The organism is Paenibacillus ottowii, from assembly GCF_006874425.1.
GTDB classification, from domain to species: Bacteria; Bacillota; Bacilli; order Paenibacillales; family Paenibacillaceae; genus Paenibacillus; species Paenibacillus ottowii.
In genome coordinates this window covers 57,672-232,717 of record NZ_VIJZ01000009.1, presented here as the reverse complement: position 1 = coordinate 232,717, position 175,046 = coordinate 57,672, and the positions used below count along the sequence as shown (strand labels likewise).

Annotated in this window: 153 protein-coding genes, 5 tRNA genes, 1 pseudogene and 1 riboswitch (1 of these 160 only partly in view); of the genes and pseudogenes, 117 read left to right on the top strand and 42 right to left on the bottom strand. The window is 45.2% G+C overall.

The genetic code is table 11. The annotated features are described in order from the left end of the window. Nucleotides 1-3: 3 nt before the first annotated feature. From FKV70_RS20620 to glmS, 12 genes are all read left to right on the top strand, one after another. A tRNA-Leu gene (locus FKV70_RS20620) sits at nucleotides 4-84 on the top strand. Between the two features lie 10 nt (nucleotides 85-94). After that, a tRNA-Gly gene (locus FKV70_RS20615) sits at nucleotides 95-169 on the top strand. Between the two features lie 5 nt (nucleotides 170-174). Then, nucleotides 175-251, top strand: a tRNA-Arg gene (locus FKV70_RS20610). 20 nt (nucleotides 252-271) lie between these two features. Further along, nucleotides 272-345, top strand: a tRNA-Pro gene (locus tag FKV70_RS20605). 9 nt (nucleotides 346-354) lie between these two features. Next, nucleotides 355-425 (top strand) — tRNA-Gly (locus FKV70_RS20600). A 724-nt stretch (nucleotides 426-1,149) separates the two neighbouring features. After that, the gene (gene ppc, locus FKV70_RS20595; RefSeq protein ID WP_142614090.1) at nucleotides 1,150-3,942 is read left to right on the top strand and encodes a phosphoenolpyruvate carboxylase; all 2,793 of its coding nucleotides are present in this window, start codon (nucleotides 1,150-1,152) and stop codon (nucleotides 3,940-3,942) included. A gap of 191 nt (nucleotides 3,943-4,133) precedes the next feature. Beyond that, nucleotides 4,134-4,700 carry an RNA polymerase sigma factor SigW gene (gene sigW, locus FKV70_RS20590; protein ID WP_058712327.1) on the top strand — a complete coding sequence of 189 codons (567 nt, stop codon included), beginning with the start codon at nucleotides 4,134-4,136 and terminating at the stop codon, nucleotides 4,698-4,700. A gap of 150 nt (nucleotides 4,701-4,850) precedes the next feature. Next, nucleotides 4,851-5,474, top strand: coding sequence for a zf-HC2 domain-containing protein (locus FKV70_RS20585; protein WP_064797326.1), 624 nt, complete (start codon nucleotides 4,851-4,853; stop codon nucleotides 5,472-5,474). Between the two features lie 221 nt (nucleotides 5,475-5,695). Further along, entirely contained in the window at nucleotides 5,696-6,529 is an 834-nt protein-coding gene (cdaA, locus tag FKV70_RS20580; RefSeq protein ID WP_013373237.1) for a diadenylate cyclase CdaA, read from the top strand. Beyond that, the gene (locus FKV70_RS20575) at nucleotides 6,526-7,992 is read left to right on the top strand and encodes a CdaR family protein (RefSeq protein WP_142614087.1); all 1,467 of its coding nucleotides are present in this window, start codon (nucleotides 6,526-6,528) and stop codon (nucleotides 7,990-7,992) included. Before cdaA ends, FKV70_RS20575 begins: the two co-directional genes overlap by 4 nt. 60 nt (nucleotides 7,993-8,052) lie before the next feature. Continuing rightward, complete coding sequence (glmM, locus tag FKV70_RS20570; RefSeq protein WP_063212533.1) at nucleotides 8,053-9,393, top strand: phosphoglucosamine mutase; 1,341 nt, start codon at nucleotides 8,053-8,055, stop codon at nucleotides 9,391-9,393. Nucleotides 9,394-10,023: 630 nt separating this feature from the next. Further along, nucleotides 10,024-11,856 (top strand): glutamine--fructose-6-phosphate transaminase (isomerizing), encoded by a 1,833-nt coding sequence (gene glmS, locus FKV70_RS20565; RefSeq protein ID WP_063212534.1) that lies wholly within the window; start codon nucleotides 10,024-10,026, stop codon nucleotides 11,854-11,856. 195 nt (nucleotides 11,857-12,051) lie between these two features. Here glmS and FKV70_RS20560 read toward each other — a convergent pair whose 3' ends face one another. The 4 genes from FKV70_RS20560 to FKV70_RS20545 form a co-directional block, all read right to left on the bottom strand. Next, nucleotides 12,052-12,678, bottom strand: coding sequence for a L,D-transpeptidase family protein (locus tag FKV70_RS20560; protein ID WP_244310796.1), 627 nt, complete (start codon nucleotides 12,676-12,678; stop codon nucleotides 12,052-12,054). A 338-nt stretch (nucleotides 12,679-13,016) separates the two neighbouring features. Further along, nucleotides 13,017-14,120 (bottom strand): sensor histidine kinase, encoded by a 1,104-nt coding sequence (locus FKV70_RS20555; RefSeq protein ID WP_142614085.1) that lies wholly within the window; start codon nucleotides 14,118-14,120, stop codon nucleotides 13,017-13,019. Continuing rightward, a complete protein-coding gene (locus FKV70_RS20550; RefSeq protein ID WP_142614083.1) occupies nucleotides 14,113-14,793 on the bottom strand; it encodes a response regulator transcription factor in 681 nt (226 codons plus the stop codon). The genes FKV70_RS20555 and FKV70_RS20550 overlap by 8 nt, the downstream gene beginning before the upstream one ends. Nucleotides 14,794-14,865: 72 nt before the next feature. Then, entirely contained in the window at nucleotides 14,866-15,432 is a 567-nt protein-coding gene (locus tag FKV70_RS20545) for a class I SAM-dependent methyltransferase (protein WP_142614081.1), read from the bottom strand. A 219-nt stretch (nucleotides 15,433-15,651) separates the two neighbouring features. On the opposite strand from FKV70_RS20545, the gene FKV70_RS20540 reads away from it, so the two are divergent. From FKV70_RS20540 to FKV70_RS20530, 3 genes are all read left to right on the top strand, one after another. Beyond that, complete coding sequence (locus FKV70_RS20540) at nucleotides 15,652-16,233, top strand: DedA family protein (RefSeq protein ID WP_142614079.1); 582 nt, start codon at nucleotides 15,652-15,654, stop codon at nucleotides 16,231-16,233. 64 nt (nucleotides 16,234-16,297) lie between these two features. Continuing rightward, the gene (locus tag FKV70_RS20535; protein ID WP_142614077.1) at nucleotides 16,298-17,467 is read left to right on the top strand and encodes an MGDG synthase family glycosyltransferase; all 1,170 of its coding nucleotides are present in this window, start codon (nucleotides 16,298-16,300) and stop codon (nucleotides 17,465-17,467) included. A gap of 46 nt (nucleotides 17,468-17,513) precedes the next feature. Continuing rightward, nucleotides 17,514-18,206 (top strand): polysaccharide deacetylase family protein, encoded by a 693-nt coding sequence (locus FKV70_RS20530; protein ID WP_142614075.1) that lies wholly within the window; start codon nucleotides 17,514-17,516, stop codon nucleotides 18,204-18,206. 50 nt (nucleotides 18,207-18,256) lie between these two features. On the opposite strand, the gene FKV70_RS20525 is transcribed toward FKV70_RS20530, so the two are convergent. Together FKV70_RS20525 and FKV70_RS20520 are read right to left on the bottom strand one after the other, a co-directional pair. After that, nucleotides 18,257-18,493: a response regulator transcription factor gene (locus FKV70_RS20525; protein ID WP_142614073.1), complete on the bottom strand. Its 237-nt coding sequence runs from the start codon at nucleotides 18,491-18,493 to the stop codon at nucleotides 18,257-18,259. Beyond that, on the bottom strand, nucleotides 18,493-19,074 hold the full coding sequence (locus tag FKV70_RS20520) for a class I SAM-dependent methyltransferase (RefSeq protein ID WP_142614071.1): 582 nt from the start codon (nucleotides 19,072-19,074) through the stop codon (nucleotides 18,493-18,495). The genes FKV70_RS20525 and FKV70_RS20520 overlap by 1 nt, the downstream gene beginning before the upstream one ends. Before the next feature lie 344 nt (nucleotides 19,075-19,418). Between FKV70_RS20520 and FKV70_RS20515 the strand changes: the two genes are divergently transcribed. The 6 genes from FKV70_RS20515 (at nucleotide 19,419) to FKV70_RS20485 (ending at nucleotide 26,185) form a co-directional block, all read left to right on the top strand. Further along, the gene (locus FKV70_RS20515; RefSeq protein WP_142614069.1) at nucleotides 19,419-20,057 is read left to right on the top strand and encodes a glycoside hydrolase family 11 protein; all 639 of its coding nucleotides are present in this window, start codon (nucleotides 19,419-19,421) and stop codon (nucleotides 20,055-20,057) included. A 358-nt stretch (nucleotides 20,058-20,415) separates the two neighbouring features. Further along, the gene (locus FKV70_RS20505) at nucleotides 20,416-21,420 is read left to right on the top strand and encodes a LacI family DNA-binding transcriptional regulator (RefSeq protein ID WP_142614067.1); all 1,005 of its coding nucleotides are present in this window, start codon (nucleotides 20,416-20,418) and stop codon (nucleotides 21,418-21,420) included. Nucleotides 21,421-21,587: 167 nt separating this feature from the next. Further along, nucleotides 21,588-22,913, top strand: coding sequence for an ABC transporter substrate-binding protein (locus FKV70_RS20500; protein WP_142614065.1), 1,326 nt, complete (start codon nucleotides 21,588-21,590; stop codon nucleotides 22,911-22,913). A gap of 61 nt (nucleotides 22,914-22,974) precedes the next feature. After that, a complete protein-coding gene (locus FKV70_RS20495) occupies nucleotides 22,975-23,859 on the top strand; it encodes a carbohydrate ABC transporter permease (protein ID WP_016820423.1) in 885 nt (294 codons plus the stop codon). Then, nucleotides 23,859-24,686, top strand: a complete 828-nt coding sequence (locus FKV70_RS20490; RefSeq protein WP_142614063.1) for a carbohydrate ABC transporter permease — start codon at nucleotides 23,859-23,861, stop codon at nucleotides 24,684-24,686. The genes FKV70_RS20495 and FKV70_RS20490 overlap by 1 nt, the downstream gene beginning before the upstream one ends. Nucleotides 24,687-24,721: 35 nt before the next feature. Continuing rightward, nucleotides 24,722-26,185: a glycoside hydrolase family 32 protein gene (locus FKV70_RS20485; protein ID WP_142614061.1), complete on the top strand. Its 1,464-nt coding sequence runs from the start codon at nucleotides 24,722-24,724 to the stop codon at nucleotides 26,183-26,185. 76 nt (nucleotides 26,186-26,261) lie between these two features. Here the strand turns inward: FKV70_RS20485 and FKV70_RS20480 are convergent, their stop codons facing one another. Further along, nucleotides 26,262-27,461, bottom strand: coding sequence for a macrolide family glycosyltransferase (locus FKV70_RS20480; protein WP_142614059.1), 1,200 nt, complete (start codon nucleotides 27,459-27,461; stop codon nucleotides 26,262-26,264). A 237-nt stretch (nucleotides 27,462-27,698) separates the two neighbouring features. Here FKV70_RS20480 and FKV70_RS20475 point away from each other — a divergent pair, with 237 nt between their 5' ends. The 8 genes from FKV70_RS20475 (at nucleotide 27,699) to FKV70_RS20445 (ending at nucleotide 36,568) form a co-directional block, all read left to right on the top strand. Next, entirely contained in the window at nucleotides 27,699-27,893 is a 195-nt protein-coding gene (locus FKV70_RS20475; protein WP_142614056.1) for an H-type small acid-soluble spore protein, read from the top strand. A gap of 18 nt (nucleotides 27,894-27,911) precedes the next feature. Further along, on the top strand, nucleotides 27,912-28,082 hold the full coding sequence (locus tag FKV70_RS26195) for a hypothetical protein (protein ID WP_013373210.1): 171 nt from the start codon (nucleotides 27,912-27,914) through the stop codon (nucleotides 28,080-28,082). Nucleotides 28,083-28,334: 252 nt separating this feature from the next. Continuing rightward, on the top strand, nucleotides 28,335-29,579 hold the full coding sequence (locus FKV70_RS20470; RefSeq protein ID WP_142614054.1) for a sensor histidine kinase: 1,245 nt from the start codon (nucleotides 28,335-28,337) through the stop codon (nucleotides 29,577-29,579). After that, entirely contained in the window at nucleotides 29,576-30,226 is a 651-nt protein-coding gene (locus FKV70_RS20465) for a response regulator (RefSeq protein ID WP_142614052.1), read from the top strand. Before FKV70_RS20470 ends, FKV70_RS20465 begins: the two co-directional genes overlap by 4 nt. 174 nt (nucleotides 30,227-30,400) lie before the next feature. Next, complete coding sequence (locus FKV70_RS20460; RefSeq protein ID WP_142614050.1) at nucleotides 30,401-31,822, top strand: efflux RND transporter periplasmic adaptor subunit; 1,422 nt, start codon at nucleotides 30,401-30,403, stop codon at nucleotides 31,820-31,822. Then, nucleotides 31,819-34,929: an efflux RND transporter permease subunit gene (locus FKV70_RS20455; protein WP_142614048.1), complete on the top strand. Its 3,111-nt coding sequence runs from the start codon at nucleotides 31,819-31,821 to the stop codon at nucleotides 34,927-34,929. The genes FKV70_RS20460 and FKV70_RS20455 overlap by 4 nt, the downstream gene beginning before the upstream one ends. Before the next feature lie 153 nt (nucleotides 34,930-35,082). Further along, a complete protein-coding gene (locus FKV70_RS20450; RefSeq protein ID WP_063212887.1) occupies nucleotides 35,083-35,544 on the top strand; it encodes a MarR family winged helix-turn-helix transcriptional regulator in 462 nt (153 codons plus the stop codon). Then, nucleotides 35,531-36,568, top strand: coding sequence for a threonine aldolase family protein (locus FKV70_RS20445; RefSeq protein WP_142614046.1), 1,038 nt, complete (start codon nucleotides 35,531-35,533; stop codon nucleotides 36,566-36,568). The genes FKV70_RS20450 and FKV70_RS20445 overlap by 14 nt, the downstream gene beginning before the upstream one ends. Before the next feature lie 227 nt (nucleotides 36,569-36,795). Here FKV70_RS20445 and FKV70_RS20440 read toward each other — a convergent pair whose 3' ends face one another. Then, entirely contained in the window at nucleotides 36,796-37,635 is an 840-nt protein-coding gene (locus tag FKV70_RS20440; protein WP_142614044.1) for a helix-turn-helix transcriptional regulator, read from the bottom strand. Nucleotides 37,636-37,822: 187 nt separating this feature from the next. Between FKV70_RS20440 and FKV70_RS20435 the strand changes: the two genes are divergently transcribed. Then, nucleotides 37,823-41,140 (top strand): pectinesterase family protein, encoded by a 3,318-nt coding sequence (locus FKV70_RS20435; RefSeq protein ID WP_142614043.1) that lies wholly within the window; start codon nucleotides 37,823-37,825, stop codon nucleotides 41,138-41,140. Between the two features lie 217 nt (nucleotides 41,141-41,357). Continuing rightward, nucleotides 41,358-42,575, top strand: coding sequence for a macrolide family glycosyltransferase (locus FKV70_RS20430; protein WP_142614041.1), 1,218 nt, complete (start codon nucleotides 41,358-41,360; stop codon nucleotides 42,573-42,575). 130 nt (nucleotides 42,576-42,705) lie between these two features. Here FKV70_RS20430 and FKV70_RS20425 read toward each other — a convergent pair whose 3' ends face one another. Then, a complete protein-coding gene (locus FKV70_RS20425; RefSeq protein WP_142614039.1) occupies nucleotides 42,706-43,932 on the bottom strand; it encodes a sugar efflux transporter in 1,227 nt (408 codons plus the stop codon). Nucleotides 43,933-44,094: 162 nt separating this feature from the next. Next, nucleotides 44,095-44,868 (bottom strand): alpha/beta fold hydrolase, encoded by a 774-nt coding sequence (locus FKV70_RS20420; RefSeq protein ID WP_142614037.1) that lies wholly within the window; start codon nucleotides 44,866-44,868, stop codon nucleotides 44,095-44,097. A 192-nt stretch (nucleotides 44,869-45,060) separates the two neighbouring features. On the opposite strand from FKV70_RS20420, the gene FKV70_RS20415 reads away from it, so the two are divergent. From FKV70_RS20415 to arsC, 3 genes are all read left to right on the top strand, one after another. Beyond that, nucleotides 45,061-46,653, top strand: a complete 1,593-nt coding sequence (locus FKV70_RS20415) for an alkaline phosphatase family protein (protein ID WP_142614035.1) — start codon at nucleotides 45,061-45,063, stop codon at nucleotides 46,651-46,653. Nucleotides 46,654-46,820: 167 nt separating this feature from the next. After that, complete coding sequence (locus tag FKV70_RS20410; protein WP_142614033.1) at nucleotides 46,821-48,110, top strand: arsenic transporter; 1,290 nt, start codon at nucleotides 46,821-46,823, stop codon at nucleotides 48,108-48,110. 25 nt (nucleotides 48,111-48,135) lie between these two features. Then, a complete protein-coding gene (arsC, locus tag FKV70_RS20405; protein WP_063212894.1) occupies nucleotides 48,136-48,555 on the top strand; it encodes an arsenate reductase (thioredoxin) in 420 nt (139 codons plus the stop codon). Between the two features lie 41 nt (nucleotides 48,556-48,596). On the opposite strand, the gene FKV70_RS20400 is transcribed toward arsC, so the two are convergent. Then, a complete protein-coding gene (locus FKV70_RS20400) occupies nucleotides 48,597-48,992 on the bottom strand; it encodes a winged helix-turn-helix transcriptional regulator (protein WP_142614031.1) in 396 nt (131 codons plus the stop codon). Nucleotides 48,993-49,153: 161 nt separating this feature from the next. Between FKV70_RS20400 and FKV70_RS20395 the strand changes: the two genes are divergently transcribed. Both FKV70_RS20395 and FKV70_RS20390 read left to right on the top strand, forming a co-directional pair. Continuing rightward, a complete protein-coding gene (locus FKV70_RS20395; RefSeq protein WP_142614029.1) occupies nucleotides 49,154-49,714 on the top strand; it encodes an NAD(P)H oxidoreductase in 561 nt (186 codons plus the stop codon). Between the two features lie 314 nt (nucleotides 49,715-50,028). Then, on the top strand, nucleotides 50,029-51,204 hold the full coding sequence (locus FKV70_RS20390; protein ID WP_142614027.1) for an alanyl-tRNA editing protein: 1,176 nt from the start codon (nucleotides 50,029-50,031) through the stop codon (nucleotides 51,202-51,204). Nucleotides 51,205-51,216: 12 nt separating this feature from the next. Here the strand turns inward: FKV70_RS20390 and FKV70_RS20385 are convergent, their stop codons facing one another. After that, nucleotides 51,217-51,918, bottom strand: coding sequence for a YoaK family protein (locus FKV70_RS20385; RefSeq protein WP_063212898.1), 702 nt, complete (start codon nucleotides 51,916-51,918; stop codon nucleotides 51,217-51,219). A 192-nt stretch (nucleotides 51,919-52,110) separates the two neighbouring features. Then, on the bottom strand, nucleotides 52,111-52,629 hold the full coding sequence (locus FKV70_RS20380) for a DJ-1/PfpI family protein (protein ID WP_142614025.1): 519 nt from the start codon (nucleotides 52,627-52,629) through the stop codon (nucleotides 52,111-52,113). 149 nt (nucleotides 52,630-52,778) lie between these two features. Between FKV70_RS20380 and FKV70_RS20375 the strand changes: the two genes are divergently transcribed. After that, a complete protein-coding gene (locus FKV70_RS20375; protein ID WP_063212900.1) occupies nucleotides 52,779-53,171 on the top strand; it encodes a winged helix-turn-helix transcriptional regulator in 393 nt (130 codons plus the stop codon). Between the two features lie 116 nt (nucleotides 53,172-53,287). Here FKV70_RS20375 and FKV70_RS20370 read toward each other — a convergent pair whose 3' ends face one another. Beyond that, on the bottom strand, nucleotides 53,288-53,623 hold the full coding sequence (locus tag FKV70_RS20370) for a winged helix-turn-helix transcriptional regulator (protein ID WP_142614024.1): 336 nt from the start codon (nucleotides 53,621-53,623) through the stop codon (nucleotides 53,288-53,290). A gap of 255 nt (nucleotides 53,624-53,878) precedes the next feature. On the opposite strand from FKV70_RS20370, the gene FKV70_RS20365 reads away from it, so the two are divergent. The 7 genes from FKV70_RS20365 (at nucleotide 53,879) to FKV70_RS20330 (ending at nucleotide 60,667) form a co-directional block, all read left to right on the top strand. Further along, a complete protein-coding gene (locus FKV70_RS20365; protein ID WP_142614023.1) occupies nucleotides 53,879-54,976 on the top strand; it encodes an FAD-dependent monooxygenase in 1,098 nt (365 codons plus the stop codon). An 84-nt stretch (nucleotides 54,977-55,060) separates the two neighbouring features. Then, nucleotides 55,061-55,825, top strand: coding sequence for a GTP cyclohydrolase II (locus FKV70_RS20360; RefSeq protein WP_064797277.1), 765 nt, complete (start codon nucleotides 55,061-55,063; stop codon nucleotides 55,823-55,825). Continuing rightward, nucleotides 55,822-56,922 carry a bifunctional diaminohydroxyphosphoribosylaminopyrimidine deaminase/5-amino-6-(5-phosphoribosylamino)uracil reductase RibD gene (ribD, locus tag FKV70_RS20355; protein WP_142614022.1) on the top strand — a complete coding sequence of 367 codons (1,101 nt, stop codon included), beginning with the start codon at nucleotides 55,822-55,824 and terminating at the stop codon, nucleotides 56,920-56,922. The genes FKV70_RS20360 and ribD overlap by 4 nt, the downstream gene beginning before the upstream one ends. Nucleotides 56,923-57,052: 130 nt before the next feature. Next, entirely contained in the window at nucleotides 57,053-57,403 is a 351-nt protein-coding gene (locus FKV70_RS25960) for a hypothetical protein (protein ID WP_162305687.1), read from the top strand. Between the two features lie 31 nt (nucleotides 57,404-57,434). Next, complete coding sequence (locus tag FKV70_RS20345) at nucleotides 57,435-58,175, top strand: fibronectin type III domain-containing protein (protein WP_244310793.1); 741 nt, start codon at nucleotides 57,435-57,437, stop codon at nucleotides 58,173-58,175. Between the two features lie 40 nt (nucleotides 58,176-58,215). Then, nucleotides 58,216-58,845, top strand: a complete 630-nt coding sequence (locus FKV70_RS20340) for a class I SAM-dependent methyltransferase (RefSeq protein ID WP_142614021.1) — start codon at nucleotides 58,216-58,218, stop codon at nucleotides 58,843-58,845. A 703-nt stretch (nucleotides 58,846-59,548) separates the two neighbouring features. After that, nucleotides 59,549-60,667: a slipin family protein gene (locus tag FKV70_RS20330; RefSeq protein ID WP_142614020.1), complete on the top strand. Its 1,119-nt coding sequence runs from the start codon at nucleotides 59,549-59,551 to the stop codon at nucleotides 60,665-60,667. Nucleotides 60,668-60,724: 57 nt separating this feature from the next. On the opposite strand, the gene FKV70_RS20325 is transcribed toward FKV70_RS20330, so the two are convergent. Then, on the bottom strand, nucleotides 60,725-61,138 hold the full coding sequence (locus FKV70_RS20325; protein WP_142614019.1) for a chemotaxis protein CheW: 414 nt from the start codon (nucleotides 61,136-61,138) through the stop codon (nucleotides 60,725-60,727). Nucleotides 61,139-61,413: 275 nt separating this feature from the next. On the opposite strand from FKV70_RS20325, the gene FKV70_RS20320 reads away from it, so the two are divergent. The 13 genes from FKV70_RS20320 to FKV70_RS20260 all read left to right on the top strand — a co-directional run bounded on the left by FKV70_RS20320 (nucleotide 61,414) and on the right by FKV70_RS20260 (nucleotide 74,487). After that, on the top strand, nucleotides 61,414-62,349 hold the full coding sequence (locus tag FKV70_RS20320; RefSeq protein ID WP_063210264.1) for a sugar-binding transcriptional regulator: 936 nt from the start codon (nucleotides 61,414-61,416) through the stop codon (nucleotides 62,347-62,349). 210 nt (nucleotides 62,350-62,559) lie between these two features. Continuing rightward, the gene (gene deoC, locus FKV70_RS20315) at nucleotides 62,560-63,222 is read left to right on the top strand and encodes a deoxyribose-phosphate aldolase (RefSeq protein ID WP_142614018.1); all 663 of its coding nucleotides are present in this window, start codon (nucleotides 62,560-62,562) and stop codon (nucleotides 63,220-63,222) included. 30 nt (nucleotides 63,223-63,252) lie between these two features. Further along, a complete protein-coding gene (locus FKV70_RS20310; RefSeq protein WP_025674701.1) occupies nucleotides 63,253-63,648 on the top strand; it encodes a cytidine deaminase in 396 nt (131 codons plus the stop codon). A gap of 75 nt (nucleotides 63,649-63,723) precedes the next feature. Further along, nucleotides 63,724-64,902, top strand: coding sequence for a NupC/NupG family nucleoside CNT transporter (locus FKV70_RS20305; RefSeq protein ID WP_063210268.1), 1,179 nt, complete (start codon nucleotides 63,724-63,726; stop codon nucleotides 64,900-64,902). A gap of 29 nt (nucleotides 64,903-64,931) precedes the next feature. Beyond that, a complete protein-coding gene (deoB, locus tag FKV70_RS20300; protein ID WP_208738432.1) occupies nucleotides 64,932-66,116 on the top strand; it encodes a phosphopentomutase in 1,185 nt (394 codons plus the stop codon). A gap of 77 nt (nucleotides 66,117-66,193) precedes the next feature. Then, nucleotides 66,194-66,901 carry a purine-nucleoside phosphorylase gene (deoD, locus tag FKV70_RS20295; protein ID WP_142614017.1) on the top strand — a complete coding sequence of 236 codons (708 nt, stop codon included), beginning with the start codon at nucleotides 66,194-66,196 and terminating at the stop codon, nucleotides 66,899-66,901. Between the two features lie 32 nt (nucleotides 66,902-66,933). Continuing rightward, complete coding sequence (locus FKV70_RS20290; protein ID WP_142614016.1) at nucleotides 66,934-68,235, top strand: pyrimidine-nucleoside phosphorylase; 1,302 nt, start codon at nucleotides 66,934-66,936, stop codon at nucleotides 68,233-68,235. Between the two features lie 306 nt (nucleotides 68,236-68,541). Continuing rightward, nucleotides 68,542-69,030, top strand: a complete 489-nt coding sequence (locus tag FKV70_RS20285) for a hypothetical protein (RefSeq protein WP_142614015.1) — start codon at nucleotides 68,542-68,544, stop codon at nucleotides 69,028-69,030. Between the two features lie 116 nt (nucleotides 69,031-69,146). After that, nucleotides 69,147-69,830 carry a hypothetical protein gene (locus FKV70_RS20280; protein WP_142614014.1) on the top strand — a complete coding sequence of 228 codons (684 nt, stop codon included), beginning with the start codon at nucleotides 69,147-69,149 and terminating at the stop codon, nucleotides 69,828-69,830. A gap of 364 nt (nucleotides 69,831-70,194) precedes the next feature. Continuing rightward, the gene (locus FKV70_RS20275; RefSeq protein WP_142614013.1) at nucleotides 70,195-71,259 is read left to right on the top strand and encodes a sulfate ABC transporter substrate-binding protein; all 1,065 of its coding nucleotides are present in this window, start codon (nucleotides 70,195-70,197) and stop codon (nucleotides 71,257-71,259) included. A gap of 79 nt (nucleotides 71,260-71,338) precedes the next feature. Further along, complete coding sequence (gene cysT / locus FKV70_RS20270; protein ID WP_142614012.1) at nucleotides 71,339-72,172, top strand: sulfate ABC transporter permease subunit CysT; 834 nt, start codon at nucleotides 71,339-71,341, stop codon at nucleotides 72,170-72,172. Between the two features lie 142 nt (nucleotides 72,173-72,314). Continuing rightward, nucleotides 72,315-73,193 carry a sulfate ABC transporter permease subunit CysW gene (gene cysW, locus FKV70_RS20265; protein ID WP_142614011.1) on the top strand — a complete coding sequence of 293 codons (879 nt, stop codon included), beginning with the start codon at nucleotides 72,315-72,317 and terminating at the stop codon, nucleotides 73,191-73,193. 163 nt (nucleotides 73,194-73,356) lie between these two features. After that, entirely contained in the window at nucleotides 73,357-74,487 is a 1,131-nt protein-coding gene (locus tag FKV70_RS20260; protein WP_142614010.1) for an aminotransferase class V-fold PLP-dependent enzyme, read from the top strand. Between the two features lie 102 nt (nucleotides 74,488-74,589). On the opposite strand, the gene phnE (FKV70_RS20255) is transcribed toward FKV70_RS20260, so the two are convergent. From phnE (FKV70_RS20255) to FKV70_RS20240, 4 genes are all read right to left on the bottom strand, one after another. Continuing rightward, the gene (gene phnE / locus FKV70_RS20255; protein WP_142614009.1) at nucleotides 74,590-75,387 is read right to left on the bottom strand and encodes a phosphonate ABC transporter, permease protein PhnE; all 798 of its coding nucleotides are present in this window, start codon (nucleotides 75,385-75,387) and stop codon (nucleotides 74,590-74,592) included. Beyond that, complete coding sequence (phnE, locus tag FKV70_RS20250) at nucleotides 75,384-76,238, bottom strand: phosphonate ABC transporter, permease protein PhnE (protein ID WP_142614008.1); 855 nt, start codon at nucleotides 76,236-76,238, stop codon at nucleotides 75,384-75,386. The genes phnE (FKV70_RS20255) and phnE (FKV70_RS20250) overlap by 4 nt, the downstream gene beginning before the upstream one ends. After that, entirely contained in the window at nucleotides 76,235-77,005 is a 771-nt protein-coding gene (phnC, locus tag FKV70_RS20245; protein WP_142614007.1) for a phosphonate ABC transporter ATP-binding protein, read from the bottom strand. The genes phnE (FKV70_RS20250) and phnC overlap by 4 nt, the downstream gene beginning before the upstream one ends. A 100-nt stretch (nucleotides 77,006-77,105) precedes the next feature. Next, a complete protein-coding gene (locus tag FKV70_RS20240; protein WP_142614006.1) occupies nucleotides 77,106-78,074 on the bottom strand; it encodes a phosphate/phosphite/phosphonate ABC transporter substrate-binding protein in 969 nt (322 codons plus the stop codon). Between the two features lie 254 nt (nucleotides 78,075-78,328). Here FKV70_RS20240 and FKV70_RS20235 point away from each other — a divergent pair, with 254 nt between their 5' ends. The 4 genes from FKV70_RS20235 (at nucleotide 78,329) to FKV70_RS20220 (ending at nucleotide 84,832) form a co-directional block, all read left to right on the top strand. After that, on the top strand, nucleotides 78,329-80,236 hold the full coding sequence (locus FKV70_RS20235) for a bifunctional 2',3'-cyclic-nucleotide 2'-phosphodiesterase/3'-nucleotidase (RefSeq protein WP_142614005.1): 1,908 nt from the start codon (nucleotides 78,329-78,331) through the stop codon (nucleotides 80,234-80,236). Between the two features lie 247 nt (nucleotides 80,237-80,483). Further along, on the top strand, nucleotides 80,484-81,890 hold the full coding sequence (locus FKV70_RS20230; RefSeq protein WP_142614004.1) for a DNA-binding protein: 1,407 nt from the start codon (nucleotides 80,484-80,486) through the stop codon (nucleotides 81,888-81,890). Between the two features lie 197 nt (nucleotides 81,891-82,087). Then, entirely contained in the window at nucleotides 82,088-82,897 is an 810-nt protein-coding gene (gene thiD, locus FKV70_RS20225; protein WP_142614003.1) for a bifunctional hydroxymethylpyrimidine kinase/phosphomethylpyrimidine kinase, read from the top strand. Between the two features lie 237 nt (nucleotides 82,898-83,134). After that, nucleotides 83,135-84,832 carry a M3 family oligoendopeptidase gene (locus tag FKV70_RS20220; RefSeq protein ID WP_142614002.1) on the top strand — a complete coding sequence of 566 codons (1,698 nt, stop codon included), beginning with the start codon at nucleotides 83,135-83,137 and terminating at the stop codon, nucleotides 84,830-84,832. Between the two features lie 168 nt (nucleotides 84,833-85,000). On the opposite strand, the gene FKV70_RS20215 is transcribed toward FKV70_RS20220, so the two are convergent. Continuing rightward, nucleotides 85,001-85,975, bottom strand: a complete 975-nt coding sequence (locus FKV70_RS20215) for a ring-cleaving dioxygenase (RefSeq protein WP_142614001.1) — start codon at nucleotides 85,973-85,975, stop codon at nucleotides 85,001-85,003. Between the two features lie 309 nt (nucleotides 85,976-86,284). On the opposite strand from FKV70_RS20215, the gene FKV70_RS20210 reads away from it, so the two are divergent. The 3 genes from FKV70_RS20210 (at nucleotide 86,285) to FKV70_RS26290 (ending at nucleotide 88,938) form a co-directional block, all read left to right on the top strand. Then, nucleotides 86,285-86,851 carry an RNA polymerase sigma factor gene (locus FKV70_RS20210; protein WP_142614000.1) on the top strand — a complete coding sequence of 189 codons (567 nt, stop codon included), beginning with the start codon at nucleotides 86,285-86,287 and terminating at the stop codon, nucleotides 86,849-86,851. Further along, the gene (locus tag FKV70_RS20205) at nucleotides 86,844-88,361 is read left to right on the top strand and encodes a hypothetical protein (protein WP_142613999.1); all 1,518 of its coding nucleotides are present in this window, start codon (nucleotides 86,844-86,846) and stop codon (nucleotides 88,359-88,361) included. Before FKV70_RS20210 ends, FKV70_RS20205 begins: the two co-directional genes overlap by 8 nt. Nucleotides 88,362-88,728: 367 nt before the next feature. Then, entirely contained in the window at nucleotides 88,729-88,938 is a 210-nt protein-coding gene (locus tag FKV70_RS26290) for a hypothetical protein (RefSeq protein WP_208738431.1), read from the top strand. A gap of 80 nt (nucleotides 88,939-89,018) precedes the next feature. Here FKV70_RS26290 and FKV70_RS26285 read toward each other — a convergent pair whose 3' ends face one another. Beyond that, nucleotides 89,019-89,159: a hypothetical protein gene (locus FKV70_RS26285; RefSeq protein WP_208738430.1), complete on the bottom strand. Its 141-nt coding sequence runs from the start codon at nucleotides 89,157-89,159 to the stop codon at nucleotides 89,019-89,021. 87 nt (nucleotides 89,160-89,246) lie between these two features. Between FKV70_RS26285 and FKV70_RS20195 the strand changes: the two genes are divergently transcribed. After that, on the top strand, nucleotides 89,247-89,795 hold the full coding sequence (locus tag FKV70_RS20195) for a GNAT family N-acetyltransferase (protein ID WP_142614094.1): 549 nt from the start codon (nucleotides 89,247-89,249) through the stop codon (nucleotides 89,793-89,795). 92 nt (nucleotides 89,796-89,887) lie between these two features. On the opposite strand, the gene FKV70_RS20190 is transcribed toward FKV70_RS20195, so the two are convergent. Beyond that, on the bottom strand, nucleotides 89,888-90,397 hold the full coding sequence (locus tag FKV70_RS20190) for a DUF6568 family protein (protein WP_142613998.1): 510 nt from the start codon (nucleotides 90,395-90,397) through the stop codon (nucleotides 89,888-89,890). A gap of 416 nt (nucleotides 90,398-90,813) precedes the next feature. Between FKV70_RS20190 and FKV70_RS20185 the strand changes: the two genes are divergently transcribed. The 3 genes from FKV70_RS20185 to FKV70_RS20175 all read left to right on the top strand — a co-directional run bounded on the left by FKV70_RS20185 (nucleotide 90,814) and on the right by FKV70_RS20175 (nucleotide 94,200). Continuing rightward, on the top strand, nucleotides 90,814-91,836 hold the full coding sequence (locus tag FKV70_RS20185) for a S8 family serine peptidase (protein WP_142613997.1): 1,023 nt from the start codon (nucleotides 90,814-90,816) through the stop codon (nucleotides 91,834-91,836). Nucleotides 91,837-92,160: 324 nt separating this feature from the next. Beyond that, the gene (locus FKV70_RS20180) at nucleotides 92,161-92,895 is read left to right on the top strand and encodes a LytR/AlgR family response regulator transcription factor (protein ID WP_142613996.1); all 735 of its coding nucleotides are present in this window, start codon (nucleotides 92,161-92,163) and stop codon (nucleotides 92,893-92,895) included. Further along, nucleotides 92,896-94,200, top strand: a complete 1,305-nt coding sequence (locus FKV70_RS20175) for a sensor histidine kinase (RefSeq protein ID WP_142613995.1) — start codon at nucleotides 92,896-92,898, stop codon at nucleotides 94,198-94,200. Nucleotides 94,201-94,255: 55 nt separating this feature from the next. On the opposite strand, the gene FKV70_RS20170 is transcribed toward FKV70_RS20175, so the two are convergent. Both FKV70_RS20170 and FKV70_RS20165 read right to left on the bottom strand, forming a co-directional pair. After that, on the bottom strand, nucleotides 94,256-94,876 hold the full coding sequence (locus FKV70_RS20170; RefSeq protein ID WP_142613994.1) for an ATP-binding cassette domain-containing protein: 621 nt from the start codon (nucleotides 94,874-94,876) through the stop codon (nucleotides 94,256-94,258). 1 nt (nucleotide 94,877) lies between these two features. Continuing rightward, a complete protein-coding gene (locus FKV70_RS20165; protein WP_142613993.1) occupies nucleotides 94,878-95,837 on the bottom strand; it encodes an ABC transporter transmembrane domain-containing protein in 960 nt (319 codons plus the stop codon). A 326-nt stretch (nucleotides 95,838-96,163) separates the two neighbouring features. Here FKV70_RS20165 and FKV70_RS20160 point away from each other — a divergent pair, with 326 nt between their 5' ends. Then, on the top strand, nucleotides 96,164-97,396 hold the full coding sequence (locus FKV70_RS20160; RefSeq protein WP_142613992.1) for a radical SAM/SPASM domain-containing protein: 1,233 nt from the start codon (nucleotides 96,164-96,166) through the stop codon (nucleotides 97,394-97,396). 25 nt (nucleotides 97,397-97,421) lie between these two features. Continuing rightward, entirely contained in the window at nucleotides 97,422-98,477 is a 1,056-nt protein-coding gene (locus FKV70_RS20155) for a radical SAM/SPASM domain-containing protein (protein WP_142613991.1), read from the top strand. A gap of 305 nt (nucleotides 98,478-98,782) precedes the next feature. On the opposite strand, the gene FKV70_RS20150 is transcribed toward FKV70_RS20155, so the two are convergent. Further along, entirely contained in the window at nucleotides 98,783-101,326 is a 2,544-nt protein-coding gene (locus FKV70_RS20150) for an ABC transporter permease (RefSeq protein ID WP_142613990.1), read from the bottom strand. After that, the gene (locus FKV70_RS20145; protein ID WP_142613989.1) at nucleotides 101,323-102,000 is read right to left on the bottom strand and encodes an ABC transporter ATP-binding protein; all 678 of its coding nucleotides are present in this window, start codon (nucleotides 101,998-102,000) and stop codon (nucleotides 101,323-101,325) included. Before FKV70_RS20145 ends, FKV70_RS20150 begins: the two co-directional genes overlap by 4 nt. Before the next feature lie 574 nt (nucleotides 102,001-102,574). Between FKV70_RS20145 and FKV70_RS26960 the strand changes: the two genes are divergently transcribed. Further along, the gene (locus FKV70_RS26960) at nucleotides 102,575-102,703 is read left to right on the top strand and encodes a hypothetical protein (RefSeq protein WP_280115097.1); all 129 of its coding nucleotides are present in this window, start codon (nucleotides 102,575-102,577) and stop codon (nucleotides 102,701-102,703) included. Between the two features lie 346 nt (nucleotides 102,704-103,049). Continuing rightward, nucleotides 103,050-103,178: a hypothetical protein gene (locus tag FKV70_RS26955; protein ID WP_280115096.1), complete on the top strand. Its 129-nt coding sequence runs from the start codon at nucleotides 103,050-103,052 to the stop codon at nucleotides 103,176-103,178. Between the two features lie 227 nt (nucleotides 103,179-103,405). Here the strand turns inward: FKV70_RS26955 and FKV70_RS20140 are convergent. The 3 genes and pseudogenes from FKV70_RS20140 to FKV70_RS20130 form a co-directional block, all read right to left on the bottom strand. Continuing rightward, nucleotides 103,406-103,772: pseudogene (locus tag FKV70_RS20140) on the bottom strand (ATP-binding cassette domain-containing protein); the annotation flags it as partial. Between the two features lie 108 nt (nucleotides 103,773-103,880). Further along, nucleotides 103,881-104,798: a sensor histidine kinase gene (locus tag FKV70_RS20135; RefSeq protein WP_142613987.1), complete on the bottom strand. Its 918-nt coding sequence runs from the start codon at nucleotides 104,796-104,798 to the stop codon at nucleotides 103,881-103,883. Between the two features lies 1 nt (nucleotide 104,799). After that, nucleotides 104,800-105,477, bottom strand: a complete 678-nt coding sequence (locus FKV70_RS20130; protein ID WP_064797260.1) for a response regulator transcription factor — start codon at nucleotides 105,475-105,477, stop codon at nucleotides 104,800-104,802. A 259-nt stretch (nucleotides 105,478-105,736) separates the two neighbouring features. Here FKV70_RS20130 and FKV70_RS20125 point away from each other — a divergent pair, with 259 nt between their 5' ends. From FKV70_RS20125 to FKV70_RS20095, 7 genes are all read left to right on the top strand, one after another. After that, the gene (locus tag FKV70_RS20125; RefSeq protein ID WP_142613986.1) at nucleotides 105,737-106,690 is read left to right on the top strand and encodes an ABC transporter permease; all 954 of its coding nucleotides are present in this window, start codon (nucleotides 105,737-105,739) and stop codon (nucleotides 106,688-106,690) included. Continuing rightward, on the top strand, nucleotides 106,680-107,630 hold the full coding sequence (locus FKV70_RS20120) for an iron chelate uptake ABC transporter family permease subunit (RefSeq protein WP_142613985.1): 951 nt from the start codon (nucleotides 106,680-106,682) through the stop codon (nucleotides 107,628-107,630). The genes FKV70_RS20125 and FKV70_RS20120 overlap by 11 nt, the downstream gene beginning before the upstream one ends. Beyond that, entirely contained in the window at nucleotides 107,624-108,382 is a 759-nt protein-coding gene (locus FKV70_RS20115) for an iron ABC transporter ATP-binding protein (protein WP_142613984.1), read from the top strand. Before FKV70_RS20120 ends, FKV70_RS20115 begins: the two co-directional genes overlap by 7 nt. A gap of 12 nt (nucleotides 108,383-108,394) precedes the next feature. Next, nucleotides 108,395-109,375, top strand: coding sequence for a siderophore ABC transporter substrate-binding protein (locus FKV70_RS20110; protein WP_142613983.1), 981 nt, complete (start codon nucleotides 108,395-108,397; stop codon nucleotides 109,373-109,375). Between the two features lie 33 nt (nucleotides 109,376-109,408). Continuing rightward, nucleotides 109,409-110,152 (top strand): alpha/beta hydrolase, encoded by a 744-nt coding sequence (locus FKV70_RS20105; protein WP_142613982.1) that lies wholly within the window; start codon nucleotides 109,409-109,411, stop codon nucleotides 110,150-110,152. 158 nt (nucleotides 110,153-110,310) lie between these two features. Next, nucleotides 110,311-111,222, top strand: a complete 912-nt coding sequence (locus FKV70_RS20100; RefSeq protein ID WP_142613981.1) for an aldo/keto reductase — start codon at nucleotides 110,311-110,313, stop codon at nucleotides 111,220-111,222. Nucleotides 111,223-111,420: 198 nt separating this feature from the next. Then, nucleotides 111,421-111,747: a thioredoxin family protein gene (locus FKV70_RS20095; protein ID WP_063210325.1), complete on the top strand. Its 327-nt coding sequence runs from the start codon at nucleotides 111,421-111,423 to the stop codon at nucleotides 111,745-111,747. Nucleotides 111,748-111,891: 144 nt separating this feature from the next. On the opposite strand, the gene bacA is transcribed toward FKV70_RS20095, so the two are convergent. Further along, on the bottom strand, nucleotides 111,892-112,689 hold the full coding sequence (bacA, locus tag FKV70_RS20090) for an undecaprenyl-diphosphate phosphatase (RefSeq protein WP_142613980.1): 798 nt from the start codon (nucleotides 112,687-112,689) through the stop codon (nucleotides 111,892-111,894). Between the two features lie 126 nt (nucleotides 112,690-112,815). Beyond that, on the bottom strand, nucleotides 112,816-114,156 hold the full coding sequence (locus FKV70_RS20085) for a hemolysin family protein (protein WP_187360689.1): 1,341 nt from the start codon (nucleotides 114,154-114,156) through the stop codon (nucleotides 112,816-112,818). Between the two features lie 254 nt (nucleotides 114,157-114,410). On the opposite strand from FKV70_RS20085, the gene FKV70_RS20080 reads away from it, so the two are divergent. The 28 genes from FKV70_RS20080 (at nucleotide 114,411) to FKV70_RS19945 (ending at nucleotide 152,404) form a co-directional block, all read left to right on the top strand. Then, complete coding sequence (locus FKV70_RS20080) at nucleotides 114,411-115,211, top strand: DUF1836 domain-containing protein (protein WP_063210329.1); 801 nt, start codon at nucleotides 114,411-114,413, stop codon at nucleotides 115,209-115,211. A gap of 204 nt (nucleotides 115,212-115,415) precedes the next feature. Beyond that, the gene (locus tag FKV70_RS20075) at nucleotides 115,416-116,357 is read left to right on the top strand and encodes a glycosyltransferase family 2 protein (RefSeq protein ID WP_142613979.1); all 942 of its coding nucleotides are present in this window, start codon (nucleotides 115,416-115,418) and stop codon (nucleotides 116,355-116,357) included. Nucleotides 116,358-116,396: 39 nt separating this feature from the next. Further along, nucleotides 116,397-117,350, top strand: a complete 954-nt coding sequence (locus FKV70_RS20070) for a glycosyltransferase family 2 protein (protein WP_063210332.1) — start codon at nucleotides 116,397-116,399, stop codon at nucleotides 117,348-117,350. Between the two features lie 73 nt (nucleotides 117,351-117,423). Continuing rightward, complete coding sequence (locus FKV70_RS20065) at nucleotides 117,424-118,803, top strand: lipopolysaccharide biosynthesis protein (protein WP_142613978.1); 1,380 nt, start codon at nucleotides 117,424-117,426, stop codon at nucleotides 118,801-118,803. Continuing rightward, nucleotides 118,778-119,752, top strand: coding sequence for a polysaccharide pyruvyl transferase family protein (locus tag FKV70_RS20060; protein ID WP_142613977.1), 975 nt, complete (start codon nucleotides 118,778-118,780; stop codon nucleotides 119,750-119,752). The genes FKV70_RS20065 and FKV70_RS20060 overlap by 26 nt, the downstream gene beginning before the upstream one ends. Nucleotides 119,753-120,038: 286 nt before the next feature. Beyond that, nucleotides 120,039-120,617 carry a peptide deformylase gene (gene def / locus FKV70_RS20055; protein ID WP_063210337.1) on the top strand — a complete coding sequence of 193 codons (579 nt, stop codon included), beginning with the start codon at nucleotides 120,039-120,041 and terminating at the stop codon, nucleotides 120,615-120,617. Between the two features lie 166 nt (nucleotides 120,618-120,783). Then, nucleotides 120,784-122,574 carry a cache domain-containing sensor histidine kinase gene (locus FKV70_RS20050; RefSeq protein ID WP_142613976.1) on the top strand — a complete coding sequence of 597 codons (1,791 nt, stop codon included), beginning with the start codon at nucleotides 120,784-120,786 and terminating at the stop codon, nucleotides 122,572-122,574. Further along, nucleotides 122,567-124,216: a response regulator transcription factor gene (locus FKV70_RS20045; RefSeq protein ID WP_142613975.1), complete on the top strand. Its 1,650-nt coding sequence runs from the start codon at nucleotides 122,567-122,569 to the stop codon at nucleotides 124,214-124,216. The genes FKV70_RS20050 and FKV70_RS20045 overlap by 8 nt, the downstream gene beginning before the upstream one ends. 407 nt (nucleotides 124,217-124,623) lie before the next feature. Then, nucleotides 124,624-126,030 carry a cytochrome ubiquinol oxidase subunit I gene (locus FKV70_RS20040; RefSeq protein ID WP_063210343.1) on the top strand — a complete coding sequence of 469 codons (1,407 nt, stop codon included), beginning with the start codon at nucleotides 124,624-124,626 and terminating at the stop codon, nucleotides 126,028-126,030. Beyond that, complete coding sequence (cydB, locus tag FKV70_RS20035) at nucleotides 126,017-127,030, top strand: cytochrome d ubiquinol oxidase subunit II (RefSeq protein ID WP_142613974.1); 1,014 nt, start codon at nucleotides 126,017-126,019, stop codon at nucleotides 127,028-127,030. The genes FKV70_RS20040 and cydB overlap by 14 nt, the downstream gene beginning before the upstream one ends. Continuing rightward, nucleotides 127,030-128,790, top strand: coding sequence for a thiol reductant ABC exporter subunit CydD (cydD, locus tag FKV70_RS20030; RefSeq protein WP_142613973.1), 1,761 nt, complete (start codon nucleotides 127,030-127,032; stop codon nucleotides 128,788-128,790). The genes cydB and cydD overlap by 1 nt, the downstream gene beginning before the upstream one ends. Then, nucleotides 128,771-130,564 carry a thiol reductant ABC exporter subunit CydC gene (cydC, locus tag FKV70_RS20025; RefSeq protein WP_142613972.1) on the top strand — a complete coding sequence of 598 codons (1,794 nt, stop codon included), beginning with the start codon at nucleotides 128,771-128,773 and terminating at the stop codon, nucleotides 130,562-130,564. Before cydD ends, cydC begins: the two co-directional genes overlap by 20 nt. A gap of 149 nt (nucleotides 130,565-130,713) precedes the next feature. Beyond that, on the top strand, nucleotides 130,714-131,130 hold the full coding sequence (locus FKV70_RS20020; RefSeq protein ID WP_142613971.1) for a cupredoxin domain-containing protein: 417 nt from the start codon (nucleotides 130,714-130,716) through the stop codon (nucleotides 131,128-131,130). 448 nt (nucleotides 131,131-131,578) lie between these two features. Next, the gene (locus FKV70_RS20015) at nucleotides 131,579-132,592 is read left to right on the top strand and encodes an ABC transporter permease (RefSeq protein WP_142613970.1); all 1,014 of its coding nucleotides are present in this window, start codon (nucleotides 131,579-131,581) and stop codon (nucleotides 132,590-132,592) included. Between the two features lie 14 nt (nucleotides 132,593-132,606). Next, the gene (locus FKV70_RS20010) at nucleotides 132,607-133,509 is read left to right on the top strand and encodes a carbohydrate ABC transporter permease (RefSeq protein WP_064797244.1); all 903 of its coding nucleotides are present in this window, start codon (nucleotides 132,607-132,609) and stop codon (nucleotides 133,507-133,509) included. A 61-nt stretch (nucleotides 133,510-133,570) separates the two neighbouring features. After that, nucleotides 133,571-135,265 carry an ABC transporter substrate-binding protein gene (locus FKV70_RS20005; RefSeq protein ID WP_142613969.1) on the top strand — a complete coding sequence of 565 codons (1,695 nt, stop codon included), beginning with the start codon at nucleotides 133,571-133,573 and terminating at the stop codon, nucleotides 135,263-135,265. 107 nt (nucleotides 135,266-135,372) lie between these two features. Beyond that, nucleotides 135,373-137,847, top strand: coding sequence for a glycoside hydrolase family 95 protein (locus FKV70_RS20000; protein ID WP_142613968.1), 2,475 nt, complete (start codon nucleotides 135,373-135,375; stop codon nucleotides 137,845-137,847). Continuing rightward, complete coding sequence (locus FKV70_RS19995) at nucleotides 137,844-139,190, top strand: GH1 family beta-glucosidase (RefSeq protein ID WP_142613967.1); 1,347 nt, start codon at nucleotides 137,844-137,846, stop codon at nucleotides 139,188-139,190. The genes FKV70_RS20000 and FKV70_RS19995 overlap by 4 nt, the downstream gene beginning before the upstream one ends. A gap of 242 nt (nucleotides 139,191-139,432) precedes the next feature. Continuing rightward, on the top strand, nucleotides 139,433-139,681 hold the full coding sequence (locus FKV70_RS19990) for a hypothetical protein (RefSeq protein WP_063210362.1): 249 nt from the start codon (nucleotides 139,433-139,435) through the stop codon (nucleotides 139,679-139,681). A 353-nt stretch (nucleotides 139,682-140,034) separates the two neighbouring features. Beyond that, complete coding sequence (cyoA, locus tag FKV70_RS19985; protein WP_063210364.1) at nucleotides 140,035-141,015, top strand: ubiquinol oxidase subunit II; 981 nt, start codon at nucleotides 140,035-140,037, stop codon at nucleotides 141,013-141,015. 25 nt (nucleotides 141,016-141,040) lie between these two features. Continuing rightward, nucleotides 141,041-143,017, top strand: a complete 1,977-nt coding sequence (locus FKV70_RS19980) for a cbb3-type cytochrome c oxidase subunit I (protein WP_064797238.1) — start codon at nucleotides 141,041-141,043, stop codon at nucleotides 143,015-143,017. Then, nucleotides 143,017-143,625, top strand: coding sequence for a cytochrome o ubiquinol oxidase subunit III (gene cyoC, locus FKV70_RS19975; protein ID WP_063210371.1), 609 nt, complete (start codon nucleotides 143,017-143,019; stop codon nucleotides 143,623-143,625). Before FKV70_RS19980 ends, cyoC begins: the two co-directional genes overlap by 1 nt. Then, nucleotides 143,626-143,961 (top strand): cytochrome o ubiquinol oxidase subunit IV, encoded by a 336-nt coding sequence (cyoD, locus tag FKV70_RS19970; protein ID WP_013373103.1) that lies wholly within the window; start codon nucleotides 143,626-143,628, stop codon nucleotides 143,959-143,961. Nucleotides 143,962-144,143: 182 nt separating this feature from the next. Continuing rightward, nucleotides 144,144-145,268 carry an NADH:flavin oxidoreductase gene (locus FKV70_RS19965; RefSeq protein WP_142613966.1) on the top strand — a complete coding sequence of 375 codons (1,125 nt, stop codon included), beginning with the start codon at nucleotides 144,144-144,146 and terminating at the stop codon, nucleotides 145,266-145,268. A gap of 101 nt (nucleotides 145,269-145,369) precedes the next feature. Continuing rightward, on the top strand, nucleotides 145,370-145,738 hold the full coding sequence (locus tag FKV70_RS19960; protein ID WP_007432172.1) for an ArsR/SmtB family transcription factor: 369 nt from the start codon (nucleotides 145,370-145,372) through the stop codon (nucleotides 145,736-145,738). A gap of 186 nt (nucleotides 145,739-145,924) precedes the next feature. Beyond that, on the top strand, nucleotides 145,925-148,348 hold the full coding sequence (locus FKV70_RS19955) for a heavy metal translocating P-type ATPase (protein WP_142613965.1): 2,424 nt from the start codon (nucleotides 145,925-145,927) through the stop codon (nucleotides 148,346-148,348). Between the two features lie 309 nt (nucleotides 148,349-148,657). After that, nucleotides 148,658-150,109, top strand: a complete 1,452-nt coding sequence (locus tag FKV70_RS19950; protein ID WP_142613964.1) for a PEP-utilizing protein — start codon at nucleotides 148,658-148,660, stop codon at nucleotides 150,107-150,109. Between the two features lie 312 nt (nucleotides 150,110-150,421). Next, nucleotides 150,422-152,404: a heavy metal translocating P-type ATPase gene (locus tag FKV70_RS19945; protein WP_142614092.1), complete on the top strand. Its 1,983-nt coding sequence runs from the start codon at nucleotides 150,422-150,424 to the stop codon at nucleotides 152,402-152,404. Nucleotides 152,405-152,566: 162 nt separating this feature from the next. On the opposite strand, the gene FKV70_RS19940 is transcribed toward FKV70_RS19945, so the two are convergent. Both FKV70_RS19940 and FKV70_RS19935 read right to left on the bottom strand, forming a co-directional pair. Beyond that, a complete protein-coding gene (locus tag FKV70_RS19940) occupies nucleotides 152,567-154,090 on the bottom strand; it encodes a DHA2 family efflux MFS transporter permease subunit (RefSeq protein WP_064797234.1) in 1,524 nt (507 codons plus the stop codon). Between the two features lie 9 nt (nucleotides 154,091-154,099). Beyond that, a complete protein-coding gene (locus FKV70_RS19935; RefSeq protein WP_063212873.1) occupies nucleotides 154,100-154,735 on the bottom strand; it encodes an HlyD family secretion protein in 636 nt (211 codons plus the stop codon). Nucleotides 154,736-154,873: 138 nt separating this feature from the next. Between FKV70_RS19935 and FKV70_RS19930 the strand changes: the two genes are divergently transcribed. Both FKV70_RS19930 and FKV70_RS19925 read left to right on the top strand, forming a co-directional pair. After that, a complete protein-coding gene (locus FKV70_RS19930; RefSeq protein ID WP_063212872.1) occupies nucleotides 154,874-155,428 on the top strand; it encodes an NAD(P)H-dependent oxidoreductase in 555 nt (184 codons plus the stop codon). Nucleotides 155,429-155,438: 10 nt separating this feature from the next. Then, nucleotides 155,439-155,900, top strand: coding sequence for a hypothetical protein (locus FKV70_RS19925; RefSeq protein ID WP_142613963.1), 462 nt, complete (start codon nucleotides 155,439-155,441; stop codon nucleotides 155,898-155,900). A 79-nt stretch (nucleotides 155,901-155,979) separates the two neighbouring features. Here the strand turns inward: FKV70_RS19925 and FKV70_RS19920 are convergent, their stop codons facing one another. Further along, nucleotides 155,980-156,711: a ZIP family metal transporter gene (locus FKV70_RS19920; protein ID WP_064797231.1), complete on the bottom strand. Its 732-nt coding sequence runs from the start codon at nucleotides 156,709-156,711 to the stop codon at nucleotides 155,980-155,982. Between the two features lie 283 nt (nucleotides 156,712-156,994). Here FKV70_RS19920 and trxB point away from each other — a divergent pair, with 283 nt between their 5' ends. Both trxB and FKV70_RS19910 read left to right on the top strand, forming a co-directional pair. Then, complete coding sequence (trxB, locus tag FKV70_RS19915; protein ID WP_064797230.1) at nucleotides 156,995-157,936, top strand: thioredoxin-disulfide reductase; 942 nt, start codon at nucleotides 156,995-156,997, stop codon at nucleotides 157,934-157,936. 56 nt (nucleotides 157,937-157,992) lie between these two features. Continuing rightward, nucleotides 157,993-158,223: a glutaredoxin family protein gene (locus tag FKV70_RS19910; protein WP_013373091.1), complete on the top strand. Its 231-nt coding sequence runs from the start codon at nucleotides 157,993-157,995 to the stop codon at nucleotides 158,221-158,223. A 41-nt stretch (nucleotides 158,224-158,264) separates the two neighbouring features. Here the strand turns inward: FKV70_RS19910 and FKV70_RS19905 are convergent, their stop codons facing one another. Then, nucleotides 158,265-159,437: an ROK family transcriptional regulator gene (locus tag FKV70_RS19905; protein WP_142613962.1), complete on the bottom strand. Its 1,173-nt coding sequence runs from the start codon at nucleotides 159,435-159,437 to the stop codon at nucleotides 158,265-158,267. Between the two features lie 134 nt (nucleotides 159,438-159,571). Between FKV70_RS19905 and xylA the strand changes: the two genes are divergently transcribed. Next, nucleotides 159,572-160,888: a xylose isomerase gene (gene xylA, locus FKV70_RS19900; protein ID WP_142613961.1), complete on the top strand. Its 1,317-nt coding sequence runs from the start codon at nucleotides 159,572-159,574 to the stop codon at nucleotides 160,886-160,888. A gap of 56 nt (nucleotides 160,889-160,944) precedes the next feature. Continuing rightward, complete coding sequence (gene xylB / locus FKV70_RS19895) at nucleotides 160,945-162,468, top strand: xylulokinase (protein WP_142613960.1); 1,524 nt, start codon at nucleotides 160,945-160,947, stop codon at nucleotides 162,466-162,468. Between the two features lie 98 nt (nucleotides 162,469-162,566). Here the strand turns inward: xylB and FKV70_RS19890 are convergent, their stop codons facing one another. Then, a complete protein-coding gene (locus FKV70_RS19890; RefSeq protein WP_425280372.1) occupies nucleotides 162,567-162,815 on the bottom strand; it encodes a lanthionine synthetase LanC family protein in 249 nt (82 codons plus the stop codon). Nucleotides 162,816-162,938: 123 nt separating this feature from the next. On the opposite strand from FKV70_RS19890, the gene FKV70_RS19885 reads away from it, so the two are divergent. Both FKV70_RS19885 and FKV70_RS19880 read left to right on the top strand, forming a co-directional pair. Continuing rightward, nucleotides 162,939-164,192, top strand: coding sequence for a hypothetical protein (locus FKV70_RS19885; RefSeq protein ID WP_142613959.1), 1,254 nt, complete (start codon nucleotides 162,939-162,941; stop codon nucleotides 164,190-164,192). A gap of 12 nt (nucleotides 164,193-164,204) precedes the next feature. Beyond that, the gene (locus FKV70_RS19880) at nucleotides 164,205-164,921 is read left to right on the top strand and encodes an ABC transporter ATP-binding protein (protein WP_142613958.1); all 717 of its coding nucleotides are present in this window, start codon (nucleotides 164,205-164,207) and stop codon (nucleotides 164,919-164,921) included. Nucleotides 164,922-165,061: 140 nt separating this feature from the next. Here FKV70_RS19880 and FKV70_RS19875 read toward each other — a convergent pair whose 3' ends face one another. Genes FKV70_RS19875 through FKV70_RS19865 form a run of 3 tightly spaced genes read right to left on the bottom strand, consistent with a single transcriptional unit; the run spans nucleotide 165,062 to nucleotide 167,526 of the window. Continuing rightward, the gene (locus FKV70_RS19875; protein ID WP_142613957.1) at nucleotides 165,062-165,244 is read right to left on the bottom strand and encodes a FeoB-associated Cys-rich membrane protein; all 183 of its coding nucleotides are present in this window, start codon (nucleotides 165,242-165,244) and stop codon (nucleotides 165,062-165,064) included. Between the two features lie 36 nt (nucleotides 165,245-165,280). Beyond that, nucleotides 165,281-167,290 carry a ferrous iron transport protein B gene (feoB, locus tag FKV70_RS19870; RefSeq protein ID WP_142613956.1) on the bottom strand — a complete coding sequence of 670 codons (2,010 nt, stop codon included), beginning with the start codon at nucleotides 167,288-167,290 and terminating at the stop codon, nucleotides 165,281-165,283. Beyond that, the gene (locus tag FKV70_RS19865; RefSeq protein WP_016820309.1) at nucleotides 167,281-167,526 is read right to left on the bottom strand and encodes a FeoA family protein; all 246 of its coding nucleotides are present in this window, start codon (nucleotides 167,524-167,526) and stop codon (nucleotides 167,281-167,283) included. The genes feoB and FKV70_RS19865 overlap by 10 nt, the downstream gene beginning before the upstream one ends. A 280-nt stretch (nucleotides 167,527-167,806) precedes the next feature. On the opposite strand from FKV70_RS19865, the gene FKV70_RS19860 reads away from it, so the two are divergent. Both FKV70_RS19860 and FKV70_RS19855 read left to right on the top strand, forming a co-directional pair. Then, nucleotides 167,807-168,934, top strand: a complete 1,128-nt coding sequence (locus FKV70_RS19860; RefSeq protein ID WP_064797225.1) for a transglutaminase domain-containing protein — start codon at nucleotides 167,807-167,809, stop codon at nucleotides 168,932-168,934. 49 nt (nucleotides 168,935-168,983) lie between these two features. Beyond that, entirely contained in the window at nucleotides 168,984-170,360 is a 1,377-nt protein-coding gene (locus FKV70_RS19855; protein ID WP_142613955.1) for an MFS transporter, read from the top strand. A gap of 116 nt (nucleotides 170,361-170,476) precedes the next feature. On the opposite strand, the gene FKV70_RS19850 is transcribed toward FKV70_RS19855, so the two are convergent. From FKV70_RS19850 to FKV70_RS19840, 3 genes are all read right to left on the bottom strand, one after another. Then, nucleotides 170,477-171,943, bottom strand: a complete 1,467-nt coding sequence (locus tag FKV70_RS19850) for an amino acid permease (protein WP_142613954.1) — start codon at nucleotides 171,941-171,943, stop codon at nucleotides 170,477-170,479. 134 nt (nucleotides 171,944-172,077) lie between these two features. After that, nucleotides 172,078-172,280, bottom strand: a riboswitch (Lysine riboswitch). A 120-nt stretch (nucleotides 172,281-172,400) separates the two neighbouring features. Further along, nucleotides 172,401-173,534 carry a virulence factor gene (locus FKV70_RS19845; RefSeq protein WP_064797222.1) on the bottom strand — a complete coding sequence of 378 codons (1,134 nt, stop codon included), beginning with the start codon at nucleotides 173,532-173,534 and terminating at the stop codon, nucleotides 172,401-172,403. Nucleotides 173,535-173,814: 280 nt separating this feature from the next. Beyond that, nucleotides 173,815-175,046, bottom strand: partial view of an MFS transporter gene (locus tag FKV70_RS19840; protein WP_142613953.1) — the 3' portion only. Its footprint extends 1 nt past the window's final position; only the last 1,232 of its 1,233 coding nucleotides appear in the window; its start codon straddles the right edge of the window (only 2 of its three bases are visible, at nucleotides 175,045-175,046); its stop codon occupies nucleotides 173,815-173,817.

Here is a 175,046-nt window from a genome sequence, read left to right as displayed (position 1 = left end):
TATGCGCGTGTGGCGGAATTGGCAGACGCACTAGACTTAGGATCTAGCGTCTTTGACGTGGGGGTTCAAGTCCCTCCACGCGCATCTTGTTTTTGCGGACGTGGCTCAGCGGTAGAGCATCGCCTTGCCAAGGCGAGGGTCGCGGGTTCGATTCCCGTCGTCCGCTCCATATTTGCGCCCTTAGCTCAGCTGGATAGAGCGTTTGACTACGAATCAAAAGGCCGGGAGTTCGAATCTCTCAGGGCGCGCCATCTTTAAAAAAATACAATATCGGGATGTAGCTCAGCTTGGTAGAGCACCTGGTTTGGGACCAGGGGGTCGCATGTTCAAATCGTGTCATCCCGATACTGATTTGCGGGTGTAGTTCAATGGTAGAACTTCAGCCTTCCAAGCTGATAGCGTGGGTTCGATTCCCATCACCCGCTTACTGATTACCTAGAAGCCGAAAGGCTTCTTTTTATTTTGTCCACATTACATTAACTTTTATGTGTATAGACCATTAAATGATGCCTCTTGTTATGCACGGTTGGGGATGACTTGTGCATACTCTAAATAGGCTTCTAACACCTTAGACTCGGATTTCCCCTCTTTCGTCCCTCTTTTTCCTGTAAAAAGGCTAAATTCGTGTTAAATCCATTGAACATTGGAATCCTAAGATTATTATGTTGCGAATCTTTGGTGATCACTTTCCATCTGCTTCTTTTGTTGTGCACACTCCTCTTTATTCATGTGGGTAAAACCTAGAAATTTATGGGTAGCTGCTCTAGAATACTGAGATTATGGCTGATTTTGTGCATATCTTTGTGGATAGAGCTCAATGAATTTCATGTTGTCAACAATTAATAAACATATACACATCATGACACAAGAATTTGTGCCTTTAAAATCACACTTCTTACAAGAAACTGTGCATAAAGTTTCACACATCTGTAGTGTAGATAGTCAGTTTTTTATTAATTTCATTTTATTGTATAAAATACCAACATATTCTCCGCAAAAGTATTTAAAAAGAATGACTTTTTGCTGTAAATTTTGCAGCTTTTCATACGTTTTTATTGTATGATGTTAAGAAAGTGTCAAATTTCGTGTGTATAAGTACCTTTGCTACAACTGAATATGATGTGGAACAGATCAGATGGGGGGAAAAGCATGACTGAGCTTACGTTAACCGCTAACAAAAACCAATCCAACAATCTGCTACGGCGGGACGTTCGTTTTCTAGGAAATATTCTTGGTGAGGTCTTAGTTCATCAGGGTGGCAACGAACTTTTGGATATCGTGGAGAAAATACGTGAGGCAAGTAAATCGTTACGTGCTGGGTATCAGCCGGAGTTATACGAGAATTTCAAACAAATGGTCAGTGGACTGGATACGGATATTCGTCACCAGGTTATTCGTGCGTTTGCGATTTACTTTCAGTTGGTGAATATCGCTGAGCAAAACCATCGTATACGTCGTAAGCGGGATTATGAGCATTCCGCTGGTGAAGAGGTTCAACCCGGTTCGATTGAAAGTTCTGTTCAGGAGCTTAAACAAGGAGGGTTCTCCGCTGAGGACGTAAGCAACATGCTGAATGAACTCTCTTTGGAGCTGGTCATGACTGCACATCCTACAGAAGCAACACGGCGAGTAATTTTGGACATCCACAAACGTATTTCCGAAGATGTCATGCTGCTGGATAATCCGATGCTTACTTTGCGTGAGCGGGAACAGGTACGGGAGAATTTGCTAAATGAAGTAATTACGCTGTGGCAAACGGATGAGCTACGTGATCGGAAGCCAACAGTATTGGATGAAGTAAGAAATGGAATGTATTATTTTCATGAGACCTTGTTTCATGTATTGCCGGATGTATACCAAGAATTGGAACGATGTCTGGATAAATATTATCCTGAGCAAAAATGGCACATTCCAACTTATTTGAGATTTGGTTCTTGGATCGGTGGAGACCGAGACGGGAATCCATCTGTTACATCTCATGTGACTTGGGAAACATTACGTATGCAGCGCAAGCTGGCTTTGAGAGAATATCAGCATACACTGAAGGAACTCATGGGTTACTTGAGCTTCAGTACCAGCATTGTACGAGTTTCTGATGATTTGTTGGCTTCTATTGAAGAGGACCGTGCCCACATCATACTTAAAAAAATGGAAGTATGGCATAATGAAAAAGAGCCTTATCGCATAAAACTGGCATATATGATTGCCAAGGTGAATAACGTTTTGGATGAAAGTAAGCAGGGGACCAAAGAGCGCTACAGTTCCGCGGAAGAGCTGATTGCAGATCTGAATGTAATTGCCAACAGCCTGCGTCATCATTTTGCTGATTATGTGGCAGACACCTATATTCAAAAGATGATTCGTCAGGTAGAGCTATTCGGGTTTCATACAGCTACGCTGGATGTGCGTCAGCATAGCCAGGAGCATGAAAATGCGATGACTGAAATTCTGTCTAAAATGAACATTGTGTCAGATTACGGTAAGTTGTCAGAGGAAGAAAAAATAGATCTGCTGGAACAACTGCTGAATGAACCTCGTCCGATTACTTCACCATATTTGAAATATAGCGATAGCACACAGGAATGTCTTGATGTATATCGTACGATTTATTTGGCTCAGGAGGAATTCGGCAAGCAGTCCATCACAAGTTACTTGATCAGTATGACTCAGGGAGCCAGTGATTTGCTGGAGGTTATGGTGTTAGCCAAAGAGGTCGGCCTGTTCCGCATCGAGAAGGATGGCACTGTCATCTGTACGTTGCAATCCGTTCCTTTGTTCGAAACGATTGATGATTTGCACGCTGCGCCTGATATTATGAGAAGATTGATGAACCTACCTGTGTATCGACAATCTGTGGCCGCAATGGATGAGCTTCAGGAGATTATGCTCGGCTACTCGGATAGTAATAAGGACGGCGGTGTGGTTACAGCGAACTGGGAACTTCGGGTCGCTATGAATAGCATTACAGAAGTAGTAAATGAGTATGGTGCAAAAGTGAAGTTCTTCCACGGGCGTGGAGGAGCGCTGGGGCGTGGAGGAATGCCGCTTAATCGCAGTATTTTGGCTCAGCCTCCTCATACCATTGGTGGAGGAATTAAGATTACGGAGCAAGGCGAAGTGCTATCATCCCGCTACTCCCTCAAGGGGATCGCATATCGGAGCTTGGAGCAGGCGACATCGGCGCTAATTACGGCTGCTGCGTATCATCGTTCAGGTAAGAAAGAAGTGTTCGAGGAAAGCTGGGAGGAGATTATTGCCCGTATTTCCGAGGTATCACTGGAGAAGTATCAGGATTTGATTTTCCGAGACCCGGATTTCTTCACGTTCTTCAAAGAATCTACACCGTTGCCTGAGGTAGGTGAGCTGAATATTGGCTCTCGTCCATCCAAGCGTAAGAATAGTGAACGTTTTGAGGATTTGCGCGCCATTCCATGGGTTTTTGCATGGACCCAAAGTCGTTACTTGCTACCTGCTTGGTATGCGGCAGGAACAGGTTTGCAAAGCTACTATCAGAACAATGAAGAGAACCTTAAAGTACTGCAAACAATGTTTAGAGAATCTGCCTTCTTCCGGTCACTTATTGATACACTGCAAATGGCAATCGCCAAAGCCGATTTGCTGATTGCAGAGGAGTACGCCGGGATGTCGGATAATGAAGAAGCACGGAAACGTATATTCGGGCAGATTTCTGCAGAGTTCAAGCTGACATCTGAGTTGATTCTGAAAATAACTGGACAATCCGAGATTTTGGACGATGTACCTGTTATTCAGGAATCTATCCGGTTGCGTAATCCTTATGTTGATCCGTTAAGTTATTTGCAGGTTCAATTGCTAAGTGAGCTACGCGAATTGCGTAATCAGAACGGTGATGACGCAGAAATGTTGCGTGAGGTACTGTTGACGATTAACGGAATTGCCGCAGGCTTGAGAAATACAGGCTGATATAGAGTGGCTGGATGATACAGGCAATCGGGTACTCTCTGGAGTGCCCGATTGTGCTGTGTTTATAGTGATGTCTGGTGTATTTGTTAACTGTGTCCCCACTTCAGTTGATTTCTGGATAAAATTAAACTACGATGAATAATCATAAACATGTAATAAGTAACCCATCAGCAAGTCTGGGGGAGTATAGAGTGGATAATATGGAAAGCCGCTTGGTTAGGCTGGTGCAGAAAGGTGATCAGCGAGCTTTTGCGGAGTTAGTCGAGTTATATAAAGATCGGATTTTTCATCTTTCCTACCGGATGCTAGGTAATCGTCATGAGGCGGAGGATTTGGTGCAGGAAACCTTTTTGCGTGTGTATCGAAATTTGGAAAAGTATGACCATGGGCAGAAGTTCTCAACCTGGATTTATCGGATTGCTACAAATCTGTGCATTGATCGTCTGCGAAGAAGAAAACCTACATACTCACTGGATGCTGAAATGAATGATCAGGAAGGTGTTGATGGGTACGCCATGCTTGCCAGCGATGAGCTTACCCCTGAAGGGAGTACGCTGTTGTCGGAAACGCAAGCTTTGATTCATGACGCCATTGACAGTCTTCCGGATAAATACAAGACGATTATGGTTTTACGGTACTTGCAGGAGCTTTCCTTGCAGGAAATTAGCGACGTGCTCAATCTCCCAGTTACCACAATTAAGACAAGAGTACACAGGGGACGGGATTTTCTACGCAAAAAACTGGAGCACAAGCTATAAATAATGTGCATACATTCTAGGAAAAGTGCCTGCCTAGATGTTTTTATGAAACATAATGCCCGTTGTAACGTATGTAAGATGAGCAAAGTTTCTAAGCCGGAGCATGTTATGTTGAGAAACACGGAAGAATATTAGAAAGGATTGGCTCATATGGATTGCAAACAAGCCGTCTCTTTTATGCATGACTATCTAGATGGCGACCTGTCTGAGCAGGACAAACATGAGTTGGAACAACACTTGTTAGACTGCCCGGAATGCCGCATGCGTTTTAAAGAGCTGGAGCGGACGGATGCGATGCTTTACGGTACACGCTATCATCAAGTGCCGTGTGTATCAGATGAGCTGACATTTCGCATTATGAATGCTTTGCCGCCGCATAAAAGACAACCTGCGGTGCCTATGCTAACTTGGGTGAAGAGGCATCCCGCTGTAACAGCCGCTGCTTTCTTCCTTATTGTGATATGCTCAAGTATGGCCAGCTTTTCCAGCACGGATCATCAATTGGTAGTCAAAGGAAGCAATCTAGATCAAGTTGTGATTCAAGGCGATACTGTAATTGTACCTGAAGGAAAATCCATTGCCGGAGATTTAACAGTACAAAATGGTGAGGCCCGTGTATACGGTGATGTGGAAGGAAATGTTACTGTGATTGATGGCTCTTACTATCAAGCTTCAACCGCCCATATTGCAGGACAGGTTAAAAGTATCGATCAAACTTTGGACTGGATTTGGTACAAGGTTACCGATTTGTTCGGGGGACCGTCTTCTCCTTAAGAGAAGCTTCAAATGGCAAGAACGATATCGAGCGCCTCTTTCCGCTGGAAAAGGCGTTTTTTTGTATATGAAGATGGAGATTTGTACTGTATTTTACTGATTTTGGAGGTTCTTTTGTCGCACAGCTTGCAACGCGAGCCTGATCGTTATAACCTAGATAGAGAGAGCATACTGTGTACATATTACACCCACTCACTACAGAAAATTGCGGGGGCATGCGCATGTTGGATTATTTTGCGGACCTGACTTGGAAAGAGTCCATTAAAGATATTATCGACATTTTGATCGTAACCTACATTATGTATCAGCTTATTTTACTTGTTCGCGGAACGCGGGCAGTTCAATTGTTAAAAGGAATTCTGTTCTTGGTCGTTATTTGGGCGGTTAGCACCTGGTTTGATTTGTACACGCTCAAGTGGTTGATGAATCAGATGTTCACCTTTGGTGTAGTGGCTATTTTTATTATTTTTCAGCCTGAGTTACGTCGTGCTTTAGAGCAGTTGGGGCGTGGTAAACTATTTGGGCGTTCGTCAGTAGATGATGAAGAAATCAATAAGTTAATTGGAGAAATGATTAAGGCGCTGAATTATTTATCACGTAGAAAAATAGGAGCATTGGTCGTATTCGAGCGCGAGACAGGGCTGAACGAATATACGGAGTCTGGTATCAAGACACAGGCTGTAGTTAGTTCTGAACTGTTAATTAACATCTTCATTCCCAATACGCCTTTGCATGATGGTGCGGTGATTATACAAAATAAACAGATTGCCTCTGCGGCCTGCTATTTGCCGTTATCGGAAAATCCCTTCATTAGCAAGGAGTTGGGAACACGTCATCGGGCTGCGATTGGGGTCAGTGAGGTAACGGATGCCGTAACCGTCGTGGTATCGGAGGAAACAGGCCAAATTTCGTTGGCTATCAATGGACAGGTCGTGCGTGACATTAAGGAAGAATCCCTAATCTCCAAGCTGTACGAGGAGTTGCGGCCAACACCGTCTTTGAAGGAAAAACGCGGCTCATTCTGGAATCGGAGGGGAGGCCGTGGAAATTCATGATGGACAAATGGATTAACAATAATACGATTTCCAAGATTTTGGCGCTTGCGGTTGCTATAATGCTGTGGGGAATGGTTCATCTGGATACAGGTACACCTTCGTCTACGTTAACCGTTTCTTATAATAATAAAATAATTGATAATGTGGCCATACAGGCTAGTGGTCTGGACGAATCAAAATATGTGCTGTCTACGATGGACACTGATCATGTAAAGATGGAGGTCAGAGGACAGCGATCTGTCCTGACTACTTTTTTCGCGGATAATTATCAGGCCAAACTAAACCTAAACGGCTTGGGAGCAGGTACAAAAACATTACCACTTGAACCGGATTTGCCGGATGGGGTGGAATTGGTATCGATGACTCCTAACCGTGTTACAGTAACAATTGAGGAAAAACAGACGAAATCATTTAATGTATCTATATTACCTAAAGGTAATCCGGATGCGGGGCTACAGCTTGGAAAGCCTGTGATAACTCCTCAAACGGTAAAGGTGACTTTACCCAAAAGCCAGTTGAATACCGTCACTGTGGTACAAGGGGCTGTGAACACGGATGGTATCTCAGAAAAGTTTGAACAGAAACGTGTAAAACTGAAGGCTTATAACAAAAAGGGACAGGAACTCACAGGTGCGGTCATAGAGCCATCCACTGTGGCTGTTGAAATCCCGGTCACTCAGCAGGCGAAGTCTGTGCCTGTCAAAATAGTATATTCTGGGGAATTACCTGATGGATTAGCGCTTTCAAAAGTAAACGCGAACGTGAAAGAAGCAGCAGTATATGCATCACAGGATGTACTAAGCAGTCTCAGCTCTTATGTGACGGCAACACTTGATCTAAGTCAATTTACGGAAGCGGGGACCCGCGCGGTTCAAGCTAATTTGGCAGCTCCCTCAGGTTCTGATAAAATCGAGCCAGGGTCAATACAAATTCAGGTGACCGTCGTTCCTTCCAATGAAGTTACAGACACGGAACGGACGCTGTCAGGCATCCCAATTGTTTTACAAGGTGCAGGAGATGGAGCGAATGCGACTGTTACAGCACCCGCAGGCAAGACGATGGATGTTACTGTGAAGGGTCCGCAGGATCTGGTAAACAACTTAACCAATGATGACGTTAGTTTGGTGGCAAATATAAGTGGCCTCTCCGCTGGTCAACACGAGGTTACTCTGAAAGTAGGCTTGCCCAAATACATTACGCAAGTCGGGAATGCCAGCCAACTCAAAGCAACGGTAAACATTGAGGGCCCTTCTACACCTGCTGTAACGAATCCGAACAGTGAGAATGAATCAAACCCCTCTGGTGGTGATAAGGGGCAGGAGAGGCCACAGGAGGGGCAAGGCAATCAAGGTGGTAACTCTGACGCTAATACCGGGGACAACGCAGCTGCGGAGGATAAAACTAGTCCTCATAACGGCGCAGAATCTTCTGTGACTGGAACCTCGGAGGGCAGTCAGCCATAACATGTTTTATCTGTAGTAAAGGATCAAGATTTATTAGACAAAAAAAGGGAGTCATTTTACATGGGGAAATATTTTGGTACAGATGGTGTACGAGGCGTTGCTAATCAGGAACTTACAGCTGAACTGGCATATAGTATTGGCCGCTGCGGCGGATATGTTTTAGCAGGTAATGTAGAGAAACCAACAGTTGTTATTGGCATGGATACACGGATATCCGGACTGATGTTGGAGTCGGCATTAGTAGCCGGTTTGTTGTCTATCGGGGCTAATGTGGTACGTCTAGGTATTGTTTCGACGCCTGGGGTGGCCTATCTCACACGACAATTGAAAGCGGACGCTGGGGTAATGATTTCGGCATCCCACAATCCTGTTGAGGACAACGGGATTAAGTTTTTTGGCGGCGATGGGTTCAAATTAACCGATGAAACGGAATTGAAAATTGAAGAGCTCATGGATGCAAAAGAAGACCAATTGCCTCGTCCAATTGGCAGCGGATTGGGCACGGTCGTTGTAGACGAGCATTCCCGCTATGATTATCTGGAGTTTTTGAAAACAACAATTAGCCATTCTTTTGAAGGCTTAAAAATAGTATTGGACTGTGCAAACGGAGCAGCTTATGAATTGGCGCCGAAACTCTTTGCGGATTTGGGAGCTGAAGTGCACACGATCGGCGCGGAGCCAAACGGATTGAATATCAATGACCATTGCGGCTCGACTCATCCTGAAAAGCTGAAAGAAGAAGTGCTTCGCTTGAAAGCGGATATTGGGCTTGCCTTTGATGGGGATGCCGACCGCCTGATCGCAATTGATGAAAACGGGGAAGAGGTAGATGGAGACTACATTCTCTGTATTTGCGGAGACGCAATGAACCGCGCTGGCAAACTCAAGGATAGCACTATTGTCTCGACAGTAATGAGTAATATCGGTTTCTACAAAGCTACTGAAAAACTAGCTCTTAAGACTGCAAAAACCGCGGTTGGAGATCGTTATGTGATGGAAGAAATGCGACGGGGTGGATTCAATCTGGGCGGTGAGCAGTCTGGTCATGTTATCTTCCTGGATCACAACACGACAGGTGATGGCATGCTGACGGGGATACAACTAGTAGATACGCTGAAAGCTTCCGGCAAGAAGATGAGTGAACTAAAATCGCTTATGAAACAATATCCGCAAGTGCTTGTAAATGTGCGTGTGCAGGACAAACGCAATTATGAGGGGAATCCTGCGATTGCAGAAGCCATTGAGCAGGTGGAACAACAATTGGGCGATAATGGGCGCGTATTGGTCCGTGCTTCAGGTACAGAGTCGCTTATTCGTGTGATGGCCGAAGGCCCGGATAAGGATGAACTGGAGCAATTCGTCGGACAGATCGTAGACGTCGTGAAAAAAGAATTAGTTTAAAATTTTGTAAACGTGGGTTGCCTGTTAAACCTAAGCAGGCAACCGCGTTTGCGGTTATTCATTAACGATTCATTGCCTGTAGGGTTTAATTATGAATAAAGTGTCATTGCCAAATGATGCTCTGCTGAATATAATATAGGGATGTTGTGACTCAAATAGAGAAAGCGAGGATTGTGAGGTAACGTAATACAAGCGCCAGAGCTTGATTTTGTGCGGGGGAACTTGGTGGAGAAGCAATAGATTCCGATGAGATGATATTGCCGCTATCAGTTCACGACAAAGTAAGCTGACGAGGTGAAGGTGTTCGAAACATTCGGCGGGGACCTTCCGGTGAAGCATCAACCCGTAAACCGGCAGCGGAAAATGAACAGGCAACTGTTTACACAACGCACCGGTAGATGCCCTTATTATTTTATAATCTAAATTATAAGATTCATTTCATGAATGTGCGGCCATCATCATTGGCGTGCGCGGTTTGGGAATTTCGTTACATTCGTGAAGAGATGCCTGTAAATTTTATAGTTATCATTGACAACTTCATAGATGAATGAACTTTATTCCACAATCTACCGCACACGTTAATCCTGTGATGAGTCGTCTTGTGAAATGATGATCGGGAGGATAACGAATATGTGTGGCATTGTAGGATATATTGGTAATCAGAATACGCAAGAGGTATTGATTGACGGACTGAAGAAGCTGGAGTACCGGGGGTATGACTCTGCGGGTATTGCCGTGTTTACAGATGCAGGACTGCAAGTAGCCAAGGCGAAAGGTCGTCTGGCGAATCTGGAAGCTAAACTGGATGGTACGCCGTTGGTAGGCCATGCAGGTATCGGGCATACACGTTGGGCAACACACGGTAAGCCTTCTGATGAAAACTCCCATCCTCATTTGGATGAGAGCCAAAAGTTTTCTGTAGTTCACAACGGAATTATTGAGAACTATTTGGAATTGAAGGAACAGCTGATCAGCGAAGGTCATACCTTTATTTCCGAAACGGATACAGAAGTCATTTCCCATCTGGTTGCTCGTGAGTATAAAGGGGATATTGTTAAAGCAGTACAAAAGGCAATTACCTTTATGCGCGGTGCTTTTGCACTGGGAGTGCTGACTGAGCACGAGCCTAATAAGCTGGTAGCTGTTCGCCAAGCCAGTCCGCTGGTTATTGGTGTGGGAGAAGGCGAGAACTTTATTGGTTCCGACATTCCGGCTATTCTGAAATATACACGCAATGTATTTATTTTGAATGATGGCGAAATGGCTGTTCTGACTAGTGATGCTGTCGAATTAATGACAATCGAAGGTCAATTTATTTCTCGGGAAATGATTCATGTCGAATGGGATGCTGTAACAGCAGAAAAAGGCGGCTATGAGCATTTCATGTTGAAAGAAATCCATGAACAACCTAAGGCTTACCGTGATACGATGTTGGGCCGTATCGATAAAGGCACTAAAAAAGTTGTTCTTCCAGAGCTGAAGCTGACCGAAGAACAAATTAAAAATATCCGCAATATTCAAATTGTAGCGTGTGGTACAGCTTACAATGCTGGTTTGATTGGCCGTACGGTGATCGAAAGTCTTGCTCGTATTCCAGTAGAAAACGATGTAGCTTCCGAATATCGTTACCGTTCCCCAATCGTGACACCAGAGACCTTGGTGATCGTGGTGAGTCAATCCGGTGAAACTGCTGATACCCTGGCTGCACTGCGTGAAGCACAAGCCAACGGGGCACATGTACTGGCGATTACAAACGTAGTTGGCAGTTCCATCGCCCGTGATGCAGATGACGTATTGGTTACACTGGCAGGGCCGGAAATTGCCGTAGCCTCCACCAAAGCGTATTCTTCCCAGTTGATTGCATTTTATCTGTTGGGTCTGTATCTGGCTCAAGTACGCGGCACACAAACGGATGAGCAAGTAGCTCATGTGCTGGCTGCTATGGAATCACTGCCAGAGCAAGTTGAAGAGATGTTGGGTAAAGCAGATGCGATCAAAGCCTATGCTGAGCAAATCGCTAGCAACAAGCACCTGTTCTTTATTGGTCGTGGTCAGGACTATGCTGTAGTACAGGAAGGTTCCCTGAAACTTAAGGAAATCTCCTACATTCATTCCGAGGCATATGCTGCTGGTGAGCTGAAGCATGGAACACTGGCATTGATCGAAGAGGGAATTCCAGTTATCGCTTTGGTAACTCAGGAATCTGTGTTGGAAAAAACCGTGAGCAACATAAAGGAAGTTAAAGCTCGTGGCGGTGACGTGCTTGCAATCACGTATGAAGAGCATGCTGTTGAGCTACTGAAATCCGTGGATCAAGTATTTGCAATTCCAAAAACACTTCCGATCCTGTCAGCTGCTATTTCAGTTATAGCTCTCCAACTGTTGGCTTACTACGCATCCCTTGCACTGGGCCATGATGTTGATAAACCACGTAACCTGGCGAAAAGTGTTACTGTAGAATAAAGAGTATCTTAACAAAAGCCCGATGAGCAAGTATCATCGGGCTTTTTAAGTTAGAAACCTCTGTCAATGGGGTTGAACAACAAGGAAGCTTTTTAGCCGGGTAGGGCGGTACGCAAGCCATTATAGATGTAGTCCAAAGCGGGGTATAAAGTTGTAGACTATTTAATTGTCTGCTTCCTGATTTCTTTCTAAGTATTACTCTACTAACCCCAATTCCTTATATTCGTTTATCGTGACGACGCCAGTTGGTGGCATCTGGTGATCGCGCTGATATCGTTTTAAGGCCGCGGTAGTATCAGAGAGAAACTTTCCGTTGCAAATTCCTTTGAAGTAACCTGCGCTCTTCAAGCGAGATTGAATCAATTGCACAGCGCCTCCGACGTCGCCTTCTGCCAAGTCCTTTGGATCTCGATCAGACTCCCCTAATACATGGCCATATATGGTCACTTTTGTGCCTAGAGGGACCAGATTGTATAATTCCATGACATCGTGGTTCCACATTCGAATACAACCATGGCTTTGATGCTGTCCAATAGAATATGGTCTATTTGTTCCATGAATGCCGTAATATCCCCAAGGTACATTTAATCCAAGCCAGCGCGGACCAAAAGACGCTCCCCAGTTTTCCCCCTTGTATACTATTTTATATTCCCCAATGGGTGTAGGGGTTGAATGATTGCCAACAGCGACCGAATACTTTTTCACTATTTTGCCATTGGCACGAACAAAAAGTCGGTGCTGCCGAGGGTAAACTTCGATGGCGTAAACTCCTTGTTCAGATACGATCGGTAATGACGGATCGGCATGTACGATTATACCCATGGAAAGAGCGGACAAGTAAAGGATCGAAAACAGTACGACAATTCGAAAAGGAAGTGAATGCATGCTTTGCTTCAATTATTATCACCATTCCGTATTTAAGGTAGCAGGGCAGAGAAAAGCATATTACTATGTAACTTACTAATTGGTGGATTACCGGACAACCTTATTTTTTACCTAACAGTCTGTGTCTATTCCTATGACAGAAAACATGAATTTCAAAAACTCTAATGGTGCGAGAATAAGCCATTTAGTGATTGCATCATTTATACAAAAGCATGAAAAAAGCGACTTCAACGATGGCAGTCGCTTTTTTTATATTTTTTCGTGCTCTTTAGTAATTATTGATTGGAGCTTCTATCTACAGGCAAGTTCAACTGAAATATAAAGGTGTTATTGGTATGATTGAGCGTTAAGGTGCCCTGATGTAACTCAGCAATATTTCTTGCTATGGAAAGCCCCAGTCCTGCGCCTGCTTGGATACCTTCGCTACTTCTAGAATGGTCAACCTTATAAAAACGATCAAACAGCTTCTCTTTTTGATCTTGAGTAAGAGGAGCACCATTATTTTCGACCTCAATCGTAATTTGCTCGGGGGTCGTTTTCATTCGAATGTAAATGGCTCCCGGCTTCAAGGAATACTTTAAGGCGTTCATCAAAAGATTATCGATTGCTCTGGCCATTTTATCGCTGTCAACGGAGGTGAAGATCGGGGAGTCACCGATTTCCTTCACGATATATACACCGTTTTCCTGCGCAATGGGTTCGAACTCGAATAGCAATTGGTCCAAAAGTTGGAATAAATTGATTCTCCTCAGATTTAAGTGGGTATCGACTGAAGTCAGCCGTGTATATTCAAACAAGTCGTCCAGCAACTTCTTCAAATGAATCGCTTTGTTATAGGTGTTCTGAACAAAGCGCGTATATTCGTCTTTATCTTGATATGAGTCTGTTCTCAAAAGTTCAATATAGCCGATAATGCTAGTCAAAGGTGTACGCAAGTCATGAGAAATGCCAGTAATCATTTCCATCTTGGATTTTTCTACTTCACGTTCTCTTACAATCTGTTGCTCTAAGCGTTCTGTCATTCGATTGATGTTGAGCGCCACCCGCCCAAGTTCATCTTGTCGAACAACAGGTACCCGATAATGTAAATTACCTTCGGAAATAATCTGAAGCCCTTGCTCCAATGTAATTAAGTCTCTAACGATTCGTCGTGTCAAAACTAAAAAAGTAATAATAAACATGACCGTAAATAAGGGGGTAAGAAGATAAGGAAAAAAATTGCGAAACCACTCCCATCGCATGACACTACTAATTTTCAAGAAAATTAGACTGAGAATATTATTTATAGCAGTTGCGATAATTAAACTCAGCACCATTCTGATTAAAATGTTGACCTGAATGCTTTTTTTTCGTTTTGGTTTTTGTATATGCTCATTCAATTTTGTAGCCAACCCCCCACACCGTTTTAATATACTGAGGATCTCTTGGGAATTGCTCTAACTTTTCTCGTAAATTACGAATATGAACCATTACAGTGTTATCAGAGAACCCATACGGCGCCTTCCATACACTTTCGTAAATGTGCTCCGAACTAAAAACCTGTCCAGGGTGGCTAGCAAGCAAAATCAGGATCGAAAACTCCAGAGGAGTCAGCGAAATTTCATTTCCCTTTAACTTTACCGAATGTTTACTCTTATCAATCACCAGGTCTTTAATAAGGATAAGGGAATTAAATTCTTCTTTTCCTATTAATGATTGACGCCGTAGCTGTGCTTTGACACGAGCAAGCAACTCTAACGGATTAAACGGTTTGATCATGTAGTCATCGGCCCCGGTAGTCAGCCCGTTGATTTTATCAATATCTTCTTCTTTGGCTGACAGCATAATAATCGGAATATTCGAGATTTCTCTTATTTTTAGGCATGCTTTGATCCCATCCATTCGTGGCATCATAACATCCAGGATAACCAGTTGAATCGATGTTGTCTTTATAGCATCCAGGGCTTCTTCACCATCAGCCGCTTCAATCACCTGGTATCCTTCATTGCGTAGATATACATGAATAACATCCCGAATCTCGGAATCATCATCCACAACAAGGATTGTATTCATTACCGATGCTCCTTCTTTTTTTGACTTGGTAAATTAGGTTATTTAAGGGGCTAATTAAAGGGTCATTAACATTTACATGTTTTCCCTTTTGCGACAGACGTAAACAAAAGCAGGAGGGATATTAAGAGGCACCAAATTAACTTTTTCGATAATAAACTTTTCGGAAAGTTGCTTTTTCATTTGAAGCGAATATTGAAAGGCGATAAATAAGCCTCCAGGTTTAAGTGCTTTATAAATCTGTTCGACCAAGGTATCTCTCAATTCACGCTCAAAATTAAAAAAAGGTAGCCCACTAAAAATACAATCCAACTGTTGAATGTTTTCTTGCTTCATCACTTCTACTAAACGTGCAGCGTTCGGATGGCAGGAGAAATTTGGATATTTAGTCTGTAAATTATTCCTCATCGTTTCATCCATCTCAAATAATAACACTTTCGTTGCCTCATTTACCTGGCTGTTGATAAAACGGGTGATAGCACCTGTACCTGATCCAAGCTCTGCGACTGCCTTAACCTCGTTCCAAGGCGCTTGCTTAACCATTTTTGTAGCCAGAAATCGAGAGCTTGGTATAACACTTCCCACATTTTTCGGACTGTGAATAAAGCTTCGCAAAAATAAAAGATTTTCATTGAATTTCAACTGATTATCCTCCATTACGTTTATGTACACAAATCATAATGAAAAAAACTAAGGAATTTATGAGTATATTTCTAAAGAAAATCTAAAGAAGTTATCTATAGGAGGCTTAAAGTCTAGGTCATTCATTTTATACTTCAGAATTTCTTTAGAAATATCCCTATAATCTCCTAAGATTTTTATATTAATATGCTTTCATCGACATAATAAGGAGGTTAGAACATGATTAGCGATATCGTCTTACAGCTAGTCAACCATTACGGGTATTTGTTTTTTTTCCTAGCCTTCTGCCTAGGCCCATTTGGGGTCCCCGTTCCTAATGAGTTAACCATACTAACAGGTGGAATTTTGAGTAACAACGGAGTTTTAAACCCGTGGATTATATATATGGTTATCCTCGCTGGCTTGTTAATAGCCATTTCAGTTGCTTATTTTGCTGGCAGAATCTTTGGAGAGAAATTCAAACCAAAGTTTCAAAACAACCGTCATTTCCAGAAGGCAGAGAAACTTTTTGATCAACACGGAGATATTGCAATGTGTTTTGGAATGCTAATTCCAGTCATTCGGTATATTTTGCCTGTATTTGTTGGTCTCAACGGGGTCTCGTACAAGAAGTTTACTTTGATTTCGTATTCGAGCGCGTTTCTATGGACTATTACGTTTTTCACTATTGGCAAGTTCTTTGGGCATCATATATTAAATTGGCTAAATATAATTGATCCTAAACTAGCTGTGGCTGCCCTAATGCTGGCCGTTGGCACTTTTATCATGACGAAGTGGTTCAAGTTCATCTTTACTGCCTAAGACAATAAATTCTAAGACAAAACTGTTTGATCTTTTGGAACAATATAAAGGAGAGATGTGATCTATGAAAAAAGTAAAAAAAGAAAAAATATTGATTCTTACCGGAAATTATGGGAATGGCCATATTCAAGTAGCCCAAGCCCTGCAAGATGCAATGCAAATTCGATTTCCTCATATGGAACCGGTGGTTATTGATGTTATGGAATGGGTTCATCCCTATGTGAATCATTGGAGTCGATTGATTTATCTGCAAACCATAAAAACCTTCCCTCAGGTGTATGGATATCTATTTCAGAAAACACGGAAGCAAAACGTTCTATCCCATATCATAAAGACCGTTTTCTCTACAGGAATGGGACGAATGATGAAATTAATCAGTAAAATACAGCCAGCTATTGTAGTAAGTACATTTCCTTGGGCAGCAGGCGTGATATCAAAGCTGAAATCAAATGGTTTAATCGATATCCCTATGGTTACTATTATTACCGATCACACTGATCATAGCTCATGGATTTATCCTTATACCGATCAATATATCGTAGGTTCCAGAGTTGTTCGTGATTCTTTGATTCAACTAGGTGTTGAAGAGGCACGGATTGCGGATACAGGAATCCCTATTCGGCCGCAATTTTCTCAGTCCATAGAAAGAGAGAAAACAGCAAAGAAGTATGAATTAGATCCTTATATGCCTACTGTGCTTGTGATGGGAGGAGGTTGTGGCATGATTGGCGATGGAAGCACTACTATTCAGGAAATAGATCAATTGCGACAGCCTGTACAATTCATGATTGTTTGCGGACAAAATGAAAAACTTCGGATGGAATTGAGTGAGAAGCTGAAAGATTCCAAACATTGCATCTATTTAACAGGTTATATTCATGATGTTCATGAGTTAATGGCCGTATCCGACATTATGATTACCAAACCAGGAGGAGTCACGACGTTTGAGGCGATTGCTATGGAACTGCCGATGCTACTTTGTAAGCCTATCCCTGGTCAAGAAGAGGATAATGCCGAATTTTTAGTTCGTTCTGGGGTAGCCATTTATGCAGAGACATCTCGGGATTTAACAGAACGTCTATCGCAATTACTAGATGATGCAAAACTTCTTCAGGATATGAGAGAGAATACTAAACAGTTCCATCCTAAAGAGTCCGCATTTGCATCATTAGAAGTTATTTTTGGAACCATGAAAATGAACAATAGAGTCAGTGGAATAAATATATGCTCCTAGATGAAAGACAAGCATGGATTTACTATAGTTAAAAAGGAGCAGGAGCATGAGACAGACATTAATCATTCTCTTTAGCGCATTACTCGTTTATACGATTATTCCAACCCTTATTGTTCGACTCTTTGGCATCGGGGTTTATAAAAGAGGAACGGGCGAGCAGCCCATTGCCTTAACGTTTGATGACGGACCAGACCCAGAATATACGCCTCTTTTACTGGATTTATTAAAGAAGCACAACATAAAAGTGACCTTTTTTGTGCTTGGTCAAAAAGCAGAGAAATATCCTGATTTAATCCAACGAATGCACCATGAAGGCCATCTTGTTGGAATCCACAATTACGTGCATTGGTCCAATGCCTTGATGAGTCCTAAGAGGGTTCGTGAACAGGTAAACAAAACGGCCAACGTTATTGATCGTATTATTGGAGAAAAAACGTTTTACTATCGCCCCCCATGGGGGGTTATCAACCTGTTTGACTTTTTATTGATGAAGAAATTTCGCATGATTCTTTGGTCTGTTATTGTAGGGGACTGGAAAAGCTCCGGCGGCAAGCAAAAAATTAAGCAAAGACTGCTGTCCAAGCTAAAAGGGGGAGCTGTTATTGTTCTTCATGATAGTGGAGAAACGTTCGGGGCAGACAGGAGCGCACCTGCATACATGCTAGAGGCACTAAATGAATTTATTACTGAGGCATTATACACAGGGTATTCCTTTCATAGAGTAGATGCTGATCAATAAAATAAAACTTAAGCCAGGAGCACATTTTGTTCAGGCTTAAGTTTTTTTACTTAGATGAGGATCATAGGGGTGTTAGACATTTTCCATATTTCAGTGCAGGTCTGGATACTATCCGTTCGTAGCATCCCAGTATCAAGGATGACCAGCTCGAAAGAGATGGATTTTATTAAATCTAGCGCTTCCAGACCATCTGCAGCTTCTATGACAAAGTAACCTTCATTGCGCAAATATACGTGAATAAGGTCTTGAATCTCTGGAGTGTCAGCTACAACAAGTACTGTATCCATTACATGGGGCTCCTTTTGCGGCAGATATATACGAAAGCCGGAGGGAAGTTACAGGGCACGAATTCGACTTTTTCAATAGTAAGGTTTTCGGCAAACCTTTTTTTCATTTGGAGCGAGTACTGAAAAGCAATAAAGATACCGCCTGGTTTTAATGCCTGAATAATCTGATTAAGTAAATTCGCTCGCATTTCACTCGTAAAATTAAAAAATGGTAATCCACTAATAATACAGTCCAGTTGGCCGAGCTCATCTTGATTCAATTTTTTAACTAATTGGCAAGCATTTGAGTGACACATGAAATCCGGGTATTTTGTCTTCAGATTCTCTCTCATTTTCTTATCTCTTTCGAACAATAACACTTTTGTTGATCCAGTTAACTGTGTCTTCATGAAACGTGTGATAGCACCTGTACCTGACCCGAGCTCTGCGACGGCCTTTACCTCACCCCAGGGTACAGATTCAACCACCTTAGCTGCCAGAAATCGAGAACTAGGCATAACGCTTCCCACTCGTTGTGGATTGGTGAGGAATCCTTGCAAAAAAAGTAGGTATTCTTTGAAATTCAACCGTTTATCCTCCATGACTTATTTTCTTCCTTTTGTTTTTTGTTCATATAAAAAATAGTAGCGAAAAAATCTAAGGATTTTACGAGGATATATCTAAAGAAAATCTGAAGAACTCTAAAGAAGAAACTCAATAAACTCCCGACGGATATATATATAACTTAGGGAAATCTAAACATAGTAAAGTTTAATATTTAGTTTGCCAAGTGGTTATATGATCGTTATTATTATATAATTTTACATATAAAGGAGGTGAAAGTAAGAAAACACGGGATATGGTTCATATGAGTGATGCACTGCAACGGAGAATCGGTCGACAAGCAGGTGTAGAATGAAAATCACAAAATTTTAGGAGGTAAATTATGTTTAAAAGTAGTAAGAAACTGTTAACGGTAGTTCTTGCAGCTTCCATGAGTTTTGTTTTTTTTGCATCAACCTCAAATGCAGCGACAGACTACTGGCAAAATTGGACCGATGGCGGTGGGACGGTTAATGCTGTTAATGGGTCCGGCGGCAATTACAGCGTAACATGGAAGAATAGCGGGAATTTTGTTGTCGGCAAAGGCTGGACTACTGGATCGCCAGACAGAACGATTAATTACAATGCCGGTGTCTGGGCGCCGTCCGGTAATGGATATTTGGCCCTCTACGGGTGGACGAGAAACTCACTCATCGAATATTACGTTGTTGATAGCTGGGGGACTTATCGACCTACCGGAACGTATAAAGGTACGGTGACCAGTGATGGGGGCACATATGACATCTACACAACAATGCGATACGACGCACCTTCCATTGAAGGCCAAAAAACGACATTTATCCAGTACTGGAGTGTTCGACAGACGAAGAGACCGACCGGGGGCAACTCCACGATTACTTTCAGCAATCACGTGAAGGCTTGGGCGAGCAAAGGAATGCATCTGGGGAACAACTGGTCTTACCAGGTGTTAGCGACAGAGGGGTATCAAAGTAGCGGGAGCTCTAACGTAACGGTGTGGTAACCATGAGGGCTTAAACTGTATTACAACATAGATAAGGAAAAGAAAGATCCGAATAATAAGAATGCTAACGATAACATAAAATGGACAGCAACGGTCAATGAGGAAGCTAACGGCTACCTATTGCCTGAGACAAATACTTAACTGGAAACTGGAACTGGCCTCGCATAGAGCAATAATAATGTAGAGAAAAGTTTGAACAAGGCACACTTAACAAGTGTTAAACTAAAGGGATACGTTAGTTAAAGAACAGCGACAGTTGAGGACGATTTTCGTCTACGACTGTCGCTGTTTTAATAACTGAGATGAACATAACACCTGAGGTTGTGGAAATGGTAGGGAGAAGGTATAGTTTATATGTATGTATTTTGTCCGGGAAGAGGTTCATATGGCAACAATTCATGATGTGGCGTTAAAAGCGGGCGTGTCGGTCACTACAGTATCCCGTGTAATGAATAACCGGGGCTATATCAGCGAAACTACACGCAAAAAAGTGTTCGACGCAATGGAAGAGCTTAATTATCAACCGAATGAAATAGCACGATCCTTGCTACGCAAGCAGTCCAATATTATCGGCCTTATTATTCCCAATGTCTCGCATCCGTTTTTTAGCGAGCTTGCTAATCAGGTGGAGTACTATGCCTATCAGCATAAGTGCAAGGTTCTGCTGTGCAATTCGCATATGGACCCTGTGAAGGAAAAAGAGTACATCGATATGCTGAAGCGGAACCGGGTAGACGGCATCATTATGGGTAGCCATACCCTGGAGGTAGAAGAGTACCGACATTTGAATTCACCGCTTGTGACATTTGACAGGCAGATTGACCCGCATATTCCGTACATTTCTTCGGACAACTATCGCGGGGGCGAGCTGGCTACAGAGCTGCTCATTCGCAAAGGCTGCCGGAAAATTGCGCATATCTGTGGGAATCTGGAGCTGAACATGCTGTCCAACGAACGTACCACAGCTTTCCGGGATGTCGTGGGCAGGCATAATGTCGAGCATGTAATCGTTCAAACAGACCTGAATGTGTTCGACCAAAAGGAATACGAGCGAATGATCTCCAAACTCGTTCATGAACATCCGGATGTGGATGGGGTGTTTGCAACAAGCGATATTATTGCTGCTTTTGCGTTGAAAGAATATACCCGCGCCGGACGGCATGTGCCGGAGGATGTGCGTATTGTAGGCTTTGATGACGTGAGCGCGGCTTCCTGGCTGACGCCTGAGCTTACATCGGTAAGACAGCCGATTGCAGAGATCGGCAGGCTGGCGGTCGAGCTGATTCGTAGGCAGGCAGAAGGGGAGCAGGTACAGCCTGTCAATCTGCTGCCTGTTGAATTGATTGAGCGTGCAACAACCTGAATGAAAAAATCTGTTCCTCTAACAAGGGGAACAGATTTTTTTTGAAAAATGTTAAAGGCTTAACATGTCAAACGATTGACACAGATTGAATCTTTAGCATATAATCCGTATGTAAGCGTTTTATTTAAATGTACAGCAGCCATTATAGAAATAGGGGGATGACAACAGTGAGGAAATTCAAAAGAGTTCAATGGATGGTAATGCTGCTTCTTTTGGTTATGGTGGTGTCTGCATGCGGCGGCTCCGGAGGAGATGGTAACTCGGCTTCTGGAGGGGGATCAGCGGATTCGGGAAATGTGAAAATTACACTTTTGAACTCCAAAGGTGAAATCCTTTCACAACTGGAGGATGCCGCCAAGGCGTTCCAGAAAGACAATCCCGGCATTACTGTTGAAATTCAGCCGGTTCCGGCCGGGGGATCGCCTTTTGAGCGTGCCTCTGCATTGTATGCTTCTGGAAACCCGCCGACCATGATCATGCTTGATACAGGTGATGTGGAGAAATTCAAGGATCGTATCCTCGACTTAAGCGGAGAGAAGTGGAATAAGGACACTGTTGAAAACGCTACCACAAATACAACGTTTGACGGTAAAAATTATGCGTTTCCGCTGGCTGTTGAAGGCTACGGGTTCATTTACAACAAAGCGGTTGTCGATAAAGCGGTAGGTGGAAGCTTTGACCCCACTACAATTAAAACCCGAAATGACCTTGAAAAGCTGTTCCAGCAAATCGAGGCATCTGGAAAGAAAGCATTGGTGATTTCACCAATGGATTGGTCCCTAGGCGCTCATTATTTGCCACTTGCTTATGCTGGTCAAAACAAAGACATGGCTCAAGTGGACAAATTCATAGCATCACTGAAGGCGGGCCAGGTTAACTTGGCTACCAATCCCGTATTTAACGGACTTATGGATACATTCGACGTCATGATGAAATACAATATCGATCAGGCTTCCCCACTGGCAGGAGCTTATGAGCGCGGACCTGAACTGCTTGGCAAAGGCGAAGTTGGCGTTTGGTTCATGGGCAACTGGGCATGGCCGCAAATCAGCGGTTTTGATACCGCTAACAAAGAATATGGTTTCTTGCCTGTACCCATCAGCAACAATGCCGATGACTACGGCAATCAGGAAATTTCATCCGCTGTTTCCAAGCGTATTGTTATTGACAAGGAGAAGAGTACGCCGGAGCAGCAAGAGGCAGCGAAGAAGTTCCTGAGCTGGATCGTCTATGATGCGAAAGGCCAAGATTTCCTCGTAAACAAAGCGAACATTATCCCAGCGTTCAAAAATATTACATTGCCTGCGGCTGACCCGCTTGGCAAGTCTATCCAGGAGTATATCGCAAAAGGCAAGTCAGAGCAGTCAATGAGCATGCTGCCTGCCGACCACTGGTCTAAGCTAGGATCTTCCATGCAAAAATATCTGGCGAAACAGGGCGATCGCGCAACACTGGCTAAGGAAATCGAAGACTACTGGAAAACCGTAAAATAAGGCTTATTTTCAAATTACCCGGAAATAGAGAGAGAAATCCGAAACAAAGAGAGGGATCACCATGATTGCGGAAAAAGGAGTATGGAACCGGCTACGGACGCGGCTATTGTTCACCGGACCCACTTTGTTTGCCTTCATCACGGTAATGATCATTCCATTCTTGTACGGCATTTATTTGACGTTCACAAACTGGGATGGTATTTCCACGACACTAACGCTGGTTGGCATCCAAAACTATCTGGCCGTTTTTCGGGATATTGAGTTTTGGAAATCGTTCGCCTTGACGCTCAAATATGTATTTTATACCGTTGTTCTTATTAATGTTATCGCTTTTATGCTGGCTTATGTGCTGACTAAAGGGTTAAAAGGACAGAGTATTTTCCGGGCAGGATTTTTCCTGCCCAACCTTGTCGGCGGTATTGTACTCGGTTTTATCTGGCAGTTCATCTTCAACAACGTGCTGGTCTATTTGGGACAACATGCCGACATTCAGGCGCTCAGCACGACTTGGCTGGCTGATCCTGACAAAGCGTTCTGGACACTCGTGATTGTAACCGTGTGGCAGAACGCGGGTTACATGATGGTCATTTATATTGCAGGTTTGACGGGTGTGCCGAATGATATTATGGAGGCTGCAAGTATTGACGGGGCGAGCAGCTGGACCAGACTGCGGAAAATGGTGCTGCCCTTGATGGTTCCTTCTTTCATCGTATGTATATTTTTGTCCCTGCAGCGTGGATTTATGGTCTATGACGTCAACCTCGCGCTCACGAAAGGTGGGCCGTTCAGTAGTACTCAAATGGTGTCGATGCATGTGTATGAAAAGGCATTCCTTTCCCGTGACTATGGTGTAGGGCAGGCAGAAGCATTCGTACTGTTCCTGATGGTTGCTCTCATCACTCTGCTCCAGGTTTATTTTAGCAAGAAGTTGGAGGTGGAGGCGTAATGGCAAGCAAAAAAATCGCTTCCTCCATGATCAAATTCATTGTGCTAACAGTCCTACTCATATTATTCATCGTACCGTTCGTCTTTCTGCTGATCAATTCGTTCAAGGAAAATATGGCGATTACCTCGAATCCGTTATCGCTTCCAGAGAGCTTCAATATGACCAACTATATGAATGCATTTGATAAAATGAATTATATCACTGCATTCACTAACTCATTGGTCATAACGGTGTTAAGTGTCTTGTTTATCTCCCTGTTCGCGGCGATGACGGCTCATTATTTTGTCAGAAACAATACCAAATTCAACCAATATGCATTTATGCTGATGGTAGCTTCCATGATTATTCCATTCCAGGCCATCATGATTCCATTGGTGAAAATTTACGGCTCACTTGATCTGCTGAACAGCAAATGGTCGCTGATTTACATGTATATCGGTTTCGGCAGCTCGCTGGCTGTCTTCATTTATCATGGATTCGTAAAGAGTATTCCGAAGGAATTGGAGGAAGCGGCGCTGATTGACGGCTGTACGCGGGTTCAGACATTCTTCCGAATCGTATTTCCGGTATTGATGCCCACGACGGCCACTATTTCCATTCTTAATGTACTGTGGATCTGGAATGATTTTCTGCTGCCTTCGCTCATTCTGGTCGATCCTGAGCAAAGGACACTTCCCCTGTCCACGTACAACTTTTATGGAACCTACACAGTGGATTATGGTCCATTGATGGCAAGTTTGGTACTGACGATATTTCCAATCATTATCATCTATCTGTTTGCCCAAAAGTATATTATTCAGGGTGTTATGCAAGGTTCAATTAAATAACTGTAAGGGTAGGATGCCTTATCGAACATACTAGAGTGTATACGAGAGAGAATGCTGATCAATTTATTTCCCAATCGAAGCATATGCTTCGGTCGGATTATCGTTTGAACTATCATTTAATGGCTGAATTCGGCTGGATGAACGATCCGAACGGTTTCATTCAGTATAACGGGCAGTATCACTTGTTCTATCAACATTACCCGTATAAATCGGTATGGGGGCCGATGCATTGGGGACACGCAGTCAGCCGCGATCTTATGACGTGGGATTATCTGCCGGTCGCCTTGGCTCCGGACGGTGAGTTCGACCGGGACGGCTGCTTCTCCGGCAGTGCGATTGAGCAGGACGGGAAGCTTGTCCTGATGTATACCGGACATGTTGTAACCGGACCTGACAAGGATCAGGATTACAAGCAGTCACAGGGGATTGCAGTATCGGAAGACGGGGTGACTTTTGAAAAGTGGGAGGGCAACCCGGTCATCGGATATGACGCCATACCGAACACGGTCAGCCGCAAAGATTTTCGTGATCCTAAGGTGTTCAGACATGAAGATCAATACTACGTCGTTCTTGGCTCTAATGATGCCCAAGGGAACGGGCTAGTACTGCTTTACCGATCTGAAGATCTGAGAAACTGGACATATGTCAATGTGCTGGCTGTGAGTGACGGACGCTTCGGCGATAATTGGGAGTGTCCGGATTTGTTCCCGCTCGGCGATCGGCACGTATTCATGCTGTCTCCACAGCGCATGCCTGCTCAGGGAGAAGCATACCGTAATCTGCATTCCACCATGTACGGTATAGGTGACTTCAATGCGGAGGCTGGAACATTTACGGCAGAGCAGTATGCTCCGGTAGATCACGGATTCGATTTCTATGCCCCGCAGTCAACCTTGGATGATAAAGGGCGGCGGATCATCATCGGATGGATGGATATGTGGGAGTCGGAGATGCCGACCCAGCAGGGGCACCACTGGGCTGGTGCGATGAGTCTTCCGCGGGAAGCGGTGATCGACCACGGCAGATTGCTGTTCCGTCCGCTTGAAGAGGTGGAGAATTACCGATCCAATCTGTTCGAGCAGCGGGACATCTTACTGACCGGTGAGCAGATCATGGAGACATCCGGAGATAGCTACGAGTTGAAGGCAGTATTTGAGTTCGAGGCTGGCCATACGGATGAATTCGGCTTGAAGCTGCGGGTGGGCGACGAAGAGGAGACTGTACTGTCGTACCGTCCCGATGACGGTCTGTTTCGTTTTAACCGTGAGCGTGCCGGTATCGGACCAGGCGGAGAGAGAAGAGTGCCCTTGGGTCTACAGGAGGGACGCCTGGAGCTGCGGATTTTCGTCGATAAGAGCTCTGTGGAAATATTCATCGGTGACGGCGAATACGTTCTCACTGGAAGAGTGTATCCCGGAATGGAATCAACGGGTATTCGTGCATTTGCGAACGGAAAATGTACGATTGCCTCGTTTCAGAAGTGGGATATCCTCGCATAGAATCGCATCACAAACAGGAACCTTGACCGTGGATGGTCAGATTCCTGTTTTTTGTGGCCATTTTGCTCGTGTAATTTTAGGCGCGCTTATGTTGTAGATAAGCATCAAGATAAGCGTCAATTTTTGCGAGAGCTTCTTTTGTACCGCCGGATTGCTGGAAGCTTTCATTAATTTTTTGTACGCCCTCTTTATACGCTGCGTTTGACACTACCTCATGTACAGCATCTCTTAACGTTTGTATATTAATTTGATCCTTGGTTATCCGATAGCCAGCTTGAAGTTCCGTTAACCGCTGTGCGACCATGGGCTGATCCTTGTCCTGAGGCAGCACGACCAAGGGTACGTTAAAGTGAATTCCTTCATTCACACTGTTCATTCCACCATGGGTAATAAATACATCTGAATGACGTAATACCTCCAATTGAGGGACATAGGACGAGATGATAAAGTGCTCAGGGGCCGGGTTAATTTTGGTGAAGTCGGCCTTCTCGCCAGCCGCAATCACGACCATGCCTTCAAAATCGGAAAAAGCTTCAATGCAGGTGTTAAAAAAGTCCTCGGTATGGTCCAGCACAGTTCCCATCGAAATATACAAAACCTTTTTACCCTGTAATCTGTCCAGCGGGAATGAGTTTTCTTCTTTGCGCTCCGGGAAGCTGGGACCAATAAAAAGATGCTCGTCTCCAAATTGTTCACCATTCGGTTGAAAATATTTGCTCGTATATACAACATTCAAAGCCCCTGAATTGTTCATAAATTGAACCAGCTCTTTGGGGGCAACACCGAATCTTTCTTTCATGAGCTGCAGTGAAGTCGTGACTTGTTCATCAGGATGGAACGGTACTTTAGCGTCGGAGCGGAAGAGATTGGCAGCCATCAGATGATTTGAAATGAGAAAAGATGGGGATGAAGAGATGCCTGGAATATTCAAATAATCTCTTACTAATTCACCAGCTCCGAATCGATCATAGAACACCAAGTCAAAGTGAATACGCTCGGACAGCTCCTGAGCGATGGCTAAGATATCCATCGAGGTCTGGATATGAATATTCAAAAATGCGTTCAGTCCTGCCGGAGTGTTGGTATCAATGGAAGCAGTCCTGACCAGATCAGGATGCAGGTGAACCTTCGCTCCAACTGCTTCGAGTCTATTCTTGTATTTCTCAGTTGTAATGTAATGAACCTGGTCCCCTCGTGCTGCAAAGGCTTGCGTGATCCCAAGCGTGGGGTTTACATGTCCTTCTGCCGGAAAATTAACCATTAATACATTTAACATCCATCCTTACTCCTTTCCTACTCTTTATTTAAGATGCAGTTTAACTGAATCTCTTCATCCATAATAACAATAATATTTATTTTTTCAAATGATATCCTTTCATGATTGTGTTTTAAAACGCGGTCAACATCATTCTAAAGAATAAAGTAAGGATATGTTGACATGAAATGTGTATAACAAATATTTACCTCGTGCATAGTAAAGACGAACCTATTTAGCGAGGGAGGTTTTTTCTAAATGAATGTTCAAAGAGCACAAGAAATAGCGTCCTCTCCCATCATGGCAAATGTGTTGTGCGAGGGGTTGCCCATCTATATTCAGCATGTGAACGAACAACGTGAGACGGCACGGATCTATGCGCTGAACAACCCGGAAGAGGAACGAGAAGTGCCTTTGTACACGTTGACAGAACGTGATCTGACCCTTGAATAGAAAGGAGTGACATGGAAAATGAAACCCAATCAACAGAAAGAAATCGAGGCAGATCGTTTGAATTTTCGTGATCAGACGGATGATGTGGTCAGAGAGGTACCGGCCACCACGGATGCCAGCGAAGCTGTTGCAGCAATGACCTCGCACATCAATAAATATGATGTACCAGATGAGTTGGAAGAAGAATAGAGAGTGGACAAGCGCGCACAGGATAACCTGCTGCGTGCTTTTTATATGACGTATAATTTTGGATGGTATCGAACAAAAAGTATTCAATGCCCAAACGTACAAGTGAAGCTGCCCATGTGTACGTTTTTTTCTTTTCGTTTTTTTGTAAAATAAGTTATACATGATTACTGTTCAAAAGAAATGACCAGCTGCTCAGAGCGGCATTGTTTCTAATAAGTTGAAAAACCGAATTCAGAATTGTAGGAGGGAATTATGAACGATGAATACAATGTACAGGTTCAAAATCTAGAGCCGGAAATAAGTGAAAGTAAAGGTGAAGGTGAAGTTGAGACCAAGGACATTTCGAAAGTATTAACCATCATATGGATTTTTATAATATATAGTGAGTCTGTCATTCTTCAACATTTATCCAGCGGTCTAAATCTGCTGCAAAGCTTCTTTTTCACTGTAATCATCATATTGCACATTCTTTTGTACTTGCATGCTCATAGAGTTGCAAAATATTTTTCATGGGCTTATTTTGTTGTGCAAGGGGGATTAATCTTTGCAAGTGCATTTCTTCTACCTGAAAGCTTCTCCATAGTACTGGTGGGGTTAATGCCCGTTTTGGTAGGTCAGAGTATAGGTATTTATTATAAGCCGCTTAAGGTTATTCTTGTATTTTTAATCTCCTATGTACTTTTTTGTGTGGCTGTGGTCTGGCATAATGACGGCAGGCAATTTGTGTTGTTCATCCCGCTATTTTTTCTCATTGCAGTTGTTATCATAGCGTATGCCATTCTTTTTCTCAAACAAGTCAAAGCACGAATTCGAACGCAAAACGTTCTGAAAGAGCTTGAAATCGCACATCAAAAGGTGGAGGAACTTACACTTGCTAACGAACGACAACGTATGGCCCGTGATCTGCATGATACGCTGGCTCAAGGTCTCGCTGGGCTAATCATGCAGCTTGAAGCTATTGATGCCCATCTGACCAAAGGAAGTACGCAAAGAGCTCAGGAGATCGTCCAGCAATCGATGTCACAAGTGCGAAGGACCTTGTCTGATTCGAGACGAGCCATCGACAATCTGCGTTCGAAAACCATCTCGGAGGTTGACTTTGCAGAAGCAGTAGAAGAAGAAATACAGCGATTTACAATGGCTACGAGCATTCGTGTAATACGCAACATTAAAATTAAAGCTTCAGTCCCCAGACTGCTGTTTGAACATGGATTGTTTATTATAAGCGAGTGTTTAACCAATGTAGCGAAGCATTCACACGCGAATACCGTATGGATTCATATTTTAGATAACGAAGGCAGGATTGAAATTGAGATTCGTGATGATGGAAAAGGATTTGATACGGATATTATTGCCAAGCAAACAGGACATTACGGAATAATAGGTATACATGAACGTGTACGGATGCTCGGTGGAAGCATAAATATCAACAGTATAGTTCAAAAAGGAACAGCTATCAAAATAGAGGCGCCTCTTGCTAAAGGAGATCTATCATGAAATACAAGATTTTAATTGTCGACGATCATTGGGTCGTAAGAGAAGGGTTAAAGCTGGTGTTAGAGACCAATGACAGCTATGAAGTTATTGGCGAGGCCGGAGAGGGTATAACAGCTCTTAAATTGATCGAAGAACTTCAACCGGATGTCATATTGCTGGATTTATATATGCCACAAATGAGTGGTTTGGAAACTATGAAAGCCCTCAGAGAAAAACAAAATGAAACGCCAGTCATTATTCTAACTACCTATAACGAAGATGATTTAATGATTAAGGGACTTTCATTGGGAGCAAAAGGATATTTGCTAAAGGATACCAGTCGGGAAAACCTGTTTCGCACGATTGAGTCAGCACTAAGGGGCGAAACGCTGCTTCAGCCAGAAATCACATCAAGGGTGTTCGCTGCAACGAATAAGAAAGAAGCCAAGCCAGAGCCGCACGAAAGCAACTTAACTCTTACTGATAAGGAAAGGCACATATTAAAGTCTGTTGCACATGGTTTTAAAAGCAAGGAAATTGCCTTTGATATGGGGATCTCAGAGCGTACTGTCAAAGCGCATTTAACGAATATTTATAACAAGCTTGGTGTTGATTCCAGGTCCGAAGCTGTTGCCGTTTCACTGGAACGTGGTATTTTACAGCTTTAAAGATTGTAACTGAATATATGTGATTTCATTGCCCAGTCGTACATAAGGTGCTTGCCCCTTTGTACGATTTTTTTGTGTGTTCATTGTTATAACATGAAACAAGAAATGAAAAAAGCCTACATGACCCACGGGTTGCTGATAGCACCTTTAGAAGAGAGAATCAGGGAGGATGACATGAAGTTGAAGAGAAAAGGAATCAGGATCATGATTACAGGGATTGCATTAGCTATAGTAGCTTCCGGTTGCTCCAGTGCAACGGAGAACTCTGTAACACAAGCAAGTCACCCGGTAAAAGTAGAGAAGCTTGTAATGAAACCTTTGGCCAATGATTTTAATTTGGCAGGAACATTGCAGGCCAGTAATGAAGCTAGTGTTTCCTTTGAAGCGGATGGACGTATATTGAACACTATGGTTGAGGTAGGGGATTCCGTAGAAAAAGGGAGTGTCCTTGCGAAGTTAGATACATCTGCCTACCAGCTGCAACTGGATCGGGCCAAGGCCACCATGGAAAAGGCAAAAGCCGGTCTTAGCCAAGCGGAGGCTTCTGTTCAATCGGCACAGGCAGGTATTCATAGTTCACATTCCCAGGTCGATGCGGCCCAGTCGAAATTGCAGGAATTGAATAATGGCGCGAAAAAGCAGGAAATTGCACAGTCACAAAATGCAGTTACCGCGGCCACCAAGGCTTACAATAAGAAAAAAGCGGATGCCGCACGGACGCAAAGCCTGTTCCAGGCAGGTGCAGCCTCATTGTCGGAAAATGAGAATGCACAGCTGGAATTAGCGAATGCACAAAAAAGTTTAAGTGACGCACAAGAGCAGCTGTCTCTCTTGCTTGCGGGAGCCTCGCAGGAGCAACGTGCCCAGGCTTCAGCTGGTGTAGAGCAGGCCAGAGCAGGGCTGGAGACCGCTATGGCTACGAAGCAGCAAGGGCTAGCCAGTAAAGCTCAGGCGCAGGCTACCTACGAGGATGCATTGGCTGCTTATGAACAGTCATCCTTGTCACTTAAAAAGGCTACTTTAACTTCCCCGATCGCTGGCGTAGTCATTGAAAAAAAGGTGTCTGACGGTCAACTGGGCTCCAGTGGGAGCGAGGCATTCGTCGTCGGGAATATCAAGACCTTAAAGGTACTTCTTCCCGTACCGGACAGCGAAATCTTATCGTGGAAGAAAAACCAGAAAGTAAATGTATCACTCTACAATGAAATTAGAACAGGGACCGTTACTCAGATCTACCCATCAACGAATGCGAAAACGGGCAGTATTAATGTGGAAGTCAGCCTGCCCAACCCTGAACTGGATTGGAAACCTGGACAAGTCATCAGCGCAGCTAAAAGTGTGAATCAATCGGAAGCACTGTTAGTGCCTGTAGAATCCGTGATTAGCACGGGAAGTGACCCTTATATTTTTAAAGCAGTAAATGGTAAGGCCGTTAAAACCACGATTAAAGTGGGAAAAGTGACGAATAATCAATTCGAAGTTCTCTCCGGACTACAGGCAGGCGATCAAATTGTTACCCAAGGAGCAGGAACCTTGTTTAATGGCGATGTAATTGGGAATGATGTGCTTGGGAAATCGAAGGAGTCGTCCGAATGATTAAATATATCGTTAAAAAACAAAAAATTACGCTCATTTTCTTTGGCATGTGCATACTGCTAGGACTCTTTAATTTTACATCGTTACCCAAACAGGAGCAGCCTGATGTTATTCCCATGACCGCCAGTGTTACAACAGTCTATCCGGGTGCCTCACCTGAGAGAGTCGAGCAGACCATTACTAAAGTCATGGAACAGAAAATTAAAGCTGTACAAGGTGTCAAAACGATTTCTTCCACTTCATCGAAAGGCCAATCCAGTATCATCATAGAAGCTTTGAATGATGCGGACCCGACAAAGGTATGGGAAGATCTACGTACAAAGGTGCAGGATGCACAATCCGAGCTTCCAGACGATGCGATGCAGCCTATAATCAATGATAGCATGACCAGCTCTTTTATTGGTTCATATGCGATCACCTCTGATAAGGTTGAGGATTTGTACTCATTAAATGAATTAATGAACAAATGGAAAGATCAATTAAAAACAGTCCCTGGTATTTCGCAAGTTAATATTCAAGGAATACCTGAGCAAGAGGTACGAGTCAGTTTAGACACGCAAAGGATGCAACAATATAACATCTCCTGGGAACAAGTCGTTCAAGCGATCAAGGATGAGAATGACAGAGTGCCTACAGGAAGTATGGATTTCAATGAGCGTACTTACCAGCTGACGGTGAATGCTTCAACTGATCCATCGATTCTAAATAACGTCCAGATTTCAAGCAATGACGATGGATTCCCGATATTTTTGAAGGATATAGGCACTGCCTCGCTTGTTTTTAAAAAAGCAGCTAGTTATACGTATGTGAATACGAAGCCTGCTATTTCGATCAGTGTAAGCGGAGATATAGGGACAGATGTGCCGACAGTATCTAAAGCAACCACAGCTAAAATCAATCAGCTTGCGAGCAGTCTGCCGAAAAATGTACATTTTGAGCTGCTTTTCGCCCAAAATGATCGAGTGAGCGAAATATTTGGAAACCTGACCAAAGAGATGATGATCGCTATTTTATCGGTCATTGTGATATGTACTTTAGGCTTGAATTTGCTGACTTCTGCATTTGTGGCGTTGGCCATTCCTGTTTCCATCGCCATCGGCTTTATTTTCTTGCCTATGACAGGAACTACGCTGAATCAAATTTCAGTCATCGGGCTCATCATCGTGCTGGGGATATTAGTTGATGATGCTGTCGTGGTCAATGACAACATTGAACGCCGACGCTCTGAATTTGGGGAAAATGCGACAGAGGCGGCCATTAAAGGAACCAAAGAGGTATCCTTATCGATCATTACAGCTACGCTAGCTACGGTTGCAGCATTTGCCCCGCTGTTATTCCTGCCGGGTAATATCGGAGACTTTATTAAACCGATCCCTACCGTTATCTCGTTAACGATGCTGGCTTCGATGATTATGTCGCTAACGATTATTCCTATTTTCCGTCAATGGTATGATCAACGCCGTAAAGGGAAACAGAGTAACCAAGCAGTTAAGCCGCCTGGGCTTCTGGGTCATCAAATCCAGTCTCTATCCAACGTGTACTCTAAAAATTGGATGCCAAGAATACTGCGGCGTCCGCTTTTAACAGCGTTGGTCGGTCTTATGATGGGTACGGCAGCTTATGGGCTACTAGCGCTTGTTCCCATTCAATTATTTCCCGAATCCGATCAAGCGGATGCCACGATCAGCGTGACCATGCCGGAAGGAACGTCGTTGCAGGCAACCAATCGGGTTATTAACGAGATTGGGATGTGGGTCAAAAAACAACCAGAAACAGAACGGCTGTCAGCAACGGCAGGTGGAGGAGCGCCTCAAATGTACAGCGATGTTGCAGGCGGTCACGGCTCCGGAGGAGCGGTCAACGGTCAACTTGCTGTCGTTGGAAAAGAGGGACTATTTGATCTCCAGAAAACAGTGGATAATTGGAACCATACGCTGCAAGCCAAATATCCATCTGCATTGATCAGCATTCGGGTTCCTCAATTAGGTATTCCGGTCGGCAGTGCGGTGTCTATCCGAGTGAAGGGAGAAGATATTGATAAACTGCAAAAGATGACAGCTAAAGTCAAAGAAATAGTTGCAGGCACCCCCGGAGCAATTGACGTGACCGATAATATGGGGATGCAAAGCTATAATCTGAATTTCCAAGTCAATCCACAAGCGTTGGATAAATATCGGGTTACCTATTCTAATTTGACGCGAACTCTGCTGTTAATGGGGGATGGAGTCAATGTTACGGATTTTGATACAGGTAAGGAATTGCTGGATATAAATGTCTACATGAATAAACCAAACGATGATCCTGAGGTATTGTTCCAACAATTAAGCGTAACCAATGCGGCAAAAGAGCAAATTCCATTATCCCAGTTAGTCACGATGAAACCGGGCTTTTCCATTCAGCAAATCCATCGCTATGATTTGGAACGGACGGTCACGATCTCAGCCAATGCGAATGGGCGTACGGCTACAGAACTTACTAATGACATTCGTAGCAAACTAACGAACACACAGTTTGAACCAGGCTACACTTGGGAGATGGGAGGAGAAACATCCGCGCAATCTGATATTTTTAAAGATTTGGGCAAGTTAGCCATTATCGTTGTTTTTCTTATCCTGCTCTTGATCACGATGCAGTTTTACTCCATCTCCACACCGCTCATTATTATGACCACTGTGTATCTGGCAGCGGCAGGCGGTATTCTTGGAAGCTTTATTTCGGGCATGCCCATTGGATTCATGAGTATTATGGGGATCATTTCACTGGCCGGTATCGTCGTGCGTAACGGTATTGTGCTGATAGAGTTTATTGAAGATGCGCGCCGTGAAGGAGCTGATCTGACAGACGCCATTCTGATGGCATGTTCTGCCCGTTTCCGCCCGATCTTGCTTACTTCGCTAACTGCGATTGTAGGTATGATCCCTATTGCCACAATAGGGGAGATTCTCTTCAAACCGTTGGCAACGACTATTATCTTCGGATTGATCTTTTCCACCATTTTAACCTTGTTTGTCGTTCCGACACTGTATATGGTCGTAGCTCATCTGAAGCTAAAACGGAAGCAGAAGCAGGAAAAGTCTATAAATAACGATAGCTCATTGACCTTGTAAGTAAACACAGAAAAGAATACGCTTTAATTTTCCTTTTAGAGAATGGATCGTACATGAGGCGAAGGTCTTCATGTACGATCTTTTTATTTGTTGACATAGTCAACAAATATCATTACTATAATTGTTGCAAAAGTCCACTAAATAGGGGGAGTTATGGTCAATATAGATGCTAATATCATAGCGGATATGAGGCGTTTTAATCGGTTCTATACGAATTTACTTGGTGTTTTAGATAGACATGTGCTGGATAGTGGATATTCCTTTACCGAGGCACGTGTCATTATAGAGATCGGGTTGATCGAGCCATGTATTGCGAATACGCTGGTCGAATCTCTTAAAATTGATCGCAGCTATATGAGCAGGATCATTGCTAAATTTTGCAAAGAGGGCTTTCTTGTTAAGGAAAATTCAACGTTGGATAATAGAACAAATCTGATTCGTCTGACACCCAAAGGAAAAACGTTCTACAACCAATTGAATGAAAGGTCTGATGAACAAATTCTACGATTAGTTCAAGGACTTTCAGAAGAAGAGATTCAACAGTTACATGCTTCTATGTTGTTAATTCAGAAGAAATTGGATATTTCGGAGAGGATACAGAATGATACGATTTGAATGCGACTATACCGAAGGTGCCCATGAACGTATATTACAGCGATTACTGGAGACGAATGAGGAACAGACGCCAGGCTATGGTACGGACGATCATTGTGCAAAAGCCAGAGCTTATATTAAAAAGGCATGTGACTCTGAAAATGCGGATGTACACTTTTTAGTTGGAGGTACACAGACCAATACAACGGTCATTTCTTCGATTTTGCGTCCGCATCAAGGCGTGATTGCGGCAGTTTCTGGACATATTGGTGTGCATGAGACCGGAGCAATTGAGGCTACTGGACATAAAGTACTAACATTACCAAGCGAGGATGGGAAAATCCGGGGTGAACAGGTAAAGGAACTGTACGACGCTCACTGGCGTGATGCTGCTCCTGAGCATTGTGTACAGCCCGGGATGGTCTATATTTCTCAACCGACCGAGAATGGAACGATCTATAGCCGATCCGAGCTAGAAGTGTTAAGTAGAGTCTGTCGTGAATGTGATTTACCGCTATTTATAGATGGGGCCCGCTTAGGATATGGATTGGTTGCAGAGGATAACGATGTATCTTTAGCAAATATCGCACAGCTGTGCGATGTGTTTTATATTGGCGGCACAAAAATTGGAGCTATGATGGGAGAAGCCATCGTTATCCTAAATGATGCTTTGAAAAAAGATTTCAGATATATGATCAAGCAAAAAGGAGGACTGCTGGCTAAGGGCAGAATACTGGGCATTCAGTTTGAAACGCTGTTTGAGGACGGTTTATACTTTGAGATTTCCAAACACGCCATAGATATGGCCATGTTGCTGCAAAAAGGATTATCCGAGCAAGGTTTTTCTTTCCTATATCATTCTACAACCAATCAGCAGTTTCCGATTATATCAGATCGTATATTACAGGCGTTGAGCGAAAAATATACTTACTCCTTCTGGGAAAAGGTTGATAATACACATACTGCTGTTCGATTCTGCACCAGTTGGGCCACGAAGAAAGAAAATATTGAAATGCTGCTTCAGGATATCAAAGCATTACAATAGAGGTCACGGATAAACGATCAGTATCATCTTGAAGAGGTAAAATGAATGATGAAATAGGCCATACCTCGTTGCATACATGGCAGCGAAGTATGGCTTTTTTGTCGTGTAAATGACCTAATCTAGGCGGCTCGTCTTTAGTTCCATGAAAGAGCAAGCAGATATAAAAATGGAAAAACGAGACAAGAGTGGATGTATAAAATCAGCGCCTAATTATTTACACTGAATACCTAACGAACCTGTTTACGGTATTGCAGAGGGGAGAGCCCGGTTATTTTTTTAAAGATTTTATTAAAATGGGAAGCATGACCGAAGCCGACATCCTCTGCAATATGCTGGATTTTGTCCTTGGTGGTTCGAAGTCTGGTTTGAGCCGCCCTGACCCTCACTACGCGGATGTATTCGCTGAAATGAAAGCCAGTCAATTTTAGAAAGATGCGGCTTAGGTAAGCTGGACTAATAAAAAAGCAGGCGGCCACTTGTTCGAGAGTTAACGGCTCGCTGAAATGATTCTGAATAAAAGACGAAATTTCTGTGATTTTCTGATGCATGGGATGAGAGGAAACAAGGTCACTACGCTCGGCTGCTTCTGATCGGTGCACGAGGATGAGCATTTCCAGCAGCAAATACTGTACACAACGGTCATGCAGAGGCTGCTTGTTTCTACATTCGCTATTCATTTGCAGGAACAGCCGTTCCACTTCGACTTGTTCTCTAGCGGGTAAGCGAAGCAACGCGGATTGCTGATACGGCGGTAAATCCAGAATGTCACGATCCTGCTGTGGGAGAAACGTCGGAGAAAAATGAATCAAAATGCGTTCAGTTTTCTCCAACTGCGTGCAGGCGGTAGAGTGTAAGTCATGAGGGAGGATGAATATCAGATCGCCCTTGCGAGCGGTGTATACCTTGCCATTCATAAAGTAGATGCGTTCGCCCTGCAGCAAAAAATACAGCTCATAGTTCTCATGAACATGAGGTCTGGGCATAACAGTGAAGCCGGTACGGTAGATGTGATGAATGGAGAATTGTTGTTCTCCGATGACATATTTGTCTTCCTTGATTTCATTCATGTGCTTCTTCCTTTGCCAATTAAGATAAGTAAGCGCATTCATATAACCTTAGTATATATGACACTTGCCCACGGTAAAAGCAGAAAAGATTGATGAAAGGAGGTGAAGTGATTTCTGAACGTCTCGGATCATTCTTTTATAAAAGTGTGCGCTGATGTGAAAGAAAATCTTGGGGAGGAAACAGAATATGAGCAAGCAACGTACATGGAAAAGGGTGCTATGTAATGTGGTTGTGGGTTCAATGTTGTTGACCTTGTGCCCGCCACTGATCCAAGCAGAGACTGCGGTAGGAACAGAGTTGGCAAAAGTGGAAAAGGTAGAAAAAACAGCGACGAATATTCCGGCGTTTCCGGGGGCTGAGGGTGGCGGTAAATATGTTACCGGCGGACGCGGAGGTGAAGTATACGAAGTTACCACGCTGGCAGACTACGGCAAAGGGGAGCAGATGATCCCCGGATCTCTTCGAGCAGCGGTCAGCTCCGATAATCGGACGGTCGTATTCCGGGTGGGTGGAACCATTCATCTTAAGGAACCACTTAAAATCTTGGGCAACAACCTGACGATAGCGGGTCAGACAGCTCCTGGCGACGGCATAACTGTAAGCGATTACACGACAGGGATTGATGCAGATAACGTGATTCTTCGTTACCTGCGTTTTCGATTAACCGACCGTTACTCCAGCGAGGATGACGCTTTAGGTTCCAGATATCATAAAAATATTATGATTGATCACTGTTCCTTTAGCTGGTCGGTGGATGAGGTACTGAGTCTGTACGATAACGTAAATACGACGGTACAATGGTCCATTGCGTCCGAAAGTATGCTGATGACCACACACCAGAAAGGTCGCCACGGCTACGGCGGCATATGGGGTGGTCGAAATTCCACCTATCATCATAACTTGCTGGCTCACAATGCAAGCCGCAATCCGCGTTTCCCAACCGATAAAAAACAAATCGATGCTGTGGAAATGACCAATAACGTCATTTATAATTGGGGATTTTTCTCTTCCTATGGCGGCGGTGAAGGGTCGTATAATGTGCTGAATAACTATTATAAGTATGGTCCTAACACATATAAGGACGTTCGTAGTCAAATCTTTGTAGACGTGGGAAGTGAAAAATATAAAACACGCATGTTTATTGGTGGCAACTACATGTATGGGAACGATTCGGTTACCAAAGACAACTGGCAGCTTGGAACATCCATTGGGTCGATTATTGATCCTTCCACTCGTTTGGCAGAGCCGATTGAAGTCAGAGGCGAATACGACAACGGGATTTCACCGAATGCGTATGGTCCATATCAAGCGACAGATGCACAGACCGCTTATGCTGAGGTGCTTGCCGGTTCAGGAGCGACACTGCCAAGAAGAGATGCAGTGGATGCCCGCATTATGAATGATGTGAAGAATGGAACGGGTGCATTTATCAACTCCCCACGGGAAGCAGGGTGGATATATGATGATTATAGCGTAACCACCGCGGAGCTTACTGACAGTGATCTTGATGGCATGCCGGATGAATGGGAACGTGCCCATGGGCTGGACCCCAAAAATGCAGACGGCCGTAACGGTCAGCAGCTTGCCGGCACAGGGGAGTATGCTCATTTTGCCAAGGGCTACACGAATCTGGAGGTCTATTTGAATGATCTCATTGCGAAGCTGTCCAATGGAAGTGAGGTGGGTAATCCCGAGGTCGCCGTACAGGTATCGGATGAAGGCGGACGTTCATTGAAGCATAACGATATTTTGGAAGCGGGACGTAATGCAACCATAACTGCAATGGCCAAGGACCAAGATGGCATTGCTCACGTTGAATTTATCATTGACGGCAAACTCGTCGGAAAAGTAGAAAATGCGCCTTATCCAATCGATTGGAACCATGTGACGGACGGTACACACTACATTGTTGCACGGGTGACGGACCGTAAGGGAAATGCTACATTTTCCAATCCTGTCACCATTCATGTCAACACGACTGCACCAACGGGAAGCTGGCTCAGCGAAGAGGTTGGCTCTGAGGGCAACGATGGCTATATCCAAGGGAACACTCAGGTATTAAAAGAAGATTCAAACGGCAGCAGCATACGCCTAAAATCGGCGGGGGATATTGACGGGCAGGCTGATCTTTTCCATTATGCTTATCAGAAATGGGAGGGAGACGGCGAACTTACAGCCCGTGTGGAGAAGATTACTCCTGTAGACGATAATGCCGAAGCAGGTGTAATGATTCGTGAATCACTGAAGCCTGGATCAAAAATGGCCTTTATGTCTTTAGCATTTGTTAAATATGGCAAACAGGGCATTCTTATCAGTCGTGATCAAACGGATGGTAAAACGAAACGAGCGTCAATGGAGACGTTTATTACAACGCCATATTCGGTTCGTCTGGTGCGACAAGGGCAAAAGCTTACCGGATGGGTATCCACCGACGGTGTGACGAACTGGGAGAAGGTTGGTGAAACCGTTATAGATTTTTCAGATCATCAACCGCTATTATTCGGGCTAGCTACCGATGCATCCAAACAGCAAAACGATGTATGGAATTACAATACGTCGGAATTCAGCAATGTTACGATCCGCAAGCTAACAGGCTCAGGAGGAACCTCTCCTACTAGTGTGGTTGTATCGACCTATGGCCCTGCTGACTATACATCCCTTCAGGCAGCTATTGATGCAGTCCCTGACAACAGCAACACAAGGACTGTGATCCATCTCAAAAACGGTACGTACCGGGAAAAAATTAAGGTGAACTCCTCCAAAAAAAATCTGAGCATTATCGGAGAAGATCGGGACAAAACGATCATTGCTTTTGATGATACGGCCAAAACGGTGGTGGACGGAAAGGAGTTAGGAACGAGCAACAGCTATACCATGCGTGTGCAAAGCCCTGATTTTGTGTTGGAAAATGTGACGGTCGCCAACACAGAAGGAACCGGACAGGTGCAGGCTGTAGCGTTATATGCCGAAGGTGATCGTGGCAAGTATCACAATGTCAAAATTACTGGCCTACAGGATACATTGCTTGTGAACCGTGGCAGACAGTATTTTAAGGACAGCTACATCAGTGGCAGTGTTGATTTTATATTTGGCAATGCACCTGCCGTATTTGATAATTCGATCATACACAGCCTGCGTGCCGGCTATGTGACAGCAGCTTCAACAGAAGAGAACCAGCCGGGTTTTGTATTTACTCAGTGTCGTCTGACAAGCGAGGCTGGATTGACAGGCAAGGTGGATCTTGGGCGGCCTTGGCGGTCTTACGCTCATGTTACTTTTTTAAAGACCTATATGGATGATCATATCAAGCCAGGTGGCTGGAACAATTGGGGGAAGGAATCCAATGAGCAGACCGCAAGATTTGGAGAGTTCGACAACTTTGGACCAGGTGCAGAAAGTAGCGGGCGTGTACGTTGGGCCAAACAGCTTATGGCTGACGAAGCCAACCAGTACACCGTTGAAGCTGTTCTGAGCGGGACCGATCATTGGGATTGGCGTCTATAAATCTAATGTTCAATAGATAAGCGGGGGGATGCGCTTTAAGCGTTCCCCCGCTTATGCGCGTGTTTATGAGCAATTTTGATGTGATACATACATGATCTAAAAATGAAATCATTTGTTTTTATGGTAAATATTTTATATATTGAATATGCGATATATGTCATCATCATGGATAAAACTAGCGTTTTTTTTGAATATATTATGATGTCGGAGGTGTAGGATGGCACGTGTGTTGGTTGTGATCACGCCTGCTGAAGGCCATGTTAACCCGTCATTAGGATTGATTAAGCAATTGGTCGATAGGGGGGAAGAAGTAGATTATGTGTGTTCAGAGGAATTTGGTACGAGAATTCAACAAACAGGAGCAAACCTGATCACCTATCCATTTGGCGCGGATGCATTTATTCATAACCCTGTATTAAAGCCGGCTGAATATAAACATCATTATCAATTCGTGAATATGATCGTTAAAGGTTTGATTGAACCGATTATTCCAAAGGTTTTGAAGGAAATTGAAAATAAGGAGTATGATTACTTAATTTATGACTATCTGATGGGTTGGGGAGGCAGAATTATAGCAGAGAGGCTGGGAATACCTGCGGTCTGCACGGTCTGCTCGTTTGCTTTCGTAGAGCCTCTGGGATCTGATCAAGGCTGGGATGATCATGATATAAAAGTGAGAGAGCTTTATGATGAGACGATGAAAGTAGTATATCAATTAGCTGAGGAGTTTCAGGTTACCGCACCTGCTATGGATGAGCTTGATTCACATTCCCACAGCCTAAAGATCGTGTATACAAGCCGTTATTTTCAACCGCAAGTCGAAGAGCTGGATGACAGCTATATTTTTGCAGGTCCCTCTATTGTACCACGTAAAGATGCGCCTGCATTTCCGTTTGAACAGCTTCGTGCTTTGTATCCGCAGGTTGTGTATATCTCATTGGGAACTATTCTTAATAGGGATTTGGAGTTTTATAAGCTTTGCTTTGAAGCATTTCGCGATTTGCCCGTGCAATTTGTACTGTCATCAGGCCAATTTGCGGAGATGGAGTTATTGACAGACAATATCCCGGACAATTTTATGATCAAGCCTTATATTCCGCAGCTAGAAATGCTCCAGCGTGTAGATGCCTTTATTACACATGGAGGAATGAACAGTGCGAGCGAAGCCTTGTATTACAACGTGCCGATGGTCCTGGTTCCGATGACATCGGATCAGCCGATCGTAGCCAACCGGGTGCAAGAGCTGGGAGCGGGTATTGCTGTGAATAAAAATGAACTCACACCTGCTATCTTAAAAGCTGCTTTAGTAGAGGTATTGAACCAACCCATCTATAAACAACAGGCCCATGTAATTGGACAATCACTCCGTCAGGCTGGCGGTTATATGTATGCGGCTGATGCAATTATGAGTCGTTTCTCTACTATAGAAAAATAGGGTACGTGTACGGCAGCACCCGATTTTAACCAATCAGGAATATGCGTGGCATAATCGTCATAAAAGCAGCACGTAACTGGACTTTGGCTTCTCGTCCAGGCTACGTGCTGCTTCTTGTATTGGCGTCGTCCTATAGACTGTGATTTCTTTCGTGTAGAGCAGCCGATTTGTCAAACTCTAATTTTTTTGAAATCGCCAGCAGACCAAGACAGCAGAGGATCAGGAATAAGCATATCCAATAGGAGTTTCGATAACCCATCCATTGAGCGAACAATCCGCCTAGCAAGCTCCCGGCCAGTCTTCCGATTGTTGTCGCATTGGAATACAGCGTCGAGGCGTATCCAGGGAGAGTTGGCAACAAGTCCTGCATATAGCTGATACCAATCGCTGAAATCACTGCAACAAAGAAGGCTAGAAGAAGCTGCCCCGCGAATAGTTGCCACATCTCCGTAGACATAAGGACGAGCAGATAATAGACAACGCCTGTTAGTGCCCCTAAAAATACAAGCAAACGGTTGGAGTATTTGGCTGCCAGTACGCCCAGCATGAGCATCAAGGGGATTTCCAAAATGGCGCAAATACTGGCTACTAGAGCAACGTCACTCGTGTTACCTTTTAAATTGTGAATAATGAACAAGGAAATATTCAAACTATTCATCCAGTGAGACGTATAAAGCAAAGTAAGAACGGAGAAGGGGATCAGAATTTCAATATTTTTATGTAATGAAATGTGATGAAGTGAAAGTTGATCCTTATGTTTAAGCTGAACAGGAGACGGCTTGATAAAAAAGAATAGCAGAACGGCAATAAGTACAAAAATAGAAGTCGTACCTATAAAAATACCTTTAAAACCCGTATGTGTAATCAAGAAGGAACCAAAGAGCGGCCCGGTAATAAAGCCAAGCGAGAACATAGAACGAAGCGTTGAATTCGCAAAGGCATGGTCCGCAGATTTACTGCGATCTACCGCCTCACGGGCACTGGCAAATAACTGAGGCATCCCAGGGGCACCCATAGCCGTAAAGATCGTCATATAGACAAAAAGTATATAAAAATTTTGGATTACAAGATATCCTGCGAAGGCTATCGCATTAAATAACGTACATATCACTAAAATTTGCTTGCGATCCAGTCCGGTATCGGAACGTTTGGCAATAAGAGAGCTTATCCATATACCACAAATCAAAGTCACCGCTGTAAATACACCAAAGGTTCCCACGGATACGCCAAGTGTGCCTGTAAAATATACGGCTAAAAAAGGTGCAGTTATGGAAATAGCCATACCTTGCAATAACATACAGATCATGAATAGCGGATAATTGGGGATAACGAAAAGATTTTGAATACGCTTTAGCATTTCATTTTTACACCCCTTCCAATTTAGAAGCAGAACAATACATACCTATCCTAACTAAACTATATATGACTTTAGCATAATTTGTATATTTTCATTGTATATAATAGTATATAATTTTTTCCACTTTGATGAGCAACTTCGACTTTTCACTTAGGATGTGTATTAAGGGCTGAAGCGATCTGCGAACTGCTTGATCAGTTCATTCAATGTTCCAGCGGCCTTCGTAGGAAGGCGGTGATCAGCTTTTTTGATGAAAATAAGCTCACTCTTCGGTAATTGCTGATGCAATAGGTTGGCATAACGATGGAAATGTTGATCCTCTTTACCATAAACGAGCAGGACGGGAAGCTGGATTTCCCCCAGTCGTGAGGTACAGTTGTACTTCAAGCTGTAACGGTAAAATTGCTCAACATTCCTGGGATTTCCCTTCTTCGCATCGTTAAATAACCTGCGAAATAAAGATAATCGTTTCGTTTGTGACCAAGCGTTAGAAAGGGCAATTGTACCAACTGCGCCGATCTTGGAAAGAGCAATGCCCAACGAAATTTTGTTTCTTAGCCGCCATTCATTTACCTCTGACATCCCGCTGATCACAATCCCTCCCCATACCCGATCTGGATAAGTTAAGAGGAATTCTAATACGATCGAGCCTCCGATCGAATATCCACACAAAAATACCTTGTCCAAGTTCAACCGATCCATCAAATGTTTAATATCCTCTACAATGAGCGGGTAAGTAATCGTTTGCTCGGAAGGCAGGCTTTTACCGTGTCCTCTGATATCAAAAGCGATCGTTCGAAAATAGGGCGATAACCCTTGGATCTGGTATGTGAAACTTAAGCTTGTGAGTACTGGAGGGTGAATGAATAGGATGGCCGTTCCTTCGCCGGAATCTATATAATGCATGGAGTATTCGTGTAAGTTTGTTGTAGTCATCGTTATACTCTCTTCCTAAATGGTTTTGATTTTTAAATTTGACCTATTAGATCTAAAAAATTCATTGGAGTTGTAACTTTGTTGCAGGTGTCCCCTTTTTATCCCAATGATCTAATGTAGGAATAAATTTTTTAGTGCAAGAAAAAATAATAAGAAGAAGGGGATTGCTTTTCTAAAAAAGGGGACGCATATATGGGCATGAAAAATAAAGTTACCATTGTACTAATGCTAAGTTTATTGTTATTGGTCTTGGGCTGTAGGGCGGACTCTGGTCAACAGCTAAAGCAACAGAGTGTGAAGCCGCATGTCGCTGTAAATCAAATTGGCAAAAAACCGGTCATTGTGGTCTTGATTGATTCTTTAATGGATAAGCCTTTGCAAGAAGCGATGCAAGAAGGCCGTGCACCCGCAATGCGATTTCTCCTTCGTAAAGGGCAATACTTCCCACATGTAGTGAGTTCATTTCCCACGATGTCTGTAACAATCGACAGTACATTGTTAACGGGAACGTATGCTGACCAACACCATGTGCCTGGTCTCGTTTGGTACAGTGATCCCAAGAAACGCATGATTTTTTATGGCAATGGTATCAAGGAAGCGTTGAAGATAGACCAACTGCAAGTATTTATGGATGCAATTTACCAATTAAATCAAGTTCATTTGAACAAAAAAACGAAAACCCTACATGAAGATTTGGCTGACAAAGGGAGAGAATCCGCGTCCATTAATGCTATTGTTTTTAGGGGGAATACGAAACATGCTTTAAAAGTGCCTGACATTATAGCCAATAGCAACAGGGTGCCAGAACAAATGACAGTCACAGGACCCAAATGGTTATCCTATGCAGCTCTGGCACAATTGAACCCGAAAAATAGTTGGAACACTCCTGTGTGGAAAAAATTCGGGATGAATGACGAATTTTCCGCAAAGGATACCGCCTTTCTAATCAGTCAGAAAAAACTTCCAGACGTAACCATCACCTACTTCCCAGAGAATGATAATTTGGCGCATAGAAAGGGTCCCAATCAACTAAAGGGAATTGAAAAAGCGGACAAAGCACTGCAAACTGTGTTGAACGCATACGGTTCATGGGAAGAGGCTGCAAACAGTGCGATTTGGATTGTCATGGGTGACAGCGCGCAAAGCGCTGTATATGATGATCGACAGGCAGCCACTGTTGATTTAAGACCTCATTTGAGCCATTACCGTATTGCAAAATTAAATCAACCCGTAAGAAATGATGACCAAATCGTGATTGCCGCTAATGAACGGATGGCCTATATCTATGCCATTAACAATAACGTGGATTTGTCTGACGTGGTGCAGTCTTTACAGCATGAGGATAAGCTCGACATTATTGCTATGAAAGATGGCAAAAATAATATTCATATTACAAAGGGGAAAAATGGTGGTCTGTTTTCTTATCGTCCCGGTGGGAAATTGACCGATGAATATGGACAATCATGGACATTATCGGGCGAAACGAATCTAGTGGATATTACGATCCATAACAACCGGATCAAATATGGAAAATATCCAGACGTTTTGGCGAGACTACACGGGGCAATAAATTCACATGAAGGGAGATATGTTGTCGTCACAGTCCAACCAGGATATGAACTCGTCGGCGAAAGTTCCCCTACCCACATCGGAGGGGGAGCCCATGGATCGCTGCACGAAAAAGATTCCCTTGTCCCGTTAATTATTTCTGGAACGAATACACGACCCAAAACCCTGCGCATCGTTGATATAAAAGATTGGATTATGCAATTGGTGAACAAATAAGTATTGAGCGTTCTTGATATTAAAGTTGAGCTCTATTAGTATTTAAGCATTAGTTATATAATCGAAAGACGTCACACATTGGATCAACTAGGTTATGTAGCCGACCAGTTTTTAATATAAGTATATATTTATAAGGAAATGTAAATGTAATGGAGGGTTTTAGAACATTGATTTTTTTGGCATGTATTATATTCTTAGTCACTTTAGTATTGGTCATTTGGCAGCCTAAACATCTGTCCATTGGATGGTCTGCCTGCGGCGGTGCTATACTCGCCTTGTTGGTGGGTGTAGTGGATTTGCATGATGTTTGGGAAGTTACCCGAATGGTCTGGAATGCAACACTAGCTTTTGTTGCCATTATTCTGATTTCATTAGTCCTTGATAAAATAGGTTTCTTCGAATGGGCAGCACTTCACATGGCACGGATAGCCCGTGGAAGCGGAACCCGGATGTTTGTCTATGTGAGCGTCCTGGGTGCCATAGTTGCTGCCTTTTTTGCCAATGATGGAGCGGCTTTAATTTTAACTCCAATTGTACTGGCGATGGTTCGGGCACTGAAATTGGATGAGAAAATGGTGTTTCCCTTTATCATAGCAAGCGGATTTATTGCAGATACGACGTCGCTTCCGCTAGTAGTCAGCAACCTCGTTAATATTGTGTCAGCCGATTTCTTTGGAATCAGTTTTATGGAATATGCGAGTCGTATGATTATACCTAATCTGTTTTCCTTAGCGGCTAGTATCGTGGTACTGTATCTCTTTTTTCGCAAAAGAATTCCTAAAACGTTTGATGCGACACAGTTAATCACGCCTGCAACTGCGATAAAAGATCCAAAGATGTTCCGTATGTCCTGGATCGTTCTCACAATATTGTTGATTGGCTACTTTGTATGCGAATTTTTTGACATTCCCGTCTCGGTGGTGGCTGGTATCATTGCCATCCTTTTCTTGCTGATGGCTAGAAAAAGTCCTGTGGTACCCATGAAAGAAGTCATTAAGGGAGCTCCATGGGCCATCGTATTTTTCTCTATCGGAATGTATGTGGTAGTGTATGGTTTGCGTAACGCCGGTTTGACGGATCTGCTGTCCCACGTGATTCAAGCGGCTGCTGATCAAGGTATGTTTGTAGCCACCATGGCCATGGGTTTTATTGCGGCGATTATCTCTTCGAGTATGAATAACTTGCCTACGGTCATGATTGATGCGCTTGCCATTAATGCCACTCATACAACCAGTATGGTCAAAGAGGTACTGATTTATGCTAACGTCATTGGGTCGGACCTTGGACCGAAAATAACTCCAATCGGTTCATTAGCCACATTATTATGGCTGCATGTGCTTCGTTCGAAAAACGTGAAAATTTCATGGGGCACTTATTTTAAAACAGGCATCGTCTTAACTATTCCTACACTTTTTATTACCCTGCTGGGCTTATATCTGTGGTTAATCATTTCATAATGGAACATTGAAGGAGATGTTAATGATGGAAAAGAAGACAATTTACTTTTTGTGCACCGGTAATTCGTGCCGCAGTCAAATGGCAGAAGGTTGGGCTAAACAATACTTGGGAGACCGTTGGAATGTATACAGTGCGGGCATTGAAGCACACGGCCTCAACCCTAAAGCGGTGCAAGCGATGAATGAAGTTGGGCTGGATATTTCCGGTCAAACTTCAGATATTATTGATTCTGTTTTGTTGAATAGTGCTGATTTAGTTGTGACCTTATGCGGAGATGCTGCTGATAAATGTCCTATCACACCTCCGCAGGTTCGCCGTGAACATTGGGGATTTGATGATCCGGCTAAAGCACAAGGAACAGAAGAGGAGCAATGGAGCGTGTTCCAGCGTGTACGGGATGAATTAGGGACTCGTATTCGGAAATTTGCGGAGACTGGTGAATAAACAAGGTGCACAGCCATAGTATTTCAAACAAGCACGCCTCTTTAAAGAGGTGGTGCTTGTTTGACGTTTTTTTCCTTCACAGAATACTCTTCAAGCACCTTTGTTTTATCTCCATAGATCCTATCCAAATGATCTTCTCCCCATAAGCAAAAACGATCAAGCAAATCTTTAAAATCCCATCCATATTCACTAAGCTCGTACTCCACTTTGGGTGGAACCTGGTTATAAATGATGCGGTGAATGATTCCATCCTTTTCAAGCTCTCTAAGCTGTTGGGTAAGCACTTTTTGGGTGATTTTCGGAATGAGTTGACGAAGTTCGTATGTACGTTTTCTGCCGCTGGTTAAATGATGCAGAATGATGCCTTTCCACTTTCCACTGATGACCTCCAAAGTTGCCTCGATCCCGAGCATATAGGTTTTGGCTTTGTCTTCCATAGACTTTCCCCCTCTCCGATCTGTAGTACAAAAGGCACTAAGGAACCTTAAAGTACCTACAGCACATTGAAGTGCGTACTTCACACTCTAATGTATAACATCCATAATAGCATCTGTAGACAGGGTTCAACAATTATGAGGAGAAAGTAGGTTACAGATACATGAAAGTTCTATTGGTCGTCACGCATCCTAGAGAAGATTCACTTACCCTTGCGGTCATGACTCGTTTTGTAGAGGGATTGAAAGAGAATAAGCACGAGGTAGATATTCTGGACTTGGATCGGGATGGATACAATCCGGTGTACAGCGCTGCAGATGAGCTGGATTGGAATACGACCCATAAACAATATGCTCCTGAAACGCGGAAAGAGATGGATAGAATTGCAGCTGCGGAAGCTCTGGTCTTTGTGTTTCCACTATGGTGGTACAGTGTGCCTTTCATGCTAAAAGGGTACCTAGATAAAGTCTGGAACAAAGGTTTACTTCAGGAATTTACGACGAAGCAGGTTTTGTGGATGTGCTTGGCGGGAGGGACTAAAGAACATCTAATCAAGTATGAATATCACGATTTGGTTACTAGTTATTTGAATAAAGCCATTGCTGGTTACGCAAGAGTAAGAGAGTCCAAGGTGGAGTTCTTCTATGATACTTTGTCCGAGTCGAAAGAATACATTGTAGGTTTACTGGAGCACGCTTATCAATTAGGTCTGGCATATAAGTGAAAATTATTCTGATAACAATGATAATTTAATATTGTTGAAAAAGGGTTAAGGCTCGTTAGACGGCACTTAACCCTTTTTATTTCTACAGAAGAGACTATCCTTTTATCACCACTAGTTGTGCTTGCTGAAACAAGGGGTTATGGTGATCCCTTTTCAGAAGCAGTACCCACAGTCTGCTTGGCTAGCTTCTGTCTTCCCCATGTGCGCTGGAATGTTCAAGCTATTCACTACATTGATATTTACAGTGAAGTGCTTGATAATAAGTGAATATCGGACGAGACAAGACAAAGAATACCCAAAAGTGAGGGACTGAAATGGCTGCCAAATTATATTACACTGCTCCAAATCTTACGGAGTGGAACACTTATATTACACAGAGCATGGAAAGAGACGGAGCATTTTTTGTTATGCTTGAGGAAACGGCCTTTTATCCGCATGGCGGAGGTCAGCCGTGTGATACAGGAACGATACAGGGCATTCGTGTATTAGATGTTGTCCTCGAAGACGGGGACATCTGGCATCAGGTAGAACGCTTGCCGGAGGAGGGGGAAGTGGCTTGCCAATTGGATTGGGAGCGCAGATTTGATCATATGCAGCAGCATAGCGGGCAGCATTTGCTATCAGCGGTTTGCCTAGAGCTGTTGGGTGCGCGTACAGAGAGCTTTCATTTGGGACAAGAGTACGCCACAATTGATGTCAACTGTTCGGATATAACCTCTGCCCAGCTATCGGCAATCGAGCAGGAAGCCAATCGGCAAATCTACAATAACCGCAGCATCAAAAGCTATTTTGTAACCCATGAGCAATTGCAGGACATTCCACTTGTGAAAATGCCTAAAGTGACGGAAAATATTCGAATTGTTGAGATCGAGGGCATTGAATATAATGCTTGCGGCGGTACACATGTGGCTCAGACCGGGGAAATTGGGATGATTAAATGCTTGAAATGGGAAAAGCAAAAAGGGATGGCCAGAATCCATTTCAAATGTGGTGCTCGCGCACTCCATGACTTTAATGAGGGTGTTCGGATTTTGGACGTGTTATCTGCGAAGTTCAATACCGGACGGAAGGATATTTTGACCCGATTCGAAAAGTGGGAGCAGGAGCACAAGCAGCTCAAGGCGCAAGTAGAACTCCTGCAAGAGGAAAATGCATCATACCAGGCAAAAGAGTTGCTGTCTGCTGTGCAGGGGCATGTTCTTGCTCGTGTATTCGAACAAAAATCCTTTCAGGAGATACAGCAATTGGCTGCCAAGCTGACCGCTGAGCATGATTTGCTTGTATTATTTGCCACAACAGCAGAAAACAAAATCATTCTGGCACACAACGGTACCCAATCCATTAGCTGCGGAGCGTTTTTAAAGGAAAATCTGGGCGCGTTCCAGGGCAAAGGGGGCGGTAGCAACCAATCTGCTCAGGCAGCATTTTCGTCCCGCAATGACCTTTTGAATTTCTTTGAAACGGCCCAGCGGCAGTTCATTCAGGGCTGATGTAATGGAGGATTAGTGACGCAGCGGCAGCTTCCACTTTTCCTCTTCTGTAAATAAAATAAAAGAAAAAATAAGTGCAACAACAGCGCCCCAAACGGCTTTATCCCCAATCGTCAAAGTCAGGAATCCCCCCAGCAAGGCTCCTACCAAGAAGGCGGCCAGGATGACACCATAACGCATCGCTCGAATGGCAGCGTTCGTGTCCTTGGTCGTTACGGCGACATACACAGCCTCGATAGCTGATCGGAGGTTACCGGTGCTGACCGTGGAGGTGTACGGCACATCAATGAGCTTGCGGAAGGAAGTCATTTGCACGGAAGCGACGAACGAGACGATCACCACTACTACCGTATTGGGAACTTCCTGCGGAATCAATCCCACGATGAAAAAAATCGCAATTTCCAGTAAAAGAATTGCGCGGGTCCAGTCCGGAGTTAAACGGTGGGTTGATTTTCGTTTAATCCCTTCAGCAACAAAAACCCCCAGTGAAAAGGCGATCAGGGGCGGGATATAGGATAATGCCTGAACCCAGTGCCCCTGAATGACTTTAACAGCCAGCAGCACGATATTGCCTGTCTGTGCGTTGGCGAAAACACCGCCTCTTCCAACAAAGGTATATGTGTCCAAAAAGCCCCCTACTAATGATAGTAAGGCGCCCAGTCGCAACGATTCGGACGTTACCTGATGTAAATGGATTTTGCCTTTCATAAACACGGCATATAAGCCTCCTATACTAAACGTCTATTCCTTAAAGCTAACACGAAAATCCAGGACCATACAATTAAATTAATCACTTCAACATGAAAATGACACAAAGAAGCCACATCAGGTCCCATACAATAGAAAGGACGTGATGCGGCTTGTTGGAGTGCTGTTTAAAGTGCTATCTGAACTTCGAGAATGTGCTTATTGCAGAGCTTGAACGAGGGCTTTCCCAAACTCCTGAGCTCCGTCTGGGCCATCGGCTGTAATAATATCGCTATGCGCAACGACATGCTGAGCGAGATATTCGGCTTGATGCGCTTGGAGTTGATCCTTTTGTACATCCACTGGATAGCATGTAGCTGTTCTTCCAGAGAGCAATCCGGTTTGAGCCACGGCCACAGAGCCTGCACAGATGCCGCTCACTAAAGTCTTTTGCTTATGAGCTTGTTTCAGCAGAGCCTGGAGATCCGCGTTATTCCACAGATGATCATTCGTTCCTGATCCACCAATCACAGATACCACATCATAATCAGCCAGCACAGCGTCTGTAAAAACAAGATCAGCCGTCGCTTTACCGTTGTAGTCACCCATAATTTCGCCTGTTTTTGTACTGGCTAGTGTCACGGTAACGCCTGCTTGTTCCAGCGCTTCTTTGGGTTTAAATAATTCATCCTCATTAAAGCGCTCTGGGGGTATAATAAAAAGAGCTTTTTTACTCATATTCTATTCCTCCTTGAATGTGTAACGTTATCTACTATTGTAGGGTGGCTTTGCTAGGCTGTGAAGAATGCACTTTCAAGTACGGAGGTTACCTGCAGGTTACTAATAGTGTGCAAGATCATGATGATTTAGAAGGAGTTAATTGACATATGTCTGATACACTGAGAGAAGAAATACGGGAGAAAATTATAAACGGAGACTACAACTGCGAAAAGGAACTAACGTTATCTGTACTAAGTGGGAAATGGAAGGTCGTTATTTTATGGCATTTGGGTGTGGAAGGGCCGCATCGGTTCAGTGACCTGCAAAGACTGTTTCCGAAGCTGTCGCATAAAGTGCTGACCAACCAGCTACGGGAGTTGATGGAAGATGGTATTGTACACCGGGAAGTCTATCCGGAAGTGCCCCCAAAGGTGGAGTATTCAATGACAGAACTGGGAATGACGATTTTACCAATTGTGGAGATGATGTATGACTGGGGGAAAAAGCGGGTGCAATCCATTCGTGAAGAAATGCAACGCAGCAGTGAGGGCAACGCCTAAAATTTTGGATACGATCTAAGGTCGACCATTATCGCTTTGTCATATGAAAAAAGAACGCCTTTCGCTATGAGTACGAATTGTACTTAGAGCAAAGGCGTTCTTTGCTTCAATATGAATCACTGCTGTTCAAGTGCGGGTAGAACCTCAATCCAGCGTGTAGCCCAGGTACCGATATGGTCAAATAAAGGAGCTAAATCGCGTCCCTTATCCGTAAGAGAGTATTCAATCCGCACGGGCTTCTCAGGATAAACCGTACGTTGTATGATTCCTTCTTCCTCCAGCTCTTTCAAACGGTCCGAAAGGACCTTTCCACTTAAATTAGGAATTGAATTCTCAATCGCGACGAAACGTTGCGGGCCATTCGTGAGTTGAAATACGATCAACACCGTCCAACGCTTGCTCAGTACTTCCATAGCTTTTTCAAACCGTGGACACATCTGCGGAATGTTCATGTGATCACCTCATGCTCCTATTATTAACGATTCACTGTTAAAAGTAAATGATTTTACTTTACATAAATTTATTACTTGACGAAATTGAATGATATAAATATACTTTGTTACATAAAGTAACTTGTTGGATTTGAGACGAAGCTCTATATATTAATACTTAAAAATTGAACTTATTTTGATATGATTAATGATAAAATAAAATGAACAGGTACGAACGAATCGCGTGGTTATGGTTTGGATGCAGGGGGAAGTCATATGATACTGGAATGTGAAGTGTGTGTAGTTGGAGGAGGACCCGCAGGGACTTTGTTATCCTGTCTACTGGCAGAGCAGGGTGTTTCCACGATATTGGTTGAGCGGCAGAGCGTGCCCGGAAAGGCTTTCCGTGGTGAAATTTTAAATGATGAGGGTCAGGGCGTGATCCAGAAGCATAAGCTGCTCGAACAAATTCAAGAGGATCATATTCTCGCCTCTACAAGAATCGAGTATTGGCAGCATCAGCAGCTGGTCAAAACGGTCGAGCCAGCTTCAAACCATGGTAATGTGGGAGTGCACATTCCACAACCTCGATTTTTGGAAGCTCTGCTCAAGCAGGCGTCCACCTACGAGTCCTTCTGTTACCTGGCAGGTACAACTGTGACTGCGTTGGAGGGTAACAGCACGCAGGGGTATACGGGCTTGACCGCTCGCGACAAGGACGGCCATGAGGTTACGATTCACAGTTCGTTGATTGTGGGGGCAGACGGCCGCTATTCGACTGTGCGCAAGCTGGCACAGATGCCTGTGACGAACATTCGTCACGGCTATGATCTGCTATGGGCCAAAATCACGGCACCTGCCGGGTGGGAGCCCGTTACTCGTCTAGCGCTGGTCAACGGAGGGCAACTGGCTTTATTTTCACAGGCCGAAGGCTATATTCAAATTGGCTGGAATGTGGAGGAAGGCAGCTTTTCAACCCTGTTTAAGCAATCTTTTGCACCTTTTATACAGCTGTTTACGGACGCTTTTCCGGATTTGGAGCATAGTGTACTGGATCAGATTCGTTCATGGAAGGACTTCGTACCGTTGGATATTTTCAGCAGCCGCAGTGACACTTGGGTACGGAACGGACTGGTCCTAATTGGAGATGCAGCGCATACCATGACACCTACAGGAGCTTTTGGCTTGAACGCTGCTTTGAAGGATGCCGATGTGCTGGCCAGTGAGCTTCTTCGTCTACGCCAGCAGGCGTATAATGCAGAAGATCTGAAGGCTTTCGAAGACGGACGACGGCAGGCTGTCACTGAGCTTCAGGAGCGTCAGCTGATCATGGAATCCACGTTTCATGAACATTTTTTACACATAGTAACATGATATAAAAACCTGACAACAACGATTAGCCTGAGAAAATAGAGGGCGTTTCATATATAGAGTTTATATAAAGGATGGTGCAGAGAGATGAATATAAAAGATGTAGCTACGCTACTTAACGATAAAATTCAAACCGTTCGTGGAGAGCAATCTTCGACGATATTGGTAGGACCGATCAAGCTGCCAGTTAATTTGGAAGAAGAGACCGTTGTTTTTCAATGGTATTGCTGGCTGCCTGTACGGGACGAGGAAGATCGTCAGGACTTACTGAATGCCAATGCTGAGACGATTGTGAAGCGACTGTCTACACTGAATTTGGCGGAGGGACAACAATCGAGCGTTTTGGTGTACGGTGATCTCCAACGTTCGGAAAATGCTTTAGTTCGCATGCATAGTATTTGCCATACTGGAGATATTTTTGGTAGCAAGCGCTGTGATTGCGGATTTCAGCTCCACCAGTCGATGAAAATGATTGTAGAACATGGAACAGGTGCATTGTTCTATCTGGCTAATCATGAAGGTCGCGGGATCGGTTTGTTTAGCAAAGCCATGGCTTATATTTTGCAGGAAGAAGGCATGGATACCGTCGAAGCCAACCATCAGTTGGGTTTTGAAGATGATACGCGCAATTATGTGGATGCCATAAGTGTGCTCCAGCACTTGAGACAAAAACCGGTAACGCTGATCACCAACAACCCTAAAAAGCTGGATGCCTTAAAGAAATCGGGGATGAATGTAGTGGGTCGTATGCCGCTCTGGGGTGATGTGTCGCAATATAATGAACGGTATTTGAATACAAAAGTAGAACGATCCGGCCATTTGCGGGATTCCGATCTCAGGGAGGTTCTATGAACACTCACGAAAAATATATGCGCCTGGCACTGGAAAATGCCAGAAGTGCCAAAGGGCAAACAGAACCGAACCCGCTCGTCGGATCAGTCATTGTCAACAATGGCCGTATCGTTGGGATCGGGGCTCATTTGAAGCCCGGTGAGCCACATGCCGAGATTCATGCCTTGCGTATGGCGGGTGGACAGGCTCAGGGGGCGACGATTTACGTAACGCTGGAGCCGTGTTCCCATCACGGCCGGACAGGCCCATGCGCGGAAGCGATTGTGAAGGCTGGCATTCGCCGGGCGGTGATTGCAGCCCTGGACCCGAACCCGCTGGTTTCCGGCAGAGGGGTACAGATTTTGAAAGACGCGGGCATTGAAGTCATTGTCGGAGTATGCGAGCAGGAATCGATCCGCATGAATGAAGTGTTCAATCAATATATTGTGAACAAGCGTCCTTTTATTACGATCAAATCGGCAGTGACGCTGGACGGTAAAATTGCCACCCGGACCTCGGAAAGCAAGTGGATTACATCTGAAGCTGCACGGGAGGATGTGCATCGTCTTCGGCACGAGCATGTAGGCATCCTGGTCGGTGTACAGACCGTGATTCATGATAATCCTCAGCTAACGACTCGTTTACCAGAGGGACGGAATCCGATTCGTATCATTTTGGATAGCAAGCTGCGTATTCCATTGGATGCTCGTGTTATTACAGATGGAGAGGCGCCGACCTGGATATTCACAGGCAGGGCTTACGATGAAGGTAAGCGAAGCCAGCTGGAACAGCTTGGTGTGAAGGTATATCCGACACAAGATGAAAACAGTGAGCGAGTCAACCTTCCGCAAATGCTGGATATTCTGGGAGCGGCCGAGGTGTCATCGGTATTCGTGGAAGGCGGGGCCGAGGTGAACGCTTCATTCGTGCAGCAAGGACTGGCAGACAAGCTGGTGCTGTATATGGCACCGAAGCTGGTTGGAGGGCGCACAGCTCCAGGCTTTCTCGGGGGAGAGGGCGCATCTGCAATGAGCGATGCGGTGGCCTTGCAGGATTTGAGCGTAACGCAAGTTGGCGTGGACTGGAAAATAGAGGGGTATTTTGGGCGAGGAAAATGAGTGAGTCAAAGACTCAAAACCTTATAAATTCAAAACAGAGGATCTGAAGGGCTAAAAGGCCTGGAGGGTCTTTTTTTATAGACTAAATGATTATTAGGGTGAATGGTTAACGGGATGAATAACTCATACGGTGAACGTCTTATGGGATGAAATCAAAATAGCATCATTACATAATAATTGGGTTTTTCGTCCTGGTTTATTATGCATTTTTAGAGACTTTCGCCTTGTTTTGTTGAAATTTAGAAATATAAGAATTGACCTGGAAATGGAGATCAAGCACAATGAAGTTGAATTTAAGCGGGAAGGAAAGAAAAGGAAAGGGAAAAGCTTTGCAGTAAAAGGAAGAAAAGAATTCAAAGGAGGCCGGTTTCTACTAAATCCTTTTCGGGCGAAGTCACACAAGGTGCAGGCTCATATTCAACCACATTACCTACCGGAGCAGCTACACCGCAAAATGAAATTTACAAGACAGCGAATGTAACTGGCCCAATGCCTACCACTGGATTTATAACTTGGATGCTGTAGGCAACATTGACCGCAGCATCACCGCCAATTCACCTATTTATGGTGTATTTCATAAGAACGGAGTAAAAACCTATGTGGCCTACAACTTTTCAGACCAGGTCAAAACAGTAACCTTCTCAGATAGGCACAGCATTACCGTGCAGCCGAACAGCTTTAATACTGGAAATGGAAGCGGCGGCAATCCGCAGCCGGATACAGAGGCACCATCCACTCCAGCAAATGTGCGAGCTGCGACCAAAACGGCTTCGACGATTACCCTGGAATGGGAGGCATCTACAGACAATGTAGGCGTTACGGAGTATATTGTGTATAAGGACGGGGCTCAGGCGGCAAAAATAAACGCTACTTCCGCTACAATTACAGGACTAAATGCAGCTACTACTTACAGCTTTACCGTTAAGGCTCGTTTTATCAGCGATCGCGAAGCACTGCTTCAATTTACCCCCAAAACAGCCTCCGCCTATGTTGACGTACACTATACTTTATCAGGTGGACAGCAGCTTAATTACCGGATGACCAACAATGCCGGTGTTTGGGAGCAGCGGGTTACAGACCTCTCCATTGGGAAGACCGTTAGCTATTGGTTCACGTATGAAAAGGCAGGATTGCAATATGAGACTCCTTCATTTAGCTATACCCACCAGACGGCTTCCACAACGACGGGGGAATCCGAAATTTCTGCAACCGAGGTGTTGAACACGTCTCAACCGGGACTTGCTCCTGAATAATTATAAAATGATGGATATGAAAATATAGAGGAGATACGGTATGACAGAATTTTGGGAATCAAGTTTTATAGAAAATCAAATGATGTGGGGCTTTGAACCTTCAGACTCGGCAATCCTGACCAAGGATTTTTTTCTTGAAAAGAACATTAAGGACATATTGATACCTGGAATTGGATATGGGAGAAATGCAAAGGTTTTCGTGGATAACGGAATAAACGTAACAGGTATTGAAATTTCAAAAACAGCGATTGATTTGGCGAGACAAAAGGAGCTTAATATTAGTATTTTTCATGGCTCCGTAACGGATATGCCTTTTGATAACAAACTTTATGACGGTATATTTTGTTATGCCCTTATTCACTTATTGAATAAGCGTGAGAGGGAAAAGTTTATTAACGATTGTTATAATCAGTTAAAGCCAAACGGATATATGGTTTTTACGACGATTTCAAAAGAAGCCCCGATGTATGGAAAGGGAAAGCAACTGGATATAGACTATTTCGAGATTATGGAAGGGGTAAAAATGTTTTTTTATGATGCTGATTCGATAAAACAAGAATTCGGCAATTATGGACTAACCGATTTTTCGGAAATTGTTGAGCCCCATAAAAACATGGAAAGCAAGCCTCCATTTAAATTTATCATGATAAAATGCCAAAGAGAGCTGTAATGGGAATTGTAAAAGAAAGACACGAGGGAAGCACATACGCATCCTTCGTGTCTTTTTATTTTTTTAGGGGTCGTAATACTTTCGCCATGTTCGTGAGTGCAAAGGTGCGCAATAATGATAAAGGCTGATACAGAAGGATATTGCCGAGGCGAGGATTTCCAATGGTCCCGCAGTGCCTGCCCTGATCGGGTCAGGTATCCTGTAAATCTGATGTATCCACCAGCAATTAGGGTTCGATTCCCAATCGCCTTCCAAGCGACTTCTGGTAGAGTATTCGAATGGTCGAATAAAACAATGAAGAGACCTGGATAAGAGCTTCCCATATCTAGTCCTGATGATAGATGCCGGGACGATGGCTATGCGGTCAACGGATACCGGAGAGAGCAAGCGCCGACAGCGCCCGCGGCTTCGGAGATAAGGATTTACAGTCGAGGTTGGGCTGGTGAATTCCATCCCCGAAATACGGGAACAGGCGGCACCTTCCTTTTTCCTTAAGCCTGGCCCCGCCCTTCATTCTGGAGGGATGCTCTGCAAGGGTCCTATCCCTACAACAAATAAAAATAAATCCTCATTTTAAAAATGTGTTTTGACTCAACGTGCGAATAAGCGGAGCGGTCCGTTTGAATCTGGAGAAGCGAAGCCGCCATATCTACGAAGGAAGCCTATTTTTAAGTTGAGGATTTTTAACACTAGGAGTGATACGATGTTTAAGAAAATAACGATTAAATCCGATGAGCGCGGACTGCTGTTTCAAAAAGGAAGCTACCACAAGTTGCTGAACCCAGGGACTTACCTAATGAAGACATTTCAACAGGAAACAGTTGAAATTTTAAATGTAGCCGAACCCTTTTTTGTACCAGATCATGATATTCGTTTGTTTTTGACAGATCCTCTATTGCTGGAGCAATTGACCGTCATCGATGTGGAGGACCATGAATATGTGCTGCATTATGAGGATCATCGGTTTGTAGAGCTGCTGACAGCAGGGAAATATGCATTTTGGAACATGCTCAAGGAACATCGTTTTGTTCGTGCAGATACTCGGCAGCCTGCCATTGATAAGGCTTTGGGGCAAGCATTCTTGTCCAAGACACCGGGCTTCTGGAAAGCCCTACAGGTGGCTAGTCATGAAGTGGGCTTTTTGTATTACGATAATGTGCTGCAAGGTGAATTGAAGCCGGGCAAATATTATTTCTGGTTGTCCACGGTGAACACAGAGATCAAAACCATAGATATGCGGCAGCAGCAGATGGACCTGATGGGGCAGGAAATCATGACGGAGGACAAAATCACGCTGCGTCTGAACTTCGTCTGCCAGTACCGGATCACCGACCCGCTGCGAGCGTTGGAGTTCAAAGCATACGAGGAGCAAATCTACATTATGCTGCAGCTGCTGCTGCGCGAATACGTAGGAACAATGAAGCTGGATGATCTGCTAAAAATGAAGCAGGAGATTGCGGAATATGTTTTGACGCGACTGAATGAGCAGAGCGATGAATATGGGGTTGCTTTTACGTCAGCAGGGGTGAAGGATATTATTTTGCCGGGGGATATCAAGGATATTCTGAATACGGTGCTATTGGCAGAGAAGAAGGCACAAGCCAACCTCATTACACGACGTGAAGAGACGGCATCCACTCGTAGTCTGCTCAATACGGCCAAGCTGATGGACGAAAATGCTACCCTCTATCGTCTCAAAGAGCTGGAATTCATGGAAAAAATCTGCGAGAAGATTGGTACGATATCGCTGACTGGTGGAAATACGCTGCTGGAGCAGCTAAACACATTGGTTCATATGAAAGAGGGGCAGGGGCTCCAGTAACAGAAAATACTCCCGAACGATGAGTTGCAAGCTGGCTCAAGATACGGGAGTATTTTTTTAGTTCGTTTTGGTGGATGCGAGAAAAGCGTCCATATCAAATACCGGAATAAGAGCACCCTGATGCTCCATCACAGTAGGGAACAATTCGCGTTGCCATTCTTCCTCATTGCTTTGTAGCTGACTGTCTTCGGCAGATGCTGTATCCTCCACCTGATCGACAAGCAAAGCAATCTTTGCACGACTGAGCAAAATCATTTTGTCCTCGGAGGAATCGCTTGATGCGGGAAGAAGCAGCTTCTTGCGTAGATTAAGGATGGTAAATACATCGCCACGAATGGTCACCATTCCTTCATGCCATGCTTCGGAAAAGGGAAGCGGTGTCCCTTTTTTGGCATTCATGACTTCTTCTACTTCCAGAAAGTTTAATGCGAACTTTTTGTCCGCCAGACTGCACATAATATATTCAGACATAGCAATTCTCCTTACATATTCAGATAAGTCCATCACAAGTTGTGAACTAGCGATAAATTAGTTAACTATTGCGTTTTGATAGATGGAACGATAAAGTGGAGGATGCGGTAAAATGATTTTAGTTAATCACAGAATATCACAAACGAGCAGTTAAATCTTCCAAAATAACAGCCAAACGGAAAGAGTGTAGCTTTGAGTTTCCCTTACATTTAAATGTTGGGGCTAAGCCCATGTCCGATGGCACTACATTTTTAAGATAAGCGGGTTGAGGTAGAATGGATCATGAAAAGCAACGATTAAGTATCGAGGCAGCCAGATTATACTATCTGAACGATTATAGCCAGCAAGACATCGCGGTCAGACTCGGGGTTTCGCGACCCACGGTATCGCGCTTACTTCAGGCTGCCAAGGAACAGGGATACGTGCGGATCAGTATTGTGGACCCAATGGAGGATATGGACGCGCTCGGAGAGCAGGTGAAAAAGAAATACGGGCTGGATACCGTGCTGGTCTGTTATTCGCCATTAAATGATTACCAAGAGATCAAGAAGCACATTAGCAAAAAAGCAGCCGATTATTTGCATGAAACGGTACAGGATGCTGATATTATTGGAGTGACATGGGGAACAACCATGCATGCGGTGGCGCTTCATCTCCAGCAAAAGCAGGTCAAGGGAGTCGAGGTGGTTCAGCTTAAAGGAGGCGTGAGCCATTCACATGTCAACACTTATGCGGTGGAAACCGTGAATTTGTTCGCAGAAGCCTTTAACACCATCGCTCGGTATTTGCCGCTGCCCGTGATTTTCGACAGTCAAGCTGTTAAGAGAATGGTCGAGGAGGATCGGCATATCCAGCGTATCATTCAACTTGGCAAGCAGGCGAACATTGCGGTGTTTACGGTGGGTACGGTCAAGGAGGATGCACTGCTGTTCCGATTAGGTTACTTTAACCATGAAGAGCAGAAGCTGCTGCAAAAAATCGGCAAAGGCGATATTTGCTCACGCTTTTTTGACGATGAAGGTAAGATATGCAGTCAGGAAATCAACAGCCGTACCGTGGGAATTGATTTGCCGGAGCTGCGAAAGAAGGAGAAGTCCATCCTCGTGGCTGGAGGTCAGCGCAAAGTAGAGGCTATTCGGGCATCGCTACGTGGCAAGTATGCGAATATTTTGGTGACGGATCAGTTTACGGCACAAGCACTTTTACAGTAGGGCATGTTGGCCTCATTCCAAATAAACACACGGTTATGGCGCAGGCCTACAGGGTAATATGAAATGTAGGTGAACGCCCTATGTACAAGTGTGAACATAATTTCAAAATGTGTTTTACATATGTTCAAAGCCGTGCTATGATGATCTCATCACAGGGAAATAACGATTCATTTTCTTCACACTATTTATTGAATGAAGGAGCTTTCAGATATGAACATTGCAGCATTAATCGATCATACATTGTTGCGTGCAGATGCGACGAAGGACGAAATTACAAAGTTGACTGCTGAGGCGAAAAAATACCAGTTTGCTTCCGTATGTGTAAATCCGGCGTGGGTAGCCTATGCAGCCGAACAGCTTGCAGGTACAGGCGTAGCTATCTGTACGGTTATCGGTTTCCCACTGGGAGCGAACACGTCGGCAACGAAAGCATTTGAAACGAAAGATGCGATTGCTAACGGTGCGACTGAGGTGGATATGGTTATTAATATCGGCGCCTTGAAGGCACGTGATCTGGAACTCGTAGAAAAGGATATTCGTGCGGTTGTGGAAGCTGCTGCAGGTACGCTGGTCAAAGTGATTATCGAAACCTGCCTGCTAACAAACGAAGAGAAGGTACTGGCATGTGAGCTGTCTGTCAAAGCCGGAGCGAATTTTGTAAAAACTTCGACGGGATTCTCTACAGGTGGAGCTACTGTGGAAGACGTAGCCTTGATGCGCAAAACGGTAGGACCTGAGATTGGTGTTAAAGCTTCCGGCGGCGTACGCAGCCTGGAGGATGTGCAAAAATTAGTAGAAGCTGGCTCAAGCCGGATCGGTGCAAGTTCCGGTGTAAAAATCATCGAGGGCGAGCAATCTACATCTTCCTACTAAGTTTATTTTAAAGTCATGGAGGGATTCGGGATGAAGGATCAATTGATTCAGAAAGCGCTTGAGGCGCGCAAACAGGCATATGTTCCGTATTCGAATTTTCAAGTGGGTGCTGCGGTTCTCGGAAGCGATGGCACGGTATATCACGGATGCAATGTGGAAAATGCCTCCTACGGCTTATGCAATTGTGCGGAGCGGACAGCGATTTTCAAAATGGTATCTGAAGGCTGCCGTCGAATTGATTCGATTGCGATAGTAGCGGATACGGAAGGACCTGTGTCTCCATGTGGGGCCTGTCGTCAGGTTATCTCCGAATTTGCTCATCAAGATACCAAAATTTATCTGACAAACCTTCATGGCAATACGGAAGAGTGGACGATGGAGCAGTTACTGCCGGGTGCTTTTCGACCTGCGGATTTGGGGAAATAAAAAAAAGAATGCCTCTTTGGGGCGCATTCTTTTTATGGTCAATGTAAGCGCTTAATGTAATGAGGAGGAATTGAAATGAAATATGTAATCGCGCTGGTGGGATTGCTCGTTGTATTTGCACTTACTTACGTTGCCAGTAGTGACAAACGTAAAATCAGGTATCGTCCACTGGTGGTTATGGTTGTCTTGCAGGCGGCGCTAGCGTTTGTATTGCTGAACACAGGGATTGGTGAATTTTTGGTCAAGGGCTTTGCAGCTGGGTTCAACAGTCTCTTGGGATATGCAAGCGAAGGGATCAACTTTGTATTTGGCGGAATTGCCAATGAAGGGGCAGCACCGTTCTTTATCGGAGTACTGCTGCCGATTGTGTTCATTTCCGCATTGATCGGGATTTTACAATATGTGAAAGTGCTGCCTTTCATTATTAAATATATCGGGCTTGTCTTGAGCAAAGTAAATGGAATGGGTAAACTGGAATCCTACAACGCTGTAGCTTCGGCTATCCTGGGTCAATCCGAAGTGTTTATTTCCGTCAAAAAGCAAATTGGTCTGCTGCCGCAACATCGGCTGTATACGTTGTGTGCATCTGCGATGTCTACCGTATCCATGTCGATTGTGGGAGCTTACATGCAAATGCTGGACCCCAAATATGTGGTTACCGCATTGGTGCTGAACCTGTTTGGCGGCTTTATTATCGCCTCCATTATTAATCCGTACAAGATTGAGAAGGAAGACGATTTACTGGAGGTTCAAGAGGAAGAAAAGCAGTCCTTTTTCGAAATGCTCGGGGAGTATATTATGGACGGTTTCAAGGTTGCTATTACGGTAGCTGCGATGCTGATCGGTTTTGTGGCGCTGATTGCCATGGTTAACGGCATTTTCTCCTGGTTGTTTGGAATCAGCTTTCAGGCGCTGCTGGGCTATGTGTTTGCACCGTTCGCCTTTGTTATGGGGATTCCGTGGAACGAGGCCGTGCAGGCGGGCAGTATTATGGCTACCAAGCTCGTATCCAACGAATTTGTAGCCATGCTGGATCTGACCAAGCAAACAGGCTTGTCCGAGCGTACGGTCGGGATCGTATCGGTATTCCTCGTATCTTTTGCAAACTTCTCATCCATCGGTATCATTTCCGGGGCTGTGAAGGGTCTGCATGAAAAACAGGGAAATGTAGTGGCCCGTTTTGGTCTGAAGCTGTTGTACGGGGCGACGCTGGTTAGCGTGCTGTCCGCAACGATTGCAGGGTTGTTTTTGTAAAAAAAACAGCGAATTAGGAAAGGATTTTTATGATGTCTAAATTTAAACGGATTCACTTGGTCGTTATGGACTCGGTTGGTATTGGCGAAGCACCGGATGCTGCCCAGTTTGATGATTATGATGTAGATACACTTGGTCATATTGCGCGCGAACGCGGCGGGCTGAACATGCCGAATATGGCTAAGCTCGGTCTGTCCAACATTCGTTCCATACAAGGTGTGCCAGCGGCCGATAAGCCACTTGCTTATTACACCAAAATGCAGGAAGCCTCCAATGGCAAGGATACGATGACAGGTCACTGGGAAATCATGGGCTTGAATATTGCGGTTCCTTTCCGTGTATTCCCGGACGGGTTTCCAGATGAGCTGATTCAGCGCATTGAGGAGCATACAGGCCGCAAAGTCATTGGCAACAAGCCAGCCAGCGGTACGGAAATCATTGACGAGCTGGGCGAAGAACATGTGAAAACCGGCGCACTCATCATCTATACCTCAGCGGATTCAGTGCTGCAAATTGCTGCTCATGAGGAAGTTGTACCTTTGAAGGAGCTCTACGAGATCTGTGAGTTCTGCCGTAAAATTACGCTGGAAGATCCGTACATGCTGGGTCGCATTATTGCCCGTCCGTTCGTAGGCGAGCCAGGCAACTTCTCTCGTACCTCCAATCGACATGATTATGCGCTCAAGCCGTTTGGTCGTACCACAATGAATGAACTGAAGGATGCAGGACTGGATGTAATCGCCTTGGGTAAAATCTCTGACATTTATGACGGTGAGGGTGTAACAAAGGCCGTGCGCACAGTGTCCAACATGGATGGCATGGATAAGCTGGTGGCTACGCTGGACGAGGAATTCACCGGATTAAGCTTCTTGAATTTGGTGGACTTTGACGCTGTGTACGGCCACCGCCGTGATCCGCAGGGATACGGTCAAGCCTTGGACGATTATGATGCCCGTCTGCCAGAGGTCTTCGCCAAAATGACCGATGACGATCTATTGATCATCACCGCAGACCATGGGAATGACCCAACCTATCGTGGAACGGATCATACCCGCGAATATGTGCCTTTGCTGGCATATTCTCCTCGTTTTGTAGATGGAGGCAAGGAACTGGCGGTTCGTAAGACGTTTGCGGATATTGGAGCAACTGTAGCAGATAACTTTGGTGTAAAACTGCCTGAACATGGAACCAGCTTTTTGGCAGAGCTTCAGTAATCCAGGGCCGGCAAAAGTGCAGACAGGAAGATTAGTAATATTATAAGCGTGGATAAATGGGACGGAGGAATAAAAACATGAGTGTACACATTGGAGCCAAACCTGGAGAGATTGCAGAAACGATTTTGCTGCCAGGAGACCCGCTACGGGCAAAGTTTATCGCTGAAACGTATCTGGAGGACGTGACCTGCTACAATGAGGTGCGCGGAATGCTCGGATTCACGGGAACGTACCAAGGAAAACGCCTGTCTGTACAGGGAACCGGGATGGGACTGCCTTCCATCAGTATTTATGTCAACGAACTGATTAGCGAGTACGGGGTGAAAAACTTGTTCCGCGTGGGTACATGCGGTGGAATGAAGGAGCACGTGCATGTTCGTGACGTCATTTTGGCACAGGCATCCTGTACAGATTCCGGCATGAACCGCCATATCTTTGGCGGCTATGATTTCTCACCGATTGCTAGCTTCCCTCTTTTAAAGGAGGCTTATGATCGCGGTGTTGCCAAAGGGCTAAACATGCATGTCGGCAACGTATTCAGCTCAGACAGCTTCTACCGTGATGACAAATCAGTGGTCCAAAAGCTGATGGAATACGGCGTGCTGGGTGTGGAAATGGAAACTTCGGCTTTATATACGCTGGCAGCCAAGTTTGGCGTAAACGCCCTGACCATTCTGACGGTGAGCGATCATTTGCTGACGGGTGAAGAAACGACAGCAGAAGAACGGCAAACCACGTTTAAAGAAATGATGGAAGTTGCACTGGAAACAGCAGTATCCCTGTAAACGATCATAGGCACAGTGAGGAGAAATGACATATGAGAATGGTAGACTTGATTGAAAAAAAACGTGATGGAAAAGAACTGAGCACTGAGGAAATTAACTTTATTATCCAAGGCTATACTCAGGGTGAAATTCCTGATTATCAGGTCAGTGCATTGGCGATGTCTATTTTCTTCCAAGATATGAACGAACGGGAACGTGCTAATTTGACCATGGCAATGGTTCATTCAGGAGATACGATTGATTTGTCCGCGATTGAAGGGGTAAAGGTCGATAAGCACTCCACTGGCGGTGTGGGTGATACGACAACACTGGTACTGGCTCCGCTTGTAGCAGCCTTAGACATTCCAGTGGCCAAAATGTCAGGTCGCGGCCTGGGTCATACGGGTGGAACGATCGACAAGCTGGAGGCCATTGCAGGCTTTCACGTGGAAATCACCAAGGATGAATTCGTGGATTTGGTAAATCGCAGCAAAATTGCGGTCGTCGGACAAAGCGGCAACCTGACACCTGCGGATAAAAAGTTGTATGCCTTGCGTGATGTTACAGCAACGGTAAATTCGATTCCGCTGATTGCCAGCTCGATTATGAGTAAGAAAATTGCTGCCGGCTCTGATGCCATCGTACTGGATGTCAAGACAGGTGCGGGCGCATTCATGAAAACAGTAGAAGATGCCAAAGAACTGGCACATGCCATGGTAAGCATCGGGAACAATGTGGGTCGTAAGACCATGGCGGTTATTTCTGACATGAGTCAACCGTTGGGGCTAGCTATCGGGAACTCACTGGAAGTTAAAGAAGCGATTGATACGCTGCGCGGTGAAGGACCCAAAGATCTGGAAGATCTGTGTATGGCTTTGGGCAGTCAGATGGTATTTTTGGCTGGGAAAGCAGACTCTCTCGAAGACGCTGAAGAGAAGCTCAAAGAGGTCATTCGTAACGGCAAAGCACTGGAGAAATTCAAAGAGTTTATTGCGAACCAGGGAGGCGACGCTTCTGTAGTGGATCATCCAGAACGCCTGCCACAAGCACAGTATCTTATTGAAGTGCCTGCAAAGCAGGACGGTGTGGTAGCTGAAATCGTGGCTGATGAAATCGGTACTGCCGCGATGCTGCTGGGGGCAGGTCGTGCAACCAAAGAATCCGAGATCGATCTGGCTGTCGGCTTGATGCTGAACAAAAAAGTCGGCGATGCAGTTCAAAAAGGCGATTCACTGGTTACAATCCATGCGAACCGTGAAGACGTGGACCAAGTAATAGAGAAAATCTACGCGAACATCCGTATTGCGGATCATGCGGAAGCACCCGTGCTGATCTACGGAACGGTGACAGAGTAAGCTATAGCTGTACTGCGTAAGTTAATAGCAATTCATGATTATAGAGCCGGAGTCCTTAGCTTAAAGGGCTTCCGGCTTTTTTGTCGTTCTTTACTGAGACAACTGACGACAGCATTATAAAGCAGTCTATACTAGAGAACCACCGGATGGATTCCTTTGAACAAGTTTGAGAAATATGACAGCCAGACTCATAATAGATATGAGTTTGGTTTTTTATAGAAGATAAGCCGTTCCATCTGTGCAATCATGGTGACGACTGAATTGATATAGTGTAGCTTCAGCATATCTTATGTGGGAGGGATTGAAATGGTGGAAAAATGGGTTTGGATGGGCGTGGCGGGGGTGATCGTAGGTTATGTCACTTTGGCTAACTTTCCGACGAACACGTATACTACATCAACGGCGAGTGTAACGCACCCAGCAGCTCCGCTTAGCAAGCAAAATAAGCAAGGAGAAGCAGCGAAGCGTATCGTACATGACCAATTCATGCAATTTGGGGGACAAGGACAAACAGAATTTAGATTTGAAGAGGGACGCAAGCTATACATCAGCATCAAGAATACAGGAAAGCAACCCGTACAATACAAGCTCAACAGTTCGAATGGATCAGACTTACAAGGTACAACAAGCGGATTTTCCAGCCGAACGTTGCAGCCGGGAGAACGCCATGATCTGCTGTTTATTAAGCCAGAGGGGCAGAGCGGAGCGGATTCCTTGAATGAGCTGATTTTAAAAGTGAGTACGGATGATGGATCACAAGGAAACGTTAAAACCTTCGCATATATCACACTGTAAGCTCCTTCCAGAATGGGCACGACATGCGGTCATTAGTCTACTTATGTTACAATAGAACGGTTAAAGACTTAATGAACAGAATAGGTCAGAGTAGAAAGCAGAAAGGATGACCCGTTGTGCCCAAAAATCATGAATCCAATAATCACAAAATGTCACGGAGGCTGTCCCTTACAGCCATTTTACTTACACTTACATTTGTAGCTCTTACCGGCTGTGGCCAGGATAATAATGCTGGAACGAGTGATCCTGGGAGCAGTACAAGCATGATCGAGAACAAAGCTGGAGGCAATCAGAGCGATTCAAACCAAAGTGACAAAGCAGCTAAAGAGAGTGAGAGTGCAGAAAACAGCGGTACTGATGCGCAAAAGTCGGCTCCTTCCGTCCCGGCAACTTCATCGGAAGCAGCTTCTGCTCCTACAGTCCCGAGTGCATCTCAAAATCCATTTGAGGTAGCAGGTATTCAAGATCCTAAAGCGTTTTTGAACACATTCAAGGCGTTGCAGAAGGCGGTTGCCGACAATGACAAGGAGAAGGTAGCCAATTATATTTTGTACCCTCTGCGTGTCAATGATAGTGAAAAGTCGCTAACGATTCCGGACAAAAAAGATTTTATAGCCAAATATGATCAGATTTTTACAGATGCGATTCGTGAAGCACTAATGAACCAAAAGACAGATGATTTGTTTGTTAATTATCAGGGAGTTATGGTGGGATCGGGTGAACTGTGGCTGAGAAGAGCTACGGATAATCCGAAGCAATTTGGAGTCTTTTCGATTAATCTTGAAACGGTAGCCAACTAAGTCGTAGTCCACGCGTGTACTTGCCCTCTAGGCGGTCGGAAACGTACAAGATGTTTCTGACTGTCCCCCCCTTTCGAATGCAAATTATAGACCATCCCATGCTAAAAAAAGGTTTGACATCCCTCATAAACTCTCGTATTATATCCATATAACTCATTAAACAGGTAGGAATTAAAGCATTAAGTATAACCTTGCCATTCTGGCGGAGAACTCTAGGAACAGCAGGCAGACACTGTACACGCGACAGGTTTGACCTATCAGGGCTGCATCAGGGAATTCTCCGCTCTTTTTTTTAAGTCTGTCTGTAAATAACAGGCGTAAATAAATGTGTATTTACAAATTACATAGAATGAGGGGTGTCTTGATGAAAAGGAAATACAAAATGGGGCTTATTCTCGGGCTATCTTTGGTTTTAACGATGATGCTAAGTGCTTGCGGAGCAAGCAAGGAAGGGACGCAGGCCGATGGTAGCTCTGCTTCCGGCTCCAAGGATGTAGAGTTGCTCAATGTTTCTTATGACCCGACCCGTGAGTTGTATGAGGCGTATAATAAAGCATTTGCCGCCCATTGGGAGAAGGAGAAAGGGCAGAAGGTTACCATCAAGCAATCCCACGGCGGATCTGGCAAGCAAAGCCGCTCTGTGCAGGACGGACTGGATGCAGACGTGGTTACACTGGCTCTAGGCTATGATATTGATGCGTTGCAGGAAAAAGGACTTGTTAAAGAGGGCTGGCAAAGTAAATATGAGCATAACAGTTCCCCGTACACATCAACCATCGTGTTCTTGGTACGTAAAGGGAACCCAAAGGGAATCAAGGATTGGGACGATTTGATCCGCGGTGATGTGCAGGTCATTACACCAAACCCTAAAACCTCGGGCGGAGCCCGCTGGAACTATCTTGCAGCCTGGGCCTATGCGCTCAAAAAGAACAATAACGATGAAGCCAAAGCACAGCAGTTTGTACAGGAGTTGTATAAGCATGTGCCGGTACTGGATAGCGGAGCACGTGGAGCGACGACGACTTTCGTAGAGCGTGGAATTGGCGATGTGCTGATCGCTTGGGAAAATGAAGCATTGCTCTCCGTAAAGGAGCTAGGTGCGGATAAATTCGATATCGTGTATCCGTCGATCAGTATTTTGGCTGAGCCTCCGGTCGCGATAGTCGATAAAGTGGTAGATAAAAAAGGTACACGCGAGGTGGCGGACGCGTATTTGAAATATCTGTACAGTGAAGAAGGCCAAACCATTGCTGCCGAACATTATTATCGCCCAACACTGGAGAGTGTGGCGGCAAAGTTCAAGGATCGGTTCCCAAAGCTGGAGCTTGTAACCTTGAAGGATGTATTCGGGACTTGGAAAGAGACACAGCAAAAGCATTTTAGCGACAAGGGTATTTTTGACCAGATTTATGTACCCGGTAGTTCATAACATACGTGGATTCTAAAGGCGAGTGGATCGGTAGACGCGAGTGTCATAGTCAAAGGATGCAGAGAGGGATGGACAGAACATGAGTCAAATGCAAGCCACCGGAAAACGCGTACTTCCCGGGTTCGGGTTAACAATGGGTTATAGTGTGCTGTACCTCAGTCTGGTGGTGCTGGTGCCATTATCAGCACTGCTCCTGAATTCGACCGGACTGACATGGGAGAAATTTTGGGATGTTGCAACAGATGCCAGGGTGCTAGCTTCCTACAAGGTGAGCTTTTTGTGTGCCGCGGCTGCGGCGCTGATCGATCTATTTCTTGGTTTATTGATCGCCTGGGTGCTGGTACGTTATGAGTTTCCAGGGAAAAGAGTTTTTGATGCGGTCATTGATCTGCCCTTTGCTTTGCCCACGGCAGTGGCAGGGGTCGCGTTGACCGCTCTATATGCACAGAACGGCTGGATCGGTTCACTGTTTGAACCGCTTGGGTGGAAATTGGCATACTCACAGACAGGGATTACGCTCGCGTTGATGTTTATTGGTATTCCGTTCGTCGTACGGACAGTTCAGCCGGTGTTGGAGGAGCTGGACAAGGATGAAGAGGAGGTAGCTGCTACGCTGGGAGCGGGCAGATGGCGTACCTTCCGCAGCGTTATTGTGCCGGAGCTGGTGCCGCCGCTGCTGACGGGATTTGCGCTCGCCTTTGCCCGCGGCATTGGCGAGTACGGCTCTGTCGTCTTCATCTCCGGCAATATGCCGATGAAGACCGAGATTGCTCCGCTGCTCATCATGTCCAAGCTGGAGCAAAATGACTATGCAGGGGCGACAGCTGTGGCGCTGATGCTGCTGGTCATTTCATTCGTACTGTTATTCGTGATTAACAGTATTCAGCGCTGGTCGCGGCGCCGTACTATCTAACTAAGTGTAACTCTCTAACTAAGGTAACTGTCTAGCTAAGGTAACTGTCTAGCTAATGTAACTCTCTAATGCAACGGTCTAACGTTAGCATGGAGACGGCAGAGACCTGCGCATTAAACCCCGTGTTCAAGGAGGATACACCATGTCACAAGCGATAACTGGGCAGGAGCTTGCTTCTGCTGCGCTAATGCCTGCATCCGCACCGCCCAACAGGGTTACAACCGAAGCCCCTTGGGTGAAGTGGACGCTCATTGGCGCTGCTTTTTTAGCTTTGCTTTGGGTGTTGGTATTGCCGCTAATCGTCGTGCTTACCGAAGCACTCAAGCAGGGATGGAGCGTATACGTTGAAGCGCTACGGGACCCGGATGCCATGTCCGCATTGCGGTTGACGCTGCTGGTGGCAGCGATAACGGTTCCGCTCAATACGATATTTGGTGTAGCAGCCGCCTGGCTGATCACGAAATTTCATTTTCGCGGCAAAGGCTTGCTGGTCACCTTAATTGATTTACCTTTTGCGATCTCGCCGGTCGTCGGAGGACTGATGTATGTATTAGTGTTTGGCGCACAGGGCTGGCTTGGACCGTGGCTGGACGAGCATGATATTAAAATTATATTTGCTTTGCCAGGTATTATTTTGGCGACGCTGTTCATTACATTTCCTTTTGTGGCGCGCGAGCTTATTCCGCTGATGGAAGATCAGGGACAGCAGGAAGAGGAAGCGGCGGTCACGCTGGGTGCGCGCGGCTGGCGTATTTTCTGGCAAGTGACGCTGCCGAACATCAAGTGGGGCTTACTGTATGGCATTATTTTGTGTAATGCGAGAGCCATGGGGGAGTTCGGTGCAGTGTCCGTCGTCTCGGGGCATATTCGGGGAGAGACGAATACACTTCCGCTGCATGTGGAGATTTTGTATAACGAATATCAGTTCTCGGCATCCTTTGCGGTGGCCTCGTTACTGTTGTTACTTGCTCTGGCAACCCTGGTGCTTAAAAGCTGGTTTGGACGCAAACGCGTGCATTAATTAAGTTTGTGTGTATATGATCCAACAAGGCCTCTCTTTGTGTCTATCGTCTGTTAACGGCGAGAAGATGGGAAGGGAGGCCCTTGTTCTAAGGTGGCTTATATGGATAATAAAATGATCATATCAAGGCACGTTAGTATGCCTAGGAGGAGCGAAGGGAAATATGAAACATCCGTTTCAGTCCTATCGTCAGTTGTTTCCGGTGCTGTCCTCACATATCCATGTAGGGAGCTGTTCCCAGGGGGCGATATCGAGACCGGTTTCCGCTGCCATTGAGGAATACCATCGAAGCTTGCTGCAATACGGCCATAACGGCGACCTATCTATGGCACGTCTGGAGGAAGCTAGAGGACATTTTGCCAAGCTTATCGGGGCGGAGCCAGACGAAATTGCGGTGCTGTCCTCAGCCTCTGAGGCGATAGCCGGTGTGGCCACTGCTCTTCCTTATATACCGGGAAAAGAAGGGATTGTGTATGCAGATACCGACTTTCCGACGGTGGGGCACATCTGGCAGGCACAGGAGATGTTCCGCGATCATATTTGCTGCATCCCATCTACGGAGGGAGAAGTGACCGTAGAGCAGTATGAGGAACAGGTTACGGAGAATACTGCGCTTATTATGGTGTCCCATGTGAATTATACCAACGGATTCCAGCAGGACCTCAAATCCATTGCCAATATAGCCCACCGTAATCAAGCGTTACTGTTCGTGGATGCTTATCAGTCAGCAGGTATAATTCCGGTAGATGTAAAGGCAATGGGGATAGATATTCTGGTCGCAGGAGCGCGTAAATATTTACTGGGGATACCGGGAATGGCTTTTCTTTATATAAGCAAGGACCGAATTGACCGCTTCAAGCCCCGTCTTACAGGCTGGCTCGGACAGGAGCCCGCCTCTCGGTTTGATGTTGCTCATCCAGTTCCGGCGGTGGGAGCCCGCCGCTTTGAGACGGGACTACCCTCCTTCATTAGCATTTTTGCCGCCAATGCTGCTTTAAAGCTGCTGCTGGAGATTGGGGTCACGAATATTCAGTCCTATATGAATGAGCTGTTGGACTTTTCAGTTGAATATGGACGCAGCAGGGGGCTACACATACGAATACCTGACGGAGGAGACACATTACCAAGTCTGCTCGCAGTTAAAGTAGCCGACGTGTCCGCAGTGGAGAAGCGTTTACGAAGCCGAAATATGATTGTGTCAGCACGAAAGGATGTTATTCGTGTGGCTCCGCATTTTTACAATACGGCAGAGGAAGTCCGGCGGGTCATAGATGAGCTAGCTAGGAGTTGTTGAACAGCAAAAGCCTCTTCCGAGTGAATGGGAGCATAACATGTCCCTTTTACACTGGAGAGGCATTTGTTGATTTAGAGGCATTTGTTGATATGAAAATTTTAATTATACGATCCGTTTACGCAGCCAACCAGATACCAGGTCCGTCAAAATGATCAGCACTACAATGCCGAGTAAAATAACGCCTACACGGTTCCAGTTGCGCATTTGGAGTGCAAACAGCAGCGGAGTACCAATCCCGCCTGCACCAACCAGCCCGAGCGTGGTTGCGGACCGGATATTAATTTCAAACCGATAGAGCGAATAGGAAAGAAACTGTGGAATCACCTGCGGCAGCACGGCGAAGAAAATGACCTGCCAACGGTTGGCCCCGCATGCAATCAAAGCTTCTTGCGGCCCGTGATCGACACTTTCAATCGTTTCTGAGAACAGCTTGGCCAGCATGCCGATCGAGTGAATGCCAAGGGCAAGCACACCTGCAAACGAGCCAGGACCTACGGCTTTAATGAATAAAATGGCGACGATCATTTCAGGAAATACCCGGATCACACTTAGTACAAATTTCCCGCTGCCCGATAAGGGACGCAGACGGGTCATATTGCTGGATGCCCAAAAGGCAAATGGAAGGCAGACAAATGCGGACACGAAGGTTCCAAGCACTGAAATGACCAATGTATCCAGCAGCCCACGCAGCAAATCCTCTCCCTCTGGGATGTAGACGAACGACCAATCAGGGTGAAGGAATCCATCCAATATCGCGACAGAGACACTTTTGGCTGTCTCCTGTAATCCTTCGAACTGCATCCCGCGAAAAGCCCAAATGTAAATGATAATTAGCAGAATAGCTACCGCCCATAAGCGTAGGCGGGGGCCAATGGGTCTGCGAAGCGTAGGATCATTCATAATAATTTCCTCCGTAGCAGGTTACTGCCGTAATCAATCGCAAGCACGATGACGAGGGTCAGTAGAATAATAATGCTTGCCCGGTCATATCGGAACAGCCCAAGGGAACGGTCAAGCAGCAGACCGATGCCGCCAGCCCCGACCAGCCCCAGCACAGAAGCTGCGCGCACATTAACCTCAAAGGTGTACAGTAAGTACGACACAAAATAAGGAAGTGCCTGCGGCACCACACCGAAGGCGATAACTTGAATGCGGCTTGCACCAACCGCAGTCATAGCCTCCAGTGGTCCGTGATCAATGGCTTCAATCGCCTCAAAGGTCAGCTTGGCTATGATCCCGAAGGAGAAGAAGAGCAGGGCCAGCATCCCGGCAAACGGTCCGATGCCGAACACGGCCACAAAGATCGAGGCAAACAGCAAATCAGGTATCGTCCGTACCAGATTCAGAATTGTGCGCATCGGCAGCGAGATCAGCTTGCGCGGCATCACATTATAGGCGCACAGCAACGCGACAGGGACTGCCAAAATGGCTCCCAGTGTCGTGCCGACAATGGCGATCTGGATCGTTTCCAGCATTGGTTTCCAGATGGTAGGCAGGTAACTCCAATCAGGAGGGAACATTTCCTCCAGCAATTTGCCCATCTCCGGTAAGCCAACGATCAATTGGTAAGGCGTGGCATCCGTATGAATGGAGCAGGCTACCAGCACCACGATAAAAATCATCCAGGTAGCGTAACGCTTGTAACGTCCTGGCAAAGGTGGCCCTGCGGGCGGCTTGCCTGGCTGCGGCGGTCCCGCAGATGGTGAAGGTTGTATCGAAGAGAGCGGCTGGGCAGTAGAGTCAGGCTTCATGATCCCACTCCTAGCAGTTCATCATGCTTGATAGCCCGGCCGTAGATTTCTGCGAAGGCTTCATCCGTAGCCTCCTCCGGCGTGCCGTCGAACACGACTTCTCCGGCGCGTAATCCGATGATCCGCGTAGCATATTCGCGCGCCAGATCAATGAAATGCAGATTGACAATGGTCGTAATCTGCATTTCCCGGTTGATTCGCTGGAGGTCGTCCATCACCTGGCGGGTGGTCAGCGGATCAAGCGACGCGACAGGCTCGTCTGCCAGAATGATTGTGGCCTCCTGCGCCAGAGCACGCGCAATGGATACACGCTGCTGCTGGCCGCCCGACAGCTCATCGGCCCGGCTGTAAGCTTTTTCGCGGATATTCACGCGTTCTAGCGCCGTTAGTGCTAGTTCGATATCTTCCTTCGGGAAGAGACCGAGAATAGTCCGCAGCGTCGAATGATAGCCGACGCGGCCGGAAAGTACGTTGCGAAGCACCGTCGAACGCTTAACCAGATTGAAGCTTTGAAAGATCATGCCGATATCACGGCGAATACGCCGCAGCTCGCTGCTTCTGGCAGACGTAACAGACTTGCCGCCTACAACGATGTCGCCGGACGTAATGTCATGCAGCCGGTTAATGGAACGCAGCAGGGTGGACTTACCTGCACCGGATAAGCCGACAATGACGACCATTTCTCCCTTCTCGATCGTTAAATTAATATTGTTCAACCCTTTGGTGCCATTCGGGTATGTTTTCGATACGTTTCGAAATTCGATCATATGCTCCCAACTTTCTCCCCATGGGGTGGAATGAAAACAACACCGCCATGAATACATGGACGGTGCTGCCCTGTCATTCGTAAAGCCTGTTTCGTAGCTGTTACTTTACTGCTTGGCCGACAGCTTCTGCGTATTCACGCACAGAGTCGAAGTTCTTATCGTCGCCTTTTTCATAACCTACATGGGTGTAAATTTCCTTAATGATTTCGCCGCCTTCAGGATCGTTGGCAATGTCAATAAAGGCTTGGGCGATTTTGTCTCTCCACGTTTGATCCATATCGGAACGTACACTGACAGTGTCATTTGGAATTTTAGCTGTGTAATGAATGACACGTGTTTTTTCAAATACGTCCGGGATTTCCCTCTTCACTGTGTTACGTGCATCCTGGAAAACAGCGACAGCATCAACCTGACCGTTCAGTAGCGCCAAAATAGCAGCGTCGTGGCCTTTGATTGTCACACCTTGCACATCCGTGTCTGGATCCACGCCAGCTTTTTTCAGCTCTGCTGCGGGGTACACATAACCTGCGGAGGAGGTTACATTTTGCCAGCCAACCTTCTTGCCTTTCAGATCAGCCAGGCTTTTTATCGAAGAATCTTTTTTCACCACGATCATGGCTTTATAAAAGTTTACTTTTTCAGTCGTGTCTTTGCCTGTGGCATCTTCAATGCCGTAGCGTTGAGCTTGCAGGAGCAAGTCGGCTGCTTTGCGGTTATCGTGGGCCAGTACATAGGCATTTGGCGGAAGGAATCCTACATCTACCTGTTTGGAAGACATGGCTTCCACAATCGTATTATAGTCAGGAGATACGGTTACTTTTACCGGAATCCCGAGCTTGTCCCCCAGCAGCTTTTCGAGCGGTTTGGCTTTGGCTTCGAGTGTATCTGCATTTTGGGAAGGGACGAACTGTACCTTTAACTCTTTAGGGACATAGGCTGTGCTTTCGTTTTTAGAGCCATCTGTACCTGGAGTGGAGGCGCTGTTGTTATTGCTTGCATTCGAGCCACAAGCGGCTAGACCTGCTGCCAGTGTGAAGGTCATGCACAAGGTCAGTGCTTTTTTGAACAAAATAATTTCCCCCTAAACATCGTAATAACGAAAATTTAAAAAACCTGTAAATTCAGTGACAAACCAAATCTTAACAGCTAGTCCCACAGGTAGGGTAAAAAGCACTCCTGACTTTGGTAAAAATGATGTAAAATTTATCATTTGCTAGAGGCCGTAGACTGTATTTAGGCGAATTGCTTATTTTAACATTCTCTTAACAGTGCTCTGTTAGACTTGTTCAAGCTCTATGACCGAAGCTGAGGGAGAGAACAAGATTGGATATTTTGGACGTTAATGATAAGACAGGGCGGGAACATGCAGATGCTGTGAAGGTGAAATTCCGCATTATGGTTACCACCGATCTGCATGTCAGCTTGTGGAATTATGATTACTATATGGATCAGGAAACGCAGCATTATGGTCTGGCGCAAACCGCGAGTCTGATTCATAAGGCCCGGGCAGAGGTGCCCAATCACCTGCTGCTGGATAATGGAGATGTGATTCAGGGGAATCCGATGGGAGATTATGTTGTACAGCGGCTCCAACAGGACCCAAGCGAGGTGCATCCCGCCTATAAAGCAATGAATCTGCTGGGATACGAGGCAGGTAGTATCGGTAATCATGAATTTAACTATGGGTTGGAATATTTGCAGACTTGTCTTCGAGGAGCGCAGTTTCCTTATGTGAATGCCAACATTTATATAGCGGGAGACAAAGAACAAAACTTCTTCACACCTTACCTATTGCTGGATAAGACGGTTGAGGATGACGCAGGCGACAAACATCTGCTGAAAGTGGGAGTCATCGGCTTTGTACCTCCGCAAATTATGCAATGGGACAAGGCATGGCTGGAAGGGAAAGTTATCGTCAAAGATATACTGGAAACTGCCAGACGATTTATTCCAGAAATGCAGGCGACGGGAGCCGATCTCATTATTGCGATGCCCCATGCAGGCTTTGAAGATATTCCCGAAACCCCCAATATGGAAAATGCGGTGCTGCATCTGAGCAGGGTGGAAGGGATCGATGCCATTGTGTTTGGTCATGCGCATAAAGTATTTCCCGGCGCTTCGTTTGCAGGTAAGACAGGTGTTGATACTGAACAGGGCACCATTCATGGTATTCCAGCAGTAGAGCCGGGCTTCTGGGGAGATCATCTAGGTATCATTGATCTGGATCTGGCCTTTATGGGAGAAAAATGGCAAGTGGTTGTATCTGCTGCCGAGGCACGTCCGGTGTATGACCCGATACGCAAGGAAGCGCTTGTCCAACCGGATGCTGCGATTCAGCAGTCGGTAGCAGAGGAACATGCTGGAACCCTAGAATATATCCGTGCCCCTGTAGGTCGAACGACGGTAGCGATGAACAGCTTTTTTGCCCAGGTGATGGATGATGCTTCGGTGCAGCTCGTAAATGATGCACAAATTTGGTATGTGAAACAGCAGCTACAAGGGAGCGAATACGAAGGACTGCCCGTTCTATCGGCGGCAGCTCCTTTTAAAACAGGCGGCCGATATGGCCCGGCGTATTATACTGATATTCCGGCAGGGACGCTGGCGATCAAGCATATTGCCGATCTGTACAATTTTCCGAATACGCTGCATGTCGTTCGACTAAGCGGGGCGGAAATTCGGGAGTGGCTTGAGTGGTCTGCCGGTCAATTCCGACAAATTGATCCTTCGGCAGAGGGGGAGCAAGAGCTGATTCATTCTGAGTTTCCAAGCTTTAATTTTGATATCATCGATGGCATTAAGTACCAGATTGATGTAACACAGCCGGCCAGATATGATGCTGCCGGAGAATTAAAGGACCCAAATGCGCACAGAATCATTCATATGTCTTTTGAAGGGGAACCGATGGATATGCAGCGGAGTTATCTGGTCGTAACGAACAACTATCGTGCGTTCTCCTCTGCGCTGGTTAATCCGGGTGGGGAGCGAGTTGTGCTGGCTTCACCGGATGAGAACCGACATGTACTGACCGAGTATGTGCGGCATATGAAGACATTGACGCCAAAGGCTGATGGTCACTGGTCCCTCGCTCCATGGCCGGGACGTCCACATGTGACGTTCCTAACTTCACCGCAAGCAATGAATGTAGCCCATGCTTATTCTGAGTTGCTCTATGAAGGGCTAACGGTAGATGGATACGCCAAGTTTGCTTTTGATTTTCGGCGCTTCTAAAAATGTCCTGCAAGTTATTATCCCTAAGTCCATAGCATCAAAATAATAGAAATAGACTGTCTTTCAGAGGACGGTCTTTTTTCATAAAACGGATTTGAAATCGTACGAAACTCGTGATTTTATATGTCCTGAGTCGCGTTTTAAAGTTATTGACCTCTCGTATAATTAGACATATACTTTGATTAAACAAATTTTGGTTTAAAAGGTAATGAAAAAGTCACCATCATTCGTTTGAGGGGGTGTCCCTTTGGAAAAAAACACCACGATCCGCGCAGAAATAGAAAAGTATATTCAAAGTGAAGGCATTTCGATGCAATGTTTTGCAGATGCTTCTAAAGTAAATCCGGGTACACTTAGCGGTATACTTAACCGAAACCCGCCACGCCCTATTTCAGTGAATCAGCTTGATCTGATCACTGAGGCGATGGGATTGGAAGAAGGATCTTTGTTCGAAATGTATGTAGATGAGTGTTTTATTCATTCCTTGCCACACTGGAGGAGGTTGCGTCCGTTTCTTCTTCGTTGCTCAGAGTTGAACAAGCTGGATTGTATACGCAGAGTACTTGGCTACTTAATGGACGATTTGTCGAATATTCCAGCCATTTTTGAGACCGCAGAAGCGATGTTTGAGGATGGCCGACATGAAGCCTCCATGCTTTTGTATGATTGTGTCATCGAGAGTGAGAAGTATACCCATTCTGAACGATTGGCGATCAGCTATTTCCGTATATTCCAGATTCAGATTAAGGATAACCAACGGAACCTGAAGGCTGCTGTACAATTCCATTTGTACCGTAGTCGTCTACCGGAAATTTATGCACTGGAAGGCTTACATATGCTAGCCCAAGTGTTTGCTTTAAAAATGCAATGGGCCGAGATGGAAATGTATGCGGACGAGCTGAGAGAGCTGGCGCAGGCATTGTATCGCAATCGGAACCGCTTTGGAGATGAGCACCTGGAGCTGCTTAAGCCGCTCGTTTATTACTATGCTCAGGGTCATCTGCTCAAGGCCAGCTGCTATGAGCTTCAGGGTAGATATGAGGAATCCAAGCAATGGATTGAAGGTTATGCAGATTTGAGCTGGTTTGAAGGGTTGGACGAAGAAGGCTGGAAAGTGGTCAACCTGCATCGTGTATATGCACAGGGCAGCCGACTTTGTATTGAGATCAAAATGGGCAACACTTCTGCAATCTATGAATATATGACTTACCTGCGCGAGCATCCGGATGAGACACTGGAAGGCTTGAATACGCTGCTCGAATCGGCAAATCGGTTTGGTTATTTCGTGGACGCCGAGCTGGAGCTATTCAGCCAGCAACTCAAGAGCTTCTGGGAGCTTGCACCGGAACAATGGGACACACATTATCACAAGCATTTTAATGCATTTCGCTTTGCCTCCTTTTGCAAGGTGTATGCGGAATATTATTTTCGAAAAGGCGACTACCCCGAGGGCTTGGCACAAACACTGCATTGCCTGCAGCTGTCTGTCGATAACAGCTATACCGAACATATCATTGGTTGTATGGCTTTATTTGAGCAGCACCGGAATTTTGCCACTCCAGGGCAGCAGCAGTTGTATCAGAGTCTTTGTCTCGGCGTACGGGCAAATGAAAAAAATCATGCCTATGATCACAGTACGGGTGGGCATTTATAAGTCTAAATTTTATTCAAATTCTTCATTTAACACGTACTTACGAGGATGTCCCCGTTTCAAAGGAGGATATTCTCGTTTTTTAGCTGTTGTTGATTCTTGTGACTTTTTGCATAGAAAGCATCGTTTTGCGCGTTGACAAGTTTCGTATGCAGGATTAGGATAAATGCAGCACAGAAAGTGAAGGAGAGCATGTACTAATGACGATTCCCAGAACACTAACGATAGCCGGCTCCGACACAAGCGGCGGAGCAGGTATTCAGGCGGACCTGAAAACCTTTCAGGAGCTTGGCGTATACGGCATGACTGTATTAACTACTGTAGTGGCGATGGAACCTAAAACCTGGGACCATCTTGTATATCCTATTGCATTGGACGTGGTTGAGGCGCAGTTGCGTACTGTATTGGAAGGTATCGGTTTTGATGCGATGAAGACCGGTATGCTGGGTTCCGTAGATATCATCGAACTGGTTGCCAGCCATTTGAAAAAGCATGATCTGAAACGGATTGTGATTGACCCGGTTATGGTTTGCAAAGGCACAGATGAAGTGCTTCAGCCAGAAAATACAGAGGCGATGCTGGAATTGTTGATTCCCGGCGCTGACCTGGTAACACCGAACTTGTTCGAGGCTTCACAACTGGCGAAAAGTGGACCTATTACGACGCTAGAGCAGATGCAGGAAGCGGCTGCCATTATCCACGAACGTGGTGCTAAGCACGTGCTAATCAAGGATCGTGGCAAAATTCGCGCTGGTAAGGCGATGGATCTGCTGTATGACGGAATTACTTTTGACTGGTTTGAAGCGGATGTTGTACAAACCAACTTTACTCACGGTGCAGGCTGTACCACTTCGGCTGCGGTAACGGCTGGCTTGGCACAAGGACTGACTGTACGCGAGGCGGTGGATCAAGCCAAGAAATTCATTACACAGGCCATTGAAGGTAGCTTCAAGCTTAATGAATTTGTTGGTCCGACCCTGCATGTGGCACACCGTATGCAAAATCAATAAAGGTACGAGGGTCTGCGATCCTAGAGATACTTATAAATCTCCATTAGACTGGATATATATTAGATTGTTTTAGACAGTGACTTTTTGATATATAGAGTTAGATGAGGCATAAAAGCCGCAATACATGGTATTGCGGCTTTTAAGGTTGTATTATTTTGGCATTCCAGCTTCCAGTTTGGTCTAATCGTACTGTATAATAGGCATCAGATTTATTACATTAAAGGGGGAAACGGAGCAATGACATTATTCAGCGAAATGGCTTATAGCCGACCAGTGCAACCTGAAATTGAACAGCGGTTTAAAACGCTGTTGCAGCAGTTTCGTGAAGCAGACAATGTAGAACGTCAAAATGAAGTTATTCATGCGATTAACAAGCTGCGCAGTAACGTGGATACGCAACTGCAATTGGTGGAAATTCGGCACTCCATTGACACAGAAGATGCGTTTTACAAAGCGGAGCAAGAGTACGCTGATGATTTCATGCCGCTTATCCAGGAGTATGTAACCGATTATTACCGGGCGTTGATGGAGTCTCCATTTAGAGCTGAGTTGGAGAGCCAATGGGGGAGCCAGCTTTTCAGTATTGCCGAGGTGGCGCTCAAGTCGTTCCACCCGGATATCATTGAGGATTTGCAGCAGGAAAATAAGCTGACCTCGGAATATGCTCAGTTGATTGCCTCAGCGAAAATCCCGTTTGAGGGGGAAGAACGTACATTGTCTCAGCTCCTGCCTTTTGAAATGGCAACCGACCGCGAGACGCGTAAACAGGCCTCTGAGGCCAAATATCAATTTATGAGTGAGCATGAGGACGAGCTGGACCGGATCTATGATGAATTGGTGAAGGTACGCACGCGCATGGCGCATAAGCTGGGCTATGACAACTTCGTGGAATTGGGCTACGCCCGCTTGGGGCGTACAGATTATAATGCAGAGATGGTAGCCAATTTCCGCGAGCAGGTGCTGAAGCACATCGTTCCTCTGGCAACCAAGCTGAAAGAACGCCAACGCGAGCGGATCGGAGTAGATCAGCTTCGCTATTACGACGAGGGCTTCAACTTCTTGTCAGGCAATCCTACGCCAAAAGGCGACCCGGACTGGATTCTTCGTCATGGAGCGCGTATGTATGAGGAGCTTTCGCCAGAAACACATGAATTTTTCAGTTTTATGGTCGAGCGTGGATTGATGGATTTAATCAGCAAAAAGGGCAAGCAAAGCGGAGGCTACTGTACATTTCTGAGCGAATATGGCACGCCGTTTATCTTCTCCAATTTCAATGGTACATCCGGTGATATCGACGTATTGACGCATGAAGCAGGTCATGCCTTCCAGGTCTATGAAAGCCGGCACTTTGAAATTCCTGAATACCACTGGCCAACCATGGAGGCGGCTGAAATCCATTCGATGAGTATGGAATTTTTCGCATGGCCTTGGATGAAGCTGTTCTTCGAGGAAGATACGGACAAATATCACTTTGAACATCTATCTTCATCGCTGCTGTTCGTGCCTTACGGCGTAGCCGTAGATGAATTCCAGCATGCTGTATATGAACACCCGGACTGGACTCCAGCTGAACGTAAAAGTGCATGGCGCTCCATTGAACGTAAGTATAAACCGCATCTGAATTATGAAGGCAACGAGTACCTTGAGCAGGGCGGATTCTGGCACAAGCAGGGACATATTTTTCAATCTCCGTTCTATTATATTGACTATACACTGGCACAATTGTGTGCGTTCCAATTTTGGAAACGTATGGGCGAGGACCGGGCGGCAGCGTGGGAAGACTATTTGAAGCTGTGCCGTGCCGGGGGAAGCCGATCCTTTACCGGATTGGTTGAACTGGCTGGATTGATCTCGCCGTTCCAAGATGGCTGTATCGCCTCTGTGATCGGGGAAATCGAAGCATGGCTGAACAGCGTGGATGATAAAAAGCTATAAGCACAGCCCAAAATGGGATTTCACTTGCCTGTTTAGCCTATCTAGTCGAAGAGCTTGTAGATGGGATGCTTTTTGAAATGAAAACAGAGCAGTTGCACGAAAAAAGCCGGGAACCTCTACATGATGTAGAAGTCTCGGCTTTGTGTTTATTTTTAGAGCAAATATACCTTATTCATGTTTGGTGTTGAGTGGTTTGAGATTGGCTTCAATAGATGCACGGCGCGATTCCAAGAATGGAGGCAGTGACAGGGATTCGCCCAGAAACTCCAATTCCTCGTCAGTGTCAAAGCCAGGTCCATCGGTAGCCAACTCAAACAGAATGCCGTTTGGCTCACGGAAGTACAAGGACCGGAAATAGAAGCGATCTACAAAACCAGAGTTGGAGATTTGCAGCTCCCCAATACGGTCTACCCACTGTTTGAGCTCTTCCTCGGTTTCAACACGGAAAGCGACGTGATGCACACTGCCGCGTCCTGGTCGTTCTTGTGGCAGATCGTTGCGCTCTTCCAGATGAACTTCAGTTCCCGTACCACCTTCACCTGTTTCATAGATAACCACATCTGGTTGTCCAGCAACTGGGGAAGGGTAGGAACCCTTTTTGCGGAAGCCCATCACTTGTTCAAGAATAAGAATGGTATTCTCCGCTTTGGGAATCGTCAGATGAACCGGTCCAAGTCCAACGATGCCGTATTCCGCAGGGACAGGGCTCTTCTCCCAAGGCGTGCCGCCGCGCATTCCGTGATCATGCTCATCTGAAACGAGGAAGAAGCGTTGTCCTTCAAAATCCTCAAACGAAAGCGCCAAGCGTCCTGCTTGATCTATAATTTCACCATGCTTCACATCCAGCTGCTCGAAGCGGTTTTTCCAGTAATCCAGAGCCTTGTCGTTCGGTACCCGTAGAGAGAGCGCCGAAATGCTGTTATTCCCTGTGCGAGTTTGTCCAGCATGTGGAATTTCAAAGAAAGTGACTTCCGTACCCGCGGTTCCGCGCTCATCTCCGTAAAAGAGGTGATACACACTAACATCGTCCTGGTTCACTGTTTTCTTAATCAGCCGAAGCCCCAATACCTGAGTATAAAATTCAACATTTTTAGCCGCTGCCGCTGTAATCGCCGAAACGTGATGCAATCCTAACAATTTCATGTTATTTGCCCTCCTTGGTTTTTATATGATTAGGTTTTTCAAAGTAAAATAAACCGTCGTCCTAAACTTTTCTTTATATTTATTATCTTGATATTAAGATATATTATTTTTGATTGTTTGTCAACTGATATTCTTTAGCTTGGCGAAAAAGGGAGCTTGAATACATTTAGCAAGCAGACACAGTACGTATCCGTTCCTGCCTGCGAGTGAAGTAATAACGGCGTAAATACAATAGAATAGTAAAAAAATGAACCGGAACGCGACCAGCATCGCCTATATACTGTAGGACTAATAAAGGAGGTGATGCGGATGGATAACGAACAGCTATGGATGCAGCAGTGCCGGGATGGTGACAAGGATGCTTTTTATCAACTGGTGAAGCCTTATCTAGACCGGGTTTACAGTACTTCTGTGGCCATCCTGCATTCCACGCATTTGGCAGAGGACGCCGTCCAGAATGCCATGATTGAAGCGTACAGGGCTATTATGAACGGTAAAGAAATTCGCAGCTTTGGGAGCTGGTTCAAGCAGATAGCGGCCATGAGGGCTATGGATTTGGCACGGCTGCGTTCCAAACAGACGAAGAGAACAGGTCATTTGGATAATACAGAGCTTATAGATAGTAAGGATTTGCCAATTGATGCCGTCATGAAAAAGGAGAGCGGGCACCGGCTTCTGAGCCAAGTCATGTCACTGGACACACGCCATCGCTCTGTGATTGTGCTGTATTACTATCAAGAAATGTCCGTGGAGGAAATTTCCGAGGTTCTTGGAGTCAAAGAGGGAACTGTAAAATCCAGACTCCACACAGCCCGGATGAAACTGCTCAAGCTTAACCAAAATATCAACCCAAAGAAGGTGATTTTTGATGTCTAACATAAACCGGGACATACCGGTAGAACTGCCGGTAGAGCATGGACAGGAGCTGAAGCATGCCTTGAATCAACTGGCTGCACCGCAGAAGCTGCATGACTTTGCCAAGAATATCAGTGTGCATGCTGCTGAGAGTAAGACCGGTCGTGTTCGTCCCCGGATCAGGGAACTGGCTATGGTACTTACGGCCTGCTGTGCAGCCGCTGTGGCGTTAACCCTGATTACAGCGCAAGTATCTCCCGCTTTCGCAAGTTTGGTGGGTAGTATTCCAGGCTTCTCTGTTGCCTCCGACTGGCTAACTTCGCTGCGCAAAAGTGACGGCGTGCAAAATGCCAACAGTCATCAGTATCAGCCGTCTGCACCGGTAGTTCAACAACTCGGGGATGCGACAGTAGGTCTGAGCGATGTCTACTTGACAAGTGATAAGCTGGTTTATAAAGTATTTGTCCGGTCCGACAGAATCAAACGCAATATCATTACCAACTCAGACGGGAGCCTCGGGGTAGACGGGAAAGCGGTTGGTTACTACGTAAAAAGTATGGATTTTCCAGGTTACGGCAGTGGCATATTAAAAATTGTTCATGACGAACACACCGGAGAACCGATTATGGTGATTCCTACGATGACAGAATTGACGCCACAAGAGGTTGCTTCCTTTTTAAACACCAATCCGACAAAGCTTAGTTTTGTTTTTTATGAGCCGCAACAAGGCAAGAAGCTTCCCGAAAAACATATCCTAAATGTAAAATTTGACAAAAGTCAGTGGAAGGAGGATAAGATTTATCCTCAACAGCAATCCGTTAAAGTAACAGGAAATCCAGAAATTCAAACAATTGATGTACAGGAAGTCAAAGTTACGCCGATGAACACTTATGTGACACTGCACCTGAACTCCGCAGGGGATCATATCCTTGATTTGGATTGGAACGATCTGTCTGTTCAATTAACCGACAATAAGGGGAATGCCTATCAGCTGGATACTTACCGAGATGTGGATGAGAAAAGTGGGCGCATGGGGTCAGATACGATTAAGCTTGTCTTTGCGTCTTCACCGTATTTTGATAAAGAGGTTAGCCGGCTAGCTTTAAAGATAGGCCACGTAAAACTGACGGAAATTAAATCATTCCCATTGTCGCTGGACGAGCATCTCCCCAAAATACTCCATTTCAAGGATAAGGAAATGCTGCTTACGAAAGCTCGCTATGAGGACGGATTCCTGAAATTAAATATCAATCAAAATCCGGACAACCCAATGAGCATCTACTTTAATATCCCGGCTTTTGATGCGAAGGTTTATAAGTCGCATGCTTTATACCAGAAATTGTTTGTAGGCAATTTGGATAAGGAAGGCTGGAGTAAAAACAAGCTTCGAATAGAAGAGGGAAAAGGGGAGTATGAAGTATCGGTCATGGCGCCTAAACAGAACAGCTATGAAATTGAGATGATGAATGCACCGAGTGAAGCGGAGAAGGTTCAGATCAATAAAACAATAGAACTAAATTTGGAGAAATAGAAACCTATAATGAAACTTGCTGCACTCTGTCCGCACATACCATGTTCTTGCCACTCTCCTGTAAAATAGCTACGATATAGCCAAAGACAGGTGTAGGACTGATAACCGCCGCACTGCATACAGGTCAGGAGGAGTATGTTCATATATACGTTGTGGGTCCAAGCCGAGGCTTTTCTCCCAATGTCGTACAGGCAAATGCAGAGGTGCTGTATCTGATCAGGGCACCGCAAGCGTCGCAGGTGCAGCATATTTACAAGCGGGTCTGCGATATTGCTCGCGGAGCGGCACTGATGTCGGGGACGGAGGTTGAAATCGTATTCGACAAAGCATGCTTCAACCTGATACCTGCCCAATGCTGGAGCAAACCATGTACCGCGTGTTTGAACAGCTGGGCGTGCCGGAATTTACAGCGGAAGAACTGGCCTATGCCGCCGAAATACGTACGACATTGGATGAGCAGGAGCTTGCAGGAATCGTGGTCAAATATCCAGGGCTGCGCGATAAGGATATGGCTGATATTCTTCAGCCTTATTCGGGCACCGAGCCGCTGTATGGATTAACCGATGTCGCGATGTAAGCTGGATTAGGCCGACCGTACAGTGCACGATCGCCTGCTTTCCTGTAGGAACACAGGCGCATACATGGCAGTGGGTTGCCTCAGGTGCGACCTCCATCGGCCACAAGGGCATGCTGCATGCCGCCAAGGTCATGGCTGCTACGGCCGCCGAGCTGCTGGAGCAGCCGATCTGGTAGCGAAGGCTCAGACTGACTTACGAGCCAGACTCGGGGATCAGCCATATGTATGCCCTATTCCACCGGAAATCAAGCCAGATGCGAATAAGGTGCGAGCCCAGTAGTAAGAAATGATGGTCAGGGGTGATTTCCATCTACACGGATAAAGATTTAACCATTAGGCCTGTTAAAGAAGATGACTTATATGCACTTTGGACGCTAACCTATAAAGAAGAAGCGCCGGAGTGGAAGCAATGGGATGCGCCTTATTATGAACATAAGGCGCTCTCTTTTGAGGATTACTTGATAGATAAGAATAAGCGAGTCGAACAAGATGATTTTTGGCTCATTGAGGTGGAAGGCAAGATCATTGGAACGGTTAGCTACTATTGGGAGCATCAACCCTCCTGTTGGCTTGAAATGGGAATTGGCATTTATAATCCGCAGTATTGGTGCGGTGGCTATGGTACAAGAGTATTTAGACTATGGATCACACATTTGTTTAACACATTACCTCTAGTAAGAGTGGGCTTTACGACCTGGTCAGGAAATCATCGGATGATAAGGGTTGGAGAGAAGCTAGGCATGACCCTCGAAGCCAGGCTTCGCAAGTGCAGATATTATAACGGAGAGTATTATGATTCGATCCGAATGGGGCTTTTACGGGAAGAGTGGGAATTGTGGTTAAATTTTAAAGTATAGAAGACTCGCAAGAAGGACGCTTTTTTCAAAGAATTCCATCTTGCGAGTCAAAGTTTCAATGATTTGGATCGATCATTTTGAAATGCGAAAGGTTACTGAGGACAATTGGCAAAAATAGTTAGCAATTCATCCGCATTTGGTCCAGTATCAACTTGTTGGGCAACGACTTTTCCATCTTTAATATATGCTAATGTTGGAGTAGCTTGTAAATTGATGTGATCTCTAAGAAATTGCCGAATGACTGGTTTCCAGTCCCCACCATCCAGATTGTAATAATAGATGGGTTGTGATATACGGACAGAAAATTCTTTTAAAATGGGAGAGAATTCACGACAATCGGAGCAGCTAGGTCTACCAATATAAAGGTAAAAACCTTCTCCCGAGTTGAATTTTTCCATGGTTTCATTCGCATTAAGTCTAGGTAAATCTTTTACATCATTCTCGTATTCTTCAACTGTCGGAATATTTTTATTTTGTTCTATAGTCGTAAAATTCTTATGTTTTGCAGCATAGTTAGTATCATTAGCAATGAAAAAGCTTGTCAAACACATACAGAATATAAAAGCTATTTTGAACGGTAGAAATTTTCGGTTTTTTATCATAAGAAACCTCCACATTAATTTTTTGTCTGATACTAATTTTACGGACATATAATATTATTTTGATTATCACCTTCTTAAAATATTTATATGGAGCTTTAACAGACTATTGAGATTAATTGCTCTAGATAGCCTGTATTCTTAAGCTGTAGTTAATCTATGAATAAGGTTACTACAGTTGGTCTATGTAGAAAAATTACTGTAATAATCAGCGCATATTGTGTCATTTTTCGTTCTTGCTGAATACTCTAGTAACTCGTAATTATAAATGGTCAGCATTGAAATTTTAATACATTTTTATCGGAAATTTGCTTTTTATAGCATTAAATTGGTTATTTTATCACTTACACATTCTATATCAAACTAAAGTGCTAATTTATATATAGCATTCTACAAATTTGATAGGATAGGTGAAGACTATGTTTAACAACAAACAAGTAGTCATAATTGATACTGGAATGGACATGACGAATCGTAGTTTAAGTAAACATGTTATAGATGGAGTGAGATTTCAATTTTCAGGAAACGAAATTATCGAGGATAATGATTTTCAGGATGACCATGGGCATGGAACATCTGTGGCAGATACGATTATGCAAGTTTTTAGTGAGGCTCAATTTTACATCATAAAAATAGCAAATGAAGAAGGGAAAACAAGTACTAGACTCTTGAAGATGGCGTTGGAAAAATGCCTTAATCTGAATATTAAGTATATATGCATAAGCATTTCGGTCACTTCAGAAGGATACTATCAGCAACTTAACCAAATTACACAGCAGTTAGTGGATCAAAATAAACTTGTATTTGTATCAGTAAAAAATGGCAGTCAACGTAGTTATCCAGCTAGTTTGCCAACCGTCATTGGTGTAAATGGACAAATGTTTTGTTCAATTGAGTCATTTTTGTTTTCAAAAAATAAAGAGATCCAAGCCGTATTTGATGAAGCTCCAATTTTTGTCTATACACTTGCCGAACGATTTGCCTTTTTTAAAGGTACCTCTAAAGCGAATGCTCTTTGTGTGGGGAGAAGTATGCAACTGATCTCTTCTGAGGTGACGAACTCTGTCATTTATAATGAAGATATCACGTTTTCAGAGGTTAATGATATTCTTGAACGCAGTGCTTTGGAATATGAGGTGACAGTACCTGAATTTAAACCTATCCTTGATGCTGACATGGATAGTAACTTAGTAAAAAAATTTGGCAGGTATATAGAAAAGGCGATTTATGAAACTACTAATCTTGAAATTGACATCCATACTTTATATAAAGTTCCTTTTATTTGTGAGTTGACGGGAATAACTTTTAACAATTTTAATTATTTTTGGAATATATTAGAAAAAGAGTTGAATCATACCTTAAACGATTATCACAATATACATATATTAAATGTATGTTCTCTCGCTGCATTGTTGAAATACTTGGAGGAGCTAGGTATTTAATCAAATTAAGCTGTTTGAAATCTATATTTTTAGTATTTAAATAAAAATATAAAAATGTATTTATTTAGAAAAAAGAGTTGATTATAGAAAACTTGAAATGGTATACTATATATGTAATTAGTAAGATCTATATAATAAATAAGGTCAACTTTGAAACTCCATAATAAACCCAGCAAAGAGGGGATTGGAATTGTGCTGGGCATAACCGGAAATCATATTGTTCCTTGCAACTGAGAATTAATTCATTGATGTGAAGTGCATGAGTTAACTTATACACGATACTTTACAATTAAGAATAATTAATGTATGTAGGGATGTGATTGGATGTTAAACATTGCTCTGTGTGATGATACAAATGTAGAACTGGCCCGGGTGGAGAGGTTTACGTTAGAATATCCCTTTACTAAAGTAGAAGTAGATACTTTTGGAAGTGGGCAAAAGTTGCTGCAATATGTAGCTAAGAATAAAACGGAATACAATATTTATCTGCTTGATATTGAGATGGCGGATATGGATGGCATTAGTTTAGCCAAAAAAGTAAGAGAGTTTGACAATAAAGCTGTAATTATCTTTGTAACCAATTATGACGAATACATGCCAGATGTATTTAAAGTACAAACCTTTGATTACATACTAAAACCTGTGAATAAAGAAACCCTTTTTGAGGTTCTTCAAAGAGCTGATCACTATTTGCATAGTTCACATAGTTATTTCGAGTTTAGCTATGAACGAAATAAGCTCATTATAAACGAAGATGAAATTATGTACTTTGAGAAAAGTGGAAGGGCTGCTCATATTTATACAGAGACAAAAGAGTATAAGTGTAATCAGACAACTTCACAAATACTTGCTCAACTTGATCCCATGGCTTTCACTCAGATTCATGCTTCGTATATCATTAACCTGAAATACGTTGTGGGAATAAAATGCGAAAATATTATGATGAAACGGATCGTAAATGGCGAAATTCAGGACACTTATTTGGAACTACCGATCAGTAGAAAGTATAAAAAAGATTTTAAACAAAAAATGATTAATTATATGAGGAAGAGATTCTAATTGGAAAGAGTCATGTTTGATTTTATACTAAATTCTTTTGATATTTTCATTATAAGTAGATTTCTGAATAAAGTTTTATTTACTAAAAGGGGACTTTCGACGGAGAAAATCTGGCTGTTTACGATTGCATTAATAGGTCTGACAGTAGTCGGTATGTACTTTTTGAAAACAACATTTGATGTTATGCTAAACGTTGTTCCAGTGTTCACTATACTTTGTTTTTACCCAAAAAATCATATAACAACAAAACTGTGTTGGGGTACAGTTGTAATTGCAATTGAAATCTTATCTGTAGGAGTATGTTGCGCCATCATGAATGCTTGTTTTCCAAATGTACTCCTTACATCAGATAATGTGTCTTATTATTACGAAGCGGGTGCTCTCCTCTCAGAAATCAGTAAATTTTTCTTTTTTTTATGGGTCCCTTTACTTTTTAAAATAGATGTTTATCAAAGAGAAACTACTCTGCATTATTTATACATGTGTTTGTTTGCAGTTCCTATCATAACTCTTTGCATGTTGTGCAGTCATTTTGATTTGATTTTAATGTCAGGTAAGAACCCAAATGAGTGGTTAAGTGTAATTTCTATGATTGGTGTTTTATCAATCAATATCATCATGTTAATTATTTATGAACAATTAAGCCGAATGTACGGCGAAATGATAGAGCAGGAATTATTAAACTTCAATCTCAAAGCAGAAAATATTCATTATGATAATCTGGAAAAATCGCAGAAAGAAATTCGGAGAATCAGGCATGATATGAGAAATGAACTGTTGACCTTAAAAGGATTGCTGAAAGAAAATAACGTAGAGGCAGCTGAGGGGTTTATAGAAGGAATTCTCTCAGATATTAAATGTACTGAAACTCAGAAATATACACCCAACAATGTGCTTAATTACGTACTCACCGAGAAAATAAATTTAGCTACTAAAAAAAGTATTGTAGTGAACGTTGATAGTTTTCTTCCAGAAAAATTTTCTCTAAATAATAATATTATAGCCGTTGTATTTGGTAATTTGCTGGATAATGCAATAGAGGGCTGTGACAAGGTAACTGAAGGTAAGAAAACAATGGATATAAAATTAAAATATCATGAAAAGCAGCTTTATATAGAGATTTCCAATACGTTTAATCCACTGTTTGTAAATAGTAATTTTATAAGTAATAAAAAGAATAGAAAAAATCATGGTTTTGGATTGAAAAGTGTCAAGCAGATTGTAAAAGAAAACTCAGGAATCCTGGATATAAGGACCGTGGGAGATCAGTTTTGCGTCAATATTATTTTATGGGACTTAGAATAGGAACCGAATTCCTGAAAGGGCGTAGACGCTTATGCAGCTACGTCCTGCTCCTGCATTACAACAATATTTGTTCATATTTACTCCCTAGTTCACTATCATGTGTAATTAATATAATGGTATGGTTGTACTTTAGATCATCTAATAGATCAATAAAGTTCTTTTTTACAACACCATCTAAATTTGAAGTGGGTTCATCAAAAATTAATACTTCTTTATTAGTATAGATATTCCGCAGTATCGAAATTAATTGCTGCTGTCCTCCTGATAAAGAAAAGTTTTTACCGATTATTTGATCTTTTTTACTTTCTTCGATAAATTTCTTGGTATCCAATAATTCAATATATGAATTCAATTGCGTCATAGGGATACCCGGTTGCCCCAAAGTTATATTGTTAAAGATCGTATCTACATACATGACGGGTTCTTGGAAGCAAATCCCTATTTTGCTGATAATATCTTTACGTTTCCATTCTCTCATTTCCTTTTCGTTCACTAAGATTTCACCTGTATAATTACAATTAATCTTGGTGAGTAATTTTAATAGTGTGCTTTTTCCTGCCCCGTTGCGTCCTGAAAGGCAAAAAATATGATTTCCATGAACAGAGAACGAGACATCGGATAGCACTTTTTCCAAACCGTTATAGCTATAACTTACATTTTTAAATTCTATGTCCATTTTATTTCACCTCTTCAGCTCTTATAATCGACTCAATTCTTTCGATTGATACTTTTGCCTGCTTCCAAGCGGCCACATAGTTTGTAACACTTTTGATGGGACTTATGATCTGATTTGAATAATAAACAAATACCGTCAGTACTCCCATACTTGTTTGGCCTTTCATTACTAAAATTGTACCAATCCCCAAAAGCAATACACTTCCAATAGAGGTAATGACAGAAGGGACAGTGGAAGCTACGATAATTGTATTGCTTCTCAGTCTATAAGCTTCAAGTGATTTTTCCTCTAAAGGCATGTACTTTCCCAAAATATAGTCTTTTATATCCATTCCAATAGAATACAGAAGTGATCCAAGCGTATGCCTAATATAAGAAATAGAGTCATCATAAGCATTCATAACTGCTTTTGTCTTTTGCGTAATTCTTTTATTAAAGAATATTTGACTAATCATTGTTAAAAGCATGATCAAAAGTACGAGTGTAAATAATTTGTAGTTGAAAAAAAGCAATACGATACAAATAACAATTAGAAAAAGTAAGCTTGATATCAGCATTGGGATACCGTGGGATACTAATCTTTCGATGATTCCGATGTCGTTAATAAACAGGGAAAATAGCTTATCGTTGTTTGAAGTAATGGTCTCACCTGGCAAAACAAAAAACTTTTCTAACAACTTTTTTTTCATAGCATAAGAGATTCTTTTACCTAATTCGGCAAAAATGAATTCACAAAGTAAACTGCATAGGTGAGATAGAATAAATAAGCCTGTTGCTATTCCTATAAACTTCACAATTAAGGAGAGATCTTTGGATATTAACCCAGAGTCAACAATTTTACTTATGTATTGGGGAATTATCATGCTAAGTATTGTATCTAAAGCTTGAAAAACTAAAATAAGTACAATAAAAAGATAAAATTTATGAACTTCTTTAAAAATCCAATTATATTTTCTAAGCATAAATTTCCATTCCGCCCTTCTGATACAAATATATAAAAGAAGCTACTTCTCATTCTACTATTGAATATCTAATAATTATATTTATGGTATAAATGACCTCTTTAATGTCGTGAAATACATCTATGTATACGTTTTTTACGGATGTAGCGTAACTTTCTCTCACCCCCTCAGATACTCTAAAGAATCCATTGCTATTTAACTCTAATCATTATCAATTTATGGCATTAAAACATTAGATTATGACATAACAGTAAATATCAGAACAATTCATGATCTATTTATATAGAGTGGAAAATGAATTTGGGATGTATGAGAGGAGAAAAATCATGGTATATGTTTTAAATCCTTACTCACGTGAACTATTTCATAATCATCAAGTCATTATCGCGAATACAAAATCAGGGGCTTTTTTGAAAACCTCTAGCTCTTATTATCTTGTACTGAAGGATATAGTTAATAAAGGGCAAATTGAGTCATTATTAAATCCTACCAAAAGTTCTCAACATGCTGACGTTATTCATAATTTAACAAGTCTCTTTTATGAATTAGTAAATATCAAATGTATTCTAACCGAAGAACAATTAACCAATATTCATGAAGAGGTCTTAGATGTTGTTTATCTAGGATTAACAAATAGATGTAATTTACACTGTAAACATTGCAGCGCTTCAGCGGATGCCCATTTTACCGATGCGCTAACAACTGAAAAAGTGAAAGAAATCATTGATCAGATCGTCGTTCTTAAACCCCAAGCCATCAATGTTACGGGTGGAGAGCCTATGATGCGATTAGATATCATGGAGCTTTTGGCGTACATAAAACAAACATTCAACGGAGCCATTTTGCTCTCTACCAATGGCCTTTTTATAACCCCAAAAAATGTGGAACAATTGATTAGGTATGTAGATAAGGTTTCCCTTAGTCTGGACGGTTATGATGAAGAAACCTGCAATCAAATTAGAGGCAAAGGTGTTTTTAGTAGAGTTATAAAAAGTATAAAACTATTGCAAAGTAAAGGGTTAAAAAAAATCGCATTATCAATGGTTATTACAAAATATACTTCTGACGGAGGTAGAGAGAAGTTTATTGATTTATGTGAATATTTAGAAGTTGAACCCGTAGTGCGCATCTTAACATCTGCTGGAAGGGCAGGAGAAAATAGTGAAGAAATTTTTCCCGAAAATCCTTTTGTAGACGATCTGACCTCTCAAGATGTTACCTGTCGACTTTGTTCACCAGCAAAAAGAGAAATATTTATTGGAGGAAATGGAAACATCTATCCCTGTGGGGGGTTAATGGAGTCTGATGATTTTGTTTTAGGAAATGTATTTGATAATAATTTAATTGAATTAATGGCTAAAGGCAATCAAAAAGCAGATCATAATAAAATAGGATGTGTAAGGCCATGGAAATTTGAACCCTGTAATAACTGCGACGTTAATTTATTTTGCCACCACTGCATTAGCAATATCTATTATTTGCACCAAAACCAAGAGTTGTTCGATATCATATGTCAAAAACAAAAGAAACAACTTCAAGAACTAGTTTGGAATAGCTAAATCTTTATATAAGGAGAGTAATGCCATGAAATTCACATATTGGGTAACTGAAGATTGTAACTTGAGATGTAAATATTGTTATGTGAGCAAAGCCCCAAAAACGATGAATAGGGAAACGGCTGCAAAAGCTATTGATTTTACGGAAAAAAAGCTTGCTGCAAATCCTTTGGAACATAAAGATGAAATACGCATAGCATTACATGGGGGGGAACCATTACTTAATTATCCGATCATTCATTATCTTGTAGAAGAATTAAAACAAAAAAACCATGGCGAAATTTCTTTTACAATGACGACAAATGGAACTATTTATAACGAAGAGATGCTTGATTATGTCTCCAAAAATATACAATTAACAGTTAGTTTGGATGGGAAGCAGGAAAGTCACGATATCAATAGAGTATACAGAAATGGGAAAGGAAGTTTCAATCGAGTGATTGAAACCCTTGATTACATTAATCATCAATCACATTCTTTCCGAGTAAGAATGACCGTTACACCTAATAATGTTTCATATTTTGCTGACAATTATATTTTCCTCTCTGAGAAGGGGTACCCGATTGTCACCTTTGCGATGGATGAAAGTGATTCGAATTGGAATAAAGACCTTATGAAAGTTTATCAAAGTAATCTTAACGAAATATTTTCATATATGGTGAATAACAATCTTACCAAAGCACAGTACTTCTTATATAATTTCAAAAACGAACATTTCCGACCAAGAGGGGTCTGTGACGGCTGTCATAACAGCTTTCATATCTCCAGTGAAGGAAAAATCTATCCTTGTATTCTTGCAGTAGGACACGGAGAATTTTCCATGGGAGACGTGTTTTCCGATATAATTGAACAGCGTTTATCCAATTTAGACGTAATCAATCAAAAGAACCAAGGAGCTTGTACAAAGTGTGCTATGTATAATAATTGTCGCAGCAAAATGTGTAAAATTATTAATAAAATCCAAACTGGAAATTATTATGAATCATCACCCATATTTTGTGCAACTCAAAGGATACACTATTCAATAGTGAAGGAGTATGAATATATATTAAAAAACTTCGAGTTTCTTCTTTCTACCCACTGATTCCTCAGATGGGGTCGGTGATATTATCCCCTTTGGGTAGAGAGTGTTAAAAGGGCACATATATGATGTGATCTGGCACTACTTTCTAAAGGGGATTTGTCATGACCATCAAAGGACAGATGTTTAGAATATACACACCAGAGTTCAAATTAAAGGTGGTACGTATGCATTTTATCTGTTTTCTCATTATTATAATAAATTTCAGGGAGGTTAGGGAACGGGTACTAATTATACAGTTGAGTAACTAAGAAATGACCTAGCTATAAGTTTTTGCTAGGTCATTTCTTTTCTTAACTAAGGAGTGTTTATTCTGCTGTTCGCAGTCGTTCTACGATAGTTTTCCTGTCGCTCAGAGAATAAATAGCGAGAGGAAGACATATCCCAAGTGCGAGCAAAACAGGCAGCATGAGGATCAGCGGCCAGATAATAAATTTATAACTCATAAACCACATTTGGGCACTCAAGGGTCTCGCAATCAAGACGGAAAATAGGCTTCCTAATAAGATGGAGCATATGCTGGTGCCAAGGACATAGTACAGACCCTCATAAACAAGCATTGTTTTTAATTGTTTGTTGGTCATGCCGATGCTTTGTAGTATAGCAAATTCCTTATGCCGGGTCAGAATACTAGTTAGAAGCGCGTTTGCAAAATTAATAATGCCAATCATACCAATAATAATACTGAGCGTACCGCCGATCATCAGAATTGTTTTTTGCATACCTGAAAACTCGGCAATTGAGGTGAATTTGGATTTATAATGCATCGTTGGCTCCTTTATTTCGGTATAGTTCTTTAAGAAGCTCTCCATCGTTTTTTCTTTACTATCGGATACATTAAAGGCATAACTCATCACCACAGGCTTCTTCACAAGCGTTTTGTAGATATTCGCCGGGAGATAGAAGTCAGTATAACTAGCAACGGCTACACCAGAATTGGATGATTTTACGCCAACATGACCAAGCACTGTGAATTCATGGCTAGTATACTCCTGGGCATTTGCTGTGTCCATATAGTTATGAAGAGTAACCTTTTCACCTACTTTGTATACAGATAGTTCCATTTCAGGATGATCGTAATTGTCTAACCGGACCCCTTCCAAAATATACTTTCCCGAAGCTAGCTTGCCATAATCAAGTTCGCCATCAATTAATTTTAGTCGGTGAAGGGGGAGATCTTCAAGCCCGTACACTATTGCAGATAAGTTGCCGCGAGTGTCAGGAGTGACGATTTCCCCCTTCCCCTCTTTGTTCTCTTTATGCTCGATAGTGAATACATGGCTGCCACTGTACAATCGTCCACCTTCTTCAAAACCGGGTTGTGCCTGTACGGCCTGAATATAGCTTTCCGCCGTCGCATTGTCAGGGCCGGTGAAATGTTCTTGAAAATAATCAGCATGTGCAATCAGAAAGTCAGTGTCGAGGCTTTTAGACACAAACTTATTCATATCCAAACTTTGGGATAATGTAAAAGTAGTATTCAGTAGCACTAGACCTAGAGAAAGGCTAAGCAGCACTAAAGTAGTCCGCTTCTTATTGCGCCCTAAGTTGACTCGGGCCATCAGTGGCATTTTAGCACCGTTAGTTGATTTTTTTAGTTTTTTCTTCCCCTTTTTGGTAGCTCCGTCTACGTATCTTACAGCCTCGATCGGAGACACAGTTGCCGCAATTCTGCTAGGCTTATATGCACTGATCATAACTGTCACGACTGCAAACAGAGCGGAGTCGATAAAAATCCATGGGTTGGGGGATAGGGTTACCTCAGCGTGCCTATAATTGTTCATAAGCAGCAGAGGGATAAGCGATTTTCCGACACCAAAACCCCCGAGCAAGCCGATGGGAACCCCGATTAAGGAAAGAAATAATGCCTGTCTGCGGATGATTCTGCTGATTTGCCTGCTGGTTGTGCCGACGGTTTTTAGAAGACCGTAGAAACGAATATCACGCATCACCGAGATTTGGAAAATATTATAGATGATTAGATAGCCAGTAAGCATGATCAGTAACAGACCAGTGGCTAGGGGAAAGACGGCTTCAGGGTTCGAACTGAAAGTGTTGGAAAGATACGCCCAGTTCACAGAACTTGCAATGTAGTTCGGTGCATTTTGGTCTAGGGAATAACCGCTTTCTGTAATCACTTTATTAAGATTTTCCCGCATGTTCGAGCTGTTATCGAACATGATATCTGCATTGATGGCTCCGGTCATATCATGATCCTGCTTATATGTGTAGCGTAATTCTTCGGCATGTGCATCCACATAAGCTTTAGAAGCATAAATTTGACCTCTGGCTATCATGGCGGCGGGGTCACTCTTCCACCAGCCGGAGAGGATAAATTCACGCTGTACCATTTTGCCGTGAACCTCAAGCTTCAAGGTCAATGGGGCGCCCTCTTTCAGGGGGATACCCAGTAACTGTAAGGTACTAGAGTCCGAGATAACCTCATTTTCTGCCACCGGTTTGTGGCCTTTTTCTAGCTCAATCAATCCTAGCTTTAGCCCTACATCGTCACGATACCAGAACTCCGCACGACGCTTTAAAAATTGCTCGTTTGTCACTTTTTCACTTAACAAGCGGCTATACGCTATCTCTTTAATAAGAGGGTGGTCTTTGACGTGATTAAATTCCTCATCGTTGATATATTTGAGAATACCCTGCCCTCCCCCACCAGCCTGTCGCATCGTTGCCTGCTGGAAACTTTCCATCGCGCCAATCCCCATAGTAAACACAGACGTAAATAACAAAGTGGTTAAGGCAATAGCGATAATCGCAATAATATTGCGGGTTTTATTCGCTTTAAAACTTTTATCTGATAAATTACGAACCGCCTTACTGTTTTTTATTTTGATCATCTAGTCGCACCACCTACTATTTTACCGTCCTCAATGCGGATGATGCGATCTGCCATCTGCGCGATTTCTTCATTATGAGTAATCATCACCATCGTTTGGGCGAACTGTTGGTTGGATACCTTGATCAACCCTATGACATCCAGACTGGTCTTACTGTCCAGGTTGCCAGTAGGCTCGTCGGCCAAAATAATGGCTGGTTTCGCCGCCAGTGCTCTCGCAATGGCTACCCGCTGCTGCTGCCCTCCCGAAAGATTACCCGGTAGATTGTATAATTTGTTCTCAAGCCCCAGCGTATTCGTAATTTGGGTCAGATAGGCTTTGTCCGATTCTTTCCCATCCAGTTCAATGGGGAGCACGATATTTTCATAGACATTTAAGACAGGAACTAGATTATAATTTTGAAAAACGAAGCCAATCTTTCTTCGGCGGAAAATGGTCAACTCTTCATTTTTCAGAGAATAGATATCCTTGCCGTCAACGGTGACGTTCCCACTTGTAGGCCGATCCAGTCCACCAAGCATATGCAGAAGGGTGGACTTCCCGCTGCCGGATGTACCAACGATAGCGACAAATTCACCGCTTTCCACCTCCAGATTCACACCATCTAAGGCATGAACAGAGGTATCCCCGTTACCGTAAGTTTTTCTTAGCCCTCTGGTTTCTAATATCTTCATTTTTTTGCTTTCCTCCCAATAAAAATATCTGCATCGTAATTGCTTACAACACAAATTTTATTATAATACCTCTTTCTTTCTACAATCTTTCTGAAATCTAACAGAATTGAAAGATTATTTGAGTGAGAGTAGAAAGATTAATTTGTGACGGGTGGTGGGAAATGTAGGAGGGACAGACTCCTTCTGAGATATCTGTTTTTTGGTGCCTCTGCTTGAACTCAGCCGGAATCAAAGTAATTTTTGGTCTAATACATTCGCTTGCTTGGCTTCATTGTATTTCGTGGGATGAGGCTTGTACTGAGCGACTGTATACGAAAGCAACCATGTTTTTTCATGTTATGCCGGGTAAATCAATGAGTGCAATTATTTATTTTGCAAAAGTGAGACTTCGCGGTGTTGTTGGAAAAACACGAATAATGAATAAACGTGAATTTACGGCCTTGTTTTAAATAACAGGATGGATATAAACAGTGCATAAGCCACTAATTATGCCAAATAACATACTGATTTTTACAATAGAAAATTAAGAGGTATCTTTAATGATAATTTAATAGTGAAAGGAGGTGGAATTAACATGGAAAAAATTGAAGTTTTAGATAATATTGATTTTGAAATGGAAGTACAATGTAATCCTAATGATTGCCATTATGATTGTCTCGAATACAATGGACATTGTAGCTCTAATACTGTTCAGTGGACTTAACATCGAAAAAGTTGAGGTTTTAGAAATGATTGTCTCGAACCCAATGGACATTGTAGTTCTAATACTAGCCAAGGGTTTGATTGGTGAAAGTATGATTTTACCTAACTAAGTATTAGTCGACCTATGAAAAGGAAGATGTAAGAACACTTCTTAGCTTGTCTAGTGTTCTCGTCTTTTGAGACGAGGGCACTTTCTTTTGCATCATATCTGGGAAAGTAGAGTAGTGCCCCTGGATGTAAACATTGTATAAGCCACTAATTATGCCAAATAACATACTGATTTTTACAATAGAATATTTAGAGATATTTTTAATGACATTTTAATAGTGAAAGGAGGTGGAATTAACATGGAAAAAATTGAAGTTTTAGATAATATGGATTTTGAAATGGAAGTCCAATGTCCAGGCGATAATTGCCATTATGATTGTCTCGAACCCAATGGAGACTGTAGCTCTTATCTCTCGATATTTATGTGAAAGAATTATTTTGTCTAACTCGGTATTAGTTGACCAATGAAAAGGAAGAAGTAAGGAACACTTCTTAGTTTGTCTGGTGCCCTCGTCTTTTGAGATGAGGGCACTTTCTTTTGCATCGTATCTGGGAAAGTAGAGTATTGCCCCTATACCTCTAGGCGATTCAGGTGGAACACCCTTCTTTGAAATTACATTTTTGTTTTTCTCCCAGACCCAAGCTATTACCAAAAATGAGGTATGCATTGACAATTATGTTTAAGGTCTAGAGTATATACAATTTTATCTATGGAGGCACGATTCTTTACTATCCAGTACCTGAGCACAATATTTTTCGTAGACATTCAAGGCAGGCATCAGATAATAATCTTAGAAAACGAAACCGATTTTTCGTTGCAGAAATTGGTGAATGTTTGTATTACAGGGAAATATATCCTTGCCGTCAATCGTAACGTTTCCACTGGTTGGACGATCAAGTCCACCCAGCATATGGAGAAGGGTAGATTTGCCGCTCCCGGATGTACCGACAATGGCCACAAACTCTCCAGTATCCCCGTTACCATAATACTTTTTTAATTCCTGTGTTCTTAACAGAGCCATATAAGTTCTCCTTCACAAAAAAATGTCTGGACCGTAGTCATCTACAGTACAGACATTAGCACACTAATCTTTCTACAATCTTTCTGGAATCTAACAATACTGAAAGGATTAAGTATCCATAGAAAGAAAAATAGAGAAGGTAGAGCCACAGCCGTCGTGTGAACGTACCTTGATGTAACCACCCGCCGCAGCGATAATTTCTCTAGCTAAAAACAGTCCAATCCCGACACCCTCCTGCGTGTTAACAGTGGGAGAGCGATAGAAGCGGGTAAAGATTTTACCTTGTTCTTCTTCTGCAATCCCTATGCCGCTATCAATAATATCAATTCGGCAAAACAATTCGTATGCCATCACTTTTATAGTCATGCTCCCGCCTGTCTCTGTATATTTTATAGCGTTATCCATAATGTTATAGACAGCTTCAATCGTCCACTTTAGGTCAAAATTAGCATGAATAGCGGTATCCTCCATAACAACTGAAATCCCTTTGGCATCTGCTTTTGGCTTTATTTGCTCCAATGCAGCATCAAGGAGCTTTTGAACAGATTCCCGTCTTGGCGTTACTCTGATAATCCCCGTTTCAAGCCGTGAAGTTTTCACTAATGCATGGATCAGAAAGTTAAGCTTTTCGGCCTGCGCAGATAAAGCTTTCACACATGTGGAGGTATCCTGCGGTAGTTCGTATTCGTTAAGTAGCTGAGAATAAAGCAGGATGTTGGCCACTGGTGTTTTCGTTTGATGTGAAATATCGGAAATCAGCTCATTTATTTTATTCTTTTCGGCAAGCAGATTTTTGGAGGACACAGAACAAATGGAAAGAAATTTCGCAAATTTCGCTTCTATTGCAGAGAGAACGGATTCATCAAAGACATCCTCCGAGAAGCTGCCACTTATCGCAGCGTCCAGCATGTTCTCAATAGTCTTCATTGTTCTTTGGACGCTCCTGCGATACAGCATAATAGCAACCACAGCAGTGCATACAGCAACAACGACAATTCCAATACATATATAGAGGAGTGTTGTCATCTCATTTCAACGCCCAGGTGTAGCCCAGCCCATACACCGTTTTAATATATTGTGGGGAGGAGGGATGATCCTCCAATTTATCCCGCAGCCTTTTTATTGTAACTGACAAGGCATTTTCACCTACATATTCAGCCCCATCAGTCCAGATGCTGTCTATCAAATGATCACGCGAAACGGTATTTCCTCGATTGTTGATTAGGATGCGCAACAATTTTTGCTCCGTTTTACTTAGTTCAATCGGTATATCATTCTTATTAAATTCCATCCTCTCAAATGAGAAGGAAAAATCGCCTAGCTGAATGGAGTCTGCAAGCGAGTATCTGGATTTCTTTAGCTGAACACCAACTCTTGCTCTCAGTACCATCAGACTGAAAGGCTTGGTGATGTAGTCATCAGCACCCAGCTCAAGACCAGTGACAATATCTGTTTCCATATCATTAGCTGTCAGCACGATGACGGGAATCATTGTTTTTTTGCGTATATGGGTTAAAAGGTCAAGTCCATTCCCATCCGGCAAGTTTACATCAAGAATCACTAGGTCAAAGGGAGTGACGTTCAATTGCTCTTTTGCAGCAGCAATGTCATACGTTTGTGTAAATACGTTGTTAGGTTCTTTAAGGGCAAGAATAATACCGTTACTCAAGGCGATATCATCCTCGACGATTAGTATGTGATTCATCATTTGCCTCCTATTTTTTTGATTCATCAAGTTAATGAATCCCGAATTCCAAGAATTGCTTACAGTAAAAATAAGAAAAGGGTAATCCTAAATATTCCATATCTATTTTACAGGATATTGCTCTTATTTGCTCATTATTTGACAGATACAATATCACTGCTATAATTTATCCTAGTTGTTTTGATAATGATTATCATTATTGGAGGGGGGACAGGGCCGAAACTTGGTACAGGTTATTGGACAGGCTCCTTAGTTAGAAATGAAATTACGCTATTTAATACTGGCTTTTCTAGTACTGGCCTTCGCCTCGGTGTTTATCGGTGTTCATAATGTAACTCCACTTGATTTGTTCCACTTAACCAATGATCAAGCACAGGTTCTCCTAATTAGCAGGCTCCCACGTTTGATTAGCATTATCATTGCAGGCGCGAGTATGAGTATCTGTGGATTGATCATGCAGCAGCTTACCCGGAATCGGTTTGTTTCGCCTACCACGGCAGGGACGATGGATGCGGCACGATTAGGTGTACTGATGGCCATTATGGTGTTTGGAGCGGCGGGATTTTGGACGAAGATGCTGACGGCTTTTGGATTTGCTTTAGGGGGAACGCTGATTTTCATGAAGATACTGGATAAAATCCGGTTCAAGGACCCGGTATTTATCCCGCTGGTCGGTCTGATGTTTGGAGGTATTTTAAATTCGGTGACGACTTTTTTTGCCTACAAATATAATCTGATCCAGGGCATTTCCTCGTGGATGCAGGGAGATTTTTCTCTCATTATGAGTGGCCGCTACGAGATGCTGTATCTTAGTGTTCCTTTGGTCACGTTGGCGTACATATATGCGAATCGTTTTACAATTGCAGGTATGGGTGAGGATTTTGCAGCCAATTTGGGCGTACATTACAAGCGCACCGTCAATGTGGGTTTGGTGATCGTGGCTTTGGTGTCCTCTGTTGTCATCTTAACGGTCGGGACGATTCCCTTTTTGGGGCTGGTTGTACCCAATCTGGTCAGTATGTACATGGGGGATAATCTGAAAAAAAGCCTGGCTCATACAGCGATCTTGGGCGCCGTTTTTGTGCTGTTTTGCGATATTTTGGGACGGGTGATCATTTACCCATATGAAATTTCTGTAGGGCTTACGGTGGGTGTGATCGGGAGCGCGTTGTTCTTGTATTTGCTGCTGAGGAGAAGGGCTTATGAATCCTAAATTAAAAATCGGAATATTAGCCGCTGGCGCGCTTGTGTTGATTGCTGCTTTTGTGTTTATCGATCTTCCGCACACCTGGCATTACGCGTTGCCGCGACGATTGAAAAAGGTCGCAGCTTTCATTCTGACAGGTGGCTCCATTGCTTTTGCGACCGTTATTTTCCAGACGGTTACGAATAATAAGATTTTGACTCCGGGTATTATCGGACTGGATTCACTGTATATGCTGATTCAGACGACGATTATTTTTGCATTTGGTTCCGTCCCGTTGATTTCGACCAGCAAAGAATTAAACTTTTTGCTGTCCGTGGGGATGATGGTGCTATTCGCGGGATTGCTATACAAGTTAATTTTCCGCAAGGATGGGCGTGGAATTTATGTGCTTTTGCTGATTGGTCTGGTGTTTGGGACACTGTTTAACAGCCTGTCTACCTTTATGGAGGTACTGATTGATCCGAACGAATTTGCGAAAATTCAGGACAAGAGCTTTGCCAGCTTTAGTAATGTAAACACCGAGCTATTGTGGCTTTCTGTATTCGTGCTCGTGCTCGTATTTGCTTATGCGTGGAGATTCATTAAATACCTGGACGTGCTGTCGCTTGGACGGGAGCATGCCATTAATTTAGGGCTTCCTTACAGTTATATCATCAAAAGATTGCTGATCATTGTAGCGATTCTCATCTCCATATCTACGGCACTTGTCGGGCCGATCACATTTCTCGGATTAATTGTGGCCAATGTGGCTTATCAGGTGATGAAGACCTACCAGCACCGTTATATTATTCCGGCCTCCATCTGTATTAGTGTGATTGCGTTGGCAGGATGCCAACTGCTGGCAGAGAGAGTATTCGACTTATCGACAATCGTCAGCGTCATTATTAACTTTATCGGGGGGGTGTACTTCCTGTATCTTTTGCTGCGGGAGAATAAATCATGGTAGAAGTCAAAAACGTATCCAAACGCTACGGGAATAAAAATGTGGTGGACCAAGTATCCGTCACTGTACCTAAAGGCACCATTACCTCCTTTATTGGACCTAACGGCGCCGGAAAGAGCACCTTGTTGTCCATGATCAGTCGCCTGACAGACAGTGATGAGGGAGAAATCCTCATTGACGGGCAGGCCGTGAGCCTGACCAAAAGTGAGGAGCTGGCCCGGAAGATATCCATTTTAAAACAGACCAATGATATCAACATCCGCTTAACCGTGAAGGAACTAGTTAGCTTCGGCCGTTTTCCGTATTCCAAGGGCAGATTGAACAGTGAGGATCGCAAAATGGTGGAGCAGTCTATGGCCTACATGGGGCTGGAGGATATGAAAGACAAGCATATTGATTTGCTTAGTGGGGGACAGCGGCAACGGGCTTTTATTGCAATGATTCTGGCACAGGACACGGAATATATCCTGCTGGATGAGCCGCTGAACAATTTGGATATGAAGCATTCGGTTCAGATTATGAAGACACTGCGCAATTTAGTGGATGATTTGGGCAAAACGATTCTGGTGGTGCTTCACGACATTAACTTTGCTTCCTGCTATTCAGACTATATTGTGGGGATGAAGGATGGCAGATTGCTGAAACAAGGAACGGCTGACGAGATGATCGATAGCCAGGTATTAAAGGAATTGTACGATATGGATATTCCGATTCAACAGATCGGTGATCATAAAATTTGTGTGTATTTCACTTAGGGGGAATGTAGAATGAAGAAAAATATGATGTTTTTAACATTGATGCTTGCACTGGTGCTGATCGTGTCGGCGTGTGGCAAAGCGACTCCGGCAACACCGGAAGCGACAGGTGAGGACTCCTCGACTGCTACCACTGAATCCAAAACCATCTCGGTCAAACATGCACTCGATGAAAACCCGGTTCAAGTCAAAGTTAACCCAAAAAATGTTGTTGTATTTGATTTTGGTTCACTGGATACGTTGGACAAGCTGGGCGTAGACGTTGCGGCGGTAGCGCAGCAGGATCTTCCTACATATTTGAGCAAATATAAAGATTCCAAATATGCAAGTGCAGGTACGCTGTTTGAACCGGATTATGAGAAAATCAGTGATCTCTCTCCTGAACTGATCATCATCGGTGGCAGACAAGCGGATGCCTATAAAGAGTTGAGCAAAATTGCACCTACTATTTCGATGGCTGTAGACACCAAGGATTACATGAATTCCTTTAAAAAGAACGTGGAAACGTTGGGGCAAATCTTCAACAAAGAGGATGCTGCCAAACAGGAACTAGCTGCGATTGATAGCTCCATCAAGGCTGTGCATGACAAGGCTGTAGCGAGCAAGGCTAAAGGCTTGATCGTACTGACGAACGAAGGAAGCTTGAGCGCATATGGCTCACAATCCCGCTTCGGTATCATTCATGATGCTTTTGGCGTAACTCCTGTAGATCCTGACATTAAAGTGTCCACGCATGGACAAAAGGTTTCTTTTGAATATGTACAGCAAAAAAATCCGGATTATATTTTTGTCGTTGACCGTGGGGCTGTGGTGGTCGAGGAAGGCAAGGAACAGGTTACAGGTAAACAAACCATGGAGAATGAACTAGTGAAGAAAACCAATGCATATAAAAATGGTCATATTGTATACCTTGATCCTAACTACTGGTACCTGTCAGGTAATGGTCTGGAATCCGTGTCTGAAATGATCAAGGAAATAGATGCTGCACTGTAATGCCTACATTCACATCATGGAGGACTGCGTAGGATGAAAGGTCATGTAGATGAAATTTCATTAGATGGGTATCTTGTGCACGTCTATACACCTCCCGTTTCCGTAAATCATAATGAGCTGTATCCTGTACTGTATGTGCAGGATGGCAGCTCTTTATTTCTAAGCGGGTTGGATGAGCTGGAACGAGGTTTTTCTACGGGAGAGCTACCCCGTGTCGTGCTGGTGGGCATTCAGCCTGTAAATCGACTGGATGATTATACGCCTTGGAAGGCAGCTGCTTTAGTAGAGGGGAGACCTGCCTTTGGCGGTGGTGGAGATGCATATCTGGCGTTTGTGGTCACAAAAGTAATGCCATACGTCGAGGCAAAATATCCAGTGCAAACTGGGCTGGAGCATACCGGGATGATCGGCGCATCGTTGGGCGGACTGATTTCCATGTATGCAGCCTTCCAGTATACGCATATATTTGGACGCATTGGTTCGATCTCGGGCTCGTATTGGTTTCCGGGTATGATCGATTATATGCAATCCGCATCATTTGCCACTGTAATGGCTGGGACACATCGTGTATATATCTCTGTCGGGACCCGTGAAGGCGAAGGGAAGACGAATGTGCAAAAAGACATGGTTCCGTTGACCCTTCAGGCACACGAGGTGCTGCTGACACAGGGATTGGATACCCAAGATGTGCTGCTTGAGCTGGATCAAGATGCGGTGCATCGGGTGGATTGTTTTCAGCGTCAGTTTCCTCAGGCCATACAGTGGCTGTTCGGATAGCATAAAAGGGAATACGAATTTCATACGACAACTTCAAAGAATTGGAGAGCGTAGAGTCTCTATGTCTTTGGGGTTGTTTTTTTTGTACGTATTTTTCGTATAATAGAGAAATGTTAAAAATTTTAAGTTATACGTTATGGAAGTGAGGGGAGACAACCATGAAAAAAAACCGCCTGGGAGCTTCGGATTTGCTGGTAGGTGAGATTGGCCTGGGATGTATGTCGGTCGGTACGGAGGAGCAGCAAGCCGTTTACTTGATTCATGAAGCGTTGGATAAAGGCGTAAATCTGTTGGATACGGCTGATTTGTACCAGCATGGACGCAATGAAGAAATTGTGGGAGCAGCAATCCGTGGACGGCGGCAGGATGTTATCCTGGCGACCAAGGTTGGCAATCGGCGTATACCGGGGCAGGAAGGCTGGGAATGGGACCCGTCCAAGAAATATATCTTGTCAGCTGTTAAAGAAAGTATGCGCCGCCTGGGAACGGACTATATCGACCTGTATCAGTTGCACGGAGGGACAATTAACGATCCGATAGATGAAACCATTGAGGCTTTCGAACAACTGCAGCAGGAGGGCGTTATCCGTTACTATGGCATTTCCTCCATTCGCCCGCATGTCATCCGTGAATATGTGGAACGCTCGAATATCATTAGTGTTATGAATCAGTATAGTTTGCTGGATCGGCGTGCAGAGGAAGAAGTATTGTCTTTACTTCAGGAGCGGGGGATTAGCGTGATTGCACGTGGACCCGTGGCGAGCGGTGTATTGGCCGACAATGGAGAAGAAAAGGCGGCCAAGGGATACCTGGACTATAAAGAAGCGGAGCTGCTGGACGTGCGTAAACAATTAAAGGCATTTGCAGGATCGGACCGTAGTATGGAGCAGACAGCGATCCGCTATAGCCTGTCTCATCCGGCTGTCGCGGCTGTGATCCCGGGTGCAAGCTCTTTGGGACAATTGGAGCATAATATTTCTGCAGCAGATATTGCACCGTTAACTGAGCATGAGCGAGAGGCGCTACAGCAAATCAGCCGAGCCAATCGTTATGATGCGCAATACCGCTGATCCGAATATTAACAGACAGATGGGGCGATTGGTTCTCCCCGCGTTATCTTTACCTTTAGAACGGAAAATCTGTTAAACGTGTACTCACTATAGTTGCAATATATAAAAGAAACATTACAATATAAGAATGAACTCCATTTTTTGTACCATCATTTGGAATGGAGATGTTCATAATTTTACTCTAGGAGGGACCAATAAATGGAACGCATCGAATCTGAACAGCAATATCAGGATTTGATTAATAGTGACGGCTTGACCGTTGTAAAATTTGATACAACCTGGTGTCCAGATTGCAAGACACTGGATAAATTTATGGATGGCATTATACAGGAAAACGCAGATAAGCGTTTCTTTGCGCTGGATGCCGAGAAGTTCCAGCCGATTGCCGAAGAAAATCAAGTACGTGGCATTCCGAGTCTGCTCGTGTTCCGTAATGGCGAGAAAATTGCTCATTTGCACAGCAAATATGCCAAAACGCCAGCTCAAGTTTCGGAATATTTGACCACGTTGGAATCCAAACAATAATCAGCACGCAGGGTTACAACGATGGGATGATAGGGATCATTTCAATAAAATATGATTTCAGTGTAATCGAAAAAGGGATACCCGTGGGCAGTGATTCATGCCATGCGGATATCCCTTTTTGGTTATGAAATAACAAATGATAGCTTACAAAATAATGAAAAAGAACACAGCTGCCAGCACGAAGCGATAGATGGCAAACGAAGTCAAGCTCAAACGTTTGAGCAGACCGAGGAACGTTTTGATCGCCAGCATTCCGACGATAAAGGCGGTAATAAAGCCGGCAGCGAACACTGGGAAGTCACTCATAGACAGATGATCCATACTTTTAATCATATCAATACCTGATGCACCCAGCATGACCGGAACGGAGACGAGAAATGTAAATTCTGCGGCTGCCGTATGACTGACACGTGCGAATAGGCCCCCAGACATAGTTGAGCCTGAACGGGAGAAGCCTGGCCACAGAGCTAGGACTTGGAACACACCGATGGTAAATGCTTGTTTGTACGTGATCTCATCCAATGTATGTGATCTAATAGGCGGATGGAATTTTTCAGCCGCGATCATGAGCAAGCCCCCGATGACCAAACTGTACAAAACCGTTTCAGGACCAAACAGGTATTGCTTAATCACATCACGGAACAGTACGCCAATTAAACCCGCTGGGATCATGGCTAAAATAATGTGCAGCAGGTTTAGACGCGGTTGGCTTGAGACTTTGCGTCTGAAATCAAACAGGCTGAGGAATCTGCGCCAGTATAAAACAACCACCGCCAGTACAGCACCTAATTGTACGATAACCTCAAAAGTTTTGACCGTATCATTCTCTGTGTTCAATCCTAGAAGATCGGCCGTGAGGATCATGTGACCCGTCGAAGAGACCGGCAAAAATTCTGTCAGCCCTTCAATAATTCCCATAATAATAGATGATAAAATATCCAATTTACTAGCTCCTCCTTACACGCATGTAGGGCAAACAACTTGAGTCGTTTGCCCTAAAATATGTCATTTCAGTAGGAGTGAACGCAAGTGTCAAGTCCAAAAGCTGGTCGCTGTGGTTACAAAGGTTCACTCCTGGGAAGAAGTGTCCGATTCCGTATTCATGTCCGAGATCGGGGATTTGTGGTGCAAGATAATTTCCACCCGACGAATACGATTTTTACCCATTTCACGAATGATAAATTTCACATCATCTTCTATGAATTCCTTGCCCTGTCTTGGTTCCGGAACCCGGCTATACACCCACCCTCCGACAGTATCCACGTCTTCATCGTCCAATGTCAAGCCCGTCAGATCACTCAGATCAGAAAGCATTACTTTACCATCCATCAAATAACTGTTCTCCGTCAGTTTCTCGATTTCCTTCCGTTCATCCTTATCAAACTCGTCTCGGATTTCGCCAACAATCTCCTCCAAAATGTCCTCAATGGTAATCAGACCAGAGGTTCCACCATACTCATCGACCAGAAGAGCAATATGAACCTGCTCCTTCTGCATACGTTTCAGCAGCGTGTTGACGGGAATAACTTCCGGCACGGTCAAGATCGGTTGAATCAGGCTATCAAAATCAAGCTCGGGATTGCGATCATACTCAAGGAATAGCTGCTTGGTATTAATCATACCAATGATCTGATCCTTGCTGTCTGTCGCTACCGGAAAACGGGTATACTGTTCTTCGTGAATAGTCTGCATGTTTTCTTTGAGCGAGCGATTCGTAAACAAGCATACCATATCTGTACGTGGCACCATAATTTCTTTGGCGACGGTCTCGTCAAAAGCAAAGATACGATTTACGTAGCCATATTCGGTGTTATTGATCTTACCACTTTCCACGCTTTCGGACAAAATGATCTGAATTTCTTCCTGAGAGTGCGCTTCTTCATGCTCACTAGCCGGTTGAAGACCAAACAGACGAACCAGGCGGTTGGCCGAGCCGTTAAGGAGCCAAATAAACGGATACATAACTCGGTTAAACCACACGATGGCTGGAGAGGCTAACAGGCTGACAGCTTCCGCCTTGCGAATCGCCAAGGTTTTGGGAGCCAATTCCCCAATTACCACGTGCAAGTAAGTTACAATGACAAATGAAATAATAAAGGCCAGGATATGTGAAAACTCCCCATTGATGTTGAGCTGTTGAAAGAGAGGCTCCAGCAATTTGACTACAGTTGGTTCACCGAGCCAGCCGAGTCCTAACGCTGTAATCGTAATACCAAGCTGACAGGCGGACAGGTAGCCGTCCAGATTATTGACGACTTTTTGTAACGCCAGTGCGTTTTTACGGTTCTCCACCACCAGCTGATCGACCCGGCTGGAACGGATTTTAATAATCGCAAACTCGGTAGCCACGAAGAAAGCACTAAATAAAATCAACACCGCAAACAAAAATAGACTGACACCTATACCCATATAATTTTCACTCATCCCTTTTTCGTTCAATTTTTTAAGAAACTCTATTTTGAGTTCACTTGAACTTATTTTAAGAACTTAAAAGAAAATATACAAGGTTCATATGAAACCGTAGCAGGTCACCTACCTCTAATTTGCACGAAAAATAAGGCTTAATAGAATCCGCACGGCTCATTGCTTCACTTTACAAGCCTAGTTTAAGGGCGTATGATGAGTTCGAATGAACTCGAAATGTACCAAAGGGAGGAAAGCAGATGGAGTCTTTTACCCTCACTCGCCGTGATATGGCCCATTTGCTGCTGGCCATGGAAGGTCGCAGTGAATTGCAGCCTTTAGCCGTCCTTCAGGACGCTTGGAGGCGCACTCATAGCCATCTCGCCCGTTCCGGCAGCACGATGCCGACATTTCTGTACACCGAGGTGACACCTGTGCTGGATAAAATCATCAAGGGCAAGCACAGCGCAGCCTTTTCGCTGCAGGAGATCGTTTCTCTAGGTCAACTGGTCGAATATAGTCATGTCTCACTGGCCTCGATGCAAAATTGGGTCAAACGTGATTTCAAGGAGTTCCTCGGTGCTCCGAAGATCGGCAAAAAATACTCAGTCAACCAGGCTGCCATATTGCTCATCGTGGAAGATTTAAAATCATGTCTGGATTTTGAATCCATCCGTCAGCTATTTCATATCCTGTTCCAACAGCCCGAAGATGATACGGATGATCTGATTCAGCCGGTCGATCTGTACGCTGCATATTCAACTTTATTTGAAGAATTGGATGCGAACGGAGACCAACTGCTTGATGTGGCAGGAGCAGGGTATGCAAAAGACAACGGAAATTCTGCTACAGGGCAGCAGCGTCAGGAAGCTGCGACAGAAGAACTGCTGATTCAGGCCGCAGATCAATATACCCGTCGTTTACAGCATTTGACCCCTAATCAGTGTGAAGCAGTGCGTAATACATTACTGGTGGCAGCGGTATCGGTACAAAATAGTTATTTTTTGTCCATGGCACGTCGGTATGTGAACGCGACTTTGTTTTTGGATTTTCAAGAGTAGATCAGGATTGGCGCAAGAAGCCGATCCTATTTTTTTGCTCTTTTTTAAGGATTGTCTACCCTTTTGGAGACTGAAAAAGTATACAAAAGAGGTATATACACTCAAACGCTGTCAAAGATACAATAAACATATATAATCCAGCAATTGGAAAAACTTTGAATATCTCTTCCAAAGCACCTGGATACACATACAGGAGGTAATGGCATGTCCGATGTCTCCATCATCATTTGTACCCGCAACCGGATCGAAGACCTGACACGCTGTATACAATCTATTGCTGTACAGCAGCAATTGGAGCATACGGCTGTAGAACTGCTGATTGTTGATGACGGCGATATTTCCGACCAACAGATTGAACAGTACCGTCACTTGGTATCCGGATTGCCTCAAGGCGTTCTGAAATATTATAAAAAAAGTCGTCCCGGCGTTTGGTTATCCCGCTATGAGGCCTTGTCTCTTGTGAGATATGATATAGTGCTGTATTTTGACGATGATGCCGAACTGGACGATAAACTCTATATCCGGCGCTTGCTCGATACCTACGAACAGGATGAAACGATTGTAGGTGTTGGAGGGATTGCAAAGGGACTACATTCGAGCCGGGCAGGAAAGCTGCTGGGCGTTTTGACTTTTCAGATGTCTTCTTCCCTCGGCAAGCTCTCGCCCAGTAGTCTGGCGGGGTCGTTGCTGCGTTGGGGTGAAGCAACCGAGACTTTTGACACTGAATTTTTCCATGGCTGCAATATGTCATTTCGGAAGGATGCGCTTCGGGACATGAAGCCGTATCCGTGGATGACCAGCTATGCCGTGGCTGACGACTTGTATATGTGCCAGTTAGCGAGTCGTTACGGCAAACTCGTGATCAATCCCGACTTAAAAATCATCCATCACGAGTCTCCAAGCTCGCGCGATAAGGCGGGCAGAGTAGCCAAGGCAACAGCGATTAACCACTATTATTTTCTTGCCCTGAAAAAGGCGGGATTTATCCAGTATGGAGCTCTTTTATGGACCTTAACCTACTTGATGCTCAAAGAAACGCTGCGCCGTAATTTTAACGCAGCAGATGGATACAAGCAGGGGGTGTTGTTCATTCTGAACCCGCGAAAGCAAAAATATAACGAATATTTAGGCCCGGCGGTTCAGTAATCCGCTTTATACACATTGACAGGATAAAGGGGGAGTATGATGTTAAGCTTGTCCATTGCTCTGTGCACCCGCAATCGGGTTGACGATCTGACCCGATGCATTAATTCCATTGCCATGGGGGGAGCACCGGAAGCATGTGAAACCGAGCTGTGGATTATTGATGACGGAGATTTGCCAAAGCATGTGCTGGAACGTTATGAACGTCAGTTGGGCAGAGCAGGAATTGCCTACCGATATCACCGTAAGGAGCAGCCTGGATTATGGCTATCACGTGTAAAAACGGTGGAGCTTGCACAAGGTGACATCATTTTGTTCCTTGACGATGATGTGGAGCTGCCGAGCAACTACTTGAATGAGTTAATGCGCACCTATGAAGCATATCCGCAGGCGGCTGGTGTCGGCGGTATAGCACAGGGAATGAGCAACAGCTTCATGGGTACTATTCGCTGCTTGCTCTCATTCCAGCAATCCTTGTCCAAAGGGAGATTGTCCCTCAGTGGTCAGTCCGGCTCAATGTACAACTGGCATAAGGCCAAGAAGACGTTTAAGACCCAGTTTTTTCATGGCTGTAATATGTCATTCCGTCGTGAAGCAATTTTAAGTCTGGAGCCGGTACCCTGGTTGCAAAGCTATAGCGTCGGCGAGGATCTACTACTTTCCCGTATCGCCATGAAAAGCGGTCCATTGTATATAAATCCAGCTCTTACGCTGCTTCATCACGAATCGCCGTCCTCGCGCGACAATATGGAGCAGGTGACTTATATGCGCGTGATGAATCATATTCATCTACTTCGCGACGAGGGGGCCGGGCCGATCGGTTATGCAGCCTTATATTGGACGACGATGTATCAGATTTTGAGGGAAAAGCCCAAAAAAAATCATAAAGCCATTCAAGGCTATAGAAGAGCACTGAAAGAGATCTTCTCAAGTGCGAAGGAGCCTGTTGGCGGAGGACAGCTGCCTGAACGTAATTCCAAAAAAACGGTAGGCTGATGGAGGTGCGTCAAAAGACGCGATGTGAGCATAGAGACGAGAGGCTTAATAAGGAACAGGAGTTGGACGTAACATGAGCACATGGACAGCAGCAAGGAAAGTATTCACGGGTGACAGTCTCGCCAAAACGATCATGCGCACGAGCTTTAACAATTTCTTTGTGCTAATCGTCACGACCCTGACTTCCATCCTGACCGCACGTATGCTCGGAGTAGAGGGGAAAGGTGAACTGGCGGCTGTTCTGTTCTTGCCTACACTGATCGGCAGTGTATTGAGCTTCGGTTTGCCAACCTCGTTAATTTATAACCTTAAGAAAAAAACAGGCACGACGGAAGAACTGCTGGCGTTGTCGCTCTGGATTCAGTTGCCTGCCAGTTTGTTGGCAGGTGCGGTGGCCTGGATATGCATGCCGTTGTGGCTGAATGGCTATGGTGCAGACATCATCCAACTATCGCAGATTTATTGTGCGGCAGCAGTACCGCTAGCCGTGCTGACAGCACTCACGACGGCATTATCGCAAGGATTGGATCGGTTTAGCGTATATAACGGCCTGCTGTTTTACTATCCATTACTGAATTTCATTGGTCTAGTGACCCTGTGGCTGATGGGCTTACTCAATGTGCAACTGGCGGGGATAGTGAATTTTGCCGCGAGTTTCCTTGCGCTCGTGTGGGCGTTCCTCCGTTTGCGCAAGCATATGAATGTACGTGCATTTCGTCCGTTGATTAGCCGCCAAGTGCTGCGCCCTTATTATAGCTATGGAGCGCGGGTGTATGGGATGGAGCTGATGGGGACGCTGTCCACTCAGACGGACAAAATCGTCATTGTGGCGTTGCTGTCACCCAAAGCGTTCGGTCTATACTCCGTTGTCTATGCCTTGTCCCGAGTGTTCAATGTGGTGCAAAATGCCGTCACTAATGTAACCTTTCCAAAGGTGACCGGGATGGAGCACAGCAAGATTGTCGAAACGGTGGGGCGTGCTTTTCGCATCTCCATGGGCGCGATGCTAATCGTCATTGTACCGGCTCTTTTCATTGGCCGATACATGCTGGGTTTGCTGTACGGCCCTGCTTTTCTCGAAGCATCGCTAACGTTCTACCTGTTGTCGCTCGAATGTATTATTGGTGGCGGCTCCTGGATTCTGGCTTCAGCCTTTAACGCACTTGGTCGTCCGGGATTGGTACTGTTCCGGCAAATTGTAGCCTATGCAATCACCGTGGGTCTGTTTTTCATTTGTACACCGATCTTCGGTCTGGACGGCATTGCTATTGCTTTGCTTGTAGGTGCTTGTGTACGGTTGGCGTTCTCGCTGTTCTCGTTCCCGATGTTTTTCAATGTTCCGTTATCTCGGATCATTTTTGATAAAAGTGATATTACATTTGTCTTGCAGATCATACAAAAGAAGCGCAGGAAGGGAGAACTGAAAGATGCCGAATTCGCATCCCATGGCTAAACTGAAAAATAAGCTGAGTGTCATTCTCGACGTAGTCCCTCAAGGTTCGAACATTATTTATGTCGATTATCCCGTCTATAATAACGGTGGGGACGTACTGATCATGAAAGGCACCGAAGCGTTCTTCAAGGATAATGGTATTCGTGTCCGTGCCCGTTATAGCGCCATGGATATACCCGATCAGCTTCATATTCCAAGCGACTGGATTATCGTGTGTCACGGCGGGGGCAACTTCGGTGATTTATATGCAAATCACCAAAATTTGCGGGAACGCATTGTTCGTGATTTCCCTAACCACCGAATTGTAATCATGCCGCAGACAATCCACTTCCAGTCTGAACAGAAGGCTAATGAGGTGGCGGCCTTGTTTAATGCGCACCCGGATCTACATATGTTTGTGCGGGATACACGCTCTTATCAGTGGGCTAAAGATAAACTGAACCAGTGCAGCATCACATTATGTCCTGATATGGCGCACCAGCTCTGGCCGTTGAAACCGACAACAGAAACCGTGAAGGACGTATTGTACTTCCTGCGTACGGATATTGAAACGGTAGGGGAACAAAAGAAATTCGATGACGAGGCAGATGTCTCTCACCGTCTGGACTGGGATACTTTATTCACTCCGCTGGAAGTGAAGGGGATCGTCTATTTCCAAAAGTTTTACCGTCTGAATAAAAAAATCGGTGGCCCGTTGCCTACGCGTACATTCTGGTACAAGTACACTGACCATCTTATGAACAAGGCGGTTACACTGTTCAGTTCTTACCGCGAGGTTCGCACTTCACGGCTGCATGGCCACATTCTGGCCTGTCTGCTTGATATGCCGCATGTTGTCATCGATAACTCTTACGGCAAGAATTCGCAATATTATAATACCTGGACACAGCCGAATCCGAAGGCGAAGCTGTTCAGTGAACCCCCTGATGTACTAGAGCAGCCGTCTTAATCGTAAGAAAAGCTATCTTACGACCTCCTGAACACTTCATTGGTTTAGGAGGTTTTTGGTTCACTGCTACATAAAGCATTCATATGAATTAATTAGATAAACAATTAAGCCAATGAATATTTAATGACTTAATATATAAGAGAGGATATTTTCGCTCTATTTTGACAATTCATTTCATGAATAGATATAATTTATGGGATAAAACTTGCAGAAAAGCGGGGAATTCTTCGGCTTTTGCTGTACATCACATGATCGTATATTTATTTAAATGAATCGAGGCTGACGAATGAGCAATCAATCGATAGACATGCTTCTCACGAAGGATATTGTGCGTGAAGGGGAGCCGATTTTGCGCACAAAGGTTGATCCGGTATGTCTGCCGCTGTCTGAAGAGGATCTTCAACAGATGCAGTGGATGCTGGATTATTTGAAAAATAGCCAAAATGAAGAGCTGGCCACCCGCTATGACTTGCGCCCGGGCGTAGGGCTATCTGCCAACCAGGTTGGGTTGAATAAAAGAATGTGTGCTATCTACTATGAAGATGGAGACCAGACGGTAGAATATGCCCTGTTTAATCCAAAGCTGGTCAGCCACTCTACTTCCATGATTTATTTGGAGCAGGGCGAAGGATGCCTATCTGTAGATCGGTACATTCCCGGTTATGTCCCTCGGTACGAGAAGATTCGCATCAAGGCCATTTTACCGGACGGAACTCAGGAACTGTTAACGTTTAAGGGCTATGCAGCGATTGTAGTACAGCATGAAATGGACCATCTGGATGGGATTATGTTCTATGACCGTATCAACCCGGAAGATCCGCATAAGCTGCCACAGGGAGTGCATATCGAACCTTGTGTACGTTAATCGTTCGTGTCTGTAAAGTGTGGTGACTCCGTTCACCACCTTTTTGTTTTGCAAGAAAACATGGAACTAAATGTGGTGAAGCTTTAAAATTGAAAACATGAAAAGCCGTGATAAAGGCTATTGAGAACGAATAAAATGTAAGCGCTTATCTTGTGGGAGGGATGGCATGTATCGTGGAGTACGGCATCTGATGAATAATATGCGTATGCGGAATAAGCTACTTTTCTCCTACGTACTGATTGTCATGATTCCCGTGCTGGTGGTTGGCGGCTGCGTTACTTTTTATTTGCGAGCGCAGGCACTGGATAGTGCGATTGCTCAGACGGTAAATAATGTGGAGAAAATTAAGAGTCAGACGGCAAATTTATTGCGGGTACCAACGGATATTTCAAATGGGCTCATGTTCGATAAAAGGCTGAGGGAAATAGCAAACCATCGTTATTCCGGCATGGTGGAGCTTATGAATGCGTACCATCAATACAAGGATTTTAATGAATACACCCAGCAATATAGAGAGGTTGCTACCATTCGGTTCTATTCGTACAATCCGACCATAGTCAATAATCTGGAGTTTATTCCTGTAGACTCCAACATTGAGCGGCAGCCGTGGTTCCAGGCGGCTTTGAAGGGTACGGCGATTAACTGGTTTTACATTCAGGATAAGGAGGATAACCCGGTCAATCGCCTCAGCCTGGTACGACAAATTCCATTTCCCGAATACAATTCCAAGGGAGTCCTGATGATTGCGCTGAGTCAGACCGAGTTGAATTATATGCTGAGCAAGGAGCCCTTTGAAACATTGATTGCAGATCATAACGGGATAGTAGTCGCAGCTACCCATCCGCAGTCGGTAGGTCAGACGTTGACCGATTTACATTTAGGCTTTGATGTCCAGCGTGCAGGTAAGGGTATATATGAAGCAAAAGTCAACGGGACGCCCTCAAATATTATTGTGGATGAGCTGCTGCCAACTTCAAGTGTGAGCGGATTCACAATTATTTCGGTGTTTTCGACAGAACATATCGTGCAGGGGGCGAACCGGGTCAGCCTGATCGGTGCATTATGTGTTCTAGCGGTACTGATCATGGCGTTGATTCTCATTACCATCATTTCCTGGCTTATTACCAAACGGCTTCAGCGGCTGAGCTATGAGCTGGGTAAGGTAGCTGCGGGTGATTTTCATGTGGTATCAAGTGTGGAGGGAAAGGATGAGATCGGTGATTTATCCCGCCGTTTCAACTACATGGTGAGTAGTATCCGCCAGCTTATGGCCCAGGTCTATGAGACGAGTGAGCACAACAACAAGCTTGAATTGGCGCAAAAGGATATCAAGCTAAAAATGATGGCAAGCCAAATTAATCCGCACTTTCTGTTTAATGCGTTAGAATCTATCCGAATGAAAGCACATCTGAATGGAGAAGCGGAGATTGCAACGACGGTCCGTTTGCTGGGCAGGCTGATGCGCAGGAATCTGGAGATTGGTAGTGGTAAAACAACCGTATTACAGGAGCTGGATATGGTGCGATCCTATTTGCAGATTCAGCAGTTCAGGTTTGGAAATCGTTTGATCTATGAAGTGAATTTGGAGGAAAGCGCGAAGGACATGTCGATTCCTCCCTTAATTATACAACCGCTGGTGGAAAATGCAGTCATTCATGGCCTTGAAAATAAGGAAGAGCCCGTTACCGTGAAGGTAGATATCACGATAGAACGAAGAGAGATACAAATTAAAGTTGCTGATAATGGAATTGGCATGGAAGCAGAGCAACTGACCCGTCTATTGGCTCGGATTACAGGTACGGAGGAGCCGGAAGGGAGCAGTATCGGTCTGCGTAATGTTCATCAACGTCTGACATTGATGTATGGCGAACGTTATGGTCTGCATATTGAAAGCGCATTACAAGCAGGAACATCCGTATACTTTTCCATACCAAGGGAGGAAGCATCGAATGTATAAAGCGATGATTGTAGATGATGAGCCTGCGATTCGTGAAGGATTGTCTTCCATTATTGACTGGGGGGATTGTGGCTTCCACATTGTCGATACGGCAGGGAACGGGCGCGAGGCGCTGGAGAAGTTCGGAGAACATCGACCGGAACTGGTCATTGTAGATATTCGTATGCCTGGGATGAGCGGACTGGAGGTGATACAAAACATACGTCAAATGAACGGGGAGCCGTTTCACTTCCTGATTTTGAGCGGATATGCAGACTTTAATTATGCAAGGCAAGCCATGGGATTCGGGGTGGATGGTTATCTATTGAAGCCCGTGGATGAGGAAGAAATGACGTTAGAGTTGAAACGGGTACGGCAAAACATTGAGAATGAAAAGGGAGATGGAAAGTGGGGGAGTCCGTCTTCGCATGAGCGCGATTGGATCGAAGCACTGTTGTTTCCGGTTCATGGAGAACACGCTCGTGATACGGTAGAACCCAGCCAAAGTGCATCCGGGCAAGCTGAACACCAAAGCGGAGGTGGAAAATACGGACAACAGCCAGCGTTACCCGCATTAGACTGGAGCAGCTATCAGGTGGTTCTGCTGGATATGCGTATACCTGACTGGGATCGGCAAGCCCGACAGCTCGCAGCCAAGCAGCGGCTAGCGGAATTGTGTCGTGAACAGGGTAGAGGTATTGTGTTTGAGGCTGGAATATATACGGGCCTGCTGCTCCCCACCATGTTAAAAACAGAGGAAGATGCTGTTCAGCTGCTGGCTGTATGGCGACAGGAGCTAAAACCGTGGGTAACTGAAATTTATGGAGCTGCGGGTGCTCCGGTAGACATCCTTGGCGAGATTCCCAGATCTTTTGAGCAGGCGTTGCGATTGTTGGAGCGTGCGTTTTTGTTTCGGGCAGAAAGAGTCATGCTCCCCGGTGACCTGCATGGATGGGAGACAGTCCATGCTGAAATGGATGAAGCGTCGGATCGAGCCACGGATGCTCCCATACGTTATGCAGAAAAGCTGTACTATGCGCTGGATATGGCTAACGGTAAAGCCGCGACCCGCGTCATTAAGGAAATGGAAGTCCAATTTCCCCGGATTTATCGTACCGAATCTGCAATCAAGGCGGCATTCGCCCAGGCGTTCACACTGGCACTCAACAAGTATGCAGCTGGACAGGAACATAGCCGAACCGTGCTGGAGGAGCATTCCAGCTTGATTACCAACGTATATGCTTATTCAACATTGGGGGAGCTGGTGGATCACTCGCTTGAGCATGTATTGCAGTGGATTGGTCAGACTGACACAGGTGGCAAGGAGATCATCATGAAGCAAATGATTAACTTTATACATGGTCATTATGATGAAAATTTGCGACTGGAGTTACTGGCAGATATGTTCAATTACAATAGTGGATATTTGGGCAAATTGTTCAAAAGTCATACAGGCGAAGCCTTTAATGCCTACCTGGATAAGGTGAGGATTGAGCGAGCAAGGGAATTGCTTGCACAGGGGATTAAGGTACACCAAGTGGCGGGACGCGTGGGATATGCAAATGCAGATTATTTTCATAGTAAATTTAAAAAGTATGTTGGCATGTCACCGTCCTCCTACCGTAATCAGGTTCAAAAGAACGGAGGAACCGATGGCTGTTGATTATTTTACTAGATTTAAGATTATAAAGTCTCTCTTGCAGTGGCCGGAGGCATGTTCTCCGATATCTGTAAGAGAGACTTTTTTTATATGGTGAAAAAGGGCGGATCAATAGAAAAAGTCACATTCACTATGGAATTTAGGTAGTTTTCATAGAAAAGACATCGTTATGACACAACTTTGACACGATGTTCACATTTTTGAGTCTATTTCATTTAAATTAATTCTATATAATGGGGATATTCTGAAGCCGGGCGATGACAACTATGCAAGTTAACTGTGAGAGTTATTTCCCAAATAAGTGAGGTTTTCATATGTAAGAATGTGAATACAATCACAAATATAAAAAGCTTCAGATTACATACATTATAAAACACTGTTAGAAGAAGTGCAGAGGGAGGAGCAGCATCATGGACGTATTGGATTTGGCACGGTTGCAGTTTGCAACCACTACAATTCTTCATTTTGTTTATGTGCCGATCTCCATTGGATTGTCGTTGTTAGTGGCAATTATGGAGACTATGTATGTTATCAAGAAAAAAGACTTGTACAAAAAAATGGCTCAATTCTGGGGAACATTTCTGCTGATTAATTTCGCGCTAGGGGTAGTCACCGGGATTTTGCAGGAGTTCCAGTTCGGAATGAACTGGTCGGATTTTTCACGTTTTGTCGGTGATGTATTTGGTACACCGCTAGCTATTGAAGCATTGCTCGCATTTTTCCTGGAATCGACCTTTATCGGTCTATGGGTTTTCGGCTGGGAAAGATTATCGAAAAGCGTCCATTTAATTTGCATGTGGTTGGTAGCGATCGGTACGATGCTCTCGGCTTTGTGGATTCTGGCCGCCAATTCCTTCATGCAGCGTCCTGTAGGATATGGAGTTGTAAATGGACGTGCAGAAATGCAAGATTTCGCTGCCTTGTTAACGAACGAGCAGCTTTTATGGGAGTATCCTCACACCATCTTTGCTGCCATTGCAACCGGGGCTTTCCTCGTAGCCGGTATTAGTGCCTGGAAGCTGATGCATAAGAAGAACATGGACTTTTTTAAACCTTCTTTTAAATTGAGCATTATTGTTGCATTAATCTGTGCGATTGCTATTCCTTTGTTTGGTCATGGACAGGCTCAATATTTGATCAAAACACAGCCCATGAAGATGGCAGCCAGTGAAGCTCTGTGGGGAGACAGCGGCGATCCGGCGCCTTGGACGGTGATTGCAAACATTGACCCTGATAAGCAGGAAAACACCTTTGAGATTAAAGTTCCATTTGCACTGAGCTTTCTGTCGTATAGCAAGTTTTCCGGCTCTGTGCCTGGGATGAAGGAGCTTCAAGCAGAGTATGTAAAAACCTATGGTCCGGGTGATTATATTCCGCCAGTCCGTACGACCTTCTGGAGCTTCCGCATTATGATTGCGGCGGGATGTGCCATGATTGCACTTGCTCTGTACGGGGCATACCTAAGTTTTCGACAAAAATTGGAGGGCTCCCATCGCTGGTTCTTCCGTCTTATGCTGTGGGGGATATCCCTCCCATTCATCGGCAATACCGCCGGCTGGATCATGACAGAAATGGGACGTCAGCCGTGGACTGTGTTTGGTTTGCTGCAAACAAAAGATTCCGTTTCACCTACCGTTGTAGCAGGAGAAGTGCTGTTCTCACTGATTGCATTTACGTCGCTGTATCTCATTTTAACGGGTGTACTGGCATTCCTGTTTGCTCGCACCGCTCGTAAAGGTCCAGATATGGAGCCGCATCAGCATACGGTAATTCATGATCCATTTGCTCAAGGGGGTGACAGCATTGACGTTAAATGATTTATGGTTCTTATTGATCGCTGTGCTGTTTACAGGCTTCTTTTTTCTAGAAGGCTTCGATTTTGGCGTGGGAATGGCTACTGGATTAGTGCCGCGCAATGACCAACAAAAACGTTTGATGATCAATACGATTGGTCCATTCTGGGATGCCAATGAAGTATGGCTGATTACAGCCGCAGGTGCGATGTTTGCCGCTTTCCCGCATTTTTATGCAACGATGTTCAGCGGATATTATCTGGTATTTGTGTTTATTTTGCTAGGGTTGATCTTGCGAGGAGTCTCCTTTGAGTTCCGTGGCAAGGCCGAAGGGAAAGGGTGGACAGGAACGTGGGATGCCTGCATCCTGATTGGCAGCTTCCTGCCGCCGATGCTGTTTGGTATGGCCTTTGCGGCTTTGGTAAAAGGCGTACCTATTCAGCAAAATATGAATTTGAAAGCTGGATTTTTGGATGTGTTCAACGGATACACCGTATGGGTTGGACTGACAGTGGTCGGGATGTGTCTGATGCACGGACTGACGTTCATTTCTCTACGGACGATTGGTGAGGTAAGGGATCGTGCTCGTGTGATTGCGTCCAAATTCCTTCCAGTGTTGGGGATTCTGCTTGCTGGTATGGTCGTATGGACTTATTTTGCAACGGATTTATTTGCACGTCGTGGTCCCTTTATGTATGTTGCGGTGGCAGTGGGAATTGTCGCCTATGTGCTAACATGGTATTTCCTGAAGCAGCGCCGTGAAGGATGGGCTTTCGGGATGACAGGTGCCATCATTTTGCTAAGCTTCGTCTCGTTATTCGTTGGCTTGTTCCCAAGATTTATGGTGAGCTCAATCAACAGTGCTTTTGATTTGACGATATATAATGCAAGTTCCAGTCCTTACACATTGAAAAATATGACGATTGTTGCAGCAACGCTTTTACCCTTTGTGTTGGGTTATCAGGCATGGAGCTATTTTGTTTTCCATAAGCGTCTCAGTGAGAAGGATCACCTGGAATACTAATGGATAAAGCCTGGTTTGAATTAAAGGGCATTCGGCCCGTAATGCTGCTGCTGGCCGCCCTTTCGCTGCTCCAGGGAGCAGCTGTAATTACACAAGCCATCTTTTTGGCAAAGGCTGTAACGATTTTGTTTAATAAAGATCCGTTGGTAATGGCTTGGCCATCGCTGGCGTTGTTTTTCGCGGCTTTTGCAGTGAGGCATACGACGATCTGGCTGCAACGCCGGACAGCCGGTCGTTTTGCCGAAGCAGCAGGCGCTTCCTTACGGGAGCGTCTGCTTGCGCGTTTGTTCGAGCGGGGGCCGGGTTTTGCTGCGCAGGAAGGAAGCGGCAAGCTGGTGACGCTAGCGCTAGATGGTGTGGATCGGTTTCGCAATTATTTGGAACTGTCGATTCCCCGTATGATAGACATGATGGCTGTGACCCTACTTGTGCTTGTGTATGTTTTCACATTGGACATGATTTCAGGCGTGATTTTGACGATTACGATGCCGATCCTGGTGGGCTTCTTTATTTTGCTCGGCTTGGCAGCGCGCAAGCAGGCAGACAAGCAGTGGCGTTCCTATCGGCTGTTATCACATCATTTCACAGATTCGTTGCGTGGACTCCAGACACTAAGGTTTTTGGGGCGCAGTCGGGCACATGGGGAGACCGTGGGGAAGGTCAGCGACCAGTATCGTACGGCCACGATGCGTACGCTGCGGGTAGCGTTTCTTTCTTCATTTGCTCTCGATTTTTTTAGTATGCTGTCGGTTGCTTTTGTAGCGGTAGGCCTGGGTCTGCGCCTGATCAGTGGCTCCGTGGGGCTGGAGGCAGGGCTGGCGGTGCTTATTCTGGCACCGGAATATTTTATGCCTATACGCCAGTTGGGATCAGACTACCACGCCTCATTGGATGGTAAGGAGGCGTGGGGAGCGATACGCTCCATCCTCAGTGCAGAGGATGAAGCGACAGAGCCAAATGTGCAGACAGCTAATGATAAAGGATTAGACATCACGGGACAGGACATCCTCAAGCTGTCTGATGTGTGTTTTCTTAATGAAGACGGTTCCGCCCGGCTTGAACATGTGTCTGCAAGTGTGGAACCGCACATGAACATGATCGGCATCGTCGGGGCGAGTGGTGCTGGCAAAACGACATTGCTAAGTTTGCTGGGCGGCTTTTCTGCCCCCACTTCAGGTGAGCTGATCCTGAATGGATGCCGATTATCTGCATATACCCAAGCTGAATGGCAGCGGCATATTGCCTATATTCCACAGCATCCATATCTGTTCAGCGCTACTTTGGCAGATAATATTCGTTTTTATGAACCGGAAGCCTCCAACCAGCAGATAGAGTGGGCGATTGATGCCGTTGGCCTACGTGAATTGGTGGACAGTCTTCCGGGAGGATTAAATGAGCCTATTGGGGAAGCAGGGCGGACATTGAGCGGAGGGCAGGCGCAGCGGATTGCCTTGGCGCGGGCTTTGCTCAGTGACCGTCCGCTCATATTATTGGATGAGCCGACGGCACATTTGGATATTGAGACAGAATGGGAGTTAAAACAGACTATTTTATCCGTATTCAAACACAAAAGGATGTTTCTCGCCACCCACCGACTGCATTGGATGCCGGATATGGATTGTGTCTGGATGATGAACCAAGGTCGTCTGGAAGAGGCAGGTTCCCATCAGCAACTGGTTGCACAAAAGGGAGAATATTATCGATTGCTGACGGGAATGTCGGAAGGAGGGGACGGACGATATGAGAGCAACGGACAATAATAGCCAAGGCTGGTTTTTGCCTTATTTGAAACAGTATTTTTGGGCCTTTCTGGCAGCGGCTCTTTTGGGTGCGCTGTCCATTGGATGTGCAGGCGCGCTGCTCTTTACGTCCGGCCACCTGATTACTCGTTCGGCCTTAAAGCCTGAAAATATATTAATGGTGTATGTGCCCATTGTGCTTGTGCGAACGTTTGGTTTTAGTAAAGCCGTCATCCAGTACCTGGAACTTTTGGTAGGTCATGATGCTGCGTTGCGTCTTGTGTCCCGTATGCGGGTACGACTGTATCGGGCAGTGGAACCGCAGGCGCTGATGATTCGCAGCAAATTTCGTACAGGGGATCTATTGGGGTTGCTGGCAGAGGATATTGAGCAGCTTCAAAATATCTATTTGAAGCTGGTCCTGCCTGCGTTATCGGCTTTGCTGATCTATGCAGCAGGCATCTTGGCGCTTGGCTGGATGGACGGAACATTTGCCTTGCTTATGGCGCTATATGGGGGATTTTTACTTTTTATCGCCCCGGCTATCTCGCTATGGACCTCACTCGCCAAACGGCGAACGTTCAAGCAGGAACGGAGTAAAGCCTATCAGGAACTGACGGATGCTTTGTTCGGCATGAGTGATCTGGTGCTGAGTGGGCGGACTGGGCATTTCCTTAGCGCCTTTACACAACAGCACAAGAGGGCTGCTATGGTGGAAAATTCGCTTCGCCGGAACGAGTGGCGCTCCCATTGGCTCGCACAATGCCTTGTAGGCGGCGGAATTGTGACCATGACTGTGTGGGCTGGAGGGCTGGTAGCACAGGGCCGTATTGAAGCCACATGGTTGGCCTCCTTTGCCCTAGTAACATTCCCGTTGCTGGATGCTTTCGTTCGCGCTGGGGAAGCGGTGGTTCATGCGCCGGAGTATCAGGATTCACTTCGACGTTTAAAAGATTCTGAGAAAGATACATCTGCATTTGCGGCACGAACAGATGCAAAACAACCAGCGGCAGACGATGCAGCAGACACTACCAAGGAACAGGCTGCCGCTCAGCGCTTAAGTCACGGGGGCAACCTGCTGCTGAATAACGTGAGTTACCGTTATGCAGCAACGCAGGATTGGAGTGTGCGTAATATCTCCCTGCACGTACCGCAGGGGGGCAAGGTTGCCTTGCTTGGCCGCAGTGGTGCAGGCAAGTCTACGCTGCTGAATCTGATTCAGGGAGCATTGCAGCCTGATGAAGGGAGCGTCACTGTCGCAGGCGTCCCCGTATCCACAGGCGGAGCATACTCCAGTCTGTTTGCGGTGCTAAACCAACAACCGTATTTGTTCGATACGACGGTAGCGAACAATATTCGTTTAGGGCGCCCTGACGCTACGCTGGATGAGGTTCGTGCAGTGACGGAGCAGGTGGGGCTTGGAACCCTGATCGATTCTTTACCAGAGGGTTACGATACTAGAATGCAGGAGACGGGGCTTCGCTTCTCCGGGGGAGAAAGACAGCGCATTGCACTGGCACGGATTTTGCTGCAAAATCATCCGATTGTTTTGCTGGATGAGCCGACAGTGGGGCTTGACCCGCTGACGGAGCATGAACTTATGCAGACGATGTTTCGCGTGCTGGAAGGCAAAACATTGATCTGGATCACTCATCATCTCACAGGAATGAAGCATATGGACGAGGTGATCTTTATGGAACAAGGCACCATCTCCATGCGAGGTAGTCATGATGAGCTTTGGCGTGAGCATACCCGGTACCGTCATCTGTATAAGCTGGATCATCCGAGTCTGTAAAAATAGAGATAATCACCAGGTCGGATAATATGATTCATCTACTAGAAGCTTTGAAACAAGGTATTTAAAATTTTGTTTAACTTTTATATACTAGTTAGAGTTGATGTGTCACATGTCATGTAGATTTGAACTGGAGGGGGCTGATTGGAATGAAAACACTCATCTCTAAACATTGGCATTTGATGCTGATTGGTTTTGTAGCCCTGATCATGGGCGGGTTTGTCTTATTTTATTTTCAGGGGAGTGTGTCATCGTTTCCGGCCGCTCAACCTAAACAAGCTCAGGAAGAGCCAGACAAGACCCAATATGAGATTGTTACAGTGGGTGTAAAAGGGGATGGTTTCTATCCTAAAAATATTGAGGTAAAAGCCGGTGTTCCGACCAAGATTCATTTTAAGAAAATGACGTCCTTTACTTGCATTGATGAAGTACAGTCGCTGAAGATCGGAATGGACGTTTATCTGGATCACGAAAATAACTATTATACCGTCAAGGATTTAAAGCCAGGGATATATGAGTACAATTGCGGTATGTACATGTACTACGGGACGATCACGGTAAAATAAATCAAAAAAGCTTTCTGGCACATTGCTGCTAGAAAGCTTTTTTTATGCCTTTAATCAAGGAGTATATGATTTATATATGTATATAAACCCCGATTTATCTGTAGTGCAATATGGATACCCTTTACCTCTGATCAGCTTACATTGCTGATCTTTTTGTTTTTTTTCTTCTCTCTGGGAATTTACATGAGAACGGAGCAGGCGGAATGGTGCTGTACAAGCGATAGCGGTCGCCTTTGTCCCCGGATTTCTACCTTTGTGTGCTTATTCAGGAAATCCGGGGACAACAGCGATGGGAAGCACCATCCGCATGCGTAGTGGCACGAATGTAAATCTTAATCCACTCCCCATATATCTAATTTTGAACTGATTTTTCTCCTAATTCGTCGGGTACCCGCGTTTGAAGCGGCAAAGTATGATAATAGTATCTAGAGATGAGGAGGAGCTTGTTATGGGATCTTCAACTGAAACCGCTTCCAGCACTGATGCTGTGATTCCTGAATCCAATCGGGGAAGACCGCGTAAGACTCGCGGATCGAAGCCTGAACGCGGTGGAAAAGGCTTTTGGGACAGTGTGAAGCAGCAGAAGTATCTTTATTTTATGTCTATTCCTTTCGTCATATGGGTGTTTGTTTTCAGTTATTTTCCACTATGGGGCTGGACAATGGCGTTTCAAAATTATAAGCCAGCCAAATCGTTTTGGAATCAAAAGTGGGTAGGGCTGGACAACTTTATTGAGCTTTTTCAGGATGAACGTTTTTATCTGGTTTTACGCAATACGCTGGCGATGAGCTTGATGGGTATTGTTTTTGGTTTTGTTGTACCGATCTTTTTTGCAATTCTGCTAAATGAGCTGCGTGGTATGCTGTTCAAACGAGTTGTGCAGACAGTATCCTACCTTCCGCATTTTGTATCCTGGGTAGTGGTGGCCGGACTGGTGACGAAAATGCTGTCCATTGACGGAGGGATTGTTAACGATATATTGGTAGCGCTTCATATTGTGGATGAGCCGATTCAGTTCATGGCTAAAGGCAGCTGGTTCTGGTACATTGTAACCGCTTCCGACATATGGAAAGAGACGGGCTGGAATACGATTATTTATTTAGCCGCCATCACCGGAATTGACCAGGAACAATATGAAGCTTCACGCGTGGATGGGGCCAGTCGCTGGAGACAGATGTGGCATATTACGCTGCCGGGTATCCGTTCGACTATTGCCATTCTGTTTATTATGGCGATTGGACATCTGGTCAGCAATGGTTTTGAAAAGCAGTTCTTGCTTGGCAACAGTCTGGTAACGGATTATTCGGAAGTGCTGGATTTGTATGCACTGAACTACGGGATTAATTTGGGCCGCTTCTCTTACGGGACGGCAATAGGGATTTTCAACTCACTGGTTAGCATTCTGTTATTGTTTACAGCAAACGGTATATTCAAAAAACTGACCAAAGAAAGCATCATGTAGGGAGGGAGAGCGAAATGACGAATAAGGCATTTAATGCTACACGGTCTGAAAAGCTGTTTGACCTGTTCAACTATATCCTCATGGCTCTGATCGTGGTGTTGACGCTATATCCGTTTCTGAACGTACTAGCGATTTCCCTGAACAATTCGACGGACACGGTACGCGGCGGTATTTATATATGGCCTCGCCAGTTTACACTCGAAAATTACAAAACGATTTTCCAATACGACGGCCTACTTCGGGGTCTGCAGGTATCGATTTTACGTACAGTGGTTGGAACGGTGCTGGGACTCATCTGTGCTTCTATGCTTGCATTTACGCTGAGTCGGGTCGATTTCCGCGCGCGTAAGTTCATATCCACGTTTCTGGCGTTAACAATGTATTTTTCCGGCGGGATGGTGCCCGTGTTTATTTTGATGCGTGATTTGCATTTGTTGGGCACATTCTGGGTGTATATTTTTCCGGGGCTGATCAGCGCGTTTAACGTTTTTGTCATTCGTTCCTTTATGGATGGTTTGCCATATGCGTTACAGGAGTCTGCCAAGCTGGATGGAGCCAATGACTTTACGATATATTTGAAAATTATTTTACCGCTCTGTAAGCCTGTGCTGGCGACCATTGCTCTGTTCTTGGCGGTAAATCAATGGAACGCATGGTTTGATACGTATTTGTACAACGGAACAGCCGCACAATGGACAACACTGCAATTTGAGCTGATGAAGATACTGCAAAGTACCCAGCAAGGCGGCGCCAATATGGCGAATAGCAATGATATGGCCAAGCAAATGGCTCAAATTTCGCCAGAGTCGATTAAAATGGCAATCACGATTACCGTTACGCTTCCCATTTTGCTCGTATATCCGTTCCTGCAAAAGTATTTTGTAGGCGGTATGACACTGGGAGCTGTTAAATCATAACCATCCAATCGTAACAGTCAATTCACAACGGTAAATATTACAAACGCAGGAGGTCCTGAACATGAAAAAACACTGGTCCAGATTTGCACTAATCCCCTTGCTCGCCGTGTCACTTGCCACACTCGCAGGATGCGGTGGAAGCGATAAAACCGCGAAAGAAGGCTCATCCAGCAGCACAGATCCGATTACGTTTAGCTTTTTCGGAGCAGATACAAGCCCGCAATGGAATGGAATGAAGGATGAAATAGGCAAGGAAATCACCAAGAAAACAGGTGTAACCTTGAACGCGGAATTTGATGTCAGCGGCGGAGGTGGCGATGACCGAATTGCTTTGATGGCAGCAAGTGGTGAATACCCAGACCTGGTCTCTCCTAAAGCAAATATTAACAAGCTTGTGGATGCGGGAGCCATGATTGATCTGACGGATCTGATCAACGATCACGCGCCCAATCTCAAAAAGCTCTACGGCCCCTATATGGATCGGCTGAAGTACAGCAATAAAGATCAAGCCATCTATGTTATTCCTACGTATGCAGGGGTGGGGCAGGAGAGTTTTGACGCGACGGGAGGATTTGAAATTCAGCATAGGGTGCTCAAGGAGCTGGGATATCCCAAGGTAAAAACCTTGCAGGATTTTGAAAGCGTACTCAAAACCTATGTAGCCAAGCATCCTACAATTAATGGCAAAAAAACAATCCCGCTCACGCTGGATGCAGATGATTGGAGAATTATGATTACGGTAACGAACCCTGCTTTCCAGACGACTGGAGCGCCGGATGATGGTGAGTATTTTATTGATCCCAAAACGTATGAAGCCAAGCTTCATTACAAACGTCCGGAAGAAAAGGAATATTTCCGTTGGTTGAACCACATGTACAATGAAGGGCTGCTTGATAAAGATTCGTTTGTGCAAAAAAGCGACCAATACAAATCCAAAATTGCCAGCGGTCGTGTCCTCGGTCTGATCGACCAGGAGTGGGGTTATCAGGATGCCGAAAATGCATTAAAAGCGTCAGGTAAGGCTGATGCCAGCTACGCGCATTTTCCAGTTACACTTTCGGAGGAGTATAAGGATCATTCCTTTCAGGATACAGGCTTTGCGTCTGGTTATGGTGTAGGGATTACGGAAAGTTGCAAGGACCCGGTGCGGGCTATTAAATTCCTGGATTATTTAGCTTCTGATGAGGGGCAGGTGCTAGTGAACTGGGGAATCGAGGGCAAGCATTATGAAATCAAAGACGGCAAACGCGTCATTCCTGCCGATGTATTGGATCAAAAAACGAACAATACAACCAGCTTCAATAAATCTACTGGAATAGACTTGTACACATTAATGAGTGGACACTATGGCGACGGAGTGAAAGACCCCACGGGGAACTACTACACTGCCAAATTCCCGGAACAAATCATTGCAGCTTATTCGAAGCCGGAGAAAGAATCACTTAAAGCGTATGGCGTAAAAACGTGGAAGGAACTGTTTCCAGACAAAGAAGAATTTGATGTGAAGCCTTGGGGCGCGGCCTATAACATAACGACAGACAATGAATCCAACTATAACGTTACATTCAAAAAAACGACAGACATTATCCGCAAACGGATACCGGAAGCGATTCTAGCACCAGCTTCCAATTTTGATACGATATACGACAACATGATTAAAGAACTGGATGCCGCCGGAGCTGTTCAAATGGAACAGCAATACACGCAACTGGTGAAGGACAGAGTGGAATTATGGAGTGGGAAGGCTGCTAAATAGTAAGTCCATTTATCCAAACTTTGAAATCTCGGAGTGACAGAGCGCATGCGCCATAGGCAATTTTGGGAGCAGCGCTTTGTCTGACCTCGATTGAGGGAGGGTTTGACGTGACGAAAGGCGAAAGGCCACAGTCCCTGCGGTTATGGTATCGCCAGCCTGCTGAGATATGGGAGGAAGCATTGCCAGTCGGCAATGGACGACTGGGAGCTATGGTATTTGGCGGAATCAGGGAGGAACATTTGCAATTAAACGAGGATACGCTCTGGTCCGGGTTTCCAAGAGATGGCGTTCAGTATGATGCATTGCGATATTTACAGCCTGCCAGAAAGCTGATTGCAGATGGAAAATACAAGGAAGCGGAGCAGCTGATTAATACAAACATGCTGGGCCGCGATGCGGAAGCCTATCAGCCTTTGGGCGACTTGTGGATTACGCAGGAGAACCTGGGGGAGATTGCGCATTATGAACGGGAACTGGATATGCAGACCGGAACGGCAGCGGTCACTTTTCAGAGTGATGGAGTCCGCTATACCCGTAAAGTTATCGCCAGTGCACCCGATGGGGTCATTATGGTGTCACTGACTGCGAATAAGGTCGGGAAAATCCATGCATCTGTGCGCATGACCACACCCCATCCTTGTGATGATGAAGCTGGAGAGGATGTGCATTTTGCTGATTCCTCCAAATGGGTTAGCGATAGCGATCCATCCGAGGAACCGACCAGGGACTTTATTACGTTGACTGGACGAGCGCCCAGTCATGTGGAGTCAAATTATCACGGCGATCATCCACAGGCTGTCGTTTATGAAAATGATTTGGGGATGGCTTTTGCCATTCAGGCGAGGGTTATTCCCGAGGGAGGAACCTTAACGTCGGGTGATGACGGAGCGTTGATCATCTCGGGCGCGGATAAAATCACGGTGTATTTGGCAGCAGCAACCGGATTTCGAGGATTTCATGCTATGCCGAATAGTGATGCAACGGAGTCAGTAGAAGCATGCAAAATCATTCTTGACGAAGCGATTTTGCTGGGAAGTGAGCAGGTGCGGCAACGCCATGAGCAGGATCACCGGAAGCTGTTTGACCGTGTTGCATTGGAACTGGGAGGTGACGCGCTAGCTGACGAGTCCGTTCTACCGACCGATCTGCGATTAGAACGTTACCAGAAAGGTCAGGCAGACCTTGGACTGGAAGTGCTGTTGTTTCAGTATGGACGTTATTTACTTATGGGCAGTTCGCGTCCGGGCAGTCAGCCCGCTAATCTGCAGGGCATCTGGAATGACCGGGTACAGCCGCCTTGGAACAGTAACTATACAACCAATATTAATACACAGATGAACTATTGGCCCGCAGAGGTGTGTAATCTTGCCGAGTGCCATGAGCCATTACTGCACATGATTGGAGAAGTCAGCCGTACGGGGCGCAGGGTCGCTTCCATTAATTATGGGGCTCAAGGATGGACAGCTCACCACAATATAGATGTATGGAGATACGCCGGACCGTCGGGTGGTCATGCCAGTTGGGCATTTTGGCCGCTTGGGGGTGTATGGCTGACCGCTCACCTATGGGAGCGTTATCTGTTCACCTTGGATACAACCTATTTGGCAGAACAGGCTTATCCGCTTATGAAGGGGGCGGCAGCCTTTTGCCTGGACTGGCTCGTGGAGGGCCCGGCTGGTCGGCTCGTAACGTCTCCATCCACATCGCCTGAAAATAAATTCATCACGCCCGAAGGCGAGGATTGCAGTATATCGATGGGTTCCACGATGGACATGACGCTGATTCGGGAGCTGTTGAGCAACTGTATTCAGGCCGCGGATCTGCTGGAATTAGACGATGAATTCCGCAAACGCTGCGAGGAGACACGGGAACGATTAATGCCCTATCAAATCGGCCGCCACGGTCAGTTACAGGAATGGTTGGTCGATTTTGAGGAAGCGGAGCCTGGGCATCGACATGTTTCGCATCTATACGGGGTTTATCCCGGCCGACAGATCCATATCCGTGATACACCGGAGCTGGCTGAGGCGGCCCGCGTATCGCTAAGTCGACGACTTGATCATGGTGGCGGGCATACGGGATGGAGCTGTGCCTGGTTGATCAACCTGTACGCCCGGCTGGAAGATGGCGACGCTGCCCATCGGTATGTTCGCACGTTGTTGTCGCGATCGACTTACCCTAATTTATTCGATGCTCATCCCCCTTTTCAGATCGACGGCAATTTTGGTGCGACGGCGGGCATCGCAGAGATGCTGCTGCAAAGCCGCCCGGGAGAGCTGACCCTATTGCCTGCCCTGCCATCGGCATGGTCGGAGGGACGGGCCAGCGGTTTGAAGGGACGTGGCGGGGTCACGGTCAGTCTGGAGTGGTCCAGCTCGCGGCTGGTCCGTGCGGAACTAACCGCCTCCGTCCAGACAGGAAGTTTCACCATTCGCAGTGCATATCCGTTTCACGCTGATACTCGTCAGGCTCAGCCAGACCCCAAGCACGGAGGATTTATTTTGTCATGGATTTTTACCAAAAAACAGGAAAATGCAAAGCGATATACGATTATAATTGAGGGAGAGGAAGAGAGACAATGACTATTTTTCAATTTCCGCAGGACTTTATGTGGGGTACCGCAACAGCTGCCTACCAGATCGAGGGAGCCTATCAGGAGGATGGGAGAGGGCTGTCGATCTGGGATACCTTTGCCCAGACGCCTGGTAAGGTTTTTAACGGGGATAACGGCAATGTAGCTTGTGATAGCTATCATCGCTACGAGGAAGATATCCGTCTTATGAAGGAACTGGGCATTCGTACCTATCGTTTCTCAGTGTCCTGGCCGCGTATATTCCCGAATGGTGACGGTGAAGTCAATCAAGAAGGGTTGAACTATTATCATCGCGTTGTTGATTTGTTGAACGACAGCGGGATAGAACCGTTTTGCACACTGTATCACTGGGATCTGCCTCAGGCGCTACAGGATGCTGGAGGGTGGGGAAATCGCCGCACGATTCAGGCGTTTGTCCAGTTTGCAGAAACGATGTTCCGTGAGTTTCATGGTAAGATACATCATTGGCTCACAATCAATGAACCTTGGTGTATCGCCTTTTTATCCAATATGTTAGGAGTTCATGCTCCGGGTCTGACGAATCTCCAGACAGCCATTGATGTAGGACATCATCTGCTGGTTGCGCATGGTCTATCTGTACGCCGATTCCGCGAGCTAGGCACTAGTGGCCAGATCGGCATCGCTCCCAATGTCTCCTGGGCTGTTCCTTACAGCACCTCGGAGGAGGATAAAGCGGCTTGTGCACGCACGATTTCTCTGCACAGTGACTGGTTTCTTCAGCCTATTTATAAAGGCTCGTATCCTCAGTTTTTGGTAGACTGGTTTGCGGAGCAGGGAGCTACTGTGCCTATTCAGGATGGGGATATGGACATCATCGGTGAGCCTATTGATATGATCGGTATCAATTATTATAGTATGTCGGTTAATCGCTTTAATCCGGAAGCAGGATTTCTTCAATCCGAAGAAATCAATATGGGACTACCTGTAACAGATATCGGCTGGCCGGTGGAGTCGCGTGGACTGTATGAGGTACTGCATTATTTGCAAAAATACGGGAACATCGATATTTACATTACCGAGAACGGGGCTTGTATCAATGATGAGGTCGTAAACGGCAAGGTGCAGGATGATCGTCGGATTTCCTACATGCAGCAGCATTTGGTGCAGGTGCACCGGGCAATTCATGATGGCCTTCATGTCAAAGGCTATATGGCATGGTCACTTATGGACAATTTTGAGTGGGCAGAGGGATATAATATGAGATTTGGCATGATTCATGTCGATTTCCGCACACAGGTCCGTACACCAAAGGAAAGTTACTATTGGTATCGAAATGTAGTAAGTAATAACTGGTTGGAAACTAGACGTTAAAACGAAGAAAAATGTTATGAAAATAGAGCAGATTTAAGCCTGCCTCCACTCCCGTTTGTTTAAATAGAAGGTCCTCTGGGGTAATAATAGGCAAGATGAATTACAGATAGTTCAAGATGAATTACAGATAGTTATAGTATGTAGAGACCAGCAGGAATAGAAAAATAAAAAATGTGCATACTGAAAAAAATACCTGGCGAGGGCACTTTTTAAACCATTTTAAATTAGAGGGAGTGGAGGGTATGGCTTTGAATTTTAGGAAATCAGGATCAAGGGATAACCAAATGAGCCGCACGGTGTCTGTTATTTCTTTGATCGCTTGTATTGTAGGTATTATTCTTATTTTGCTTGATATAGGAAATTTAACTGATCGTAACATCTATCTAATGACAGGTATTGGCGCCTTTGCTGCCGGAATTTTTATTTTTCTAATTGGGAAATCATTTGTCATTGCCCGCAAGAAGGAAGACCAAGAAAACGGACATCGTTAATACATTGACAATGCTGTACAGAAAACGGATAACGAGAACAACAGCACGGGGCTTCGAGCAGTGTGGCATGATAACTGTAAGGAGTCCCGGTTTTTGCTTTAATATAGCGTTTTTAAGATACTTTAAGATGCATAATTTACGTTTTTATATGTCATTTTTGAATTAAAAAGAATTTTTGAATTGCAAGAGAAATTTTATTTTTAGAGAGGTTTTTCACAAAAATCGGACAAATAATCGACAATTCTGTTAACAATAAAAAAAGTGGCCGCTTTTCTGCTATCTTATATAAGGGCAACATTACAGGAGTTCGTTAAGTCTTGAGTAATTTATTATTTTAAGGAGAGGGGAACAACATGAACAAAAAACCAAAAGCGATTATTGCGTTGGTTTTGACCGTGCTCACGGTAGCATTGCTCATTTGGACGTGTTTTTATGCTGGCGGAAAATACGTTGTTTTCGATCCGAAAGGACCAATTGGGCAAGCACAAAAAGAGCTGATCATTCTTACAACGGCATTGTCTGCGCTTATAATTGTACCGGTTATGATTTTGACTTTCTTCATCGTGTGGCGGTATCGAGATACCCCCACAAACAAGGTGAAGTATCAACCTCACTGGGATGACAGCAAAAAGCTGGAAACCACATGGTGGGCTATTCCGATTATCGTTATCCTTATTATTGCGGTCATCACTGCGAGATATACCTACTTGCTGGAGCCTTCCAAGCCGATTGCAAGTACGCAAAAGCCAGTAACGATTCAAGTAACTTCATTGGACTGGAAATGGCTCTTTATGTATCCAGAGGAAGGTATCGCTACTGTTAACCAAGTTCACATTCCTAAAGGTGTTCCAGTCCGTTTTGAGCTGACTGCTGACGCCCCGATGAACTCGTTCTGGATTCCGCAATTGGGCGGTCAAATCTACACCATGTCAGGCATGGCTATGAAACTGCATTTGCAGGCCGATCACGAAGGAACTTACTTTGGCTCGGGTGCAAACTTTAGCGGTGAGCATTTTGGACAAATGCGTTTTGATGTAGAAGTCCAGTCGGATGAAGAGTATAAAAACTGGGTCGCTGACATCAAGAAGCAGTCTAAGCCGCTGACGAAGGATGGCTATTTGGCGCTTGCAAAACCAGGTTTGTCCCAGCCTGCTGAGTATTCTTCGATTCCAGACGGTTTGTTCAAAGAGATTGTCAACAAGTATGTAGTGGAAGGCTCTAACCCCCATGCTGGGCATGGCGAAGCTACATCTACAGAAGGTTCATCCAAGTCCGGCACAGAAGAGCATGCTGCAATGGACATGAGTCATATGAATATGAGCGGACACAATTAAATGATTATAGGGAAGGAGGCCCCCAATGCTTGACAAAATAAAAGAGTTTGCATCCACTTTCTTCGTTACTGGAGACCCGATGATCTATGGAGCGGACGTTTCCATCGCACTAGCAACGATCGGGATCGTGTTTGTGCTCACTTATTTCAAAAAATGGGGCTGGCTTTGGAAAAACTGGTTGACTACGGTTGACCATAAAAAAGTCGGTATTATGTATATTCTTGCGGCCATCTTGATGTTATTCCGCGGAGGCGTGGATGCATTATTGATGCGTATTCAACTTGCTACACCGGATGTGACACTCCTGCATCCTGAGCATTACAACCAGATTTTCACCACTCACGGCACAATCATGATCTTGTTTATGGCGATGCCGTTGATGTTTGGTTTGTTTAATATCGCCGTGCCCCTGCAAATTGGTGCGCGCGACGTTGCGTTTCCTTTCCTGAACGCATTGAGCTTCTGGCTTTTCTTTATGGGTGCGATGTTGTTCAACTTGTCCTTTGTTATCGGCGGTTCGCCAGATGCAGGCTGGTTGAGTTATCCACCGCTTTCAGAACTACAATTTAGTCCTGGCGTCGGTCAGAACTTCTATATCTGGGGGATTCAGATTTCCGGTATAGGTTCATTGGCTACAGGGATCAACTTTATTGTTACCATTATTAAAATGCGTGCACCTGGTATGACATGGATGAAAATGCCTGTCTTTACGTGGTCCGTATTTTCATCATGTGTTATTATCATTTTCGCGTTCCCGATTCTGACGGTTACTTTAGCATTGCTATTCCTTGACCGCTTCGGAGGAGGACACTTCTTTACCCTTGATTTTGGCGGTAACCCGATGATGTATATCAACTTGATCTGGATGTGGGGTCACCCTGAGGTATACATTGTAGTATTGCCTGCTTTCGGTATTTATTCCGAGGTCATCAGCGTATTCTCCAAAAAGAAATTGTTTGGTTACAAATCCATGGTTTACGCCATGTTCATTATTGCGATCCTGTCCTTCTTCACGTGGGCGCATCACTTCTTCACGATGGGATCAGGCGCAGATGTTAATGCATTCTTTGCGATTTCGACAATGGTTATCGCAATTCCAACAGGGGTTAAAGTATTTAACTGGCTGTTCACGATGTATCGGGGTAAGCTCGAATTTAAAACTCCGATGATGTGGTCTATTGCATTTATTCCGAACTTCCTGATTGCAGGTTTGACAGGCGTTATGTTGTCTGTAGCACCCGCAGACTTCCAGTTCCATAACAGTTACTTCCTGATCGCTCACTTTCACTCCGCTCTGATCGGTGGGGTAGTGTTCGGTTACCTGGCAGGTCTGTACTACTGGTGGCCTAAAATGTTCGGTTTCACATTGCCTGAAACGCCTGGTAAATGGGCTTTCTGGTTCTGGAATATTGGTTTCTATGTATGTTTCATTCCGCAATACTCCCTCGGTCTGATGGGGATGACACGTCGTCTGAGCACTTACGGCTGGGATACTGGCTGGCAGCCGCTTAACATGGTGTCAACTGTTGGGGCATTCCTGATGGGGATTGGTTTCTTGTTCCAGGTTCTTCAAATTCTTCTGGGTATCAAAAATTACCGCAAGCTGAAGGATACAACTGGCGATCCTTGGGGTGGTCATACGCTCGAATGGTCGATTCCTTCACCTGCACCGGAATACAATTTTGCTACCATTCCGCAAGTAGAAGAACGCGATGACTGGTGGGCAGAAAAAGATAAACGTGCAAAGGGTATTTTCAGAAAGCAACCGCCAATTGAAGCGATTCATATGCCGAAAAACTCGGCGATTCCATTCATTATGTCGGTATTCTTTTTCATTGCAGGTTTCGGATTCGTATTTGGATGGTCGTTCTTCTATATTCCAGGGCTGATCGGCGTGGCAATTTGTATGATTTGCCGTTCGTTCTTCTCCTATGATAGCGACTACTATATCCCTGCGGATGAAGTAAAACGCACGGAAGCGGCAATAAGGGGGTCTGTATAATGGCACAAGCTGCAGCACATCACAGCCATGATCATGACCACGGGCATCACGATCCGCAAGAATTGAAGATGCTTGGTTTTTGGATCTTCCTCGTAACGGACGTAATCCTGTTCAGTACCTTGTTCGCAACCTTCGTTGTCCTTCGGAATAACACAGCCGGAGGACCAGGTGGCGCAGAGCTGTTTAACATGACGGGCGTTATTATTGAAACGTTCCTCTTGCTCACAAGCAGCTTCACAAGTGGTCTGGCTGTGTTGGCTATGAACAAAGGAAGCATGAAGGGATTAATCAGCTGGTTAATCGTGACGGCGATCCTGGGTCTTGGTTTTATCGGTTTTGAAGTTTACGAGTTTATTGAAATGGTACACGAAGGAGCTAATTACGGAACCAGTGCGTTCCTGTCGGCATTCTTCACACTGGTCGGTACACACGGACTTCACGTTTCCTTAGGTCTGGTATGGATGATTGGACTCATGTTCCAAGTGAAAAAACGTGGGCTTATCCCTGAAACAAAGGGTAAAGTTTCGGCATTGAGCTTGTACTGGCACTTTTTGGACGCTGTCTGGATCTTCTTGCTGACAGTTGTCTATTTGATGGGGGTGATGTAGATGGCACAGCATCAATCAGGAGCAGGTTCGCATGGTCATGATGATTCTCACGGTTCAGTGAAGTCCTATGTTATCGGGTTTATTCTGTCCATCGTCCTGACCATCATTCCTCTCTTCGTGGTGATGAATCATATGTTGAGCCGCACTTCGACCATGGTTGTTATTTTAGCCGCGGCAGTGCTGCAATTTCTGGTTCAGTTATTCTTCTTCATGCACATCCGTGAAAGCAATGGACCACGTTGGAATGTTATGACTTTGATCTTTGGTGTAGTAATCCTGTTGACTGTCGTTGGCGGTTCTGTATGGATTATGGAATACAACATGGTAGCACACTAATAAAAACACACTCGTTTTAGATAAGAGGGAGCGGCTTTAGGCCGCTTCTTCTTTTTTTGTAAAAAGCCTGCCTAAAATTAAACTGTGGCTTCTTGAACTGTAGTTTATAAGTGTGTAAAATGGAATTGTATAACAGAAGAGTAGAAAAGATAATAATAATCATTGAGAGTGAGGAAAACGTCATGAACACCGAAATATTGTTTAAACCTTTTAAGTTAGGTAACTTCTCTCTTCCCAATCGGATCGTTATGGCTCCCATGACACGGAATTTTTCTCCTCAAGGTATTCCAGGGCCTGAGGTTGCCGCATATTATCGGCGCCGAGCGGAAAATGCTGTTGGATTGATTATTACGGAGGGAACGGCTATTCACCATCTCGCAGCTGTGGAACACACAAGCATCCCTAATTTTTATGGTGAGGGGTTAAAGGGCTGGGCCAAGGTAGTAGAGGAAGTCCATGCAGCAGGGGGCAAAATTATACCGCAACTTTGGCATGTGGGCACAGCCCGCAAAATAGGTGCGGATAACCAGCCGAATCCCGAGGCATTGCCTGTCGGCCCTTCAGGTATTTCTCCCGCTGGTGAAAAGGTAGTTGAGCCATTGACGGAGGCGGAAATTGCGGATATCATTGCAGCCTTTGCTCAGGCCGCTGCCGATGCCAAGCGAGTGGGGTTTGACGGCATTGAGCTTCATGGAGCACATGGCTATCTGATAGACCAATTTTTCTGGGACAAAACGAATAAGCGTACCGATCAATATGGAGGCGATTTGGTTCAGCGTACCCGGTTTGCAGTCGAGGTCATTGAAGCTTGTCGCCGTGCAGTAGGCCCGGATTTTCCAATTGTACTGCGATTCTCCCAGTGGAAGATGTACCATTATGGAGAGAAGCTGGCACAGACACCACAGGAACTTGAACAGTTCCTTGCTCCATTGGTACAAGCCGGGGTGGATGTATTCCATTGTTCAAGCCGTCGTTTTTGGGAACCAGAATTTGAAGGGTCAGATCTAAACCTGGCAGCTTGGACTAAAAAGATAACAGGCAAGCCGGTTATTACAGTAGGATCGATTGGTTTGGAGAAGGCCTTTTTGAGTGATTTGGAAAATAACAATAATCGTCAGGCTGAGCAATCCGGTAATGTAGAGGCCAGATTGGAACAACTTGTGGAGCTAGTAGAACGAGAGGAAGTTGATCTGGTCGCAGTTGGACGTGCATTGCTGGTTGATCCGGCATTTGCAGTAAAGCTACGTGATCAACAAATAAAAGAAATAATTCCTTACAATGATGAGGTATTAAAAACGTTGAATTAAGCAAATTTCAGTTACAGGGCAAGCTGTAATTTAAGCTATTCGTAAATTCTACGAATTTGCTATAATAAGAGCATCAAGTCGAAACACACGGGGTGAAAAGGATGAATTCTGAAACGGAAGCTTTGGATTGCGAGCCGGCTTGTCACGGTTCAGACCAGGAAATTGAGCGCATAAAATCTTCCCTAGTTGAGGATTCCATCGCATACAAAATGTCGGAGCTGTTTAAAGCGCTGGGTGACCCGACACGAATCAAACTGATTTATGCCCTGGCCCAAAAGGAATTGTGTGTTCATGATTTAACACAGGTGTTGAACATGGGGCAATCTGCGGTATCCCACCAGCTTCGTTATTTGCGCAATCTGCGTATTGTCAAACGACGCAAGGAAGGCAAGACAGTGTTTTATTCACTGGATGATAATCATGTGGAGCAGATTTTTTTGCAAACCCATCAGCACATATCACATCAATGATTTTTGACAAACCAACAAGTAGGGCGCCAAGCAATTGGCGCCCTTTTGGTGTTGACTCTGAGTTTGATTTTTTTTCTTTAAACAGGGCGATGATCATTGACTTTTACCCCTAAACCTGAATATAATGACCTTAACAAATAATATATGAACAGTTGCTCATATATAGCTAATTGGAGGCCAATTATTATGGATGCTCTAAAAAGAAATGAACGACATGAATGGATTTTGGAAGGTTTGGATTGCGCTAACTGTGCTTTAAAGATTGAAAATGGAGTCAGTAAGATAGAGGGGGTCCTGGATTGCTCGGTCAATTTTGTCACAAAAACGTTGACGATGACCACAAATTCGGATCAACAAGAAGAGATTTTCCGCCAAACAGAACGGAAGATTCACAGACTTGAGCCTCATGTTCGGATGGTTGCCAAGAATGCTGGTGGACGCTTGCGTGAGGACAGTCGAAATGACGCTGGTGCAGTAGAGACAAGCTGCGCAGAGGACTGCGCGTGCGGTCATGAGCATGATGGTGAAGGACATAATCACAATGACGGAAAGCATGCTGCTCACAGTCATGGTGGCCATAGCCATGAAGCACACGGCGCGCACGATGGGCACGACCATGGTAATCATGCTCACATGCATCACAATCACCATGCAGTGCACGATCATGGTGAAGCTGACCATGCTCATTCTCATTCGCATGGAGATGATGGTCATGCTGGGCATACGCATGATCATGGTACGGACGGTATGCGCCGTATGATTGCACGTTTGTCCATAGGTGCGATTATTGCCGCTGTCGCCTGGTGGTTACCTGTCGAAGGTGTGGGCAAGCTGGCTCTATTTTTAGTAGCATACATCATCGTTGGCGGTGATGTTGTCTTGCAGGCTGTGCGCAGTTTGGTGCGTGGAATGGCCTTTGACGAGTACTTCCTGATGACGCTGGCTACTGTAGGCGCATTTGCTATTGGGGAATATCCCGAAGGCGTGGCTGTCATGTTCTTTTATCAAATTGGAGAGCTATTCCAGGGTATTGCAGTTAACCGTTCACGCAAGTCCATCAGTGATTTGATGGATATTAGACCGGACTATGCCAACTTGAAGACCGCTGAGTCCGTACGGAAGGTTTCCCCAGAAGAGGTTCGCGTCGGAGATCTGATCGTGATCAAGCCGGGGGAGAAAATCCCGCTGGATGGTAAGGTTGTAGAAGGCAAGTCGCATGTCGATACCTCGGCGTTGACCGGTGAATCTGTGCCTCGTACCGTTGAGCCGGGAAGCAGCGTGATGAGTGGATTTGTGAATACGAACGGACTTCTGACGGTAGAGGTCAGCAAAGAATTTAGTGAATCCGCGGTTTCCAAAATTTTGGAACTGGTGCAAAATGCGAGTGCCAAAAAAGCACCGACGGAAAAGTTTATCACGAAATTTTCCAGATATTATACACCTGTAGTGGTTATCGTAGCGTTGCTGCTGGCAGTTGTTCCCCCACTTGTTATGCCGGGGGCACAATTTTCAGATTGGTTATATCGTGCGCTTGTTTTCCTTGTTATTTCTTGTCCATGTGCGCTGGTAGTGTCTATTCCACTAGGCTTCTTCGGCGGGATCGGGGCTGCCTCCCGTTCAGGTGTGCTGATCAAGGGCGGGAATTATCTTGAAGCTCTGAATCATGTGAAATACGCTGTTTTTGATAAAACAGGTACGCTCACCAAAGGTGTTTTCCATGTGACAGGAATTTATCCTGCCGAATCTTTTACCAAGGAAAGCTTGCTGGAGACCGCTGCATTGGCTGAGATGCACTCCACGCATCCTATCGCTGCGTCCCTGCGGGAAGCTTATGGTCATGAACTTCAACCGGAGCGAGTTCAGCAATATAGCGAAATATCCGGCCACGGGATTCAGGCCCAAATAGATGGGCGTCTGGTATTGGCCGGAAACGCTAAGCTGATGGAACGGGAGCATGTTGCTTTGAATGCAGGGCAGCAAGCAGGATCACTGGATGAAGGAACGGTTGTACATGTGGCTGTAGATGGAACGTATGCCGGGTGCATTCTGATATCGGATGAGGTCAAGGAAGACGCGGCCAAGACGATTGCTTCCCTGAAAAAGCTAGGGGTGGTAAAAACCATCATGCTAACAGGCGACAATCGGACAGTTGCCGAGGCTGTAGGACGTCAGCTAGGTCTGGATGAAGTACGGGCAGAGCTGTTGCCTCAGCATAAAGCCGAAGCCATTGAGCAGTTGTCTGCAAGTAAAAAAACGAGCGATAAGATTCTGTTTGTAGGCGATGGAATTAATGATACGCCTGTGCTTGCTTTGGCAGATGTTGGTGTAGCGATGGGCGGTTTGGGCTCAGATGCAGCGATTGAGGCAGCAGATATCGTAATCATGAACGACGAGCCTTCAAGGCTGGTGACGGCGATTCATATTGCCCAACGCACGCGCCGTATCGTATGGCAAAACATTATATTTGCGCTAGGTGTCAAAGCTGTATTTCTCACATTAGGTGCATTTGGTATTGCTACCATGTGGGAGGCTGTATTTTCTGATGTAGGCGTTACACTGTTAGCCGTATTAAATGTGATGCGTGTGCTGAAGGTTGGTTCTGAAGAATAAAAAGGGAACACCCCCCGTTAACAATTGGATGCAGGTATCCTATGAAAACAGGGGGTGTTTTCTATAGCTGACTTTTTTGTATAGACATGTGTGCGACCGGCCGTGTAGCGATTTATTTCGGCATACATAGTAGTTGTACAGAGATGTATAAATATGGGGAGGGCCTAATACGTTTAAGGTAGGGACTTTACAAGTAAAGTCCATGTAACATTCAGTTGTTCAGTAATGAGTAAGCGTTTTCTTGAATTGGAGGGGGACTCGAATTCCGGGTGCCAACTTCCTGACGAAAGAAAGGATGGATTAATAAGCATGGAGGCTAAACTGATGCATGTATTCGCAGAGCTGTTGGGTAGCATAAACAGCCGGGATTGCAACGTTCCAGAGCCAGATATGGAGTCTGCTGCACGGAGATTGGCTATGGAGACGCTAAGAGCAGGAAGCCAGCAAGTATCTGCTGCACAGGAGGAAGATCCATTGGGCTGGCTGGTTGGTTTAGCTGAGCAGGGGGCCATCAGTCGAGCGGAGGCCTTGCTGGCTGTAAGCCCGGAATTACTTGGAGAATCGATGTTGAATCACGGCAACGATATGGGGCAGGCCATGGGCACATTACTGCAATGGAGCGATGAATACAGGCACACCTTCATACGGCTTTATGCTGACGCCCCTGCACGTATAAGTCGTAAAAGTACAGAGGAAGCCTCAGAAATAGGCAGTCTTGATGGTTATAGTCTCCTACATGGTCCCTTGTCGCAAGCATCCGGCCGCGTGAGGGAATTATGCTATGCCTATCTGGACGTGGCGGAGTCGGGACAAAAGGTTTATGCTCCTGACGGGAAGCCTGATCCCATTCTTATCCCCGGTTCCCGTGCATCCGAAACGTACACAACATTTAATAAAGCATCGGGTTTGCCTGGAGTATGTGAACACCTGTCCCGACGGATCATTGGACTGCTGGAAACAGAGTACGAAGGCTTGTTTGAGTTGCTGGACGGATTGCCGTTGACTATAGCTTTGACTGAGCAGAACAATGCAGTGGGCATCGGAAGCCTGCAAGATATGCAGTTGGAGGCCCTGCTGCGTGCAGCGTTGCGAAGCATGCGACAGGGAGGGGAACCACGGCTGGAGATTATGGTGCGCAATCCGGCTGACGCAAACCAGTTCCAGACCATCCGAGACTGGATTGACGGCGTGGCCGAGCAAACGTTGTGCGGCCGTCTGCGGTGCGTTCCATATCGGGTAGGCGTGCTTATGACGGTGGATACAAATTTGGTGCCTAATGCAGGCCAAATATGGAATGAACAATCTGCACAGTCAAGGAAGTCGGCCAATGCCGATAACATATCCGAGGTGAGCACACGGCAGACCAAGCAGGCGGCTCAGGCCGCAGATTTGGCGCGTTTTGCCGACACGGTCATTTTAGAAGTCATAACATCGCCAGCTTCCCATGGTAGCGAAGCTGGCGAACAGTTAATTCCAGCCACTACTCATGGGCATGAGAGTGCTAATGATACGATAAAACACATAGTGGAAGCTGTTCGGCGTATAAAGCCTGAGCTTCCTGTATGGGTGGCGATAGATGAAATTCACCCGTCTCTAGACGGCATTAGGATCTGGGAAAATGAGCTGACGGGCGTCATTTGTTCAGACCCTGCAATTCCAGCTATACGCCTTGCCGCTGCCCGTTGGAGACTGCAACAGCAAACCAACCAACAACATATTGCAGGGACCACACATACCCATGCGTGGAAGTTTCCGCTTTAGCCTGAAGGTAATCTGAATTCAAGTGGTTGAGTGCTTTGAAATGTAGAGGTACCCGCGTTGTTTGCGCGGGTATTTTTTTATTTTAGGGGATTGCCAGTTTACAAGCGGAAAAGAAAGGGTATATAATAAAACAAAAAGTTTCTCTAAACCAAAATAATTGTATATACGCAAAAATGATTATCATTCTCATTGCCAAACATGCTGCTTCGGGCTTCCCGTAGCAGCATGTGCTATTTTAAGGCACTTAACAATGGATATCATTCTCAATGAAATTCAAGTACAAAGACCAAAAAAGGAAAGGAACGTGACATGATGCAAGCAGTTCAACGACTACAAGATACATTGTCTCCCTCTAACCGGGCACTCACAAAAAACAGTGGCAGCAGACGGCCTGGTCCGAATCGCAAACCGCAATTTCAGTTTAAAAGCATGCTGAAAAATAAGGAGATGCAAGCTGCTCTAGGCAGTGGAATGCTAATGCTGATGGCATGGGGGGTGTCACATTGGTGGCAGTGGCTATCCGTCATTCTCTATGTAGTGTCTTATGCCCTTGGAGGCTGGTCCAAAGCCAAGGAAGGGATTGAAACCCTGATCCGGGAACATGATTTGGATGTTAATTTACTTATGATCGCTGCGTCTTTAGGAGCTGCGGCTATTGGCTACTGGAATGAAGGAGCCATGCTGATCTTTATTTTTGCACTCAGTGGTGCGCTGGAGAGCTATACCACCGAGCGCAGCAGTAAGGATATTTCCGAGCTGATGGCGTTGAAGCCGGAAACGGCTCTGCGTTTGTCTCACGAGGGAACAGAAACGGTCGGCATTGAGCAGCTGTTGCCAGGCGACCTGCTGCTGGTTAAGCCCGGCGAATTAATTCCGGCGGACGGCCGAATCTCCAAGGGCGTGTCAGCCGTGAATCAAGCATCCATTACCGGGGAATCTGTTCCGGTAAACAAGGTGGCAGGTGACGAAGTATATGCAGGCACCATCAATGGAGAAGGCGTGCTGTATGTAGAAGTCAGCCAGTCCTCGGAAGATACTTTATTTTCAAAAATCATTCGTATGGTAGAAGAGGCCCGGACCGAAGTTCCTGATTCGCAGCGGTTTATTAAAACATTTGAATCGGTATACGCCCGAATTGTTGTTGCTGTCACGCTGATCGTCATTGTGGGTGCACCCCTTGTATTGGACTGGACATGGGCAGCGGCGTTTTACAAGGCAATGGTATTTCTTGTAGTGGCTTCACCTTGTGCGCTTGTGTCATCCATTATGCCGGTGATGCTATCCGCTATTTCCAACCGTGCCCGGCGGGGTATTCTGTTCAAAGGTGGCGCACATGTAGAGAATATGGCATTGACATCTGTCGTTGCTTTTGACAAAACAGGCACGTTAACGAAGGGTTCTCCTGTGGTCACGGATTGGATCACCGCCCCAGATTACGATGCTGATGAGCTATTGCACACGGTCGCGACAATCGAAAGCTATTCCTTGCATCCGCTGGCACGAGCGATTGTAGCCAAAGCCGAAACTGAATTGGGACAGAGGGAGCTTCTCACAGCCGAGCAAGTGCAGGCGCTTACCGGATGGGGAATGGAAGGCATTATAGGCGGGGTCAAATGGAAAATCGGCCGCACCAATGTGCTGGATGAACCTGGACTTCTGGCAGAGCCAGAGTGGGTGGAGAGCCGAGCCCGACTGGAAGCTGAGGGCAAAACCGTATCCATCATTCTTGCAGATGATCGGATTGTCGGAATGCTGGCGCTGCGTGACGAGCTGCGTCCCCAGGCGCGCGAGTCCGTGAAACGCCTGCAAGCACAGGGGATCCGGGTCGTCATGCTGACTGGAGATCGACCGGACACGGCTGCCGTGATCGCGGCGCAGGCTGGAGTTGACGCCGTATATGCCGGCTTAATGCCGGAGGACAAAGTCAGCTATATTCGCAAGCTGCGCGAGGAATACGGGCATGTCGTCATGGTCGGCGACGGTGTGAATGATGCCCCGGCTTTGACCGCGGCGACTGTAGGGCTGGGCATGGGAATGCACGGCAGTGGAGCAGCACTCGAGGTCGCAGACGTGGTGCTAATGAATGACGGAATCGAGGAGATTGCTCCGACGATCGCATTGGCGCGCAAGGCGCAGCGGGTGGTCAAACAAAATATGATCTTCGCGGTAAGTGTGATTGTACTGCTGGTAATCAGCAATTTTGTGCAAAATATAGCCCTGCCTTTTGGGGTCATTGGACATGAAGGCAGCACGCTCCTTGTCATTTTGAACGGCCTGCGTTTATTGCGGTCATAAGACTAACCATCCAATTCACTAATCATAAGTTTACACATAGGCAGGAGCATCCAACCCTTTTACAATCCAAGAGGGTTGGATGCTCCTTTTTTTGCTGTGTTAGTCTACTTTGTAGGCAAGGCCAGTTTGTCTCATATCTCTAATTTCGCGACTGCTATGCGTCTATCTGCGGCGCGGTGTAGACCGCCGCAAGAACAGGGAAAACAATAATCCCGCCAGCGCAATTCCGGTGGCAATGATGAAAGCATCATTAATGCCATGAATCGTCGATTCCGTAACAGCCCTTCCGTATACTTGTTGTATGGCGAGTGCAGAGCCGCTTTCCGTAGAGATACCCGCTGTTTGTGCTAGGGTTTGTCCCAGTTGGGATATGCCTTCCGTTACAGAAGCATTAGCGGTGGTAGCGACATTCGCATAATCCGCCAAATGAACCGTAGTTCGGCTGCTCATGACCGTAATGAGCCAAGCGGTACCAATAGATCCAGCAATTTGCCGTACTGTATTAGACATGGCAGTACCATGGCTGCCAAGATGGGCAGGCAGCTGGTTTAGTCCTTCCGTCTGAACGGACATCATCAGCAGTGACATCCCGAAGCTGCGAATCGTGTAAATAATCATGATATGTCCATAGGTGGTGGCATCGGTCAGCAGACTGAATTCCCATGTCGTGACTGCTGTAATAATCAGCCCGACAATTGCTAACGGTCTCGCACCAATACGATCGAATACTGCCCCAGATATCGGTGACATCACACCCATCAGCAGTGCACCCGGCAACAGCAGCAGACCGGATTGCAGCGGCGTAAAGCCGCGTATATTTTGCAAATAAATCGGCAGCAGCAGCATCCCGCCGAACATAGTCATATTGACAGTAGCCCCAACCAGCGTAGATACCGTAAAAATGTCGTATTTAAATACACGGAACTCCAGCATAGGCTCCAACATGTTCAGCTCGCGTACGACAAAAAATACAATAAACAAGATCCCGAAAGCGAGCGAGAGTATGACTATATTGCTACTCCAGCCCTTGTCTCCGGCTGAACTAAAGCCATACAGGAGAAGACCAAAGCCAAGAGTGGAAAAAATAGTTCCCAGCAGATCAAAACTCGGTTTTGTCAGCTTGGACACATTTTTAAGCCAGCGTACAGCAAATAGAATATCAATGATCGCCAGCGGAATGACTAACAAAAATAACAGCCGCCAACTGTAGTGCTCGACAATCCACCCGGATAAAGTTGGTCCTACCGCCGGGGCAAACATCATGGCAATCCCCATGGTTCCCATAGCTGCGCCCCGTTTTTCGGGGGGAAATACAGTCAGGAACACGTTCATCACCACAGGCATGATGATGCCGGCCCCGCTGGCTTGGATGACGCGTCCAACCAGCATAGGCGCAAAGCCAGTGCTGATCGTGCAGACGACAGACCCGGCAGTAAACAAACCCATCGCGGATATGAACAGCGCACGTGTTCCAAAGGATTCAATGAGAAAAGCGGTGATTGGAATCAGGATTCCGTTCGTCAGCATATATCCGGTGGATAACCATTGAACGGTTGTGGCAGACACGTTGAAGTCATTCATCAAATGTGGAATAGCCACATTGAGCAGCGTTTGATTCAAAATCGAAATGAAGGCGCCTAGCAGCAGCACGGACAGAATACGTCCGACGGACATTTTTTGATCCATGACAGCCTCCTACTTGTGAACTCTAATCGTTGCACTCATTCCCGGGATAATCCCCAGCCCCTTGTAACCTTGAATGGAAATGGTAACCGGCACGACCTGCGTCACCTTGGTATAGTTGGCAGTGGTATTGGAAGTGGGCAGCAATGAAAAGGTGGATGCGGTCGCCAGACCGATCTTTTCGAGTTTGCCGGTTAGGGACGTATCCGGGTAAGCATCGATATACACATCTACAGTTTGTCCTACTTGGAGATCCTGTACAGCCGTTTCATCTATATTGGCAGTAATCCAAAGGTTGTTCAGATCAAAAGCCTTTGCTAACGGTGTGCCCGCCCCGACAATCGAGTTATTGACAGCAGTTTGCTGTACGATCGTACCGTCAGTCGGGATTGTAACGCTGATCCGGCTTCCGCCTCCCTCTACACTACCAAGCGTGCTGCCAGCAGTGTACGTTTTACCAACTTCAGCGTTCCAGCCTGTGAGCTTTCCTGCGCTTGGAGAGGCAACAGTAACCGCTTGTCCGCTTACTTGTGCATTGTCAGTTTTTATGTAGTTGGCGGACTGATTGTAGTAGTAGGCGGCGGCTCCACCTCCTGCCAGAATAATAATAATTACCAGCAGATTAACTAATATGGCGCGCGAATTCATATTGTGCATGCCTCCCTAGTTGTTTTTGAATGTTCAAAGTATGCGTCAGACCATATTCATAATATTCAGATCGATTTTGGGAAAGGTTAAGAGCGTATGCAAAAAGGATGATCTTGCTGATAAAGGATGATGCGGATAATGGCGACCAGAATTATGATTGTATATGACAGTGAGAATGGACATACCGAACATCTCGCTCGATCAATCGCAGAAGGGGCACGTCTGGATCACACAGAAGTGTTGTTAAAGCATGTAAATGAGGCCGACGTGAATGAACTAGTAAACGTGGATGCGATTATCTGGGGGTGTCCAGGTCATTTTGGTACTATCAGCAGCGGTCTGAAGAGCTGGATTGACAAGCTCGGGTATCTGTGGGCGCAGGGCAAGCTGGTGGACAAAATCGGTGCAGTGTTTTGCACAACCGCTACCGTTCATGGTGGATTGGAATCAACGCTGTTGAATTTGATTACCCCCATGCTTCATCAAGGCATGATTATTGTTGGGCTGCCAGCTAGTATTGCGGAAAATGCCCTATACGGCTCCTATTACGGTGTAGGGGTAACATGTCCGGTGGAGACAGATCCCAATGGGCCACCCAATCTTCCAAAAGATGATGATCTTGCGTTAGGTCGCTCTTTGGGCAAACGGGTCGCTGAGATGGCGGGACGGTACCGTAGCGCTGAAAGAGAATAGGAGGCCGCCGATGACCATTGCTTTTATCGCAGTAGCTGTGGTTGCCTTGATCTTTTTACTGGTATTTAATACGAAGATGACGCGCAAGTCCTCGGCCAAGAAACGCCCCAACCAAGAGGATTCCAAGCAAAGAAGTAAACGACCTTATCCCGTGCAGGTGGAACCCAAGGCGCATGAATTAACGGAACATACCGGAGAGATGCAGCCTAAGGATTCTGGTATTGAAGAACATCGTGCCCGGGAGCATCAGAAGTTGCCTGATATCCATACGGATATGAAGGTGGAAAAAGATCGCAAGAACACAGAAAGTACTTACGGGGATCAGGATTATCGTGCGGCTTTGCGTGGTTTTGCTGGAAAAGACGAAGAAAAGGATGGAAGTTCCCCGAAATCCAATGGAGAAAAGGAAGCTTTCAAAAGTGAGGACGAGAAGTACCGGGAAGCCCTGCGCTCCATGAACCAAAAAAAATGAGATCCCTTCATTTGTACATGGCAAAAGGCTGCTTTCTGTCTGAATTACAGGCAGAAAGCAGCCTTTTTGTGTTGGACGGCTATAGCCATTCGGTTAGTCCGATCATCGTTATCAAGCCAAGAATAAAAGAAAATGTGGCGATTCGCTGGTTGCCGTCCCCGTGACTTTCGGGAATCAGTTCCTTGTAGACGATAAACATCATAGCTCCGGCGGCAAAAGCAAGACCGTACGGCACGAGTCCGTTCACCCAGCTGCTTAGATAAAAGCCGATTAGACTGGTGATGATTTCCACAGCTCCTGTTAGGGTGGCAATACCCAATGCCTTGAAGCGACCGATGTTTTGATTCACAAGGAATAGCGCTACGATAAAGCCTTCCGGGGCATTTTGCAGACCGATAGAGAAGGCAATGAGATTGCCAAGATTCTGAGTTTCACTCGCGTAGCTGACCCCAACGGAAAGCCCTTCCGGCAAGTTGTGCAGGGTAATGGCTGCAATAATCAGAAAAGATTTAGACTCAAGTTGGAAGGTCTTGGAATCCGGGTCTTCCAGATCCGCATGGGGGATATACATTTCCATCACCAGTAATACGAGGCAGCCAAGCAAGATCCCCGCAGTCAGCACAAACCAATTGGCATGCTGAATCGCTTCCGGAATCAGATTATACACGGATGCGGAGGTCATGATTCCTGCGGCATAAGCCAGCAGAACATCGCGAAGCCGATGCGTGACATTACGCATAAACAATATAGGCACGGCGCCGAGTCCGGTGGACAGGGCAGAAATTAAGCTACCTACGAAAACATCACTCATAATCGGGATAATCCCTCCATACCTCATGATCTTTAAACTTCGCTTCATGAAAACTTCATTTGACTGTTAACAGCTCTTTCCGCATAATGAAATTAGGATTTAGAATCAGTCTAAGTCATAAAAGGCTACAAACAAGTGATTCGTTTTTTTCTACATCCGGGTGTCCACACTTTGATATAAGCTTTGCTGGCGGAACTACTCGTAGATTATATGCAGCAGCCCAGCGCCCGGTACCGGAAAACTTGCTATATAATACTTATGATATTTTAGGAGGAACCAAGATATGTACAAGTCCATTATTATAGGCACCGGCCCTGCCGGTTTGACCGCTGCTATTTACCTGGCACGCGCTAACATGAATCCGCTGGTGATCGAAGGACCACAGCCAGGCGGACAATTAACGACGACTACGGAAGTCGAAAATTTCCCAGGCTTTCCTGAAGGAATCATGGGACCCGATCTGATGGATAATATGCGTAAGCAAGCGGAGCGTTTTGGCGCTGAATTCCGTACAGGCTGGGTGAACAAGGTAGACACAACTGCTCGTCCATTTACACTGGATGTAGAAGGTTTGGGTGAACTGGTAACCGATACGCTGATTATCTCCACAGGGGCAACTGCCAAATACCTGGGGATTCCCGGTGAGCAGGACAATATCGGACGCGGTGTGAGCACTTGCGCTACCTGTGACGGATTCTTCTTCCGTGGCAAAGAAATCGTTGTTATCGGCGGTGGAGACTCTGCCCTGGAAGAAGCTAATTTCCTGACTCGTTTTGCCTCCAAAGTAACATTGGTACATCGTCGTGAAGAATTGCGGGCATCCAAAATTATGCAAGATCGCGCTCGTGCGAACAGCAAAATTGAATGGGCGCTCAATCGTACTCCTGTAGAAGTGATTGCTGACGAAAACGGAGTAACTGGCTTGAAAGTGCTGAATAATGCAACAGGGGAAGAGGAAATCATTACAGTCAGTGGCGTATTCGTGGCAATTGGCCATCATCCGAATACAGGCTTCTTAGAAGGACAAATTACCACGGATGCGAACGGGTATATCGTTGTAAATCCGGGTACTTCCGAAACAAACGTGCCTGGCGTCTTCGCTTGTGGCGACGTACAGGATACACGCTACAGACAAGCGATTACCGCAGCAGGTAGTGGCTGTATGGCTGCTATGGACAGCGAGAAATACATTGAAAGTTTGGAGCACAGTGCACTGGCTCTGTAATACTTGCAAGTATGGTTAAATATAGATGTAACAAAATAAATGATGAGGTGATATTCATGGAAAAAGCAATCGTATACACATCTACAAACTGCCCGCATTGCCGTCAAGTAAAAAGCTACTTAGCTGAAAAAGGCGTGGAGTACGAAGAACGCAACATTGAAACGAATGAAGCATTTGCTCAAGAGGTTTGGGATATGGGCATTCGTGCTGTCCCATTGACTTTGATCGGGGAAGAACGTATTTCCGGTATGAACAAAACCAAGTTTGAAAAAGTGTTGAACGCTTAATATGGGCGTACGGGAACCTGAGAGTTCCCGTACGCTTTTTTTTATAAAGATACGCGCACACGCCCGAGAAAAGGGGCTGTTGCTGCATAGGCGGCACCTAGCATCGTCGAGCGGCTACCAAGCGTGGAAAAACAAATCTGTAGTTGGCGACGGTGATAGGGCAGGGCCCGTTCCTCAATCACTGCACGCATACTTTGCTCCAGCCAAGGTCTGGCTTCCGCTAGTGGACCGCCGATCATAAGCATTCCGGGATTTAGACTGTTCACAATGTTGGTAATCCCCACACCCAAATAGCGCCCGATTTCATCAAGGACGCTTAATGTATTCGCATCACCTTGCTGCGCAAACGGTAGTAATTCCGCTGTATTATGTGCGGGCAGCTTCAATGACGATGCTACATACGCCTTCTCCGAGGCATACAGCTCCCAGCAGCCTCGGCTGCCACAGGAGCAGAGGCGTCCGTTCCAATCAATGGACATATGGCCGCTTTCTCCAGCATACCCCCACGCCCCTTGGTACGGCTTGCCATCAATAATGATTCCGGCCCCGATCCCGGAACCTGCACTGATGTAGACCAGATCCCGCGCCAGCTGTCGATGATCAGCGTCCATACCATAGTACAATTCGCCTTGTGCACCGACGTTGGCCTCATTATCCACCACTACGGGAAGACCCAGCTCCCTTTCTAGTTGTTGCCGCAGCGGAACCTCTTCCCAGCCCAGATTGGGTGCGAATAAAACATTTCCGGCTTCATCCACCATACCCGGTACCCCTAGCCCAATACCAACAATACCGTGCGGGGAGGGAGGAGCGGATTGCATAAGCTCGTCAATGAGCTTACGAATCTGTTCGATAACAAAGCCAGGATCATGCTGGGTTAAGGAAAGGGTAAGCTCTGTTTCAATGGTACCTGATAGATCGGTCAGAGCGCCCTTAATGTACTGTACGCTAACCTCGATACCGAGTACAAAGCCTGCACGGCTGTTGAATAGCAGCATTAAAGGTTTACGCCCACCGCTCGATTCCCCTAATCCTGTTTCATACACCAATCCATCGGTGATCAACTCTGCAACCAGGTTGGACACGGTGGCTTTGTTTAATCCAGTTTGACTGGATAGCTGTGCCCGGGATAGAGGGGCATGAAGGCGGATTCGCTCCAATACGATAGATTTATTCAGCTTTTTGACAAGCGCCTGATCGCCAGTAACATTCATGGTTATTTCACTTCCTGTTGATATAATTCCCGTTATTATATCATAAAAATAAACTTAGTTTAAGCAATAGACAAAGTTTATTGACTGTGCTAGAATCGTTTTTGTAAACGTTTACTACAAAGGAGGAACTTATCATGGCTTATTTCGAACAGGTATCCAAAATTAACTTTGAGGGCAAGCAATCTGATAATCCTTTTGCGTTCAAATTTTATAATCCACAGGAAATGGTCGCGGGAAAAACGATGGAGGAGCATTTGCGTTTTAGCATGGCCTATTGGCATACGCTGGTTGCAGGTGGTTCTGATCCTTTTGGAGTTGAGACGGCGGAACGTCCATGGTCCAAGTTTACCGGACTGGACTTGGCGAAGGCACGTGTGGAAGCAGCCTTTGAGCTGCTGGATAAGCTAAATTTACCTTATTTCGCCTTCCACGATGTGGATATTGCACCTGAAGGGGCATCACTAAAAGAATTTTACAGCAATCTGGATACGATCGTGGATCTGATTGAGGAGCACATGAAAGCTACGGGCAAAAAACTGCTGTGGAACACAGCGAATATGTTTAGCCACCCACGCTATTTGCATGGGGCTGCGACCACTTGCAATGCAGATGTATACGCACACGCAGCTGCTCAAATTAAAAAAGGACTGGAAGTGGGCAAACGTCTGGCCGCAGATAACTATGTCTTCTGGGGAGGCCGTGAAGGCTACGAAACACTGCTGAATACAGATTTGAAGCTGGAGCAGGACAATTTGGGACGGATGTTCCATATGGCGGTAGACTACGCGCGTGAAATCGGCTTTGACGCTCAGTTCCTGATCGAGCCCAAACCGAAGGAACCAACCAAGCATCAGTATGATTTTGACGCGGCGACGACGATTGCCTTCCTGCAAAAATATGATCTGGACCAGCATTTCAAGCTTAATCTGGAGGCTAACCATGCAACCTTGGCAGGCCATACTTTTGACCATGAAGTGCGTGTAGCACGGATTAACGGCATGTTGGGATCACTGGATGCCAATCAGGGCGATATGCTGCTGGGCTGGGATACGGATGAATTCCCGGTTGATCTGTATGATGCGACACTAACCATGTATGAAGTGCTGCAAAATGGAGGCCTGGGCCGTGGCGGTATCAACTTTGATGCCAAGGTGCGCAGAGCATCGTTTGAGCCAGAAGACTTGTTCCTGGCGCACATCGCAGGTATGGACACGTATGCGAAAGGTTTGAAGGTAGCTGCCAAATTGATCGAGGATCGTGTGTTTGAGGACTTTATTGAGAAGCGGTACAGCAGCTTTAAAGAAGGTATTGGAGCAGACATCGTATCCGGAAAAGCAACGCTTGCTTCTCTGGCTGAATATGCTCTGGCGAACGAAACACCACGCAAAAACGTGTCCGGTCGTCAGGAATACCTAAAAGCTACATTAAATCAATACATTTTGGCTGATTAATATCGGAATTGATATACGAATAAGGGCTGCACGATCACAGGGAAGGAGGAACTCCAATGCAGGAGACGATAAACCAGGAGCAGGAGCGCTATGTCATCGGTGTCGATTTGGGTACCAGTGCAGTCAAAACGGTGTTGGTCAACCGCAAGGGGCAGGTTGCTTATGAAACCTCTCAGTCATATCCTCTTCATCAGCCGAAGGCAGGGTATAGCGAACAGCATCCTGAAGACTGGGTGCGTGGGACGTTAGCATCGTTGAAAGAGCTTGTGGAGAAGGCCGGAATCGGCGGAACAGATGCTGTGGACGGCATTAGCTTTTCGGGGCAGATGCACGGGCTTGTGCTAACTGACAAGGAAGGAAAAGCGCTACGTCCAGCTATTCTGTGGAATGATACGCGCACAACGACACAATGCCGCCGTATTGAAGAACAGCTTGGACCAGCGCTGCTGAGGATCGCACGCAACCGTGCGCTGGAAGGCTTTACGCTGCCCAAGCTGCTGTGGGTGCAGGAGCATGAGCCAGATGTGCTGGCTCGTGCGGCCCATTTTATGCTGCCCAAAGATTATGTGCGTTACTGTCTCACAGGAGAGTTGGCGATGGAGTACTCGGACGCGGCAGGCACGCTGCTGCTGGATATTGCAAACAAGCAGTGGAGCGAAGAAATCGCTGCTGCGTTTGATCTGCCGTTGTCGCTGTTCCCGCCGCTAGTGGAATCCTTTGACCAGACGGGAACGCTACTGCCGGAGATTGCCGAGCAGAGCAGGCTTTCGCCTGAAACCAAGGTTTATGCTGGCGGAGCAGACAACGCATGTGGCGCGATTGGCGCCGGCATTTTGAGTGAAGGCCGCACCTTGTGCAGCATCGGCACTTCAGGAGTTGTGCTTTCCTATGAGGAACGCAAGGATCTCGACATTCAGGGACGAGCCCACTTTTTTAATCATAGTGAGCAGGATGCTTATTATATCATGGGGGTTACACTCGCGGCCGGATACAGCTTGACCTGGTTTAAGGATACCTTTGCGCCGGAGCATTCTTTTGACGCATTGTTGGAAGATGTGAACTCGGTCGAGCCAGGCAGCCGCGGGCTGCTGTTCACGCCTTATATTGTGGGCGAACGCACCCCTCATCCGGATGCTACTATTCGAGGCAGCTTTATCGGGATGGATGCAGGGCACAAGCTTGCGCATTTTACACGGGCGGTGCTGGAGGGAATTACGTTTTCGCTCAAGGAATCCATTGATATTCTCAGAGGCACAGGCAAAACGGTGAATGAAGTGATATCCATCGGCGGCGGTGCGCGCAATGAGGCATGGCTGCAAATGCAGGCAGATATTTTTAACGCAGATATCGTTAAGCTGGAAAGCGAGCAGGGACCTGCCTTGGGGGCGGCCATGTTGGCTGCTTATGGTAGTGGCTGGTTTGAATCTCTGCAAGCGTGTGCTGAAGCTTTTCTGCGTGAAGCAGCGAGATATTCACCGAACCCGGAACGTGTGGCACGGTATGAAGGCCTATACGAGCTGCACCGCGAAGTGTATCTGCACACGCGGGAGCTAAGTAAGCATTTGGCGGCATATCGCTGAATAGACTTTACGTTAATAAAAGCCATAATAAGGGTTGCCAATGAGGACACCTTTATTATGGCTTTTGAATTTAAGGATGTATAATGCAAGAGGACTCCTTACAAAGTGGCTCCTATAGTGAGAGGATACTTGGTAGAAGTTAACGAGTAAAGAGCTTGTCCAGCTAAAATTAATAATTCAATATTTCCGAGACTTCCATGACAGATGCAGTGACTTTTATTAAATTCGTATTTTAAAGTTGTAATAACTGCTATTTCGATATTTTGGACGATATCAGGTATTAAACTTGATATTAAATAAGGCATACATAAGGTTAATCCTACGCCAATTCCACTAGCCCATGACACCAATTAGCTAGATCAGTGATTCTCCTTAAGGCTGAAGCAATACCAATACTATCGTACCAAAGCTTACTTTGAAAAAAACTGATTTTCAGGTTGAGCCAGTTTTGTGACTTGGAGACGAGAAAAATGACAAGTATAAAGCTATGTGAAATATTGTATCTAAAGCAACTCAGAAAGCTAACTAAAATGGAGGTTGCTTTATTCATTTTTTTATTAATTTTAATTCCTAATGGATTAGCTAATGCTACCTTAAGGTTAAACAGCTTGGGTTTTAAAGCAATGATGTGGGCTATCCTATATGGAATCATTGGTTTTTTGATTCAAATTGGAATAAGTATATCGACTTCTAAAATGGAGGAAATACGTTTTTTGTGGTCTATAGGAAAGGGGAATTGGTTTTTAACCCAATATGCTATTGTAAAGAAAATTCCTTTTCTAATATTACTTTTATGGATCGTAATCGGCCAGATCTTATGGGGTGTTCATCAGAATTACATTTTTAGTATGGTTTCAGGATTGGTCTTAGGTACGCTTTTGGCAGAGATATTTTGGTATATAACGGTATTTAGGAAATTCTCTGGCTATGCAATAAGCTTTTTTTTTCTATCAATGAATGTAGTCTATTTCATATTGCCAATGTCTCTGTCAGTACGTATTTTGACTTGGATTTTGTTATGTATAAGCATGGGGTATATAGCTCTCTATTTTGCGCAACGCTCTTGGGCTTTTTTTTTACAGTATCATGGTTCGAAAAAACTTTCGGGCCGACGTGGATGGCTATCTCAATGTCCACTCCTAAAAAAAGAATTGTTATTTATTATAAGGCGAGTTAACCTGTTTTCTTTTTTTATTTTAGCTTTGGGAACTGAAGTTTTGAACTCTTATATTATTAGAGAAAGTCCGTTTATTCTTCCAATCAGTAGCGCGGTATTATCATGGTTTGCTGTTGATATCTGGGCTGTCAAGAGTCTTATTATTGAGGAAAAAGGACTACTAATATATAAAGCAACATTATTTGCCTGGAAGAAGATGCTGCGTACTAAATGGTTAATTTTATGTATTTTAAATATAGGGATTATTTTTATGCATCAGTGGTTTTGGGGGATTTATTTACAGATTAGTCCAGTGACTTTATCAATTCAAACTATATGGAGTATATTCCTCTCAACTACTTTAATTAGTTTTGGCATGCCTTTGGGTTACAAATTTTTATCCATAGACTATTTAGGAAATTACCGTATCAAGTTTCTTGGGAGCTGGGTCATAGCAATGAGCATGCTACTGCTATTGTATCTTCATCAATTCCATAAAGTATTTTTTGTAGCTATATCAGTTATGATCTATATAAGATTTATACTTTTTTATAAAAAAGTATCTTAGGAGTGATAAACGATGACCCAAGAACATAAATCATCATTTTTACAACTGGATCAAGTTTCTTTCAGTTATGGCTCTAAAGAAATTCTGCATGGGATAAATTGGGATGTCCCAGACCACCAAATTACTGTGTTGCTAGGTCCTAATGGAGCAGGTAAATCAACCTTATTAAGTTTAATTGCTGGTCTTCATCAGGTACAAAAAGGTACAATTCGATTCAATCAAGCCATAATTGATTTTGAAAATCAATACTACAAATCAATGGTAGGCTACCTACAAGAATTTCCCTTTTATTATCCTGCACTTTCTGTATCAGAAATGATGCGACTTATTGGAGGGTTACGACAGGTACCAAAGGACCAACTCGAAATGCGCATCGCTAAATGGCTGGAGAGATTCAAATTAGAAGATTATCAAAATATAAAAATGGAAGAGTTATCACAAGGAACTAAAAAGAGAGTTGCATTAGCTTCAACGCTCTTACATGAACCTAGAATTCTTATATTAGATGAACCGACTAACGGATTAGATCCTGATCAAGTGATGATTGTTAGAAGTACACTACGGGAGTATCTAACAGAAGGAAGGGTTATATTGTTATCCACTCATATTATAGGATTAGCTGAGAAATTAGCAGACCAGGTTGCCATTCTTCGAAACGGTCGGATGACATATGCAGGAAAATCAACAATTGACCTTGAACGCCTATATATAGCACATCAACAGGATTAGCTTATTAATACTCCTGATTAAAAAGTTCTCAAGGAATAGAGTACAAAGAAAAAACTTGGCTAACAGTGCCCCTGTCATGTATTTAGAGGGCAGTCGCCAAGTTTTTTTCTTGCTATCCGTCCATTGTGAAAATGCTAGGGTTAACCTTTGTGAGCTGTCGTTGTTTTTCTGATATCTTCATTCACTGAACTCACGGCACAGCCTGGACAAGACTTGCTTGATGAACAGCCAGCACAGGCGCCTTGGCGGCTTTTTCGCAAAAATCTTACCAACACCCATGCACTATAACCGAGGATCACCAATAAAATGATGATATTGACCATGGAATCCACTTCCTTTTATATACTTTAGGGTCTGACTTAACCCCAACCTAATAATCTGCCACACTGATAGATCAAGACGGCGATGATATAGGCAACGGTCAAAGGATAGAACACAGAAAAGGCGGTCCAGCGCCAGGAGAGTGTCTCTTTGCGAATAACCGCTACCGTAGCCAGACACGGCACATACAACAGAATGAATACCATAAAGCTAAAGGAGGCAAGCGGTGTAAAAGCATGACTGACTTGCAGCTCCAATCCCTGCATATCGGGAACGTGGTAAATGATATTCATGGTTGATACGATAACCTCTTTGGCCATAAAGCCTGTGAGCAGAGATGCGCCTGCTTGCCAGGTGCCAAAACCAAGAGGAGCCAATAGGGGCGCAAACCATCCTCCAATCGTAGCGAGCAGGCTGTCATCCATTTCTACGCCGAAACCCTGTGTTCCGAAATTGGACAAGAGCCAGATGCCAACGGAGCCTGCAAGAATAATCGTTCCGGCTTTGCGGACGAAGCCTTTGACCTTCTCCCAGGTGCTGCGAAATAATGTAAGAGCCTGCGGCACCCGATAGGGAGGGAGCTCCACGATAAAGAGGGAAGGCTCACCTGATAAAATAGATACTTTGGAAAATATTTTGGCAAGTATGAGCGATACGGTGATCCCTAACACATACATCAGCATGATAATGCTTGCTGCATGTGATGGGAAAAACACACCTGCAAACAACGCATACACCGGTAAGCGGGCCGAGCATGACATAAAGGGTACCAGCAACGTTGTAATAAGGCGCTCTCTTGGTTGTTCAATCGTACGTGCCGCCATAATTGCCGGAACATTACAACCAAATCCGATGATGAAGGGAATGAAGCTTTTCCCGTTCAAGCCCACAGCTTGCATCAAGCGGTCCATGAGGATTGTGACCCGTGCCATATACCCGGAATCTTCGATTACCGAGATAATCAGAAATAAAATAGCAATTTGAGGCAGAAAAACAAGCACCCCTCCGACCCCAGCTACGATGCCGTCCACGACTAGACTTTGCGTAAAAGCGGAGGCATTCAAGTGAACGAGTAATTCAGAAATCCAGCTGCTGAGTGTCCCTGAAAAAAATTCATCCAGCATATCTGAAAGAATTGTACCCGCCCAATCAAAGGTGAACTTAAAGGTAGCGTACATCAGCAGCAAGAAGATCGGAATGCCCAAATACCGATGAGTAAGCAGTGCATCCAGCTTATCTGTCAGGCTGTGAGGTCTGAGTTTGGAGGTGTCAATTGCTTTGGAGCACAGCTCAGCAATCCATGCTGTTCGTACAGAGCGAATATACTGAGCAGGGGTGCTGGCATGACCCTCTCTAAGAAGCTCTTCCTCGCAGTGCTGGATGCGTGCAGTTACTTGTTGGCGCTGTTTCTCATTCGTTATCCAATCCATGACGACCGGATTGTTTTCCAGACATTGCAGTGCAGCCCACCGGAGCTGAGGCACAGATGTATTCGGCAGCAAGCTGCAAATATCCGCTATAGCAGCTTCGACGGCAGGACCGTAATCCAGTTGAAAAGCATTGGATGTATGTCTGACCTCTCGAAGGGAAGCGAGCATTTGCTTACTTCCGCTACCTGTACGTGCGACCATTGGAATTATGGGGACGTTCAATTGATCAGCCAACAGTTCCTTGTTTATCCGAAGACCGGTAGCATCCGCTACATCAGTCATGTTTAAGCCGAGTACAAGCGGCCGGCCGTATTCCAATAGTTGTACAGTCAGATAAAGATTGCGCTGGAGCTGGGAGGCATCTACGATGTTAATCAGCGCCGCAGGCGGTTCCTCCAGCAAATAACGGGTTGCGACACCTTCATCCAGCGACAGAGGGAGTAATGAGTAGGTACCCGGCAAATCCACCAATACGGCAGATTTGTCACGCAAAATTCCTGTTTTCTTTTCCACAGTGACGCCGGACCAGTTGCCTACCTCTGCATACGTACGGGTCAGCTTGTTGAATAATGAGGTTTTCCCTGTATTGGGATTGCCGAAAAGAGCGATCATGTCCATGTCGGAACGACCTCCAGTTGCTTCACCTGATTTTGACGGAGGCCGACCAGTTGGCCGTTGCATTCAATAACAATCGGGCCGCCCAATAAACTGATCTTTTTTAAGCGTATAATAGAGCCCTCGTTGATGCCCATGTCTGTTAAGCGGCGGCGTAATGAGGGATGAAGTGGCGCAAGAGATTGCAAACGCACAGTTTGACCTAACGGCGTACGAAGGAGTGAAATACATTCTGGCATGGTGCTCAGCCTTTCTGATCTAGAATGAGAATCAATATCATTTACTTCCGATGCCAGTACCATATCATGAGCATGACTTGATTGCTGTGATAAATTTCTCTACGAACGACATGTTGATGGTTATCCGTCTCTGTTATATAACAGAGTAAAGTGTCACAACCTGCCTTGAACTGCAAGCTTACTCGTCTATAACCGACAAAACTAGAGCGTTTGGGGCACCTGTTTTTATGGTAAGATAGAGCTGTTTACAACTATGCTAAGAAGGGCAGGAACGCTCTGTATGAACAGAAAAATCGGGGTTAGGCTTGTAAAATGTCTGGTTGCAGGTGCGGCGCTGGCTGTGTTGCTGCCGCAGGCTGTGGAGTGGGGCAACGATGTGTATGCGGCGTCGGTCAAACCGGCTCCCTCTGTATCCTCGCAACAGCTTCAGAACAAGCTTTTACAGGCAATGGCTACGCGGAGTGAAACGCTGACCTTTACATATCAGGGGCGAGTGAACGGTCTCAAGCAGCAGTTACAGACCGCCATCCAACAGGCTATGGAGAGCGATCCGTATGTGAATTATACGATCAAAAGCTACGCATTCAGCTATACCGGCACAACCACCTCCGCCCAGGTTACGATTCGTTTAAGCTACCGGGAGACGAAGGAACAGACGGCATATGTGGATAGCACCGTGCAAGCTGTGCTGGGGGATATCATTACCAAGGGAATGACAGATCACGAGAAAGTGAAGGCCATTCATGACTGGATCGTCGTACGCCTGAAGTATGATGAAGCCCAGCAAAAGTATACAGCTTACGATGGTTTGAAAACGGGAAGCACGGTCTGCCAGGGTTATTCACTGTTGGCCTATAAAATGCTCGAACGAGCAGGCATTACGAATCGGATTGTGGAGGGTAGAGCAGGAGGGCAGCTACATGCATGGAATCTTGTTTTATTAGATGGCCGATGGTATCACATGGATACGACATGGGATGACCCGACTCCTGATCGTGCGAACGAGGTTAGCACTTCCTATTATCTGCTGACTGATTCAGAAATGCGACGGGATCACTCATGGGTTAAACCATACCCTCAGGCGAACACATCGTATCGCGAAACCTTATCAGCATTGATAGCCGCTGGAGGATCCAAGACCGCCGTATATCAAAAACTGTACAATAACCTGGAATATCCTTTGCAAGACGGCAAAGGGCTGGTCAAATCATCCGCTGATATCAAGGAACAGGTTCATAAAATGATAAATAAGGGAGGAACGTCCCTCACCTTTGGCTATCAAGGAACAGAGCGGAGTCTTAAGGAGGATTTACAGTCCTTATATCAACTTGGCTTGAAATCCATTTCCTATCAGATTACGGATCTCGGAAGTACCGGCAATCTTCGAGTAACTCTAAAATGGACCTAATGATTTTGCTGTAAAAAAGCTACATTAACAAAGGAGTATTCTAACTTATATGCACAAGCGTTCCTTTACCTATTTGCTTGGCACGCAGACGATGTCCAATGCGGCCGACATTCTGTACATTATGGCACTTGTGTCTTTGGTTTTTCATGAGACAGATTCGATCTTTTCTTCGGTGCTCGTTCCGTTGCTGCGAATGGGGGCACAGATGATCAGCGGCTTTTTGGCCCCGCTCATTTTGGCCCGATTCCAGCTTCCATTTATTTTATTCGTTTCTCAGTTCGGACAACTGGCTTTCTTCGCCATTTTGCTGGGCCACTTGTGGTCAGCAGGCACAGAGCCCATATGGGTAATTGTGTTTGCGTTGGTGACTGCCATGTCCTTTCTGGACGGCTGGACCACCCCTGCGCGCAATGCACTGATTCCCCGCCTTGCTTCCGGGGAAGGACTCATGCGGGCCAACAGTCTGGTATCGGTCAGCGATCAGACAGTGCAACTAGCGGGGTGGGGGCTTAGTGGTGTACTCGTAGCTATGCTGGGCTCGGAAAAAACATTGCTGGTGGCTGGCGGTCTGTATATGATAGCGCTGATCTTCACCAGCTTGATTCGAGATCCCCTAGAGGGCAAAGTCCATTATTTGCTTCATCCAGGAACAAGGGTGCAAAATGGAGATGCCTTGGCTGCTGAGGCTGTAACCGAGTCGGGACAAGGGCAGCATGACTTGCCTCCTGCGCAGTTGGAAGATAAGCTGTATGCCCCGGAATCAGAGAGCCCGGCGGTGCCTCCTAAACGTAAAAAAGAAATACTGCGTGAGGGCTGGAGTCTTATTGGAGTCAGCCGCAGACTGAAGGCTCTTATTTTCATGGATATGATTGACCTGCTAGGAGGCTCAGTTTGGGTAGGCGCGTTCACGCTTGCCTTCGCTCAGCAGGTCTTGCACAAGAGCGAGGCATGGTGGGGATACATCAATGCCGCGTATTTTGCAGGGGCGATTGGCGGCGGCATCGTAGTCCTTGCTTGCGTCAAGCATTTGCAGCGCAGACTGCTGCCCGCTATGCTGGTAGGGATGGCAGGCTACGGGCTGCTGACAGCTTGGTACGCACTGAACACATTACCGCCACTAACACTGCTTATCGTGTTGTTGATGGGACTACCTGCGGAAATGTCGGTCGTATCCCGCCGCACGATGATGCAAATGAGTGTGTCCGTACATGATTTGCCCAAGGTGCTGTCGGCCCAAGCTACGCTGACAAGCCTGACGTTTTGTATTTCGCTGCTTTTAATGGGCTGGATTGCAGATCATCTGGGTATCGTTAATCTATACTTGTTTTCAGCAGTGTTGACGCTGATTGCCGTGATATACGGTATTTTTAGTCGTCGTGCCTTATCTATGTCTTTGTCAGCTTCAGTAGCTGCCTCTTCCAAATAAACAGAAAAAGCCCGTCTCCGGGCATATACAGAGGAACATGCGGATAACGGTCTTGTCACCGGGTGTACCAGCGTGTTTCCCTGATATGTGGAGACGGGCTTTTTCACAGTTTTCTATTATTTATCCGAGGGTGCATTAGAATTCAAATCACATTCTTTTAATGGAACGATTTTAGTGCGTTTGATCCATTTGTAGCCGAGCCACAGCAGAAGGAACAGCGGCACACTCATATACGTAGCGATCATCGTTTTCCAGTCAATCTCCTGTCCGGTAAAGGCATCCGTACCTTGCCCGATAATGACAATGATACATAGAGCAAAGGCAAACAACGGTCCAAACGGGAACCAGCGGGCTTTGTAGGGAAGCTCACTCAGACTATGGCCCTGTGCAGTAAAGGCACGGCGAAAACGATAATGGCTGACGGCAATACCGACCCACGTAATAAATCCGCACATTCCAGAGGCATTGAGCAGCCAGTTATAGACTACACCGTCTCCGTACAGGGAGGCGAGAAAAGCCAGCATACCAACAGCAGTCGTAATCAGAAGTGCATTCATAGGAATGCCGCGTCGATTGATACGCCCAAGGAAACGTGGGGCTTTACCTTCCCGCGCCAAAGCGTACAATACCCGAGTCGCTGCATACATACCCGAGTTGCCTGCTGACAATACGGAAGTCAAAATAACAGCGTTCATGACAGAGGCAGCAATGGCAAGCCCCGCTTTTTCAAATACGAGCGTGAACGGGCTGACTCCGATATCACTGATATCTCCCCGCAGCAAATTCGGACTCGTATATGGAATGATCAAACCAATAACAAGAATTGCGAAAATATAAAAGAACAAGATGCGCCAAAAGATTTGACGGATGGCACTTGGCACATTTTCGCGCGGATTTTCACTCTCGCCAGCGGCTACCCCAATCAGCTCCGTTCCTTGGAAGGAAAAGCCCGCAGCCATGAATACACCCAATACAGCAAAGAATCCGCCATGGAATGGGGCATCTCCTACGGTGAAGTTGGCGAAGCCAATCGCAGGACCACCCAAGATGCCGAAAATCATCAGCACCCCTACGGTCAAAAAGATGATTACAGTCACAATTTTAATCATGGCGAACCAGTATTCGGACTCGCCGTAGCCTTTGACCGTCAACGCATTCAGCAAGAAAATTATGGCCAAGAATAACAGACTCCACCAGGCAGAGTGGCTTTCCGGGAACCAGTATTTGATTAGCACGGTCGCTGCTGCCAATTCGGCAGCAATCGTTACTGCCCAGTTGTACCAGAAGTTCCAGCCCATGGCAAAACCAAAAGCTGGGTCAACGAAGCGACCTGCATAAGTATTAAAAGAGCCGGATTCAGGCATAAACGTTGCCAGCTCACCCAGGCTGGTCATTAAGAAGTAGACCATGAGGCCAACGGCTGCATAAGCCAGCAGGGCACCACCGGGGCCAGCTTCGGCGACTGCGCCTCCACTGGCGAGGAACAGCCCTGTTCCGATCGAGCCGCCGAGGGCGATCATCGTCATATGACGGGCTTTGAGACTTTTCCGCAAGGTTGCATCAGGTGTTGCTTTGTGTTGCACGTTCAAACACTCCTTCATGAAATTGTATTTCATGTCAGGGCAAGAGCCAGAAGGAGGGGGAGTATATAAATCAAAAGACCACAGGGAATACGCCTGCGGTCTTGTCTATGCATTCCGCACCATACCTTCTTCTATAACAAGATAGCTCAACACGCGTGTTTGTGTTAGGACATCGCGTGACAGTTCTGCTCCTTTCGGTTAGCAGCCCCAGCATACGGAGTATTTACAAAGAGTCGGCTCCGCATACTTCGGCGGGTGTACCTTTCTACTGGAATCTCAGACGGCTCTTGTCGTCTCCTCCAGTGTACTGATTACATCCGCGACCTCTACCTCATCATAAAACAGGTTGATGAGGTGTATGACATGATATTATATTGTATAGTGAACTATAGTATATCGTACCTGTACACTTTCTGACAATCGACAATTTTTTGGAATCCATTTATTGAATCTTAAATCAGGAGTTACGCTTGGCCATTTGCTGCCACACCGTACCTGCGGCTTGTTCGCCTGATTCGATGCGCTCCAGCGCCATTTTAGCTTGCAAACTGACCTCAAATTCAGGGTCATCGACAGCCTTCTCCAGTGCATCACGCGCATCCTCGGTTCCAACCTCGTATAGAAAACGGGCTGCACGCCAGCGAACCAGCTTGCTACTGTCGGATAAGGCTCCGATCATAGCGTTGGTAGCGGCGGGATCACCAATGTCTGACAACGTGTCGCCAGCGGTGCGGCGTACTGCCGCTGAAGGATCGCGCAGCGCCTCGAACAGCAATTCCATCGCCTCCGGTGTACGAATATCGCCCAGATAGACAACTCCCAGCCTACGCAGTTGCATTTTGTCGTCATGCAGCGCTTGCCGGATCAGAGGCAAATGCTCAGGCGTCGGCTCCAGCCGATCCAGCGCAGCATAGCGTGTGCGCCAGTCCTCGTGTTGGAGGGCCTGCTTCAGTTCGGCATCGCTCCACTCGCGGCGTTCCTCCACGAATTCGCTGTTGTCCGCGCCGTGGGCAATCGCCTGCTGGATAATTTGTTCCAGCCGTTCCTGCGGAAAGGCTGCCTCTAATTCCTGCTCAACCTCGCGGGCAATATCCGGCAGCTCACCGTAGCGGACGCCGTAATCGCTCAGCTTGCGTTCCTTGATCAGAGTTGCACTTGCCACGCGGGTAACGGCTTGCACGAAGCGGTCGGATAGGGAAATTCGTTCCTCCTGCTGTCCTGCCTTAACTCGAATTTGCATGGGAAGACCGCGGAAAAATTGGACAAAAACCTGTGCTTCGCCAAACGCTTCCCCCGAGCTTTCCTCTGGTAAATCCCAATTCGCGTCAGCACCTTCCTCGCCTAGCTGATCCCGTACCTGGCCCAGAATAGTAGACCAATCGGCATTTCCTTTACGATCAAGGGCTACAAAATCGGTCGTGTGAAACACGCTTTTGACCCCCTCAATCGCCAGCATACGCCGGATAAATGGGGGAGCGGAACGCTCATTGTCCCGTGTATATGTTCTGCGGATACCTGCTTCCAGTCGCTCATCCAGATGCAGCATCATGGTATTTGGACTGGGAGTCGGCTCGATAGATGTTATCTTCATAGCTCGGTACAGCCTCCTGTTCAAAAATTCTCCATATATCATATATAGCTTATCTGTATTGTACCTCATTCTGCGTATGTCTCCAAAGAGAGAGTTTTCATTTATGAATAAAATACAATGACATATATCACATGATTTAGATGGGTATGCCTGCTAAATAGAAGTTTTTTTGAATAAAAACCGGGTGCTCTATAAGCCAAACTCGAAAAATGAACACGAAAACAAAGTAGGCGGAATGGTGCTGTACAAGCATAGCGTTCGGTTTTAGTTTGATGTTGTATTATGCTTCCCGCTTCAGCGGATCGTTCTGACGGCGGCGAATGAGCAGGGAGGCGATAAGTCCCACAGACAGAACAGCCGCCAGCAGCATAAATGTAGTCATCTGATTGCCGCTATTGCCCATCAAACGAATGGAAAGCATAGGTGCTAGACTCGTACCGGCAAACAGAATGAAGGTATACAGTGAGACGGCTATGGCCCTTGCTGCACCGCCGAGCTGGCCAACTATTGTAATAAGTGAAGGGACACTCAGGGCAATGCCGCTGACAAAACATACACTTAATACCACGATAGCTGTTAGAGAGTGGGTCATTCCCATCAGCGCCAAGCTGAGGATGGAAAGAAGAAGAGCTGTACGCAATATGAAATGCACACTGAATTTCAGTGCCAGTTGTCCAGCGAGTGGGGAGAGCAGCATGCCGATGATACCAGCGGATCTGACGTAAAGCATCTGTCTGCTATTCAGGCCAAATTCGGGATTGCCAAGGTAGCTTCCTAAAACTGTATACATGCTCACAAAGGACATCAGAAGAACAAAAGCGATCGTGTAACTTAGCCATAAAGGATACGAACGCAGAACAGTCCCCAACTGGCCGAAGGCTGCCCAAATGCGGACCCCTCGTTGCGGGGAGGGAGCTTTAGGCAGGAAAAAAAGAACGATCAGGAAGGTGATCGCGTACACCATACCTAGCATCTGAAATACCATATTCCATCCAATTTGTTCGCTGATAGCAATACTAAATACCTGTCCAGCAATACCCGCCACAAGAAAACCAGTGCTGATAAAGCCGATAGCCGTTATCCGTTTTTCAGTCGGAAACATATCTACGGCGTATGCGAGAGCAACGGGGGAAAAGGTGGCTGCCGCCAAACCCTGAAGCAAGCGCAGCGCAACTAATACCGAATACTGATGGGTTAAGCCGAGAGATAACGACAGGATCGTCAATGCGAGGAGTCCGGCAACGATAACCTGCTTGCGTCCAAAGCGATCAGATAATCCTCCATAAATAAGACATCCCGCTGCAAAGCCCAAGGAAAAGATACTTCCCGGCAGAGCTGCTTCAGCTAGTGGTTTTCCAAATACTTTAGCAAAGAGAGGGACCAAGGGGATCGTCACATACAGGCTGGACATCACAGCAACCGCTGACCAGCATAGGATTACAATCATCCATGTATAAGGGAGAGCAACATTTTCCTTCTGTGTAACGTTATTATTTGTTCGTAATTGACTCA

Excerpts from the sequence above, each read along its gene's own strand:
- ppc (WP_142614090.1), top strand. The coding sequence starts at position 1,150 with ATGACTGAGCTTACGTTAACCGCTAACAAAAACCAATCCAACAATCTG.
- FKV70_RS20585 (WP_064797326.1), top strand. The coding sequence starts at position 4,851 with ATGGATTGCAAACAAGCCGTCTCTTTTATGCATGACTATCTAGATGGC.
- cdaA (WP_013373237.1), top strand. The coding sequence starts at position 5,696 with ATGTTGGATTATTTTGCGGACCTGACTTGGAAAGAGTCCATTAAAGAT.
- FKV70_RS20575 (WP_142614087.1), top strand. The coding sequence starts at position 6,526 with ATGATGGACAAATGGATTAACAATAATACGATTTCCAAGATTTTGGCG.
- glmM (WP_063212533.1), top strand. The coding sequence starts at position 8,053 with ATGGGGAAATATTTTGGTACAGATGGTGTACGAGGCGTTGCTAATCAG.
- glmS (WP_063212534.1), top strand. The coding sequence starts at position 10,024 with ATGTGTGGCATTGTAGGATATATTGGTAATCAGAATACGCAAGAGGTA.
- FKV70_RS20560 (WP_244310796.1), bottom strand. The coding sequence starts at position 12,678 with ATGGGTATAATCGTACATGCCGATCCGTCATTACCGATCGTATCTGAA.
- FKV70_RS20550 (WP_142614083.1), bottom strand. The coding sequence starts at position 14,793 with ATGAATACAATCCTTGTTGTGGATGATGATTCCGAGATTCGGGATGTT.
- FKV70_RS20540 (WP_142614079.1), top strand. The coding sequence starts at position 15,652 with ATGATTAGCGATATCGTCTTACAGCTAGTCAACCATTACGGGTATTTG.
- FKV70_RS20535 (WP_142614077.1), top strand. The coding sequence starts at position 16,298 with ATGAAAAAAGTAAAAAAAGAAAAAATATTGATTCTTACCGGAAATTAT.
- FKV70_RS20530 (WP_142614075.1), top strand. The coding sequence starts at position 17,514 with ATGAGACAGACATTAATCATTCTCTTTAGCGCATTACTCGTTTATACG.
- FKV70_RS20525 (WP_142614073.1), bottom strand. The coding sequence starts at position 18,493 with ATGGATACAGTACTTGTTGTAGCTGACACTCCAGAGATTCAAGACCTT.
- FKV70_RS20520 (WP_142614071.1), bottom strand. The coding sequence starts at position 19,074 with ATGGAGGATAAACGGTTGAATTTCAAAGAATACCTACTTTTTTTGCAA.
- FKV70_RS20515 (WP_142614069.1), top strand. The coding sequence starts at position 19,419 with ATGTTTAAAAGTAGTAAGAAACTGTTAACGGTAGTTCTTGCAGCTTCC.
- FKV70_RS20505 (WP_142614067.1), top strand. The coding sequence starts at position 20,416 with ATGTATTTTGTCCGGGAAGAGGTTCATATGGCAACAATTCATGATGTG.
- FKV70_RS20495 (WP_016820423.1), top strand. The coding sequence starts at position 22,975 with ATGATTGCGGAAAAAGGAGTATGGAACCGGCTACGGACGCGGCTATTG.
- FKV70_RS20490 (WP_142614063.1), top strand. The coding sequence starts at position 23,859 with ATGGCAAGCAAAAAAATCGCTTCCTCCATGATCAAATTCATTGTGCTA.
- FKV70_RS20480 (WP_142614059.1), bottom strand. The coding sequence starts at position 27,461 with ATGTTAAATGTATTAATGGTTAATTTTCCGGCAGAAGGACATGTAAAC.
- FKV70_RS20475 (WP_142614056.1), top strand. The coding sequence starts at position 27,699 with ATGAATGTTCAAAGAGCACAAGAAATAGCGTCCTCTCCCATCATGGCA.
- FKV70_RS26195 (WP_013373210.1), top strand. The coding sequence starts at position 27,912 with ATGAAACCCAATCAACAGAAAGAAATCGAGGCAGATCGTTTGAATTTT.
- FKV70_RS20470 (WP_142614054.1), top strand. The coding sequence starts at position 28,335 with ATGAACGATGAATACAATGTACAGGTTCAAAATCTAGAGCCGGAAATA.
- FKV70_RS20465 (WP_142614052.1), top strand. The coding sequence starts at position 29,576 with ATGAAATACAAGATTTTAATTGTCGACGATCATTGGGTCGTAAGAGAA.
- FKV70_RS20460 (WP_142614050.1), top strand. The coding sequence starts at position 30,401 with ATGAAGTTGAAGAGAAAAGGAATCAGGATCATGATTACAGGGATTGCA.
- FKV70_RS20455 (WP_142614048.1), top strand. The coding sequence starts at position 31,819 with ATGATTAAATATATCGTTAAAAAACAAAAAATTACGCTCATTTTCTTT.
- FKV70_RS20450 (WP_063212887.1), top strand. The coding sequence starts at position 35,083 with ATGGTCAATATAGATGCTAATATCATAGCGGATATGAGGCGTTTTAAT.
- FKV70_RS20445 (WP_142614046.1), top strand. The coding sequence starts at position 35,531 with ATGATACGATTTGAATGCGACTATACCGAAGGTGCCCATGAACGTATA.
- FKV70_RS20440 (WP_142614044.1), bottom strand. The coding sequence starts at position 37,635 with ATGAATGAAATCAAGGAAGACAAATATGTCATCGGAGAACAACAATTC.
- FKV70_RS20435 (WP_142614043.1), top strand. The coding sequence starts at position 37,823 with ATGAGCAAGCAACGTACATGGAAAAGGGTGCTATGTAATGTGGTTGTG.
- FKV70_RS20430 (WP_142614041.1), top strand. The coding sequence starts at position 41,358 with ATGGCACGTGTGTTGGTTGTGATCACGCCTGCTGAAGGCCATGTTAAC.
- FKV70_RS20425 (WP_142614039.1), bottom strand. The coding sequence starts at position 43,932 with ATGCTAAAGCGTATTCAAAATCTTTTCGTTATCCCCAATTATCCGCTA.
- FKV70_RS20420 (WP_142614037.1), bottom strand. The coding sequence starts at position 44,868 with ATGACTACAACAAACTTACACGAATACTCCATGCATTATATAGATTCC.
- FKV70_RS20415 (WP_142614035.1), top strand. The coding sequence starts at position 45,061 with ATGGGCATGAAAAATAAAGTTACCATTGTACTAATGCTAAGTTTATTG.
- arsC (WP_063212894.1), top strand. The coding sequence starts at position 48,136 with ATGGAAAAGAAGACAATTTACTTTTTGTGCACCGGTAATTCGTGCCGC.
- FKV70_RS20400 (WP_142614031.1), bottom strand. The coding sequence starts at position 48,992 with ATGGAAGACAAAGCCAAAACCTATATGCTCGGGATCGAGGCAACTTTG.
- FKV70_RS20395 (WP_142614029.1), top strand. The coding sequence starts at position 49,154 with ATGAAAGTTCTATTGGTCGTCACGCATCCTAGAGAAGATTCACTTACC.
- FKV70_RS20390 (WP_142614027.1), top strand. The coding sequence starts at position 50,029 with ATGGCTGCCAAATTATATTACACTGCTCCAAATCTTACGGAGTGGAAC.
- FKV70_RS20380 (WP_142614025.1), bottom strand. The coding sequence starts at position 52,629 with ATGAGTAAAAAAGCTCTTTTTATTATACCCCCAGAGCGCTTTAATGAG.
- FKV70_RS20375 (WP_063212900.1), top strand. The coding sequence starts at position 52,779 with ATGTCTGATACACTGAGAGAAGAAATACGGGAGAAAATTATAAACGGA.
- FKV70_RS20370 (WP_142614024.1), bottom strand. The coding sequence starts at position 53,623 with ATGAACATTCCGCAGATGTGTCCACGGTTTGAAAAAGCTATGGAAGTA.
- FKV70_RS20365 (WP_142614023.1), top strand. The coding sequence starts at position 53,879 with ATGATACTGGAATGTGAAGTGTGTGTAGTTGGAGGAGGACCCGCAGGG.
- FKV70_RS20360 (WP_064797277.1), top strand. The coding sequence starts at position 55,061 with ATGAATATAAAAGATGTAGCTACGCTACTTAACGATAAAATTCAAACC.
- ribD (WP_142614022.1), top strand. The coding sequence starts at position 55,822 with ATGAACACTCACGAAAAATATATGCGCCTGGCACTGGAAAATGCCAGA.
- FKV70_RS20340 (WP_142614021.1), top strand. The coding sequence starts at position 58,216 with ATGACAGAATTTTGGGAATCAAGTTTTATAGAAAATCAAATGATGTGG.
- FKV70_RS20330 (WP_142614020.1), top strand. The coding sequence starts at position 59,549 with ATGTTTAAGAAAATAACGATTAAATCCGATGAGCGCGGACTGCTGTTT.
- FKV70_RS20325 (WP_142614019.1), bottom strand. The coding sequence starts at position 61,138 with ATGTCTGAATATATTATGTGCAGTCTGGCGGACAAAAAGTTCGCATTA.
- FKV70_RS20320 (WP_063210264.1), top strand. The coding sequence starts at position 61,414 with ATGGATCATGAAAAGCAACGATTAAGTATCGAGGCAGCCAGATTATAC.
- deoC (WP_142614018.1), top strand. The coding sequence starts at position 62,560 with ATGAACATTGCAGCATTAATCGATCATACATTGTTGCGTGCAGATGCG.
- FKV70_RS20310 (WP_025674701.1), top strand. The coding sequence starts at position 63,253 with ATGAAGGATCAATTGATTCAGAAAGCGCTTGAGGCGCGCAAACAGGCA.
- FKV70_RS20305 (WP_063210268.1), top strand. The coding sequence starts at position 63,724 with ATGAAATATGTAATCGCGCTGGTGGGATTGCTCGTTGTATTTGCACTT.
- deoB (WP_208738432.1), top strand. The coding sequence starts at position 64,932 with ATGATGTCTAAATTTAAACGGATTCACTTGGTCGTTATGGACTCGGTT.
- deoD (WP_142614017.1), top strand. The coding sequence starts at position 66,194 with ATGAGTGTACACATTGGAGCCAAACCTGGAGAGATTGCAGAAACGATT.
- FKV70_RS20290 (WP_142614016.1), top strand. The coding sequence starts at position 66,934 with ATGAGAATGGTAGACTTGATTGAAAAAAAACGTGATGGAAAAGAACTG.
- FKV70_RS20285 (WP_142614015.1), top strand. The coding sequence starts at position 68,542 with ATGGTGGAAAAATGGGTTTGGATGGGCGTGGCGGGGGTGATCGTAGGT.
- FKV70_RS20275 (WP_142614013.1), top strand. The coding sequence starts at position 70,195 with ATGAAAAGGAAATACAAAATGGGGCTTATTCTCGGGCTATCTTTGGTT.
- cysT (WP_142614012.1), top strand. The coding sequence starts at position 71,339 with ATGAGTCAAATGCAAGCCACCGGAAAACGCGTACTTCCCGGGTTCGGG.
- cysW (WP_142614011.1), top strand. The coding sequence starts at position 72,315 with ATGTCACAAGCGATAACTGGGCAGGAGCTTGCTTCTGCTGCGCTAATG.
- FKV70_RS20260 (WP_142614010.1), top strand. The coding sequence starts at position 73,357 with ATGAAACATCCGTTTCAGTCCTATCGTCAGTTGTTTCCGGTGCTGTCC.
- phnE (WP_142614009.1), bottom strand. The coding sequence starts at position 75,387 with ATGAATGATCCTACGCTTCGCAGACCCATTGGCCCCCGCCTACGCTTA.
- phnE (WP_142614008.1), bottom strand. The coding sequence starts at position 76,238 with ATGAAGCCTGACTCTACTGCCCAGCCGCTCTCTTCGATACAACCTTCA.
- phnC (WP_142614007.1), bottom strand. The coding sequence starts at position 77,005 with ATGATCGAATTTCGAAACGTATCGAAAACATACCCGAATGGCACCAAA.
- thiD (WP_142614003.1), top strand. The coding sequence starts at position 82,088 with ATGACGATTCCCAGAACACTAACGATAGCCGGCTCCGACACAAGCGGC.
- FKV70_RS20220 (WP_142614002.1), top strand. The coding sequence starts at position 83,135 with ATGACATTATTCAGCGAAATGGCTTATAGCCGACCAGTGCAACCTGAA.
- FKV70_RS20215 (WP_142614001.1), bottom strand. The coding sequence starts at position 85,975 with ATGAAATTGTTAGGATTGCATCACGTTTCGGCGATTACAGCGGCAGCG.
- FKV70_RS20210 (WP_142614000.1), top strand. The coding sequence starts at position 86,285 with ATGGATAACGAACAGCTATGGATGCAGCAGTGCCGGGATGGTGACAAG.
- FKV70_RS20205 (WP_142613999.1), top strand. The coding sequence starts at position 86,844 with ATGTCTAACATAAACCGGGACATACCGGTAGAACTGCCGGTAGAGCAT.
- FKV70_RS26290 (WP_208738431.1), top strand. The coding sequence starts at position 88,729 with ATGTACCGCGTGTTTGAACAGCTGGGCGTGCCGGAATTTACAGCGGAA.
- FKV70_RS26285 (WP_208738430.1), bottom strand. The coding sequence starts at position 89,159 with ATGGCTGATCCCCGAGTCTGGCTCGTAAGTCAGTCTGAGCCTTCGCTA.
- FKV70_RS20190 (WP_142613998.1), bottom strand. The coding sequence starts at position 90,397 with ATGATAAAAAACCGAAAATTTCTACCGTTCAAAATAGCTTTTATATTC.
- FKV70_RS20185 (WP_142613997.1), top strand. The coding sequence starts at position 90,814 with ATGTTTAACAACAAACAAGTAGTCATAATTGATACTGGAATGGACATG.
- FKV70_RS20180 (WP_142613996.1), top strand. The coding sequence starts at position 92,161 with ATGTTAAACATTGCTCTGTGTGATGATACAAATGTAGAACTGGCCCGG.
- FKV70_RS20170 (WP_142613994.1), bottom strand. The coding sequence starts at position 94,876 with ATGGACATAGAATTTAAAAATGTAAGTTATAGCTATAACGGTTTGGAA.
- FKV70_RS20165 (WP_142613993.1), bottom strand. The coding sequence starts at position 95,837 with ATGCTTAGAAAATATAATTGGATTTTTAAAGAAGTTCATAAATTTTAT.
- FKV70_RS20160 (WP_142613992.1), top strand. The coding sequence starts at position 96,164 with ATGGTATATGTTTTAAATCCTTACTCACGTGAACTATTTCATAATCAT.
- FKV70_RS20155 (WP_142613991.1), top strand. The coding sequence starts at position 97,422 with ATGAAATTCACATATTGGGTAACTGAAGATTGTAACTTGAGATGTAAA.
- FKV70_RS20150 (WP_142613990.1), bottom strand. The coding sequence starts at position 101,326 with ATGATCAAAATAAAAAACAGTAAGGCGGTTCGTAATTTATCAGATAAA.
- FKV70_RS20145 (WP_142613989.1), bottom strand. The coding sequence starts at position 102,000 with ATGAAGATATTAGAAACCAGAGGGCTAAGAAAAACTTACGGTAACGGG.
- FKV70_RS26960 (WP_280115097.1), top strand. The coding sequence starts at position 102,575 with ATGGAAAAAATTGAAGTTTTAGATAATATTGATTTTGAAATGGAAGTA.
- FKV70_RS26955 (WP_280115096.1), top strand. The coding sequence starts at position 103,050 with ATGGAAAAAATTGAAGTTTTAGATAATATGGATTTTGAAATGGAAGTC.
- FKV70_RS20135 (WP_142613987.1), bottom strand. The coding sequence starts at position 104,798 with ATGACAACACTCCTCTATATATGTATTGGAATTGTCGTTGTTGCTGTA.
- FKV70_RS20130 (WP_064797260.1), bottom strand. The coding sequence starts at position 105,477 with ATGAATCACATACTAATCGTCGAGGATGATATCGCCTTGAGTAACGGT.
- FKV70_RS20125 (WP_142613986.1), top strand. The coding sequence starts at position 105,737 with ATGAAATTACGCTATTTAATACTGGCTTTTCTAGTACTGGCCTTCGCC.
- FKV70_RS20120 (WP_142613985.1), top strand. The coding sequence starts at position 106,680 with ATGAATCCTAAATTAAAAATCGGAATATTAGCCGCTGGCGCGCTTGTG.
- FKV70_RS20115 (WP_142613984.1), top strand. The coding sequence starts at position 107,624 with ATGGTAGAAGTCAAAAACGTATCCAAACGCTACGGGAATAAAAATGTG.
- FKV70_RS20110 (WP_142613983.1), top strand. The coding sequence starts at position 108,395 with ATGAAGAAAAATATGATGTTTTTAACATTGATGCTTGCACTGGTGCTG.
- FKV70_RS20105 (WP_142613982.1), top strand. The coding sequence starts at position 109,409 with ATGAAAGGTCATGTAGATGAAATTTCATTAGATGGGTATCTTGTGCAC.
- FKV70_RS20100 (WP_142613981.1), top strand. The coding sequence starts at position 110,311 with ATGAAAAAAAACCGCCTGGGAGCTTCGGATTTGCTGGTAGGTGAGATT.
- FKV70_RS20095 (WP_063210325.1), top strand. The coding sequence starts at position 111,421 with ATGGAACGCATCGAATCTGAACAGCAATATCAGGATTTGATTAATAGT.
- FKV70_RS20085 (WP_187360689.1), bottom strand. The coding sequence starts at position 114,156 with ATGGGTATAGGTGTCAGTCTATTTTTGTTTGCGGTGTTGATTTTATTT.
- FKV70_RS20080 (WP_063210329.1), top strand. The coding sequence starts at position 114,411 with ATGGAGTCTTTTACCCTCACTCGCCGTGATATGGCCCATTTGCTGCTG.
- FKV70_RS20075 (WP_142613979.1), top strand. The coding sequence starts at position 115,416 with ATGTCCGATGTCTCCATCATCATTTGTACCCGCAACCGGATCGAAGAC.
- FKV70_RS20070 (WP_063210332.1), top strand. The coding sequence starts at position 116,397 with ATGTTAAGCTTGTCCATTGCTCTGTGCACCCGCAATCGGGTTGACGAT.
- FKV70_RS20065 (WP_142613978.1), top strand. The coding sequence starts at position 117,424 with ATGAGCACATGGACAGCAGCAAGGAAAGTATTCACGGGTGACAGTCTC.
- FKV70_RS20060 (WP_142613977.1), top strand. The coding sequence starts at position 118,778 with ATGCCGAATTCGCATCCCATGGCTAAACTGAAAAATAAGCTGAGTGTC.
- def (WP_063210337.1), top strand. The coding sequence starts at position 120,039 with ATGAGCAATCAATCGATAGACATGCTTCTCACGAAGGATATTGTGCGT.
- FKV70_RS20050 (WP_142613976.1), top strand. The coding sequence starts at position 120,784 with ATGTATCGTGGAGTACGGCATCTGATGAATAATATGCGTATGCGGAAT.
- FKV70_RS20045 (WP_142613975.1), top strand. The coding sequence starts at position 122,567 with ATGTATAAAGCGATGATTGTAGATGATGAGCCTGCGATTCGTGAAGGA.
- FKV70_RS20040 (WP_063210343.1), top strand. The coding sequence starts at position 124,624 with ATGGACGTATTGGATTTGGCACGGTTGCAGTTTGCAACCACTACAATT.
- cydD (WP_142613973.1), top strand. The coding sequence starts at position 127,030 with ATGGATAAAGCCTGGTTTGAATTAAAGGGCATTCGGCCCGTAATGCTG.
- cydC (WP_142613972.1), top strand. The coding sequence starts at position 128,771 with ATGAGAGCAACGGACAATAATAGCCAAGGCTGGTTTTTGCCTTATTTG.
- FKV70_RS20020 (WP_142613971.1), top strand. The coding sequence starts at position 130,714 with ATGAAAACACTCATCTCTAAACATTGGCATTTGATGCTGATTGGTTTT.
- FKV70_RS20015 (WP_142613970.1), top strand. The coding sequence starts at position 131,579 with ATGGGATCTTCAACTGAAACCGCTTCCAGCACTGATGCTGTGATTCCT.
- FKV70_RS20010 (WP_064797244.1), top strand. The coding sequence starts at position 132,607 with ATGACGAATAAGGCATTTAATGCTACACGGTCTGAAAAGCTGTTTGAC.
- FKV70_RS20005 (WP_142613969.1), top strand. The coding sequence starts at position 133,571 with ATGAAAAAACACTGGTCCAGATTTGCACTAATCCCCTTGCTCGCCGTG.
- FKV70_RS19995 (WP_142613967.1), top strand. The coding sequence starts at position 137,844 with ATGACTATTTTTCAATTTCCGCAGGACTTTATGTGGGGTACCGCAACA.
- FKV70_RS19990 (WP_063210362.1), top strand. The coding sequence starts at position 139,433 with ATGGCTTTGAATTTTAGGAAATCAGGATCAAGGGATAACCAAATGAGC.
- cyoA (WP_063210364.1), top strand. The coding sequence starts at position 140,035 with ATGAACAAAAAACCAAAAGCGATTATTGCGTTGGTTTTGACCGTGCTC.
- FKV70_RS19980 (WP_064797238.1), top strand. The coding sequence starts at position 141,041 with ATGCTTGACAAAATAAAAGAGTTTGCATCCACTTTCTTCGTTACTGGA.
- cyoC (WP_063210371.1), top strand. The coding sequence starts at position 143,017 with ATGGCACAAGCTGCAGCACATCACAGCCATGATCATGACCACGGGCAT.
- cyoD (WP_013373103.1), top strand. The coding sequence starts at position 143,626 with ATGGCACAGCATCAATCAGGAGCAGGTTCGCATGGTCATGATGATTCT.
- FKV70_RS19965 (WP_142613966.1), top strand. The coding sequence starts at position 144,144 with ATGAACACCGAAATATTGTTTAAACCTTTTAAGTTAGGTAACTTCTCT.
- FKV70_RS19960 (WP_007432172.1), top strand. The coding sequence starts at position 145,370 with ATGAATTCTGAAACGGAAGCTTTGGATTGCGAGCCGGCTTGTCACGGT.
- FKV70_RS19955 (WP_142613965.1), top strand. The coding sequence starts at position 145,925 with ATGGATGCTCTAAAAAGAAATGAACGACATGAATGGATTTTGGAAGGT.
- FKV70_RS19950 (WP_142613964.1), top strand. The coding sequence starts at position 148,658 with ATGGAGGCTAAACTGATGCATGTATTCGCAGAGCTGTTGGGTAGCATA.
- FKV70_RS19945 (WP_142614092.1), top strand. The coding sequence starts at position 150,422 with ATGCAAGCAGTTCAACGACTACAAGATACATTGTCTCCCTCTAACCGG.
- FKV70_RS19940 (WP_064797234.1), bottom strand. The coding sequence starts at position 154,090 with ATGGATCAAAAAATGTCCGTCGGACGTATTCTGTCCGTGCTGCTGCTA.
- FKV70_RS19935 (WP_063212873.1), bottom strand. The coding sequence starts at position 154,735 with ATGAATTCGCGCGCCATATTAGTTAATCTGCTGGTAATTATTATTATT.
- FKV70_RS19930 (WP_063212872.1), top strand. The coding sequence starts at position 154,874 with ATGGCGACCAGAATTATGATTGTATATGACAGTGAGAATGGACATACC.
- FKV70_RS19925 (WP_142613963.1), top strand. The coding sequence starts at position 155,439 with ATGACCATTGCTTTTATCGCAGTAGCTGTGGTTGCCTTGATCTTTTTA.
- FKV70_RS19920 (WP_064797231.1), bottom strand. The coding sequence starts at position 156,711 with ATGAGTGATGTTTTCGTAGGTAGCTTAATTTCTGCCCTGTCCACCGGA.
- trxB (WP_064797230.1), top strand. The coding sequence starts at position 156,995 with ATGTACAAGTCCATTATTATAGGCACCGGCCCTGCCGGTTTGACCGCT.
- FKV70_RS19910 (WP_013373091.1), top strand. The coding sequence starts at position 157,993 with ATGGAAAAAGCAATCGTATACACATCTACAAACTGCCCGCATTGCCGT.
- FKV70_RS19905 (WP_142613962.1), bottom strand. The coding sequence starts at position 159,437 with ATGAATGTTACTGGCGATCAGGCGCTTGTCAAAAAGCTGAATAAATCT.
- xylA (WP_142613961.1), top strand. The coding sequence starts at position 159,572 with ATGGCTTATTTCGAACAGGTATCCAAAATTAACTTTGAGGGCAAGCAA.
- xylB (WP_142613960.1), top strand. The coding sequence starts at position 160,945 with ATGCAGGAGACGATAAACCAGGAGCAGGAGCGCTATGTCATCGGTGTC.
- FKV70_RS19885 (WP_142613959.1), top strand. The coding sequence starts at position 162,939 with ATGACAAGTATAAAGCTATGTGAAATATTGTATCTAAAGCAACTCAGA.
- FKV70_RS19880 (WP_142613958.1), top strand. The coding sequence starts at position 164,205 with ATGACCCAAGAACATAAATCATCATTTTTACAACTGGATCAAGTTTCT.
- FKV70_RS19875 (WP_142613957.1), bottom strand. The coding sequence starts at position 165,244 with ATGGTCAATATCATCATTTTATTGGTGATCCTCGGTTATAGTGCATGG.
- feoB (WP_142613956.1), bottom strand. The coding sequence starts at position 167,290 with ATGGACATGATCGCTCTTTTCGGCAATCCCAATACAGGGAAAACCTCA.
- FKV70_RS19865 (WP_016820309.1), bottom strand. The coding sequence starts at position 167,526 with ATGCCAGAATGTATTTCACTCCTTCGTACGCCGTTAGGTCAAACTGTG.
- FKV70_RS19860 (WP_064797225.1), top strand. The coding sequence starts at position 167,807 with ATGAACAGAAAAATCGGGGTTAGGCTTGTAAAATGTCTGGTTGCAGGT.
- FKV70_RS19855 (WP_142613955.1), top strand. The coding sequence starts at position 168,984 with ATGCACAAGCGTTCCTTTACCTATTTGCTTGGCACGCAGACGATGTCC.
- FKV70_RS19845 (WP_064797222.1), bottom strand. The coding sequence starts at position 173,534 with ATGAAGATAACATCTATCGAGCCGACTCCCAGTCCAAATACCATGATG.